This is a genomic window from Rathayibacter sp. VKM Ac-2928, assembly GCF_022815545.1.
GTDB classification, from domain to species: domain Bacteria; phylum Actinomycetota; class Actinomycetes; order Actinomycetales; family Microbacteriaceae; genus Rathayibacter; species Rathayibacter festucae.
Genome location: NZ_JALGRU010000002.1, coordinates 280,777 through 509,213 on the forward strand (window position 1 = coordinate 280,777; position 228,437 = coordinate 509,213).

Here is a 228,437-nt window from a genome sequence, read left to right on the forward strand (position 1 = left end):
CATCCGCCATGTCGTTGAGAGCACGGCTGACCGTCTGCCGCGACACGCCTGCGACCCGCGCCACGTCGATGATCGTCGCCGGAGCAGGAGGAACGGACATGGCACGAGGGTACGCGCTGGGCGCGCCCCCCTCTCAGGGCCGTCGGAGTCGCTCTGCGTCCGCGACCTGCTCGTCGGTTGCGCTCTCGACGTCCAGCAGCAGCCGTTCCGAGGTCCCCGCCGCTCAGAACAGCCGGACCGCGTCCTCCGGCTCGTCCAGCCCGCGGACCAGCGTCGGGATCCGCTTCTTGAAGGCGAAGAACCCGCGCGAGGCCGAGGGCCACGCGGTGCCGTCCCAGCGGCGGCGGACGGTGACGAGCGCGATCCCCTCCTGGGCGAGGGCCGAGCGGAGCGCGTCCAGCCGCTCCTGCACGGGGCCGACCGGCGCGTACGGGACCACGACGGTGTCGAGGCGCTCGGACGCCGCCCAGTCGAGGACCGTCGCGGGGAGCGCGTCGGCGAGCACCCGCGCCGGTCGCCCGCCCTTGTCCGGCGTGCGCTCGGCGGCGTCGGCGATCGCTGCGGCCGTGAAGTCCTGCACCGCCTCCGAGACCGCGAACGGCGAGCGCTCCCCCGGGTCGGCGATGACCGCGGTCGCGATCAGCCGCTCCGCCAGCCCGGGCTGCTCGGCGAGCAGGCTCCCCGCGTCGAGGTCCTCCTCGTGCAGCAGCAGGCCGGGGCGGGTGCCGAGGGTGCCGACGACGTCATCCGGCTCGATCGGCGTGCGGGGCGGGAAGTGCTCCTCGCTGAGCGCGGGTGCCGAGCTGGCAAGGCCCTGCGGCGAGAAGCGGCCCTCGGTGTACTTGGCGATGTTGGACGCGGTCGCGAGGTAGGTCTTGCCCGGGGTCTGCAGGCCGGCGACCCAGCGCCAGGAGAGGGTGTTGGAGGCGGCGTCGCCGTCGAGCAGGTGCCGGTAGAAGAAGTCGGCGCCGAGCTGCCAGGGCAGGCCGAGCGTGAAGATCCAGATGCTGGCGAACCACATGCGCGTGTGATTGTGCAGGTACCCGGTCTCGACGAGCTCCTGCACCCAGGCGTCCATCGCGTCGATGCCGCTCCGGCCCTCGATCGCGTCGCGGTAGCCGGTCGGGAGGTGCCCCTCGAAGTCGCTCACCTCGCGGCGGTAGCGGCGCCACACCTCGGGGTTCTGCTCGAGCCAGCCCTTCCAGTAGGTGCGCCAGAACACCTCCTGGACGAACTTCTCCGCGGCGGTGAGCGTGTGGCGGGCGAGGACGGCGACGACGACCTCCCGCTCGGTGACGAGCCGGTGGCGGAGGTACGGGGAGAGCCCGGAGACATTGCTCCGGGACGGTCCGTGGTCGTGATTGCGCTCGCGCGTGTAGGCGGAGCCGGCGCGCGCGACGAAGTCGTCGAGCGCCTCGAGACCGGCGGCTCGGGTCGGGATGAACATCCCGCCATCATGCGACGCGCTCCGGGGCGGGGGCTGACAGCGGCGGAGTGAGCACGAGCCATCGGTGCGGAGAGCGGGCGGTTCGCCGCGGACCCTCCCGTGCGCGACGAAGGGCTGCCACCTCTGGAGCAGGTGGCAGCCCTTCGTCGCGCGAGTCGGAATCCCGGTCAGAACCGCCCGGCCATGGCGAAGCCGTTGGCGTCGACGTGCTTCTCGATGATCGTGATGCCGAGGGCGCCCGCGATGGAGGTCCAGGCGGTGAGCTCGTCGCGGTTCTCGAGACCTGTGCTGGTCTGCACGAAGCCCCGTCGGGGAGTGATGACCGCCGTGCTCCCGTAGCTCGGGCCGCGACCGCTTCCGGCGTCCTGGTAAATCACGATCATGTTCATTTCGTCATCCTCTGTGTCGGGGCCGATGGTCGATGTCGAGCCTGTGTACTGCCAGTGCCAGGGTTCGCTCGAGAAGGTCTGCGTGAAGTCGAATTCGCGGGCATGACGGACGAGCCAGTCGTGCTGCCTGTTCCAGATGTCGACCGCTGTCCCGAAGCCGTGCGTCGACGAGCCCGGGCGGGCGATGGACACCGGGCCCTCGGGGTGCTCGTAGCGGTACTGCTGCTGGACGAGGTCCCGGTAGCCGCCGTCCGGAGAGGTGACGACCATCGTGACTCCCGTCGCAGCCCTGCACGCCGCGACCATCGCCGTCCACTTCGCAGCAGTCGATCGTTCGAGCAGCACGGTCCCCGCACTGCCGGCGACCGTGGTCAGTCTCGCCGGGTCGATAGCACCGTTGCTCTCCGGAGGGGAAGCGGCGCGGGCGGCCGCTGCCGGGCCGAACAGGTGCTCCACCGTCAGGAGCGACAGGCCTCCGGCGGCCCCCGCGACGACCAGTCGTCTCGATAGCGATGTCATGTTCTCCCCGTGCGCGAGTCGGTGGCCCGCCGATCGGACCCGTGAGACGCTCTCGCTCGATGCAGACGCGGATCGGCCGAGAGGAACGGTGAGTCGGGATCGGATGAATCAGTGAAGAGACATCGGGCGGCGAAGGGGCTTCCCCCTGTGAAAGGCGGCGTCGTGGTCGACGTCGAAGGCATCACCTTCGCAGTCGAGCCGGGCTGCGACGGTGGCGTGCGCGTTCCGTGGCGCGTCCTGCAGCTCTGCACACCCGGGGCGGCGATCGGCGTCGGTCATGCTGGTGGCGTGGAGAGTGTCGCGGAGTGGCCGACCGGCGAGTGGGTCGTGGATCCGGTGACCCAGGTCGGGTGGCCGGTGCCGGAGGGGATCAGCCCCGAGCGGGTCGTCGAGCACGCGCGCCGCGCCGACGCGGGTGAGCTCGTCGACCTCCGCTTCTTCCTGGGGCCCGGGCACGACGGCGCACTGTGGGACGACGAGGGTCCCCGGGAGCCGAGCCACTTCGGAGTGTCGGAAGCCTTCGCGGCCGATCTGCGGGCCTGGATCGAGGTCTGGCTCACGCACCACGACGTCTTCGACGGGTGGGACGGGAGCGTCGACACCACCGAGTGGCTGCGCGAGGGCGCGCGGCTCGCGCGCCGGCTCCAGCGGGAGCTCTACGACCTCGCCCGCGTGCTGTCGTCGTACGGGCCGTGAAACCTCGTCCTCCGGTCCCGCTCCTGCGCGGCTCTTCCACGACAACACCCTCGCGAAGCGCCAGGACGCCGCTCGAAGCGCCATTGGCGCGTCGGCATCTTCACCGTCTCTGCGGCCGATCCTCGCGCGTCAGCGGCGCGGGAGCCCGGCGAAGCCGACCGAAACAGCGCAGAGTGGCGCAAATTGACCATCCGTGGCCCGTGCGCTGATCGCGGAGACCTCAGCCGGTGACGGGAGGTTCGATCAGGCGGCGGCGTCCGGTGCTAATCTCGCCGGGAACAACGGCAGACAGGATCTGCTCGTTACTCGTGTGAGAGCCCCGCGTGATGTGGGGCTTTTGCAGTTTCCTGGGGAAGCGATGCCGCAAAGGCTGATTCCGGCGGCCCCGTTCATCGGGCCCAGCCGCGACGGAACCGCGATGATCGAAGCCTTCGCGCACTTTAATCTGCGCGCTCAGGACGTCTTGATCTTCCATGTCACACCTCTGCGTCGCTCGACTCCCGAGCGGGCACGGAGACCACCGAGGAACGGAGGACCCCGCCATGAGCAGCAACCCAGAGACGGACCTGCTGATCGGCGGACCGGTCAGCGACGACGAGCAGCGCGTGTACTCCGCCTGGGCGGAGCGGATCGAAGCCGGACGGTACGAGCCCGCCGCTGACGGCGAGGTCTTCGAGGGAGCAGCAGCGGCCGAGAGGGTCCCCCGCGTGCTGTCGTCGTACGGGCCGTGAAACCTCCTCGTCCTGTCGGACCCCTAGGAGGCGAGCTCCTCCACCGCTACGCTCACGACATCCGGGACGGACTCGAGACGGGGTTTCCGATGAGAAGCACGCGGATCGCGCTGGGCATCGCCGGCGTGGTGCTCGCGGCAGGCGTGGTCGCGGCGACGACGACGAGCGTCTCCGCCATGAAAGCCGGCGAAGACGCCGCACGCCGCCCCGAGCAGATCGCCCACCACGACGCCGCGGGCGGCGAGCCCACGATCTCCCCGGAGGAGGCCCTCGCGGAGCGGGTGGCGGACTTCCCCGCTCTGCAGCCGTACGACACGACCGAGCCCCTGGTGCCCGTCTCCGAGCTCGTCGGCTCCCTGCGAGCGGGCAGCGACGACGGCGCCGAGAAGATCCCCGTCTTCGCCGCCGCCCTGGCCTACGGAGATCTGCACAGGATCGCTCCGCGCCTGGGCTCCGACCTGCAGATCGCAGCGGACCGCCCGGTCTGGGTCCTGACGGTGCACGACACTGTCCAGAACTACGGCGCGATCTCCGGCACGGTGGCGAAGACCTGGGACGTGTACACGGTCGTCGTCGACGGCCCCTCGGGCGACACGATCGAGTCCGGGACCGGCCTGGACATCGAAGCGCTCGGCGTCGAGGGGGCGTACGTCGACTAGCCGCCCGGACGATCTCGACGCACTGCTCCCGCGCCCCGCTACCCCTTCGCCTGGAAGTACACGTCCACGAAGTAGTTCGTGGAGTTGTACGACGACGACGGCATGACCCCGCCGGATCCGTAGCGGTAGACGCCGTTGTCGCCGGAGGCCGAGGTCAGCGCGCCGTTCGTGACCGGCGACGCCAGCCCGGCTCCCGTGGCGGCGTAGTAGCCCGCCGGCGCGAGGTACGACACCGTGTAGCGGGCGCCCGGCACGAGCTCGACCGGTGTCGCGAAGGCGGCGCTCTGCCAGCCGATCGCGGTCTCGCCGGTGAAGGTCACCTGCGCGATCCGCGTGCCGGAGGCGTCCCACAGCGAGCCGACGTGGGTGCCCGTGTTGCGGGAGCCCTTGTAGAAGGCGATGCCGGTGGCGCTGCCCGCCGTCGACGCGGTGAAGGACATCCCGACCTCGACCGAGGAGGAGTCCTCGGCGGAGGCGGTCGCCGGGGTCGTGTCCGCGAAGAGGCGCGTGCCCGACGGGGTGGTCGGCGTCGGGGTCGGAGTGGGCGTGGGTGTCGCCGACGGCGTGAACGAGACGTCGACCAGGTAGTTCGTGGTCGAGCGCTGCCCCGCGAAGCCGCCGGAGTAGGTGTACGCGCCGGAGTCGCTCGCGGTGACGAGCGGGCCGCGCGTGGATCCGGAGCCGAAGCCGTTGATCGTGGCCGAGTAGTTGCCGGTGGTCGTCGTGTAGGCGGCGACGTAGTCGGTGCCGCCGGTCACGGCCACCGGAGTGGCGAACGTCACCTGCTGCCAGCCGGCCGTGCTCTCGGCGGTGAAGGTCGCCCGGCCGATCTCGGCGCCGGTGTCGGCGTTCGAGAGCGTGCCGACGTGGGTACCGGTGTTGCCGGGGCCCTTGTAGAAGCGGAGCGACGTGATCGTGCCGTCGACCAGCGGGGCGAAGCGCGTGCCCAGGGTGACGGGCGTGCCCTCGGCGACCTGCGCGATGCCCGGGGTCGTCGAGTCGTCGAAGAGCCGGCAGGGGCAGGCTCCCGCGACGGTGTCCGGCGCCTGGGTGGTGAAGGTCCAGCTGCCGCCGGCGGTGACGGTGCCGCCGCCGGTCGCGGTGCCGGCGAGCGTCGCGGTGTACCCGGTCGACGCGGCGAGCGGGGCGGTGGGCGTGAAGGTGGCGGTGCGGGTGGTGGCGTTGTACGAGGTGTAGCCCGCGACGCTCGCGCCGGCGGCGGTCTTCAGGGTCATCACGACGGTGCTCGCCGTCACCGCCTTCGAGAAGACGGCCGCGACCTTCGTCGACGGCGCGACGCTCGAGGAGCCGGCCAGCGGGGTCTGCGACCCGACGCTCAGCGGCGTGGCGTCGACCGTGCTGTAGACGGCGTCGACGAAGTAGTTGTTCGCGCGGTAGCTGTCGGTCGGGAAGCCGCCGGTGGTGCTGTAGACCCCGGCGGGCGTCGCGCCGAAGCCGCCGGCGACCGTCAGCGGGGCGGCGGGGTAGCCGGTGCTCGACCAGAACCAGTCCGCGGCCGCGTAGTGGCCGGTCGTGGTCGTGTACGAGACGACGTAGGTGGTGCCGGCGGTCACGGCGACGGGGGCGCCGAACGTGGCGGTCTGCCAGCCGCTCGCCGTCTCGTTCGCGAAGGCGACGGTGGCCAGCTGCCGGCCGTCGACGCTCCAGAGGGCGCCGGTGTGCGGGCCGGTGTTCGCCGCGCTCTTGTAGAAGCGCACGCCCTGGATGAAGCCGTCGGCGCTCGGGGTGAAGCGCAGGCCGAGGGTGGCCGGGTCGACGTCGCCGGAGTCCGCGGTCTTCGGCACCTCAGCGCCGAACACGGTGGCCGTGCCGGTGATGGTGACGGCGCGGCTCGTGACGGCGCCGATGTTGGCGCTGTCGTCGACGGCGCGCACCCGGATCGAGACGGTGCCGGCGCCGTGCTGGACGTAGCTGTACGACCAGGACGTCGTGCCGGTCGCCGGGTGCCAGGTGGCGCCGTCGGTCGAGACCTCGACGCCGGCGACCTTGCCCGAGGCGTCGGTCGCGGTGCCCGAGACCGAGACCGTGCTGCCGTTGGCCTTGCTGGTGGCGCCCGAGGGGTTCGAGACCGCGACGGTCGGGCCCGCGGTGTCGGTGCTCTTCGTCGCGGCGACCAGGCCGCTCATCAGCGTGGTGGGCTGCACGCCCATGTCGGCGAAGAGGTTCACCTGCGCCTGCTGCATCCGGACGTCCGCGGCGGCACCGTTGCCGTCGTGCTGCTGGTCGAGGCCCCAGGTCCACTGCACGGAGCCTGCCGAGAAGACGAGCGCGCCGCTCGCCGCCTTGTACAGGGTGAGGTTGTGCCGGGTGGTGCCCGCGGCGACGGTGGTGCCGAAGTCCTGCAGGTACTCGGGGACGGCGCCGGTCGTCGTCGAGAGGCGGATCAGGCCGGGCGGCCGGGCGCCGTTGTCGACGTCCTCGTTGGACTCGTAGCCGATGGTGTGCGGGGCGAGCGCGGCGCTGCTCCCGGTGGCGAGGCCGGTGAGCGAGGTGTTGCGCCAGAGCCGCAGCTTCCCCTCCGCGGCGCTGACGGTCACCGGCAGATCCGAGTAGTTCACCATGTAGAGCGTGCCCGCGAGGCTGTTCTCGGGCCGGCCGCCGCCGTTCGCTACCGAAGCGAAGCGCGGGTCGCGCCAGGTGCCGGTGGACTCGGGCGACGGGTCGGTCTTGGCGTTCGCCCAGGTCTCCTTGTAGGTGACGACGGTGCGGTAGTCCTTGCCGCCCGCGGTCGGCGAGGGCTCGTAGCGGGTGCGCCAGTAGTTCTCATTGCCGGAGAGGAACTGGAGGTTCACGCCGGCGTCGCGCGCGGCGGTGACGTTCGCGCGCTGGGCGCCGGACCAGTACTCGTCGTGGCCGACGGAGAGGAAGGTGCGGTGCTGCTTCAGCGCCGAGCCGAAGCGGTCGGTGTCGACGCCGCTGAAGTAGCTGACGTCGTAGCCGTTGCGCTCGAGGAAGCGCACCAGCGGGAACTCGTTGGCGAAGTAGAAGTCGCGGCCCTGGTTGTCGCCGCGGGTGGTGACGGGCCGGTTGTAGCTGAGCTTGTAGGCGCGGCCGTTGGCGCCGCCGCTGTAGAAGTTCGAGCCGCCGTAGGTGTTGTAGGCCTGCCAGGTGGGGTCGGAGGTCTGGAAGAGCACGGCCGAGGTGCTGGCGGTGTCGCGCACGACGAAGGTGATCTGGCTCCGGCCGCCCGTGTCGGCGCGGGTGAGCAGGGCGACGTAGACGCCCGAGACGGCGGTGCTCGGCACGTCCCAGCCCGCCGAGACGGCCCAGGTGCCGCAGTCGTAGAGCTCGGTGGTGACGTCGGAGAGGCACTCGGGCTGGAGCTGCGGGAGGGCCGCGGTCGGGGTCACCGAGGTGATGAGACGCGCGCCCTTCCCGGCGTACCAGCCGGTGCGGTAGACGTCGATGGAGTAGGCCGCGGCGTCGGTGTCGATCTTGAAGTCGATCCGCTGGCCGACGTTGACGCTGATGTCGGTGGAGTAGCCCTGGATCGACGGGTCGCCGGCTCCGGTGATGTCCCAGACCGACGGGTCGGTACCGGGCTTCGCGTTCTCGCAGACGATGGCGTTCTGCCCCGGCGCGCAGGCGGTGTCGGCGCTCGCGGTCGGCACGACGAGACCGACCACGACGAGGGCTGCGGCGGCGGCGATCGCGAGGAGCGACGCGCGGAGGCGGCCTCGGCGGGTCGGCGGGAGGAGCCGCGGCGTCAGCGGGGTGCGCGGCGCAAGGGAGGTGCGCGGCGTCAGGGGGGTGCGCGGAGCGGGGGCGGGGTCCATCGGGGACGCCTTTCGGGGGTCGTTCCCGCGTCGGGTACGCGGGAGCCGGCGACGGGGCGCGTCCGGGGACGCGCCGAGCCCGGGCCCGCGAGGGTCCTGCAGCTCCCCCGCCAGGATCGGGGAAGAGGGGGACGCCGGGCGGGTGGACCGGGAATGCCGAGCGCTTCGAAGCTACCGGAAGCGGCGGGTGTCGGGGAGGGCGATCCGCTCCGGCGTGACCGCTGCAGGGACGCCGGCCGCGTCTCCGCCCGATCCGACGCCGGATCGTTACCGAGAGAGCGCTCTCTCACGACGTACTCTGGGCAGGCGCAGCTGGGGGGCTACTCCCCCTCGTCGCTCCATCACTCAACGAGGAGGAACCATGCGGTCATCCCTGCACCGTCGTCTCACCCTTCCGGTCGCCGTACTCGCGGCCGCCGGGATCGCCCTCGCGGGCTGCTCCAGCAGCAGCGACCCCAACGACCCGAACGCCGGCGGCGGCGCGAGCTCCGGCGGCGCCGCGGGCGACGGCTCGGTCACCGTCTACGGCACGATCAACGGCGACGAGGCGACCCTGCTCGAGCAGTCCTGGGCGGACTGGGAGAAGGAGTCCGGGATCGACATCAAGTACACCGGCGACAAGGGCTTCGAGCAGCAGATCGGCATCAAGGTGCAGGGCGGCGACGTCCCCGACCTCGCGATCTTCCCGCAGCCGGGACTGCTCGCCGACACCGTCACCTCGGGCAAGGTGAAGGAGCTGCCCGAGGGCGCCCTCGCTAACGTGAAGCAGAACTGGTCCGAGGACTGGCAGAAGTACGGCCAGGTCGACGGCACCCAGTACGGCGCGCCGCTGATGGCGAGCGTGAAGGGCTACGTCTGGTACTCGCCGGCGAAGTTCAAGGAGTGGGGCGTCTCGGTCCCGACGACCTGGGACGAGATGGAGGCGCTGGGGAAGACCATCGCCGAGAAGTCGGGCGGACCGTCCTGGTGCGCGGGCTTCGCCTCCGACGCCGCGTCGGGCTGGCCCGGCACGGACTGGATCGAGGACGCCGTCCTCCGCGAGGCCGGCCCGGACGTCTACGACTCCTGGGTCGCGGGCGACACCCCGTTCACCGACCCGGAGATCAAGGCCGCGTTCGACCGGGTCGGCTCGATCCTGCTCGACCCGACGCTCGTCAACGCGGGCTACGGCGACGTGTCCTCGATCAACTCCACGGCCTTCGGCGACGTCGCGCAGAACATCGCGAACGGCTCCTGCGCGCTGACCCACCAGGCGTCCTTCTTCGAGGGCTTCCTCACCGGAGCCGACGCGACCGTGGCCGAGGACGGCGACGTCTGGGCGTTCCTCACCCCGCCGATCGACGCGGACGACGACCAGGCCGTCACCGGCGGCGGCGAGTTCGTCGCCGCGTTCGCGGACGACGCGGACACCGCGAAGGTGCAGGAGTACCTGGCGAGCGCCGACTGGGCCAACAGCCGAGTGAAGCTCGGCGGCGTCATCTCGGCCAACACCGGTCTCGACCCGGCGAACGCGAGCAGCGACCTGCTGCGCAGCTCCATCTCGATCCTGCAGGACCCGGGCACCACGTTCCGCTTCGACGCCTCCGACCTGATGCCCAAGGCCGTCGGCTCCGACAGCTTCTTCAAGGGCATGGTCGACTGGATCGACGGCTCGAGCACCGACCAGGTCCTCGACACCATCCAGGCGGGTTACACCTCGTAGCGCGCATGCTGATCGAGTAGCCCGCGCAGCGGGCGTATCGAGATCCACCGCCTCCAGCAGGGTGGGTCTCGATACGCCGCCTCCCGCGGCTACTCGACCAGCATGGAACGGCGCAGATCGGGTCACCCGCCCAGCTCACGCTGATCGAGCAGCCCGCGGAGAACATGCTGATCGAGTAGCCCGCGCAGCGGGCGTATCGAGATCCACCGTCTCCAGCAGGGCGGGTCTCGACACGCCGCCTCCGGCGGCTACTCGACCAGCATGAATGGCGCCGCCTGCGGCGGCTACTCGACCAGCATGAACGGCGGCACAGCCCGCGCAGCGGCCCTCCGCTTGCTGGTCGCGCAGCGGGGCCTCAGCAGGTCGCCGCCGGGTACGGAGCGGTCGTCGTGGTCGTCGCGGGGGTGCCGCCGACCGTGGCGGTGCTGGTCACCGTCGCCGTTCCGGCCGGCATGCTCGTCGCGCGGACGGTGAAGGCGGCGCTGGCGGACTTGCCCGGCGCGACCTTCGGGAACGACTTCGTGCCGTGGCTGGTCTCGACCTTCAGGTCGGCCGGGACCGTCGCGTCGTTGCGGGCGCTGACGGTCAGGACGATCTTGCCGGCGACGCAGCGGCTCGACGCGGTGACGGTCGTCGGCAGCGCCGGCGCGAGCGACACCGTGGTGGGCGTGCCGACGGCGACGGGCGCGATGGTGACCTTGTCGATGTTCGGGGCGTACGCCGTGGCGTTCCCGAGGACGATCGGCGCGGTCCCGGTGGTCAGGGTCAGGGGAATGGTGCGCTCCCAGAAGCTGTTCCACGAGATCGTGTAGCGGAAGTAGGCGCTGCCGACGGTGCCGGCGACCCCCTTCTCCGTCACATCGATACGGCGGTCGACGACCTGCGGGTTGTAGTCGTGGCGGCCGCTGAGCTCGGCGTTGGAGTAGGTCACCGAGAGGTCGTAGGCGCCGGCGGTGTCGAAGCCCGCGGCCCGCGCGATCTCGAGGGTGTTGGCCGCGCCGTTGCCGACGAAGCCCACGTACTGCCCGCCCGACACGTTGGAGCCGGTGCTCGCGGCGAGCGAGGCGTTCGCCGCCGCACCTGTCTTCGTCGCGTTCTCGGCCTCGATCGTCGTCGCGGCGGAGTCGGAGTCGGCGGCACGGGTCGTCGTCACGGTGCTGAGCAGCACGCCGGCGGCGGAGCGCAGCTCGATCTCGTTGATGCCCTCGACGAGGTGCAGCCGGGTGGTCGAGGACCACAGCCCGGCCGATCCGGCGCTGACGGTGCTGACCTTCCGGCCGTTCACGGACACGTCGATGCTCGACGCTCCGCTCGTGCGGTAGTCGAGCGCGACGTCGTAGTAGCCGGTCTTCCACGCGTTGGCGTAGACGTCGGCGCGCTGCTGGCCGGCGATGCTCGCGAAGCCGCGGGCACCCGCCGTGTCGTAGACGACCTTCGCGCCTCCCGCGTAGCGCAGGGTCGAGGCCGGGTAGACGGTCCTCTCGCCGTCGGTGACGTCGGTGAGGAGGAATTTGTCGAGCGTGATGTCGGCGTTCGGGAGGACGGTCGTGCCGTTCTCGCTGGCGCGCAGCGAGAGGGTGTGCTGGCCGGCGGTCAGCTCGACGGTCACCTCGGCGCTGCCGCGGTACTGCCACTTCTGCGTGGTCGTCAGGGCGAGGTCGGCGGTGTACTGCACGAGCTGGTTCTTCGCGCCGTCGACGAAGAGGGCGTGCCGGCCGGGGACGCCGGGCGTCGATCCGATCACCTGGAAGCGGTAGCTGCCGGTGCGCGGGACGGTGACGGTCCAGTCGGCCTTCGAGGAGGCGTTGTTGAACGATCCGACGTCGCGCCCGCCGGAGGCGAGGAACTTCCAGCCGCCGCCGTCGGTCGGGTTCTGCGTGTAGGCCTGGGCGCCGGTGAGCGCCGTGTTCTCGGCCTCGATGCTCGACTGCCAGCTCGCGGTGGTGCTGACGACGCGGTCCTGGGCGGGAGTGATGACCACCTGGTAGGCGGCGTAGCGGTCGTAGCTCGGGATCGCGAGGTCGAGCGAGCCGGCGGCGAGGGCCGCTCCGTCGACGGCGGCGATCACGCGCGGCGTGCCGTGCACGCCCTGCGCGCCGGAGAGGGTCGCCTCGCGGACCTCGACGTCCACGGTCGAGCCGAAGACGGCCGGATCGAGCCCGTCGAGATCGAGGGCGACGTTCTGCGCGCCCGAGCCGCCGTAGAGGACGGTCGCGCGCTTGTTCACCGCGTCGACCGCGCCGATGCCCTGCAGGGTGTCGGCGGTGTTCAGCTTCGGGGGCGTGACCGCGACGGTCTTCGAGCCCTCGAGGTCGCCGTACCACTTGAACATCCACCAGCCGGCGTTCGCCGCGTTGGGGCGGGCGCTGTTGTCGGAGAGGTTGCCGGCGTAGTTCCAGTAGGCGACCTGCGCGTCGACCTTCTCGTCCTCGAACATCGCGAGCCACTGGATCAGCTGGCCGGGCGTGCCCATGTCGCGCAGCATCCCGTACTCGGTGATGTTGATCGGGATGTCGGCGATCCCGCGGGCGTCCTCGAGGGCGCGGTAGTCCTCCAGGTGCGAGCGGAAGGTGGCGAGATTGTCGATGCCGAGCTCGTGCCAGATCATGACCTGCGGGAGCGTGCCGGTGGACTTCGCGTAGTCGAGGAAGTCCGCGGTGCGATCGGCGTGATAGGAGGCGTCGCCGGGTCCGCCGACGCGCGCGGTGCCCAGGCCGTGGCGGGCGTAGACCTTCTGGATGACGTCGTACGAGGCCTTCCAGTCGGCGAGGAAGGTGTCCTTCAGCGCACCCCAGTCGTTGTACCAGTTGCCGCCGTCCGGCTCGTTGAACGGGATGTGCACGTAGTCCTGCGGGCGGTCCGACTTCGTGGCGACCGCCTCGGTGACGAACTCGACGATCTCGAGGTAGTCCCACACTCCGTTCGGCGTGTTCGTGTACGTGCCGGTCGCCTGGTCGTAGGTGCGGGTGTCGCCCGGGCGCTGACCGCCGTTGTAGGCCCAGTCGGGGTAGTAGTCCTGCGTGTAGATGTACATGTCCTCGCCGTGCTTGGCGAAGAAGCCGTCCTCGACCTTGAGGGCGTCACCGCTCGGGTGCTGGGTGCCGAACGGCGCCTTCTGCGAGGTGTTGGTGATGTGCGCTCCGTCGATGAGCGCCTGCGTGGGCGCTCCTTCGTCGCCGAAGCCGTAGAGGGTGCCGGTCGCACCGCCGCGGAAATCACCGGTGGACCGCGAGAAGTCCACGGCGAGGGTCTCGGAGCTGCCCGCCGCGCTCGCGGGGGCGGCGACCGCGACGAGGCCGAATCCGCTGAGGGCGACGCCGATCGCGGCGGCGCAGGCCAGTGCTCTGGAGGCTTTCATCATCGAATGCTCTTCCTGTGGGAGGGGACGGCGAGGCGCCGCTGCCAGCACGATAGCGATTTCAGACTCGGCGAGCCAGAGAATTCTGAAATCGGTATCGCATGTCCATCGTCCTCAGCGATAACGGTTTCATCTCGCCCTTGCGCTCAACTGAAATCGGTATCAGTATCAGTCGAGCTTCCACCGGGAGCGAGCCCTTCCCACTCCACGACGACGAGGAGCCCCTGTGCCGAACGACCTGACCTGGGGAGACCCCGAGGACCTGCAGCTGACGTTCGCCTGCGACGCCGATGCTCCGTTCCGGCTGGTCGCGCTGACGGCCCGCGGTGTCGCGCTCCGGGCGACGCACGTCGCTCCGTTCTTCGAGATCACCACCGTCGCCGCCGGTCACGCCCCGGCGAGCAGCCGGCTGACCCACTCGCAGCTCGGCACCGCACTGCGCTACGTCTCGCACCGCGAGAGCGTCGTCGACGGCCTCGACGTGCTGGAAGTCACGGCCGAGGCGCCGGGACTGGTCGCGACCGCCGTGCTCCGAAGGGTGCCCGGCGTCGCCGCCGTCACCTCCGAGGTCGTCGTCCGCGCGGTCGAGCGGCAGGTGCTGCGGTCCGTCGCCTCGTGGAGCTGCGACCCGGGCGCCACCCCCGCCACCGGCACTGCGGGGCCGACCGGCAAGGAGTTCTTCGCCCGCTGGTCGCTGCTGCGCGGCCGCAACGACTGGCTCGGTGAGGGCCGCTGGAGCAGCACGCCGCTGCGCGAAGCCGGCCTGGTCACCCTCCGCGAGGACATCACCGGGCACGACCCGCGCGGCGCGGTCGGCGCGGTCTCGACCGGCAGCTGGTCCACCGGAGAGCAGCTCCCGGTCGCCGGCCTCCACGCCCCCGACGCCGCCCTCCTCTGGCAGATCGAGCACAACGGCGCCTGGCGCTGGGAGGTCGGCGAGGACATCGACGGCGGCTCGATCGCCCTCTCCGGCCCGACGGACCTCGACCACGGCTGGCTCTGCGTGCTCGAGCCCGGCGAGGAGTTCCGCTCCGTCCCCGTCACGGTCGCCGTCGGCGCCGACACGACGGCCGCCGCGGACGCGCTCACCCTCAGCCGCCGGGCCCGGCGCCGCGCGCACCCGGACAACGCGGCGATGCCCGTCGTCTTCAACGACTACATGAACACCCTCGACGGCGACCCGACCACCGCGAAGCTGCTGCCGCTGATCGACGCCGCGGCCGCCGCGGGCGCCGAGATCTTCTGCATCGACGCCGGCTGGTACGACGACAGCGGGGTCGCCGGCGGCTGGTGGAGCAGCGTCGGCGCCTGGCAGCCCTCCACGGTCCGCTTCCCGGACGGCCTCTGCGAGGTGATCGAGCGGATCCGCGCCCGCGGTCTGGTGCCGGGGCTGTGGCTGGAGCCCGAGGTCATCGGCGTGGACAGCCCCCTCGCCGGCGAGCTGCCGGACGACGCGTTCCTGCAGCGCGCCGGCGCCCGGATCGAGGAGCACGAGCGGTTCCACCTCGACCTGCGCCACCCCGCGGCGCGCGCGCACCTCGACGCGACCGTCGACCGGCTGATCGCCGACTTCGGCATCGGCTTCTTCAAGCTCGACTACAACATCGACGCCGGCCCCGGCACCGACCGCGACGCCGACTCGATCGGCGCCGGCCTGCTCGGCCACAACCGCGCCTACCTCGCCTGGCTCGACGGCGTGCTCGACCGGCACCCGACCCTGGTGATCGAGAGCTGCTCCTCGGGCGCGATGCGGCAGGACTGGGCGGTGATGTCCCGCCTGCAGATGCAGTCGACCTCCGACCAGCAGGACTTCCGCCGCTACCCGCCGATCGCGGCGGCCGCGCCGATGATGCTCCTCCCGGAGCAGGCCGCCAGCTGGGCGTACCCGCAGGCCGACATGGACGACGAGGAGATCGCGTTCTGCCTGGTCACCGGGCTCCTCGGCCGGTTCTACCTCTCGGGCTACCTCAACCGGATGTCCGACCCGCAGCTCGCCCTGGTGCATGAGGCGGTCGCCGCGGCGAAGCGACTCCGCGGGCCGATCGCGGCGTCCCTCCCGCGCTGGCCGCTCGGGCTGCCGGGCTGGACGGACGACGCGGTCGCCCTGGCGCTGCGGACCGAGGACGAGCACCTGGTCTCGGTCTGGCGCCGCAGCGGCAGCGACGACGTCGTGCTGCACGTCCCGGACCTGCGCGGTCAGGACGTCGACGTCTCGGTCGTGTTCCCGGTCGCGCTGACGGCCTGGCCCGTCGAGTGGGAGCCCAGCACTGCCCGCCTCATCGTCCGGCCCACCGGCTCCGGTCCCTCCGCCCGCACCTTCCGCCTGTCCCTCCGCACCACCTGACCCCTGCCGGATCCACCCGTCCCGGCACACCCTCTCCCCTCACAGAAAGCTCGAGTATTTCGATGAAGAAGTCACTCCTCAGCGCGGCCGTCCTCACGGCGGCCTCCGCCCTGCTCCTCGCCGGCTGCAGCGACCCCGGGGCCGGCGGCGGCACCGCGGGCGGCGGCGCCGCCCCCGCCTCCTGGCCCGCCCAGGACGCCGACCTGTCCGGCACCGATCTCACCATCTGGGCCGCGCAGAACTCCAACACCGTCCCGGAGTCGGTGATCGAGGGCTTCGAGGAGCTCACCGGCGCCAGCGTCGACGTCGAGACGATCCCGGACCCCTACGAGCAGGGCGTGCAGACCAAGGTCGCCACCGGCGACAAGCCCGACCTCGCCTTCTGGCAGCCCACCGCCTCGCAGCTCACCGCGCTGAACGCGTCGACGAACCTGCAGAGCCTCGACGGAGCGCCCTGGCTCGAGGACGTCGACCCCTCGCTGAAGGACATCACCGGCCTGCTCGACGACACCCGCTACGCCGCGCTGGTCACCACCCCCGCGGTCGAGGGCGTCTACTACAACAAGAAGGTCTTCGAGGCGAACGGCATCACGGAGACGCCGACCGACTGGGACTCGTTCGTCGAGCTCGGCCGGCAGCTGAAGGACAAGGGCGTCACCCCGTTCTTCGAGATGGGCGCCGACCGCTGGGCCACCCAGTGGTGGGTGCAGGTGCAGCTCGCCGACGCCGCGAAGGACGGCCTCTGGGACCGCGTGAACTCGGGCGAGGAGAAGTTCACCGACCCGACCATCCAGGGCACGATCGACACCTACAAGGGCCTGATCGACGAGGGCCTCTTCAACGAGGACATCAAGACCGCGACCTTCGAGGACCAGGGCGCGGCCCTGCTCGCCGGCGACGCCGCGATGGTCGTCCAGGTCAACTCCTTCTTCGGCCAGCTGCAGTCGCTGTCCGACACCGCGACGCTCAACGACACCATCGGCTTCTTCCCGATCTCGCCCTCGGGCAACGTCGGCACCTTCATCCCGGACCAGTCGAACGCGCTCGTCGCCTTCGCGACCGGAGACGAGAAGAAGGAGGCGGCCTCGCGCCAGCTCCTCTCCTACTGGCTCGGCGACGGCTACTCGGACTTCGTCACCGCGCAGGACACCATCTCGCTCCAGCCCTCGGTCACCACGCCCGACACCGTGCCCACCGCGCTCGTCTCGGTCAGCGACTCCGTCGGCGACTCGGTCGGCTCGATGCAGGCCCAGGCCATCGCGAACCCCGACCTGTACATCTACCTCGCCGACATGATCCAGGGCACCAAGACCCCGGAGCAGGTCGCGCAGGCCACGCAGGACCAGTTCGCGCAGCTCGCGAAGGCGCAGGGCGCCACCGGCTTCTAGCCGCTCGACACCGGGGCCCGGCCACGACGGCGGGCCCCGGACCCTCCCGCGCACGACCCCCTCTCTCGAAAGGCAGTGCCCCGCGTGTCCACCACCCGAGCCGCCGCGCCACCCCGGGTCCTCGCCCGCGCCGTGAAGACCGGCGGCATGCCGAGCGGACGCCGCTCCGACCACCCGCTGGTCTTCCTCGTGCCGGCCCTCCTGGTCCTGATCGTCTTCTTCTTCGTGCCGACGGTGTTCAACTTCGTCTACGCCTTCACCGACTGGTCCAGCTTCAAGGCCGCCATCGGCTTCGTCGGCGTCGCGAACTTCGTCGACCTCTTCCAGAGCGGCACGCTGATCCAGGCGCTGCGGGTGACGCTGGTCTACGCGGTGCTCGTCGCGGTCTTCCAGAACGTCTTCGGCCTGATCCTCGCGCTGCTGTTGGAGAAGGACACCCGGGTCAACCGCTTCGCCCGGGTGATGTTCTTCATCCCGGTGATCATGTCCGCCCTCGCGGTCGGCTACGTCTTCCAGGCGCTGCTCAAGCCCGACGGCGCGCTGAACGGGATCCTCTCCTTCGTCTCCGGGCAGCCGGTCTCGATCGCCTGGCTCGGCGACACCACCTGGACGATCGTCGTCGTCGCCCTGATCCACTCCTGGAAGTGGATGGGCCTGTCGATGCTCATCTACCTGGCCGGGCTCAAGACGATCTCCGGCGACGTGCTCGAGGCCGCGCGCCTGGACGGCTCCTCCTGGTGGCAGACCTTCCGCGACATCCGCTTCCCGCTGATCGCGCCGGCGCTGACCTTCAACGTCGCCACCGCGCTGCTGGGCTCGATGAACGGCTTCGACATCGTCCAGGCCACCACCGAGGGCGGCCCCGGCGGCACGACCGAGCTGCTCAACATCTTCATCTTCCGCACCTTCGGCCAGGGCCTGTTCGCGCAGGCGACCACCATGAGCCTGATCCTCTTCGTCACCGTCGCCGTCCTCGCCTTCCCCGTCATCCGCACCCTGCGCCGTCGAGAGGACGTCCTGTGAGCACCGTCATCGAGCGACCGGTCACGTCCACTCCCGCGGCCCCGGAGTCGCGGGTCCGCCGCTCCCGCCGCCCGCTGCTGCAGCCGATCGCCGCCCTCGCCGCCGTCGCCCTGCTGCTCGGCGTGCCGTTCTGGCTGATCATCAGCACCGCCGGCAAGACCCAGGCCGAGGCGCTGAACCCCAACCTCGCCGCCCCCTCGCAGTGGCAGCTGCTCGAGAACTTCGCGACCGTCTTCACCGACGGCCGCATGGTCCCCGCGTTCCTCGGCAGCGTCCTCGTGATGGTGCCCTCGGTGCTCGGCGTGCTCGTGCTCGGCTCGATGGCCGCCTGGATCCTCGGCCGCCGCACCGGCCGCGGGATGGCCGTCGTCTACGCGCTCGCCATCAGCGGCATCGTCCTGCCGCCCGCGGTCGTCACCGTGGTGCTGCTGCTGCGCCAGCTCGGCCTCGCCGGCACCGCCGTCGGCATGGTCGGCGTCTACATGGGGATGTACCTCTCGACCGTGATCTTCTTCGTCACCGGCTTCGTCCGCACGATCCCCGCGGAGCTGGAGGAGGCGGCCCGCGTCGACGGCGCGCGGCCGATCCGGGTGTTCTTCACGATCATCCTGCCGCTGCTGATGCCGGTGCTCGCGACCGCGACGATCCTGATCTGCCTCTACATCTGGAACGACGTCTTCTACGCGCTCTTCGTGGTCGGCGGCCGGCTCGACACCCTGCCGCTGAACCTCTACCAGGTGGCCAGCGCCGGGCTCTACCTGCAGAACTGGCACCTGATCTTCTCCTATATCATCCTGATGAGCCTGCCCCTGCTCCTGGTGTTCGTCTTCGCGCAGCGCAAGATCATCTCCGGCATCACGAGCGGCGCGGTGAAGTGACCACCGCCGGAGCCCGCGGCACCGAGCCGGTCGCCCTCGCTCCGTCGTGGCTCGCCGGGCACTTGCAGGACGGTCGAGGACGGAAGCGGGACGGCGTGACGCGCGACAAGGCGACGAGAGCCCCGGTCATCGCCGACGTCGCCCGCCTCGCCGGCGTCTCCGTGCCGACCGTGTCGCGGGTGCTGACCGGTGCCGCGCGGGTCGCTCCCGACAAGCGCGAGCGGGTGCTCGCGGCCATCGCCGAGCTCAACTACCGGCCCAGCGCCGTCGCCCGGAACCTCGTCACCCGGCGCTCGCGCACCATCGCCGTCGTCGCCGGCAACACCTCGCAGTACGGCTACGCCGAGGCGATCCGCGGCATCGAGGAGGAGGCGCGCGCCGGCGGCTGGACCGTCACCATCACCGTCGTCGAGTCGGCGGACCCGGAGCACGTCGAGCGGGCGCTCTCCTCGGTGCTCGACCAGAGCCCCGACGGCATCGTCGTCCTCAAGTTCGATCCGCCCGGCGTGGCCGTGCTCGCGGCGATCCCGGAGACCGTGCCGGTCGTCGCGCTCTCGGGGGTCCGCGGGCGGCGGCCGCAGGCGGTGCTCGACGAGCTCCGCGCGGCTCAGGCGCTGACCGAGCACCTGCTCGAGCTGGGCCACGCGACGGTGCACCACATCCGCATCCCGCCGTCGCGGCGCGAGGACGGCCGGACGACCGGCTGGCGCCGCGCGCTGAAGGCCGCGGGAGTGGCCACGGCGCCGACCCCGTTCGAGGCGACCTGGGAGCCCGAGTCCGGGCGGCTGCTCGCCGCTCGGCTGGTCGAGGACCCGAGCGTCACCGCCGTCTTCTGCGGCAACGACGAGATCGCCATGGGAGTGATCAAGGGCATCACCGAGGCCGGGCTGCGCGTCCCCGAGGACATCAGCGTCGTCGGCTTCGACGACCACCCGCTCGCCCGGATGTGGACGCCGGCCCTGACGACCGTCCGCCAGGACTTCGCCGGCCTCGGCCGCCGCGGCTTCGGCCTGCTCCTCCCCGCGATGGAGGGCCGCACGGGCGCCGCCTTCTCCTCCGAGCTCCCGGAGCTCGTCCTCCGCGAGAGCGCCGCGGCCCCGCGCCCGCGCGCCTGACCGCCGGCTGCTCGAGGAGAGGCACGCCTCCCGGAGGGGTGGTTCTCGATACGCCGCCTGCGTCGGCTACTCGACCAGCATGCACGGCACGCGGACTCCCCGACCATGCTGACCGGACGGCCCGCGCAGCGGCCCCCACATGCTGATCGAGTAGCCCGCGCAGCGGGCGTATCGAGATCCAACGTCCCCCGGAGCCCGGGTCTCGATACGCCGCCTCCGGCGGCTACTCGACCAGCATGCTCTGCACGCGGGCTCCTCTTTCATGCTGATCGAGTAGCCCGCGCAGCGGGCGTATCGAGATCCACCGTCGCCGGACACGTCGAGCGCCTTGCTCCTGCCGCAGCGTCATGTGGTCTGCTCGAAGCACGTCCCGACCCGACCCGGAAGGCCCGCCATGCATCCGTTCCCGACCCCGCCCCGTGAGGTCCTGATCGGCGACGCCGCGGCGTTCGTCGGCGTCACTCCCCGGGCGATCCGTCACTACCACCAGGTCGGCCTGCTCCCCGAGCGCGAGCGCGGCGGCGACGGGCGCCGCCGGTACGGTTACGAGGAGATCATCCGGCTGCTCTGGATCCGCCGGATGGCCGAGGCGGGCATCGCCCTCGACGACGTGCGCGACGCCTTCGCCGGCGCCGCGCCGGACAGTGCGGACGGCGCGGACGAGGTCGCGGACGTCCTCGCGCGGCTGGAGGACACCCTCGCCGCGCAGGAGGCCGAGCTGCAGCGGCAGCGGGCCTCGGTGCAGCGCATGCGCACGCTCGGCAGCCGGCTGGGCCTGCTCGACGACCTCGTGTCCGGCCGCCTCGAGAGCGCGCCCGAGGGCTCGCTGCGCCAGGACGACCTGGACGTCCTGCTGGTCACCGAGCGGGTGTTCGGCCCGCTCGGCGCCGCCATCCAGGCCGGCCGCTTCGCCGCTCTCGCCGCGCACCCCGACCTGCGCGCCGCGTCCGACCGCGTCGACGCCGCCGAGGAGGCCCTGGACGATACCGTCGCCGTCGACGACCCACTCGTCGCGCAGGTGGCGGCCGAGCGGCACGCCTTCGAGACGGAACTGCTGCGCGTCTGCGTCGAGTCCGGTCAGCTGGAGGAGGACGACGCTCTCGCCGACGCCTGGGACGAGCGGCACCCGCCCGAGGACGCCGAGACGCCCGCCCCCGCGGCCGATCCGCGTGCCCGGAGCGCGGCGGACGTCATCCGGAGTCTGCCCTACGACTTCTCCCCCGCCCGCGTGCGCTGCATGGAGCTGGCCGTGCAGCTCGGCGTGGAGGAGCCGCCGGCGTCCTGACCGCCCGGGTCAGCCCGCGCGGATGCGGTCGGCGAGCTCCTGCGCGTCCTCGTCGCCGGGGAGGATCTGCACCGAGTCGCCCTCGATCGCCTGCATCACGGCCACGGCCGAGACGACCACGTCGCCGGCTCGCAGCAGCAGGCGCGCGTCCGGGCCGGCGCCGGCCGCCTCCGCCGTCGCGTCCCGGAAGAGCTCGGCGCCGTCCTCGTCGAAGCGCACGTCGACGGTCTGCGCGTCGCCGGTGCCGGACACCTCGACCGAGGCGACACCCGCCCGGGTGAACGCCGCCGGGTCGACGAGCACGTCCTGGCCGCCGACCGCGGTGCACTGCGGATCCGCGCCCGCCTCGCAGACCGCGGACACGGCGAGGTCGAGCCCGCCGCCGGACCCCTCCGGCTCGGGATCCGCGGGCGAGGCGCAGCCGGAGAGCGCGAGCAGAAGGATCCCGACGGCTCCTGCGATGGTGTGCTGACGCCCCACGATGCCCCCCTCGGGTCTCGGAGCGCGCCACGATACCGAACGCTCGCGGGCACCGCACCCGCCGGCCTCATCGACCCCCTGCCGATCGAGCAGCCCCTTCTTGCCGATCGAGCAGCCCGCGCAGCGGGCGTATCGAGATCCACCGTCCCCAGCACGCCGGGTCTCGATACGCCGCCTGCGGCGTCTACTCGACCAGCATGAGGCGGGCGCGCGAGTGGACCCGGACCGGGCTCCGGCCTGGGCGTAGCGCCCGACGCGCGTCCACTCGCGCGAGCCGGAACCGCCGAGTGGACGCGTACAGGGGCCTGCTCGGGACTCGAGGCCCGTCGCGGGTCCACTCGAGGATTCGTGCTGATCGAGGAGGCCGCAGACCGGGCGCATCGGGTTCAGGAGGGTGGGTCTCGATACGCCGTCTCCGGCGGCTACTCGACCAGCATGAAAGACACGCCGTCTGCGGGGGCTACTCGACCAGCAGGGAAAGGCTCGTCGCCGGGGGCGGCTACTCGACCACCATGATCACTCGAAGAGGGAGAGGGTGAGCGTCGAGCTGTAGTCGCCCGCGTCGACGGTGGTGGGGGTCTTGAGGGTCAGCGCCGCGTTCGCGGTCCAGGAGCCCTCCTCGGCGACGCCGGCGGAGTCGTTGGTGATGGCGAGGAGCTCCTGGTCGACGAGGCCGACGCCGTCGGGGCCGCCGTCGAGGGCGGTGTCGACGACGTCGCCCTCGGCGACGAGGCCGGAGTCGCCGCCGTCGATCAGGTTCGGGGCCCAGCCGAGGTTCTCCGCGCCGATGGTGTCACCGGTCGACGAGGTGAAGTCGCTCGCGGTGCCGAGGACGTACCAGCCGGCGCCGTCAGGGATGTCCGCGGCGTCGCGGGTGTCGGTGACGGTGACCGTGGGGAGGGTGCCCGTGAACTGGCGAGCCACGCTGTTCGAGCCGTTCTCGGTCAGGGCGGTGGAGTCGCTCGCGACGGTCATCGAGAGCGAGCCGGGCGTGGTCAGCGGTGCGATCTGCACGTTGACGTCGACGTCGTCGGCGCCCTGCTGCTCGTCGGCGAAGGCGGTGCCGGCGACGCCGAGCAGGAGCAGGAGCAGGCCCCCGGCGATGCCGACGGCGCCGCGCGTGAGGAGGGGGCGGATCCGTGTGGAGCGGGTGGTCATGGCGGGGTCTCTCCGTTCTCCGGTCGGCACCGTCGCCGACTCGTGTCGCGCACTCCGACTCCCGAATCGATCAGTATCGATCACGAAGGAACCCTCGGTCGCGCTGCCGAGCACACTACCCCGTGGTGCGTCCGCACGGAAAGACCCTGCTTGCACGCTGCTTCGCGCCGTTGCGCCCGGGAAAGCCCTCGGTTACGGTGACCTCAGCGATCGCTCTCTGCCTGTCCTGAAATGATCGGATGTGGCGGATCGCTCATCCCATTCGACTCGACGACGAGGCGCAACCATGCTCAACCGCTCCCCCTGGCACGCTCGAGGCTCGCAGCCCGAGCCCTCCTCCCGCCGCAGAAGGGAGGGCAGGGGACGCGGCCTCGTCGCGGCAACGGCGCTCGGCGCCCTGCTCGCCTCCGGACTCGCGCAGGCCGCACCGGCGCAGGCGGCCCCCTCCGACGTCCAGGCCGTGACGATCACGGCGGCCGACGTCGCCGCCGCGGCGAAGAGCGTCAACGCCCTGACCTTCAAGGGCTTCGGCATCCTCTCCGCGAACTCGACCAGCGCGCTGCTGCTCGACTACAAGTCGCAGCACCCCGAGAAGTACTGGGAGCTGATCGAGACGCTCTTCGGCGGCGAGCACCCGATCATGACCACCATCAAGATCGAGATGGGCAACGACCGCAACACCTCGACCGGGCCGAACGTCGCGACGATGCGCTCGCGCGACGAGTACCCGAACGTGCAGCGCGAGCCCGGCTTCCAGCTGGCCGCGGACGCCCAGAAGGTCGCCGAGGGCGACGTGCACGTCAGCATCCTGCGCTGGAGCCGCCCCACCTGGGTGACCAGCGACGAGGACCAGTACATCTGGTTCAAGAACACCGTCCTGGCGGCGGAGCGCGAGTACGGGATCATGGTCGACTCGATCAACCCGGACACCAACGAGACCACGAGCCCGAACGCCGCGCTCTACAAGAAGTTCTCGACCTGGCTCCGCACCGACACCAAGGGCTACGAGGGCGCGAGCGCGCAGGACCCGAGCAACGGCTTCGCCTCGGCGGACGAGGGCGAGCGCTACCGCGCGATCCGCACGGTCGCGGCGGACACGGTCGGCACTCCCCCGACCTCCTTCGGCGACCAGCTGAGTTCGACCACCGACCCGTCGCTCCGCGACGCCGTCGACGTCGTCGGCTTCCACTACGCCACCTCGGACGACGCGAACGGGAACCTGAAGAGGTTCGCGCAGACCTACGACAAGGAGATCTGGAACTCCGAGGGCCAGGCGACCTTCTCCAACTCCGCCGACCGCCCGAACAACACGAACCCCGACGGCCAGGGCGGCACCGGGACCGAGTTCGGCGGCACCAACAGCGCGCTCGAGATGAGCAACTGGGTCACCTCCGGCTTCGCGAAGTCGCTGCGGACCCTGAACATCTTCCAGCCCGCGATCGGCTCCTTCTACGACGGCTTCCAGTACTCCTCGAAGGAGCTCGTCAGCGCCCGCGACCCGTGGTCGGGCTGGCTCTACTACGACGGCGGCCTGGCCGCGGTCGAGCAGTACACGCAGTTCGCGCAGCTCGGCTGGGAGAACGAGGACAACACCGCGGGCGTCTGGCGCGGCATCCCGCAGGCCTCCGGCAGCGCGCTCGGCGGCGGCAATCCGCCCAGCGGCGCCTCGACCGGCGCGGTGTCGTACACGACGCTCGCCGCGCCGGACGGCTCGGACTTCTCGACCGTGATCGTCAACGACAGCCCGTTCGAGAAGACCTACGCGATCTCCGCGGAGGACCTCGACCTGGGCGACGACCGCACGATGGAGGTCTGGGAGACCCGCGCGGCCGACGCCGGCGAGGCCTACGACGCGAACTACGTCGTGCCCGTGTCGGAGCTGTCCGCCGTGGACGGCGTGTACACGGTGACCGTGAAGCCCTGGTCGACGGCGACCGCCACCACGCTCGACCACGCGGCGAGCGCCGGCGGTGTCCTCACTCCGCGTGAGGGCTACGGCTCGACCCTGCCGACCTCGCCCGAGTACACCGACGCCGACGGCGGTCGCGACGTGCTCGACACCGACGCGAGCGGCGACGTCAACGGCGTCACGACCGACTCCGTCCTCTACGCGGACGACTTCGACTACGCCGAGGCCGCGGACATCCGCTCCTACGACCCGGCGACCGGCGCGCTGAGCGACTCCGGCGAGTCGTTCCTCGACAGCCGCGGCGCGAAGGCGAAGCCCGCCGGCACCCCCGCGGTGCAGCCGGAGGACGACGGCGCGATCCCGCGCTACACGAACGACACCAACGGCGCCTTCGAGTCCGTGGCCACCGGCGACGCCGCGCGCGACCGCGTGCTGCGCCAGCAGGTCGGCCCGGGCATGAACGGCCCCGCCTGGAACGGCGGCGATCCGAAGACGACGATCGGCGACTACCGCTGGGCGAACTACCGCGCCTCGGTCGACGTGCTCTTCGAGAACGGCGGCACCCCGTACGCGACCCTCGGCGCCCGCGAGCAGGGCGGGACGCCCAACGGTCAGAACGTCTCCGCGGCCGAGCTGCGGGTCGACGCGACGGGCGCCTGGAGCCTGCTGCGCTACGGCACCTCCGTCGCGTCCGGCACCGCCTCCGCCACCCCCGGCACGGCGTTCCGCACCGGCACCGGAGTGTGGAACCGGATCGCCGTGCAGGTGGCGGGCGACCGCTACACCGCCTACCTCAACGGCGTGCAGGTCGCCGCGTACGCCGACCCGGCGCCGCAGGCCGCGGGGCGCGTGCAGCTCGGCTCGGCCTTCACGTTCACGCAGTTCGACGACCTCGTCGTCGAGCAGGTGCCCGGCTTCACTCCCTACTACTCCACCGTCGTCGACGGCATGCACCAGACCAGCTGGAGCGACGGCTCGACGCCGATCCTCGAGTTCGACGAGCAGTGGACGCACGTCAACGGCCAGGGCATGTTCGAGTGGCAGCGCACGGCGTCGAAGAGCACCGGCAAGGGCGCGGCGCTGAGCTACTCCTTCACCGGGACCGGACTCGACGTCCTCGGCAGCAACACCGGGGCCGCGACGCTGAACGTCACGGTGGACGGCGTCCGGGTGGCGACGAACGCGCCGACCTGGGCGGCGGGCAGCGAGCGCACGGCGTTCCAGCTCCGCGGTCTCGCGGACGGCGCGCACACGGTGGTGCTGGAGACGGCGAACGACGGCGTCCTGAACGTGGATGCGGTCGGCGTGGTCGTCGCGAACGCGGACTCGTCCGCGGTCGACACCACCGCCCTCGCGGCGGCGCTGGCGACGGCCGAGCGCTTCGTCGAGGCGGAGTGGAGCGCCTCCTCCTGGGCTCCGTTCGCGAGCGTCGTGGGTTCCGCCCGATCGGCGCTGGCCGACCCGGCCGGCTACGGCCTCGACGCGGAGGGGGCCGCCGCTCTGGTGGCGCGCCTCAGCCGGACCGCCGCGGAGCTCGTGCCCGAGGGCGTGAGCACCGACGTCCGCGACCTCGGCCTGATCGCCGGGACCACCTCCGCCGGACTGCCGAAGACCCTGACCCTCGAGGGCGCCGACCGCGCCGTGACCTGGGACGCGGGAGCGGCGCAGGCCCTCGCCGGGACGGCCGAGCTCGGCACGGTGCGGCTGACCGGCCGGACCACCGAGAAGGTCGCCTCGACCGGAGTGTTCCAGCGCTTCTCGGTGCCGCTGCTCGTCACTCCCGCCGACCTGCGCTACTTCGTCGACTCGGGTTCGAGCGGCTCGGCGGCCGGATCCGCCTACGCGGCCGTGAAGGCGAGCCAGCCGGGCGTCCTCAACGACGCCGCCGACCGGAAGTGGGACGGGGTGTCCGCGGGGAGCACGTGGGGCTACTCGACCACGTCGACCGGCGCGGTCGTCCCGGGCAACCCCGCGGACTGGAGCTCCTCGTACGTGCCGGCCGACTTCGGCAAGCCCGTCGTGACGCACCTGACGCTGCCCGCCGGGACCTACGACGTCGTCGCCGTGCAGGCGCCGCGGGCCGGATTGACCACCAACGTCGTCTCGACCGTCACCGCGGCCGGCACGACGAAGCGCGCCACCGCGGTCTCGACCGGGGCGGCCACGCCGGTGCGCCAGCAGGTGACCCTCGCGGCGCCGGGCGTCGTCGACGTGTCCTTCGGGACCGACGGGACGAGCGGCTACAACGCGCGGCTCGCGCTGGTCTACGTCCAGAGCGTGACCCGCGACCTCGGCTACCAGGGCGCGCTCACCGCGAGTGCCGCCCTGCCGACCACTGTGACGGTCGACGGCGCCTCCGTCGGCATCACCTGGGACGCGGACTCCGCGGCGCAGACCCGCACCGACTACGCGCCGGTCACCCTGCGCGGGACGCTCGCGAACGGCGCGAAGGTGACCGCGCGCTACGAGATCGTGCCGGAGGGGCTCGTCTACTACATCGACTCCGGCACCGCGGCGACCTCCTCGCCGCAGTACGGCGCGGTGCAGGCGGCCGTCCCGTCGCTGCTCAACGCCGTGTCGGACCGGGCCTCGACCGCCGCCGACCAGTGGGGCTTCGCGCCGGAGGGCATGAAGGTGAAGACCGGGACGGACCTGAACGACAAGTTCTCGACCGGTCTCTACCAGGACACGACGCAGCTGATCTACCGGCTGCCGCTGGCCGCCGGGACGTACACGCTGACGGGCGGGTTCACCGAGTGGTGGAACCTCAGCCGGACGATGAACCACACGGTCTCGGCCGGGGGCGTGGAGCTGGCCAAGGGCAACATCCCGCTGTCGGGCACGAGCACGCCGCTGACCGGGGCGCTGACCTTCACCCTCGCTGCGCCGACCACGGTGGAGTACCGGGTGACGAACGAGGGCGCGGGCGGCGAGAAGCCGGTGATCTCGTGGCTCGGAGTCGCGGCGGTCGCCCCCGCCGCCCCGGCGCTGCCGGACCTGGACGTGACGGTGCAGAGCCGGTGCGTCGCGGGCAAGGTGCAGCTGGGCGTCACCGCGGTCAACACGGCCGACGTGCCGGTGGGGATCACGATGACGACGGCCTACGGCGAGAAGGCGTTCACCGCCGTCGCGCCCGGGAAGAGCGCGTTCCACTCCTTCACCACCCGGGCCAAGACGGTGCCGGCCGACGCGGTCGACCTGACCGTGACGGGCACCGTCGACGGCGAGGACGTGGCGCGCGAGCAGAGCGAGGAGTACCCGGCCGCGAGCTGCTGAGGATCGGTGCGGGAGCCGGCGCCGCCTTCGTGAGGAGGGCGGCGCCGGCTCCAGCGTGTGCGGGGGCTGGAGCCTGGAGTGAGCCTGTGCGAGTTCTCAGTGTCCACTCCACGGAGCTCGGGCGGGCGGCGGTCGCGCCTACGGTCGAGCACGAGCACGACGGCGTGCGGCACTCCCCCTCGAGATCCGCTCCGACCGGAAGGCACGCCATGACCACCACGCTCGACCGCCCGACCACCTCCTCCTCGGCCCGCCGCGGCGCGCTGCCGGGGGCCTCCGCCGGACTGCTCGTCCTCCGCCTCGCGCTGGGCGCCGTGTTCCTCGCGCACGGCTGGCAGAAGATCGCCGTCGACGGCCTCGCCGCGACGACCGAGGGCTTCGGAGCGATGGGGATCCCGTTCGCGGCCGTCCTCGCCCCGGTCGCCGCCTTCACCGAGCTGCTCGGCGGCGCCGCGATCATCGTCGGCCTGCTGACCCGGATCGCCGCCGCCGGCCTCGCGATCACGGCGGTCGTCGCGCTCGTCGTCGTCCACCTGCCGAGCGGCTTCTTCGCCGCTACCGGCGGCATCGAGTTCGTCCTGGTGCTGGCCGCCGGAGCGGTGGCGCTCGTGCTGACCGGCCCCGGCCGCCTCTCGCTCGACGCGCTGCTGCGCCGCCGCCGCTGACCCCGGATCTGCTCGGGAGAGATGCCCGCAGAATGCTGGTCGAGTAGCCCCGCAGGGGCGTATCGAGACCCACCACCGCTGGCACGGTGGTCTGCAGGCTCTCGTCTCGGACCGGGTGGATCTCGATACGCCCGCTGCGCGGGCTACTCGTTCAGCATGGGGGGCGCAGTCCGCGGCCAGGGTGCCTGGCCGACCGCCTCATGCCGGTCGCGCAGCCCGCAGGGCACTCCCTGCTGGTCGCGCAAGCCGCAGGTCGATTCATGCTGGTCGAGTAGCCGCCTCCGGCGGCGTATCGAGACCCACCATCACCGAGACATCCGGGAACGAGCCTCCTCCCCAACCCCCGATCCGCCTGCCCTCTCCCCCGATCGGCCCTTGCCCCCGCTTCGATGTCGGTGGTCACTGGTTCAATATACGTATGGCAGAAGATGAGAATGCAGCAGTACTCGCGGAGGTGCGCAACTGCTTCGACGACTCCGCGGCCGCCGAGCGCGCCGCCTCCCCGACGCGCCTGAGGGCGGCCGAGCGGATGCACCGCGGCTACCGCGTCGCGCTCACCGTCCCGGAATCGTTCGCCCGCGGCGCGTCCCGGAGCGAGACCCGCGATCTCGTCGAGCGCTCGATCCGAGCCGAGCTCGCGGTAACGCTCGGCGTGTCCGAGCGGGAGGTCTGCCGACGGCTCGAGACCGCGGAGATGCTGATGGAGCACCTTCCCCTCACCCGCGCCCTGCTCCGCGACGCGCGGATCCTCTGGGAGGCCGGCGAGGCCGTCTGCAGAGCGGCGAGCAGCCTCCCCGAGGCCTCTCGCGCGGCACTCGACGAGCGCGCCGCCGACGCCGCCCTCACGATGACGACGACCCAGCTGCGCCGAGCTCTCAGTCGCTGGCGCGAGGAGCTGCACGAGCAGCCCCTCGCCGAGCGCCACGCCCGCGCCTGCCAGGACCGCGCGGTCTGGGTCACCCCGGACGTCGACGGAATGGCGACCCTCTGCGTCCACGCTCCCGCACCGGCGGTGACGGGCGCCTACGACCGGCTGCGCCGCATCGCCCGCACCCTCCGCGACGAGGGCGACCCCCGCACACTCCAGCAGCTCAGCGCGGACGCGGCGGTCGATCTGCTCTGCGACGGCGACATCGCGGGAACGACCCCCGATCCCGATCATCAGCCGGACCCGACCTTCGTCCCCGGAGTGCGGGCCGAGGTGCGACTCACCCTCGCGGCGTCCACCGCCGCAGGTCTCGACGACGCGCCCGCGGACCTCGACGGCTACGGACCCGTCCGCGCCGACGTCGCCCGCGAGCTCCTCCGCACAGGAGCCTCCTTCACGCGGGTGCTCATCGATCAGGACACCGGCGCCGTCGTCTCCGTCGGCCGCACCTGGCGCGTCCCACCCGCGCAGATGCGCCTGCACCTCCAGCTCCGCGATCAGACCTGCCGCTTCCCCGGCTGCACCCGGACTGCCGCGACGGCCGAGGCCGACCACACCCTCGAGTGGCGCAACGGCGGCGAGACGTCCCTCGAGAACCTCGTCATGCTCTGCACGTCCCACCACCACATCCGGCACGGAGAGCAGTGGAGCTACGACCGGATCGACGACGACGGGACCCTCGAGTGGACGAGCCCGACCGGGCGGCGGATCAGCAACCGGCCACCACCTCTGCCCGGGCGGCCGCCGAATCCTCCGCCGGGGCCTCGCTTCGACACTGTTCCCGCACCGTTCTGACGGTGGTGGATCTCGATACGCCCGCGAAGCGGGCTACTCGATCAGCATGGAGTGGGTGCACAGCGCGTCGGCGTGCCCCGACCCATGCTGGTCGAGTAGCGCGCAGCGCGTATCGAGACGCGGCGGTCAGGGGCGGGCGGCGGCGAGGAGGGCGCCGAGGCGGGCGAGCTGGGCCGGGTCCTCGAGGGCGGAGCCGACGGCGGCGACGCGGACGCCGGCGTCGAGGAAGTCGGAGACGTTGGCGGCGTCGAGGCCGCCGGTCGCGACGAAGCGGATGCCGGGGAAGGGGCCGCGGATGTGCTTGAACCAGCCGGCGCCGAGCCAGGTGGCGGGGAAGGCCTTCAGCCAGGTGAGGCCGAGCGAGGCGGCGAGCTGCACCTCCGACGGCGTCGCGACTCCGGGCAGCAGCGGGAGATCGACGGCGCCGGCCGCGGCGAGGATGCGCTGGTCGAGGCCGGGCGAGACGAGGTAGCCGGCGCCGGCCTCGCGGGCGAGCGCGACCTGCTCGGGGCGGACGATCGTGCCCGCTCCGACGGTCTTGCCGCGCTCGGCGCCCAGGCGCGCGACCTCGCGGAGGGCGACCTCGTCCTCCGCGGTCTGCAGCGGCACCTCGACCGAGTCGATGCCGAGGTCCCAGGCGGTCGTCGCGAGGGCGATCGAGCGCTCCACGCCCATGCCGCGCAGGATCGCCATCAGCGGGGCGCCTGCGAAGACCTCGTCGAAGGGGCTCGCGGTCGGGCTTGCAGTCGGGGTGGTCGCGGGGGTGGTGGTGAACACAGTCATCGTCGTGCCGTTCTCTCGTCGAGGGAGTCGCCCGCCACGGCGAGGGTGAGGGCGGCGCGGTCGTGGCCGCGGCGCAGGCGTGCTCCGGGGTCGGCGCCCTGGAGCAGGGCGGCCAGGTAGCCGCCGGCGAAGGCGTCGCCCGCGCCGACCGCATCGAGCACCTCCACCTCGTGCGAGGGCTCGAAGACCCCGCCGGCAGCGTCGGCACCGGCGCAGAACACCGTCGCGCCGATGTGGCCGTCCTTGACGACCAGCTCGGCGACGTCCGGGAACAGCGCCCGGACGTCCTCGGCGGTGCGGGTGCCCCACAGGGTCTCCGCCTCGTCGCGGCCGACGAAGACCACGTCAGCCAGCCGGACCAGCTCGGCGAGGACCGGCGCCGCCCGATCGACGCTCCAGAGCGCGGCGCGGTAGTTGACGTCGAGGCTCACCGGAATGCCGAGCTCGCGGGCGCGGAGGGCCGCGCGACGGAGGAACCGGTCGGCCGGCTCCGAGAGCGCCGCGGTGATCCCGGACAGGTGCAGCAGCGCCACGTCGTCGAACGGGGCAGCATCGGCGTCGGCGGTGTCGAGGTACGCGGCGGCCGATCCCGCTCGGTAGTAGGAGACTCCGCGGCCGGGGTCCTTCACGTAGACGCCGGTGGGATGACCGGGGTCGCGGACGACGCGCGAGACGTCGATCCGCCGCGCCGCGAGCTGCCGGAGCACCCGCTCGCCGAGCGCGTCGGCACCGAGCCGGCTGTGCCAGCGCACGGGGACGCCGAGCGCCGCCGCGTGCGCGAGCACGTTCGACTCCGCACCGCCCGCGTCCACCAGGAAGTCGTCCGCGTCGGCGACGGAGCCGCCGCAGGGCACCAGCACGGCCATGGTCTCCCCCATGGCCAGCAGCACGCCGCCGACAGCGGATCCGGACGTCACGGCAGGTCCTTCACCGGCGCCGCATCCATGTCGTCGAACGCCTGGTTCTCGCCCGCCATCGCCCAGACGAAGGAGTAGGCGGCCGTGCCGACGCCGGAGTGCAGCGACCAGCTCGGCGAGAGGATCGCCTGGCGGTCGGCCACGACGAGGTGCCGGGTCTCCTGGCGCTCCCCCAGCAGGTGGATGACGCGGGCGTCCTCGGGCAGGTCGAAGTAGAGGTAGCACTCGGTGCGGCGGTCGTGGGTGTGCGCGGGCATGGTGTTCCACATCGAGCCCTCGTGCAGGGTCGTGACGCCCATCACGATCTGGCAGCTGCGCACGCCGTTCTCGTGGATGTACTGGTTGAGCGTGCGGCGGTTGCTCGTCGCCTGCTCGCCGAGCTCGCGGACGGTGCCCTCGCCGGGCGCGACGAGCACCGACGGGTACGTGGTGTGCGCGGGGGCCGAGAAGAGGTAGAACTGGGCGCCCGCGTCTCCCGAAACCACGGCACCCGAGCCGGCGTCCTCGAACGCCACCGCCTCGATCCCGCGCCCCAGGTACAGGCAGGCGCCCGACACCAGCGTGTACGTCTCGCCGTCCGCGGTCACCGTGCCGGTGCCGCCGACGTTGACGATCCCCAGCTCGCGGTGCTCGAGGAAGGTGTCGCTCCGGATCTCCTCGTAGCCGGTCAGCTCGAGCCGCTGCCCCGCGGGGACGGCGCCGCCGAGCACGATGCGATCGTGGTGCGTGTAGACCAGCCGGATCTCGCCGGCGACGAACACCTCCGGGACGAGGTACTCCCGGCGCAGGTCCTCGGTGGTCATGCCGGGGATCTGCGAGGGGTTGGTGGCGTAGCGCTGCTCCATGGGGAGACTCCTGTCGGGTCGGTTCTGGTCGGGTGGGTTCGGGGAGCCGGTCGGCGTCAGCGCACGAGCCAGCCGCCGTCGACGGGGAGGATCGTCCCCGTGACGTAGGCGGCGGCGTCCGACGCGAGGAACACGAAGGCGCCCTGCAGGTCCGCGGGGGTGCCCCAGCGGCCGGCGGGAATGCGCGCGACGATCGACGCCTCGCGGGCCTCATCGGCGCGGATCGCCGCGGTGTTGTCGGTGGCGAGGTAGCCGGGGGCGATCGCGTTGACGGTCACTCCGGAGGCGGCCCACTCGTTGGCGAACGCCTTGGTCAGGCCCGCGACCGCGTGCTTGGAGGCGGTGTAGCCGGGCACGGTGATCCCGCCCTGGAAGGACAGCATCGACGCGACGGTGATGATCCGCCCGGAGCCCTGCGCGATCATCCGCCGGCCGGCCGCTTGGGTGAGGTGGAAGACCGAGTCGAGGTTCACCTTCAGCACCTCGTCCCAGTCGGCGGCGCTGTGCTCGGCCGCGGGGGTGCGCTTGATCGTGCCGGCGTTGTTGACCACCACGTCGATCCGGCCGAGCTCGGCGACGACCTCGTCGATCGCGGAGTGCAGCTCCTCGGACGTCGCGGTCGCGAAGTCGCGGCGGATCAGGTGCGCCCGGCGGCCCAGCCCGCGGATCAGCTCGGCGGTCTCGCTCGCGTCGCCCCGGTCGATCAGCGCGATGTCGGCGCCGGCCCCGGCGAGCGCCAGCGCGGCGCCGCGGCCGATGCCCCGGCTGGTCCCGGTGACGGCGGCGACGCGGCCGTCGAGCCGGAAGGCGTCCAGGGTGAAGGCGGCGAGGGTGGAGGCGGCGGGGGTGGGCACGGCGGCGGTCATGGTCGTCCCTTTCGGAAGGTCGTGGTGAGGGAGCCGATCCCGTCGACGCGGATCGTCACCGCGTCGCCGTCGGCCAGCGGCCGGTGCGCCGCGAGCGCCTCCGGCAGCTTCTGCGGGCTGCCCGTGGCGATCACGTCGCCCGGCTCGAGGGTCATCCCCTCGCTGAGGTGGTGGACGAGCGCCGCCATGCTGAAGACCAGGTCGGCGGTGCTCTGCGAGACGGTGACGACGCCGTCGCGGACCACCTCGACGCAGAGGTCGCCGGTGTCCGCGATCTCGTCGGGCGTCACGAGCCACGGGCCGAGCGGGGCGAAGCCGTCGGAGCACTTGCCGAGCGTCCACTGGCTCGAGCGGCCCTGCCAGGTGCGCTCGGAGACGTCGTTGATCACGGTGTAGCCGGCGATGTGCGAGGCCGCCTCCTCGAGCGGGATGTCCCGCCCGCCGCGGCCGATCACGAGCGCGATCTCGCCCTCGTAGTCGACGTCGGTCGCCGTCAGCGGCAGCGTCACCGGGTCGCCGGGGGCGCCGAGCGTGTTCGGCGTCTTGACGAACACGTCGGGCGTCGTCGGCACGGGCCGGTCCTCACCGCCGGCGGGCACGTGCCCGCGGTAGTTGTAGCCGATGCAGAGGATCTTCCCCGGCACGACCGGCGGCAGCAGGCGGAGGGAGTCGAGCGGGACGGTCGAGGTGCCGACCGCCCGGGCCGCGGTCAGCAGCGCGCGGTCGGCGAACAGCTCCGTGACGGTCGCGGTGCCCAGGTCGAGCACGCGGTCACCGGCGCGGTCACCGTCGCCGTCGCCGTCGAGCACGACCCCGGTCCGAGCGCCCTCGGCGCTCTCGAATCGGACGAGTCTCACCAGTAGGGCCGCCATTCCGGTCGCGAGACGCGCATCAGCGCCTCCAGGTAGAAGTAGTCGCCCCAGAGCGTTCCCTCGTCGACGCCCACGTTCTTCGGCAGGTCGTAGACGCTGTGCAGCAGGACGGTGTCCGCCGCCTCGGGGCTCTCGGGAGCGCACTCCCGGATCAGCGCCGCGAGGATCCGGTGCGCGGCGTTGCGCCAGCGCGCGGCGCACTCGGCGTCGGTCTCGACCAGGGCCAGCTCGAGCAGCCCGCAGACCGCGATCGCCGCCGCCGAGCTGTCCCGGGGCGCGTCGCTGCCCTCGGTGTAGACGAGGTCCCAGTAGGGCACGAGGTCGCCCGGCAGGTGCGCGAGGAAGTACTCGGCGCAGGCCCGCGACGCCTCGAGCAGCGCGTCGTCGCCGAGCACGCGGAAGCCCATCGCGAAGCCGTAGACCCCCCAGGCCTGCCCGCGTGCCCAGCAGGAGTCGTCGAAGGCGCCCTGCTCGGTGCCGCCGCGCAGCGGCTCGCCGGTCTCGGCGTCCCAGTAGAAGGTGTGGAAGGTCGACGAGTCGGGGCGGAGGATGTTCACCCGCAGCGCCTCGATGTGGCGCGCGACGGCCTCGGCGTAGCGCGGGTCGCCGGTCTGCTCGCCGGCCCAGGTCAGCAGCGGCATGTTCATCAGCGAGTCGATGATCGTGCGGCCGCGCTGCTTCGGGTCGCGGAGGTCGCCCCAGGCCTGGACGATGCCGGCCGTCGGCAGGAACCGCGTCATCAGGTGCTCGGCGGCCTCGAGCGCCGCGGTGCGGCCGAGCTCGTCGCCGAGGAGCCGGAAGGGCGCGACGCAGGAGAGCGTGTAGAGGAAGCCGAGGTCGTGGGTCTCCAGGTCCTCGCCCTCCCGCACGCGGCGGGCGAAGTCCTGCAGGTGGCCGCGGGCGGCGTCGAGGAAGACGTCCTCGCCGGTCGCCTCCCAGGCGATCCACTGCATGCCCGGCCAGAAGCTGGTCGTCCAGCCGCGGTTGGCGCCGGCCGCGAAGCCCTGTGCCGCGGGGCGGATCGGGTAGCGGCCGTCCGTGGTGGTGTCGTCGGGGTAGGCGGAGCCGAAGGCCCCGATCATCCGGCGGACGACCTCGAGGGCGTCCGCCACGGCCTGCTCGGTGGTCGTCCTCCCCGTGGTGGGTGGAGTGGTCGTCATGGGGAGAGTCCTTCGTGGGAGGTCAGGCCGCGACCGGCTGGTCGGCGGCGAGCGCGGGGCGGAGGGTGAACCGGGCGTTCGCCCAGACCAGGTAGAGGGCGGGAGCGGCCGAGACGCCGAGGGCGAGCGCGGGCGAGGCGGTGAAGAGGTACGCCTGGAACGCGAGGACCAGCAGCGAGACCACCGACAGGTGCCAGCGGCGGGCGGCGAGGAACACCGCCGCCTTCACGGCCCGCCGGAGCGTCGATCCACTCGCCTCCGCGAGGGCGACGAGCGCCACCGGCACGCAGCCGACCACGAGCAGGGCGATGACCGCGAGGAACGGGATGACGACCACGCCGATCTGCGTCGGCGCGAGGAACCGCACGTCGACGAGCACCAGCACGACGACCGCGGTGGCGGCGGCCAGCAGCCGCACGGGGCGGCGCCAGCTCGCGCGCCACGCCCGCCAGAACGTCCGCACGACCGCGGTCTCGCCGCGCGAGTGCGCCGCGAAGACCGCGGCGGCGCCCATCAGGGCCGGCGCGCAGAGCGGCAGCGCCACCGCGAGGAGCGGCCAGGAGAGCACCGGATCCGTCGTCACCAGCAGCAGCACGAGCGGCAGGCAGGCGACCAGGAGCAGCACGTTCGTCACCAGGATCAGGTAGGCGACGCCGAAGAGCGAGGCGTAGAGGCCGTTCGGGATGCGGCGCACGATCAGCCCTTCAGTCCGCTGGTCGCGATGCCCTCGACGAAGTACTTCTGGCCGAGGAGGAAGATCACGGCGATCGGGACCACCGAGATGACCAGGCCCGCGAACAGCAGCGCGTAGTTGGCGTCGTAGAGGGTACTGACGAAGCTCTGCAGTCCCAGCTGGATCGTCCACAGGTCCGGGTTCCGTAGGTAGATCAGCGGCCCGAGGTAGTCGTTCCAGGTGGCGACGAAGGTCAGCAGCGTGAGGCTCGCGATCGCGGGGATCGACAGCGGCACCATGATCCGCGCCCAGATGCCGTACTCGCTCAGGCCGTCGATCCGCGCGGCCTCGGAGAGCTCCTCCGGGATCGTCTCGTAGAACTGCTTCATCAGGAACACGCCGAAGGCGCCGAAGGCCTGGATCAGGATGATCGCCCAGAGGGTGTTCGAGACCTTGAGGTTCGACAGCAGGATGAACTGCGGGATCATGTACGACTGCCACGGCACCGCGATCGTGCCGATGTAGACCAGGAACAGCACGTCGCGGCCGGGGAAGCGCATCCGCGAGAAGCCGTAGGCCGCGAACGAGCCGGTGACCACCTGCAGGATCGTGACGACGACCGCGAGCAGCAGCGTGTTCCGGATCCAGGTGAGCATGCCCGACTGGGTCCAGATCTGGACGTAGTTGCTCCAGACCCAGGTCTCCGGGAACCACTTCACCGGCACCGAGAAGACCTCGTTCGGCGTCTTCACCGAGCTCGTGATCATCCAGAAGAACGGCAGCAGCAGCGCGGCCGCGGCGACGATCATCACCGCGTAGCCGAGGAGGCGGCCCGCCTTGCGCGCCGGGGAGCGGCCGGCCTCCTTGCGGCGCGGCGGCAGCGGCTCGTTCACGCCGACGACGGTGGGAGCGCCGTCGGGGATGAGAAGTCCGGTCATCGGGACTCGCTCCTTCGGTTGAGGAAGAACTGGGCCAGCGTCACGAGGATGCAGAGCAGGAAGAGCACGACCGAGACCGCCGACGCGTAGCCGAACTGGTTCTCCTGGAAGCCCTTCTGGTAGATGAACTGCGAGAGCACGAGGGTCGCCTGGCCCGGGCCGCCCTGCGTCATCACGAGGATCAGGTCGAAGATCTTGAACGAGTTGATGGTGAGCATCACCGTCACGAAGAAGGTGGTCGGCCGCAGGCACGGGATCGTAACGTTGACGAAGCGCTGCCAGACCGAGGCGCCGTCGACGCGGGCGGCCTCGTGCAGCTCGCGCGGCACGGTCTGCAGCCCGGCGAGGAACAGGATCATGTAGTAGCCCATGTCCCGCCAGGTGCTGATGATCACGACCGCGGGCATCGCCCACTCGGACGAGGTCAGCCAGCCGGGCGGGTCGGAGATGCCGATCAGGCCGAGCAGCTGGTTGATCGGGCCGTACTCCGGGCTGAAGAGCAGGTTCCAGACCACGGCGATCGCGACGATCGAGGTGATGTAGGGGAAGAACGCGGCCGTGCGGAAGAACGCGACGCCGCGGAGCTTGTTGTTGAGCAGCAGCGCGAGCCCGAGCGAGACGACCAGCGTCAGCGGGATGTGCAGCGCGGCGTAGTAGAGCGTGTTCAGCAGCGCGATGCGGAAGCTCGCGTCGCCGATCAGGCGCTGGAAGTTCGCGATGCCGACCCAGTTCGCCTGACCGAAGACGTTCCAGTCGGTCATCGACATGTAGAAGAGGGTGATCACCGGCACGAGCGTGAGCGCGGCGAAGCCCAGGAAGTTCGGGAGGATGAAGGTCCAGCCGATCAGCATGTTCCGGACGGCGTACGCAGAGCGTCGTCGTCGGGGCGGCAGGGGCGACGGCGTCGGCGGAGTCGACGGGCCGGCGTCCGCGGCGGCGAGGGTCGTCATGAGACCTCCAGGGTTCGAGGGGGGAAGAAGAGGGGGCGGTGGCCGGCCCGTGCGGGGCCGGCCACCGCGGGGAGTCAGTTCGTGCCGACTTCGTTCTTCACGCGGTCCTCGGCGGTCTTCACGGCGTCGTCGAGGCTCGTCGAGCCCGACATGACGGCGGTGTGCAGGTCGAGGAGCACGTTCTGGACGGCGGCCGTCTTGGCCGAGGTCGGGTTCTCCGGCTTGGTGTCGTGCGACGACCAGGCGAACTTCGAGACCTCGTCGGTCGGCGCGCTGTCGACCGCGAAGTAGGTCTCGGCGACCGCGTCGCTGGTCAGGGCCGGGGTGATGCCGAGGGAGGCGACGACCTCCGCGCCCTCCTCGCTCGACGCGAACTCGAGGAACTCCTTGGCCGCGGCCTGCTTGCCCGAGTCGATGCCGGCGTTGATGCCGAAGCCGGTCGGGTCGCCGAAGGTCACGGGGGTCTGGTCCATGCCGGTCGTCGACTCGTCGAACTGCGGGATCGGTGCGAAGCCCCAGTCGAAGGTGTCCGAGTCGCCGGACGCCTGCTGGGCGATCAGCGACGCGACGAACCACGTGCCCATCGGCATCATCGCGGCGTTCTGCTTGCCGAACTCGGCCTGGTAGGTGAGCTTGTTCGCGACGATCGTGTTGTACTCCGCCTGCGCACCCGCGTCCTGGAGCGCGAGGGCGCGCTCGTAGTAGGGCTCGAGGTAGCCGTAATCGGCGTCGAGGATGTCGATGTCCGGGGTCTGCGCGCTCGCGAAGCCCTGCACCGTCGACTGCCAGCTGTGCTCGTAGGTGCCGGCGGCGCTGCTGCCGGCCGCGGCGAGCGCGGTGGTCAGCTGCTCGGCGGTGGCCTCGTAGTCGTCCCAGGTCCAGGAGCCGTCGGGGTAGGCGACGCCTGCCTGGTCGAAGAGGGCCTTGTTGTAGAAGAGGACCCAGGAGTCCTGACGGTAGGGCGCCGCCCACTGCTTGTCGTCGACCTGGTAGGCCTCCACGCCGCCGAGGTCGTCGGGCAGCTCGATGTCGGAGACGTCGAGGAGCTGGCCGCCGGCCTGGTAGGTGACGACGTTCTTGACGTTCTTCTGCGTGACGATGTCCGGACCGCTGCCGGCCGCGAGGTCCGCGGTCATCAGGGTGTCGTAGTTGGTCGCGTCGTACTCCTTGACCTCGATGGTGACGTCGGGGTCCTTCTCGTGGAACGCGTCGGCGAGCGCCTGGAACTCCGGCGTCGTGCTCAGGCTCCAGCCGGAGAGGCTGAGCGTGATCGGGCCGTCGGCCGCGGGCGCGTCACCGCCGTCCCCCGCCGAGCAGGCGGTGAGGGACAGGGCGGCGACCAGGGCCACTCCGGCTGCGGCGAATCTTCTCTTCATGCGTGCTGCTCCTTTGCATCTGCGTCCGGGACTCCACCTCGGGTCCTCGGGTACCGGAGCTGCCGAGCGGCGCGTCCGGAATCTGGGAGTCGGTGCTCGGTGACGAGGCCGTCGGGCCAGGTCGCCGTCACGGACAGGGCGTCGCCGTCAGTGGCGACATCGACGGCGGCGGGGCCCGCGACGGGGGCCTCCGAGCCGGCTGCTTCGTCACCGGTGAGGCCGACCAGCGCGACGACGAGCACGTCGACCTCCACCGGGAGGGTGAGCGTCGGCACGCCGACCGCGGGGCCGAGCGGGCTCGCGCCGTCGCGGGCGACGACCTCGGGGGCGGCGCCGGGGGTGAGGGAGGTCAGGGTGCTCGTGAGGACCCCGGCGGTCGCTCGAGCCGTCGCGCCGTCCGCGGTCGCGTCGATCCGCTCGCCGGCGATCGCCCAGCCGCCGATGCGCAAGGCGACCTCCTCCGGCCGCACGCCCTCGGCGAGCTCGTCGATCCGGACGAGGCGCAGCTCCCACGGACCGCGGACCAGCGAGTGCGCGCTGATCCGGCCGGCGGCGCGGACGGCTCCGCGCAGTCCCTCGCCGTGGCGGTGGCTGCTGCGCTCCGGAGTGATCCAGTGCGCGTCCCAGCTCGAGCCGGCCACGCCGACCCGGCCGTCCGCGTCCAGGCGGACCTCGGTCAGCGTCATGCCGGTGCGGTGGGTCGCGTCGCCCGCAGCGTCGACCAGCGCGACGCTCTGCTCGAGCGCCTCCGTCCAGCCGCGCTCGTCGAGCAGCGGCGCAGTGGCGGTCGAGTAGCCCAGGCGGGCGTAGAGCGGGGAGTCGCCGGTCGTCGCGCCGGGCAGCGCCTTGTCGGTGCCGTGGTTGACGACGCGGACGATGCCGTCGGCCTGCGTGCCCGAGACGATCCAGCCGGGCGAGACGATCGCGCGGAGGTCGTCGCCCTGCTCGATCGGGAGCAGGGCGGCCGGGAGCGGCTCGGTGGCCGCGGACCAGACCGGGTGCTCGGCCGGGAGCAGGATGCCGAGCATGCCCTTGACCGCCCAGTACGGCGAGCCGGGGCCGGAGTAGGACTGCGCGAGCTCGCGCCACGGGTCGTGCCAGCCCATCGAGAGCAGGCCGTCCTCACCGGGCGCGCCGTTCTCGGCGAAGTGTCCGACGATCGCGCTCGCGGCGCGGCGGAGCCGGCCCGGGGCGTGCGAGGGCACCTCGGCGATCACGCCGGCCCAGAACGGCGCGGCGGCGGCGAAGCGGTAGATCAGGCTGCGGCCCTGCAGCAGCGGCGAGCCGTCGCCGCCGACCAGCGCGAGGGCGTCGTCGAGGTAGCGGTCGAGCCGGGCGACGTCGGCGGCGGCCCGCGGGGCGGCCAGCTCGGCCGCGCCGGACATCCGCGCCCAGAGCACCGGGTACACGTGCAGGGCCCAGCCGACGTAGTGGTCGTAGGCGCGCTCCGCGCCGTCGGCGAGCCAGCCGTCCTCGCGGACGAAGGAGTCGTGCCGGGCGAGGTCCGCGGCGACGTCCTGCGCGGACCACGGGCCGCCGACCGAGCGGAGGAAGGTCTCGACGACCAGGCGGAACCAGACCCAGTTGGTCTGCGGGTAGCTGTCGTCGCCGACGACGGGGGCGAGGTAGTCGACGACGCGCTGCTGGGTCCGCGCGTCGAGGCGGTCCCAGATCCACGGCCGCGTGAGGTCGAGCACCAGCGCGATCGACGCCGCCTCGACCTTGGCCTGGGCGTGCTCGTCGATCCGGACCCAGCGGTCCTCCGCGTCGGGGTCGACGCCGGTCTCGACGCCGCGGCGGTAGAAGTCGATCAGCTCGTCGACACCCTCGCCGCGCGCTCCGGCGATGCGGAAGCCGGCGAGCAGGAAGGTGCGGGCGAAGCCCTCGAGGCCGTCGACCGCGCGGCCGTAGCCGCCCTCGGCGCCGGGGAGGGTGATCCGGCCGTGGCCGGCGCTGGCGTGGGGGGCCACCGCGGCGAGGAGCGCGTCCGCGACGGCGAGCCAGTGCTCGCGCGTCCAGTCGGCGCGGAGGTTCCCCTCGTCCACGGCGGTTCTCCTTTGAATCGTGATGTCCACGCTCTCTCCCACGTGACGTGAGCGGCACTGAACAGAACAGGACTATACATACGGAAATCGATCACCTCAATGTTTTGGTTGAAGCAAAATGATTGATTATGATCAGTTGCATGCCCCAGCACCCCGCCCCGGCACTGTCGCCGGGCGTGATCGAGTCCTTCCGCGGCCCGCTCGCGGCCGCGTTCTCGCCCGACCGTCCGCTCTCGGCGCGCGGGGTGCTCCTCTCCCCCGAGCAGTCGCTGCCGGTGCCGACCGCCGCCGACCGGGACGCCTGGGCCGCGGCCGATGCTCCGACCCTCGCCGCGGTCGCCGAGCGCGCCGCCGCCGATCTGCTCGCGCCGTGGCCGCAGCCGCTCGCGAGCCAGGCCGTGCGCGTGCACCGCGACGGGAACCGGGACGGCTGGGAGCAGCGGGCGTTCGAGCGGCAGCGTCGGCTGAGCCGCGCGGTGCTGCTGGCCGCGAGCACGAGCGGCGGCACATCAGACGGCTCAGCAGACTTCTGGCTCGATCAGGTCGCCGACGGCGTGCAGCTGCTCTGCGAGCAGAGCTCCTGGTGCTGGCCGGCCCACGACGACGCGCTGCGCCGCCACGGCTCGGTGCTCGCGGACGTCGCCGACCCCTTCCTCGACCTCGGCGCCGGCGAGGTCGCCGGCCAGCTCGCCTGGCTCGACCACGTCCTCGGCGAGCGCCTCGACGACCGCTATCCCGGGCTGCGCCGCAGGATCCGCCGCGAGACCCGCGAGCGCGTGCTCGCTCCGTTCCTCGCCCGCGACGACTGGCACTGGCTGGGCCTGGACGGCGACGTGCACAACTGGAATCCCTGGATCACCGGCAACGTGCTGGTCGCCGCGTTGCGCCTGCTCGACGCGCCGGGCGAGGAGGACGAGCGCGCCGCCGTCGTCACCCGCGCCGTCGCCGCCCTGGACCGCTACGTCGCCGTGCTCCCCGAGGACGGCGCGATCGACGAGGGCTACGCCTACTGGTGGAACGGTGCCTGCCGCGCCCTCGAGGCGCTCGACGTCCTCGCGCACGCGACCGGCGGCGCCTGGGACGCCTCGGCCGTGCCCGCCCTGCGCGCGACCGTCGCCTTCCCGCACCGCTCGCACCTCGGCGGCGACTGGTACGTCGCGCACGCCGACGGCCAAGCGCTGCAGTCGCGCGACCAGCCCTGGCACGCGGTGCACCGGGCCGGCCGCCGGGTCGGCGACACCGCCGCGATGGCGCACGCCGCCGCGCAGCGCTCCCCCGGCGAGCCCGCCGCCTCCGAGAAGGAGGGGCTCGGCCGCCTGCTGCGCGGAGCGACCGACCCGCTCTGGACCGCGGCGCCCGCCGCCCGGCCGCCCCTCCCCCGCGAGGTCTGGCTCGAGTCCGTCCAGGTGCTCCTGGCCCGCACGACCGCAGGGTCGGCCGAGGGCCTGACCCTCGTCGCCAAGGGCGGCCACAACGCGGAGCACCACAACCACAACGACGTCGGCGCGTTCCAGGTGGCGAGCGACGGCGTGCCCGTCGTCGTCGACGCCGGCCGCCCCACCTACACCGCCGCCACCTTCGGCCCGGAGCGCTACGGCATCTGGACGATGCGCAGCGAGTGGCACAACCTGCCCGTCGTCCGCGGGCTCGGGCAGCCGCCCGGGCGGGAGGCGGCCGCGGCGGACGTCTCGGTCGCGCTGAGCGACGCGTCCGCCGCGTTCTCCGCGGAGCTCGCCGCCGCCTACCCCGGGACGGGCCTGCGCTCCTGGCGCCGCACCGTCTCCCTCGACCGCCCGTCCGCAAGGGTCGTGCTCGAGGACCGCTGGGACCTCGCCCCGTGGGACGATCAGGACGATGAGCCCGGCACCGCGATCCGACTGCTCCTCGCGGGAGACGTCGTGACCGAGCGCGGAGCCGCCCGGGTCCGCCCGCTCGGCGGCGCTCGGCCGCTCCGGATCGCCTGGGATCCGTCCTGCGAGCACCGCACCGTCGTCCGGGAGCTGGACGATCCGATGCTCACGAGCGTTTGGGGCGAGCGGCTGACGCTGCTGGAGATCGACGCCACCGCGCGCAGGGAGCTGCGGATCGCGATAGACCTGGACCCACCGATCGGAGAGCAACGATGAGCGACCAGACCCAGTCCCCACCCCTCGCCGCCGAGCGACGGGCGCACATCCTCGCGGCCCTCGGCGTCGACGGCGCCGTCCGCATCTCCCAGCTCACCGAGGCGCTCGGCGTGGCGACGGTCACGCTCCGCCGCGACCTGGTGCAGATGGAGCGCGAGGGCCTGCTGAGCCGCGTGCACGGCGGCGCGGTCGTCCTCTCCGGCTCGGCCGGTCACACGGCGCCCGCCCCGGAGCCGGAGGAGGTCAAGCTCGGCTCGATCGCCGTCCTGGTCCCCTCGCTCAACTACTACTGGCCCGGCGTGCTGCACGCGATGGAGGCGACCGGCCGCAGCCTCGGCTACGACGTCGTCCTGCGCGGCGCCTCCTACGAGCTGCAGGACGAGCGCCCCGTGCTCGAGCGCCTGCTGCGCTCCGGCGACGTGCGCGGGCTGATCGTCGCCCCCAACACCGACACGGAGCACTCGGGCGACGTCCTCCGCTGGCTCGCCGACTGCGGTGTCCCGTCGGTCCTGGTCGAGCGCGACGCGGTCCTCGAGCCCGAGGGCACGCCCGCCGAGTCGGTCACCACCGACCACGCGCTCGGCGCCGTGCTCGCCGCCCGGCACCTCGCCGAGCTCGGCCACCGCAAGGTCGGCCTGATCCTGTCGCGGAACTCGCCCACCTCGCGCAAGATCGCCGCGGGCTGGCTCTCGGCCTGCGAGGCGCTCGGCCTCACCCCCGCCGACCACTTCGAGGAGACGCTGCCCGACCGCGGCAGCGCCGACTTCTCCGAGGTGGTCAACGCGGCCCTGGAGACGGCCCTCGAGACCGGCGTCACCGCGCTGCTCGTCCACTCCGACCCGGAGGCGATGGCCTTCGTCGACCTCGCGCTCAACCGCGGCATCTCGGTGCCCGGCGACCTCTCGGTGATCGCCTACGACGACGAGGTCGCCCAGCTGTTCACGCCCGCGCTGACCGCGGTGAGTCCGCCGCGCGCCGGCGTCGGCGAGGCCGCGGTGCGCCTGCTCGTGCAGCGGATCGAGGACCCGGAGCGGCCGGTGCACCGCGTGCAGCTCAACCCGAGCCTGATCGTCCGGGCCTCGACGGCGGCGCCCGGGCGCCCGGCGGACGGGCAGCCGGACGGCGCGCGGTGATCGACCGCCACGAGCACTCGCCGTGGTCGTTCTGGGCGGAGGCCTCGCCGGAGCAGCAGTCCCGCCAGCTCGACCTGCAGCGCGAGCTGCTCGCCGCGCACCCCGGCTGGAGCGTCGGCGCCGACTGCTTCGTCGCGGAGTCGGCCGCGGTCGACCCCGAGCGCCTCGTGCTGGGCGACCGCTCGTACCTCGCCGCCGGCGCGTACCTGACGGGCGACGTCGAGATCGGCGCCGACTGCTCGCTCAACCCCTACACGGTGGTGCGCGGGAGCGTCGTCCTCGGCTCGGCCGTCCGGGTCGGCGCGCACACCTCGATCCTCGGCTTCAACCACTCGATGGAGCCCGGCACCGAGGTGTTCCGCCAGCCGCTGAGCTCGCGCGGCATCCGCATCGGCGACGACGTCTGGATCGGCTCGCACGTGGTCGTGCTCGACGGCGTGACGGTGGGCGACCACGCGGTGCTCGCCGCCGGTGCGGTCGTGACGAAGGACGTGGCGGCCGGTGCGGTCGTCGGCGGCAACCCCGCGCGGCGGCTGCGCTGGCGGGTGCCGCCCGTCGCCGCCGAGGTCTCGGACGCCGCGCGCCTGGCGGACCGGGCGCGCGAGGAGATCGAGGGGATCCTGCGCGGTGCGCTCGTCGACGGCGGGCCGGCGCCTCAGGACGGACCTGCACTCCACGACGGACCTGCACTCCACGACGGGCCCGCCTTCCGCGACCGGCCGGGCGCCGCCCCGACCGACCGCGCGCTCGGCGACGCGGTCGAGCTCGCCGACCTCCTGCTCGGCTCGCCTCCTCCCGGCGTCGATCCCGCCGCGGTCGTCGCGCGGCTCCGCGGGCTGCCGGTCCCGGGGGCCGACCTGTGGACCGATCCGGAGGCCGCGTACCGCGTGCTGAGCGCGGGCTACGCGCTCGACCTGCTCGGGTCGGAGTTCGCCCGGCCGCTGACCGCCGTGACCGAGGAGACCCCGGAGGGCCTCGTCGCGCGGCTCGACGGGCTGCGTTGGCGCGACGACCCGTGGAACGCCGGCCACCACGTCGACGCGCTCGGCACCGCGCTGCACTGGACGCGCCGCCGCGGCGACGCGGTCCCGACCGGCCTCGAGGAGGCGCTCTACGGCTGGCTGCTCACCCGCGCCGATCCCCGCAGCGGCATGTGGGGCGAGGCGTCGGCCGACCGCGGACTGCTCCTGCTCGTGAACGGCGCGTACCGCGCGACCCGCGGCACCTTCGTGCAGGACGGCCGCCCGCTCCCCTACCCGGACGCCGTCCGCGACACCGTCCTCCGGCACGCCCGCGACGACCGCTGGTTCCGGCCCGAGCGCGTCGACGCCTGCGCCGCCCTCGACCTCGTCCACCCGCTCTGGCTCACCCGCGGCAGCACCTACCGCGCCGCCGAGGTGGAACCGCTGGCGCGGACCCTGCTCGCGGACGTCCTCGGCCAGTGGCGCCCCGGCCGCGGCTTCGCCTTCCGCCTGCACGCCGACGACGCCGGCCTCCAGGGCACCGAGATGTGGCTCGCCGTCCTCTGGTACCTCGCCGACCTCCTCGGCGCCTCCGACGCCCTCGGCTACCGCCCCCGAGGCGTCCACCGCCCGGAGCCGGCCCCGCCCCGCCCCATGCTGATCGAGTAGCCCGCGCAGCGGGCGTATCGAGATCCCCACCCCCAGCACGCCGGGTCTCGATACGCCGCCTCCGGCGCCTACTCGACCAGCATGGGTCGGCCCACGAGTGGACCCGAATCCGGGCCCGACACAGGGCCACACCCCGATACGCGTCCCCTCGCGCGCCTCACCGCCTCCGACTGGACGCGCACCGGGGCCTGCTCGGGGCGCGAGGCCCCTCACGGGTCCGTTCGAGGACTCCTGCTGATCGAGTAGCCCGCGCAGCGGGCGTATCGAGATCCCCCCTGACCAGCACGCCGACTCCCAGCGCGCCGCCTCCGGCGGCCGCGCTCCACCCGCGCCGCTCAGGGGATCAGCCGCCGGTCGCGGAGGTCCTGGAAGAGGCGCAGGAACATCGCCTCGGTGTCGACGTACTCGTGGAAGCCCGCCCGCCGGGACTTCGAGCTGTCGGCGATGACGTCGTAGTCCCAGCCGAAGACGAAGTCGCCGAACCGCCAGGACGACACGTCCTCGTACGGGGTGGGCACGAGGCCGTGGCGCTCGATCATCGCCTGCCACAGCGCGCCCTTGTCGGCCATCACCTCGGTGAGGCTCATCGGCAGCGGCGGGGCGACCTCGAGGTCGAAGAAGGCGGCGATCCTCGGCCACATCGACGACCAGCGGAACAGATCGCCGTTGGTGATGTTGTAGGCCTGATCGCGGCTGCCGGGGTCGGTCGCCGCCCAGACGGTGGCCTTCGCGAGGAGATCCGCGTCGGTCATCTCGATCAGGCTCGTGTACGCGCCGGGCGCTCCGGGGAAGCGCAGCGGGATCCCGAGCTCCCGGCTCATCGAGGCGTACACCGCGATCACCATCGCGAGGTTCATCGGGTTGCCGAGGCCGACGCCGGCGACCACCGAGGGACGCAGCGCGGACCACGACCACCGGGCGCCCGCCCGCCGCCGCTCGAGGAACCGCTGCTGATCGACGTTGAACTCCGGCGGCATGTGCGGCGGGTCGTCCTCCCGCGCGGGCGTGGCGAACGGGCCGAGGTGCGCGCCGTAGACCTTGTAGCCCTGCATGAGCGAGATGTGCTCGAGACCCGGGGCGACGGGCTCGATCGCGTCGACGACGTGGGTGAGCATCGCCAGGTTCGGCGCGACGAGCTCCGCCCAGGTCGCCGGTCCTGGTACGCGGCGTAGAAGACGTGCGTGACCGCCGCCTCCTCCGCGAGGGCCGCGGCCGTCGCCTCCCGGTCGAGCAGGTCGACCGCGATCTGCCGGACGCGGGCGGTGTCCGCACCGCCGCGCCGCGAGACGCCGACGACGTCCCAGCCGCCCTCCTGCTCGAGATGCCGGATCAGGTTCCCCCCGATCACCCCTCGCGCTCCGACCACCAGTGCTGTCCTGTTCATGCGGCTCTCTCTTCACATCGCGTTTTCACGATGCCCTTTCTAGCAGACATCGGGATATCGCGATGTGGCGATAAGCTGAGGCCATGACGGAGCTGAGCGACGAGGAACTGGTGACGGCCTTCAAGGCGCTCGGGCATCCGACGCGTCTGGCGATCCTCGGCTGGCTGAAGGAGCCCGCGTCCTTCCCCGCGCAGGACCGGCCCGCCGAGGAGGTCGGCGTGTGCCTCAAGCACATCCAGGCCCGCGCCGAAGTGTCGCAGTCCACGGCGTCGCAGTTCATGGCGACCCTGCAGCGCGCGGGCCTGGTCATCTGCACCCGGATCGGCCCGTGGTCGCACTACCGGCGCAACGAGGAGACCCTCGCCGCCCTCGGCCTGGCCGTGCTCGACGGCGTTCAGACCCCCTGAGGACGCTCCGGCCGCGTCGCCAACGCGGCGGCGGCCGCCACACCGACGGTGTCGACCGGCTCCCGGCCGAGGAGCGCGGCCAGGTCGCCGCTCGGCTCCCCGAGGAAGCCGTGGCGCACCGCCGAGTGGATCGACATCAGCATCGCGGGCTGGAACGGCTTCAGTCCCGCTGCCCCGTACGACGCTCGGCGCTCCGCGAGATCGAGGTCGTCGAGCGGGACGCCCAGCCGCTCCGCCACGTCGCCCGCCGTGATCGCCGGTCCGACCAGGTCGTAGGCGCGGCCCTCGTGCTCCCCCGGCGCCGCGGCCACCGTCGCGGCGACGTCCGCCAGGTCCTCGCGGGCGACGGCGGCCAGCGCTCCCTCGCCGAACGCCGAGACGAGCCGCCGCCCGGACCAGGTGAGGAGGGAGCCGAAGAGGTCGGCGTAGAGGCCGTTGCGGAGGACCGTCCAGCGGACGGCTCCGCGGGCGAGACGGCGCTCGGTCCAGCGGTGCGCGAGGGCGAAGGCGAGGTGGTCGCCGGCCGCGGTGACGCTCGTGTAGACGACGTGCCCGACGCCGTCGCGCTCCGCCGCGGCGAGCGCCGTCTCGTGCCGCGCGACGACGACGTCGTCCTCCGCCTCCCCCGCCGACACGAGGACGAGGGTGTCCACGCCCGCGAAGGAGACGGTCGACGGATCGTCGAGGTCGATCCTCCGCAGGCCCGGCCGCTCCTGGCGGCTGCTGCCGATCGCGGGGACGCCGCGCCGGAGGAGGGTCTCGAGGATCGCGGAGCCGAGCTGCCCGGTCGCGCCGGTGATGAGGATCACGGTCTCACCTTTCGTGGTTCTTCGGGATGACTACGCTCTGATCGTGCTGCGCCCCGTCAGCCCCGACAAGGAGGCACTCTCGTGTCACTCACGCACACCGGAGTAACCGCGGACCTCGAGCCCTGCGGTCGGGAGGATCATCCCGACTGCGGCATCAGGGACGTCCTGACGCGGGTCGGCGACACCTGGTCGGTGCTCGTGATCGTCGAGCTCGCGAGCGGCGACCGGCGGTTCCGCGAGCTCCAGCGCGCGATCGACGGGATCTCGCAGCGCATGCTGACGCTGACCCTGCGCCGCCTCGAGCGCGACGGCCTGGTCGAGCGAACCGTCTTCCCGACCGTGCCGGCCCAGGTCTCCTATGCCCTCACCGCCTCCGGCAGCAGCCTCACCCACCTCGTGAAGGCCCTCGCCGACTGGTCGCTCGAGCAGCGGCCGGCGATCGCCGCGGCCCGCGACCGCTACGACGAGCGGAACCCGGGCCACGCCATCCGCTGACGCCCGGCCCGGGGAGGAGAATGGCCCGGTGGACATGCGGACCGTCGAGGTGCTGAAGGCGCTGGGCAACCCCACCCGCCTGCAGATCATGGAGTGGCTGCGGACGCCCGAGGCCTCCTTCAGCGAGTACGAGCCCATCGCCGACCGCGCGGAGTTCGGCGTGTGCGTCACCCATCTCGCCGCGAAGACCGGCCTCGCGCAGTCCACCATCTCCTCCTACATGGGGTCGCTGGAGCGCGCCGGCCTCGTGCGCTCGACGCGGGTGGGGAAGTACACGCACTACCGCCGGAACGCTGCGGACGTCGACGACCTTCTGCACCGCCTCGAGGACACCCTCTAGCGCTCGGGACGTAGCGACGTTTCGAGGATCGTCGATACGATGGCGGCATGAGCACCTCGTCGACGGCCGCCCCGGTGCGCCGCGCCCTCCTCGTCCAGGCCCATCCGGAACCGGGCTCGTTCTCCTCCGCCCAGGCCGACGCGGTGGCCGAGCAGCTGCGCACGGACGGGATCGAGGTCCGCCGGATCGACCTCTACGCGGACGACTGGGACCCCGTCCTGCACCGCGACCAGTTCGCGAGCGCACCCGGGTACTTCAAGCCGCAGGCCGAGCAGAGCGCCGCGGTCGCCGCGGGCACGCTCGGAGACCCGGTGCAGTCGCACCTCGACGCGCTGCGGGAGGCCGACCTCCTGGTGCTCTCGTTCCCGCTCTGGTGGTTCTCGATGCCGGCGATCCTCAAGGGCTGGATCGACCGGGTCTTCGTGATGGGCGCCGCGTTCGGCGGCGAGCACGGCGTCTTCGCCGAGGGCGGGCTGCGCGGACGGCGGGCCGTCCTGCTCCTGACCACCGGCGGCGGGGAGCCGGCGTTCGCGCCCGGCGCGGCCGACGGCTACGGCGAGCTGGACGTCTTCCTCGCGCACATCCACCGCGGCATGCTCGAGTTCGTCGGCTACGAGGTCCTGCCGCCCGTCGTCACCTACGCACCCGCCCGCCTCGACGCCGCCGAGCGCGCGGAGGCCCTGCGGAGCGCCCGCGCCCGGATCGCGGACCCCTTCATGCTGATCGAGTAGCCCGCATCGCGGGGCCTCATGCCGATCCAGCAGCCCGCATCGCGGGCCCCTTTCATGCTGATCGAGTAGCCCGCGCAGCGGGCGTATCGAGATCCACCGTCTCCAGCACGCCGGGTCTCGATACGCCGCCGGAGGCGGCTACTCGACCAGCATGGAAGGCACCGCCGGAGGAGCCTGCTCGACCAGCATGCGGGGCACCGCCTGAGGCTGCTACTCCGCAGGCGTCGTGGGCAGCAGCTCCGCCACCAGCGCCTGCACGCGGGCGCGGATGTCGTCGCGGATCGGGCGGACCTCCTCGAGGGGGCGGCCCTTCGGGTCGGCGAGGTCCCAGTCCTCGTAGCGCTTGCCGGGGAAGACCGGGCAGACGTCGCCGCAGCCCATCGTGATCACGACGTCCGAGGCCTGCACCTGCTCGGTCGTCATCAGCTGCGGCACGGCCTGCGAGATGTCGATGCCCTCCTCCGCCATCGCCGCGACCGCGACCGGGTTGATGCTCTCGCCCGGCTCGGAGCCGCCGGAGCGCACCTGCACGGCACCGCCCGAGAGCTCTCTCAGATAGCCGGCGGCCATCTGCGAACGGCCGGCGTTGTGGATGCAGACGAAGAGGACGGTGGGGGCGGTCATACGGCCGAATCTACCGACAGAGTCCACCGCGAGCACGCCCCTCGGGCGCCGGCGTGGACCAGCGCCCGCCCGCGCTTCTGGAGTCGCGGGCGCCCGCCCGCTCGACGCACACTGGCCGGGCCCCCTCCCGCGACGACCCCTCGGACGGATCACCGTGCTCACCGGACTCAGCGCCTTCCCGCTCACCCCGCTCCGCGACGACGCCGTCGACGAGCCGGCCTTCGCCGCGCTCGTCGAGCGCCTCGCCGCGGCCGGTGTCGACTCGATCGGGGCGCTCGGCTCGACCGGCTCCGCCGCCTACCTCGACCGCGAGGAGCGGCGCCGGGTCACCTCGCTCGCCGTGCGGCACGCGGGCGCCGTGCCGGTCGTCGTCGGGATCAGCGCACTGCGGACCTCGCAGGTGCTCGCCCTCGCCGAGGACGCGCAGGAGACGGGCGCCGCGGCGGTGCTCCTCGCTCCGGTGAGCTACCAGCCGCTGACCGACGACGACGTCCTCGGCCTCTACGAGGACGTCACCGCCCAGCTCTCCGTGCCACTCGTCGTCTACGACAACCCCGGCACCACGCACGTCACGATGACCGATGAGCTCTACGGCGCGATCGCCCGGCTGCCCCGCGTCGCCTCGATCAAGATCCCCGGCGTCCCCGCCGATCCGGCCGCCGCGGCAGACCGGGTGGCCGCGATCCGAGCGCAGGTGCCCGCGGGCGTCACGATCGGCGTCTCCGGCGACGCGTCCGCCGCCCGCGGCCTGCTCGCCGGCTGCGACGCCTGGTACTCGGTGATCGGCGGCACGCTCCCCGGCCCCGCGCTGACGATCGCGCGCGCCGCGCGGTCCGGCGACCGCGCCGCCGCCGAGGCCGAGTCCGCCCGGCTGCAGCCGCTCTGGAACCTCTTCGCCGAGCACGGCGGCAGCTACCGGGTGATCGCCGCGATCGCCGAGCAGCTCGGCCTCGCCGCCCCGGACTGCCTGCCCCGCCCCATCCGCGGCCTCGACGCACCGGCGCGTTCCCGGGTCGCCGAGGTCGTCGCCGCCCTCGACCTCGGCACCCCCACCGGCTGAGCTCACGGCGCGTCCACCGACCCCGGCGCGTCCAGCACCACCCGCCCGTCCAGCTCGAGCCGGTCGAGGAACGCGTCGTCGTGGCTGACGACGAGCAGTCCGCCGCGCCAGGCCCGCAGCACCTCGACCAGGTGGTCGGCCGTCGCCAGGTCGAGGTCGTTCGTCGGCTCGTCGAGCACGAGCAGCTGCGGCACCGGTCGCGCGAGGACCACGCCGGCGAGCGCCACCCGGAAGCGCTCCCCGCCTGAGAGCGTCGACGCGGGCCGGTCGACGATCGCGCCGCGCAGCAGCAGCCGCGCGAGGGCGTCGCGCAGGGCCGGGATCGGCAGGTCCGGCGCGGCCCGGGCGACGTGCTCGAGCACGGTGCGGTCGTCGTCGAGCATGTCCTCGCGGTGCTGGGCGAGGTAGCCGATGCGGTCGGTCAGCGCCCGCGCGTCCGTGCCGGGCACGGGATGCGGATGGTCCGGCTCCGCGCCGACGAGCCGCTCGAGCAGCAGGGTCTTCCCGGTGCCGTTGGCGCCGATCAGGCCGAGGCGCTCGGGGCCTTGCAGCACCGTGGTCCGGCCGCGGACGGTCAGCTCGGCGAGCCGCCGGGTCGCGGGCACAACCGGGTCGGGGAGGTCGAGCCGCACCGCGTCGTCGTCGCGGCGCCGCCCGGACGCCTCGTCGACCCGGTCCTTCGCGCGCGCCTCGGCCTCGGCGTGACCGGAGCGGAGTCGGCCCGCGGTCCCCTCCGCGCGGCCGCGGCGGAAGTCGGAGGCGCCCTTCGGCATCGACCGCCCCGACTTCTCGCCCGCCTTCGCGCGCCGGGCGATCGTGGTCTGCGCCTCGATCCGCTGGCGCTTCTCGGCGCGCAGCACCTGCTCGGCGACGCGGACGTCGCGCTCGACGGCCGCGCGCTCGACGGCGAGCCGCTCCTCGAAGTCGGAGAACGTGCCCGCCGAGGTGCGCAGGTCGCCGTCGCGCAGCTCCGCGATCTCGTCGACGTGCTCGAGCAGCTCCCGGTCGTGGCTGACGACGACGAGGGTGCCGCGCCAGCCGTCGACGAGCGCGAGCAGCAGCCGCCGGGAGCGGCGGTCGAGGTCGTTCGTCGGCTCGTCGAGGACCGCGATCGGCCGGCCGCGCAGCGCCACCCCCGTCACGGCCGCGAGGACCGCCTGCCCGCCGGAGAGCATCGAGACGGGGCGGAGCAGATCGGTGGCGTCGAGATCGAGTCCGGCATGGCCCAGCGCGGCGACGGCCCGAGCCTCGACGTCCCAGTCGTCGGCGAGCGCCTCGAACCGGTCCGCCCCGGCGTCGCCGGCCAGGATCGCGTGCAGCGCGTCGAGCCGGCCGCGGATCCCGAGCAGATCGGCGACGGTGTCGTCGGCGCCGCGCGGAAGGCGCTGCGGCAGCAGGTCGACCGCGCCGGTCGCGGTGACGGTCCCGCCCGTCGGCGCGAGGTCGCCGGCGACGAGCCGCACGAGCGTGGACTTGCCGGCGCCGTTCGCTCCGACGAGGGCGGTGCGGCCGCGGCCGAAGGCGGCGGTCACATGGTCGAGGACGATCGAGCCGTCCGGCCAGGCGAACGAGCAGTCGGTGAGGACGAGGGACGGAGGGGTCGGTGAAGAGAAGGGCACGGTGCTCCCGGTGGTCGCGTCGGCGCACGACGACCACCGCTCTCCGCCGGGGCCGGAGCGCGCGTCCGCCCGGTTCAGCGGGCGGGAGCAGGGGTCGTCAGTGCGAGGGCAGCTGCTGCGTCGTGGACGCAGTACCGGTGCTGGTGCGCACGAGACCGTCTTTCCTGCGGGGAGCCCCCGTGTCCGCGAGCCGATCGGCCGGCCGGTGAGGTGGCCGCCCCGACGTCGCGGCTCGCGACGAGGTACGTTTCGACGGTACGCGCGGTGCGGGGGCGGCCGCAAGGGTGGGGTGTCTCTTCGCTACTGCACCAGCGCCAGCAGCGCGCGGATGTCGGCGGCGAGCAGGTCCGGCTCCTCGTGTGGCGCGAAGTGGCCGCCGCGGGGCATCGGCGTGTACCGGACGACGTCGTAGCTGCGCTCTGCCCAGCTGCGCGGCGGGTGCGTCAGATCGAAGGGGAAGACGGCGAGCGCGGTCGGCACCTCGACCCGGCCGACCCGCGCCGTCCGCCCGGTCGCGTACTCCCAGTAGGGCCGGAGCGACGTGGAGATCGAGTCGGTGAACCAGTAGAGCGAGGCGAGGGTGAGCAGGTAGTCGTCGTCGAAGCGGGTCGCGAGGTCGCCGCTGCAGTCGCTCCAGGCCCGGTGCTTCTCCAGGATCCAGGCGAGCAGGCCGACCGGCGAGTCCGACAGCGCGGGCGCGAGGGTGAGCGGCCGGGTCTGCTGCTGGTGCTCGTAGGCGCCCTCGTCCGCGAACCAGGTGCGCTGCTCCTCGAGGTGCTCGCGCTCCTCGGCGGTGAGGGAGTCGTCCTCGACGTGCTGCGGCGAGGCGACGGCGAGCAGATGGATCCCCGCCACCGCCTCCGGGTGGCTCTCGGCCAGCCGCGAGGTGATGCCCGCACCCAGGTCGCCGCCGTGCGCGGCGTAGCGGGCGAACCCGAGCTCCTCGGTCATCAGCCGGTGCCAGAGCTCGTGCGTCTGCTCGTCGAGGCCCGGCCGCTGCGGCGAGAAGGGGAACCCCGGCAGCGCGGGCACGACGACGGTGGCCGCCTCCGCCGGGTCGCCGCCGAACCGCGACGGCGAGGCGAGCCGCTCGGCGAGCGCCACCAGCTCGAGCGCGGTGCTGGGCCAGCCGTTCGTCAGGACGATCGGCAGGCGGCCGGGCGTCTCGGCCTCGAAGCGGAGATAGGCCATCGGCGTCCCGTCGAGGTCGGCCTGCGCCCACGGCAGCTCGCGCATCCGCCGCTCCTGCGCCGACCAGTCGAACTCCTCCGCCCAGCGCCGGGCCAGCCGCCGCAGCTCGGCCTGATCGGTCCCGGCCGGCCAGCCCTCGACCGGCCACTCCGGCGACCAGCGGGTCCGCCGCACGCGCTCGCGGAGCCCGGCCCACTCCTCGGCGGAGACAGCGGGAACCGGAGAGTCGGAGCGAGACCAGATCATCGCTCGACCGTAGCGGCGGGGCCGACATCAGAACAGGTCGGGGCTCTCCTGCTCCCGCGCCGTCGACGACTCGACGTCGGCGACCTCGTGGCGCAGCGACGCGGTGACGTCGCGGGCGCCGGCGACGGACTCGACCCGCACCGTCACGCGCTCGACGGGGACGACGGTCCGGGTGAGGGCGATCCGCTCCTCGTGCAGGACCACGACGATCGGCTCCTGCGGGGCCGCCGCGATCGCGTCGGGCAGCGGCGGGCCGTCGGCGATCGGCTCGCGGGTGACGCGCAGCTCCTCCCGGCGGACCTCGACCGTGATCGTGCGCTGCTCGGTCACGACGACCCGGCTGACCCGGACGCGCTCGGTGGCGTGCCTGCGCGTGCCGACGAGGAGGCGCTCCTCGTGCAGGACCACCTCGGCGGTCGGCGCCGGCTCGGACGCGGTCGGCTCGGTCGGTGTCGGCTCGGTCGGTGTCGCGCTCATGCGGTCCCCTCGATCTGCTGCGGACGCGGCCGGCCCTGCTCGGAGCGAGCGGAGCCGGCCGCGGGTGATGCGGGTGGTGCGGTCGTGCGCCTAGCGGGGGCGGCGCGCGGTGGTCGCCGGGGCGGCCTGCTTCGCCTGGTCGGCGGCGCGCTTGGCCTGCTCGGTGACGGAGGGGGCGTTCTGCGCCTCCTGCTGGATCTTCGGCGCCTCCTCCTCGGCCTTCGTGAGGATCGCCTCCCAGCGCTGCTGCATCGGCTTGATCAGGCCGCCGCCGGCGCCGACGATGATCACGCCCGCGATGATCGCGAGGACGGCGACGAGGATCGGCGTGGTGACCGTCGTCGCGACCTCGATCTGGTTCAGGGCCGCGGTGACCCCGAGGAAGAGGATGAACACCGCGACGATGTTCCCGAGGGCCTTGCCGTAGGAGAGGCCGCCCAGGGTGTTCTGGATCAGGCCCTTGGCACCCGCGGCGATCGCGGCGGCGAGGACGACGATGATGATCGCCACGATGATCTTCGGCAGGAAGCCGATGATGCCCTGCAGCAGATCGCTGACCGGGTTGGGGCCGAAGACACCGAAGGCGAACTGCAGCACGAAGAGCACGAGCGTGTAGTAGATGATCTTCGACACGATGTCGGACGCGTCCAGCGTCGAGTTCGCGAGGGCCTTCTTGATGCCGCCGCGCTCGACGGCGCGGTCGAAGCCGACCTTGGTGAGCAGGCGCGAGAGGCCCTTCTCGATGAGCTTGGCGACGATCAGGCCGACGATGAGGATGAGCAGGAACAGCAGCGCGAGCGGGACGAACGCGATGACCGCGGCCAGTCCGTTCTGCAGAGCGGCGGGGAGATCCATGGGGGAGCCTTTCGGGCACGGTCCGGAGCAGGACGGGTGAGGGTGGTGCAGGGGGTCGTGCGGGGTGGTGCGGGTGCGGCGGCCGGCGAGCGGTGCTGCTCACCGGCCGCCGCGGGTCCCGCTAGGAGCGCGCGTCGCGGTCGACGACGGTCTCCTCGGCGCCGGAGCGGGTGCCGGTGCGGGTGTCCTCGGGCTCGACGAGCTCGATCTCCTCGTGCGAGACGTCGGCGTCGACGGTGCGCTGCTCGGTCACGGTCTCGGTGCCGAGCGACACGCGCTCGACGGGGACCGTCTCCTTCGCGGTGACGACGCGCTCCTCGGTGAGGATCACCTCGTGCTCCTCCTCGCTGAGGTCGGGACCGGCGAGCGCGTCGCCGGCGTTCGCCTCGGTGATCGGCTCGCGGGTGAGGGTGACCTCGTCGTGGCTGACCGGAACCGTCTTCGAGACCTGCTCGGTGACGATGTGCTTGCGCAGGCGGGCGCGGCCGGCCTCGACCCGCTCGGTGCCGACGCGCAGGCGCTCCTCGGAGCGGGTCATCGCGTCGTCGGTCGTCGGGCCCGAGGTGTCGTGGCCCTCGGTGCCGCGGTCGCGGTCGGCGGCGCTGTCGGCAGTGCGGTCGACCCCACTGTCCGTGCCGGCGCCGCGGTCGGCGTCCTGGTCGTAGAGGGGCGCCTCGGTCGGCGCCGCGTCGGTGCCGCCGAGCCCGTAGTAGGAGTAGAGGGCCTGCTCCTCGTCGGCGGAGAGCTGTCCGTCGTCCTCGATGCGCGGGGCGTCCTTGACGAAGGCCTTCTCGTAGCCGACGCGGAGGACGCCGCCCTCGTAGCTCGCGTCCGCGAGGGGCGCGAACGACTCCGAGGAGCCGAACAGGCCGGTGCGGACGGTGACCCAGGTCGGGGTCTGCGTGCTGTCCTCGACGTAGACCTGGCCGACGGTGCCGATCTTGGCGTCGTCGCTGCCGTGCACGTCGGCGCCGATCAGGCTGTCGATGCTGCTGCTGTCGATCATGGTGCTCTCTCTTCTCTCCCGGGACGGTGCCGCGGGGTCGCTGGTGCGGGGCGGAGGCGAAACGGGGCGCGGCCACCGGCGCAGCGGGTTCTGCGGGGTGGTGCGCGCTCCTCGGGGAGGCGGACCGGCGCGGGGATCGCAGGGAGCACGGTCCGGCAGCGGCACACTTACAGCGTAAGCCTGGTCGGAGCTTACGGTGTAAGCGTTGTTACGGTGGAGGTGCTTGCCTTCGCGGCACCGCACCTGGTATCCGGGCGGGCGGGCACTGCAGGAAGGCGCGGTGCATGACCGACAGCGAGAAGCCGAAGCGGAGCGGCTCCCCCGCCCGCAAGCTCAGCCGGGACCTCATCGTGGAGACCGCGCTCGCGATGATCGACCGCACCGGCCCCGAGGCGCTCTCCATGCGCACCCTCGCGCAGGAGCTGGGCGTCGAGGCGATGTCGCTCTACCGCTACGTGCACGGCAAGGAGGACCTCCTCGAGGGCGTCATCGCGCTGCTGATGCGCGAGCTCACCGTGCGGCTGGACGAGGCCGAGAGCCGGCACTGGCAGGAGTTCCTGCAGACGGCCGCCCACGAGGTCCGGCGCATCGCGACCGACCACCCGAGGGCCTTCCCGCTGGTCGCGACCCGGCACCCCGCGGCCCCCTGGCTCCGGCCGCCGCTGCGCAGCATCGAGGCCGTGAACACCTTCCTCCGCTCGCTGACCGGCAGCGGGCTCACCGACGCGCAGGCCGTCGGCGCCTACCGCTCGTTCAGCAGCTTCCTGCTCGGCCAGCTGCTGCTGCAGGCCGTGGTGCAGGGCGCCGAGACCTCGCCGACCGACCTCCCGCTCGACGAGGGCGACGCGACGATCCCGCAGGGCGACGGGAACGTCTCCCTCGACGTCGCGCCCGAGGTCCGGCGGCTGCGCGGCCTGCTCAGCGAGGACCACAGCGACGAGGAGTTCGAGATCTCGCTCGAGGTGCTCCTCGACAGGCTCGACCGGGAGCTCTCGCAGTAGCCCTCTCCGGCTCCGCGGGGCACGGCGACCCCCAAAGACCCGTTTGACGGTTCGCGGGGCCGGGCGTGACGATGGCCGCATGTCCACTCTCGAGGAGCTGCGCGCCACCGCCCACCCGATCCGGCTCCGGCTGCTGTCCCTGGTGACCGGTGCCGCGGCGAGCGCCGCTGAGGCCGCGCGCGAGCTGGGCCTCTCGCAGGCGACCGCGAGCTACCACTTCCGTATGCTCGAGCGGGCCGGGCTGGTGCGGGTGGTCGAGACGGTGCGGCTGCGCGGCGGTGAGGCGAAGCGCTACCGGCACGAGTCCTCCGGGCGGCCGTTCGACGTGACCGCGACCGTCGAGGCCGGGCCGGCGGAGGACCGGCAGCTGTACCTGGAGGCGCTGATCGAGGAGCTGCGGCGCCGATCCGCGGCCCGCGCCGACGGACCGCAGCTCTCGACGGACGCCGAGCTCTGGGTCGACCAGGAGACCTGGCGGCGGGTCGTCCGGCACGTCGGCGAGGCGTCGGCTCTGCTGCACGCCGCGGCCCGGCCGCCCCGGAGCCCGGGCACGGTGCCGGTGTCGATGACGACCGCGCTGTTCCCGCTGCGGCGGCCGTGACTCCGCCGCCCGGGAGCCGAGCACGCGGCCCCCTCGCGCACCGCCCGTTCCGCCGGCTGCTCGCCGCCCGGACGACCGCCGTGCTCGGCAACGCCGTCGCTCCGATCGCCCTCGCCTTCGCGGTCCTCGACCTGACCGGCTCGGCGACCGACCTCGGCCTGGTCGTCGCCGCGCGCTCGCTCGCCAACGTCGCCGTGCTGCTGCTCGGCGGTGTCCTCGCCGACCGGCTGCCGCGCTCCGTGATCCTGGTCGGCACCTCGCTCGCCGCCGCCGGCACCCAGGCGGTCGTCGCCGCCCTGGTGATCAGCGGGACCGCGAGCATCCCCGCCCTCGTCGTGCTCGGCGTGCTGAACGGCGCCGTCGCGGCCGTGAGCCTGCCCGCCGCGTCCGCTCTGGTCCCGGAGACCGTCCCCGTGGGCGAGCTGCGCCCCGCGAACGCGCTGCTCCGCCTCGGCCTCACCGCCGGGACGATCGTGGGCGCGTCGGGCGGGGCGGCCGTCGTCGCGCTCGTCGGACCGGGGTGGGGGCTCGTGATCGACGCGGCCGGGTTCGCACTCGCCGCTCTGCTCTACTCCGGGCTGCGCCTGCCCGCGGCGACCCGGTCCCGCGCCCCCGGCTCCGTGCTCGGCGACCTCCGCGAGGGCTGGCGGGAGTTCTCCGGCCGGCGCTGGGTCTGGATCGTCGTGGCCCAGTTCACGGTGCTGAACGCGGCCTTCGTCGGCGCGACCACGGTGCTCGGGCCGGTGATCGCCGACGAGTCCTTCGGCCGCGCGGCCTGGGGGCTGGTGATCGCCGCGCAGACCGTCGGCCTCGCGATCGGCGCCGTCATCGCGCTGCGCTGGCGGCCGCGGCGGGCGCTGGCCATCGGCGTCGCGCTGATGGCGGTGACGGCCCTCCCGGTCGCGGCCCTCGGCGTCGTCCCCGCGCTCCCCGCCCTGATCGTCGCCTTCGCGCTCGGCGGCGTCGCGCTGGAGGTGTTCGCCATCGCCTGGGACCAGTCGCTGCAGACCCACGTGCCGCGCGAGGCGCTGGCCCGGGTCTACTCCTACGACATGGTCGGCTCGTTCCTCGCTGTTCCGCTCGGCGAGGCGCTCGTCGGGCCGCTCGCGGACCTCGTCGGCACGCGGGCCGTTCTGCTCGGCTGTGCGGCGGTGATCGTGGCGGCGTCGCTGCTCGCCTTCGCCAGCAGGAGCGTCCGCGGCGTGGGCAGCGCGCCGGCGGGCACAATGGCGGGCATGGACCCCGAGAACAGCCCGGCCGCGACCGAGACCAGCCCGCCCGACGCCGCCCCGGCCGCGACCGGCCGCTACGCGCACGGCCACCACGAGAGCGTCCTCCGCTCGCACCGCTGGCGCACCGTCGAGAACTCCGCGGGATACCTGCTGCCGCACCTCGCGCCCCGCGTCTCGATCCTCGACGTGGGCTGCGGCCCGGGGACGATCACCGTCGACCTCGCCGAGCGGGTCGCCCCCGGCCGGGTGCTCGGCGTGGACGCGTCGGCCGAGGTGATCGCGCAGGCCGCGGCCCTCGACTCCGCGGCGGAGTTCGAGGTGGCGGACGCCTACGCGCTGCCGTTCGCGGACGACTCCTTCGACGTCGTGCACGCGCACCAGGTCCTGCAGCACCTCACCCGTCCGGTCGACGCGCTGCGCGAGTGGGGCCGGGTCGGCCGCCTCGTCGCCGCGCGCGACGTCGACTACGCCGGCGTGCTGATCCACCCGTTCACGGAGGGCCTGCAGGCCTGGGCCGCGCTCTACCAGCGGGTGCACCGCGCCTCGGCCGGCGAGCCCGACGCGGGCCGGCGCCTCAAGGCCTGGGCGCGGGAGGCCGGCTTCGAGAGCGTCGAGGTCACCGCGTCGCTCTGGGTGTTCGAGAACGCGGAGGACCGCGCCTGGTGGGGCGGCATGTGGGCGGACCGGGCGGTCTCCTCCTCCTTCGCCACCGTCGCCCTCGAGCGCGGCCTCGCCACGCAAACCGAGCTCGAGGCGATCAGCGACGCCTGGCGCGCCTGGGCCGCCGACGAGGACGGCTGGCTCTCGATGCCCCACGGCGAGCTCCTCGCGCGCTGAGCGTCGCCGCGGCAGAGGTGCCTTCAGCGTCTGGACTCGTCCGACGTCTTCCGCGGCGCTACGAGCTGGCTCATCCGCTGCGGGGTGATCTGGAGCACTCGTGCCGCCTCCGCTTGCGTCAGCCGGTGATCGGCGAGCAGGGACCGGGCGGCCTCCCGGCGGAGGCGTGCGCTGCGGGCCATCGACGCCCGCCCTTCGCGCTCCGCCGACTCGGCCTCGGAGAGCAGCACGGACACCTCGGCCGGCAGTTCGATCACGACGTCGACCCCGCCGTCCCAGCTCTCGAGATCCAGCCAGAGCGCGGCGACGTCGCGCACGTCCTCGTCGAGATCCTTGAGTGAGCGCGACTGTCCCATCGCGACGATCTCCGCTCCAGTCGGACCGGCGCTCGTCAGCGCGGGGATCGTGAACACCCACCAGCGGCCCTCCCGGTGTGCGTGGGCAGCGATCGTCTCCTCGGTCATGCCGACCGACCTCCTCGTTCTCGTGTCATCGCCAGCTCGGCGGCGTCGCGGGGAAGACGGCGACGATCTGCCGGACCACTCCCGCCGACACCTCGCCGTGCGCTGGAATGCTGATCCGGCCCTTCCCGTCCGGGTCTCCCCACCATTCGTGGGACCCCTTCGCATCGCGGAGCCGTTCCCAGCCCTGCGAGCGGAGGAACTTCGCCACGTCGCGATACTTCTGCGGCTTGGTCATGGAATCTACCCCCGCTTGTCAACGGCATCAAGTGGCGCTGAATTCGATGGCACGACTTCGCACCTCGGATCGGCGCTCTCGGGAGAGAATCCTGACGACGGGAGAGAGGCACCGGCTCATCTGGCGCAGAACGTCGCGCTGCTGGATGAACGGGGAGGCAGAGGGATGACGTTCGCGCTGCTCGTGTGCTGAACCGTTCCGCTGCCGGCGGACACGGCTACGGAGCGGAGCGGTGATCCGGTTCAGTAGGGGCATGCGCAGAGTCCTGATCCTGGGTGGCAGCGGATGGCTGGGGCGCCGGCTCGCGGAGCGGGCGGTCGCGGCGGGGGACGAGGTCACCTGCGTGGCCCGCGGCGAGGCCGGAGCGGTTCCGGGCAGCGCGCGGCATCTGCGCGTCGACCGGCGCGACCGCGACGCGTACGACGGACTGCGCGGCGAGTGGGACGAGGTCGTCGAGCTCGCCCACGCTCCCGAGCTCGTCGGGCCGGCCCTCGACCGCCTCGCTCCGGCCGCCGCGCACTGGACGCTCGTCTCCTCCGTGTCGGTCTACGCCGACGTGGAGCGGATCGACGCCGACGAGTCCGCCGCCCTGGTCGAGCCGGTGGACCCGGAGCAGTACGCGGACGCGAAGGTCCTGGCCGAGCGCGCCGCCGCCGACGCCCTCGGCGGCCGGCTGCTGATCGCGCGCCCCGGCCTGATCGCCGGGCCCGGCGACCCGAGCGACCGGCTGGGCTACTGGCCGGCCCGCTTCGCCCGCGGCGGCACGGTCCTGGCGCCCGAGACCGACGGCCGTTTCGCGCAGGCGATCCACGTCGACGACCTCGCCGACTGGCTGCACGCGGCGGGCTCGGCGGGAGTGACCGGAGCCGTCGACGCCGTCGGCCCGGCCGCGCCCCTGGGCGACCTCCTCGCGACCGCCGCCGAGCTCGCCACCTTCCGCGGCGACGTCGTGCCCGCCGACGACGAGACCCTGCTCGCGCACGGCGTCGGCTACTGGGCCGGCCCGCGGTCGCTCCCGCTGTGGCTGCCCGCCGAGGCGGTCGGCTTCAGCCGGCGCAGCACCGCCTCGTACCTCCGCGCCGGCGGCCGCCACCGTCCGCCCGTGGAGACGCTGCGCCGCGTCCTCGACGACGAGCGCGCCCGCGGACTGGACCGGCCCCGCCGGTCCGGCCTGGAGCCTCGGGACGAGCGGGCCGTCCTCGACGCACTGCGCTGACGGCGCCCTCGGCGAGCCCGTCCACTCGCCGCCGCCGCACAACATCAGCTGAGACGGGTGGGCCTCGCCCCACAGAGGAGGCCTCCCCTTCTCGGCTGATGTTCTGCGCGAGTCCGCCCCGCTCCGCCCCCTCGTTCGCCGACACCCGTCGGCGAAGAGCCGCGGATCGGCGCCGATCGGGCGCCGCGAGCGCCTTCTGTTACGGCGAGCGTCGGCCGCCGTCGCGCCCGCTCGCCGCACCGCGCCATCATCATCAGCACACCGACGCGGACGCCGTCTCCGAGCACCCCGCGCCCCCTCTCCCACCCCCACCGGGCGCTCTCCGGCGCGCCCGCACACCCTCCCGGAAGGACCGACGCCATGATCCGCCTCGAGCAGCTCACCAAGGTCTACGGGCAGGGCGCCGACGCCGTGACCGTGCTCGACCGCCTCGACTTCTCGGTCGGCACCGGCGAGATCTTCGCCGTCGTCGGGCCGAGCGGCGCCGGCAAGAGCACGCTCGCCGCCTGCGTCAATCTGCTCGAGCGGCCCACCTCCGGCTCCGTCGTCGTCAACGGCGACGCCCTCTCGCAGCTGTCCGAGCGGGAGCTGCGGGTCGCCCGCCGCCGCATCGGCACCGTCTTCCAGTCGGACGGCCTCTTCAGCCGCCGGACCGCGGAGCAGAACGTCGCCCTCCCGCTCGAATACCTCGGCGTGACCGCGGCCGAGACGAAGCGCCGCGTCGCCGAGCTGCTCGAGCGCGTGGGCCTCGGCGACCGCGCCCGCTACTACCCGCACCAGCTCTCCGGCGGTCAGCGCCAGCGCGTCGGGATCGCCCGCGCGCTCGCGCTGCGCCCCTCCGTCCTGCTCTCGGACGAGGCGACCTCGGGCCTCGACCCCGCCTCGACCACCGCGATCACCACGCTCCTCAAGGAGCTGCGCGACGACCTCGGCCTGTCGATCCTCTTCATCACGCACGAGATGGAGACGGTCCGCCAGGTCGCCGACTCCGTCGCGCGCCTCGATCAGGGCCGCATCGTGGAGTCGGGGCGCCTCGTCGACCTGCTGCGCGACGCGTCCTCTCCTCTCGGCCTCGCGCTCAACCCGGTGCGCCCCTCAGTGCTGCCGGGCGCGGGGCTCGACGAGTGGGTCGTCGGCTACGCCCGCGACGGAGTGCCGGCCGACTGGGTGACGCGGCTGTCCGACGCGGTCGGGCCGGTCGCGCTGCTCGGCGCGGCGATCGAGACGGTCGACGGACGCGCCGTCGGCCACGCGACGATCGGCCTCGGTCCGGTCGAGGAGCGCCGGCTCGCGCACGCCGCCGACGCTCTCGGGCTGTCGGTGCGGCGGGGCGCGGTCCGGTCGGACGCGCTCGTCGAGGAGGCGGCGGCATGAGCGCGCTCATCTCCTCGGCGGCCCTCGGTGCGCTGCACCTCGACACTGTGCACGCCCTCGGCGCCCTGCACCTCGACAACAAGGTCCCCCTCACCGACATCCCCGCGCTCGTGCTGCCCGCGCTCGGCGAGACGCTGATCATGGTCGGCATCGTGATGCTGATCGTCGTGCTCGTCGGCGTCCCTCTCGGCGCCGCCGTGCACAACCTCGCTCCGGGCGGTTTGTTCGAGAACCGCGCCGCGCACCAGAGCCTCAGCTGGATCATCAGCATCGGCCGGTCGCTGCCGTTCCTCATCCTGATGGCCTCGATCATGCCGTTCACCCGGCTGATCACCGGCACCAACATCGGCATCGCGGCGGCCGTCGTGCCGATGTCGATCGCCGGCATCGCCTTCTTCACCCGCATCGTCGAGAACGCGCTGCGCAGCGTGCCGCTCGCGCTGACCCGGGTGGCCCGCGCCTCCGGAGCGTCGCGGCTGCAGGTGATCCGCTCGGCGCAGCTCAGCGAGGCGGTGCCGCAGATCCTCGGCGGCCTCACCATCAACACCATCGCGATGATCGAGTACTCCGCCATCGCCGGCACGATCGGCGCAGGCGGCATCGGCTATGTCGCCGTCACCTACGGCTACCAGCGCTTCGACACCACCGTGATGCTCGCGACGATCGTCATCCTCGTCGCGACCGTCGCCGTCGTGCAGCTCACCGGCGACGCACTGGTCCGCGCGACCACGCCGAGCGCCTCCCGGTCCCGGCGCACTCCGCGCGTCGCCGTCACGGTCTAGCCGCTCCTCCCCCTGATCCCGCCCCGGGCCCTCCGCCCGGGCGTCCCTCCCGCGCGCCGCCGCCCGGCCGCGACCGCTCGAAAGGCACTGCCATGTCCACTGAGAACCACGGCCCTGAGAACCCCCGCTCCGAGAAGTCCGGCCCTGCGAAGTCCGGCGTCGAGGACCTCGGCTTCGAGCTGAAGAAGAAGCGCCGCTGGCCCTGGATCGCCGGAGCCGCCGTCGTCGTGGTCGGCGTCGGCGCGCTCGTCGCCGTGCCGCTGCTGTCGCCCGCCGTCTCGGCGAACGAGCAGGAGGGCGCGACCCTCTACGTCGCGACCGCCGAGGGCAACGCGTCGGAGCAGGCGCTCGTGAACTTCGTGGCGGAGGAGGTGGCGCCGCGCTACGGCATCACGGTCGCCTTCAAGGGCCTCTCGGACAGCAACACGATCAACCGCGCCGTCAGCGAGGGCGAGGTCGCCGCGACGGTCTACCAGCACAAGCTCTGGCTCGGCCAGGTGCTCGAGGCCAACCCCGACTTCGAGGAGGAGGCGGCCACGCCCGTCTTCCGCTGGGGCTTCGGCCTCTGGAGCGATAAGTACGGCGACGTCTCCGAGATCCCCGACGGCGGCACGATCTCGCTCTACTCCGACCCGGCGAACGAGGCCCAGGGCCTCTGGCTGCTGCAGTCGGCCGGCCTGATCACGCTGAAGGAGGGCACGGAGCCCGGCACCGCGACCCAGGACGACATCGCCTCGAACCCGAAGAACCTGCAGTTCACGCTGCTCGACTTCGCCGCCCAGTCCCGCGCCCTGCCCGACCTCGACGCGGCCGTCGGCTACACCGAGTACTACCTCGCCGCCGATATCCCGATCGAGAAGCAGATCTTCGCGCCCCAGGCCCCCGACGACTTCGCCGGCCAGCTCACCATCGGCTCGAAGTACAAGGACACCGCCAACATTGAGAAGCTCGTCGCCGCCTTCCAGGACCCGGCCGTGCAGGAGTTCCTGGCCACCGACGAGACGGTGAAGGGCATCCTGCTGCCGATCGAGGGCTGACCGCGCGGGCGGCGGGGGTGCGGCCGCGTCCTCCGCACGACATCAGCTGAGAGCCGGTCTCATCGCTGAGGGGAGATGAGACCGTCGCCCAGCTGATGTTCTGCGCGAGCCCCGCGCCGCCGCCCCTGCCGCCTCCGCACCTCCGGCACGCGGAACCACCCCCGGCACGCCGAAGCCTGCAGATCCCGCGAGCCGGAGCAGGAATCGCGAGCCGGGGGCGGCTCCGGCCCACACGCACACGCCCGATACCGCCGCCGCGGGAACACGGAGGCCGCCGCCCGCGTTGGCTCTCTCATGACCGTTCCCCTCTCGATCCTCGACCTCGCCCCCATCGCGCCCGGAGAGACCGCGCGCGACAGCTTCGCCGCCTCCGTCGCTCTGGCGCAGCAGGCCGAGCGGAGCGGGTACCGGCGGGTCTGGTACGCCGAGCACCACAACATGGCCTCGATCGCGTCGAGCGCCACCTCGGTGCTGATCGCCCACGTCGCCTCGCAGACCTCGACCATCCGCCTCGGCTCCGGCGGCGTCATGCTGCCGAACCACTCCCCGCTGACCATCGCGGAGCAGTTCGGCACCCTCGAGACCCTGCACCCGGGCCGCATCGACCTCGGCCTCGGCCGCGCCCCCGGCAGCGACCAGGCCACCTTCCGAGCCCTGCGCCGCGAGCACGACTCCTCGGAGCGCTTCCCGCAGGACGTCCTCGAGCTGCAGGGCTTCCTCGCCGGCGAGTCCCGCATCCCCGGCGTCAGTGCGACGCCCGGCGCCGGCACCCGCGTCCCCCTCTACATCCTCGGCTCGTCGCTCTTCGGCGCCCAGCTGGCCGCCGCCCTCGGCCTGCCGTACGCCTTCGCCTCGCACTTCGCGCCGGATGCGCTGCACCAGGCCGTCGCCGAGTACCGCCGCGGCTTCCGCCCCTCGGAGCAGCTCGACGCCCCCTACGTGATCGCCGGAGTGAACGCCATCGCCGCCGACAGCGAGGAGGACGCCCAGGAGCAGTTCGCGCAGATGAAGCGCGCGCGCCTGATGATGCTCCTGCGCCAGAGCGGCCAGATCCCCGTCGACCAGCAGTTCTCCGAGGAGGAGCTCGACCACCTGCTGACCGCCCCCGTCGGCGCGCACGTCGCGAGCATGACCCACTACACCGGCGTCGGCACCGGCGAGCAGGTCGCCGACTACGTGGCCGAGTTCGCGCGCTCGGCGGAGGCCGACGAGGTCATCGTCGCCCACGCCTCGCTCGCGACGCCCGCCCGCCTGCGCTCGGTCGCGCTGCTCGCGGAGCACTCGCTCGTCGCCGCGTAGCCCGCCGACCTGCCGACCCCCGTCCGATCTGCAGGCGATCCTGCCGACTACGCGCTGACGCCCACCCGGCAGCCGCGTCCGCTCCCGGATCGCCTGCACAACGGACCGCCACCCACCCGACGAGCAGCCCCTAGGTCCGATCTGCAGGTGATCCCGCCCACAACGCGCTGACGCCCACCCGGCAGCCGCTCCCGGTACAAGATCACCTGCACAACGGACCACAGCGCGCACGGCGGGCGGGACCCGGTCCGATCTGCAGGTGATCGCGCGTGGAACGTGCTGAGGCCCACTCGGCACGCGCGCCCCGTGCCGGATCGCCTGCACAGCGGACGTCACCCTGCACAGCGGACCGGTGACCGTCGAATCGGCGCCACGCGGAATGACCGTGCCCCGCCGGAGGTTGCACGGGTGGGCTCCGACACGCCCGATGGAGGCTCCCCGTGCAGATCGTGGACTGGCTGTTCGACGCGCAGATCGTCATCGGCGACCAGACGGTGCTCTGGCGCGAGGTCATCGGCAACGTCTTCGGCCTGCTCAGCGCCCTCGGCGGCATGCGGCGCAAGGTCTGGGCGTGGCCCGTCGGCCTCGTCGGCAACGCGCTGCTCTTCACCGTCTTCATGGGCGCGCTGTTCGACACCCCGAACCCCGTGAACCTGCTCGGCCAGGCCGGCCGCCAGATCATGTTCATCATCGTCAGCATCTACGGCTGGTACCGCTGGACGCACCGCCCCAGCGACGCGACGACGCTGATCTCGCCGCGCTGGGCCTCCTGGCGCACGCGCGGGCTGCTGGTGCTCGGCATGATCGGCGGCACCGCGATCCTCACCCCGGTCTTCCGCGCGCTCGGCTCCTACGAGCCGGTCTGGAGCGACGCCTGGATCTTCGTCGGCTCGCTGCTGGCCACCTACGGCATGGCCAAGGGCTGGGTCGAGTTCTGGCTGATCTGGGTCGCCGTCGACATCGTCGGCGTCCCGCTGCTCTTCTCGGCCGGCTACTACGCCTCCGGCCTGATGTACGTCTTCTACGGCGCCTTCACCCTGCTCGGCTTCTTCGTCTGGATGAAGGAGGGGCGCCGCCCGTCGGCCGCCCCGGTCACCGTCGGCTGACCCGCCGCCGCTCCGCGCCGACCCGTCACGAACGGTCGCCCGACTCGCGCGGACACCGCCGTTCCTGACGGATCGATGGCGCCCGGCGTCGCGAATCCAAGACGGAGGGAGTTGGATCGACGGATGAGGACGACGATGACTCCCCCGACCGCCTTCGTCCTCGCCGCGCTGTGGGCGGCCCTCGCCGCCTGGGGCGCCGCGATCGGCAGCATCCCCTTCCTGATCGGCGGCCTCGTCATGGCCGTCGCCTTCGCCGCGCTCGGCGTCGTCCTGCGCCGCCGGGCCCGCCGCTGACCGCGGAAGCACATGCTGGTCGAGTAGCCGCGGAACGCGGCGTATCGTGACCCGCCGTTCTCAACAGGGCGGGTCTGCAGACTCACCTGCTGACGGCGTCGGATCTCGATACGCCCGCTCCGCGGGCTACTCGATCAACATGGGAGGGCCGCTCGGTCAGCAGGCGAGCGACCGCGCTCAGCCATGCTGGTCGAGTAGCCGCGGAACGCGGCGTATCGAGACCCACGCCGTTCGGAGGGTGGATCTCGATACGCCCGCTCCGCGGGCTGCTCGATCAACATGCGGGGGCCCGCGACGCCGGCTGCTCGATCAGCATGCGGGCTCGAGCGCCGCGTCAGTGACCGCGCGCGATCCACGCCTCGCGGTCCGGCTTCTCCGTGCCGATGGTGGTCGTGGGGCCGTGCCCGGTGCGGACGACCGTGTCGTCCGGCAGGGTCAGCAGCCGGTCGGTGATCGAGTCGATGATCGTCGGGAAGGAGCTGTAGGAGCGGCCGGTCGCGCCGGGTCCGCCCTGGAACAGCGTGTCGCCGGTGAAGACGGTGCCCAGCTCGGCGGCGACGAAGCAGACGGCGCCCGGCGTGTGGCCGGGCGTGTGCCGTACCTCGAGCTCGGTGCCGCCGACGCTGATCACCTGGCCGTCCTCGAGCGCACCGCTCGGCGCGGAGTCGGGGTAGTACGCGTCCCAGAGCACGCGGTCGCCCTCGTGCAGCAGCACCGGCACGTCGACGGACTCCAGCAGCGCGGCGACCGCGTCGATGTGGTCGGTGTGCGCGTGCGTGAGCAGCACCGCGCGCAGCGTGCGGTCGCCGACGGCCGCGAGGATGGCCTCGGCGTCGTGGGCCGCGTCGATGACGACGCACTCGGAGTCGTCGCCGACGATCCAGACGTTGTTGTCCACGTCCCAGGTGCCGCCGTCGAGGGCGAAGGTGCCGCTGGTGACGAGGTGGTCGATGCGGGCGGCCATCAGAGCACCACCACCGAGCGGAGCACGTCGCCGCCGGCCATCGTGGTGAAGGCCTGCTCGATGTCGCGGATGCCGATCCGCTCGGTCACGAACTCGTCGAGCGGCAGCCGGCCCTGCAGGTACAGGTCGGTGAGCATCGGGAAGTCGCGCTCGGGCAGGCAGTCGCCGTACCAGCTCGACTTCAGCGAGCCGCCGCGGCCGAAGACGTCGAGCAGCGGGATCTCGAGGGTCATCTCCGGCGTCGGCACGCCGACCAGCACGACGGTGCCGGCGAGGTCGCGGGCGTAGAACGCCTGGCGCCAGGTCTCGGGGCGGCCGACCGCGTCGATCACGACGTCGGCGCCGAAGCCGTCGGTCAGCGCCTGCACGGCGGCGACGACGCCGTCCTCGTCGAGTCCGCTGGAGTCGATCGCGTGGGTGGCGCCGAGCTCCTCGGCCTTGACGAGCTTCTTCGGGTCGCGGTCGATCGCGATGATCGTGCTCGCGCCCGCCAGCTTCGCGCCGACGACGGCCGCGGTCCCGACTCCGCCGCAGCCGATGACGGCCACCGAGTCACCGCGGGTCACGTTGCCGGTGTTCATCGCGGCGCCGAGGCCCGCCATGATGCCGCAGCCGAGAAGGCCGACGGCGGCGGGGTCGGCGGCCGGGTCGACCTTCGTGCACTGCTTGGCGTGCACGAGCGTCTTCTCGGCGAAGGCGCCGATGCCCAGCGCGGGGCTGAGCTCGGTGCCGTCAGTGAGGGTCATCTTCTGCGTCGCGTTGAAGGTGTTGAAGCAGTACCAGGGCTCCGCGCGGACGCAGGCGCGGCACTCGCCGCAGACGGCCCGCCAGTTGAGCACGACGAAGTCGCCGACCGCGACGTGGGTGACGCCCTCGCCGATCGCGCTGACCCGCCCCGCGGCCTCGTGGCCGAGCAGGAACGGGAAGTCGTCGCTGATCCCGCCCTCGCGGTAGTGGTAGTCGGTGTGGCAGACACCGCAGGTCTCGATGTCGACGACGGCCTCGCCGGGTCCGGGATCGGGGACGACGATGTCGACGAGCTCGACGGGAGCCCCCTTCGACCGGGCGATGACGCCGCTCACAGTGGTGGGCATGGGGGCTCCTTCGGGCGGGGGCGGGTGGTGCGGGGAACCGTTCCACAGTACCGAGCGGCGCCTGCGCGGGGGCCGTCGGCGGGGCGCGGGCGGACGCGCGGATCCGGCGCCGACGTCCCACCTCCAAAAGTTGTCGTACTCGACCGCCCGGTACGACAACTCCTGCGCAGTAGATCGCGCGGATATCATTAGTAATCGATGTAAGGGTTGACGAAGCCGCACGGAGGGCTCAGGGTGACCGTGCGGGCGCTCACCGACGAGGGTCCGCGGAGAGGACCACCATGACTCGACGAGGAGTCACCACCCGCGCATCCCGCGCCCGCCGCAGCCCGCTGCGCCGCACGCTCCTGGCAGCCGCCCTCGGGGCCGCGCTGCTCGCACCGCTGGTCACGCCGTCGCCCGACGCGGCGCAGGCGTTCCCGGCGACGTCGAAGGCCGCCGTCCTGCAGTACCTGCAGTCGATCACCGGGACGAGCATCGTCTCGGGCCAGCACAACAAGGAGCCGGCGAGCTCCCCCGCGCAGTACACGCAGCAGGTGAAGGACATCACCGGGCAGTACCCGGGCCTGTGGGGCGGCGACCTGTTCTTCACCGCCGCCGACGCCGCGAACCGCCAGCGCGTCGTCGACCAGGCGAAGACGGAGTGGGCCAACGGCTCGCTGGTCACCCTCGCCTGGCACGCGTGCCCGCCGACCGGGCCGAGCACCTGCGCGTTCGACGGCGGCGTGAAGAGCCGCATCAGCGACGCGCAGTTCCAGCAGATCGTCACCGGCGGCACGGCGCTCAACACGACCTGGAAGCAGCGGATGAGCGAGGTCGTCCCGTACCTGCGGCAGCTGAAGGACGCCGGCGTTCCCGTGCTCTTCCGGCCGTTCCACGAGATGAACGAGACCTGGAACTGGTGGGGCGGCCGCTCCGGTGCGAACGGCGGCGCGAAGATCTACCAGCAGATGCGCGACTACTTCGACTCGCAGGGCCTGACCAACCTGATCTGGGTCTGGAACGTGCAGGACAACCCCGCGGGCGGCTGGGCGGGCTACTACCCGGGCGCGAACTACGTCGACGTCGTGTCGCTGGACGTCTGGTACAAGGGCTTCCCGAGCTCCGGCGACTACCAGCAGCTGCAGTCGATCGCCGGCTCCAAGCCGATCGCGATCGCCGAGATGGGGAAGGTGCCGGACGCGTCGCTGCTGCAGAGCCAGACGCGCTGGTCGTACTTCATGATCTGGTCGGAGCAGCTGCGCGGCAGCAACACGAACGCCGCCATCCAGAGCGCCTACTTCCACCCCCGCGTCCTCAACCAGGGCGAGCTGACGCTCCCCTGACCCTGCGGCTTCGGCGATCCGTCAGGAACGGCTGCCTCCCGCGCGAAGCGGGAGCCGTCCGTGACGGATCGCCGGGGCCGGGGCCGGGAGTAGGGTCCTGCGCATGAGTGCTGCGGACGAGAGCGGGCCGTTCTTCCACGGGACGAAGGCGGATCTGCGGGTCGGCGATCGGCTGGTGGCGGGGCGGCGCTCGAACTACCGGCCCGAGATCGTGATGAACCACGTGTACTTCACGGCGTTGCCGAACGGAGCGGGGCTCGCGGCCGAGCTCGCGCCCGGCGACGCGGAGCCGCGCGTCTATGAGGTGGAGCCGACCGGGCCGTTCGAGGACGACCCGAACGTCACGGACAAGAAGTTCCCGGGGAATCCGACGCGCTCGTACCGCAGCGTCGAGCCGCTCCGCGTCGTCCGCGAGGTGCACGACTGGACGCGGCTGACTCCGGAGGCGCTGCAGGCCTGGCGCACGCGCCTCGCCGAGCTCCGCGACGACCCGCGCGGCGAGATCCTGAACTGAGCGGCCGGTGCTCCACGGTCGCCAGGGACCGCGGCGCGGGCCGACCGGTCGGTGCATTCATGCTGGTCGAGTAGCCGGCCGAAGGCCGGCGTATCGAGACCCACCCCCGTCAGCAGATGGGTCTGCAGACCATGGTCCTGACAACGGTGGATCTCGATACGCCCGCTCCGCGTGCTACTCGATCAGCATGAGTGGCCCGCTCCACGGGCTACTCGATCAGCATGAGGGGCCCGCGGCGCGGGATCGGCAGTCAGCAAGCACCCCGGCGCGGGCCGACCGGTCGGGCGGGCGTTCATGCTGGTCGAGTAGCCGGCCGAAGGCCGGCGTATCGAGACCCACCCCGTCAGCAGGTGGGTCTGCAGGCGCTGGTCCTGACGCCCGTGGATCTCGATACGCCCGCTCCGCGGGCTACTCGATCAGCATGAGGGGCCCGCGGTGCGGGCTGCTCGATCAGCATGGAAGGCCCCGCTGCGCGGGCTGCTCGGTCAGCAGGTCGGCGGCAGCTCCGCGGCTGCTCGATCAGCGGGGGCGCGGGCCGTCAGGACGCCGCCGTCATGCGGGCGTAGCGGCCGCCGGCGGCCAGCAGCTCCTCGTGGGTGCCCTGCTCGAGGATGCGGCCGGCGTCGAGGACGACGATGCGGTCGGCCGAGCGGACGGTGCTCAGGCGGTGCGCGACGATCAGGGTCGTCCGGCCGGCGAGCAGCCGCTCGAGGGCGCCGCGCACCTCGGCCTCGGCGCGCGGGTCGAGGGCGGCGGTCGCCTCGTCGAGGATCAGCAGCCGCGGGTCGCGGATCAGCGCGCGGGCGATGGCGAGCCGCTGGCGCTGGCCGCCGGAGAGCTGCGCGCCGCGCTCGCCGACGGTCGTGTCCCAGCCGTCCGGGAGCTCCAGGACGAAGCCGGCGTTCGCCGCCCGCAGCGCCGCCTCGAGCCGGTCGTCACCCGACTCCCCGGGGACGGGCTCCGCGGCGCCGTAGAGGATGTTGTCGCGGATGCTCCCGCGGAACAGCACCGACTCCTGCGGCACCACCGAGACGAAGCGCCGCACCGTGCGCATGTCGAGGGTCGCGACGTCGCGGTCGTCGAGCAGGACCCGGCCCGCCGAGGGGCGCAGGAAGCCGAGCGCGAGCCGGGTCAGCGTCGACTTCCCCGAGCCGGAGGCGCCGACGAGCGCCACCGTCTCGCCGGCGGCGACGTGCAGGCTCACGTCCAAGAGCACCGGCCGCTCGCCGTAGGAGAAGGAGACGTCCTCGAAGGCGAGGCTCCCCTCCAGCGCGTCGACGACGGCGCGGCCCTCGTTCCACTCCACGTCGGGGTCGGTGAGGACGCCGGTGATCGAGCGCTGCGAGGCGAGGCCGCGGGTGATCAGGGGCGCGGTCTGGAAGGCGCCGGTGATCGCCCCGGTCAGCAGGGCGAAGTACGAGCTGAGCAGCACCACCTCGCCGACGGTGATCGGGAGGGCGCCGGTCGCGCTCGCCCACGCCGCAGCGAAGAGCGAGCCCAGGGTGATCACCTGGTAGCTGCTCCAGGACAGCGCGCCGAAGCGCCCGTTCAGCCGGTCGAGCCGGGTGCCCGCCCGCTCGACCCGGTGCGCGGCCTCGACGACCCGCCGCACGGAGACCTGCTCCAGTCCGTGCGCGCGGGTGACCTCCTGGAGCGAGGACATCTCGCCGACGGCCGAGGACATGGTCTCGACGTCGAGGCGGAAGGTCTCGTTGCTCGCGGCGGTGCGCGAGCGCAGCCAGAGGATCAGCCCGGCGGCGAGCGGCAGGGTCAGCGCCAGCACGGGCAGGAACTGGGGCACCCGCACCGCCGTCGCGACGCCGGCGCCGACGAGGATCACCAGCGCGTTGAGCAGCGGGCCGAACGCCTGCTGCAGCATCAGCTCCAGGTTCTCCACGTCGCGCACGATCTTGGTCTGGACCACCGACGCGCTGCCGCGGGAGTGGTAGCCGAACGACAGCAGCTGCAGCCGCACCGCCAGCGCCTCGCGCAGCCGAGCGCCCATCGAGCGCACGGAGGAGGAGAACAGCCGCACGAAGACGCCGTTCGCGGCGATGTTGACGGCGATCGTCGCTGCGCCCGCGGCGGCGGGAGCGAGGAGCGCCTCGGGCGGGTCGCCGGCGACGAGGGCGTCGACGACGGCCGCGGTCACGAGCGGGAGGATCCACAGCGGGCTGTCCTTGACCGCGAACGCGAGCGCGGCGACGACCAGGCGGCCGCGCGAGGAGCGGAGGGCCGAGCGGAGCGGGTGCTCGGCGTCGATCGCCGGTGCGGCGGTCACCGGGAGCCGGGCCGGGAGTGCGTGCGCGGGGATCTCGAGACGCCGGCTGCGCCGGCTACTCGATCAGCATGGGGTGGGCGCTCGTCATCGGCATGGGGCGGGTGCTCGGCGGCAGCCGTCTCTGCGGGGGTGGATCTCGATACGCCGGCTGCGCCGGCTACTCGATCAGCATGGAGCTCGCTGGCGTGCGCTGCATGCTGGTCGAGTAGGCCGCCGGAGGCGGGCGTATCGAGACCCTCACCCCCGCCCGGCGCCGACCCGTCGAGACCCGCCCGCTCAGCGGAGCCGCCGAGCAGGCTCGGCAGGTGCACCAGGGCCGCCGCGCCGATCAGCGGGCCGGCGCCGCCGAGGCCGGAGGCGCGGATCGACAGGCCGCGGGCGTAGTCGAAGACCGCGCGCTCGCAGGCCGCCTGGCGCACCAGGTCGAGGTACGACGCCGTGACCGCGGAGAAGCCGCCGCCGACGGCGAAGTCGCGGACGTCGAGCAGCGTCGCCACGTCGGCGATCGCCGTGCCGACGGCCCCCGCCGAGCGCGCCACCGCGGCCAGCGCCACCGGGTCGCCGGCCGCGGCCGCCCGCGCCAGGTCCTCGCCGGTCGCACCGGCGAAGCCGCGGCGCCGCGCCCACGCGACGCTGCTCGGTCCGGAGGCGATGCTCTCCAGCGTGCCGTCGCTCCCCTCCTCCGGGTCCGCGTCGCCGACGTGGATCTGCCCGATGTGCCCGGCGTTCCCGGAGCGGCCCGCGACCGCGCGGCCGTCGAGCACGACGCCGCCGCCGACTCCCGTCGACACCACCAGGCTCACCGAGGACGCGGCGCCGCGGTTGGCGCCCACCCAGTGCTCGGCGAGCGCGATGCAGGTGCCGTCGAGCCGCAGGGCGACCGGCCGGCCGGGCAGCAGCCGCTCGACGACCGCGCGCAGGGCGAACCCGTGCAGCAGCGGCAGGTTCTTCGGCCGGATGCGCCCCTCGGCGAGGTCGAGCGGGCCGGCGGAGCCGATGCCCGCGCCGACGACCGAGCCCGCACCCGCAGCGGCGAGCGCCTCCACGACGCACCCCTCCACGGCCGCGCCGAACTCCGCCGGGGTCAGCGCAGGCCCGGTCGGCCGCCGGCTGCGCGAGCCCGGCACGAGCACTCCGTCGGCGCACACGAGCGCCGCCTCGATCTTGGTGCCGCCGACGTCGACGGCGAGCGCGAGCTGCGGGGTCATCTCTTCCTCCGGAAGGGTGTGGGCGATGCGGGTCGTGGCCGGCGCGGGTCGCGAACGGCGCGGAGGAGCCGACCGGGAGGCCTGCGCCGGTCCCGGTCGGCTCCGTCGATCGCCGCGGAGAGCGCCGCGGAGAGCGGCGCGTCAGCCCCAGTCGGCGACGAGCTGGTTGGCGGTGCGCAGCACGCTCGGCGAGACGAGCGCGGCAGGATCGAGCCCGGCCCCGCTCACCCGGAACGTCACCGACTCCCTCGGCAGCAGCGTGATCAGCTGGTCGTCGACGACCGCGGCCGGGTCGACCTTGTCGACGAGCAGCGTCAGGTCGCGCACGAGGTTCTCCGCGGTGACCGTCACCTCCGCCCCGCCGTCGACGGCGCGTACGGAGGTCGTCAGCCGCGCCGCCTCGAGCGCCGACTCCCGGTACTCCGCGAAGAACCAGAACGCGCGCTCGCCCGCGAGCTCGGCGACGAGCAGCTCGGCAGCGACGTCGTCCGCGGCACCCACTCCGACCGGCACGGTGACAACCGACCGCGCGTCCAGCGACACCGCCTGCCGCTCCTCCGCGAGCACCGTGCCGTCGAAGCGCACCCGGCGCACGACCACCTCGCCCGCCCACTCCTGAGCACTGTCGTTCACCGCGACGACCGCGAGCCCCTCGGCGCGCGGCTGCACGGTCAGCAGCCGGTCCGCGTAGACGTGCTTGAGCGCGTAGAGCAGCGGCTTCGCCGTCCCGTCGCCGTCGACCGCCGCCCACGAGGTGACGGGCCAGCAGTCGTTCAGCTGCCAGACCACCGAGCCCATGCAGCGCGGGCTCTCGGAGCGCTGGTGCTCGATCGCCAGCGTGACGGCGAGCGCCTGGTTGAGCGACATCGCCCAGTGCCAGTCCTCGGTGTCGTCGGGCAGCGGGAGGTGCGCGACCAGTCCGTCGGTCAGCTTGTCGTTGCCGTCGGTCGCCTTCTGGTGGTGGATCATCCCGGGCGACTCGGGGGTCAGCGGCGAGTCCGAGATCGAGCGCTGGATCGTCGACCAGGAGGCCGGGCCCTGCCAGCCGAACTCGGCGACGAAGCGGGCGTGCACGTCGCGGTAGGCGGGGTAGTCGACCCGGTTCCACAGCTCCCACAGGTGCACGGAGCCGTGGTCGACGTCGTTCGCGAAGATCGCGGTGTCGCCGGACCAGGGACTGCCCGGCGTGTAGGAGCGCTCGGGGTCGAGCTCGGCGACCAGGCGCGGCAGCAGGTCGAGGTAGTAGCCCAGGCCCCAGGTGCGGCCCTGCAGGCGCTTCTCCCAGCCCCACTCCTCGTAGCCCCAGATGTTCTCGTTGTTGCCGTTCCAGAGCGCGAGGCTCGGGTGCGGCATGATCCGCGTCACGTTGTCGCGGACCTCCGCCTCGACCTCGCTCCAGAGCGGCTCCTCCTCGGCGTAGGAGGCGCAGGCGAAGAGGAAGTCCTGCCAGACGAGGATGCCGCGCTCGTCGCAGAGCTCGTAGAAGTCGTCCGACTCGAAGTAGCCGCCGCCCCAGATCCGCAGCAGGTTCATGTTCGCGAACTCGGCCTGGTCCATCCGGTGGGCGAGGCGGGCGCGGTCGACGCGGGTGATGAAGGCGTCGTCGGGGATCCAGTTGGCGCCGCGGATCCAGACCGGCTCGCCGTTGACGACGAAGCGGAACGAGGTGCCCTCCTCGTCGCGGTCCAGCTGCACCTCGATCGTGCGGAAGCCGATCCGCAGCGTCCGGCCGTCGACGACGGCGCCGCCGACGCTCGCCTCGACGTCGAGCAGCGACAGCGGCTGCTCACCGAAGCCGCGCGGCCACCACAGGGCCGCATCCTCCACGGAGAGCTCGAGCACCGCCGAGCGCTCGCCGGCCGGCACGGTGACGGAGGCGGTCACGCCGTCGACGCTCGCCGTCAGCTCCACCTCGTCCTCCGTCGTCCGCTCCAGGTCGACGTGCACGGCGACGCGGCCGGTCGTCCCGTCCACCGTCACGACCGGGCGGACCGCGGCGAGCCGCACCTCGCTCCAGGCGTGCAGCGAGACCGGCTTCCACAGCCCGACCGAGGCCGCGTCGAGGCCCCAGTCCCAGCCGAAGTTGCAGGCCGCCTTCCGCAGCGCGTTGAAGGGGTGCGAGTAGGTGTGCGGGCGGTAGCCGATCTCGAGGCTGGCCCGGTCGGCCTCCGCGACCGGCGAGGCGAAGCGGACGACGAGCGCGTTGTCGCCCTCCACCAGCAGCCCGTCGACAGCGAAGCGGTATGTGCGGTGCTGGTTGCGGGTGCTCGCGACGACGGTCCCGTTCAATGTGATCGTCGCGACCGTGTCCAGGCCCTCGAAGACCAGCTCGTGCCGGTCGTGCCCGTCGGGCGACCAGGCGAAGACCGACGCGTACTCCCAGTCGGTCTCGCCGATCCAGGTGACCTTCTTCTCGTTCTGGTCGAGATACGGGTCGGGGATGAGGCCGGCGGCGAGGAGGTCGGTGTGCACGAGTCCGGGGACGGTCGCCGGGACCGTCGCGCCCGCGATCTCCGCGGGGATCGGGCCGCGGAGCGCGCGCACGCTCCAGCCGTCGTGCAGGGGGCGGAGGGTGGCCGAGAGTCGCTCGGTGCTGAGGTGGGTCACTTGGTGGCTCCTGAGGTCAGTCCGTTGTAGATGAAGCGCTGGAGGAAGAGGAAGGCGATGAGCGTCGGGACGATGACGAGGATCGTGCCGGCGGCGATGACCTCCCACTGTGCTCCGAAGGGGCCCATGAAGCGGAAGAGCGAGGTCGAGATGACCCCGAGATCCTGCGAGGGCATGTAGAGGAAGGGGATGTAGAACTCGTTGTAGACCGCGATCCCCTTGATGATCACGACCGTGGCGATCGCCGGCTTCAGCAGCGGCAGCACGATCCGCCAGTAGACGGTGAAGCGGCTGGCGCCGTCGAGCATCGCCGCCTCGTCGAGCGAGACCGGGATCGACTGCATGAACTGCAGGAAGATGTAGATCGCGACGATGTCGGTGCCGGTGAAGAGCAGGATCGCCGACCAGCGGGTGTTGAAGAGGTCGAGGGCGTTGATCACCTGGAAGGTCGCCACCTGGGTCGTCACCGACGGCACGAGGGTCGCCAGGAGGAACAGCCCCGTCACGAGCCGGCGCCCGCGGAAGCGGAAGCGGTCGATCGCGTAGGCGGCCATGGTGCCGATCAGGATCGTGCCCGCCACCGACACCAGCAGGATGATGCCGGTGTTGAGGAACCCGGTCACCATCCCGCCCTGGCTGAAGGCGATCGCGAAGTTCTCGAAGTTGAACCAGTTGCTCGGCGGGACGAGCGGACCGGTGCTGCGGTACTCCGTCGACGTCTTGAAGGCGAGCATGAAGATCGTCACGATCGGCACCAGCGCGAACAGGCAGGCGACGATCAGCGAGGTGTACTTGCCTATCGCGCCGAGCGTCGAGCCGCGGCGGGGCCGGCGGGAGCCTCGCGGGGCGGGAGTCACGGGCAGGCCGGTGACGGCCTCCGTGCGGGGCTGCGTGGTGGTCATTCCTGGCCCGCCTTCTCGTCGGGGAACACGCGGCGCTGCACCGCGGTGATGATCAGCACGATCGCGAGCAGGACGACGGCCATCGCCGAGGCGAGGCCGACCTTCGAGTAGCGGAACGCGGTGTCGACGGTCTGGATCACGAAGGTCTCCGACCCGTTGGCGCCGCCGGTCATGATGTACGGCATCTCGAACGCCGACAGGGCGCCCGCGATCGCGAGGATGAAGGACAGCCCGAGGATCCGGCGGATGCTGGGCACGATGATGTAGCGGAACTTGTCGAACGACGTGGCGCCGTCGATGTCCGCGGCCTCGTACTGCTCCTCCGGCACCGACTGGATCGCGCCGAGGAACAGCACGAAGTTCAGCCCCATGTAGCGCCAGACCGAGGTCGCCGCGAGCGAGACGTTGACGACCGACGGGTCGCCGAGCCACTGCGGGGTGTCCTGCACGCCGAAGGCGCCGAGCACCGCGTCGAGGGTGCCGTCGGGGCGGAAGAAGTAGAGGAACATCAGCCCGATCGCGACCCCGTTGATCAGGTACGGGAAGAAGATGACGCCCTTGAAGAAGTTGCGGAACCGGGTCTGGAAGCTCAGCAGCGTCGCGAAGAACAGCGCGAGCCCGAGCTGCGCGACCGCGCCGGCCAGGTAGAAGAGGCTGACGAAGAAGACCTGGAAGATCTCGGGCCGGGTGAAGATCTCGACGTAGTTCTCGAGGCCGACGAACGTCTTGTCCGGGTCGAGGCCGTCCCAGTCGGTGACGCTGTACCAGAACATGTTCGCGACCGGGATGTAGGTCAGGACGACGAGGAACGCCAGCGGCACGGCGAGGAACAGCCAGGGCGTGCTGCGGCGCCCGGTCAGCCGCTGGCGGCGGCCGGAGGGCCTGTCGCCGCGACGGCCGCCGCCGGCCCGCTTGCTCGCTCCGACCTCGAGGGGCGGAGCGTCGGTGATCGCCATGTCGATCCTTTCGGCATCCCGGGGAATGCGGTCGTGAGGGGGTGGGGAGGGGGGCGACCCGCGAGTGGCGGGTCGCCCCCGAGGGGCGGCTGCTACTCCGCGACGTCCGCGCGGGCCGCGGCCCAGCGCGAGTTGAGGTCGTCGAAGAGCGACTGCTTGTCGCCGTCGCCGGCGCCGCGGGCCGCGTCGATCAGCTTCTGGCGGTAGGAGTTGCCGAAGAGGTCGATCTCGGCCTCGTTGGCGATGTCGTTGATGACGGCCTCCTTGCCGACCGGGTCCGGAGCGAGCTCGAGGTAGGTCACGCCGAGCGCGTCGAAGTCGGCGAGGGTGTCGGGCGCCGGGTCCGAGATCACCGGGCTGATCGCGCCCTGGCTGGCGGCGAAGCCGGAGTCCTCGGTGAACCAGTCGATCCAGGCCCGGGCGGTCGCCTTGTTGTCGGAGTTCTTGTTGATCGCGAGGAACTTGTCCGAGGCGGTCACCGAGGTGAACGCGCCGTCCTGCGCCCACGGCATCGGCCAGAAGCCGATGGTGTCGCGCGGCTTGCCGGCCTTCTCGGCGGCGTCCTGCATCTGCGAGACGGCCCAGGAGCCGAGGACCATCGAGCCGATCTCGCCCTGGGCGAGGAGGTCCTTCGACTCCTCCCAGTTCGTGGTGGTCGGGTCGTCCTCGCTGAGGCCGGCGGCGACCGTGTCGTAGAGCAGACCGTCGATGTTGTACTGGTCGTTGCCCTCGGTCCAGGGCGCGTCGTCGGCGATCATCTCGGTGCGGACGTCCTCGCCCTGCACCGTGCCGAGGTTGCCCTCGATGGTCGCGAGCGGCCAGCCGTCCTTGTAGTTCGTGTAATAGGGAGTGACGCCGGTCGCCTTGATCGCCTCGAGGTCGGCCAGGTACTCCTCCTCCGTCTGCGGCGGGTCGGTGACACCGGCCGCGGTCCAGACGTCGCGGTTGAAGACGTAGCCCATCGCGGAGCCGAAGGTCGAGATGCCGTAGGCGGTGCCGTCGAACGAGCCCTCGTTCGTGAAGCGGTACTTCTCGGAGAGCTCGTCGGTCGAGCCGAGCGGCTCGAAGTAGTTCGCGTAGTCGTCCTTCGTGACGTTCGAGCTCGGGATGAGCAGCACGTCGCCGTAGTCCTTCGAGTTCAGGCGGATCTTGGTGTCGCCCTCGTAGTCGGTGAGCGCCTCGAACTTCACAGTGGTGCCGGGGTACTGCTTCTCGAAGGTGGAGGCGTAGTCGGCGAACGTGGTGTCCACCAGGTCGGTGCGGTTGGTCAGCACGGTGATCTCGCCGGCGGGCTCGCCGGAGTCGTTGCTCGCGCCGGCGGAGCAGCCGGACAGCACGAGCGAGGCCGAGGCGGCGACGGCGGCGAGGCCGATCAGCGTGCTGCGGCGGGCGGGCGTCGGGCGGCGGGTGGTGGGTCGGTGCACTGGGTCTCTCCTCGGTGGGCCGTCGCCGCCTTCGGCGACGGGAGGTGGTGAGTGGTGAAGGGAACGGATGGAGGGTGCGGGGGGTGCTGCGGCTCGCGGCTAGTGGCGGCCGAGCCACCACTGCCAGAGGTTCGGCAGGTACTTCTTCACCAGCGACTCGAGCCACGAGGGCACGGAGGGCGCGGGGGTCGGAGTGGGCGACGGGGTCGCTATGGGCGGGGTGGTGGGCGTGGCCGTGGGAGTCGCGGTGGGCGTCGCGGTCGGGGTCGCGGTCGGGGTCGCGGTGGGCGTGGCCGTCGGCGTCGCGGTCGGCGTCGGCGTCGCGGTGGGCGGAGCGGTCGGAGTGGGCGTCGGCGTCGGCGTGCTCGCCTCCGCCACCACGGTCTCGACGTCGTCGAGCACCAGCGAGCCCGCGCCCGAGCCGTTCACGTACAGCGCGTACTGCGTGACCGAGGTGAGGTCGAGGTCGGCCTGCGGCGCCCAGGCGGGCGGCGCGAAGTCCTCGAACGGGATCTCGATCCGCTGCGCGCCGTCGGCGGACGGGGTGACGGTCGCCTCCCAGTACGCGCCGTTCGCGACGAACTGCACCGCGAGCGGCACCGCCCGGTCGGCGTCGACCGTGAGTGACAGGCCGGAGTAGCCCCACCAGTTCTGCGCGGCGTCGAAGGTCCGCACCGTGCCGGCGTAACCGGCCGTGCCGGTGTCGTAGTCGAAGCGAGCGGCGCTCGTGTCGTTCGCGGGGCTCGGCACCAGCGTCGGCGTGATGGTGCCGCCGCCGGTGTTCCGGACGTAGGCGGCCTGCAGCGCGGCGTCGTCGGCGTAGCCGTCGAAGTCCTCGACCACGACCGGCTCGGTCGGCAGCGCCGCCGTGCTGAAGGTGCGCGTCGCCGACGCCGTGGCGCCGAGCCCGTTCACCGCGGAGACCTGCCAGTAGTACGGCGTCTCCGGGTCGAGCTCGACCGGGGGCCGGTAGCTCGTGGCCGAGAGCCCGGTGGCGGAGACCAGCGGGTCCGCGAGGTCGCTCGAGCCGGAGAGGACGAAGCGGTAGTACGCGGCGTCCGCGGCCGGCTCCCACGAGAAGGTCGGCGTCGCGGTGACGTCCGCCGTGCCGTCCGCGGGCGCCCCGAGCGCGGAGGCCGCGGGCAGGCCGAACGGCGCCGCGTTCGGGGAGGAGAGGCTCACCGATCCGATCTGCGGCGTCCAGACCTCGCCCGCGCCCTGCGGCCAGGAGATCCGGAGCCGGTTCACGCCGGTCAGGTCGCGGACCGAGTACGTGTACTCGCGCCAGTTCCCGGTGCCGCCGCGCGTCTCGACGGCGAGCGGCGTCCAGCTGGTGCCGTCCGCCGATCCCTCGACCGCGAGCGGGACGACCGGCTGGTCGGGCCAGTACCAGGCGGTGATGTCGGCGCCGCTGATGTCGTCGAAGGCGTACTCGAGGCTCGCCGGGTCGGCGCTGTCGCGCTTGATGCGGGAGGCGTCGCCGCCGAAGAGCGCGGGATTGCCGGTGTCGAAGGAGAGGCTGCCGGTGTGGGCCGCCGTCCGGGAGAAGTCGTCCAGCGGGTCGACGAGCGCGACCTGCGCGGCGGCGCTCGTGATCGTCGCCCGCTGCAGCACGCCGGTGCTCCAGCTCACCCGCACTCGGTCGCCGGAGAGGCCGGTCGCGGCGACGACGCTCGCGCCGTCGCGCTCGGTGGCCGTGGTGGCGGCGTCGGTCCAGGTCCGCCCGTCGCTGCTCGTCGCCACGGTGATCGCGGACGGGTCCGAGACGACGAACTCCGCCGCGCCGATCCCGTCGCGCTGCCAGGTGACGCTCGCGTCGCCGGTCGCGCTGACGACGCCGCCCGCGGGGGTCGGGGCGATCTCCGCGTTCTCGTGGCCGGCGGTCAGCAGCCAGCTCTGCAGCGGGTCGACCAGCACGGCACCGCCGGCGGCGGCGGCGACCGCGTCGGAGGCGGGACCGCGCTGGTCGTCGTCGCCCACCGGGACGACGCGGTAGCGCGCGGCGGCCGGAGAGTCGTAGTCCGTGACGGGCGAGGCCGAGGCGGAGACGGCTCCGTCCGTCACGTCGCTCCACTCGCCGCCGGTCGAGCGCTGCACCAGGTAGCCGGTGGCGCCCGCGGTGCCGCGCCAGGAGATCTCGTTGATCCCGTAGTCCTGCTCGATCGCGGTGATCAGCGGGGCGCCGAGCTCGAGCTCGCCGGGCGTGCTGCCCGTGGCGGTGCCGTACTGCTCGATCGCGTCGACGCTCTCCTGCTCGCGCGGGGTCTCGCCGGGGTAGTGCAGGGTGAAGCCGTCGTCGTGCGGCACGAAGCCGCCGCGGTCGTTGTTGCCGAACAGCGACCAGAAGAAGGTGCCCGAGACGTTCGGGTCGGCCGCGGCCGCGCCGAGGAGGTCCTCGCTCGCGGCCGTCGAGGCGTACTCGCCCGCGATGTAGACCTTGTCCGCGCCGGCGACCGTCGCGGCGTCGGCCGAGACCCGCTCGGCGGTCGGCGGGTAGTAGTGCACGTCGACGATGTCGAGGTCGGGCGCCGCGAGCGTGTCCGGGTCGATGTCGAAGCGGCGGCCGGCGGCGACGAGCTGCTCCGGGGCCTGCTCCTTGATGTGGGCGACCTGCGCGTCGATCCACTCGAGGGTCATCCCCTCGAGCTCGTTGCCCAGCTCCCAGGCCATGATCGTCGGGTCGTCGACGAAGCGCGTGCCGGTGATCGTGTTGGTGTGGCCGAGGATCACGTCGACGTAGTCCTGGTACGCGGCGATCGCGGCCGGGTCGGAGTAGAAGTCGTCCGACTCCAGCCCGAGCGGGGTCGTGAAGTCGCGGTGACCGCCGTGGTAGTACGCCCACTCGTCGGTGAGGGGCAGCACCAGGCGGATGCCGAGGGTGCCCGCGTAGGCGACGGCGAAGTCGATGGTGCGGAACGCCTCCTCGTTGTACTCGCCGAGGCGCGGCATCAGGGCCAGCGGGTCCTCGTCGTTCTGCCCGGTCGAGGTCATCATGTGCGAGCGGACGACGGTGACGCCCATCTGCGCGGCGGTGTCGAGGGCGTCCTTGATCCGGAAGTAGGTGGGGTAGTCGACGCCGCCGACGTTCTCGTCGAGGCCGAGCCAGTAGATGTTGGTGCCGCTCGCGCGGAACCGCTCGCCGTCGAGGGTCAGGGCGCTGCCGTCGCGCTGCACGAAGGCGGTGTTCTCGCTCGTCCAGTCGACGGCGGTCGCCGCTGCCGAGGCGGTCGGCGCCGAGGCCGGCGCGAGGACGACCAGCGAGCCGGCCGTGACGGCCAGCAGCGCGGCTCCGGCGAGGGAGCGGCGCAGGGGGACCCGCGAGAACGCGGAGGGGGTGCGGTGGGCACGTGTCATGGGTTAGCCAGGCTCCTTCGACCGGTGACGTGTCTCGGCGCCGCAGCTGATCGGGAGTCGATCACCGCGGCGACGTGCCCAGAGTCGCTGATGCTCCTGCCCCGCGTCAAGTACAAAGATTAATAATTTATGTAAAGATCGGGCATGGCGAAACAGCGTCGACGCGACCGTCCCGGGGGCTCAGGCTCCGCGGGGCCCGGGCTGCGCGGGTGCGCTCGTCGTGCCGCGCGCCACCACCACGACCGGCGGGCTGGCGATCGATCCGCTCGCCGACTCGGCGATCTCGCTCAGCAGCTCCTGGCCGGTCAGCATGCCGATCACCTGCACGTCGTGCGAGACCGCCGAGAGCGGCGGCTCGCTCAGCTGGCACTGCGCGGAGTCGTCCCAGGCCAGCAGCGACATCGCCCCCGGCACGTCGAGCCCGAGCTCCCGCGCCGCGTCGAGCGCGCCGATCGCCATCAGGTCGCTGTCCAGGATCACCGCGGTCGCCCGCTCCGGCTCCTCCGTCAGCGAGCGCAGCGCCCGCCCGCCGGACTCGCGCGAGTAGTCGCCCGAGCGCTCGACCGCCTCGATCCCCCGGTCGGCGCACTCCTTGAGGAAGCACTCGCGCCGGATCCGGGTGTGCAGCAGCTCCTCCGGACCGCCGACGTGCGCGATCCGCTCGTGGCCGAGGTCGGCGAGGAACTGCACGGCGTCGCGCATCGCGTCGTCGTCGTTCGTCCAGACCGCGCGCAGCTCGCGCGCCGCGGAGGGCGGGCCGACGATCACCGCGGGCAGCCCGAGCTCGCGCACCAGCGCCGGCCGCGGGTCGTCCACCTCCAGGTCGACGAGCACCACGCCGTCGACCTCGCCGTCGCGGGCCCAGCGCCGGTAGGTCTCGATCTCCGCGTCGCGGTCGGGCAGCACGTTCAGCAGCACCGAGTGCCCGGCCGGGCGGACCGCGTGCTCCACCCCCGCGATGAACTCGTGGAAGTACGGCTCGGCGCCCATGATCTCGGTGGCGCGGACGAGGGCGAGCCCGAGGGGCCGCGGCGGTCTCGGATCGGTCATGGCGGCTCTCTCTCGGACGGGCGGTACCAGCGTAGGCGCGGGCGCGGGCCGCGGCGCCCGGTCCCGTACGCTGGCGGTCGAGCGGTGAGGAGCAGGCATGGCGCGTCGTGAGGCGACCCCCGCGGCCCCGGGCAGCCGCGCCCTCGTCGTCGACCTGATCCGCTCCTCCGGACCGATCAGCCGCGTCGAGCTCACCTCGGCGACCGGCCTGACCCAGCCGTCGATCTCGCTGATCGTGCGCAAGCTGCTGACCGACGGCATCGTCCGCGAGACCGGATCCACGGCCAGCGGCGGCAAGCCGCGGCAGATGCTCGAGATCAACACCCGGGCGCGGATCGGCGTCGGTGTCCAGCTCGGCTTCGAATCGATCACCTTCGTGGCGACCGACGCCGGCGGCGGAGTGCTCGCGCGCCAGCAGATCCGCGGGGCGGCGCTCGCGGCCCCGGAGGAGGTCACGCGGCGGATCGTCGACGGCTACGCCGCGTTCGTCCGCGGCACCGGCCTCGACCGCCGCACCATCGCCGGCGTCGCGGTCGTCGCGCCCGGGCCGATCGACCAGGCCGCCGGCCGGATCCTCGGCCCGCCCACCCTGCAGGGCTGGCGCGACTTCCCCCTGCGCGAGGAGCTCGGTGCCGGCTTCGGCATCCCGATCCTGCTCGACAACGACGCGGCGGCCGCCGCCATCGGCGAGTTCTGGAGCCGCGGCGTCTCGCGGCACGAGACCTTCGGCAGCATCTACGTCGGCACCGGGATCGGCGCCGGCATCGTGCTCGACGGCGCGCTCTTCCGCGGAGCCAGCTCCAACGCCGCCGAGATCGGCCACATCACCATCGCCCCGGGCGGCCGCGAGTGCTTCTGCGGCAACATCGGCTGCCTCGAGCGCTACGCCGCGCCTTCCGTCGTCGTCGAGGACGCGAGCGTCGACCGGGCCGCCTTCGCCGACCTCGACCTCACCTTCGAGGTGGAGCAGAACGCCCGCGACTTCGACGTGCTGAGCCTCGCCGCGATCAACGGCCACCCCGCCGCGGAGGCGCTGCTGCAGCGATCCGCCGGGCACCTCGCCGACGGCGCCGTCACCCTCGCCAACCTGTTCGACCTCGACGCGCTCGTCCTCACCGGCCCCGGAGTCGCGATCGCCGGCTCGATCTATACGCGGGCGCTGCGCTCCCGGCTCGAGGGCCGCCGGTTCGCCCGCCGCGCGCACCCGATCAGCGTCGAGCTGTCGGCGAATCCGCGCGACGCCGCGGCGATCGGCGCCTCCTCCCTCGTGCTGCAGAGCACGCTCTCGCCCGGCCACGGGCCCGTGCTGCACCAGCCCGCATGACCGAGGTCGTGACTCCGGGGGGCATCGTGCGCGGCCGGGTGCTGGAGACGCCGGACGGCGCGGTGCACGCCTTCCTCGGCGTGCCGTACCTGCGGGTGGCCGAGCGCTTCCGGCCCGGCGCGGCGGTGGAGCCGTGGACGGGGGTGCGCCCGGCGATCTCGCGCGGGCCTGTCGCGCCGCAGCCGTTCGCCGACGCGCCCGTCTCCGAGCGGGACTCCCTGCACCTGAACATCTGGACGCCCGATCCCGCCGCCCGCGACCTGCCCGTGCTCGTCTGGGTGCACGGCGGCCTGCACATCGTCGGATCGAACGCGGAGCCGCTCTCCGACGGCGCGCGCCTCGCCGCCGCGGGCCGCATGGTCCTCGTCTCCGTCAACCACCGCCTCGGCGCCCTCGGCTTCCTGACGCTCGAGCACCTGCTCGGCGCGGAGTACGCCGACTCCGCGAACCTCGCCTTGCTGGACGTCATCGCCGCGCTCCGCTGGCTGCGCTCGGGCATCGCCGCGTTCGGCGGGGACGCGTCGCGGGTGACCCTCGCCGGGCAGTCCGCGGGTGCGGTGCTCGTCTCGGCGCTGCTCGCCGCGCCCGCTGCCGCCGGGCTCTTCCAGCGGGCCGTGCTGCAGAGCGGCAACCCGGAGCGGATCGGCACGCGGGCCTTCGGCGAGGGCGTCACCGCTGAGCTGCTCGCGCTCCTGGGCCTGGCGGACGACCCGTCGCGGCTGCTCGCGCTGCCGTGGGAGGACGTGGTCGCCGCCCAGCAGCGGCTGATCGAGCGCCGCTCGGCCGGCCACCCGAACCCGACGCCCGCCTTCCGGCCGAGCCTCGACGGCCGCGTGCTGCCCGCGGCGCCGGTGGACGCGGTCGCCGCCGGGGCGTCCTCGACGGTGGATCTGATCGTCGGCACGAACGTGAACGAGGGCTCCGGCTTCGTCGATCCCGGCGGCCCGGACCCGTCCCCGGAGCTCCTCGAGCGCGAGCTGACGCTGCTCCTGCCGCACTGGCCCGCGTCGCGCGGCAGCCGGACGGAGGCGTTCGCCGCCGCCCTCCGCGCCGACCTCGGCCGCGAGACCTCCCCGGCCGAGCAGCTCGAGGCCTGCCTCGCCGAGACGATCTACCGGCAGCCCAGCCAGCGCCTCCTCGACGCCCGCGCCGGCGCCACCGGCTCGACCCGCGCCTACCTCTTCACCTGGGAGCAGCCCGCCTCCGCCGGACCGCGCCGCGCCGGCCACTCCCTCGAGCTGCCGTTCCTCTTCCGCCACCTCGACGACTCGGACGTCGCCCGCACCGAGGTCGGCGACACCGCCCCCACGTCCCTCCGCGACACCCTCACCCGCCACTGGTCCGCCTTCGCCGCCACCGGCGCCCCGGGCCCCGACTGGCCCGAGTACGGCGCCACCCGCGCGACCCTCCTCCTCGCGGAGCCGCCCCGCGTCACCCACGCCCCCCGCGACGCCGTCCGCCGCCTGGCCGCGTCGTCCTGTCCGCCGACCCCCTGACCTCGCCCGCCGGACCCCCTCCCTCTCCGAAAGTTGTCGTACCCGAGAACCCACTACGACAACTTCTGCGCACCCGAGGCGTCCGCCTGCCGCTACTCCACTGTGTCGATCACGTCGATCCGCCAGCGGCCGTCGAAGACCAGGCCGATCCGCACGCGGTGGATCAGGTCCTTCTCCTCGGTGCTGCGGAACGTCTCCTTGCCGTTGGCGAGGACGCGGATGCCCGTCGTGTCCAGGAGCGCCCCGACGACGGCGTCGGAGCTCGAGTACGACAGCAGCTCGACCTCGGAGACGACCATGCTCCCGACCTGCCTCACCTTGCCCCGCGAGTACCAGCGAGCATCCGAGTCGAGGCCCGGAAGCCCCTTCTCGGTCACCGCCTCCACCAGCTCCTCCGGAATGCTCGGCGTGTAGCCCCGCTGGGCCCATTTGTCGTAGGCGTTCACGAAGGCCCACACGGCCTCGACCGGTCCGACATCCTCGACACACACAGCTCCGTCCCTCCTCTTCTCCTCCTCGACGAGGAGACGTGACGAGGGTGCCGGAATCGCCGCACGAGCTGCCGACCCAGGCGCGGAATCCTCGCCGAGGGCTCCGAGCAGAGATCACCTCGTGAGCGGGGAACTCCATGCTGACCAGGAAAGGCCACCTCGTCAGTGCGGGGAACTCCATGCTGATCGAGTAGCCCGCACAGCGGGCGTATCGAGATCCACCGTCATCAGAACAAGAGTCTGCAGACCCGCCCTCCTGACGACCGCGGGTCTCGATACGCCCCTGCGCGGCTACTCGACCAGCATGAACAGCCACCACCGCACCCGTCCCTCTTGAAGAAGATCACCTGGTCAGTGCGGAGATGTTCATGCTGATCGAGTAGCCCTGAGCACCCGCACCGCGCGCCGCTCCTTCGAACTCGACGCGCGCCTGCCCGGTGGTGCCGCGTGATCCGGGTGCTCCTCGCCGACGACGACGACATGATCCGCACCGACCTCGCCGCGCTGCTCCGGCTGGAGCCGGACCTCGAGATCGTCGGCGAGTGCCGCGACGGCGCGGAGGCGGTCGCCGAGGCCGTGCGGCCCGAGCCCGACGTCTGCCTCTTCGACGTCGAGATGCCCGGCATGGACGGCATCGAGGCGGCCGAGCGCCTGCGCCGCGTCTCGGCGACCCGGGTCGTCGTGGTCACCCGGCACGCGCGGCCCGGCGTGCTGCGCCGCGCGCTGGCCGTCGGGGTCAGTGCCTTCCTGCCCAAGTCGCGGCGGGTGGAGGACGTAGCGGAGGTGATCCGCCAGGTGGCAGCGGGCCGCCGCTACGTGGATCCCGAGATCGCGGCCGACGCCCTCGCGACCACGCGCAGCCCGCTCACCGACCGCGAGCTGGACGTCCTGAGCGCCGGCTCCCGCGGGGAGACCACCGGCGAGATCGGCAGGGCTCTGCACCTGTCCGCGGGCACCGTGCGCAACCACGTCTCGTCGATCCTGCGCAAGCTCGACGTCGACACCCGCCAGCGCGCCGTGATCGAGGCCCGCGAGAACGGCTGGATCTGACGCCTCAGCCCGGCACTACCCCGTCCGATCTGCAGGCGATCCGCCCCTCCTGCCTCCCGCCCTCGCGCCGGTGAGCGGCTTCCCCGCGGATCACCTGCACAACGGAGGAGCACCTGCACAACGCGCGCACACCTGCACACCGGACGCGCACCTGCACTGCGGAAGGCTGCTGTCCGATCTGCAGGCGATCCGCCCCTCCTGCCCCCGCCCTCGCGCCGGTAGACGGCTTCCGCGCCGAATCACCTGCACAACGGAGGAGCACCTGCACAATGCGCGGGCACCTGCACAACGGAGGAGCACCTGCACCTCGGCCCGGCACCCTTCCGGAGGGGTTCTGTCCGATGTGCAGGCGATCACGCCGGCACGAGACGCACGGGCGCGGCGGAAACCGCGTTCCCGCGCGGATCGCCTGCAGATCGAACCGGCGGCGGGCTCAGAGCGCGATGACCACGCTCTTCAGCTCGCAGAACGAGCGCAGCGCCTCCTCGCCCAGGTCGCGCCCCATCCCGGACTCCCCCACGCCGCCGAACGACAGAGCCGGGTCGAACAGGTTGTACGTGTTGACCCACACCGTCCCCGCGCGCAGTCGCCGCCCCATCCGGTGCGCCCGCGCCAGGTCGTTCGTCCACACGCCGGCGGCGAGGCCGTAGGTCTGGTCGTTGGCGAGGGACACCGCCTCGTCCTCGTCCTCGAACGGGATGATGCCGACGACCGGTCCGAAGATCTCCTCGCGCGCGATGGTCATCGTGTTCGTGACGCCCGTGAACAGCGTCGGCTCGACGTAGTAGCCCGGCCGGTCCGGCACGCCGCCGCCCACCGCGACGACCGCGCCCTCCGCCTCGCCCTGCGCGATGTAGCCGAGCACCTGCTGCCGCTGCTCCTCCGACACGAGCGGCCCCACGGTCACGCCGCCGGCCAGCCCGTCGCCGAGCGCGACCCTCCGCACCGCCGCGGTCAGCCGCTCCGTCGTCTCCTCGAGGATCGAGCGCTGCACCAGCAGCCGGCTGCCCGCCGTGCACATCTGGCCGGAGTGGCCGAACGACGCGCGCATCGCGGTCAGCACCACAGCGTCCAGGTCCGCGTCCTCGAACACGATGTTCGGGCTCTTGCCGCCCAGTTCCAGAGTCAAGCGGGTGAAGTCCTCGCTCGCGGCGCGCATCACCTTCCGGCCGACCTCGGTGCTGCCGGTGAAGGAGACCTTGCTGACCAGGGGGTGCTCGGTGAGCGCCGCGCCGACCCGGCCGTCGCCGGTGAGCACGTTGACGACTCCCGCGGGGACGCCCGCCTCCTCGCAGAGGGCCGCGAGACGCAGCATCGTCAGCGGAGTCTGCTCCGCCGGCTTCACGACCACGGTGCAGCCCGCGGCGAGCGCCGGCGCCAGCTTGAAGCTCGCCGTCATGATCGGGAAGTTCCACGGCAGGATCAGCGCCGCGACTCCCACCGGCTCGAGCGTCGTGTAGACGTGGTGCTGCGCGTCGACGGGCACGACCGTTCCGGTCAGCCGCGACGGGGCGCCGGCGTAGTAGCGGAAGACCCGGGCCGAGGTCGCCGTGTCGGCGCGGGAGCGCTCGATCGGCTTGCCGTTGTCGCGGGTCTCGAGCACCGCGAGCTCCTCGAGACGCTCCTCGATCAGGTCGGCGACGCGGTTCAGGATGCGGCTGCGGTCGTGCGGGCTCATCCCGCTCCAACGCGCGTCGTCGTGCGCGCGGCGGGCGGCGGTGACGGCCGCCTCGATCTCGGCGGGGCCGGCCTGCGGGACGCGGGTGAGCAGCTCCTCCGTGGCGGGATCGACGATGTCGAGCAGCTGCGCGCCCTCGGGAGCGAGCCACGCGCCGTCGACGAGGAAGGGCTCGATCGGCGCGAGCGGGGCGAGGGTGTCTCTCATGGGGTCTGCGTCTCTCTCATCGGGGGCCGGGTCGGGGCCGGAGTCGTCGGGGCCGAGGGGGCGGGGCGGTCGGTCAGGGCCGGTCGGTCACGGCCGGTCGAGCAGCCGGGCGGGCTCCTCGACGCTCATCCGCCGCAGCACGTCGTCCTCGACGCCGAGCGCGCGGAGCCCCGGCAGGACGCGCGCGCCGAGGTGGTCGAAGCCGTGCCCGCCGAAGCGGCGCAGCTGGCCCTTCGTCCAGGTGCTGTGGCCGAGCACCCAGCGGATGCCGGGGTCGGTGCCGAGCAGCTCCAGCAGCGCATCCAGGCGCTGCGGGTCGCTCGCGTTGCGGATCCGGCCGACGTGCGCGCCCTCGTTGCCGAAGCAGAGCTCGAGCACGGCGCCGGCCCGGCCGAGGTCGCGGAGGTAGGGCAGGTCGAGGAACTCGTCGACGGTGCTGAACACGACGCGGGAGGGATCCACTCCCTCGGCGACGACGTGCGCGAGCACCTCGAGCCCGTTGCGGGCGTCGGCGGCGAGCCGGACGGTGATCGCGGAGCCGGTGGCGGCGGCCGCGCGGGCCGCGGCGGTGAGGCTGATCCGCTCCTGCTCGCCCTCGGGAGTCGCGAAGGCGCCGGTCGTGCCCATCAGGCCGAGCAGTCCCGCGCGGTAGGTCGTGCCGGGGATCGCCTCCGTCAGCGCGCGGGTGAAGAGCTCGGTGCGGCCGTCGACATCGAGGGCGAGGTACCACTCGGGCAGCAGCCGCGGGAGGTAGGCGCCGTAGCCGGCGACGATCGCGACGCCCGCCTGGCCGGACAGCTCGGGCAGTCGGGCGTGGTCGGGTCCGAAGCCGAGCGAGCTGAGGTCGACGGCGGCGGTGAGCCCCGCGGACGCTCCCGCGCGCAGCTCGTCAGCGAGCAGCTCGACGTCGTCGAGGCGGAGGTTGTCGGCGAGCGCGAGCTGGCTCCAGCGGAGGGCGGCCGCGAGCGCGGCGGTGACGGGGGCGTCGGGATCGAGCGCCTCGACGCCGGGCCGCTGCAGCGCGCTCGCGTCGGTCAGCAGGTGCTCGTGCATCGACACGACGCCGAGTTCCGCCGCCTCGACCGGGCCGAGGACCGTCTGGATGGCCATGCGCCGCCTCTCGCGCGGCACGCTGCCGCTGGATCCAATATAGAGCGGTATGGATCCAGGAGCGACGTGTCGGTACTCTCCCAGCCTCGCGATCGCAATCCCTGAGTAGAATCGCAGACAGCAAGGGGAGTACTCCCGACTGCGGTGAGCCCGTCATTACGGATGCGAATGAGCGTCCCGGGCCATCGGCTCCGCCACCACCTCCGAGAGGTCGCGGCCGGAGTGGAGGAGACCTTGGTCCCTCATCGACCGACCCTCTTGGAGCACCCCCGTGCAGATCACACCCGTCATCTGGCTGATCACCATCGCCGTGACGATCGCCTTCTTCGTCTACGAGTTCTTCGCGCACGTGCGGAAGCCGCACGAGCCGACCATCGGCGAGTCCGCCCGCTGGTCGGCCTTCTACATCGGCCTCGCGCTGCTGTTCGGCGTCGGGATCGGCTTCGTCGCCGACTGGCGCTACGGCGGCGAGTACTTCGCCGGCTATCTCACCGAGAAGGCGCTGTCGCTCGACAACCTCTTCCTCTTCCTGATCATCATGACCGGCTTCGCGGTGCCGAAGATGTACCAGCAGAAGGTGCTAATGATCGGCATCGTCATCGCGCTGATCATGCGCGGCGGCTTCATCGCGGTCGGCGCGGCCCTGATCGAGAACTTCTCCTGGGTGTTCTACCTCTTCGGCGCCCTGCTCTTCGTGCTGGCCTACCAGCAGATCAAGGGCGACCACGGCGACCCCTCGAACAACGCCTTCATGCGCCTGGTGCGCCGCGTCCTCCCCGTCACCGACGAGTACCACGGCGACAAGCTGACGGTGAAGAAGGACGGCCGCCGCTTCGTCACCCCGATGCTGCTGACCATCGTCGCCATCGGCTTCATCGACCTCGTCTTCGCGCTCGACTCGATCCCCGCCATCTACGGACTGACCAACGAGGCCTACATCGTCTTCACCGCGAACGCCTTCGCGCTGATGGGCCTGCGCCAGCTGTTCTTCCTGATCGGCGGACTGCTCGAGCGCCTCGTCTACCTCAGCCAGGGCCTTGCCGTCATCCTCGGCTTCATCGCCGTGAAGCTCGTCTTCCACGCCCTGCACGTCAACGAGGTCCCCTTCATCAACGGCGGCGAGCCGCTGCTCTGGGTCCCCGAGATCCCGATCTGGTTCTCGCTCACCTTCATCGGCTCGACGATCGCCGTCGCCACGATCGCCAGCCTCCTGAAGACCCGCGGCGACCGCTCCAAGTCCGACCGCGCCACCGTCCAGGACGCCCCCCTGGAGACCCCGGCCGACGTTCCCTCCCGCCGCGAGCACTGACCCCCTCCGCGAGATGCCACTTGTGCACGCGACACGCCGTCAAAGGCGTGCACAAGTGGCATCTCGCAGCAGCGCGCCGCGCCGATCGAGTAGCGCCCCCTCTTTGCTGATCGAGTAGCCCGCGCAGCGGGCGTATCGAGATCCCCCACCTTCAGCAGACAGGTCTGCAGACCCGCCCTGCCGGGGACGCCGGGTCTCGATACGCCCCTCCGGGGCTACTCGACCAGCATGCGTCTCCACGGACGACGTGAGTGCGTCGCGAGATGCCACTTGTGCACGCGACACGCCGTGAAAGGCGTGCACAAGTGGCATCTCGCGGGGGGCGCCGGGCGTCAGCGGAAGGGGACGGGGACCGCGTCGGGGGTCGACCAGCGGAGGGCGAGCCGCTCGCGGAAGCCGTCGCGCCGCAGCTCCGCCTCGAGAGCGTCGATGACGATCGGCAGCAGCGCGCGCCGCTCCACCAGCACGTCGAGCACGAGCTCGGCGCCGTCCGTGAGGAGCACCGAGCCGACCTCGGGCAGCACCGCGATCCACTGACTCCCGCCCACCTGCACGTGCCGGTGCCGGCGGAGTCGGCGGAGCAGCTCGGGCAGCGCCCGCGAGTCGAGGCCGCCGACGTCGGCGCGGAGAGCGATCATGCGCCGACAGTGCCCGCCCGCGGCGTCCGCCCGGTGAACACGCGCCCCTCCCCCGGTGTCCCGGCGTCGGCGAACGGCTCGGGAACGACACGGCCGGGAACAGCTCGACCGGGAACAGCACGGCCGGGAACAGCACAGCCCCCGACCGGATTCCGATCGGGGGCTGTGTCTCTGGTGCGCGAGGGGGGAGTTGAACCCCCACGCCCTTTCGGGCACACGGACCTGAACCGTGCGCGTCTGCCTATTCCGCCACTCGCGCTCACCAACGGCACCGAAGCACCGACGAGAAAGACTAGCACCCCCACGGCCGACACCGGAAACCGGGCCCCGCGACCACGGGAGTCGCGTGCCACCTCGGGCTCGCAGAACGGTCCTCGGCTCGCGAGATCGGCGCATTCGAGCGTGCCGGACGACGTTCCGCGAGCCGGAGCCCCGCGTCCGGACGGGTGCGGTCCACACTCCGAATCCCGCTCGGGGAGGCCGTATCCAGAGCATCCCAGTAACATGCCCGTAGCCGTGCGCGGCGCAGACACGAGATCGGAAGCGGACCGGGCGCGCAGACACCTCGATCCCAACGCGACCGCCGAGAGGCGAAGAAACGGAAGATCGGAAGACTGTGGGCATTCTGGACAACTTCGAGAAGGGACTCGAGCGCGTCGTCAACGGCGCTTTCGCTCGGACCTTCAAGTCGGGTCTGCAGCCGGTCGAGCTCGCCTCCGCTCTCCGCCGCGAGCTCGACACCACGGCGGCCGTGGTCACCCGCGACCGCATCCTCGTGCCCAATCAGCTGACCCTGCGCATGTCCGCCGCCGACCTCGACCGGATGGAGCGGATGGGCCCGACGCTGATCGACGAGCTCACCACGGTCGCCACCGAGCACGCCAAGAAGCAGGGCTTCCGCTTCTCCGGCCCGATCGACATCTCCCTCGCCGCCGACGAGTCGCTCAGCGCCGGGATGGTCGAGGTCGACTCCCGCAGCGTCAAGGGCGTCGTCGCCTCCACGCCCGCGCTCGAGATCGACGGCAAGCGCTACCCGATCACGAAGTCCAGGACGGTCATCGGGCGCGGCAGCGACGCCGACATCACGGTCGACGACTCCGGCACCTCCCGCAAGCACGTCGAGATCCTCTGGGACGGCGTCCGCGCCCAGGTCCACGACCTCGGCTCCACCAACGGATCCAAGCTCGACGGCAAGCCCGTCACCCAGGCGCCGCTCTCGCCCGGGCAGACCATCTCGATCGGACGCACGCGGATCGTCTTCCGCGTCGTCCAGGGCGCCGCACCCGCGCGCGCCGACCGCTCGCCGTCCGGTCCGTCCGGGCGCTCCTCCGAGGGATTCTGGGACGACCGGCTATGAGCGAGCTCACTCTCTTCCTCCTGCGCATCGCGTTCCTCGCGCTGCTGTGGTTCTTCGTGTTCGGCATCGTCTACGCGCTGCGCTCCGACCTGTTCGGCCAGCGGGTGCGCAAGCTGCCCGCCGGCCAGCAGCCCGCGGCCGCGCAGGACGCCGCTCCGTTCGTCACCGCCGCGCAGCCCGTCGTGGCCGCCGCGGCCGCCGCCCCCGCACCCCAGCCGTCGGCCCCCTCCGCTCGGCGCCCCCGCGAGGAGCGCACCGACTCCGGCGGCGTGGCCACCGTGCACACCGCGCAGCGCCTCGTCATCACCTCGGGCCCCAAGCGCGGCACCGAGCTCGAGCTCAACGGCGAGCCGCTCACGATCGGCCGCTCCTCGGAGTCGGCGCTGGTGATCCGCGACGACTACACCTCGACGCACCACGCGCGCCTGCTGATCTGGAACGACGAGTGGATGATCCAGGACCTCGACTCCACCAACGGAACGTTCCTCGACGGCCGTCGCGTCGGCGCTCCCACCAAGGTGCCGCTGAACACCCCGGTCAAGGTCGGCACGACGACCTTCGAGCTGCGGCGGTCGTAGCGCGTGGCAGCCACACCCGACAGCGCCGCGGAGACGGGCGTCACGCGCGAGAGCGCCGCCGTCTCGCACGTCGGCCGCATCCGCTCCAACAACCAGGACTCCGGCTACGCGGGCCGGCAGCTCTTCGTCGTCGCCGACGGGATGGGCGGGCACGCGGGCGGCGACGTCGCCTCCTCCATCGCGATCAAGCGCATCGCGCAGGCCGACCGCACCTACGCCTCCACCTACGAGGCCGAGGACGAGCTCAAGCGCACCCTCCTCGCCGCGAACACGATGCTGGCCGACGCCGTCGTCGACCACCCCGAGCTCACCGGCATGGGCACCACCGTCAGCGCCATCGTCCGCGTCGGCGAGTCGGTCGCCATCGCGCACATCGGCGACTCCCGGATCTACGTGCTGCGCGACGGCAAGCTCGAGCAGGTCACCACCGACCACACCTTCGTCCAGCGACTCGTCGACTCCGGCCGCATCACCGAGGAGGAGGCGATGACGCACCCGCGCCGCTCCGTCCTCATGCGGGTCCTCGGCGACGTGCACACGAACCCCGAGATCGACACCCTCACCCTCGAGACCGAGCCGAACGACCGCTGGCTGATCTGCTCCGACGGCCTCTCCGGCGTCGTCCCGCACGACGAGATCCAGAAGGAGCTCTCCCGGGACGAGACGGCGCAGCAGGTCGCCGACCGCCTGATCCGCGACAGCCTCTCGCACGGCGCACCGGACAACGTGACCGTCGTCATCCTCGACGTCCCGGGCGCCGGCGACACCGCGCAGATCCTCGCGCCGACGGCCGAGCCCGTGATCGTCGGCTCCGCCGCAGCGCCCACGCCGCTCAGCACCGACGACTCGCAGAACCGGATCCGCATCCCCGGCCTCCGCCTGCACACCCGCGCCCCGGCCGCCCAGGGCCCGACCCACTTCGAGCCCGCGTCCGAGGACTACCTCGACGAGCTGATCGAGGAGGACCGCCGCCGGCACCTGCGCCGCCGGATCACCTGGCTGGTCGGCCTCTCGCTGGTGCTGATCGCCGGCTTCCTCGGCGTCCTGCTCGCCTACGACTGGACGCAGTCGCGCTTCTACGTCGGCACCGACGGGCAGAACGTGATCATCTACCAGGGCATCCAGCAGTCGGTCGGCCCGCTCTCGCTCTCCGGAGTGAAGGAGGACACGGGGATCCCCCTCGACTCCCTCCGCGACTACGACGTCGAGCAGCTCGAGCAGACGATCAGCGCCGACTCCTACGCCGGCGCCGTCGACATCGTCGAGCGCCTGACGGACGCGAACGGAGCACCGTGACCGCCACCGCCACTGCCCCCGCCACCCGGGAGCGCCCGCGCTTCCTCCGCCAGCGCCTGCGCAACCTCGAGCTGCTGCTGCTGATCGGCGCGTGCCTGATCGACGCGTCGGCGATCGTCCTGGTCCAGCTCGGCGCCCTCGGCGCGGTCGACACCACCCTCGTCTCGCTCGGCGCCGGCCTCTCCGGGCTCGTGCTCGTCGTGCACGTCGTGCTGCGCTTCGCGGCGCCCGAGGCCGATCCCTTCCTCCTCCCGATCGCCACCGTCCTCAACGGCCTCGGCGTCGCCGAGATCTACCGGATCGACATCGCCGACGGCGCGACCGGCTGGGAGTCGGTCGCCGTCCGGCAGATCATCTGGAGCGGCCTGGCGATCGTCGCCGCGATCGTCGTCCTGCTGGTGATCCGCAACCACCGCGTCCTCTTCCGCTACACCTACGTCGCCGGATTCGCGGCGATCGTGCTGCTCCTGCTCCCCCTGCTGCCGTTCATCGGCAAGGAGGTCAGCGGCGCGCGCGTCTGGATCGGGATCGGCGACTTCTTCAGCTTCCAGCCCGGCGAGATCGCCAAGATCGCGCTCGCGGTCTTCTTCGCCGGCTACCTGGTCCGCAACCGCGACTCGCTCTCGATGGTCGGCAAGACCTTCCTGAAGATGCGCTTCCCGCGGCTGCGCGACCTCGGTCCGATCCTCGTGGTCTGGGCCGTGACGATGGGCGTCATCGTCTTCCAGCGCGACCTCGGCACCGCGCTGCTCTACTTCGGCCTCTTCCTCGTGATGCTCTACGTGGCGACCGGCCGCACCAGCTGGGTGCTCATCGGCGTCGGCCTCTTCCTCGGCGGCGCGATCCTCGCCAGCCAGACCCTCGGCTACGTCGGCAACCGCTTCGCGAACTGGCTCGACGCCTTCAGCTCCGACCGCTACGGCGCCGACCCCGGCGGCAGCTACCAGCTCGTGCAGGGACTGTTCGGCCTCGCGCACGGCGGCCTGCTCGGCACCGGCCTCGGCCAGGGCATGCCCGACATCACCCCGGTCCCGCAGTCGGACTACATCATCGCGAGCCTGGGCGAGGAGCTCGGCCTCGCCGGCCTCTTCGCGATCTTCGGCCTCTACCTCCTGCTGGTCTCGCGCGGCTTCCGGATCGGCTTCGCCGGCCAGGACGACTTCGGCAGGCTCCTCGGCGTCGGGCTCTCGTTCGTGATCGCCCTGCAGTGCTTCATCGTCATCGGCGGTGTCACCCGCGTCATCCCGCTCACCGGCCTCACCACGCCGTTCCTCGCCGCCGGTGGCTCGTCGCTCGTCGCGAACTGGATGATCGTCGCCGTCCTGCTCCGCCTGTCCGACACAGTGCGCAATCAGCCGCGTCTGGTGGTGTGACTCCCCGATGAACCGAGAACTCAAGCGCGTGAGCTTCGTCGTCCTGGCGATGTTCGTGGCCCTCTTCGTGTCCACCTCCACCATCCAGGTCCTCCAGGCCGACACCCTGTCCGAGGACTCCCGGAACACCCGGACGCTGTACGAGAGCTTCTCGACGGAGCGCGGCGTCATCCTCGCCGGCGGGGAGCCCATCGCCTCCTCGACGCCGTCGGACGACATCTACAAGTTCCAGCGCCAGTACGCGAACGGCCCGCTCTACTCGGCGGTGACCGGCTACTTCACCCTGAACCAGGGCACCACCGGCATCGAGCGCTCGCTGAACGACTACCTCTCCGGCACTTCGAACTCGCAGTTCTTCGACGAGATCAACAACCTCGTCACCGGCCAGGATCCGAAGGGCGCCTCGGTCGAGCTCTCGATCGACCCGGTCGCGCAGCAGGCCGCGTTCGACGCCCTCGGCGACTACACCGGAGCGGTCGTCGTCACCGAGCCGGCCACCGGCCGCGTCCTCGCGATGGTCTCGAAGCCGACCTTCGATCCGACCGCCCTGGCGTCGCACGACACCGACGACGTCCTCGCGGCGTACCGCGCGCTGAACGACGACCCGACCGATCCGCTCATCAACCGCGCCATCGGCGGCTCGCTCAACCCGCCCGGCTCGGTCTTCAAGCTCGTCGTCGCCTCGGCCGCCCTCGAGTCCGGCCGCTTCACGCCGGACTCCAGCTTCCCGAACGTCCAGGCGTACACACTGCCGGGCTCGAGCTCGCAGGTGACCAACTCCGGCGGCGGTCTCTGCGGCTCCGGAGACACGGTGACCCTCGCCACGGCGGTCTCGCTCTCCTGCAACGTGCCGATGGCCGAGATGGGCGTGCAGCTCGGCGCCGCCGCGATCCGCGCGCAGGCCGAGAAGTTCGGCTTCGACACCGAGCTCGAGATCCCGATGTCGGTCGAGGCGAGCACCTACCCGCAGACCACCGACGACGCGCAGACGGCGCTGACCGCCTTCGGCCAGTACGAGGTGCGCGCGACCCCGCTGCAGATCGCGATGGTCTCCGCGGCGATCGCGAACGGCGGCGAGGTGATGCAGCCGAACCTGGTGGACGTCATCCGCTCGCAGGACCTCAGCGTGCTGCAGCGCTTCGAGGAGAAGTCGCTCGGGCGGGCCGTGAGCACCGAGACGGCGGACGCCGTGAAGGCCATGATGGTCGCCAGCGTCCAGGGCGGCGCGGCGACGAATGCAACAATAGGTGGCGTCACGGTGGCCGGTAAGACCGGCACCGCTGAGAACGGCGGGGACGACCCGTACACCCTCTGGTTCACCGGATTCGCTCCTGCGGACGATCCGCAGTACGCCATCACCGTCCTCGTGGAGGACGGCGGGGGGCTCGGCCAGACCGGGTACGGCAACCTGATCGCCGCACCCATCGCACAACAGGTACTAGAGGCGGTGCTGAACAAATGAGACCCACATCAGGCCTCACCTTCGGGGGACGCTACGAACTGCAGTCCCGGATCGCCATCGGCGGCATGGGAGAGGTGTGGCAGGCGACGGATCTCGTCATCGGCCGCACGATCGCGATCAAGATCCTCAAGGACGAGTACCTCGGCGACCCCGGGTTCCTCGAGCGCTTCCGCGCCGAGGCCCGGCACGCCGCGCTCGTCAACCACGAGGGCATCGCCAACGTCTACGACTACGGCGAGGAGGACGGCTCGGCCTACCTCGTGATGGAGCTGGTGCCCGGCGAGGCTCTCTCCACGGTCCTCGAGCGCGAGCGCGTGCTGTCGACCGACAAGGTCCTCGACATCGTCGCGCAGACCGCGCTGGCCCTGCACGCAGCACACGCCGCGGGCCTGGTGCACCGCGACGTGAAGCCCGGCAATCTCCTGATCACGCCCGACGGCCGCGTGAAGATCACCGACTTCGGCATCGCCCGCATCGCCGACCAGGTCCCGCTCACCGCGACCGGCCAGGTCATGGGCACCGTTCAGTACCTCTCCCCGGAGCAGGCGAGCGGCCAGCCCGCCTCCCCTGCGACGGACATCTACTCGCTGGGCATCGTCGCGTACGAGTGCCTGGCGGGCCGCCGGCCGTTCACCGGCGAGTCGCAGGTCGCCATCGCGATGGCCCAGATCAACGACACCCCGCCGGAGCTGCCGGTCACGGTCGCGGAGCCCGTGCGCAACCTGGTCTACTCCTGCATCGCGAAGAAGCCGGTCGACCGGCCGGCGACCGCCGCGCACCTCGCCCGCGCCGCGCAGGCCCTGCGCTCCGGCGACGTCCGCGGCGCCGCGCTCGCGGTGCCGGCCGTCGCCGCCGACCTGCCCAACACCCAGGCCACGACCGTCCTGCCCTCCGCGGCGGGCAACGCGACCCAGGCGACGACGATTCTCGGCGCCGGAGCGACGACCGCCTTCGCGGCGAACCCGCCGACGGGCGCCCTGGACGAGACGATCGAGGCCGAGGAGCCGCGCAAGCGCAGCCCCTGGACCTGGCCGCTCGTGGCCCTGATCGTGATCCTCGCCGTGGTGATCGGCGGCACGATCTTCGCGCTGACCAGCAACGGCGGCACCGAGGCCGAGCCGACGCCGAGCCAGACGGTCAGCCAGACCCCGTCGCAGGCGCCGTCCCCCTCGCAGACGCCGTCGGCGACGCCGAGCTCGAACATCGTCGTCATCAACTCCTCCGACTACGTCGGCCGCCCCTTCGACGAGGTCGAGGCCGAGCTCACCGAGCTCGGGATGGGCGTCCAGCGCGAGGAGGGCTCCAGCGCCCCCAGCTCGGACCAGGTCGGCGCGGTCGAGGAGGTCAATCCGACCGCCAACGTGATCAAGGGCACCACGATCGTCGTCACGACCTACACCGAGGTCGCCGTCCCCGGTGCCCCGACCGCCGTCCCGACGGTCACTCCCGCCGCGTCGAGCGTCGAGCCCGGCGACACGTTCAACGTCACCTGGAGCAACTACAACCAGTGCCCGAGCGGAACCTCCGTGACCGGTTACCGGGTGACCGTCGCCGGCGAGGGCGCGACCGTGACGAGCACCAACCCGTCGACGTCGACCACCGCGACGATCCAGGCCGGCGAGTCCGCGGGCACGATCGACATCACCTACACGGTCCTCTGCGGCGAACCCGAATCCCCCGCCTCGCCGACCCTGTCGGTCCCCGTCGTGGCCCCGACCCCGACGCAGACCCCGACGTCGACGGCCACCCCGACCTCGTCGGCGCCGGCCTCGAACGCCCCCGACGAGCGCTGACCCTCCCCGCTCGAACGAGCCCGCCCTCCGACCGCGACCGCGGCACCGGAGGGCGGGCTCCTCGCTTTCAGCGGCCTTCCGGTCTGCGCATCGAGGACCCGGCGTCGCGCGCCGGGCTGCCAGGAGGCGCCCGGGTACACTTGCCGTGGCTCCCCGGGGGCCGTGCCACACGGAAGTACAGGGCGGGAGCGTGCGCGTGACGGATGAGGGACGCCTGATCGCAGGACGGTACCAGGTCGGGCTTCGGCTCGGTCGCGGAGGGATGTCCGAGGTCTACCTCGGCACCGACACCCGCCTGGGGCGCACGGTCGCGATCAAGGAGCTCAAGCTCTCACTGTCCTCCGACTCCGCGTTCCGCCTGCGCTTCCGGCAGGAGGCGCAGTCCGCGTCCCGCATGTCGCACCCGACAATCGTCCGCGTGTTCGACGCCGGCGAGGAGGTCTCGCTCGACGACACCGGTGCGGAGTCGCGCCGTCCGTTCATCGTGATGGAGCACATCGAGGGGCGCCTGCTGAAGGACGTCATCGCGGAGGGACCGGTCGAGGTCGACGAGGCCGTCCGCATCACCGAGGGCATCCTCACCGCGCTCGAGTACTCCCACCGCGCGGGGGTCGTCCACCGCGACATCAAGCCCGGCAACATCATGCTGACCCCCTCGGGCCAGGTGAAGGTGATGGACTTCGGGATCGCCCGCGCCGTCTCCGACTCCGCCGCGACCGTGGCGCAGACCACCGCCATCCTCGGCACCGCCGCCTACTTCTCGCCGGAGCAGGCGAAGGGCGAGCAGGTCGACGCCCGCAGCGACCTCTACTCCGCCGGCATCGTCCTCTTCGAGCTGCTCACCGGCCGCGCTCCCTTCCGCGGGGACACCCCGGTGGCCGTCGCCTACCAGCACGTCAGCGAGACGCCCCCGGCGCCCAGCTCGATCAACCCCGCCGTCTCGCCCGCCCTCGACGGCGTCGTCGCCCGAGCGCTGTCGAAGGATCGCTACGAGCGCTTCCAGGGAGCCGCCGAGTTCCGCGACGACCTGCGCGACGCCGCGGCCGGCCGCCTCCCCGACCACCGCCCGATCGACGAGCTGACCACGTCTCTCTTCGCCGCGCGCAGCGGCGGCGGCATGAACGACTCCGAGCTCGCCCTGCGCCAGCTCGCCGAGGACAACTCGATCGTCCGCACCCAGCGCCGCCCGCCGGTGCTCTGGATCTGGTCGTCGATCGTCGTGCTCGCCGTCATCGTGGCGGCGCTGGTGATCTGGGTGCTCACGCTCCAGCCGACGACCACCCTGCCCTCGCAATCGCGCGAGGTCCCCGTGCTGACTGGCACCAGCTACGACAGCGCGCAGTCGACGCTCACCGAGCTCGACCTGGTGGCGAGTCAGCTCGCCGAGTTCAGCGACACGGTCCCGGCCGGCGAGGTGATCCGCACCGATCCCGGCTCCGGCACCATCGTCGCGCCCGAGACGGTCATCCGGGTCTACGTCTCTCAGGGCGCCCAGCCGGTGGCCGTTCCCGAGACGGCGGGGTCGACCCTCGAGGAGGCGATCGCCGCCCTCACCGGGGCCGGCTTCTCGGAGGGATCGCAGACGCGTCAGAACTCACCCACCGTGCCGGGCGACGTGGTGCTCTCCAGCACTCCTGCCGGCGGCCAGCAGCTCGCCCCGGGAACGCCGATCGACCTCGTCGTCTCCTCGGGCCAGGTGACCCTGCCCGACCTCGTCGGCCAGACGCTGAGCACCGCCCTCGCCACCCTGGCGTCCGAGCAGCTCCAGCTGATCGGCGAGGAGGCTCCCGACGAGACCTGCGACTCCGTCCGGGCCAACCCCCCGATCACCACCCAGTCGATCGCCCCGGGCGACGTCCCCCAGGGCTCGACCGTCGAGCTCGGCTTCTGCGCCGGCTGACCCTCGCCCCCTGAGGGGCGCATCGAGACGCTGCGTCGCCAGAAGGGAAGGTCTTCTGACTCGTCCTCCCGGCGCTGGTGGATCTCGACACGCCCGCGGCGCGGGCTACTCGATCAGCATGGACGACACCCGCTGCTCTACGCGCGCCGGGCAGCGTCGGCGAGCGGCGGCGCGAGCCGCAGCACCCCGTCGTCCGGCGAGCCGGCCTCCATCGACGTCCCCACCCTTCCGCGGATGTCGCTCGGAGTGAGACCCTCGCGGCGCTTCAGCGCCCGGCGGAGGTGATCGGCGGACGAGAAGCCCGACGCCGCAGCGATGGCCTCGAGCGGCACCTCGCGCGGTCGGCGCCGGAGCAGCTCGACGGCGCTGGCGACCCGCGCGCGCTCGATCTCGCTCGCCACCGTCGTCCCCGCGTCCTCGAAGAGCCGCTGCAGCGACCGCGTGGACACGTTGACCGCGTCCGCGACCGCCTCCGGGGTGCACCGCGGGGTCCGGTGAGTCCGGTCGATCACGGTCCGCGCTCGGCCGAGGGTCGCCGCGCGCACGCTCGTCGTCCCGGGCTGAGAGCCGGCCGAGGCGAGGAAGGCGCTCACGAGCAGCTGCTTGACCACGTGCCCGAAGCCGTCGACCTCGTGGTCGGACGGGAGTCCCGTGCCCGACTCCGCCGCGAGCGCGAACGCCGTCGTGAAGGCGAAGGCCGCACGGGTGGACCGGGCGTCCGGATCGAGCGCGTAGACGTTCGAGCCGAGATCGAAGCCGTAGCGGCGCATCTCGTCCGCGCGGATCGTGATCTGGAGGGAGGTGACGGGCATCGTCGACTCGGTGGTGAAGGTGGTCGTCCCCGGCTGGTAGGCGATCGAGCCGGGCCGCAGGAGCACTGTCCGATCCGGCCCGACGAGCCGGACCGCGCCCTCGATCAGGAAGCTGAAGCTCAGCATCGACGTGTCGTCGGCGCCCCAGGTCCCCCGGAGGACCCGCAGCGGCGAGGTCGTCAGGAGGACGACGCTGATGCCGGCCGCGGTGAAACCGGAGCCCGCCATGCGCGGAACAGTGCCCGGCTTGACGACGATGCGCGGGCCCAGTGTCTCGAGCTCGCGAATTCCGGAATAAGCCCAAGAAATCGATTCCACCATGTGATGCCTCGGAATTCTCTTCTCGACGGCACCGGTCCCCTAACCGGCGCCCTCCGATTATGCCCGTCGAGCCCCCCGCATCATCCGCCAGGGCTCCGTCAAATCACGCCACCCGCTCGGGGGGATCGCGGAAGCACGCGAGCGGGACTTCCCTGTTGTGGCGCGGATCCCGGAACGAGTGCGCGCTCTCATAGCGCGTCGATGGCGCGGATCGCACCCCTTCTGACGCCCAGGTGGGCCCCCCATCAGGGGGCCGCAAGTACGGGTGATTTCTCGGACCGCACGCTGCGAATGGTGCGTCGATAAGCGGTGAATGGGCCTGCTCGGTCGGTTCGATAAGCGGCGCCCGAGCGTTCGCAACGACTGGGCTCCGCATTCCGCTCCGCGCCTATCGGGTCGGACGGGGCCGCTCCGTCTCGACGAGCCAGTTCGAGATCAGCCGACGACCGCCCTCGGTGAGAACGGATTCGGGGTGGAACTGGACGCCGACCGCGGGCGCGGTCCGATGGCGCAGCGCCATCACGACCCCCTCGGCGGTCCCCGCGATGACGGCGAGCTCCGCAGGCAGTGTCGAGCGCTGGACGGCGAGCGAGTGGTAGCGCATCGCCGTGAACCCCGACGGGATCCCGGAGAACAGCGGATCGCCGTCGTGCACGACCGCCGAGGTCCGGCCGTGCATCAGCTCCGGAGCCTCGCGGACGCGGGCACCGAGGGCGTGAGCGAGAACCTGGTGCCCGAGGCAGACCCCCAGGAGCGGCTGCGCCTCGGCCAGGGCGTGCCGCGCGAGCGCCACCGATGTGGGGACCTCCTCCGGTCGGCCCGGCCCGGGCGACAGCACGATCCCGTCGCTCCCCGCCGCGCGCTCGATCGCGTCGCGGGGAGCCAGCTCCGCTCCCTCGACGACGTCGACCTCCGCCCCCGCCTCGCGCAGGTAGGCGACGAGCGTGAAGACGAAGCTGTCGTAGTTGTCGACGACCAGGATCCGCGTCATCGCGGCGACCGCCTCGGGGGCCCGCTCACGTCCCGACGGTGACGTTCTGATCGAGCACGAGCGACTGCACCCAGGGGAAGACCCACTCGGCGAGTGCGGCGAGCACCGCCACCACCAGGACGATCACGAGGAGCAGCCGGAGCCACCAGGGTCCGGGCAGGACCCGCCAGAGTGCCGCGTACACGGTCAGCCCTCCTGCGCGAGAGACGCGGCGATCTCGGCCGGCGCACCCGCGGAGCGCGGATGCCAGGACTCGAAGACGCCGTAGGCGATGATCCGCTCGGCGGTGGAGTAGAGCGGATTGCAACTCGTGAGGGTGATCAGCCGGTCGGTCGGCGTCACTCCCGTCGTCCACGGGACGGGATCGATGACCTGGATCTCCGAGGGCTGCACGTACTCGAGGTTCCGGAATCGGTAGGTGTACCAGCCGTCCGCCGTCTCGATGTAGATCGCGTCGCCGAGCTGGAGCTCGTCGATCAGGTGCATGCCGCCGCCGTAGGCGCTGCGGTGCGCCGCGAGGGCGAAGTTTCCCGCCTCGCCCGGCATCTGCGTGCCCGGGTAGTGGCCGATGCTGCCCTCGTCGAGGACGTTCTCGGCGTCCACGCCCTCCGCGATGGTGCGGACCCAGCCCTCGCCGTAGCGCGGGATGTAGAGGTTGCCGAAGGAGGTGTCGAGTGCCGCCACCGGAGCGATCACCGGATCGCCGAAGCCGGCGGGGGTCTCGCTCGGCGCCGTCGAGGGCTCCGGTGCGGGGGCGGCATCACCCCAGCTCTGCCGGAGCTCCGCGGCCTCGGAGGTCTGCTGGCCGGCGATCACCGCGTCGTTCCACCAGAGCTGCCAGCCCAGGTAGAGCAGGACGAGCGCTCCGGCCGTCATGAGCAACTCGCCGAGGACGCCGAAGAACGTCAGGCGGCGGCGCGGTCGCCGTGTGCGCTCTCGTCGGTCGCGCGGTCGCAGCGGTGCGGCGGCGGGCGACGGGGCGGTCATGCGACGAGTCTAGGCGCGGGGCGCGCACGTCCCACGGGCTCCGCGGCCCCTGGCGCGTTCCGCACAGCCGCTCCTGCGCGCCTGCACGGCATCCCCGCGGCCTCGCGCTCCCGGTCGGCGGCCGTCTCCCGGTACAGTGGAAGGCATGGCACGAGCGACGAAGAGCCCGAAGCCCGAGCGCGACGAGGCCCGGACCGGTGAGGACGCACCCAATCCCGTGTGGTTCAAGCCCGTCATGTTCGGGTTCATGCTGCTGGGCCTCGCGTGGATCATCGTCTTCTACGTGAGCCAGGGCACGCTCCCCGTGCCGGATCTCGGCAACGCGAACATCCTCATCGGCTTCGGGATCGCCTTCATCGGCTTCCTCATGACGACCCGCTGGCGCTGATCACACCAGCATGAACGACGCCCCGTCCGGTCCGCCGACGGGGCGTTCGTCGTCCCCGGGGGCGGGTCTCCCGCCGGCCCTCGCATCGTCCGTCGCGCGCCTGCGTGCGGCGGGCTGCGTCTTCGCGGAGGAGGAGGCGGAGCTCCTGCACGAGGCGGCGGCCGGCTCCGACCGCCTCGACGCGCTCCTGCGGCTCCGTGAGGCCGGGGAGCCGCTCGAGCAGATCCTCGGCTGGGTCGCCTTCCGCGGGCTGCGCGTCCCGGTCTCCCCCGGCGTCTTCGTCCCCCGACGGCGCACCGAGGCCGTCGTCGACGCGGCGCTCGAACTGCTGGACGGGAGAGGGCCCGCGACCGTCCTCGACCTCTGCTGCGGTGTCGGAGCGATCGGGCGGGCCCTTCTCGAGGAGCGCGACAGCCTCACCCTCCACGCGGCCGACCTCTCCCCCGCCGCGGTCGCCTGCGCCCGGCGGACCCTGGCGGGACTCGCCACGGTCCACCGAGGCGACCTGTTCGCCGCCCTTCCCGAGGATCTCCGAGGCCGGATCGACCTCGTCGTGGTCAATGCGCCCTACGTGCCGACCGCGGCGATCGCTCTGATGCCGCCGGAGGCCCGCCTGCACGAGCCGGCGTCGACCCTCGACGGCGGGGCTGACGGCCTCGCGCTGCACCGCCGGATCGCGGCGGGGGTCCTGCCCTGGTTGAGCGACGACGGCGCGGTCGTCATCGAGACCAGCCGAGAGCAGGCGGAGCGGACGGCGGCACTCTTCGCGGACGTGGGATTCGACCCGTCGATCCTCCTCGACGAGGACCTCGACGCCACGGTCGTCTCCGCCCCGCGACGGCGAACTACACGCGTGTAATTATCCCCAGGTGTTGAAACTCCTGTGGACAACTCCGGACCTCGCGCCAGTCCGCGGATGCGGAGCCTGATCGGGCACGCATCGGCGGCGTGACAGGGCAGGATCGCCGATCAGGAGGCCGTCCCACCGGCTGCTCCGAATGACAGCGGCGTAGTTCTCCCCAGTGTTAACAACTCTGTGGATAACTTCGTCCCCAGCTGTGGACGGATGCTGTGGACAGTCTTGGACGCCCTGTGGACGAGCTCGTGGGGCGGCGCCGAGGCGGCTCAGGCCAGGACGTACGCCCCGACGGTGACCGCCACGAGGCCGACGCCGATCAGCCCGACGAGAAGGTTCTGAGTGCGCCGCTGCGAGCGCTGCCGCGTCCGCGTGAAGACCAGCCCGATGAGAGCACCGGCCACCAGGCCGCCGACGTGCGCCTGCCAGGCCACGTTCATCCCGGGCAGGAAGCCGATCACGAGGTTGAGCCCGACCAGCACCAACAGCTGCGAGGCCTGCCCGCCGAGGTGGCGGAGGATCACGAGGTAGGCGCCCATCAGCCCGAAGATGGCGCCCGAGGCGCCGATCACCGGCGTCAGCGGGCTGGAGAGGAGCAGGACGCCGACCGAGCCGGCGAAGCCGCTGAGGAGGAACAGAGTCAGGTAGCGCCCGCGGCCGAGCATCCGCTCGAGCGCCATGCCGAAGACCCACAGCGTGTACATGTTCAGCAGGAGGTGGAACGGCACCACGAAGAAGAGGGACGTGCTGTGCGCGAAGATCGACGTGATCATCCGCCACGGCTCGAAGCCCGCGCCGAAGCCGGGCAGCGTGTACGCGGGGAAGTAGGCGATCGCGTTGAGCACGGTGTTCCCGATGAAGGGGAGCACCTCGAGGATCCAGACCAGGACGCAGAGCGCGATGATCGCGTAGGTGACGGTCGGCTGGTCGGCCCGTGTCATCGCCCGGACCCGCGACACGAGCGGTCCGCGGACGCGCGGGGCCTCGCTGCGCTGCTGCGCCATGTCGTCCGGGCAGATGACGCCGACCGGAGCCGGGGTCTGGCACTCGCCGCAGATCGTGCGACCGCACCGCTGGCAGCGCACGAAGCTCTGGCGATCGGGGTGGCGGTAGCAGGTGTAGGTGCTGCTGCTCGGCGGGACCTGGGTCACGGACGTTCCTCCGGGAGAGAGAGAACGAGGGCCGGGCCCAGACGGACCCGACCCTCGATGAGTGGTGGAGAGGCGCTCAGACCTCGGTGATCTCGACGCTCTCGATGACGACGTCCTCGAGGGGCTTGTCGCGACCGTCGGTCGCCACGGCCGACAGCGCGTCGACGACCTTCTTGGACTCGTCGTCGGCGACGGCGCCGAAGATGGTGTGCTTGCCCTGGAGCCAGGTAGTCGGCGCAACGGTGATGAAGAACTGCGAGCCGTTGGTGCCGCGCCCCGCCTGCTTGCCGGCGTTCGCCATCGCGAGGATGTAGGGCTGGGTGAAGTCGAGCTCCGAGTTGATCTCGTCGTCGAACTGGTAGCCCGGGCCGCCGATGCCCTGGCCGAGCGGGTCACCGCCCTGGAGCATGAAGTCGGGGATGATGCGGTGGAAGACGGTGCCGTTGTAGAGCGGCTCCTTCGTCTTCGCACCGGTCGCCGGGTGGGTCCATTCGATGTCGCCGGTCGCGAGACCGACGAAGTTGCGGACCGTCTTCGGCGCGTGGTTGCCGTAGAGGTTGACGACGATGTCGCCCTTAGTCGTGTGGAACGTCGCGACTGCGGTGTGCAAAGGCATGGGTGGATTCTCGCACAGCGGCTCTGTAGGGCTCCGCAACGCCGGGTGTCAATGCGCTGGGTGCGCGATGCGCGGGCCGCGGGATGAGTGGCAGTATTGAGCCGTTGTTCGCCGCTCGTAGCCGATGGAGGACCAAGTGGGTCTGTCACGTAAGCACAAGAAGGATCTCAAGCGCCTCCGCAAGAACGCCGAGGCGGTCTGGAGTGAGCAGCAGGAGGTGCTGGCGCACGCCGCCTCCGTTCTCGAGAAGAGCCGCCGCCACGCGACCAAGTACGCGAAGAAGGAGGTCGTGCCGGCCGTCAAGGACGCCTACTCGAGCCGGGTGAAGCCCGTCTACGACAACGGGGTCTCCGCCGTCGAGGGCACGTACTCCTCCGCACGCGACGCCTACAAGCACAAGGTGCTCCCGACCTTCGCCGCTGTCGGCGGCACCGCCGCGGCCGCGTTCGAGGCCGCCAAGGACTCGAAGAACCGCGCGAAGCTCGCCGAGATCTCGAAGGCGCGCTGGGAGGAGCTCACCACTCCCCCGAAGAAGAAGAACAAGGTCGGCACGGTCTTCGCGATCGGCGCCGCTCTCGTCGCCGTCGGAGGCATCGGCTACGCCGTCTGGCAGACGTTCCGCGCCGACGACGAGCTGTGGGTCGCCGAGGACGAGCCGGCCAGCGCCGCGCAGTCGCCGGCGTCGACCGCTTCCTGAGTCGCCGCGTGAGGCCCGGACACCGCACTGCGGGTCCGGGCCTCACGCGTGTCCGGTGGTGCGCGGTCCGCGGTTAGGCTGCTGAGGTGGACATCCGGGTCGCCGCGTACGGCGTGATCATCGACGGCGAGCGCATGCTCCTCGCGCACTGGAGCCAGGGGCCCTGGGAGGCGTGGACGCTTCCCGGCGGCGGGATCGACGAGGGCGAGTCGCCCGCGGACGCTGCCGTCAGGGAGATCTTCGAGGAGACCGGCTACCACGCCGAGCTCGAGGGGCTGATCGGCGTCGACTCGCACGTGATCCCCGCGCATCGCCGCAGCGACCCCCAGGCCGGACCCCTGCACGCCATCCGCGTCGTCTACCGCGCCCGCGTGACCGGCGGTGAGCTGACCCACGAGGTCGACGGCTCGACCGACGCCGCCGCGTGGTTCCCCCTGGCCGAGGTCGAGGGCCTCGAGCGCGTCGAGCTGATCGACGTCGCCCTGACGATGAACGAGGCCTGGTCGCTGCGCTGACGACGGGTCTCGATACGCCCCTGCGGGGCTACTCGACCAGCATGCAGCGCCGGCCGGCCGTGCTGCATCGCCGACGGACTGCGATCCTCCTCCGCGTCAGCCTCGGTCCGCCGCGGTCCGGCCGCTCCATGCTGATCGAGTAGCCCGCGCAGCGGGCGTATCGAGATCCGCCTCCCGAGGAATCGTCTGATGCCCGCCGGCGTTGTCTCCCCTGTGATCGTCGAGCTCTACACGTCCGCGTTCTGCGGCGCCTGCAACGCGGCCCGCAGCGTGCTCGAGCGCGCGGCGGAGCTGGTCCCCGCTGCGGAGATCCGCGAGTTCGACGTCGCCTTCGCGCCCGAGGCAGCGGAAGCCGCGGACATCCGCTCCACCCCGACGGTCGTGGTCCGCGACGCCGACGGCCGCGCGGTGTTCCGTGCGGAGGGAGCGCCCTCGCTCCCCCAGGCGCTCTCCGCGCTCGCCCTCGCCGTAGGGTGACCTCGTGCCGCATCGTCGTCGAGTCGCCAGCGTCGCGGTCGTGCTGGCGGCCACGGCCTCGCTGACGCTGTCCGGCTGCGCCACGGAGCCCGTCTCAGAGGCGACCGTCGGCATCGGCCGCGGCGGGCAGCGCGCCGAGGTGCTCGGCGTCGTCGTCGTCTGCTCCGGAGCCGTCGACGGCCTCGACCTCGCCGTCGAGGACACCGCTCCGCTGCTGATCGGCGATCGCGCGCGGCGGATCACCCGCTGGGTCGCCCCGGAGCCCGTCGACGACATCGGCGCGACCGACCTCGCCGGCCGCACCGTCTGGCCCGCCGACCGGGAGATCGAGAGGTTCCCCCTCGGCGTCGACCTCACCCTCGGCGCCTACTCGGTCGGCGGCTCGGTCATCGGGCGCCCCGTGGTCTTCACCGCCGAGCAGTTCGACACCCTGTCCGTCGGCGAGATCATCGTCGGCGACATCCGCGACGGCACCTCCGAGACCCTCTCCGTCGAGAACTTCCTCGGCCTGGCCTGCCAGCCCCGCTGACCCCGCCGCCGCCCGCCAGAGGACGAGTTGCTCGTAGCCCGATGCTCAGGTCGGCACCCTCACCGCGCCCTTCGCCTCCATCCTGCTGCGGACCGAGAGCGCATCGAGCTCCGAGGTCGAGCAGCTCACCGCGAGTGCCAAGCAGGTCGCGCTCGCCGAGCTCGGCGATTCCACGTCGACGAACGCTCAGCTGGTCGTCCGTAACGTCGCCGCGACGGAAGCGGCGATCGCGCTGTCCGACGAGCTGGACACCGATGCCGTGCTCACCACGCATCGCGTCCTGCTGGAGAGCACGGTCCCCGACATCGTCGGGCACTGGCGCGACCAGCAGGTGTGGATCGGCGGAGGCGGGGTGTCCCCGCACGGAGCGCTCTTCGTTCCTCCGCATCACGAGCGCGTCCCGGCGCTGATGCTCGATGTCATGGAGTTCGCGCGCCGGGTCGACGTCCCCGTCCTCGCGCAGGTGGCCATCGCGCATGCGCAGTTCGAGACCGTCCATCCCTTCCCGGACGGCAACGGCAGGACAGGTCGCGCGCTCGTCCAGGGCATGCTCCGCGCTGCCGGCGTCACGGAGAACGTCACCGTCCCCGTCTCCGCCGGGCTGCTCGGCGACATGAAGCGCTACTTCGACGCGCTGACCGCCTACCGCTCCGGGGATGTCCGCCCGGTCATCGAGACACTCGCCGACGCCGCCTTCGCCGCCGTGCAGAACGGACGGCGACTCGCCGCGGACATCGCGGCGATAGGAGCGCGGTGGGACGTCGGCATCCGCGCGCGGAGCGACTCCTCGGTGCATGCACTGCGGCAGCTGCTGCTCCGTCAGCCCGTGGTCACGATCGCGCTCGTCACCGCCGAGCTCGGGGTGAGCTTCCCGACAGCGGATGCTGCCGTGCAGAAGCTCGTCGACGCCGGAGTCCTCACCCAGTCGCGAGCGGGACGCAGGAACCGATCGTTCGAGGCCGTGGAGGTCCTGGCGGCCCTCGACGAGTTCGCCGCCAGAGCACGCCGACCGCGGTACGGCACGCACAGCGGGTGAGGAGAACCGGCGGAGGGGTTCGAGTGTGGAGCCTAGGAGATTCGAACTCCTGACATCCTGCTTGCAAAGCAGGCGCTCTACCAACTGAGCTAAGGCCCCGGACCGGCGGCGGAACGCCGGCGAGAGTGGAACGGCCCGACACCTCGCGATGTCGGGCCGTTCGGCACGTGGGGGTACCAGGACTTGAACCTGGGACCTCTTCATTATCAGTGAAGCGCTCTAACCGCCTGAGCTATACCCCCGAAATGGCCAGATGTGACTCTACCCGACACCGGGTCAGAATCCCAATCGGCCGCTCCGCCCTACTGGTTGGTGAAGCCGACCAGCAGGCCGCCGGTGATCTTGACGCTGAGGTTGTACAGCAGCGCCACGATCGCCCCGAGCGCGGTGGTGACGATGGTGTTCAGCACTGCGACGACGACCGCGAAGCCCATGATCTGGGGCAGCGAGATGATCGTGTTGAGGTCGAACGCCTCCGCGCCGGCGATGTCCTGGACGAGGCCGTTGACCTCGTCGAAGACGCCGGTCTGCGCGAGCACCGTGTAGACGAGGTAGACGACGACGATCGTGATGATCGCCAGCGTCAGACCGAGCAGGAACGACAGCTTGACGGCCGACCAGAAGTCGACGTACACCAGCTTGAGTCTGACCTGCTTCGCCGCCGGGCTCTTCGCGGACTTCTTGGCGAGCTTCTCGGCGACCGTGCTACTCATCGACGGACTCATCCTCCTCCGACACCACGTCGGACTCGGCCGACGCCGCGGCGTCGGGATCCTCGTCCTGGGCGTCGAGATTGCGTTCGGTGTTCTTGGCGAGTGCGATGATGCGGTCGTCGTCTGCGAATCGTGCGAAGACGACTCCCATGGTGTCGCGACCCTTGGCCGGTACCTCGGCCACGGCAGAGCGTACCACCTTGCCACTGGCGAGGACGACGAGCACCTCGTCGTCCTCCCCCGTGATGATGGCGCCGACCAGGTCGCCGCGCTTCTCCTCGAGCTTGGCCACCTTGATGCCCAGACCGCCGCGGCCCTGGAGCCGGTACTGGTCGACTGCGGTGCGCTTCGCGTAGCCGCCCTCGGTCACGACGAAGACGTAGCCCTCGTCGCTGACGACGTTGGCGTCCAGCAGTCGGTCGTCGCCGCGGAACGACATGCCCATCACTCCGGAGGTGGAGCGGCCCATCGGGCGCAGCGCCTGGTCCGAGGCGGTGAAGCGGATCGACATGCCCTTGCGGGAGACGAGCAGCACGTCGCTGTCCTCGTCGACCAGGAGCGCGGAGACGAGCTCGTCGCCCTCGCGGAGCTTGATCGCGATGATGCCGCCGGAGCGGTTGGTGTCGTACTCCATCAGCGCCGTCTTCTTGACGAGGCCGTCGCGGGTGGCGAGGACGAGGTAGCGGGCCGCCTCGTAGTCGCGGATGTCGAGGATCTGCGCGATCTGCTCGCCGGGCTCCAGCGCGAGGAGGTTCGCGATGTGCTGGCCCTTCGCGTCGCGGCTCACCTCCTGCAGCTCGTACGTCTTGGCGCGGTACACGCGGCCGGTGTTCGTGAAGAACAGCAGCCAGTGGTGCGTCGTCGTGACGAAGAAGTGCTCGACGATGTCGTCGGCCTTGAGCTGGGCGCCGCGCACGCCGCGGCCGCCGCGGTGCTGGGCGCGGTACGAGTCGCTCCGGGTGCGCTTGAGGTAGCCGCCGCGGGTGACGGTGACGACCATCTCCTCCTCGGGAATCAGGTCCTCGACGCTCATGTCGCCGTCGAAGCCGAAGAGGATCTCGGTGCGGCGGTCGTCGCCGAAACGGTCGACGATCTCGTCGAGCTCGTCCGAGATGATCGTCCGCTGGCGCTCCGGGCTCGCGAGGATCGACTTGTAGTCCTCGATCTCGGCCTGGATCCGGTCGTGCTCGTCGATGATCTTCTGGCGCTCGAGGGCGGCGAGCCGGCGCAGCTGCATGTCGAGGATGGCGCGCGACTGCACCTCGTCGATGTCGAGGAGCTCCATCAGGCCGTCGCGGGCCTCCTCCACTGTGGGGGAGCGGCGGATGAGGGCGATGACCTCGTCGAGCGCGTCGAGCGCTTTGAGGTAGCCGCGCAGGATGTGGATCCGCGCCTCGGCCTCGTCGAGCAGGTACTGGGTGCGGCGGACGATGACCTCGACCTGGTGGTCGACCCACGCGCGGATGAAGCCGTCGAGCGAGAGCGTGCGCGGGATGCCGTCGACGATCGCGAGCATGTTCGCGCCGAAGTTCTCCTGCAGCGGGGTGTGCTTGTAGAGGTTGTTCAGCACGACCTTCGCGACCGCGTCGCGCTTGAGCACGACGACGAGGCGCTGGCCGGTGCGGCCCGAGGTCTCGTCGCGGATGTCGGCGATGCCGGAGACGCGGCCGTCCTTGACCAGCTCGGCGATCTTGATCGCGAGGTTGTCCGGGTTCACCTGGTACGGCAGCTCGGTGACCACGAGGCAGGTGCGGCCCTGGATCTCCTCGATCGAGACGACGGCGCGCATCGTGATCGAGCCGCGGCCCGTGCGGTACGCGTCCTGGATGCCGCGGACGCCGAGGATCTGCGCGCCGGTGGGGAAGTCGGGGCCCTTGATGCGCTGCAGCAGCGCCTCGAGCAGCTCCTCGCGCGACGCCTCCGGGTTCTCCAGCGCCCACTTCGCGCCGGCGGCGACCTCGCGGAGGTTGTGCGGCGGGATGTTGGTGGCCATGCCCACCGCGATGCCGACCGAGCCGTTGACCAGCAGGTTGGGGAAGCGCGCGGGCAGGATCGCCGGCTCGCGGGTGCGGCCGTCGTAGTTGTCCTGGAAGTCGACGGTGTTCTTGTCGATGTCGCGGACCATCTCGAGGGCCAGCGGGGCCATCTTGGTCTCGGTGTAGCGGGGGGCCGCGGCGCCGTCGTTGCCGGGGGAGCCGAAGTTGCCCTGGCCGAGCGCCAGCGGGTAGCGGAGGCTCCACGGCTGGACGAGGCGGACGAGGGCGTCGTAGATCGCCGAGTCGCCGTGCGGGTGGAACTGGCCCATCACGTCGCCGACGACGCGGGAGCACTTGGAGAACGCCTTGTCGGGGCGGTAGCCGCCGTCGTACATCGCGTAGATCACGCGGCGGTGCACAGGCTTCAGGCCGTCGCGCACCTCGGGCAGCGCGCGGCCCACGATGACGCTCATCGCGTAGTCGAGGTAGGAGCGCTGCATCTCGAGCTGCAGGTCGACCGGCTCGATCTTGTCGTGCCCGTGGATCACGACACCGGTCTCGGTGACGATGTCCTCGCCGTCGTCCGGTCCGGTGGGGGTGTCTGATTCGTCTGCCATGATCTCTGTCTTCTCAGGTGGGTCCGGGCCCCGGGTCGTGACGGGGGCGGGTCGCGCTGGGTGTCAGTTCAGTTCTTGTGATGCGGTGGTGCGAGGTGGCGCTTGGTGGCGCGCGGGTCTCGATACGGCCTGCGGCCTACTCGACCTCGACATCTGTCGGTTATCGCGGCGCGATAACCGATCAGATGTCGAGAAACCTCACGTCCTTGGCGTTTTTTTGAATGAAGGAGCGGCGCGACTCGACGTCCTCGCCCATCAGGGTCGAGAAGATCTCGTCGGCGGCGGCCGCGTCGTCGAGGGTGACCTGGAGGAGGGTCCGCGTGGCGGGGTCCATCGTGGTCTCCCACAGCTCCTTGTAGTCCATCTCGCCGAGACCCTTGTAGCGCTGGATCCCGTTCTCCTTGGGCATGCGCTTGTTCGACGCTGCACCGTGCGCGATCAGCGCGTCGCGCTCGCGGTCGCTGTAGACGTACTCGTGCGGCGAGTTCGACCACTTGAGGCGGTAGAGCGGCGGCTGCGCGAGGTAGACGTAGCCGAGGTCGATCAGCGGGCGCATGTAGCGGAACAGCAGGGTCAGCAGCAGCGTCGTGATGTGCTGGCCGTCGACATCGGCGTCGGCCATCAGGATGATCTTGTGGTACCGCGCCTTGTCGGGGTTGAAGTCCTCGCCGATGCCGGCTCCGAAGGCCGTGATCATCGCCTGGACCTCGTTGTTGCCCAGGGCGCGGTCGAGGCGGGCCTTCTCGACGTTGAGGATCTTGCCGCGGAGGGGGAGGATCGCCTGGGTCTCGGGGTTCCGGCCCTGGACGGCGGAGCCGCCGGCCGAGTCGCCCTCGACGATGAAGATCTCGGAGATCGACGGGTCCTTCGACTGGCAGTCCTTGAGCTTGCCCGGCATGCCGCCGCCCTCGAGCAGCCCCTTGCGACGCGCGGTCTCCCGCGCCTTGCGGGCGGCCATCCGCGCGGAGGCGGCCTGGATCGCCTTCCGGATGATGTCCTTGGCCTGGTTGGGGTTGCGGTCGAACCAGTCCGCGAGCTGCTCGCCGGCGACCCGCTGCACGAACGCCTTGGCCTCGGTGTTGCCGAGCTTGGTCTTGGTCTGGCCCTCGAACTGCGGCTCGCCGAGCTTGATCGACACGACGGCGGTGAGGCCCTCGCGGATGTCGTCGCCCGAGAGGTTCTCGTCCTTGTCCTTGAGCAGGTTGTTCGCGCGCGCGTACTTGTTGACGAGCGTCGTCAGCGCCGCCCGGAACCCCTCCTCGTGCGTGCCGCCCTCGTGCGTGTTGATCGTGTTCGCGTAGGTGTGCACGCTCTCGGTGTACGCCGTCGTCCACTGCATCGCGACCTCGAGGGAGATGCGGCGCTCGGTGTCCTCGGACTCGAAGTCGATGATCTCGGAGTGCACGAGATCGGACTTCTTCAGCGAGTTGATGTACTCGACGTAGTCGACGAGGCCCTTCTCGTAGAGGAAGACGTCGCTGCGCGGGCCGGAGGTCTCGTTCTCCCCCTCGCCGTCGAACTCGATCTCCTTCTCGTCGGTCAGCGCGATGCGGAGGCCCTTGTTGAGGAACGCCATCTGCTGGAACCGGGCGCGGAGGGTCTCGTAGTCGAACTCGACGGTCTCGAAGATCTCGGCGTTCGGCCAGAAGGTGATGGTGGTGCCGGTCTCGGCGCTCGGCCCGCCCTTCGCGAGCGGCGCCTCCGGCACTCCATTGGCGAAGGTCATGCTGTAGGAGGCGCCCTGGCGCTTCACCTCGACCTCGAGCCGGGTGGAGAGCGCGTTGACGACGGACGAGCCGACGCCGTGCAGACCGCCGGAGACCGCGTAGCCGCCGCCGCCGAACTTGCCGCCGGCGTGCAGCACGGTCAGGACGAGCTCGACGGTGGAGATGCCCTCGGTGGGGTGCATGTCGACCGGGATGCCGCGGCCGTTGTCGACGACGGTCAGGCCGCCGTCGGCGCGCATGACGACCTCGATGTTGTCGCAGTAGCCCGCGAGCGCCTCGTCGACGGCGTTGTCGACGATCTCGTAGACCAGGTGGTGCAGACCGCGCGGGCCCGTCGAGCCGATGTACATGCCGGGGCGCTTGCGGACCGCCTCGAGGCCCTCGAGGACCTGGATCTGGTTCGCGCCGTAGTCGCCGGAGGACTTCGTCGACATGCCGGCGGAGTGCGCGGCCTCCGACGGGGCGGCCTCGGCCGGAGCGGAGGCAGCGGAGGGGCCGGTGGAGCCGTTCGCGTCCAGGTCGTTCGCTGCGGGGGCTGACGTGGAGTCGGTCGGCTCGGGTGTCATAGCTGTGGAGTTCTCCTCTGACGGTCCGTCGCGGCGCGCAGGCGGATCTGGAGATCTCGCGCACGGGGTCGACGCTGCGGTTCGGCGGCCCTCCATTCTATCGCGCGGCGGCCGGTCGCGCGGCGCTCAGTGGCGATCTGACGAACGATTTCTCCGGGGTCGACCGAAAATGCGTCCTCAGCCGTAGGTATCGCGCGGACCACGCCCTGGAATCGACCTGGGGCCCTTTTTCCAGTTCGGGACGTCGGGCCCCTGGAAACGGATCGCGGTGATCCCCGCGTCCGGGTGGTTCACCGCGATGTGGTTCATGATCTCGATCCGCATCAGACGCAGCTGGGTCGACCAGGCCGTCGACTCGCACGCCACCGTGAGCACGCCGTCCACCACGCCGACCGGAGTGGAGTGCTTCGCCGTCTCCTCGCCGGCGATCGCGGTCCAGGACGACATCAGGTCGCCCTGGGCGAGGGGAGCGGTCCAGCCGAGCTTCACCGTGAGAGAGGAGAGCACGTCGCCGAGGTCGTGCGGATCGCGGCCCCCGCCGAACGGGGCGGCGTCGCCCTTGGGCTCGGCCCGGTCGACGGTCTTGCGCACCCGGCGGGGGGCGTCGCCGCCGAAGACCTCCTTGAGGTGCTGGTAGACGCGGGCGGCCTCGGAGTCGGGCGCGGGGGAGGGCGCGCCGCGGCGGGGGGAGTCAGCCACGGTCGGGCACCGGAGCGTCGTCCGCGCTGTCGTCCGGCGCGGGGGACGCATCCGTGTCGGCGGGCTCCGCCGGAGCGGACGCGGTCTCGACCGGTGCGGTCAGGGGCGTCTCCGGGACCACGACCGCGTCGGACTCGACGATGCGGCCCGCCTCGATCCGGACCGTGTGCGCCGCCAGCGCCGCGGGCACGTCGTCGAAGACGGCGGCCGTGATCAGCACCTGCTCGTAGTCGGCGACCACGGCGGCGAGCCGCTCGCGGCGGCGGGCGTCGAGCTCGGCGAAGACGTCGTCGAGCATCAGCACGGGGTCGCCCATGGGGGAGTCGCGCCGGAGCAGCTCGGCCGCGCCGAGCTTGAGCGCCAGAGCGAACGACCAGCTCTCGCCGTGGCTGGCGTAGCCCTTCGCCGGGAGGTCGTTGAGCTCGAACTGGACGTCGTCGCGGTGCGGCCCGACCAGCGAGATCCCGCGGTCGAGCTCGCGTCGGCGCACGGAGAGCAGGGCCGCGGAGAAGGTCGCGGCCAGCTCCGCCGGCGCCGCGGAGGCCTCGGCCGTCGCGACGGGCTCGTCGTCGTCGTCGACCGCTCCCTCGATGCTCAGGCGCGAGCGCAGCACCGGGCGCTGGTCCGCTCCGGCGACCGCCTCGTACGCGGCTCGGACCGGGCCGCTCAGCTCGTCGACCAGGGTCAGCCGCGACTGGATGATCTCGGTGCCGAGGGCGACGAGGCGCTCGTCCCAGATGTCGAGCGTCCCGAGCTTCGCAGGATCGCGGACGCCGCTCGCCCGCGCGGACTTGAGGAGCGAGTTGCGCTGGCGGAGCACCCGCTCGTAGTCCGCCTGCACCGCGCTCATCCGCGGGGAGCGGAGGACGATCAGCTGATCGAGGAAGCGGCGGCGCGCGGACGGGTCGCCGCGGATGAGGAGGAGGTCCTCCGGCGCGAAGAGGACGCTCGAGAAGAAGCGGGGCAGCTCGCGCGGCTTGATGCCGCCGCGGTTGATCTGCGCGCGGTTGGCGGAGGAGCGGTTGATCTGCACCTCGGCGAGCAGGTCGCGGTCGCCGTTGCGCAGCCGTGCGCGGATCACCGCACTGTCCCGACCCGCGCGGATCAGCGCCTGATCGGTGGACACCCGGTGCGAGCCGAGCGTGGAGAGGTAGCCGAGCGACTCGACCAGGTTCGTCTTGCCCTGGCCGTTGCGCCCGACGAAGAGGTTCGGGCCCGGCGCGAGCGCGACGTCCACGGAGGCGTAGTTGCGGAAGTCGCTCAACGCCAGCTGCGTCACCTGCACGCGCTCACCTCCTCCGTGTCCACTCTGCCCGATGCTCCTGCGCCGGGCGCGGGGTCTCGATACGCCGCTGCGCGGCTACTCGACCAGCATGGAACTCCGCCGTCCGCAGGACGCGACCCAGCATGGAACCCCGCCGTCCGCAGGACGCGACCCAGCATGGAACCCCGCCGTCCGCAGGACGCGACCCAGCAAGCCACCGCGTCGTCCGAAGGACGCGCCTCTCCCACCGAGCACAGCAGAAGCGGCCGCGCTCCCAGTGCAAGGTGCAGGCGGCCGAAGGCGCCGCCGCCGCCGTGAGAGCATCCCTGCCTCACGGTGGCGGCGGGCCGCAGGTCGCCGTCCGCGACCGGCTCTGCATGACGCCACAGCTTCGAGAAGCCGACCGCCGTGAGGACTGCCGCAGGCAGTCCGAACCGGTCGACTCAGTCGACCGCTTTGACGGAGTGCCCGCCGAACTGGTTGCGGAGCGCCGCGACCGCCTTCATGGCGGGGGAGTCCTCCTGGCGGGAGACGAACCGCGCGAAGATCGAGGCGCTGATCGTGGGGACGGGGACGGCGTTGTTGATGGCCTCCTCGATCGTCCAGCGGCCCTCGCCGGAGTCCTGGACGTAGCCCTCGATGTGCTCGAACTCCGGGTCCTGCTCGAGTGCGCGGACGAGCAGCTCGAGGAGCCAGGAGCGGACGACCGTGCCGCGCTGCCACGCCTTGAAGGTGCCGGTGACGTCCTTGATGATGTCCTTGCGGGTGTCGAGGAGCTCGTAGCCCTCGGCGAACGCCTGCATCAGCGCGTACTCGATGCCGTTGTGCACCATCTTCGCGTAGTGGCCCGCGCCGACCTCGCCGACGTGGACGAAGCCCTCCTCACGGGGGCCCTCGGGGCGCAGCGCGTCGAAGACGGGCATCGCGTACTCGACGAGCTCCTTGGGGCCGCCGACCATCAGGCCGTAGCCGTTCTCGAGGCCCCAGACCCCGCCGGAGACACCGGCGTCGATGTAGTGGACGCCCTTGGGCTTGAGCAGCGCGTCGTGCTTGAAGTCCTCGGTGAAGCGGGAGTTGCCGCCGTCGATGACCAGGTCGCCCTCGCTGAGCTTCTCGGACAGGTCGGTGACGACGGCGTCCGTGATGGCGCCGGCCGGGACCATGACCCAGACGATGCGCGGCGCGGGGAGGGCGGCGATCATCTCGTCGAGCGAGGCGGCGTCCGAGACGTCCGGGTTGCGGTCGTAGCCGGTGACCTCGACGCCCTTCTCCCGCAGGCGGGAGCGCATGTTGTCGCCCATCTTGCCGAGTCCGACGAGTCCGATGTGCATGGTGAACCTTCCTGGGATTCGATGTCCGGCGGGCGGGTGCTCGTCGGGAGCAGGGCGGTCGCGGCGCTGCGATCGGGGAGGAGCGGTCAGCGCAGGAGCAGGTTCGGCTGGAGCAGGTAGCGGTAGCTGTCGCTCCCGGGCTGCTCGCGCGAGGTCTGAGCCGTGATCAGGACCGGTCCGGGCTTGTTGGGGTTCTCGGTCTTCGTGAACGCGATGCGCACGAACTCCGAGTGCACGGCGGCGAGGCCGTCGAGCAGGAACTGCGGCTTCAGCGACACCACGACGTCGACGCCGGTGACGATGGCGTCGATGCTCTCGGACGCCTGCGCCTGCTCGGAGCCGATGGCCTCGAGGGTGAGCCCGTCGCTGCTGAAGCTGAAGCGAAGGGCGGCCTCGCGCTCGAGGACGAGCGAGACGCGGCGGGTGGCCTCGATGAGGTCGCTCGTCGCCATCACGGCGTAGTTCTCGACCGAGGCGGGGAAGAGGCGCTTCACGGGCGGGAAGTTGCCCTTGATCAGGAGCGACGTGACGGTCTTGCGATCGGCGGTGAAGGCGATCAGCTCGCGCTCGTCGCGCTGGGTGATCGCGACCGAGACGGTGCCGGAGTGGCTGAAGGTCTTGCCGACCTCCTGCAGGGTGCGCGCGGGGACCAGCGCGGTCAGCGGCTGGCTGGGAGCGGCGTTGTCGCCGTTGTCCCAGTCGATCTCGCGGACGGCGACGCGGTAGCGGTCGGTGGCGACGAGGCCGATGGTGTTCTCGGTGATCTCGAGCTGCACGCCGGTGATCACGGGGGTGACGTCGTCGCGGGAGGCGGCGACGGCGACCTGCGAGATCGCGGCGGAGAACGCGTCGGCGGGGACGAGGCCGGTGGAGGCGTCGATCTCGGGGATGCTCGGGTACTCCTCCACGGGCATCTGCAGGAGCGTGAAGTGCGCGGAGCCGGCCGAGACCGAGACGCGCGACTCCTCCGTCGCGACGCGCACCGGGGCGTTGGGGAGGCGGTTGGCGATGTCGGCGAGCAGGCGGCCGGAGACGAGGACCGTGCCGATCTCCTCGACGTCCGCGGCGATCTGCGTCTGCGCGGAGACCTCGTAGTCGAACGAGGAGAGCGTGAGGCCCTCGGCGGTCGCCTCGATGAGGATGCCCGAGAGGATCGGCAGGGTCGTGCGCTGCGGCAGCAGCTTGACCGCGAACGACACCGCCTCGCTGAAGACATCGCGGTTGGCTTGGAACCTCACGAGAACACCCCTGACGAGTCGTGGACGAAGACCGACGCCCATCGTACTCGTCAGCTTCGACGTGCCCGGAAGCACGGCGCCCTCCCGGCGCAGCCGAGCCCTGTGGAGAGGTTGCCGTTCCGCCCCTGATTAAAGAGAGAACTGCGTTAACAGTGTTAACACGTGTGGAAACTGTGGAAAACGTCCGGGACCCCTACTCACGACTGCGATGCGGAGGGGGTCGAACTGTGGACGGAGTGTGAGCGCGGTCGTGGACGGCCTGTGGAGGGATTCGACCGGGTCATCCGGAGTGCACAGGCGGGTGCTCGGAGCGCACAGGTCGAGGGTGGTTGTCCACAGTTATCCACAGGTTGCTCACACGTGTGGAAATCGACCGGAATCGTTCGATGTGGCGAACGACGGCGGGCGTGGCGGGGAGGCGAGGGGGCGTGGTGGGAGACGGCGTCACCGGGAGGGGTGGGTCTCGATACGCCGCTGCGCGGCTACTCGACCAGCATGGAAGGGCCGCTGCTCGGCTGCTCGGCCGGCATGGAAGGGCCGCAGCTCGGCTGCTCGACCAGCATGGAAGGGCCGCTGCTCGGCTGCTCGACCAGCATGGAAGGGCCGCTGCTCGGCTGCTCGACCGGCAAGTGGGGGCCGCTGTGCGGCTGCTCGGCCGGCATGCGGCCGCGGCTGCTCGACCAGAGAGAGAGGGAGCAGCCGGCGGCCCGGGGGTCAGCGGTTGGTCTTGATGCGGGTGGTCAGCTCGGTGACCTGGTTGTAGATGCTGCGGCGCTCCTTCATGAGCTCCGAGATCTTCTTGTTGGCGTACATGACCGTGGTGTGGTCGCGGTTGCCGAACAGCTGGCCGATCTTGGGCAGCGAGAGGTTGGTCAGCTCGCGGCAGAGGTACATCGCGATCTGACGGGCGGTGGCCACGGCCTGCGAGCGCGACGAGCCGTAGAGGTCGTCGACCGTGAGCTTGAAGTAGTCCGCGGTGTGATTGATGATGTCGACCGGCGAGATGACGTTGTCCTCGTCGAGCGTGATCAGGTCCTTCAGGACCGTCTGCACCAGCGCCATGTCCACCGGGGTTCGGTTGAGGCTCGCGAACGCGGTGACGCGGATCAGCGTCCCCTCCAGCTCGCGGATGTTGCTGGACACCTTCGACGCCATGAACTCGAGGATGTCGTCCGGGACGAGCAGCTTCTCGCTGACGGCCTTCTTGCGGAGGATCGCAATGCGGGTCTCGAGGTCGGGCGCCTGCACGTCGGTGATCAGGCCCCACTCGAACCGCGAGCGCATGCGGTCCTCGAAGCCGGTCAGCGCCTTCGGCGGCAGGTCCGAGGTGATCACGACCTGCTTGTTGTGGTCGTGCAGCTGGTTGAAGGTGTGGAAGAACGCCTCCTGCGTCTCCGCCTTCCCCTGCAGGAACTGGATGTCGTCGATCAGGAGGATGTCGACATTGCGGTACCGGCCGTGGAACGCGTTGCCGCGGTTGTTCGCGATCGAGTTGATGAAGTCGTTGGTGAACTCCTCGCTCGACACGTACCGCACGCGGATGCCCGGGTAGAGGCTCATCGCGTAGTGGCCGATGGCGTGCAGGAGGTGGGTCTTGCCGAGGCCCGAGTCGCCGTAGACGAAGAGCGGGTTGTACGCCTTCGCCGGCGCCTCGGCCACGGCGACCGCGGCGGCGTGCGCGAAGCGGTTGGAGCCGCCGATGACGAAGTTGTCGAAGCTGTACTTCGGGTTCAGCCGGGTGTCGGTCGCCGGCACGGTGCGCAGCTCCTCGACGACGCGGACCGGCGGGGCGACCGTGGCGGAGGAGCCGGTCACCGGCTCGAAGGGGTTCAGCGAGTCTGACGAGGGGGAGCTCATCGGCTCGTGCTCGATGTCGGGGTTCACCACGAAGGCGAAGGTCGAGACGCCGAAGGAGTCGTCGAGGGCGCCGATCGCGCTGAGCAGCGGCACGCGGACCCGGTGCTCGAGCATCCCGCGGGTGAACTCGTTCGGGACCTCGAGGTAGAAGGTGCCCGCCATGATGCCCTTGGGCTCCACCAGCGAGACGAAGCCGTACATCGGCGCGGTGATGCGCTCGTCCCGCGACAGCTCGCCGCGGATCACGTTCCACGCGTCGATCATCGACGTGTCGTCAGGCATCTGTCTCCGGTCCTCGGTCGCTCTCGAAATCCTGGCCGCCGCCTCGGGCTGTCGTCCGTCACGGCGGGCCCTCGGTTCCAGCGGAGATCCGGGGCCCGATCCCTGCACAGGCGCTTCCACAGGCCTCGCCCGATCCCCGCGATCACGCGGGAGGGGGCGGTTCGCGCCTGTGGATAACTGCGGCTCAACACCGTAGCCAACGGAGCCGACGGGAGACAAATCCACCACAGCGACACCCGCGTGTCAATGCGCGGAACACCGCGTCCCGTGTGCAGAATCGAGGTTTCGCCCGGCGCACATTTGACCGGTGGCGGCGGAGGACGTAGTTTAAGTCAGTTGACGCCTGCCCGGCGTCGGGAGCACGGTCCTCGGGGATCGGGCCGATCGGCACCCGGGCACCCCCTCTTCCCGGACGAACCGGAGCCCCCGCCACCGGCGTGGAGCCCCGCTCGCACCGCGGAACCCGTACGTGGAGATCTGACTATGAGCAAGCGAACCTTCCAGCCGAACAACCGTCGTCGCGCCAAGGTGCACGGCTTCCGTCTGCGCATGCGCACGCGCGCCGGTCGCGGCATCCTGAGCGCTCGCCGCGCCAAGGGCCGCACCGAGCTCTCGGCGTAGCGCCTAGCGATTCCGTCCAGCGGTGCTGGCCAGAGCCCATCGCATCGTCCTCGGTGGCGAGTACCGGGCAGTCGTCCGTCGCGGTGTGCGGTCCACGGGACCGCACACCGTCACGTATGTCCGGAGGTCCTCCGGCGACGCACCGGTGCGGTTCGGCTTCATCGTGGCCAAGACGGTCGGGACGGCCGTGAAGCGGAACACCGTGCGGCGCCGGCTCAAAGCCGTCGCCTTCGAGCTCGTGCCGCAGCTGGAGTCCGGGACCGACGTGGTCGTCCGGGCGCTGCCCGGCAGCGCCGACGCTCCGTGGTCCGCGCTGCGGCAGGACGTGGTCGCCGCCGTCACCCGTGCGCGCGCCGTCCGCGCGGGCGAGGCGCTCCGGTGACGGCCGCTCCGTCCACGGCCGCACCGGTCGTCACCGCTCCCGGATCGTCGCCCGCGGCCTCCTGGACCGCCCGCCTGGGCTGGTTCCTCCTCCTGCTGCCGCGCAACATCGGCATCCTGCTGCTCGTCGTGTACCGGGCGGTGATCTCGCCGCTGTACGGCGACGTCTGCCGCTACTACCCGTCGTGCTCCTCCTACGCACTCCAGGCGGTCCAGCTCCACGGGCTCGTCCTCGGGTCCGTCCTCGGCGCCCGCCGACTCCTCCGCTGCCACCCGTGGGCGGCCGGCGGGGTCGACGACGTGCCGACCTCGATCCCCCTGCACCGACCGGCTCCCGGCCGGACCCGCTTCGCCGTGACGCGTCTCGGGTTCGTCGCGGGCCCTCGAAAGGACTGACCCCCTCCCATGGACCTCCTCGGCACGATTCTCTGGCCCCTCAAGTGGGTGGTCGAGCTGCTCCTCGTCGCCTTCCACCAGCTGCTGACCTTCACCGGCCTCGACGCGGCGGCAGGCATCACCTGGGTGCTGTCGATCGTGGGGCTGGTCCTCGTCATCCGCGCCGCGCTCATCCCGATCTTCGTCAAGCAGATCAAGAGCCAGCGCCGCATGATGGAGGTGGCGCCGCAGCTCAAGAAGATCCAGGACAAGTACAAGGGCAAGCGCGACCAGCTGTCCCGCGAGGCGATGTCCCGCGAGACCATGGAGCTCTACAAGAAGACGGGCACCAACCCGCTCGCCTCGTGCCTCCCGCTGCTGATCCAGATGCCGATCTTCTTCAGCCTGTTCTCCGTGCTGAACTCGGCGCAGCACAGCCAGCGCGGCGTCGGTCCGCTGGACGACGTCCTCGCCCGCCAGTTCGGTGAGGCCAACCTCTTCGGCATCGCCCCGCTGCACCAGTCGATCCAGGGTGCGCTCGCGGAGGGCGGCCAGGAGCTCGTCGTCGTCATCGCCGTCGTCATGGTGGTCCTGATGACCGCCTCGCAGTTCATCACCCAGCTGCAGATCGTCTCGAAGAACATGTCGCCCGAGGCCAAGGCCTCGCCGACGTTCAAGCAGCAGCGGATCCTGCTCTACATCCTCCCGCTCGTCTTCGCCTTCTCGGGCTTCGCCTTCCCCCTCGGCGTCATGTTCTACTGGCTGACCTCGAACATCTGGACGATGGTCCAGCAGTTCATCGTCATCCGGAACATGCCGACCCCCGGCAGCGAGGCCGCGAAGGCGCGCGAGGAGCGCCTGCGCCGCAAGGGCAAGCTCGTCGAGGAGACGACCGACGCCGGCACCGTCACGCTCGTCGAGAAGAAGGTCGTGCAGCGCGCTCAGCCCGTCAGCAAGAACCGCTCCAAGAAGCAAGCCGGAAAGAAGTAGGCCCCCAGAATGACCGATTCGACGCAGATGTTCACCGGTGCTCCGGCGGCCCCGGACGCGCAGGCTCCGGCCGACGAGGAGCTCGCTCCGCGGGCGTCCTCCACCGACGGCGGTGCCGCGCCGACGCTGTCGCAGCTCGAGGAGGAGGGCGACGTCGCCGCGGACTACATCGAGGAGTTCCTCGACATCTGCGACCTCGACGGCGACATCGACATCGAGGTCCGCAACGGCCGCGCCTACCTGTCGGTCACGGCCTCCGGCGACACCAACCTGCGCGTGCTCTCCCGCCCGGACGCGGTCCAGGCGCTGCAGGAGCTCACGCGCCTCGCGGTGCAGACGAGGACGGGCGGCTTCTCGCGGCTCATCCTCGACATCGGTGGTTCCCGGGACGCCCGCGAGGCCGAGCTGGCCCAGCTGGTCGACCGTGCGATCGAGCGCATCGAGGAGGGCGCGACGTCGGCGTCGCTGCCCCCGATGTCGTCCTACGAGCGCAAGCTCGTCCACGACATGGTCGGCGAGCGCGGTTTCGTGTCGGAGTCGCGCGGCGAGGCCCGCGAGCGCCACACCGTCATCACCCGCGGCTGAGCGCTGTGGAGCCGACCCTCGAGCCGGAGCCCGCTGCCGCCGCCGCGATCGCCGGTGAGCGACTGCCCGTCCTGCGGCGCTTCACGGAGGCGCTCGCCCGCGAGGGGGAGGAGCGGGGCCTCATCGGTCCGCTGGAGCTCCCGCGCCTGTGGACGCGGCACGTGCTCAACAGCGCCCTGGTGGCCCCTCTCCTGCGTCCGGGGCTCGTGGGTGATGTCGGCAGTGGTGCCGGCCTCCCCGGCGTCGTGCTGGGCATCGTACGGCCGGACGTCCGGTTCGTGCTGATCGAGCCGATGGAGCGCCGGGTGCTGTGGCTGCAGGAGCAGGTCGACGCGCTCGAACTCGAGAATGTCTCGGTTCTGCGGGCCCGCGCCGAGGAGGTCCGGCTGGCGGAGCCGCTGGATCAGGTCACGGCGCGCGCGGTCAGTGCTCTCTCGAAGCTGATTCCGTTGACGGCACCGCTGCTGCGACCGGGCGGCGAGCTCGTCCTGCTGAAGGGCATCAACGCCGAGAAGGAGATCGAGGCCGCGGCCAAGCAGATCCGTCGCTTCAAGCTCTCCCCGCCCGAGGTCGTCGTGCTCGGCGACGGCGTGCTCTCCGAGGTGACGAGGGTCGTCCGAGCTAAAGTGGGATGATCGCCACGACGTCGCACGCGATCCCCTGAATCCTCGACTGTCGGTTCCTCGGTGCTGCCCCACTTCCACCCGCTGAGCGAAGGTTTCACGTGAAACGATCCGACCCCGCCGGACTGACCGGAGGTTTCGACGCCTCGACCCCGCTCGCCCGCGAGATCGCGGACATGACGCGCCGGCGCGCGCTGCTCAACGCGCAGCCGCTGCCGAAGCCGGAGACGACCCGCGTCATCACGATCTCCAACCAGAAGGGCGGCGTCGGCAAGACCACGACCACCGTCAATCTGGCCGCGGGGCTCGCTCGGGGCGACGCGAAGGTCCTGGTCATCGACCTGGACCCGCAGGGCAATGCCTCGACGGCGCTCGGGATCGAGCACCGGGCCGAGACGGCGAGCGTCTACGACGTGATCGTGAACGACACGCCCCTCGCGGACGTCGTGCAGAAGAGCCCGGAGTTCGCCTCGCTCTACGGGGTTCCGGCGACGATCCATCTTGCCGGCGCCGAGATCGAGCTGGTCTCCCTCGTCGCGCGCGAGCAGCGGCTCCGCCGCGCGCTGGACCGGATGCTCAAGGGGATGGACGAGCCGTTCGACTACGTCTTCATCGACTGCCCGCCGTCGCTCGGGCTGCTGACGATCAACGCGTTCGTCGCGGCGCGCGAGGTGCTGATCCCGATCCAGTGCGAGTACTACGCGCTCGAGGGTCTCAGTCAGCTGCTGAAGAACATCGACCTGATCGAGCGGCACCTCAACCCGAACCTGGCGGTTTCGACGATCCTGCTGACGATGTTCGACGGGCGGACGAACCTGTCCAACCAGGTCGCGGCGGATGTGCGCGAGCACTTCCCGAAGGAGGTGCTGCGCGCCGTGATCCCGCGCAACGTGCGGATCTCGGAGGCGCCGTCCTACGGGCAGAGCGTGATCAGCTACGACCCGCAGTCGTCCGGTTCCCTCGCGTATCTCGAGGCGGCGGCGGAGATCGCGCGCCGAGGCGTACCCAAGACCCCGGCGGCGACGCCCGATGGAGAGGACCGCTGATGGCGACCAAGCGCACGGGACTCGGCCGGGGCATCGGCGCCCTGATCCCGGTCAGCGACGACACCCGCTCGCGGCCCGTCGACGTCTTCTTCCCGGATCAGGTGGGTGCAGCGAACGCCGAGGACGAGCTGCTGCAGGTACCCGGCGCACGGCTGGCGCAGCTGTCGCTGTCGGAGATCGTGCCGAACGCGGCGCAGCCCCGGTCGGTCTTCGACCAGGACGAGCTGGCCGAGCTGGTGCACAGCATCCGCGAGTTCGGGGTGCTGCAGCCGATCGTGGTGCGGCCTGTCACCGGGCGCAAGGGCGCGAAGTACGAGCTGGTGATGGGGGAGCGGCGCTTCCGCGCCTCCAAGGCCGCCGGCCTGAAGACCATCCCCGCGGTGGTCAAGGACACGGCGGACGAGAACATGCTCCGGGACGCGCTCCTGGAGAACCTGCACCGCGCCGAGCTGAACCCGCTCGAAGAGGCCTCTGCGTACCAGCAGCTGCTGAGCGACTTCGGCATCACGCAGGAGGCGCTGGCGACGCGCCTCGGCCGATCGCGCCCGCAGATCTCGAACACGCTGCGACTGTTGCGGCTCCCCGCCGATGTGCAGGCTCGGGTGGCTGCCGGCGTGCTCAGCGCGGGGCACGCGCGTGCGGTGCTGTCCGTGGAGACGCCGGAGCTCATGCGCCGGCTCGCGGACAAGATCGTCAACGAGGACCTGTCGGTGCGGGCCGCTGAGGCTGCTGCTGCGCAGATGAAGGCTCCGAAGACCACCTCGCGCGAGCCGGAGGAGGAGCAGGGCGGTCATGCCGGGCACCTCAGCACGGTGGCGGACCACCTCGGCGACCGGTTGAATACGCGGGTGAAGGTGACGCTGGGAGCCCGCAAGGGGCAGGTGGTCATCGACTTCGCGACCATCCATGATCTGAACCGCATTCTGGCCGAGATCGGTGAGCCGACCGAGGTGTCGCTGGCGCCGTGAGGTGCGCGGCCGTTTCACGTGAAACGGTGTGCGTACGGGGCCGGGTCTTGAGACGCCGTTGACGCGGCTACTCGTCCAGCATGGTGAAGTGGCCAGCTCTTGAGCTGCCTTCGCCTCTTGCGGGTGGAGTGGGTGCAGAGCGCCATATCGAGACCGGCGCGTGCAGTTCTGGAGCGAACCGGGCTGTTGGCGGGTAGGTCTCGATACGCCGCCGGTGGCGGCTACTCGACCAGCATGCTTTGCGGGAGCAAGGCATGAGGGGTGCCTGGCTTCCCTTTGTCCTCCGCATTCGGGACCATGTTGGTCGAGTAGGCGCGCAGCGCCGTATCGAGACCGAGCCCGCCGATGCTGGCGATCGTTGTACTCATGAATGGGGTCTCGATACGCCGCCGTGGGCGGCTACTCGACCAGCATGTTCTGCCGGGACGAGGCCTGTGGAAGAGCCTGGCCCCGTGCGGTACTTCGCAGGCGGCAGCATGTTGGTCGAGTAGGCGCGCAGCGCCGTATCGACACCGGGCCCCCTGCTCCTGGCGGTAGCTGGGGGGAGGCGGGTGGGTCTCGATACGCCGCCGGAGGCGGCTATTCGACCAGCATGGAGCGTTTCACGTGAAACGGAGGTGGGGCTGACGCTCCGCACGACCGGAGCGGCGGGCCCGGATGTTTCACGTGAAACGGGGGGGGCTAATGGGTGAGAGCCAGGCGGGCGAGGGTGGAGTAGACGTCGCCGAGGTAGCGGCCGGAGGCCTCGATGGCTTGGGGGACGAGGGAGGTCTCGGTCATGCCGGGGAGGACGTTGGCGTCGAAGAACCAGGGGAGGCCGTCGGGGTCGACGATGAAGTCGATGCGGGAGAGGTGGCGCAGGCCGAGCAGCTCGTGGACGGCGACCGCGACGCGGGAGGCGTCGTCGAGAGCCTCGTCCGGGAGGCGGGCCGGGGTGTAGAAGCGGGTCTCGCCCGCGTTGTAGCGGGCCTCGAAGGTGTAGCGACCCGCAACCGGGGCGATCTCGACCGGGGGGAGAGCGAAGGGGCCGTCACCGAGGTCGAGGACACCGACGGAGACCTCGGTCCCGATGATCTGCTGCTCGATGAGCGCGACCTCGCCGTAGGTGTAGGCGTCGACCATCGCACGCGGAAGCTCGTCGGTCTCCGTCACGATGCTCACGCCCTGGGCGGAGCCGCCCTGCGCCGGCTTGACGACGAGCGGGCCGGGAAGGTGCGCGCGGACCTGATCGAGGATGCCTGCGGCGCCGAGCTCGCGGAACGTCTCGCGGGGGAGGGTGATCGAGCGAGGAGTGGCGATGCCGGCCCGCGCGACGAGCGTCTTCGCGGTCGGCTTGAACCACGCGAGGCGGGCGGCGTCCGTGCGCGAGCCCACGTAGGGGAAGCCGGCCGCCTCGAGCAGGCCGAGCAGAGCACCGTCCTCGCCGCTCGCGCCGTGGACGGCGGGCCAGATCACGTCGGGACGCTGGTCGAGCAGCGCCGCCAGGAGACCGGAATCCGGTTCGCGGTGGGCGACACGGTGCCCCATGGCCGAGAGGCGGTCGGCGACGCGACGGCCGGAGCGCAGGGAGACGTCGCGCTCGTGGCTGATGCCGCCGCTGATCACGACGATGTCGAGGGTGCGGTCGAGGGTGGAGAAATCGGTCATGACCGGGCCTTCTGTCGTTCGTGGATCACGGAGTCAGGAGATCTGGGGCGGGAGGACGGCGTCGCGCTGATCGACGCCGGCGCCTCTCCGCACTCGGGCGTCGGCGAAGGTGGACAGCAGGTCGAGTTCGCCGTTGATGACCGTCGCGAGGCGGCGGATGCCGTCGCCGATGCGCTCGGGAGTCGGGTAGCAGAAGGACAGCCGGATGTTCTGCCGCCCGTCGCCGTTGCCGAAGAAGGCCGTGCCGGGCGTGTAGGCGATCAGCTCCTTGACCGCGCGCGGCAGCATCGCCTTCGAGTCGAGCTCCTCGGGGAGGGTGACCCAGACGTAGAAGCCGCCGTTCGGATTCGTCCAGCTGAGACCGGGGAGGTGCGTCTCGAGCCCGCGGATCATCGCCTCCTTGCGCTCGCGGTAGACACCGCGGAAGGTGTCGATCTGCGCGCGCCAGTCCGCCGTCGCCAGATACTGCGAGATCACGAGCTGACTGAAGGACGACGGGCTGAGCACCGCCGCCTCGTTCGCGAGGATCAGCCGCTCGCGGATGGCGTGCGGCGCCAGCGCCCAGCCGATGCGGAAGCCGGGCGCCAGAGTCTTCGAGAAGGTGCCGAGGTAGATCACGCCGTCCTCCTCGAGGGAGCGCATCGCCTTCGGCGGCACGTCCTCGAAGTAGAGCAGACCGTAGGGGTTGTCCTCGAGCACGAGGATGCCCTCGCTCTTGCAGATCTCGAGGATCTCGACCCGCCGGTCCCAGCTCAGCGTGACTCCCGCCGGGTTGTGGAAGGTGGGGATCGTGTAGAGGAACTTGATCCGCTTGCCGGCGGCGCGCACGTGGGCGATGTGCTCGCGCAGCGCCTCGGGGATCAGTCCGTGCTCGTCCATCGCCACGTGCTCGATCTCGGCCTGGTACGAGCGGAAGATCACCATGGCGGTGACGTAGCTCGGGCCCTCGGAGAGGACGACGTCGCCCGGGTCGAGGAACAGCTTCGAGACGAGCTCGAGGGCGTGCTGCGAGCCGGTGGTCACCACGACGTCGTCCGCGCTGGCCGAGATGCCCTCGAGCGCCATCACCTCGAGGATCTGCTCGCGCAGCACCGGGACGCCCTGACCGGAGCCGTACTGCAGCGCGACGGGTCCCTGCTCGCGCATCACGGTCGCCATCGCGTCGGTGACGAGGTCCTGGGGGAGGGCGGAGACGAACGGCATGCCGCCGGCGAGCGAGACCACCTCGGGGCGGGAGGCGACAGCGAACAGTGCTCGGACCTCGCTGGCCGCGAGGCCGGCCGTGCGCTCCGCGTAGGAGTCGTACCAGGGATCGAGGTTGGTGCCGGCGTTGATCACGGTGATGTCGCTCCGCTCGATGGACAGGGTCTCCGACCGTCAGCCGGATCGATCCAGACTACTCGGCGGGGTTCAGGAGGACAGGGGGAGGGGGACGCCACTGTGCGGGCCGTGGCCTGCCTTCTGCGGCCGTTTCACGTGAAACATGAGGAGCGGCCAGTAACGACGAAGCCCCCGCGTCACAGGGGCGCAGGGGCTTCGTCAGACGGTCGAACCGTCGGGAGTCGAACTCAGAGGAACGCGGCCAGGTCGGCCTCGAGGGCGGGCTTCGGCTTGGCGCCGATGACGGTCTTGACGACCTCGCCCTTCTGGTAGACCTTCATCGCCGGGATCGAGGTGATCTGGTACTTCGCGGCGATCTGCGGGTTCTCGTCGACGTTCAGCTTGACGATCTCGATCTTGTCGCCGTGCTCGGCCGAGATCTGGTCGAGGATCGGGGCGACCATGCGGCAGGGGCCGCACCACTCGGCCCAGAAGTCGACCAGGACGGTCTTCTCGGAGTCGAGGACATCGGCCTGGAACGATGCGTCGGTGACGCTCTTCGCGGTGGACATGACGATTTTCTCCTTCGTGAGCCGGCGGCGCCGACTCGAGTGCGGGTGGTGGGAGGGCTAGAGGGTGAGGAGCTCGGCGGCCGGAGTGCCCTCGGTGCTGGCGATGCCATCGGTGAGGGCGGCGAGGTAGTGCTCGGCGTCGAGGGCGGCGACGGTGCCCGAAGCGGCGGCGGTGACGGCCTGACGGTAGGTCGGGTCGATCACGTCGCCGGCGGCGAAGACGCCCGCCACGGAGGTCTGCGACGAGCGGCCGGTGACGGCGATGGTGCCGTCGGTCGTCAGGTCGAGCTTGCCGTGGACGATGTGGGTGCGCGGGTCGTTGCCGATCGCGATGAAGAGGCCGTCGAGCTCGAGCTTCGACTCGGTGCCGTCGACCGTGTTGCGCAGCTTGACGCCGTTGACGTGGTTCTCACCGGTGATGCCGGTGACCTCGGTGTTCCAGACGAACTCGATCTTCTCGTTGTCGCGGGCGCGCTTCTGCATGACCTTGGAGGCGCGGAGCGAGTCCTTGCGGTGGATGACGTAGACCTTCTCGGCGAACTTGGTGAGGAAGGTCGCCTCCTCCATCGCGGAGTCGCCGCCGCCGACGACAGCGATGGTCTTGCCCTTGAAGAAGAAGCCGTCGCAGGTGGCGCACCATGAGACACCGTGTCCCGAGAGGCGGTCCTCGTCGTGCAGGCCGAGCTTGCGGTACGCGGAGCCGGTCGCGACGACGACGGTCTTCGCCTCGATGCTCTCGCCGGAGCCGAGGTGGATCGTCTTGGTCTCTCCCTCGAGGTCGAGGGAGACGACGTCGTCGTAGAAGGTGTCCGCGCCGAACTTCTCGGCCTGCTTCTGCATGGCCGTCATCAGCTCCGGGCCGAGGACGCCGTCCGGGAAGCCGGGGAAGTTCTCGACGTCGGTGGTGTTCATCAGGTCGCCGCCGATCTCGACGGACGAGGCGACGACCACCGGGTGCAGATCGGCGCGCGCCGCGTAGATGGCGGCCGTCCAGCCTGCGGGGCCGGATCCGATGATGACGATGTCGCGCACGGCAACTCCTCGAGGTCTGTGCTGAGCGGGGCTGATCCGGCGGTCCGCCGGAGGGGGTGGTCTGCCCGGATCCGGTGCTGGGAGCGGATCCGCGGAGCCGGTCCCGCTCGCTCTGTCGTTCCCGGGCTCCAGGGGCTACAACACATCCTAGGCGGGGCCTATTCCGCGGCGTCCGGGGCACTCGGCCCGCGGTCAGGGTCGCCGAACGGCTCTCCGCGAGACGGCTCAGAAAGCCGCGTTGACCGGCTCTTTCTCCGCCGAGCCCGCGGGAGTGCCGCGCTGCCCGATCGACCGGCGCGAGATCAGGACCGTCAGCCAGCCGGCCGAGGCGAAGACCGCCGTCATCGCGACGACGTAGAACACCACCGCGATCATCCCACCGGGGACGATCGGCGGGTCCGCCAGGCGCGGATCGAGGAAGGGGTACGGGTACCAGACCTGCTCGTGCTTCATCTGGTCGTAGACGAGGGGCGCCCGGATGATCGTGTAGACGAACCAGGCGACCGGGAACGCGAGCAGCGCCGGGACGACCGCCCAGGAGAGGCGGCGCCGGCCGGGCGCGAAGAGCCAGTCGAGGATCAGCGCGAGCGGCGCCATGACGTGCATGACCTCGTTGGTCCAGTCCTGACCGGCACCGGCGCCGGTGACCACCGTGCCGCGCAGGAGCAGGTTGTAGACCACTCCGATCACGACCATGTAGGTGACGACTCCGGCCCGCAGCCAGGCGAACCAGCGCGGTTCCGGCAGGGCGCCGCGGGCGAGGACGACGGCGCCGATCAGCAGGACGACGACTGCGAGCAGGCAGACCTCGACGGTGATGTAGCTGAAGAAGTTGGCGGCGAGGGTGGCGCGGTCGCGGAAGCGGGCCTCGACCCAGAAGGCGTGGGAGTCGAGGAAGCTCACCGTGGTCGCGGTGAGGACGGCGGCCGCGACGAGCACGCGGAGCAGGACGAAGGTGGAGCGCATCGCGCCTTCCGGATCGGCGGGAGGGAGGAGGGGGGAGGCGGCTCTGCCGGAGGACGCCCCCACCCTTCCACGTCGCGCCCGGGGGCGCACCACCGGTCCGGTGACGTCCCAGTGTCGCGACGACGGCTCTCAGGAACGCTCGGGCGTCCCGTGCCGCGTCAGCGCCCGAGGCGGCGGAGCAGCGGCGCGGCCATCGCGCGCAGCTCCGGGACGCGGAGGACCCAGAGCACGCCGAAGTAGACGAGGGCCATGACGACGCCGGTGAGCACCATCGAGATGAGGGCCTGCGGCCAGCCGGCGGCCGGGTAGTCGTCGGCCTGGGCGAGGACGAACATCACCAGGACGCCGGCGCCGATCGAGGGGAGGGTCGCGGCGGCGTAGGTGGCGAAGCGGAACACGATGCGCGTCCCGCCCCAGCCGCCGAGCTTCTTCCTGAGCATCAGGCACGCCATCAGCGCCTGGACGGCGACTCCCGCCGAGATCGAGAGCGCGACGAAGAACGCGGTCGAGTCGTCGGGGAGGAGGAAGGCGATCCCGCAGCCGACGACGATGATCGCGGTCTGCACCAGCGTGTAGAGGAACGGCGAACGGCCGTCGTTGAGGGCGTAGAACCCGCGCTGCACGATCGCGAGCGTCGAGAACAGCGGCAGCACGATGACGTAGGCGGTGATGATCATGGCCATCTGCCCGGCGGCGACGGGATCGGTCGGCGCGAAGATCGTCGCGAAGGAGCGGGCGCAGACCACGAGGGCCGCTGTGGCGAAGAACAGGAAGAGCCCGACCACCCGGATCGAGGTGGAGATGTCGCTCCGGAAGTCCTTCATCTCGTTGCGCGAGGCGTGGCCGCTCATCTTGGTGTAGTACGCGGTGGCGATCGAGACGGCGATCACCGAGTGCGGGAGCATGAAGACGAGCCAGGCCTTCTGCAGCGCCGTGGCGGAGGCGTCCTCGCCCGAGGAGGCGCTCACGGTGTTGTTCTCGATGAAGCCTGCAGCGACCGTCAGGAGCAGGGTCGCGAAGGTCCAGACGGCGATCCTCCCGGCGCGGCCGAGGCCGACCCCGCGGACGCTGAAATCGGGGCGGTAGCGCAGACCGACCCGCTTCCAGAAGAAGACGAGCAGCATCGCCTGCAGTGCCACTCCGAGGGTGGCCGAGCCCGCCAGCACAGCGATCATCTCGGGCGACCACTCCGTCGCCGTGCGGAGACCCTTGCCGTCGGAGCCGAAGAGCTGCTGGAAGGCCAGGAGCCCGCCGATGGCGACGACGTTGTTCACGACCGGGGTCCAGGTGAACGGACCGAAGGAGCCGCGCGCGTTGAGCACCTCGCCGAGGATCGTGTACAGCCCGTAGAAGAAGACCTGCGGCAGGCACCAGTAGGCGAAGGTGACGGCGAGGCGGGTCTGCTCCGGCCCGTACTGCGAGGCGTTCAGCTGGATCAGCAGGGGTGCGGCGAGCGTCGCGATCACGGCGGCACCGAGGAGGACGAGGAGCGCGAGGGTCAGCAGCTTGTTGATGTAGCGCTGACCGCCGTCGGCCTGGAGGCCGGCGCGCACGATCTGCGGCACGAGGACCGCGTTGAGCGCACCGCCCGCGATGATCGCGTAGATCGTGTTCGGGAGGCCGTTGGCGACGGTGAAGGCGTCGGCGCCCTGGCCGACGAGGCCGATCGTCTGGGTGAAGACCAGCGACATCACGAAGCCGAGGACCCGCGAGACCATCGTGCCGGAGGCGAGGACGGCGCTCGCGCGACCGAGGGAGAAGCTAGCCACGGGGATCCGTTCGGTCGTCGTCGAGGCCCGGCTGGACGGCGAGCGGGGCGTTGGGGTCCTCCTCGTCCTCCTCGGGGGTGTCGCCGCGGCGGCGCCGGCGGATGTTGCGGAGGATGCCCGCGCCGAAGACGAGGACGAGGAGGATGCCGACGCCCAGGGTGCCGACGGTCTCCCAGTCGGCGCGGACGTTGGTGACGATGCCGGTGGGAGCGCCGATGGGCGTGCCGTCCTGCGACGTCAGCTGCATCCGGAGCTCGGTCTCGCCGTTGCCGACGCGTGCCTTCACGGGAATGAGGACGCGGCCCTGCGAGCGGGCGTCGATCGCCGTCGGCTCGACCGAGGACTCGTCGATGTCGAGGACGGCGTTCGAGGTCGAGGCCTGGATCCGGACCGTCACGGGCCACGGCAGGTCGTTGCGGACGTAGACCGGGATGCTGGAGTCGCGGGAGAGCTGGGTGACGCTGTCGGAGCTCTCGATGGCGACGGAGGAGAGCGTGGTGTCGGCCTGCTCGCGGCTGGCGGTGACCGCCTCCTGCCAGCCCGCCGTGTCCTCGCGCCAGGTCACGGCGAGCAGGGCGAGGAGGTCATTGCGGCGCTTGCCGCTGAGCAGCTCCGGTTCGGTGAGGACGGCCGAGAACGACTCCACGCGGGCGGCCGCGGTCAGCAGGTCGGACACGCCCTCGAGGCGCTGCTCCGACTCCGGGCTGTCGATGATCGTCGCGTCCTCGGTCGCCGGCGAGGTGAGGGCGGCGGCGAGCGATGAGCCCTCGGCCCAGGGCAGGGCGTCGACGGCGTCGAGGGTCTGCGCGAGGCGGACGCCGTCGATCGCCGCGCCGCGGTCGAGCGCGAGGACCACGTCGGGAGACTCGCCCTCCCGCTGCACCTGCGCGAGGTCGGCGGTGAGGTCGGCCGTGCTCGCGCGCCACTCCGAGTCGGTGCTCGCGCTGACCGCACGGTCGAAGGCGCTGGAGAGGGCACTGTCGGCGACGATGACGTCGTGGTCGTCGACGGAGGCTCGGGTCGTCGTGGTGACGCCGTCCGGCAGCTCGAGATTGTCGGAGGAGACGACCGTGCGGGTCATGCCGCCGGTGGCATACACGCCGAGATCCGCCGCGCGGACGGTGCCGTCGTCCGGCCAGGCGATGCGGCCGACCGTCGGCGACCAGTCGAACGCGAGGAGCGACTCGGTCGTCGGGCGCTCGGGGAGGTTCTGAGCAGTCGAGTCGCCGGGAACCGCCGTCGGGGTCGGCGTCCCCGAGCTCGTCGGCGCGAACAGGGTGGGATCGAGCGCGTACTCGAACGAGGTCGGCGCCAGGAGCGTGGACAGGCCGGACTGCGCCTGGGCGGCGACGTCCGCATCCGCGTAGGGCAGGGCGAAGACCTCGTTCGGCACCGACTCGAGCCGGTCCAGCCAGGCGGTCGCCGACTCCGGTGCCGTGTCGCCGAGGACCCGGATCGACGCGAGGATGCGCGGATCCACTCCGATGGTCACGGCGCGGCCGTCGACGGTGTCGAGCTGGCGCGAGAGCGTGCCGGTGGTCTGGGTGTAGTCCTGCAGCGTCTCGGCGGAGAGCATGCCGTCAGCGGTGTCGGGGACCGTGAGCGGCACGAGGACGCTGACGCCGGTCTCCTGCTCGCTGGGGAAGCCGGTCGAGAGCTCGACGACGCCTCGGGCGGTCGCGACGGTGCCACCGGGGCTGCTGACGGTCACCGAGATCGCGTGGGTGCCGAACGCCTCCGGGTCGCGGATCGAGTCGGTGGAGAAGGGGAGCGAGGCCGCGGGGACGGTGACGCCGACCTGGGCGGAGCTGGAGGGGAGCAGTCGCACGTCGGCGCCGTCGCCGGTGCTCGTGCCCTCGTCCTCGGACTCGCCGTCGAGCCACTCGGCGAGCTCGGCCCGGGAGTCGAGGGTGTCCTCGTCGATCGCGACCTCGACGCGCGCGCCGTCGATCGACTCGGTGGTGCCGTTGCGCACGGAGATCGCGAGCTGGAGGTCGTCGCCGGGGAGGAGGACGCCGTCGTTCGCCGCGCCGACCGTCGCCGTGACGGTGGCCTGTCCGGACTCGAGGGCCGTGCGCTCAGCGGCGTGCGCCGCCGCGGGGAGGGCGCCGCCGAGGAGCGCGATCGACAGCGCAGCGGCACCGGCGGAGCGGAGCAGCTGCGGGACCGCTCGCCGGGGGCGGGGGCGATCGGAGGGGGTGAGGTCGCGCCGACGCATCGAACTCACTCGGCCTCCATGCGGGTGATTCTACGGGCAGGCCTCCGGGCAGCCGTCTGCCGGGCCGCGGGATGCGCTGCGGAGTCGCTCAGGAGCCGTAACCGGTCGAGGCGGTTGCACTCCGGCGCGCACCGCGGCCCGGTCACGGCTCCCCGGTAGGATCTGCCGGATGCACAGCGTCCAGACCGCCCTCGAGACCCTCCGAGCTCTCGCGGCGACACCGACGGTGGCCCGGCTCGCGGAGGCTTTCGCCGCGCAGGGCCACGAGCTCGCGCTGGTCGGCGGCCCCGTCCGCGACGCCTTCCTGGGCCACGGCGTGCACGACCTCGACTTCACGACCTCGGCGCGGCCCGACGACATCGTGCGGATCGTCGCTCCGATCGCCGAGGCGCACTGGGACATCGGCCGGGCGTTCGGCACGATCGGCGCGCGGATCGCCGGCGAGACGGTGGAGATCACCACCTACCGCAGCGACAGCTACGACGGGGTCAGCCGCAAGCCCGAAGTCGAGTTCGGCGACAGCCTCGAGGGCGACCTCGTGCGCCGCGACTTCACCGTCAACGCGATGGCGCTGCGGCTGCCCGAGATCGTGCTCGTCGACCCGGCCGGGGGAGTGGAGGACCTGCTCGCGGGCCGGCTGCGCACGCCCGCCGCGGCCGACCTCTCCTTCGGCGACGACCCGCTGCGGATGCTGCGCGGCGCGCGGTTCACCTCACAGCTCGGCTTCCGGACCACCGACGAGGTCGAGTGGGCGATGGCCGAGCTGGCCCCGCGCATCGACGACGTCTCCGCGGAGCGGGTGCAGGAGGAGCTGCGGAAGCTCCTCGCGACCGCCTCGCCGCGGGCCGGACTCGAGCTGCTCGTCGACACCGGTCTGGCAGGTTACTTCCTCCCCGAGCTGCCGGCCCTGCGCCTCGAGCAGGACGAGCACCACCACCACAAGGACGTCTACGTGCACAGCCTCACGGTGCTGGAGCAGGCGATCGCGCTGGAGGGACAGCGGAACCCCGGCGCGGCGCCGGACGTCACCCTCCGCATCGCGGCGCTGCTGCACGACATCGGCAAGCCGGCGACGCGGCGGCTGGAGCCGGGCGGAGCGGTCAGCTTCTACCACCACGACCTCGTCGGCTCGAAGCTGGCGATCAAGCGGCTGCGCTCGCTGAAGTTCGACAAGCAGACCATCGCGGACGTCGCCCGGTTGATCGAGCTGCACCTGCGCTTCTTCGGCTACACCGAGGGTGCCTGGACCGACTCGGCCGTCCGCCGCTACGTCACCGACGCCGGCCCGCTGCTCGAGCGGCTGCACATCCTGACCCGGGCCGACGTGACGACCCGCAACACCCGCAAGGCCGACCGGCTCGCGCACGCCTACGACGACCTGGAGCAGCGGATCGCGGAGCTCGCCGAGAAGGAGGAGCTCGCCTCGAAGCGGCCCGACCTCGACGGCACGCAGATCATGGCGATCCTGGAGCTGCCGCCGGGGCGCGAGGTCGGACTCGCGTACAAGTTCCTGCTCGAGCTGCGACTCGAGGAGGGACCGCTCGGCGAGGAGGAGGCCGCCCGGCGGCTGAAGGAGTGGTGGGCGGCGCGCTGAGCGTCGTCGCGCGGGATCGGGAGCCGATCAGTCCCGGTCCGTGAGAACGGACTGCCAGTCGCGCGGCACCCGGTCCGCCGGTCCGGGCGTCGACTGGTCGGCGGGGTGGCTCTGCGGGTCGGCGAGACGCGGACCGTCGGCGTAGTCGTCCGTCCGGTAGTCCCAGAACCACTCCTCGCCGGGCTCGAAGCTCCGGATGACCGAGTGGCCGGTCTCGTGGAAGTGCGCGGTCGCGTGCCGGTTCAGCGAGTCGTCGCAGCAGCCGATGTGCCCGCAGAGCGCGCAGCGGCGCAGGTGCAGCCACCACGAGCCGGACTGCTCGCACTCGACGCAGCCGGGGCCGCTCGGCGGGACGGAGGGGTCGATCGTCTGCTGCGTCGTCATGCGCTCAGCTTGTCCCTCCGCGCCGTCCGGCACCAGATCCGTCCCGTCCTCCGGACGACCGTCTGAACGGTTCTCGAACTTCGGAGCGATCCCTCCGTGTCGCGACGCGGCAGGCCTATCGTGGAGCCACTTCTCCCCTGCTTCGGGGAGGAGCGCACGCTGACGTCGACTCGGGCGTGCCCCGGGCCGACCCGAGCACGGAGGTACGACCATGCCGTATGTGACCACGGACGACGACGTCGAGATCTACTACAAGGACTGGGGATCCGCGGACGCGCAGCCGATCGTGTTCCACCACGGCTGGCCGCTGTCCTCGGACGACTGGGACGCGCAGCTCCTCTTCTTCCACGCGCACGGCTACCGCGTGATCGCGACCGACCGCCGCGGGCACGGACGGTCGGAGCAGGTCGGCACCGGGCACGACATGGACCACTACGCCAGCGACGTCGACGCCGTGGTGCGGCACCTCGACCTGCACGACGCGGTCCACATCGGCCACTCCACCGGCGGCGGCCAGGTCGCGCGCTACGTCGCGCAGTACGGCCAGCCGCAGGGCCGCGTGGCGAAGGCGGTCCTCGTCTCCTCCGTGCCGCCGCTGATGGTGCAGACGGAGGCGAACCCCGAGGGCACGCCGATGAGCGTCTTCGACGGGTTCCGCGAGGCGCTCGCCGCGAACCGCGCCGAGTTCTTCCAGGCCGTCGCGTCGGGTCCGTTCTACGGCTTCAACCGCGACGGCGCGGAGGTCTCGCAGCCGGTGATCGACAACTGGTGGCGCCAGGGGATGACGGGCAGTGCGCTCGCGCACTACGAGGGCATCGAGGCGTTCTCGGAGACGGACCAGACGGAGGACCTGAAGGCGATCACCGTCCCGGTGCTCGTGCTGCAGGGCGACGACGACCAGGTCGTGCCGTACCAGGACGCGGCGCTGAAGCAGCACGAGCTGCTGCAGGACTCGACGCTGAAGATCTACGAGGGCTACCCGCACGGCATGCTGACCACCCACGCCGACGTGCTCAACCCGGACCTGCTGGCGTTCATCCAGCGGTAGCGCGTCCCGGTGACGGCGGGATCCGGCGGGCGACCGCGGATCCCGCCGGATCGGCCCTGGGCTCGGAGTCCCGCGGATGGTAGGGTCGTCAGGTTGTCCATGACCAGACGCACTCGCGTCCGCGGGAGTGGGCAGATGCTACATACCCTCCTGTCACGGAAATACCGTGGCCGTTCAGTCCGAAGGAGGTGGGTTAGTGACGCATCAGTACGAACTCATGGTCATCCTGGATCCCGAGATCGATGAGCGCACCGTCGCTCCGAGTCTCGACAAGTTCCTCAACGTCATCCGCACCGATGGTGGATCCATCGACAAGGTCGACGTCTGGGGCCGCCGTCGTCTGGCGTACGAGATCAACAAGAAGTCCGAGGGCATCTACGCCATCGTCGACTTCACGTCGACCTCGGCCGCCGCGAACGAGCTCGACCGTCAGCTGAAGCTGTCGGAGGCCGTCATGCGCACCAAGGTGCTCCGCGCCGAAGAGGGCATCGCCCAGGTCGCCGCCGCCAAGAAGCTCGCCGACGAGAAGGCCGCCCGCAAGGCTGCCAAGGCTCCGGCCGCTCCCAAGGCGTAACGCTGATGGCCGGCGAGACGATCATCACCGTGGTGGGGAACCTCACCGCCGACCCCGAGCTGCGCTACACGCAGGGCGGGCTCGCGGTCGCGAACTTCACCATCGCCTCCACGCCGCGCACCTTCGACCGTCAGGCGAACGACTGGAAGGACGGCGAAGCGCTGTTCCTCCGGGCCTCCGTCTGGCGCGAGTTCGCCGAGAACGTCGCGGGGACGCTGACCAAGGGAAGCCGTGTCGTCGCGACCGGCCGCCTGAAGCAGCGCTCCTACGAGACGAAGGAAGGCGAGAAGCGCACCAGCATCGAGCTCGAGATCGACGAGATCGGCCCCTCGCTGCGCTACGCGACCGCTCAGGTCACGCGCGCGGCCGGTGGCGGCGGTGGACGCGGTCAGGTCGGCGGCGGCGGTGGCAACCAGGGCGCGAGCCAGGGCGGCTTCGGCGGCGGCAACGGCGGCAACCAGGGGGGCTCCGGCGGAAACGGCGGCGGCAACCGCGGTGGCGGCCAGGCCGAGGAGCCGTGGGCGCCCAGCGCTCCGGCCGGTGGCGACGTGTGGAGCACGCCGGGCAGCTACAACGACGAGACGCCGTTCTGAGCCTCCGGCTCGAGCGCGCCCTCACCTGAATCACGCGTCCCCGCCCCGAGAGGGGTGCGGACGGACGCGAACCAGAATCTAAGGAAACCACTATGGCTGGAAAGAGCAGCGGCGACCGCCGCAAGCCGATCCGCGGCAAGGGCGCGAAGAACGCGGCCCCCGCGAAGTCGGTCCGCGTGGGCGTCATCGACTACAAGGACGTCCCGACCCTTCGCAAGTTCATCTCCGAGCGCGGCAAGATCCGCGCCCGTCGTATCACCGGCGTCTCCGTCCAGGAGCAGCGCCTCATCGCCCGCGCCGTCAAGAACGCCCGTGAGATGGCGCTCCTGCCCTACGCCGGCAGCGGAAGGTAGGTAGAAGATGTCCAAGGTCATCCTGACCCACGAGGTCGACGGACTCGGCTCCGCCGGCGACGTCGTCGACGTGAAGAACGGGTTCGCCCGCAACTACCTCATCCCGCAGGGCTTCGGCGTCGCGTGGACCCGCGGTGGCGAGAAGCAGGTCGAGCAGATCAAGTCGGCGCGAGCCGCTCGTGAGCACAAGACCATCGAGGAGGCTCAGCACACGAAGCAGGTCCTCGAGGCCAACCGCGTGAAGCTGACCGTCAAGGCCGGAAAGGACGGGCGCCTCTTCGGCTCCGTCAAGACCTCCGACATCGCGACTGCGGTGGCGGCGGCCGGCTACGGCGAGCTCGACAAGCGCAAGATCGTGATCTCGAACGCGATCAAGAACGTCGGCGAGCACGAGGCCGTGGTGCGTCTGCGCGACGACATCCAGGCCACCGTGAAGCTGCAGGTGGTCGCGGCCAAGTAAGGCCGCGAGAACGCCGCGGAGGGCGGTGCGACGGGACTTCACGGTCCCCTCGCACCGCCCTTCGTCGTTGCGGTTCTCCACAGCTCCATCCACATACACCCTCGCGGGAGGGCAACCTTCAATGTGGTCTGGAGACTCTTTTCCCCACACACCTGTGGAAAGCGGGAAAGGCCTGGTCAGGCGGCTGAAAAAACTTGTCCGACAGTCGAGTTCCCACAGGGTTCTCCACATGTTGCCCACAGCGGGCGCGGCGTTTCCCGCTCGTTCTCCACAGTTCTCTCCACAGGGTGGTTTGACCCCGGCGGCGGGCGGTCCGTAGTGTGGCGCAGCGCCCCGCGAGGGGAGCGGGGCGGGCGCCGAGCGGCCGCTGTCGGAGGTCGGGCGTAGACCTGTGTCCGGCACTCGCGACAGGCGGCTCGACCGTGTCGCCACCCGTTCCGCGAGGCACCCGACAGGAGGAGGCGAAGGCATGACGATCGCGCACCTGGCGGTTCCCGGCTCGGACGGACGAGACGGGCGGGACTCCCGAGGGGACTCCCCGCGCAGCAACGAGCGCACGCCCCCGCACGACCTGCTCGCGGAGCAGTCGGCGCTCGGCGGCATGCTGCTCTCGAAGGACGCCGTCGCCGACGTCGTGGAGAGCGTCAAGGCGACCGACTTCTACATCCCCAAGCACGAGATCGTCTTCGAGGCGATCCTGGCGCTCTACTCGCACGGCGAGCCGACCGACGTCATCGCCGTCACCGACGAGCTGACCAAGCAGGGCGAGCTGCAGCGCGCCGGCGGCGCCGACTACCTGCACTCGCTCACCGCGATGGTGCCGACCGCGGCGAACGCGGGCTACTACGCGTCGATCGTGGCCGAGCGCGCGCTGCTGCGCCGCCTGGTCGAGGCGGGCACCCGCATCGCGCAGATGGGCTACCAGGGCGAGGGCGAGGTCCTCGACCTCGTCAACACAGCGCAGGCCGAGATCTACAACGTCACCGGGTCGGAGACGGCGGAGGACTACGTCCCGTTGACCGACGCGGTGACCGTCGCCATCGACGAGATCGAGGCCGCGGCGCACAAGGACGGGGCCTTCACCGGCGTGCCGACCGGCTTCGCCGACCTGGACGACCTCACCAACGGCTTCCACCCCGGCCAGATGATCATCGTCGCGGCGCGACCGGCACTCGGAAAGTCGACGCTCGCGCTCGACTTCGCCCGCGCCGCCGCGATCAAGCACAACATGGCGACGATCTTCTTCTCGCTCGAGATGGGGCGCAGCGAGATCGCGATGCGCCTGCTCTCGGCCGAGGCGTCCGTTCCGCTGCAGCACATGCGCAAGGGCACGGTCGACCAGCGCGACTGGACGACCATCGCCTCCACCCGCGGCCGCATCAACGACGCCCCGCTCTACATCGACGACTCGCCGAACCTCACGCTCGTCGAGATCCGCGCGAAGTGCCGCCGGCTCAAGCAGCGCATCGGCCTGAAGATGGTCGTCATCGACTACCTCCAGCTGATGACCTCGGGCAAGAAGGTCGAGAGCCGCCAGCAGGAGGTCTCCGAGTTCTCCCGTGCGCTGAAGCTGCTCGCGAAGGAGCTGCAGGTGCCGGTCATCGCGCTGTCGCAGCTGAACCGTGGACCGGAGCAGCGCGCCGACAAGCTGCCCGCCATCTCCGACCTCCGCGAGTCCGGCTCGATCGAGCAGGACGCCGACATGGTGATCCTGCTGCACCGCGAGAGCGCCTACGAGAAGGACAACCCGCGCGCGGGCGAGGCCGATCTCATCGTCGCCAAGCACCGCAACGGTCCGACCCGGACGGTGACCGTGGGCTTCCACGGCCACTTCTCCCGCTTCGCGGACATCCCGGCGGTCTGACGCTCGTGGCTGCACAGGAACCGGTCGAGGAGGTCGCGCTCGACGGGGAGAGCATCCGGCTCGGGCAGTTCCTGAAGTTCGCGGGGATCCTCGACTCCGGGGGCGAGGTGAAGGAGGCCGTCGCGGACGGCTTCGTCAGCGTGAACGGCGAGGTGGACCGGCGGCGCGGGCGGCAGCTTGTGGTCGGCGACGTCGTGGAGTTCGGCGGGCGACGGTTCCGCGTCGGGGCGTAGGGCTCGTTCGGACGTCTTCTCGTTTGGACGTCTCCTCTTCCCTGTGCCGCGGGTGCGTGGCTAGCATCGGGGCGTGCGACGCCGGGGTCGCACCGGTCAGGAGGCTCCGATGGGGTTCGTCAGCTACGGGATGCTCGTGTCGATCGACGGCTTCGTCGCGGCGGCGGACGGCGACATCTCCGGGTTCCCCGCGCCCGGGCCCGCGCTGCACCGGGTCTTCAACGAGGGGCAGCGGGCCGCCGCCCTGTCGGTCTACGGCAGCCGGATGTGGCGGATGATGGCGTACTGGGGCCGGCCCGATCCGGAGTGGGACGAGGTCGCCGAGGACTTCGCGCAGGCGTGGGTCGAGACTCCGAAGGTCGTCTTCTCGTCGACGGTGACGGAGGTGCCCGAGGGTGTGACGCTGATCGCCTCCGACGCGGTCGACGCGTTCCGGCGGATCAAGTCCGGGACCGACGGTGCGATCGAGGTGAGCGGGCCGACGCTGGCCGCCTCGCTCGGCGCGGCCGGGCTGATCGACGAGTACCGGCTCCACACGCAGCCGTTCGTCCTCGGCGGAGGGACGCCGTACTTCGCCGCCGGGTTCCGACCGGAGCTGCGCTTCCTCGGCAGCGAGCCGCTGCCGGAGGGCGCGGTGCTGACGCGGTACGCGCCGCGCTGACGGGTCCATTGCTGTGGCTGACGCCACTGCTTCGACGTGGCGCACCGGCTCTTCCGGAAAGGACTGCGCGAACCGCAGACCTCCGTCATCACCAGGCCCTCAGCTCATGAGCTTCCGCGCCTCAGCCTGAGGCACGCAGCGCAGTGAGCAGCGAAAGCGCTCAGGGCGCGTGACCGGGTCCGCGCTGCGTGACAGGCTCGGAGGACACTGACGTCAGGAGCGCGCGCATGCAGGTCGGCATTCATTTCATGAACTTCACGCTGCCGGGGGGCAGTGCCGGGATCGCGCCGATCCTGGGGGCCACGGCGCGGACGGCGGAGGACGTCGGCTGCGAGTGGTTCACGCTGATGGACCACTACTTCCAGATGGAGCAGTTCGCGACGAGCGAGGATCCGATGCTCGAGGGGTACACCTCGCTCGGGTTCGTCGCGGGGCGGACGGAGCGGCTGCGGCTGGGGCTGCTGGTGACCGGGGTGACCTACCGGCACCCGGGGCTGCTGGCGAAGATCGTGACGACGCTCGACGTGCTGTCGGGCGGGCGGGCGATGCTCGGCATCGGTGCGGCCTGGTACGAGCGGGAGCACCTCGGGCTCGGCGTGCCGTATCCGGCCCTGAAGGAGCGGTTCGAGCGGCTCGAGGAGACGCTGCAGATCTGCAAGCAGATGTGGAGCGAGAACGACGGGCCGTACTCGGGGAAGCACTTCCAGCTGGCCGAGACGCTGAACCACCCGGAGCCGATCCAGCGGCCGGGTCCGCCGATCCTGATCGGCGGCAGCGGCGAGAAGAAGACGCTGCGTCTGGTCGCGGAGTACGGCGACGCCTGCAACCTGTTCGCGATCGGGGCGGAGGGGATCGCGCACAAGCTCGACGTGCTGCGCCGGCACTGCGACGAGCTCGGGCGCGACTACGACGCGATCACGAAGACGATCATCGGCGGCGGGGACCCGGTCGGCGACCCGGACGGGTTCGTGCGGGTGATGGAGGAGTACGCGGCGCTCGGGATCTCGCTGGTCGAGCTCGCGCCGCAGGGGCCGGACCCGGAGGCGTACGTGGCGCAGTTGGGCGAGGGCGTCGTGGGGCGGCTGGCGGCGATCGGCTGAGGGCGGGGTCTCGATACGCCGCTGCGCGGCTACTCGACCAGCATGAAAGGGCGCCGCGCGGCTGGTCGACCGGCAGGGAAGGGGAGCTGCGCGGTTGGTCGACCGGCATGGAAGGGGAGCTGCGCATCGGCGGCGGCAGGACGTCAGCCGAGGACGTGCGTCGTCGCCGAGGGGCGCTGAGAGTGACTCCCGGCTGATGTTCTGCGTCCGGATCGGGTGCCGTGGTCTGCAGATCCGAACTGTCGGGCGCGCCCCATGCTGATCGAGTAGCCCGTGGAGCGGGCGTATCGAGAGCCGGCAGCGCCGGAAGGACGAGTCTGCAGACCTGGCCTTCATCGGACGGTGGGTCTCGATACGCCGCTGCGCGGCTGCTCGACCAGCATGAGGGGGCCGCTGTGCGGCTGCCCGACCAGCAGGTCTGCGGGCGACTCTTCCCAGTGGATCCGGCGTCAGGGGGCGGGGGTGCAGCCGCAGGTCTCGCCGAGGACGAGGGTGGTCGGCAGGAGGACGTGGCGCACGGGGGCGTCGGCCAGGGTCTCGTCGAGGAGCTCGAAGGCGATGCGGGCCATCTCTCGGACGGGGACGGCGACGGTGGTGACGCGGACGCCGCCGAGCAGTGCCTCGCGGATGCCGTCGAAGCCGACGATCGCGAGCTCGGCCGGGACGCGGATCCCCTCCTGGGAGGCGGCGCGGAGGAGGGCGAGGGCGTGCTCGTCGGTGGTGGCGAGGACAGCCCGCGGGCGCTCGGTGCGCAGGATCGTGCGGAGGGCGGCCTCGGCCGAGACGCGGTCCATCGGCACGCGGTGCAGGCGGCCTCCGGCGCCTTCCATCGCCTCCGCCCAGAAGCGGGCGCGGAGGCCCGAGGGGCCGAAGTCGTCGGGGCCGGTGACGCAGTGCACGTCCTCGTGGCCGTGCGAGAGCAGGTGCTCGACCGCGGCTCGCACGCCCTGCTCGTCGTCGAAGACGACGCTCGGCTCGGTGTCGGTGGGAGCCGCGGAGTGCAGGAAGACGCGCGGGGCGGTGTCAGCGGTGCTGGCGGGATCGATGGTGATCAGGAGGATACCGGCGGTGCGGAGGTCGGCGAAGGTGCGCTCGTAGCCGCGCTCCACCTCCGGGTCGTACTCGGTGTTGCCGAGGAGGGTCAGCAGCGAGCGGCGGCGGGCCTCGTGCTCGATCTCGCGCGCCAGCTCGCCGAAGAAGGCGTTGGAGGAGTCGGGGACGAGCAGACCGACGAGGTTCGAGCGGCCGACGCTGAGCGCCTCGGCGAGGGTGTTGCGGCGGAAGCCGAGCTCGGTGATGGCGGTCTCGACGCGGGCGCGGAGCTCGGGGGAGACGGGGCGCGGGCCGTTGTTGACGACGTAGCTGACGACGGTGGCGGAGGTGCCGGCCGAGCGGGCCACATCGGCGAGGGTGGGGCGCCGGGGGCGGGCTGACATCCGGTCAGCTTATGGGAGGGGGGATCTCGATACGCCCGCTGCGCGGGCTACTCGATCAGCATGATCGGCGCGGGATGCTCGGGATGTGCGATCAGCATGATCGGCGCGGGATGCTCGGTCGGCGTGATCGGTCCAGGCGGCGAATGTTTCACACGGGCGTAATAAACGGGCGGGTGGGGGAAACAGGGCGCGACTATGGTCACGCTAACCGCTTAGAATCGCCGACTCCCCTGGAGCGTCATGCACGCCACCCTCACCCCGTTGCGCCGCGCCGCGCTGCCCGCGACGGCGGCCGACGCGTCCGGTGACTCCCGGGTCGTCCGAGCGCTGACCCGCACCGCGTGGGCGCAGGCCGTGCTCCGCGCGGTCGCCGCGGCCTCCAACCTCTCCTTCGCGCACACCCGCGTCGCCGTGCTCGGGACCGGGCCGCTCGCGGTCGAGCTGGCGACCAGGACCGCCGCGACGGGCGCTCGCGTGATCGTCGTCGGCGACGACCCGCTCGCGCTGGTCGAGATCGCCCAGCTCGGGCTGACGGTGCAGACAGCGCACTCGGCGGACCTGCGGGATGCGACGATCGCCTTCGCGACGGGAGAGCTGACGAGCCCGGTCACCGCGGCGCTGCTCGGCACCGGCGGTCCGCTGCTCCTGGTCGACGCGGCGGAGGACCACCCGGCGGTCGCCGCGGCCACCGACCCCTCCTCCGGCCGCCCCGGGATCGACCGGATCGCGGACGCCGAGCGCGAGCTCTTCCTCCTCGTGGCGCGCGACGTCGCCGACGGCTCGGCCCGCCGCACTCGGGAGCAGCTGTCCGCGCGCTTCGCGGCCGCTGTCGAGGCCGCCCGGGAGCAGGACCCGTCGCCCGGCCTGCACGAGCGCGCCGACCGTGCCCTCGCGCTGGAGCTGCTCCGATGACCGCGCCGATCCGGGACCCCTCGCTCTGGCGGCAGGGCCAGGACAAGATCGACTGGGCCGCGCGCTTCATGCCGGTGACCCGCGGGATCGCCGGACAGCTCCGCGAGAGCGGCACCGTGCGGGGCCTGCGGATCGGGCTGGTGCTCGTGCTCGAGCCCAAGACGGCGACGCTCGCGCTCGAGCTGGCGGCGGCCGGCGCGGACGTCAGCGTGATGTGCGGCGCCTCCAACACCCACGACGACACCGCGGCCGCCCTGCAGCACGCGGGGATCGCGGTCTTCGCCCGCTCGGACGCGAGCGCCGCCGACGACCGCGCGTTCGCGCTCGGGCTGCTCGACCGGCGCCCGGACATCCTGGTCGACGACGGCTCGTCGGTCACGCGGCTCGCGCACACCGACCGGCCCGCTGTCTTCGAGACGCTGCGCGGCGCGACGGAGGAGACCACGAGCGGCCTGCGCCCGCTCCGGGTGATGGAGCGCGAGGGCGCGCTGCGGATCCCGGTGCTCGCGGTCAACGACGCGCGCTGCAAGACGCTCTTCGACAACCGGCACGGCACCGGGCAGTCGACGCTGCTGACCATGCTCGACCTGCTCGCGACTCCGCTCGACAGAGCGCACGTCGTCGTCGCGGGCTTCGGACCTGTCGGCCGCGGGGTCGCCCAGCACGCCCGCGCGCTCGGCGCCCGCGTGACGATCGCGGAGGTCGACCCGGTCCGCGCGCTCGAGGCGGTTTTCGCCGGCTACGACGTCGACGCGCTGGAGTCGGCGGCCGGCAGCGCCGACCTGCTGATCTCGGCGACGGGCATCGCGCACACCGTCGACGTGGAGCACCTGCTCGCCCTGCCGGAGGGGGCGGCCGTGGCCGTCTCGGGCGGCGTCGCGCAGGAGATCGCGATCGACGCGGCGCTCGCCGCGGGCGCGATCCGGCAGAGCATCGGCCACGCGCTGGAGAGCTTCACGCTGCCCAACGGCCGTTCGATCGTCGTGCTCGACGACGGCGGCTGCATCAACTGCACCGCCGGTGAGGGGAACCCGATCGAGATCATGGACCTGTCCTTCGGCGTCCAGGTGGCCGCCGTCGACCTGCTCGCGCGGGAGGCGGGGAGCCTCGCTCCGGCCGTGCACCTGCTCCCGCCCGAGGTCGACGACCGGGTCGCCCGCGCCAAGCTCGACGCGCTCGGTCTGCGGATCGACGCGCCGAGCAGCGCCCAGCGCGACTTCCTCGGCAGCTGGACCTCGACCGGCCGCCGGGCCGCGCCGCAGCGGGACGGAGCGCGCTCGTGACCGAGCTGCTGCGCCTGGACGGCGTCGGAGTGACCTACCGCAACGCCGAGCAGCCGTCGCTGGTCGACGCGAGCTTCTCGGTGTCGAGCGGGGAGGTCGTGCTGGTCGCGGGTCCGTCCGGCTGCGGCAAGAGCACGCTGCTGCGGGTGCTGAACGGACTGGTGCCGCGCTCGTACCGCGCCGAGGTGACCGGGCGGATCGAGGTCGAGGGGCGGGACGCGACTCCGCTCGCCCTGCGCGACATCTCGGAGGTCGTCGGCACGCTGCTGCAGGATCCGGGCAAGCAGGTCGTCGGGCACAGCGTGCTCGCCGAGATCGCCTTCGGGCTGGAGAACCGCGGGACGCCTCCCGCCGAGATCCGCGAGCGCGCGCACCAGGTCGCCGAGCGGCTCGGGCTGACCGCGCTGCTGGCGACGCCGCCGCACGAGCTCTCCGGCGGGCAGCTGCAGCTCGTCGCCTTCGCGGGGATCCTCGTGCTCGATCCGCGGGTCATCGTCATCGACGAGCCGCTGGCGAACCTCGATCCCGACGCGGCCGACGTGCTGCTGCGGGCGGTGCGCGCCTACGTCGACGGCGGCGGGGCGGCCGTGATCGTCGAGCACCGCGTCGACGAGGTGCTCGCGCTCGAGCCGGACCGCGTCGTGTACCTGGAGGAGGGGCGGGTCGTCTACTCGGGCGGTGTCGCCGGGTTCCTCGAGGTCGCGTCACCCGAGTCGGTGAAGCTGCCGTTCGAGGCGCTGCTCGCCGGCGCCGCGGGGGAGGAGTCGCCCGAGGAGGAGGCGCGTCCGGCCCCGGCCGGTGCCGCCCGCCTGCACTTCGACGGCGCCGAGCTCGGCTACGGCGCGCGGACGATCGTGGCCGCCGTGGACCGCCGCTTCCACGCGGGCGAGCGGGTGGCGATCCTCGGCCGGAACGGCGCCGGCAAGTCGACGCTGATGCGCGCGGCCGTCGGCCTCGTCGCGCCGACCCGCGGCCGGGTCCTGCTGGACGAGCGGCCGGTGCACGAGCTGACCGCGGCCGAGCTCGTCTCGACCTGCGGCTACCTCTTCCAGAACCCCGGCCAGGCGCTCTTCAGCGAGACGGTCGAGGCGGAGCTGGCCTTCGGGCCGCGCAATCTCGGGGTGCCGGCGGAGGAGATCCCCGCGATCGCCGACGCCGCGCTGCGCGCCGTGTCGCTCGACGACGTGCCGGGGATCCTGCAGCGGCCGCCGCGCACGCTCTCCTTCGGGCAGCAGCGCCGGCTCGCCGTCGCGCTCGCCCTCACGCTGCGGCCGCGGACGCTGATCCTCGACGAGCCGACGGCGGGGCAGGACGAGCGCTCCTCCCGCCACTTCCTCGACGCGGTGTGGGCGATCGACGGGATCGACAGCGTGTACTTCATCACCCACGACGTCGACATGGCGCTCGCCCGAGCCGACCGCGTGGTGGTCGTCGACGGCGGCGGGATCGTCGCCGACGCCAGTCCCGCCGAGGTCGTGCACGACACGGCGCTCTGGCACGGCCCGGGCGTCGACCCCGGCCACTCCCGCGCGGTGCTGCGCGAGACCGACTTCGTGCGCGCCGCCCGGCGCCACGGACCCGCGAGCGGTCGCCTCCCGCGCCCGCTCGACCTCGCCCGGCGCCTCCGCCGTGCGCAGCAAGGCCCCGGCAGCACCCCCGACGCCGGACGCACCGCCGATCCCCGCAGCTCCTCTCCCTCCCTCGAAAGGACACACCCGTGACCGCCACCACCTCCACCGCCGCGAAGACCGGCCCCTGGGCCGTCTCCTCCCGCACGATCGTCTTCGGCGCCGTCGGCGCCGCCCTCTACGGCGCGCTCGGCGCCCTGAGCTTCGTGATCCCCGGGACGATGATCTCGATCCGCCCCGCGATCGCGATCATCCCCTTCGTGGGCCTGCGCTTCGGACCGGTCGCCGGCTTCTTCACCGGCGCCGTCGGCAACGCGATCGTCGACCAGATCATGGGCTACGGCTTCCTCACCTACTGGAACTGGAGCATCGCGAACGGCCTCGTCGGCCTGCTCGCCGGACTGATCGGCTACTACGCGAAGGAGCCGCGCACCACCGGCCGCCAGCTCGTCTGGGCCGCCGCCATCGCGGTCGCCGCGGTCGTCGTCGGACTGCTCTTCACCGCCACCGACTTCCTGTTCCTCGGCCAGACCTTCCAGTACTGGTTCTTCGGCTCCTACCTCCTGGCGATCCTCGCCACCGGCATCACCGCGGTGATCCTGGTGCCCGTGCTCGACCGGGTCTGGAAGCCGCTGCAGAACCTCGCCGGACGCTGACGGGCGCCCGGGATGGAGGTCTCGCCTCGATACCTCGGCGGTGACTCCTTCCTCGGCCGCCGGGATCCGCGTGTGCTGATCCTGGTGCCGGTGATGTTCGTCGTCACGGCCAGCCAGGTGCGCGATCTGCGCTGGATGGCGGCGCTCGCCGTGGTCGCCTTCGCGTACTACCTCAGCGCGCGGATCCCGTTCCGCGAGGTCCGCTCGAACTGGGCCGTCGTGGCCGTGTTCGTGCTGGTCTTCGCGGGGATCAACGGGCTCATCGTCGGCGCGACCGGCAGCGGCGAGCCGGAGGCCGGCGCGACGCTGTTCACGGTGCCGGTCGTCGGGCTGGCGATCACGGAGGGGGCGGTGTCGTACGCGGTCAACCTGCTGCTGCGCTTCCTCACGCTGGTCGCGGTCGGGTTCCCGCTCGCGTTCGCCATCCGCCCGGGAGACCTCGCGGTCGCGTTCGCGCGGCTCGGGGTGCCGGCGCGCTTCGCCTACGGCATCGACCTCACCTTCAAGTTCCTGCCCAGCGCGGCCTCGAACCTGCAGGAGACGGCCGCGGCCCAGCGGCTGCGCGGCTACGAGCGGACGCAGACCCGCAATCCGATCCGGCGCCTGCGCGAGGTCGCACCGCTGATGGTGCCGGTCACCATCACGTCGTTCGTGGACGCGGAGGACACGGTGGACGCCCTCGATCTGCGCGGCTTCGGGACGCGCAAGCGCACCTGGCTGCGGGAGATCCGGTACACGCCGGTCGACTGGACGGTGACGGGCGCGGCGGTGCTGCTGGCGGTCGCGGCGAGCACGGCGAGCCTCTCGGGACTGATGCCGTCGGCGTGGATCCCGTGAGCGGCGCGGTGTCGCTCGGGCGCGAGAGCGCCGGAAGCTCGACGTCGGTGCTCACCGTGCACAGCGCGCCGTGGGTGCTGCCGGTGGCGGGTGAGCCGGTGCGCGACGGGGCGGTCGCCGTGCGCGGCGAGCGGATCGTCGCGGTCGGGACGCGGGACGAGGTGCTGGAGGGGCTCCGCGACGAGTCGCCCGCGGTGCGGGAGTGGCCGGGCGCGATCGTCCCGGGCCTCGTCAACGCGCACTCGCACCTGCAGTACACGTGCATGTCCGCGGTCGGCCGGGGCCGGTACGCGGGCTTCGAGGACTGGTCGCGCGCCTTCCAGGAGGTCTACGAGCAGCCGCACGACTGGGGCGCCTCGGCGGCCGCCGGGCTCGAGATCGCGGTCTCGACCGGGACGACGGCGATCGCCGACATCGTCACCGACCTCGATGCGCTGCGCGTGCTCGAGGACGGCCGCGTGCACGGGATCGCCTACTGGGAGCTGATGAGCCTCCTCGAGGACGACTGGCGCGGCAGCGGGCGCGCGATCACCGCCGAGCTGGTGCGCACCTCCGGCGTGACCCGGATCGGGCTCTCGCCGCACGCGCCGTACTCGCTGGACACTCCGGTGCTGAGCGACCTCACCGGGCTCTCGCAGGAGCTCGGCGTGCGCCGGCACCTGCACCTGGCCGAGTCGGCCTGGGAGGCGGAGTACACGATGCACGGCCGCGGCGACCTGGCGGAGCAGTGGCGCCGCTGGGGCTACGACGGCTTCCACCTGCTGCGCAACGGCGGCAGCGCGCTGCGGCCGGTGGCGTACGCGGAGACGATCGGGGCGCTCGGCGACGACGTGCACATCGCGCACGGGATCTACGTGGACGCGGACGATCGCGCGACGCTGCGGCGCACCGGCACCTCCGTCGCGCTGTGTCCGCGCTCGAACGCGGTGATCGGGCTCGACGAGGCGCCGGTCGCGGACTACCTGCGCGAGGGGAACGCGATCGCGGTCGGGACGGACTCGCTGTCGTCGACGCCGTCGCTCGACCTGCTCGGGGACGTGGCCGAGCTGTGCCGGATCGCGCGGGCGCAGGGGTACGCGGGGCGCGATCTGCACGCGCGGCTGCTCACGGCGGCGACGCTCGGCGGCGCGGTCGCGATGGGGGCGGCGGAGTCGTTCGGCACGCTGGTGCCGGGGGCGCTCGCCGACCTCGCGGTCCTGGGCGTGTCGGGCTCTTCTTCCGACGACGTGCTCGCCGCCGTCGTCGAAGCCGGTGAGGGGACCGCCCTCGCCACGATCATCTCCGGGGAGGTCCGATGGCAGGCGCGGAGCTGAGCGGGTTCGTCGACCGGCTGAGCGTCGACGGGCGGGTGCTCGAGCGGGTGCGGCGGCCGGCGCTCGCCGAGACGATGGGGCTCGAGCCGCATCCCGAGGGCGGCTGGTACCGGCGGACGTGGGAGTCGCCGGAGCGGCTGACGCTCGTCAGTGCGGACGGCTCGGTGCGGGAGCGGCCGGCGGCGACGCTGATCGTCTTCCTGCTGCCGGCGGGCGAGGCGTCGGCCTGGCACCGGGTGTCCTCGGCGGAGACCTGGATCTGGAACGGGCCCGGCCGGGTGGCGCTGCAGTACGGCGGGCTCGGCGAGGAGCCGGAGGACGGCGAGACCGTGGTGCTCGGCTCCGCGTTCGAGGGGCTGCCGGTGCAGGCGCTGGTGCCGGCCGACGTCTGGCAGCGGACGCTGCCGTCGGCGGAGGACGCGGTGGTGAGCTGCCTGGTGTCGCCGGGCTTCGACTTCGCGGACTTCTCGATGCCGGAGTAGCGGCGGGCGGGGTCTCGAGACGCCGCTGCTGCATGCTCGGGTCTCGATACGCCCCTGCGGGGCTACTCGACCAGCACGGAGGGGGCCACTGCGCGGGCTGCTCGGCCAGCAGGGGCGTGCGCCGCGGCGGCTGGACTGCTCGGGACGTCGACAGGCACGGATCCTGTCAGCAGTGACGTGAACGCGTCATCGTTGTGCTTCAAGCGCCTCGAATTATCCTGACGCGGCGTGAGGGCACCACCCTGGTGTGCAGGTACGCCGTCGCCAACCGTGGCAGCGGTCGTACCTCGACACCACGGGAGACGCACTCATGGCGCACGACGACGATCGGCCGACGACCTCCGACGGTCGAAGCGCGGTGCACCGGCGGACGCTCGTCGCCGGAGGGGTCTGGACGGTACCCGTCATCGCCCTGGCGGCGGCGGCTCCGGCCGCATCGGCGTCTCCTGCGCCCTGCCCGTCGGTCACCGATTCTGCTCAGTGGCGACGCTACGACAACGGCTACGGCTATCACGGGGTGTCCGGCATCGAGGAGAAGAACGGCGCCGTCTTCTTCTACCAGCAGGCGGACGATTCGGGCTCCGCCGAGGGGTTCAACCTGGAGGTCTGGTGGGGGGCCAGGCTGCCGGTCGTCGCCAGGACCACCTACACCTTCCTCTACCGGGCCGGTGGCTCGTACGCACAGACCGGCAACGACAGGACCCGCGGCGCGCAGTACGCCCGGCTCGAGACCGACGACGTGCCCATCTCGCCGAACTACAGCACCGACACGAGTCAGTACGGCGACGTGCAGCTGACGAAGGACTTCTCGTTCGTCGACTACTCCACCCGGTGGACGGCGACCACCACGGGATCGGTTCAGCTCATGTGGCACTTCATCGTTCCCGGACGAAAAGGAGTGAGGACCGACGCGAACGACGACATCCGCATCACGCTGCCGATGATCGCCTGCTCGTAGAGGTGCCGAGCAGGCCGTGGGGCGGGCCTCTGCATGGTGATCGAGTAGCCCGCGCAGCGGGCGTATCGAGATCCACCGTGGCCTGGAGGGTGGGTCTCGATACGCCGCGTTCCGCGGCTACTCGACCAGCATGGAGCGCGCGGCCTGCGGCCGGTCGACCGGCATGGAGTGCGCGGGTTGCGGCTGGTCGGCCGGGATGGAGTGCGCGGGTTGCGGCTGGTCGGCGGGCAGGAAGCGCGCGTTCCGCGGCTGGTCGACCGGCAGGGGTGCGCGGAGCGGGCGGGTATCGTGAGCCGCATCATGCCCGTCGACTCCGCCCTCGAGGCCTCCGGCTCCGGCAGACGCCTGCAGCGCCGGGTCGCCGAGGGGCTCGGGCGGGAGATCGCGTCGGGGGTCCGGGCGGCGGACTCGCAGATCGTGCCCGAGGAGATCGGCCGCCGGTACGACGTGTCGCGGACGGTGGTGCGCGAGGCCTTCCGTGCTCTCGAGGCCCGCGGGATGATCCGCGCTCGCCCGCGTGCGGGGACGCAGGTCCAGCCGGAGAGCTCGTGGAACCTCCTCGATCCCGATGTGATCCAGTGGCGGGCCTCCGGACCGGCGAGCGAGACGCAGCTGCAGGAGCTCCTCCTGCTGCGCGAGGCGGTCGAGCCCGCCGCGGCCCGGCTCTTCGCGACGAGCGGCCGGACCGCTGGGCAGCAGGAGCTGTCGGCCGCGGCGGCGGAGCTCGCCCTCGCGGCCGAGGCGCGATCGCTGCCCCGGTTCACGAGCGCGGATCAGAGCTTCCACCGGATCCTGGTCGAGGGGTCGGGCAACGCGGTGCTCGCCCAGCTGCTCGGCACCCTCGCCGCCGCGCTCGACAGCAGGTACGGCAGCGGCGTTCCGACCTTCACCGCCGCCACCGATCGAGCGGTCGACCAGCATCGGCGGCTGGCGGAGGCGATCGCGGCGGGGGACGCCGATCGCGCGGAGAGCGCGGCACGAACGCTCGTCCGCGACACCGCTGCGGAGATCCGGGCGACGTCGACCGGCCGAGGGACGGCCTGAGTCGAGGCGGGCAGGGGTGCCCTCAGGCGCCGGCGGGATCACTCCGCGGGTGAGAGGCCCTCGTACGCACGGGCGGGGATCTGCGTGGCGAGCTTGCCGCCGCTGACGTCGACGAGCGTGCCGGTGATGTAGCTCGCGGCGTCGCTGGAGAGGAAGCAGAGCAGGTCGGCGATGTCGTCGGGCGTGCCCCAGCGGCGCAGGCTCAGCGTGTCGAGGAGCCGCGCCTTCGCCGCCTCCGGCATGTCCGCGAAGCCGTTCATCGCGGTGGGGATCATGCCCGGCGCGTAGGCGTTGACGGTGATGCCCCACGGCCCGAGCTCGCCGGCGAGGACCCGGGTGAACTGCACGACGGCCGCCTTCGAGGCTCCGTAGGCGGCGGCGCCGATGCTCGGGACGATCGCGGCGAACGAGGCGGCGTTGATGATGCGGCCGCGGCCGCGCTCCTTCATCACGGGGATGACGGCCTGCGAGACGAGGAAGGTGCCGCGGACGTTCACGTCGAACGCGGCGTCCCAGCGCGACGGATCGAGGGTCTCGACGGTGCCCTCGACGTTGATGCCGGCGTTGTTCACCAGGACGTCGACGTGGCCGAACCGCTCGACCACCGCGTCGATCGCCGCCCGTACCGACGCCGGATCCGTGACGTCGCAGACGATCTGCTGCGCGTCGCCCGAGGGGGAGGGGAAGGCCAGGTCGAGGGCGGCGACCCGCGCGCCCTCCGCCAGGAAGCGGTCGACGATCGCGCGGCCGATGCCGCGCCCGCCTCCGGTGACCACGACGACCAGACCGGTGAGATTGATGAGCACGGCAGCCTCCTATTAGTATGATTAATCGATCGTCACCGTAGCATCGAAGGGCTGCCCCATGGACACTGAAGTCGCTCGCAGAGTCGCCTGGATCACGGGAGCCGGCTCCGGGATCGGGGCCGCGTCGGCCGAGCGCCTTGCGGCGTCGGGCTGGACGGTGGCGCTCAGCGGGAGGTCACGCGAGCGCCTCGACGCCGTCGCCGAGCGGATCGGCAGTGCCGGCGGGGACGCCCTCGTCGTCCCCCTCGACGTGAGCGACGGGGAGGCGGTGCCCGCCGCCCGGGACGCGGTGCTGGCAGCGACCGGCCGGATCGACGCGCTGGTCCTGTCGGCCGGGCTCAACTCCCCGCGGCGGACCTGGGGGGACCAGCGGCTGAGCGAGCTCGAGGAGATCGTGCGCACCAACCTGCTGGGGCCGGTGGGCGTCATCGACGCGGCGCTGCCCGAGCTGAGGGCGCACGCCGGCGCGGTCGTGCTGGTCTCCTCGTACTCGGCCTGGGCGTTCGCCCCTATCGCGGGGGTCGGCTACAGCGCGAGCAAGAAGGCGCTGGCCGAGATCGCCCGCACGCTGAACGCGCAGGAGGCCGCCTCCGGGATCCGCGCCTGCCACCTCTGCCCCGGCGACGTCGCGACGGACTTCCTCCGCCACCGGCCGCAGGTCCCGGATGATGAGGCCCGCGCCCGGATGCTCGCGCCGGACGACGTGGCCCGCGCGGTCGAGTTCGTCCTCGACTCGCCGGCCCACGTCCGCATCGACGAGCTGGTGATCTCGCCGGTGTCGCAGCGCTGACGGCCGCCGGGCCTTCGTCGGCGACCGCTCGACGGTCGCGTTCGTGCCGGGCTGTGCCCGCGCGTCCGCGGACGGCCGACCCTGCTACTTCGGAGTCGGCTGCGTCTTCGGCTGGGCGGGAGACGCAGCCGACTTCCCGACGGAAGCACTGCTGCGGGTGACGTACCGGCCAGTGGTCGGGCTGATCCGCGCGCCGCTGACTCGGAAGCCGCCGTTGCCGAGGCTCTGGAACGAGTTGCTGCTGCTGTTCGTCATCGCTGTCTCCTTGTCCTTCGTTGATCGTAGTTGCGCGAGGCGGCTCACACGAGGGAGTCGCTCAGCCGTTCGCTCCACGCGTTCGCGATGTCGAGCACCTGGTCGAACCACATCGCCTTCGACGTGGAGAACGCCTCCGCGGTGCCGGGAAGGCCGACGCTCAGCACCGCGGTCGCGATGTCCGGCAGACCCGCGAACGACACCCTGATCGGAAGGGCGAGCACAGTGCCCCAGCGATTCGTTCCGGCCGGGTCGAGATTCTGGAACACGATGCTCTCCGCACCGAGGGTCCGGCCGGCGACCCAGGCGCTGTCGTGTCCGCTCGACACGCGGCGGATGTCGGACGCTGCTCGATAGGTCCGGTCCTGGGAGGCGTACCGTCCGACGCTGCCCGCTCCGTCCGCGAGCCACAGGCTGACGCCGAGCTGCTCGACGTCGAAGGCGTCGCGCAGCGTCCGCGCGTCGTCGTCCAGTGCGTCGGAGTACTCCGGCTGGCGGACGTCGAAGCCGTCGACGTGGAGATCCCAGAGCGCGGTCGCCCGCTGCTGCGGCGAGCGGTACCGAGGTCGATGCAGATGACGGAGCTCGCGGATGATCTGCGCGGCATCGGTGAAGTCCTCGAGAAGGATCGGCTGCAGTCCGGCAGCTCTCCACTGCCCGGCGAGGGCGCTCTTGATCTCGTCGAATCGCTCTCTCGAGACGCCGAAGGCCTGGCGCGCGAGAAGCACCAGCGCCGCGTTGCCGTCAGGCGAGTCGGCAAGAGCGACGTGGAGCCAGCGCCGGACGTCCGGATCTCGGTAGGACGTTCCGGCGATGACGATGGCGCCGTCCTGCGCTGCCTTGGTGAGCAAGCGCTGCTGCCAGCAGTCCTGGTCGCCGAGCAGCTCGTTGTAGTCGGACAGGGTCAGGACGACGCCCTCGCTCCGCGAAGGGGAGGCGATTCCGTGCAGGTGGTGCACGACGTACGCGGTCGAGGACTCGTCGTCGTCGACACGACCCTCCGCGGTTCCTTCGATGTCGATGGCGTCCTCGAGGAGGACGTCGAAGTTCAACGTCGCCACCGTGGTCTCGTCGGTTCTCCCGTCGAGGGCGTGGCCGGCAGCCGCGAAATGCAGCGACGAAGGCGACAGATCCTGCAGCCCTTGGTAGAGCGCGGCCCTGACGCGCTGGTCCCACCGGTCCAGAGTGCTCTTCGCGGCTTCAGCGACGAGGAGTGGGTCCTGCCGTTGCACGAGCTCCTGCGCGGCGGACTCCGAGGAGACGGCCCCGCTCTTCAGGAGGAGCCGAACGGCGAGCTCGTCCCACCCGGGCAGCCCCGATGATGTCGACGCACCGGCACCGAGCAGCAGGGTGACATGCCGATCGACGCCGGAGTCTCGGAACGGAGCCAGGACATCCGCGTTCAGGTCGGGGGCGCTCACCAGCGCATGATGCCATGCGGGTCAGCTGCGCCCGGCAGCCAGGCGCGACACGTTCTGATCGGTCGGGGTGGGTGGGTCTCGATACGCCCCTGCGGGGCTACTCGACCAGCATGAACAGGCCCGTTCGACCGGCATGAACAGGTCCGTTCGACCGGCATGAACGGGCCTGGTCGACCAGCAGGGACGGGGCTGCTCGACCTGCAGGAAGAGGCCTGCCCGACCGGATGCATGCTGGTCGAGTAGCCGCGGGACGCGGCGTATCGAGACCCGACCGCCGGACCGCCGCAGGCCGGCCGGTCGCGGTCAGCCGGAGGACTCGCGGGGGACGAGGCGCACGGGCATCGAGCGGACGCCGGGCGTCGCGCGGCCGTGGATGGCGTGGGAGAGCTCCTCGGCGGCGGCGCGGCCGAGGGCCTCGAGCTGCATGTCGATGCTGGTGAGCGGGGGGCGGGCGGCCTCGACGAGGAGGTCCCAGTTGTCGAAGCCGACGACGGCGACGTCGCGCGGCACGGGGTGCCCGCTCTCGCGCAGGTGGTCGAGGGCGCCGCGGGCGATCTGGTCGCTCGCGCAGATGATGGCGTCGAGATCGGGGTGCGCGGCGAGCAGCGACTCGGCGCACTGGCGGCCCCAGCTCTCCGACCACTGGCCGTAGAGCACGTCGCCGCCGACCAGCGGGAGGCCCGCCTCCGTCAGCGCGCGCTCGACGCCGCGGGCGCGGTCGTGCGCGGCGGTATAGCTGGGCTCCCCGTTGATCAGCGCGATGCGCGTGCGCCCGCGCTCGATCAGGTGGCGGGCCGCGAGCACGCCGGCGAGCGTGTTGTCGGGCGTGAAGGAGGAGTCGCGCTCGTCCTCGGAGGGTGCGTAGGCGTAGACGACCGGGACGGGGATCGTCGCGGTGATCGACGGGCGCGGGTTGGTCGTCCGGCCGAGCACGACGATCCCGTCGACGCGCTTGGCCAGCAGGTTCTTGATGTGGTGCTGCTCGCGGATCGAGTCGCCGCGGGCGTCGCAGAGGAACACCGAGGTGGAGCCGGCGCCGAACGCGTCCTCGGCGCCCAGCAGCACGGGCAGCACGAAGCGGTTGTCGAGGTCGTTGGTGAGCATCCCGATCGTGCCGGTGCGGCGCGAGTTGAGGGCCTGCGCGAACGGGTTCGGGGTGAAGGAGAGCGCGGCGGCGGCGTCGAGCACCTTCTGGCGGGTCTCGGCACGGACCTGGTCGCGGCCGTTCAGTGCCTTCGACGCGGTGGCGATCGAGACGCCGGCCTCGCGGGCGACGTCGGTCAGCGTGATGGTGCCTGTGGGCTTGCGCGGCGCGATGACGTCCTCCTTCCGCGGGACGCCGGTGCGCCCTGGACGATCCTCGCACAGGATCCCGCGAACCGAAAACACCGAAAACGCGACAACTCTTGACTCGACCTTCCCGCCCTGTCTACTTTGAACCCGCAGAAAGTAGTTTCGGTCCGGCGGTCGCCGAGACCGGCCAGCACTACCCGTCAACGACGAAGGGAACATCCGCGATGAAGAGGAAGCACACTCGGGGCCTCGCCGCCGCCGTCCTGCTCGGGACCGCAGCCGCAGCACTGACCGGCTGCGCGGGAGGCTCGGGAGGCGACTCCTCCGCCGCCGGCGGCACCTACACCTTCTGGGACCCGTACCCCCAGTTCGACGAGTCGTCCGACTGGGCGAAGCTCATCGACTCCTGCGGCACCGAGGCCGGCGTCACCGTCGAGCGAACCGGCTACGACACCACCGACCTGACCAACAAGGCGCTCCTCGCCGGGCAGCAGGGCAGCTCGCCGGACATCCTGCTCGTCGACAACCCGGTCGTCTCCACGCTCGCCGAGTCGGGCATCCTGACCACCACCGCCGAGAACGGCCTCGAGACCGGCGACATCGACGCCAACATCCTGGCCGCGGGCGAGGTCGGCGGCGACACCTTCGGCGTCCCGATCGGCGCGAACACGCTGGCGCTGTACTACAACAAGACCGTGCTGGCCACGGCCGGCGTCGACGTCTCCTCGATCACCGACTGGGCGAGCCTCACCGCCGCGCTCGAGAAGGTCACCGCCTCGGGCGGCAAGGGCATCACGTTCTCGGGCATCGGCACCGAGGAGGGCACCTTCCAGTTCCTGCCCTGGTTCTGGGGCTCCGGCGCCGAGCTGACCGAGCTCGACTCGGACGCCGCCGTGGACGCGGTCTCGCTCTGGACCGACTGGCTGGAGAAGGGCTACGCGCCCAACTCCGTGATCGGCAACACCCAGACCACCAGCTGGCAGGAGTTCGAGACCGGCGAGTACGCCTTCGGCGAGAACGGCACCTGGCAGCTCGCGAACGCCAAGGCCTCCGGCATCGACTACGGCATCCTCACCATCCCCGCGAAGGACGGCGGCTCGGCCCCCGCCCCGACCGGCGGCGAGTTCCTCACCCTGCCCGTGCAGAAGGACGAGGCGCGCTACGAGACGTCGACGGCGATCGCCGAGTGCCTCACCTCGACGGAGAACCTGGTGACGACCGACGACACGCTGTCGTACATCGCCCCGACGGCCGCGGCGCAGGAGGCGCAGGTCGCCGGGAACGCCGACCTCGAGCCCTGGGTCGAGGCCGTCCAGGCCGCGAAGGGCCGCACCTCGGACGACCTCGGGACGAAGTACCCGAAGATCTCCGAGCAGCTCTGGTCTGCGGTGCAGACCGCGCTGAGCGGCTCGCAGTCGCCGGCCGACGCGCTGAAGGCGGCGCAGTCGGCGGCCGAGTCCGCGACGCAGTGATGAGCGGTGTGGAGCCCGTTGCTGATCGAGCAGTCCGCTCGGCGGGCGTCTCGGGATCTGCCGGCGTCGGAGGGGTGGTCTGCAGAACCGAGGTTCTTGCGGTGGTGGGTCTCGATACGCCCCTGCGGGGCTACTCGACCAGCATGCAGGGCGCGATGCGGGGCTACTCGACCAGCATGCGGGAGGAACGATGACGACGGCCACTGAGACGGGGCGGCTGCTGCGCCGCGAGGCCGAGCCCGGGGTCGCGGCCGTCGCGGCCCCGGCGCCCAGGCGGCGGCGGCCGGGCGGGCAGCTCGCGGCGTGGGCGTTCCTCGCCCCGCTCGTCGTCTACCTGCTCGTGTTCTACGCCTTCCCGCTCTACCGCAACCTCGAGCTGAGCCTGAAGGACTACACGGTCCGCTCCTTCGTGCAGGGCAACGCCCCGTTCGTCTGGTTCGACAACTACGTGCAGGTCTTCCGCGACCCGACCTTCGGCCCCGCGCTGCTGCACACCGCGGTGTTCACGGGAGTCTCGCTGATCTTCCAGTTCACGCTGGGGCTGGCGCTCGCGGTCTTCTTCTACCGGCGCTTCCCGCTCGCGAGCACGCTCCGGGCGCTGTTCCTCGTGCCGTGGCTGCTGCCGCTGATCGTCTCGGCGTCGACCTGGTCGTGGATGCTGAACAGCGACTCCGGGATCGTCAACGCGTTCCTCGAGTCGTTCGGGATCGGGCAGATCAACTGGCTGACCTCGCCGTCGACCTCGCTGATCGCGGTGCTGATCGCCAACATCTGGATCGGCATCCCGTTCAACCTGGTGATCCTCTACTCCGGGCTGCAGAACATCTCGCAGGACCTCTACGAGGCGGCCTCGCTCGACGGCGCGACCGGCGCCCAGCAGTTCTGGCGGATCACGCTGCCGCTGCTGCGCCCGGTGTCGGCGATCACGATCCTGCTCGGCCTCGTCTACACACTGAAGGTGTTCGACATCATCTGGATCATGACCAAGGGCGGGCCGGCCGACTCGTCGACGACCCTGGCGACCTGGACCTACCAGCTCGGCTTCGGGTCGATGCTGCCCGACTTCGGCCCCGCGGCGGCGGTCGGCAACCTGCTGATAATCCTTGCGCTGGTCTTCGGCCTGATCTACATCCGCGTCCAGCGGAAGCAGGCCGACGCATGAGCGCCCGGCGCCCCTGGTGGCTGACCCTCGTGGGCGTGCTGCTCACCGCGGTCATGCTGTTCCCGGTCTACTGGATGATCAACGTCTCACTGACGCAGACCGGATCGATGCGGAAGGATCCGCCGGACTGGTTCCCGTTCGCGCCCACCTTCTCGGGCTACCAGGCCGTGCTGAGCGAGCAGCTGCCGTACCTCGGCACCAGCCTGATCGTCGGGCTCGGCACGGTGCTGCTGACCGTGGCGATCGCCGCTCCGGCCGCGTACTCGCTCGCGAAGCTGCGGCCGCGCGGCGGGCAGGGGCTCTCCTTCGTCCTCCTGATCGCGCAGATGATCCCGGCGATCATCATGGCGATGGGCTTCTACGCCATCTACCTCAACCTCGGGCTGCTGAACTCGATCCCCGGGCTGATCGTGGCCGACTCGACCATCGCGGTGCCGTTCGGCGTGCTGATCTTCACCGCGTTCATGTCCGGCATCCCCGACGAGCTGACCCAGGCCGCGCGGATGGACGGCGCGAGCGCCTGGCGCACCTTCACCTCGGTGATCATGCCGATCAGCCGCAACTCCGTCGTCACGGTGTCGCTCTTCGCGTTCCTCTGGGCCTGGTCGGACTTCATCTTCGCGTCGACCCTCGACAGCGGCGGGAAGCTCCAGCCGATCACGCTCGGCATCTACAAGTACATCGGCAACAACAACCAGGAGTGGAACTCGATCATGGCGACCGCCGTGGTCGCCTCGCTCCCGGCCGCCCTCCTCCTCGTCGTCGCCCAGCGGTACGTCTCGGCGGGTGTCACCGCCGGTGCCGTCAAGGACTGACCCTCTTCCTCCTAGGAGATCCTCGTGACCCTGACCACCACCGTCGCCCTCGGCGGCCCCGTCGCCCCGACTGCGGGCGCGCTCCGGCCGCTGCGCCAGGACGAGATCCGGCTGACCGGCGGCTTCTGGCAGCACTACCAGCGGCTCGGCGCGGACGCCGTGATCGGCCACTGCCTGAGCTGGATCGAGCGGGTCGGCTGGGCCGGCAACTTCGACCGCGCGGCGAACGGCGCGATCTCCTCGGCGGCCGGCGGCGACCTCCACGCGGGCATCGAGTTCGTCGACTCGGAGGTCTACAAGCTGCTCGAGGCGATGGCGTGGGAGCTGGGCCGCTCCGACGATCCGGCGCTCGCTGCGCAGTACGAGGCGCTGGTGCTGCGGGTCGCGGGGGCCCAGGACGAGGACGGCTACCTGCACACGAGCTTCGGCCGGCCGGGGCAGCGCGCGCGCTACTCCGATCTGGAGTGGGGCCACGAGCTGTACTGCTTCGGCCACCTGATCCAGGCCGCCGTGGCGCGGCTGCGCACCGGGTACGACGACCTGCTGCCGGCCGTCGCGCGGCGTCTCGCCGATCACGTGATCGAGGTGTTCGGGGCGGAGGGGCGCGTCGCGGTCTGCGGGCATCCCGAGATCGAGCCGGCGCTCGCCGAGCTGGCGCGGGCCACCGGCGACGGTCGGTACCTGGAGCAGGCGCGGCTGTTCGTCGAGCGGCGGGGCACTGGGACGCTCGGTCCGATCGCCTTCGGGCCGGAGTACTTCCAGGACGACGTGCCGGTGCGCTCGGCCGAGGTGCTGCGCGGGCACGCGGTGCGGGCGCTGTACCTCTCCGCGGGGGCGCTCGACGTCGCCGTGGAGACGGGCGACGCGGAGCTCGAGGCCGCGGTGGGGAGGCAGTGGGCGGCGACGGTCGCGCGCCGGACCTATCTGACCGGCGGGATGGGCTCGCACCACCAGGACGAGGCGTTCGGCGCCGACTTCGAGCTGCCGCCGGACCGCGCCTACGCCGAGACCTGCGCGGCGATCGCGTCGAACATGCTGTCGTGGCGGCTGCTGCTGCGCTCGGACGACGCGGTCTATGCGGATCTGATGGAGCGGACGCTGCTGAACGCCGTGCTGCCCGCGACTCGCGAGGACGGGCGCGCCTTCTTCTACACGAACACGCTGCAGCAGCGGGTGGACGGGGTGGCGCCGGACGAGAGCGTCGAGACCGACCGGGCGCAGTCGAGCCTGCGGGCGCCGTGGTTCTGGGTGTCCTGCTGTCCGACGAACACGGCGCGGACCCTCGCGAGCGTCGAGCTGAGCTTCGCGACCGCGACGGACGACGGGGTGCAGCTGCACCAGTACGGGGCGTACCGGGTGACGACGGGCGACGTGTCGCTCGAGGTGGAGACCGCGTATCCGGAGGACGGCGAGATCGCGGTGCGGGTCCTCGCGGACGCGGAGTTCGCGCTGACGCTGCGGATCCCGCCGTTCGCGCGCGGGACGGCGCTGCTGGACGGGCAGGCGGTGGACGCGGGGCTGTCGACGGTGACGGTGCGGCGGGCGTTCGCGGCCGGCGACGTGGTGCGGCTGTCGCTGCCGATGCCGGCGCGCTTCGTGACGCCGCACCCGCGGATCGACGCGGTGCGCGGGCAGGTCGCGGTGGAGCGCGGGCCGTTCGTGCTGGCGCTGGAGTCGCTCGAGCTGCCGGACGGCCTCGACACGGAGCACGTGGCGGTGGACGCCGAGGTCTCGCCGGTCGCTGTCGGCGACGGCGCCCGGGTGGCGCTCGTGTGCCGCGACGCCCCGGCGTCCGCGTGGCCGTACTCCGTCTCGGCGGAGCTCGGCGAGCGCTTCACCGCAGAGTTCCACCCCTACTACCGCTGGGCGAACCGCGGCCCCTCCACGATGCGCATCTGGACGCCCACCCTCTGACGCGCCCCCCCGCGAGATGCCACTTGTGCACGCCTTTCACGGCGTGTCGCGTGCACAAGTGGCATCTCGCGGCAGTCCGGCTTACGCGGACTCGGCGTCCTTGGCGGCTCGCTCGGACTTGAGGCGGGCCTGCTCGCGGCGGACCTCGGCGTAGGAGTTCTGCTCGACGCGGAGCCACTCGGGGACCTCGTCGAGGAGGGCCTGGATCTGCTCGGTGGTCAGTGCCTCGTCGATGCCGCCGCGGGCGAGGCCCGAGATCGACACGTTGAGGCGCGAGGCGATCACGGGGCGCGGGTGCGGGCCGGTCTCGCGGAGCGTCGTCAGCCACTCGGGCGGGTTCGCGACGAGGTCGTCGTACTGCTCGCGGGTGATCGCCGACTCCTGGAACTCCTCCGGAGTCGCGGGGAGGAAGATCTGGAGCTTCTTCGCCGCGGTCGCAGCCTTCATCGTCTGTGTCGCCTTGGCCATGCGGCAACCCTACCGGTGGGCGCGCAGGACCTACCCTGGACGGATGAGCGACGAGCCGGACCCCCGCGAGCAGCCGGCACCCCGCGAGGACGCGGTCGGCCTGGACGACGGGGCCGATGCCGCTGAGACGGACCTCGAGATGCCGGAGCCGGACGACGTCGAGCCCGACGCCACCGAGCCCGTTGACGCCGAGCCGGAGGGCGCCGAGCCCGAGGGCCCCGCGCTCCTGATCGCTCTGGTGCCCGGCGTCACGCCGACCAAGTGGACCCGGGTCTGGTCCGAGCGCCGCCCCGACCTGCGGCTCCGCGTGCTCCCGATCGCGGAGAGCGAGCAGGAGGAGGTGCTGCACGACGGCCGCGCGCAGATCGTCTTCGTGCGCGGGGACGTGCGCAGCGACTCCGTCAGCTCGATCCTGCTCTACGAGGAGCAGCCCGTCGCGATCCTGCCCCGCGAGCACGCGTTCGCCGACGCCGAGGAGATGGACGTCGCCGACCTCGCCGACGAGCACCTGCTGCAGGAGCCGGAGACGGTGCCGGAGTGGGCGGCGCTCGCCGCGGAGATCGCGGACGGCACCCGCCGGGCGCTGCCGCGGATGGCCGGCCTCGACGACGCCGTCGAGCAGGTCGCGGCCGGAGTCGGCGTGCTGATCGTGCCGCAGTCCGTCGCCCGCGTGCACAGCCGGAAGGACGTGCGGGTCGTCCCCGTCACCGGAGTCGCGCCCACGAGCGTCCGGCTCGCCTGGGCGACCGAGGACAAGACCGACGACGTCGAGGACTTCATCGGCGTGGTCCGCGGCCGCAGCGCGAACACCACGCGCGGCACCGCGGCGACGCCGAAGGTCGAGTCGCGGGCGAAGGCGGCGAAGGCGAAGGCCCGCGAGGCGCGGGAGAAGCTGGAAAAGGCCGGCGGCGGGAAGAAGAAGCCCGCCCGCCCCGGCGGTACCGCGCGGCCGGCGGTGCGGCGGACCCGGAAGCCCCGTGGGCGCTGAGCTCGACGGGGTTCCGCGCTGGAGCCTCCGGGCGGGGCGGCTCGACGACGCCCCGGTGATCGCCGAGCTGCGCGCCGTCGTGATGCGGCCCGACCTCGAGCGGCTCGACCGCTACGACGAGCACCGGGTGCGGCACCGCTTCCTGGACGGCTACCGGCCCGAGCACACCCGCGTGATCGAGGCGGACGGCCAGGTCGTCGGCTGCATCGCGTCGCGACTCGAGGACGACGCGGTCTGGATCGAGCACTTCTACCTCGCGACCGCCGCGCAGGGGCGCGGGATCGGCGGGGCGGTCCTCCGGCGGGTGATGCTCGAGGACGGGCGCGCCGACCGGCCCTTCCGCCTCGACGTGCTGCGGGGGAGCGCCGCGCGCCGGCTCTACGAGCGGCACGGCTTCCGCTGGGAGCGGCCCGAGGGGGAGTGGGACGAGATTCTGGTGGCGCCGCCGCTCACTGCTGCGGCGGGCTGAGCGCACCTCCGGGGCACCTCCGGCTCGCGGAATCGGCTCCGGCTCGCGGGAATCGGCCGGTTCGACGAGCCGGACGAGGTTCTGCGTGCCGGAGGTCCACCGGTGGGTGTGCTCCCGGCCGGCGGGGCTAGGGTGCGCAGATGCCCACGAGCGATGAGACCTGGACCCTGGCCGACCACGATGTACCGGTGTACTGCAGCGGAGAGGGCGGGCGCGTCCTGATCCTGATCCACGAGGTGTGGGGGGTCGACGGCCACATCCGCTCGGTCGCCGACCGCTACGCGGCAGAGGGCTTCCGCGTCGTCGCGCCCGAGCTGCTCGCCGACAGCGGGCTGCTCGAGCAGCTCGAGACCGAGCAGCGCGCGGACTACGACCACCCGGTGCGCCGGCTGCCGCGCCAGGTGGAGCTGCGGACGTTCTTCGCCCCGGTGTTCACGCCGCAGCACGCGGTGCGGACGATCGCGATCCTCCGGGCGCTGGTCGAGCGGCTCCTGCGCGAGGAGGGGACGACGAGCGTCTCCGTCACCGGCTTCTGCTACGGCGGGACCTTCAGCTGGGCCCTCGCGCTCGCGGAGCCGCGCGTGGCCGCGGCCGTGCCGTTCTACGGGCACAACACGGCCTCGGCGGAGGAGCTCGGCTCGCTGCGCGTGCCGGTCCTCGCATTCTACGGCGACCAGGACGAACCGCTGATGGCGCAGGTCCCCGGGATCCGCGAGGCGACCGCGGGCAAGGACGTGGAGATCGTCGTGTATCCGGGAGCCGGGCACGCGTTCTTCAACGACGCGAACGAGGGCATGTACCGGGCGGACGCGGCGACGGACGCGTGGCCGCGTGCACTGGCGTTCCTGCGGGAGCACGCGGGCTGAGGCGGGGCCTCAGCGGGAGGCGCGGCCGACCGAGGAGCAGGCGCATTCTGCTGGTCGAGTAGCGCGCAGCGCGTATCGAGACCCGCTGTTCGAACGGTGGTGGATCTCGATACGCCCGCTGCGCGGGCTGCTCGATCAGCATGGGCTCAGGCGACGTCGCGGACGTGGCCGTTCTTGAGGTGCAGGCGGCGCTGGGCGCGACGGGCGACGGCGGAGTCGTGGGTGACGATGACGAGGGTGAGGCCGAGGTCCTTCCAGAGGGTCTCGAGCAGGGTCATGATGTCGTCGCGGGTGTCCTCGTCGAGGGCGCCGGTCGGCTCGTCGGCGAGGAGCACCGTCGGGTTCTTGACCAGTGCGCGGGCGATCGCGACGCGCTGCTGCTGACCGCCGGAGAGCTCGGCGGGCAGATGGTCGAGCCGGTCCGCGAGGCCGACGGAGGCGAGGGCCGCCTTTGCCCGCTCGGCCCGCTCCGCCCGCGGGATGCGCTGAGGAGCGAGGGCCGTCTCCACGTTCTCGAGCGCGGTGAGCGTCGGGATCAGATTGAAGCTCTGGAAGACGATCCCCACCTCCCGCGCCCGGATCGAGGCGAGACGCGCGTCGCCCGCCGAGGAGATCTCGTGCTCGCCGAGGACGACGGTGCCCGAGGTGGGCCGGTCGAGGGCGCCGAGCATCTGCAGCAGCGTCGACTTGCCGCCACCGGTCGGTCCCTGGATCGCGACCATCTGCCCGTCCGGGATCGTGAGGGTGACGTCCTTCAGCGCGGTGACCGTCGTCTTCGCGCCGTCGTAGCTCTTGGTGACGTTCGTGAGGGTGTACATGCGGGTGTCCTTCCGGGGACGAGGAGTCGAAGAGTCGAGGGGGTCAGCCGACCGAGCGGAGCGCGGCCGCGGGGCGCAGGCGCGAGGCGCGCCAGCCGCCGAGGGCTCCGGCGAGGAGTCCGCCGAGGACGGCGAGGCCGACCGCGAGCAGGATCACCGGCACGGTGACGGGGAGCGAGAGCGCCACCTCGGTGGCCGCGGCGGTCTGCGCGGCGCCGGGGCCGCCTCCGCCGAAGCCGCCGCCGGGACCGCCGGCGCCCATCGCCGAGGTGGTGGTGGAGGTGCCCGAGAGCGTGGGTGCGATCAGATTCACGATCGTGACGCCGACGAGCCCGAGGACGATGCCCGCGGCTCCGCCGATCAGCCCCTGGACGACGGACTCGCCGGCCACCTGGCGGACGATCGCGCCGTTGCTCCAGCCGATCGCCTTGAGCGTGCCGAACTCGCGGGTGCGCCGGGTGACGCCCGAGACGGTGAACAGGATCGCGATCAGGAACGCGGCGGCGAGGACCAGCAGCGAGAGCCAGGTGCCGAGGTTCGCCACGAGGCTGCCCGCCGTGGAGAGCGAGCCGGAGACGCTCGAGGCGAGGTCGGCCTGCGTTGAGACGGTCGCGTCGGGCAGCGCGGTCTGCAGGGCGGTCTGGATCGAGGAGATGTCCTCGGAGGAGGCGGCCTGGACGTAGACGGAGGAGATCAGTCCGGCCTGGCCGGAGAGAGTCTGGGCGACGTCGAGCGGGATGTACGTGTCGGAGGCGGTGCTCGCGTCCGTGGAGTCGGTCGTGACGATGCCGATCACGCTGAAGTCGGTGCCGCCGATGTCGACGGTCGAGCCGACGGACAGCGCGGCCGTGGTCGCGTAGGAGGAGTCGACGACGACGACGTTCTGGCCCGCGTCGTCCGCGGTGAACGTGCGGCCGTCGGTGAGGCTCACGTCGGCCAGGGGGCCGATCGCGGAGCCGGCCGGGTCGAGGCCGAGCACCGAGAAGGAGTCGACGCCGAAGGAGGAGCCTCCCGCGCCGTCCGGGCCGCCCGTGGGCGCCTCGCCAGCCGCCGGAGCGGTGCCTGCGGCGCCCTGACCCGCGGTGCCGCCGGTGCCGCTGGTGCCGCCCTGCTGGGCGGAGTCGGGCAGCTGTCCGCTGAAGGTCGTGTTGTTCAGCGCGAGGACGCCGATCGCGGCGGAGACGTCGGTCACGCCCTGCGCGGTGGCGACGGCCGAGGCGTCGAAGGTGGTCGTGCCGCGGTCGGCCTCGAGGCGCGACTGGCTGACGGAGGTGGTGCCGTCGTCGGTCGTCCCGTCGGTCGAGCCGAAGTCGAAGCGCTGGCCGGGGGCCTGCCCCTCCGTCGGGGCGACGGCGGCCTGGGTGACGGTGATGTCGGTGCCGACGCCGTAGACGGACTCGAGGACCGAGGCCTGGGCGCTGCGGACTCCGGCGGAGAACGAGGTGACGAGGATCACGAGGGCGATGGCGAGCGCCATTCCGGCGGCGATGATCATCGTCTGCCGGCGGCGGTTGGTCAGCTCTCGCCGGAGATAGGTGGCGAACATGGCGTCCTTCGGTCGGGGAGGCCGAGCGGTGGGGTCCGCTCGACGTCCCGACAGTAGGAAGGCGCGCTATGCGGCTCGTCTCGGTCGTCTATGAGTCGCCGATGTGCGCCGCCGGGCCCGTCGGCTCGCCATGGGGTGCCGTGCCGGTCAGCGCCGCTCCGCGCCGGGACGGAGGAGCCCGGCGACCAGCTCGAAGGTCCGCTCCGGCGCCTCGAGGTGCAGGTCGTGGTGCACGCCGGGGACGCGCCGCACGCCCCAGCCCGCCGCCTCGAGCCGGTCGACGACGGCATCGGGCAGCACGGCGGGCGAGTCGTCGGAGAGCACGAGGACCGACGGCACGGCCGGAGCGCCGACCGCGACCGGGTGGAAGGCGACGTCGCGGAAGACGCCGATCGCCATCGAGGCGTCGAACCGGCCGCGCGCGTCATCCAGCGCGGCGCGGATCTCCGGCGGGTAGCCGCGGCGCACCGCGGCCCCCTTGCGGGCCTGCACCAGGCCGGCGACGCCCATCGTGAGCTGCGGGACCGCCCAGAACAGCCGCCCCGCGATTCCGGCGGTGGGCAGCGCGAGCGCGAAGCCCGGATCGAGGTAGACCGCCTGCGCGGGGCGGAGGCGCGGCACCGCGCGCACCAGCACCGCGCCGCCGAGCGAGTGCCCGACGACGCCGTCCAGGCCCGCCGGCAGGGTCTCGACGAGGTCGTCGGCGAAGTCGTCGAGGCGGTAGCGGGAGGCGCGGTCGCTCAGGCCGTGCCCGCGGAGGTCGACCGTGGTGACGGTGTACTCGCCGGTCGCGACCAGCCGCTCGGCGAGCGGCGCCCAGGTCGCCCCGTCGGCGCCGAGGCCGTGGACGAGGGCCAGCCGGCGCTCGCCGTCTCCGGTCGTCGTGGTGTGGAGTCGCATCGGTCCGTCTTTCTCGAGGGGCGGCCAGGGGAGCAGGGGGCGGCGGACGCAGGTCGGCCCCGGGACCCCGCCGCGGGTCCCGGGGCCGTGCCGGTCAGCGGACCGACTTGATCGGGATCACCGCGAGCGCTCCGAGCACCACGAACACGATGCCCGAGACGAACAGCACGGGGTAGCCGCCGGTGAGCGAGACGAGCCCGGCCGCGATCGAGGGGCTGAGCGCTTGGGGGAGCGTCGTGGCGAGGCCGAGGATGGCGAGGTCGCGGCCCGCGGTGCTGGCGCCGGAGGTCATCGAGACGGGCAGCACCTCGGTCATCAGGGCGAGGTCGATCGAGATGTAGGCGCCGAAGCCGAGGCCGAGCAGGAAGCTGTAGATCAGGATGCCGGTGGTGGTCGGCAGCACCAGCGGGACGGCGAGGCCGATCGCCATGATCACCGAGGCCCAGACGATGAAGGGCTTGCGGCGCCCGATCCGGTCGGACAGCACTCCGCTGGTGAGCGCGGAGATCAGCACGCCGAGCAGGAGCACGATGCCGATCTGCGCGGCGAAGCCGTTGGACGCCTCGTCGCTGAGGCCGATGTAGTCGCGCAGGATGTAGAGCCCGAAGGTCTGCGCGCCGTAGAAGCCGATGACCATCAGGAAGCGCGCGGCGAAGGCCCAGGCGAAGTCGGGGTGCTTGCGGGGGTCGACCCAGAAGCCGCGGAGGAACTCGCCGAGGGTCTGGCGGGGAGCGGCGACGTCGTCGCGGCTGGAGCGGTCGGGGTTGACCACGACGAAGAGCGCGACGATCACGAGCAGGAGCACAGCGAGGACGACGTAGGGCAGGGCGCCCGAGCCGACCGTGGAGCCGGCGATGACGGCGCCGGCCGCGTTGCCGACGGTGATGCCGAGGCCGATCATTCCGGAGACGCCGCCGCGCTTGGCCGCGGGGAAGCGGTCGGGCACCAGGGCGGTCGCGGCGGCCTGCAGGGCGTTGAGGCCGAGCTGGACCACGAGCCAGATCACGGCGACCATCACCACCGAGCTCGCCAGCGGGAGGCCGAGGACGAAGCCGCCCGCGAGCAGCGCCCCGCCGATCATCCAGGGGGAGCGGCGGCCGAAGCGCGAGCGGGTCGCGTCCGACAGCGCGCCGGCGATCGGCTGCGCGAAGACGTTGGCGAGGAAGGCGACCGTGGTGACGATCGCGAGGTTGCCGATCTTGTTCGCGGCGTCGAGGTCGGCGACGAGGTTCGGGATGAGGATGCCGAGGCCGCCGGAGTTGATCGCGAGGATCGCGACGTAGACGAGGGCGAGGCCGACCGAGAGCCGGCGCAGCCGGAGCGGTCCGGTGAGGACGGGCGGGGTGTCGGCGACGGCGGCGGGGCCGGCGCTGCCGGGCGTCGGCGCGACGTCGGAGAGGCCGTGATCGGGGTGGGGAACGACGTTGTTCATGGGGAGCTCCTGAGCTGGGGGCGGCGGTGCCGCTCGGGGACGCTCCACTCTCGGTCCTCCCCGCCCTCGCCGACAATGGACGGACCTTCCACTCTCGAGCCTCAGGGTGGAGGATGCCTCCATGGCACGGCAGCAGTGGCTCGACCTCCTCGCGGACCAGGCCGACCTGCCCGCGCTCGAGGCGCACCGCGTCGCGCTGCTGGCGGCGGGCGCTCAGGAGTCCGTCGTCGACGCCGAGGCGCGCGCGGCCGTCGAGATCGCGGTGCTGCTGCAGGAGCGGCGCCACCGGGCGGTCGAGCTGGCGGCACTGAACGACATCGCAGGCCGGCTCGCCTCCGTCGCCGATCCGGGCGAGCTGCTGGTCGAGGTGGTCGACCAGGCCCGGCGGCTGCTGGGCGTCGACCTGACCTACGTGGTGCTGATCGCCGAGGACGACCTCGAGATCCGGGTCGCCAGCGGGGACCGCTCGGCGCACCTGGTCGGCGTGCGCCTGCCGAGCTCGGCCGGGCTCGTCGGCGCCGTGCTCGACGCGGGAGCGCCCCGGTGGACCTCGGACTACGCGGCGGACGAGACCCTCGTCCACGAGCCGCGCGCCGATCGCGCCGCCGCCGCCGAGTCGATCCGCGGCCTGCTCGGCGTGCCGCTCAGCGTGCGCGGGCAGATCCTCGGCGTGCTGCTCGCCGCCAAGCGGGAGGAGCGGCGCTTCGGGCAGCACGAGATCAGCCTGCTGACGGCGCTCGCCGCGCACGCCGCGGTCGCGCTCGACAACGCCAGCAGAGCGCAGGAGCTGCGGGCCGCGCGCGACGGGCTGGCGGCGACGCTGCGCCTGGACGCCGAGCTCACCGCGGCCGTGCTCGCGGGCGGCGACCCCGACTCCCTCGTCGAGCGGGTGCGGGCGATGACGGACGCGCCGGTGCGCTGGTTCGCGCACCCCGGTGCCGGGCCGATCGGGGTGGCGCTCGCCCGAGCGGGCGAGTCGGGCGATCCGGGCCGGATCCGGGTGGGAGAGGCGCTCGTGCAGCCGGTGCTGGCGGCGGGCACTCTCTTCGGCGCGCTGGTCGTCGACGACGCGGAGTCCGCCGACTCCGCTGCACCCGCCGTCGATGCGGCGCTGCTCGTCGAGCGCGCCGCTCCGCTGATCGCGCTGACCCTCGCCGGCGCTCGGGCGACCGCCCGCGCGGTGCAGCTCGGCCGCGACATCGCCACGATCGACCTGCTCAGCCGGAGCGAGGAGGACCCGGCCGCCGAGAGCCGGCGCTGGTGGGGAGCGGGCCTCGATCCCCGTCGGGCGCACCTCGTGGTGGTCGCGGGCGGCGACCCCGAGCGCGCCCGGCGGTACGTGGCGGGCCTGCGCCTCGGCGAGCGCGTCGCCTCGGCGGTGCACCGCGGTCAGCTGGTGCTCGTCGTCCCCGCCGACCTCGACCTGTCTCTGCGCTGGGGCGGCGAGGAGGCGCCGGCGGCGGGCCTGGCCGGGCCAGTGCTCGAGCCCGCGGGGCTGCGCGCGGCGCACGCGGAGGCCAGCCGGACCGCGCGGGTCATGACGACGCTCGGCCGGACGGCCGTGCTGGCGCGGGCGGCCGACCTCGGCGTCTTCGCGGTCCTGCTCAGCCGCACCGGCCGGCAGGAGCTGCGCGACCAGACGGCGCGCGAGCTGGGGCCGGTGCTCGCCGAGGAGGCCGCGCGCGGCGTCCCGCTGCTCCGGACGCTCGAGGTGTTCCTCGACCAGGGCCGCCGGCCCACGGCCACCGCAGCGGCGCTGCGCGTGCACGTCAACACCGTCTATCAGCGGCTCGCGGCGCTCGACCGGCTGCTCGGCCGGGAGTGGCGGGGGCGGGCGCTGGAGCTCCAGGTGCTGCTGCGGTTGCGGCGCGCCGCGGAGGACCTCGACGACGCCTGAACCGGCGGGACGTCCGGAGACGCGACCGGCGGGGGAACCGTCCGGGGCCGACAGCGGCGCGCTGTTTCGCGACGCCTGATCCGCCTCCTCGGCGGGTCCGCTCGCCTCGGCGAGGAACGCGACCGAGGCGCCGCTCGCCGGATCGGCGCTCGGCGGCGCCCGGAACGGCGCGGATCCTCGCGCGCGGCCGTGCAGGCGGCTCTCAGCCCGGAGACAGGTTCTGCCGGATTCGAGTGATCCTCGCCGTGTTCGCCGGGATGGATCGAAAGGGGGACAGCTCCCTAGCTTTCCCCTTGTCCGGTCGCGGGGGTCTCCTCCGACGCACGGCCTCCGCTCCGACTCCTCGAAAGGGAACCCGTGCCCGAGAACTCCCTCTCCCGCCGCTCGCTCGCCAAGACCGCCGCCTGGAGCGTGCCGGTCGTCGCCGTCGCCATCGCCACTCCCGCTGCCGCCGCGTCGAACGCGACCGTCGACATCGTCGTCTCGAAGAGCTGCGCGACCATCGGCCTGCTCGGAACCTTCCCCGAGTTCACGATCAGCGCCGCCTCCGGGAACATCCCGGCCGGCACCACCTTCACGCTCTCGGGCCCGTCGCTCGCCGACGTGACGCTGACGGCGACCGCGGCCTCCGTCGGCGTGCTCGTCGGCTCGAACCGCACGATCACGATCGGCAGCGCCACGCCGTCCGCCACGGTGCGCTTCACCGGAGTCCTCGGAGCGTTCGTCGCGACCAACTTCACCCTGTCTCTGGCCAGCGTCCCGGCCGGCTACACGGAGTCGAACGCGGGCAACAACTCCGCCACCGCCCGCCTGACGGGCCTCGGCAACCAGGCCCTCGGCTTCACCGGTCTCTGCAACCTGCTGCCGATCATTCTCTGACCCCACTGCCACAGAAGCGCCAGGACCGGTTCGGGGTCCTGGCGCTTCTGCGTTCCCGGACGCGCTCGCGCCGTCGTTCCCGTCCTCGGGGCTTCCCCCTGCCTCCCGCGCGGCCCTAGGCTCGCGCCACCCGGTACGAACCGATGGAGGCGCGATCATGACGGCGACCAGCGAGAAGACGGCACCTCCCGAGCTCAAGCGGGTCCTCGGTCCCAAGCTCCTCCTCCTCTTCGTGGTGGGGGACATCCTCGGCACCGGCATCTACGCGCTGACCGGGCAGGTCGCCTCTGAGGTGGGCGGTGCCGCCTGGCTGCCGTTCGTGATCGCCTTCGTCGTCGCGACGCTGACCGCCTGCTCCTACCTCGAGCTGGTGACCAAGTTCCCGCAGGCCGCCGGCGCCGCGCTCTACGCGCACAAGGCGTTCGGGATCCACTTCGTCACCTTCCTGGTCTGCTTCACCGTGATGGCGAGCGGGATCACCTCGGCCTCGGCCGCCTCCGGCGCGTTCGCGAGCAACTTCGCGATCGGCTTCGGCCTGGGCGACGGCGCGGGCACGCGGCTGAGCATCGCGCTGATCTTCATGGTCTGCATCGCGCTGGTCAACCTGCGCGGAGTCGCCGAGAGCGTCGGCCTGAACGTGGTGCTCACCCTGATCGAGCTGTCGGGCCTGCTGCTGGTGATCTTCGTCTGCTTCTTCGCGGTCTTCGGCGGCCAGGCCGACTTCTCCCGCGTCGTCGCGTTCGAGACGCCCGAGGACAAGTCGCTCCTGCTCGCGGTCAGCACCGCCACCTCGCTGGCCTTCTTCGCGATGGTCGGCTTCGAGGACTCGGTCAACATGGCCGAGGAGACCAAGGACCCGAGCCGCATCTTCCCGAAGGTGATGCTGACCGGTCTCGGCATCACCGCCGTCGTCTACGTGCTGGTCTCGACGCTCGCCGTCGCGATCGTGCCGATCGGCGAGCTGGCCGGCAACGACACGCCGCTCGTGACGGTCGTGGAGACGGCCGCGCCGGACTTCCCGATCTCGACGCTGCTGCCCTTCATCTCGCTCTTCGCCGTCGCGAACAGCGCGCTGATCAACATGATGATGGCCAGCCGCCTGCTCTACGGGATGAGCAAGCAGGGCGTGCTGCCGCCGTTCCTGAAGAACGTGCTGGCCGGCCGGCGGACGCCGTGGGCGGCGATCCTGTTCACCACCGTCCTCGCGCTGCTGCTCACCGCGTACGTGTCGCGCGACCCGTCCGACCCGATCGCGGTCCTGCTCGGCGGCACCACGTCGCTGCTGCTGCTCGCGGTCTTCGCGGTGGTGAACGTCGCGGTGCTCGTGCTGCGGCGCCAGCCGGTGGAGCACGCGCACTTCCGGACGCCGACGGTGCTGCCGGTGCTCGGTGCGATCGCCTGCCTCTACCTGGTGCTGCCGATCACCTCCGGCCGCGACATCGCGCAGTACGAGATCGCGGGCGTGCTGCTCGTGATCGGCGTGCTCCTCTGGTTCGCGACCTTCATCGACCGCCGCGTGCGCGGCTACGCCCGCTCGGCCGTCGTCGACCCGGAGGAGTTCGACGCCGACCCGGCCGACGAGCCCGCGCCGTCCTCCGAGCGCTAGGTGCACTTAGCCGCGGGAGTCGACGCGCAAGCCCATGCTGGTCGAGTAGCCCGCGGAGCGGGCGTATCGAGATCCACCGGCGCCGGAAGTGGAGTCTGCAGACCCAGCCTGCTGAGGACGGTGGGTCTCGATACGCCCCTGCGGGGCTACTCGACCAGCATGTCGGGGAGCCGCCCTCTGCTGGTCGAGTAGCCCGCGGAGCGGGCGTATCGAGATCCGCCCACCGTCTGAAGGAAGAGTCTGCAGACCAGCCCTCGTGAGGACGGCGGGTCTCGATACGCTCCGGCGGGGCTACTCGACCAGCTCGACGTCCGCGCCGACGCCCGCGAGCAGGTCCCAGAACTCGGGGCAGGTCTTGTCGACGGAGCGCGGGTGGTCGAGCGCGGCGCCTGCTCCGCCGAGGGCGACGAGGGCCGTGGACATGGCGACGCGGTGGTCGTCGCGGGTGCCGATCTCGGCGAAGCGCGGGGGGCCAGGCTGGATCAGCCAGCCGTCGGGCCGCTCCTCGACCTCGATCCCGAAGGCGGTCAGCGCGGCGGTGAGTGCGTCGATCCGGTCGCACTCGTGCTGGCGGATGTGCTCCACTCCGACGATCTCGGTCGGGGCGTCGGCGAAGACCGCGAGCGCGGCGGTCGTCAGCGCGACGTCGGAGCAGTCGTTGAGGTCGAGTCGCGCACCGCCGCGCAGGCGGTCGAGATCGCCGGGCCGTGTGACGGTCACGCCGCGACCGCCGTCGTTCCAGACGCTCTCGCAGCCGAACCGCTCGAGGATCTCGAGGAAGCGCGTGTCGGGCTGCCGGCTAGCGCGCTCGACGTTCGGCAGGTGGATCGACCCGCCGAGGATCGCGGGGAGCGCGGCGAAGTAGGAGGCGGTCGACGCGTCCGCCTCGATCTCGAGGTCCACCGCGGAGGTGGGCCCCGCGTGCACGGTGATGGCGCGGCGGTCGGCGCTCCGCTCGACGGTCGCGCCGAAGCGGCGGAGCGAGTCGACGGTCATGTCGACGTAGGCGCCCTGGACGACGGCGCCTCGCGCGCGGACGATGATGTCGCGGTCGAGCAGCGGCGCCGAGAGGAGCAGCCCGCTGAGGTACTGGCTGGAGACGCCGCCGTCGACCTCGATCGCCGCCGGCGCGTGGCCGCCGCCCCGGACGCGAAGCGGGTAGCGGTCGGGCTCGCCGAGGGCGGTGAGCGCGCCGGGGAACGCCTCGAGCGCGGCGAACAGGCCGGCCATCGGGCGCCGCGTCATCTGCTCGCTCGCGGTCAGCGTCCACTCGCCCGGCCCGCCGAAGGCGAGGAAGCAGGGCAGGAAGCGGGCGATCGTGCCCGCCGAGCCGACGTGCAGCTCAGCCCGATCGACAGGGCGGAGGGCACCGAGCCCGGTGATCGAGATCGCGTCGTCCTCGTCGATCGCGGTGGCGCCCAGTGCACGGGCGACGGTCGCGCCGTGCCGGGTGTCGTCGCTGGGGAGGGGGCGCCGCAGCACCGACGTGCCCTGCGCGGCGAGGGCGAGGACGATCGCCCGGTTCGTCAGGCTCTTGCTTCCGGGGACAGTGACGAAGCCCGAGACGGCGGCGTCCAGCGGCCGCACGATCGCCCGCGAGGAGTCCGGCATCGTTCTGCTCCGTCCGTCCGGGCGCGCGAGTGCACGCCCGCTGCACGATAGCGGCGGGCGATCCGCCCGCTGTCCGTGGTGGCGCGCGGTGCGGCGGTCGTCGTCGCGCTTCTCCGGCGGCGCACAGCCGCCCCATCGCCCGGGCATAGCGCGCTCATAGAAAACTCCTGATACTGGGGAGACATGAGCACCCCGGCCCCCTCGAAGCACCTCGCCTCCGCGCAGCGCACCCGCCTCAAGCGAGCGGACGGCACGCCGATCCGCGTCCTCGTCGTCGACGACGAGAGCACCCTCACCGATCTGCTGCAGATGGCGCTGCGCTACGAGGGCTGGGAGGTGCGCACCGCCGCCGAGGGCCGCTCCGCGATCACCATCACCCGCGAGTTCCGCCCCGACGTCATCGTGCTCGACGTGATGCTGCCGGACATCGACGGGCTGCAGGTGCTCCAGCGGATCCGCGCCGACGGCAGCGAGACCCCCGTCCTCTTCCTCACCGCGAAGGATGCGCTCGACGACCGGATCGCCGGGCTCACCGCCGGCGGCGACGACTACGTCACCAAGCCGTTCTCCCTCGAGGAGCTCGTCGCCCGGATGCGTGGGCTCATCCGCCGCTCCACCCTGCTCGCCAACGACGCCGACGACCCCGAGGTCGTGGTGGGTGACCTCGTCCTCAACGAGGACAGCCACGAGGTGCGCCGGGCCGGCACCGACATCGAGCTGACCGCGACCGAGTTCGAGCTGCTGCGCTTCCTGATGCGGAACCCCCGCCGCGTGCTGAGCAAGGCGCAGATCCTCGACCGCGTCTGGTCCTACGACTTCGGCGGCAAGTCGAGCGTCGTCGAGATCTACATCTCCTACCTCCGCAAGAAGATCGACGCCGGCCGCTCGCCGATGATCCACACGGTCCGCGGCGCCGGCTACCTGCTGAAGCCCGCCGAGCAGTGACGACCGAGGGCGGGCGGCTGCGGCCCACACTCGGCGACTTCGCGACCCGGTCGGCGCTGCGCCGCTCGAACGCGTCCCGACGCGCGCCCTGGACGCTGCGGCGCCGGATGGTCGTCGCCGTCGTCGCGCTGGTCGCGGTGATCGCGGGGATCGTCGGGACGGTCAGCGTGCTGTCGCTGCGCGGCATCCTCTACGACAACGCGGAGACGCAGCTCTCGGAGTCGCTGGACCGGCTGGCCGGCTTCGACGGGCCGAGCCAGTTCGCCGGCTCCAGCGCCATCGAGCGCGCGACCACCTGCCCGAGCGGCGACTTCGAGGGACGCCCGAACCAGGACACCCAGACGATCACGGCGGTGCTCGGGGCGACCGGTGCCTACACCGGCGCCTACATCGACAGCTCCGGGGCCTGCCAGGAGTTCGCCGACCCGGCCGACTCCGTGCTGGCCGCCGCGGTCGCCGACGCCGGTGACGCGACCACCCTCGATCTCGGCGACGCCCTCGGCCAGTACCGCGCCGAGGCGCGCGTGATCGACGGCTCGGTCGTGATCGTCGGAGTGCCCCTCGGCGAGGCCGAGGACACGCTCCGGACCCTGACCACCGTGGTGGTCGTCGTCGTCCTGCTCGCGATGCTGCTGGTCGCCCTGATCGCGACCGCGATCATCCGGGTGGCGCTGCGGCCGCTCGAGCGGGTGGAGGCGACCGCGACCCGCGTCGCCGAGCTGCCGCTCGAGCGCGGCGAGGTCGAGCTGATCGAGCGGGTGCCGGAGGAGGACGCCGACGTCCGCACTGAGGTCGGCCGGGTGGGTGCCGCCTTCAACCGCATGCTCGACCACGTCGGCGGTGCGCTGGAGTCGCGCCAGGCCAGCGAGAACAAGGTCCGCCAGTTCGTGGCCGACGCCTCGCACGAGCTGCGGACGCCGCTCGCGGCGATCCGCGGCTACGCCGAGCTGCCCCGCCGCGGCGACGTCGAGCTGTCGGAGTCGGCGAGCTACTCGCTCGACCGGATCGAGTCGGCGGCGACCAGGATGACCTCACTGGTCGAGGACCTCCTCCTGCTCGCGCGCCTCGACGAGGGCCGCGATCTGGAGAAGGAGCCGGTCGACCTGACGATGGTCCTGATCGAGGCCGTGTCCGACGCCCACGTCGCCGGCCCCGACCACGAGTGGGACCTTGACCTGCCCGAGGAGCCGATCGAGATCCGCGGCGACGGCTTCCGGCTGCACCAGGTGGTCGCGAACCTGCTGCGGAACGCCACGGTGCACACGCCGCCGGGCACGCGCGTCGTCGCGGCGCTCGCCGAGGACCGCGACGAGCGCGGCCGGCCGATCGCGGTCGTGACGGTCACCGACTCCGGTCCGGGGATCGACGAGGCGCTGGTGCCGGTGCTGTTCGAGCGCTTCGCCCGCGGCGACTCCTCGCGGGCGCGGACCACCGGCTCGACCGGGCTGGGCCTGGCGATCGTGGCGGCCGTGGTCGAGGCGCACGGCGGACGGGTGCTGGTCGAGTCGGAGCCGGGGCGCACCAGCTTCCGGGTGGAGCTGCCCGCGGGCTGACGTGCGATCTGCAGGCGATGCCGTCCGGAACGCGCTCTCCTCCGCGGGGGAGTGCCGCGCGGTGGCCGGATCGCCTGCAGATCGAACCGCTGTCGTCAGACCTCGACGCCCAGGCGGCGGCGCGCCTCGTCCAGCGTGCGCACCACCTGCACCGTCTCGTCCAGCGGGTGCACCGGCGACTCGGTGCGCCCCTCCGCCACGTACTGCGCGAGGTGCACCGCCTCCCAGGCCAGCCCCTCGCCGCCCTGCAGCCCCGTCTCATCCCGCCATGAGGCGCTCTCGGAGCCGCGGGTCAGGGTGACGCCGCTCGGCGTCCAGAACGAGGGGTGCACGTCGATCCGCCCCTCGCTGCCCGCGACGCTCGCCGCGTGCAGGGTGTCGGCCAGCACGGTCGACGTCGCGACCGACTGGACCCCGTGCGCGTGCCGCCCGACGATCGTCGCCATCGCGTCCACCCCGGTCGAGGTCAGCGCGCCGGCGACGACGGTGCTCTGCGGCGCCCCGGCCACCATCGAGACGAAGGACGAGGCGTAGACGCCCACGTCGAGCAGGCCGCCGCCCGCGAGCGCCGGATCGAAGATGCGGCTGGCCGGGTCGAACGCGAACGCCGCGCCGAAGTCGGCGGAGACCAGCGCGGGAGCGCCGACCGCGCCGTCCGCGAGGAGCTGCCGCACCACGTCCATCTGCGGCAGGTAGCGCATCCACATCGCCTCCATCGCGAAGACGCCGGCGTCGCGCGCCGCATGGACGATCATCTCGGCCTCACCCGCCGTGGTGGCGAACGGCTTCTCGATGAGGACGTGCTTGCCCGCCGCGATCGCGCGCAGGGCCTGGCGCGCGTGCTCCGAGTTCGGCGAGGCGATGTAGACGACGTCGACCTCGGGGTCGTTCACGACCGCGTCGGAGCCGACCGAGGCCCGCTCGACGCCGAAGCGCCGCGCGAACTGATCGGCGCGCTCCTGCGAGCGCGAGCCGACCGCGACCACGCGCTGCCGGGTGTGCTTCTGCAGCGCGGCGACGAAGGTGCCGGCGATCGAGCCGGGGGCGAGGACTCCCCAGCGCAGCACCGGGGAGTCGAGGAGCGAGGGGAGCCGGGGCTCGGGAAGCGTCAGTGCCATCCCGCCACGCTATTCCCTCCTCCTGGACGACGCCGAGCCCCCGCCGCGCGGGCCCGGAGCTCCTGAGTCGCCCGAGAAGGTTCGCTCTCGGGCTGGAGAACGAGCCTTCCCGGGCGACTCAGCGGACTTCAGCGGAGTGCAGCGGACCTCAGCCGACCGCGGTCATCGCCGCTCCGAAGCCGCGCAGCCGGGCGACCGTCAGGGTGCCGATCGGCTGCGGGGCGCCCTCCGGCGAGAGGACGAACGCGTTGCGGGCGACGTAGAGAGCGCCGTCCCGCAGCTCGATCGCCGCGGGCGAGACGACCGCGAGTCCGGTGATCGGCGTCGAGGTGCGCGGCAGGATCAGCGCCACGCGTCCCGTGCCGTCCGGGCCGCCGAACAGCTCGGTCACCACGACCGTGCCGGTGACGCGGTCGACCGCGAGGCCGGTCGCGCTCAGCAGGCCGGTGGCCACCGTGCGGATCTCGCCGGTCGCCGGGTTCACCCGCACCACGGAGCCGCGAGCGCCGAGGCTGGCGTCCTCCGGTCCGCCGGGCAGCGTCGACACGTAGAGCCAGCCGCCGGGGCCGACCTCGACGTCGGTCGGGACGGGCTCGAACGAGTAGCGGTAGCCGGCTGTGCAGGCCGGGAAGCCGAAGGCCGCCGCCTGCTCCGCCGTGATCGTGATCGGGGCCGTGGGCGGCAGCACCGCCACGGTCGAGACGACGCCGTTCGGCGTGACCTTCAGGATCGCGTTGCCGGCCGCGTCGGCGACGTAGACGCCGGCGCTGGTCGCGGCCGACGCGTAGGGGTGCACGTCGATCCGGCCGGTGTAGGAGGCGGGACCGGCGACCGCCGGGTCCACCTGGGCGGCGCACTCGGCGGGCAGGCCGAGGAAGCCGTAGCTGTTGCCCGCATCCGGGTTCGCGCTCGCCTCGTACGCGCCGAGGTCGGCGAGGGTCGTCGGCGCGCCGCCGCCGCTCGGCACCGATCGCAGCAGCGCCTCGCCCTCCTCCTGGACGCCCTCGCTGTAGTAGACGGTGGAGCCGTGGACCGAGACGGCTCCGATCTCGGTTCCGGGCGCGCCGACCAGGGTCGAGGTCGCGCCGGAGGGAGCGACCTTCGTCAGCATCCCGGCGAAGTTCTGCGCGACGTAGGCGGTGCCGCCCGCGTCGACGGCGAAGCTGAGCGGCGAGACGAGTCCGGTCGCTCGATCGGTGACGGAGACGAAGGACAGCGGGGAGGGGGAGGCCTGGGCGACGGGGGCCGAGACGAGAGTCGTGACCGCGACGGCGGCGGCCGCGGTGAGGAGGAGGCGTTTGTTCACGAGGTGCTCCTTTGCACTCGGGGTGCGGGCAGAGCAGTGCTGCGGGTCGAACGATCCGCGGCTCCGACCGCGGCGACGGGAATCGCCGATGCGCACACCGTAGGACCGCGGTGGCCAGGAGTCCATGGGGCGGACCCGTCACGCGGCAGACCCGCGTGGCGGCGCGGGTGCTCTGCGCCGGATCCTCCGCACCCCTAGGGTGTGAGAGCCCGCATTGCCGCGGGCGGAGGAGGCGTCATGCCGGAGTGGTACACCCTCGGCGTCGTCGCCCTGGTCATCGTCGTGGTCGTCGTCGCGATCGTCCGCTTCCGCTTCAACCCGGTGCTCGCGCTCGCCGTGGGCGCGGCGGCCATCGGGCTGCTCACCGGGCTCGGCCCCGTCGACACCGTCTCGACGATGACCCGCGGCTTCGGCGAGGTGATGATGGAGGCGGGGCTCCTGATCGGCTGGGGGGTGCTGATCGGCGCGATGCTCAACGAGATGGGCGCGGTCGTCCGCCTCGTCGAGGGGCTGCTGCGGGTCTTCGGCAAGCGCGGCATCCCGTACGCGCTCGGGCTGTCCTTCGCCACCTATCTGCAGACGATCTTCGTCGACGCCCTGATCGTCATCGCGGCGCCGCTCGCCCGGAGGATCGCGCCGCGGCTCGGCCCCGCCGGCACGGGGATCGTCGCCGTCACCTTCGCCGTCGGTCTCGAGATGGGCATCGTGATGATGGTGCCCGGCTTCGCGGCCGTGGCGCTCGCCGGGCTGCTCGGCGTTCCGCTCGGCGTGATGCTGCTGGGCGGCTTCGTGGTGGTCGCGCCGACCGTCGTGGTCACGATCCTGCTGATGTCGCTCGCCTTCCGCCTGGGCTTCTGGGATCCGGCGCGCGACGAGCAGCTCGTCGTGCGCGACGAGACCGCCGGGCTCGCGACGGTGCCCGCGGGGGAGCGGGCCGGGAGCGAGGCGGTCGGCGGATCCGGGTCGGAGGGGTCCGGGCGGTCGTCCGGCGGCGCCTCCGAGGGCGGTCGCTCCGGCGGTGACGGCGACGCCGACGCACGCGACGCCGACGCCCCGCGCGAGCGTCCGCTGCTCCTGCTGTTCGCCCCGATGCTGCTCGCGCTGCTGCTCATCGCCGCGCAGGCCGTGCTCTCGGTCGCGGGCGCGGAGGTGCCGGTGCTGCAGTTCCTCGGCAACCCGGTGATCGCGCTGCTGCTCGCCGTGATCGCGACCGGCCTCGTCGGCCGCTCCGTCGTCGGGACTCCGCGGATGGAGAAGGCGGTCGCCAAGGGCTTCCAGGACGGCGGGCAGATCTTCCTGCTCACCGGCGTCGGCGGCGCGCTCGCGGCGGTGATCGCGGAGGGCGACCTCGGAGAGCTGCTCAAGGGCTACTTCTCGGCGAACGCCGCCGCACCGCTGCTGCTGGTCTGGCTGATGGCAGCCGTGCTGCACATCGCCGTCGGCTCGGTCACCCTCTCGGCGATCACCGCCGCGGGTGTCGTGGCCCCGGTCGCCGCGACCCTCGGACTCGACCCGCTGCTGATCGCGCTCGCCGCCGGCTCCGGCGCGCTGTTCTGCATCCACGTCACCTCGAACACCTTCTGGCTGCTGCAGAGCTTCCTCGGCCAGTCCGTCCGCGGCGCCCTCAAGTCGGTGACGGTCGGCGTCTCCCTCGCCTCGGTCCTGGCCCTCGGCATGGTCCTCCTCCTCTCCCTCTTCCTGGGCTGACCCCCACCGATCCCCGCCGCGAGATGCCACTTGTGCACGCCTTTCACGGCGTGTCGCGTGCACAAGCGGCATCTCGCGGAGGGGGACCGGCGTGACACGTGCCGGAAACACGGGTGGCCTAGGTTCCTGAGAGGGTTCACACGTTGCTCCGAGGTCGATGACGCAGGAGCGAGCGCGGAGCCTCGTCCGCGCCGACCTCCGACACGAAAGATCTCCGCTTGAGAACACGCACCGCCCTGACCTCCGGTTGCGCGGCCCTCGCGCTCGCCGCCGGCGGTCTGCTGATCGCGCCCGCCGCGACAGCGACCACCGCGACACCGACCACCGCGACACCGACCGCGACCTCCGCCTTCGAGCGGGTGGACCTCGTCCGCCCCGCCTCGGCGCCGATCACCGAGCCCGCGAGCTACCCCTACCGGGAAGCCCTCACCGAGGTCGCGGTCGACCCGACCGACGCCTCGCTGACCCGCGGCGTCACGCCGTACGACCGGATCGCCCCAGCCCTGAACGACCTCGCCGCGCGCTCCGACCGCGTCTCGACCCAGGTGGTCGGGAAGTCGGGCCTCGGCCGCGACATCTACCTGGTCACCGTCACCGCTCCCGAGACCGCCGCCGAGACGGCGCAGCAGGCCGAGTGGCGCGACCGCCTGAAGAACGAGCCGGAGGCGGCCGCCGCCGACGCCGAGCTGATGGCCGAGTACAAGGTGCCGACCTGGTTCAACGGCAACATCCACGGCAATGAGTGGGAGGGATCCGACGCGATCCTGAACTACATCGAGAAGGTCGCCACCGCCGAGGACGCCGAGACCCAGGCGCTCCTCGAGGGCAACCGCCTCTACTTCACCGTCACCAACAACCCCGACGGCCGGGCCCTCGGCCAGCGCGCCGTCGCGGCCGGCTACGACCCCAACCGCGACATGATCACCGGCGCGACCAACGAGGCGGCGGTCATCCGCGACCTCTCCAGCGTCCTGCAGCCGACCTACTTCATCGACATCCACGGCTACACCGGCATCCTGCAGGTCGAGCCCTGCGGTCCGCCGCACGGCGAGAACTACGAGTACGACCTGTTCCTGCCGCACGCCTACGCGACCGCGCTCGAGATCGAGCGCCGCGTCGTCGAGGCGGACGTGCCCGGCAACACCTACAAGGCCGCCGACGGCAGCGTCACCACCGAGAACACCGGCCAGATCCTGATCCCCTACCGCGACATCCGCGCGGGCTGGGACGACTGGCCTCCGATCTTCGCGCCGCAGTACGTCGCCTTCCAGGGCGCGATCACCAACACGGTGGAGCTGCCGCTGGGTCGCACGGCGAACGAGACGCCCGAGGAGATCGCCGAGGGCCAGGCGAACGCCGACATCGACATCGAGGTCGCCGGGATCGTCATGGACGCCTCGGTCGACTACATCGAGGCCAACCGCGACGCCCTGCTGAGCAACCAGGTGCAGATCTTCGAGCGCGGCGTCACCGGCGCCCCGGCCGTCGAGATCCCCGCCGACGTCGCCGCGTCCGACCTGCCGGCCGGCACGCCGACCGAGTGGACCGAGATCTGGGACGAGACCGACGTCTACACGACCGAGTACCCCCGCGCCTACGTCATCCCTGCGGGCGACGCGCAGCGCTCCTCGTCCGACGCCGAGACCCTCGTCGCGCAGCTGCTCGCGCACGGCGTCGAGGTCGATCGCACGACCACGGCGATGACCGCGGGCGGCACGACCTACGCCGCCGGCTCCTACGTCGTCGACATGCACCAGCCCGTCCGCGGCCTCGCGAACGTGCTGCTCGCCGACGGCACCGACATCTCCGACCGCGTGCCCGAGATGTACGACGTCTCGGCCTGGAGTCTCTCGCTGCTCTGGGGCGCCGACGTGATCCCGGTCGGCTCCACGCTCGACCCGATGCCCGCCGTCGAGCTCGAGCCGGTCACCGCCGTCGCCCCGAGCGGCAGCGTCCCCGCCGACGCCGGCTACCTCGCCTTCGAGCCGCGCGGCGTGCTCGAGTACCAGGCGGTGAACGCGCTCCTGGGCGCCGGAGTCGCGCTCGAGCAGTTCGCCGACGGCACGATCGCCCTCCGCGCCGACGCCGACGGTCTCGCCGCCGCGAAGGCCGCCGCCGCCGAGTTCGGCGTCGACTTCACGGCGACCACGGCGGAGCGTATCGAGGACGAGGACGGCACCGCGCTCTCCGCCGTCCGCGTCGCCTACTCCGGCTCCCACGAGGACCGCGACGCGCTGGCCAAGCTCGGCTTCGCCGACGCGGTCGCCGTCACGGCGGACACGCTCGCCTCGGGCGAGACCGTCCTCACCGACGCCGACGTGCTGCTCCTCGGCCGCGCGCTGTCCTTCACCCCGGAGCAGGCCGCGGGCCGCACCGCCGTCGAGGAGTTCCTCGCGGCGGGCGGCGACGTGGTCGGCCGCGGCGGAGCGGGAGCGGCGTTCGCGACCGACTTCGGCCTCGCGACGCTGACCGCGCAGACCGGCACCAGCGGGTCCAACGGCATCGTCTCGGTCGAGACCCCGGCCGACGGGATCCTCGGCGACCACCCGCAGGACACCGCCTTCGTCTCGCCGGCGCTCTGGTTCGAGGGCTTCGACGCGTCCGTGACGGTGGAGCAGAGCTACGCCGCCGAGGACACCTTCGTCGCCGGGCACTGGGTCGCCTCCGAGGGGCAGTCCCGGAGCGACGCGGCCGGGCAGGCCTCGGCCGTCTCGTTCGCGACGGAGTCGGGCACCGAGGGCTTCCTCTTCGGCACCTCCCCGGTCTTCCGCAACCACCCGGTCGGCGCGTTCAGCGACGTCGCCCGGGCGCTGCTCGCCGTGGCGCCCGAGGGCGCGGCCGTCGAGCTGCCGGGGGCGCCGGAGCCGACGGCGACGCCGACCGCGACTCCGGAGCCCACGGCCACGCCTGAGCCGACGGCGACTCCGGAGCCGACGGCCACCCCGGAGCCGACCGCGACTCCCGAGCCGACGGCGACTCCTGAGCCGACAGCCACCCCGGAGCCGACCGCGACTCCCGAGCCGACGGTGACCCCGGAGCCCTCCGCGACTCCGGAGCCGACCGCGACCGCCACGCCGACGGCCGCGCCCACCGCGGCTCCGGAGCCGACCGCCACGGCGACCGCGGCTCCCGTCGCGAAGCCGGGCACCGGCGGTCTCGCCTCGACCGGCGTCGAGACCGGCCCCTGGCTGCTGCTCTCGGGAGGTGCGCTCGTGCTCGGTCTCGGCGCCCTGCTGATCGCCCGCAGCCGCCGCGAGGTCGAGGAGGCGTAGCCTCCGCCGCGGGAGGGCCGGCGAGCACGATCCGCCGGCCCTCCCGCACTGCTCTCTCCGCACAACCCCACCACTGCACACCCGCACCGCCGCACCCGCACCACCGAGGAGTCCCGATGCCGCCCCGTACCGCCCGCACCCTCGGGATCGTCCTGGCCGTCCTCGGTCTCGTCGCCGTGATCGTCGCGATCGTCCTCCTCGTCCGCCCCGCCGACGGCGCCGGAGCCCCGACCTCCACCCCGGTCGCCCCCTCCGCCTCGGCCGCCGCCGCCCCGTCGACCGCGCCCACCGAGGCCGAGTCGACGGAGACCGCGACGGGACCGACGGCCACCGATGCCCCGACGGAGACCTCCCCGACGGAGACCTCCCCGACCGAGGGCGTCGTCGCCTCGGCCGCCCCCGGCGCCGCCGCCACTGCGGCCGCCGTCCTCTCCTTCACCGCTTCGCCCGCGACGATCGACTGCGCCGGCGACCGCACCGCCTCCGTCCCCGTCGCGCTCTCCTGGCAGACCGAAGGCGGTGTCGCCGCCCGCCTCGCCGTCGGCACCACCGACGCCCGGGCCGGCGACCCCGTCGACCTCTCCGCGACCGGCTACTCCGCCCTCTCCGTCCCCTGCCGCGACGCCGAGACCCTGATCACCCTTGCCGTCGAGTCCCCCGACGGCACCCTCACGCAGTGCACCCTCGTCCTCCCCACGTCCGAGTAGCTGCGCACTCCGCGAGATGCCACTTGTGCACGCGACACGCCGAGGAAAGCGTGCACAAGTGGCATCTCGCGGGGACGGCCGGACGCGCCCGCACGGCAGAATGGAGACGATGACCTCCACCCCGCCTCCGCTCGGCCTGCTCCTCGACGTCGACGGCCCGATCGCCAGCCCGATCAGCCGCACGATCGCCATCGACTCGATCGCCGACGACCTCGTCGCGCTCGCGAACGCCGGCATCCCGCTCGTCTTCAACACCGGCCGCTCCGACGCGTTCCTGCGCGAGCGCGTGCTGCCGCCGCTCCTCGAGCGCGGCGTCTCGGCCGACGCGCGGATCGTCTGCGTCTGCGAGAAGGGCGCCGTCTGGTTCACCGTCGACTACCGCGGCACCTCCGAGCCGATCGTCGACGAGTCGCTCGCGATCCCGGAGGCGGTCGCCCGCGACCTCGAGCGGATGATCCGCGAGGACTACGACGACCTGGTCTTCTTCGACGAGACCAAGCGCGCGATGGTCTCGGCCGAGCAGCTCGTCGACCTCTCCAGCGAGGACTACCTCGAGCGCCAGCTCGTCTTCGACGCCGACGCCCTGCAGATCATGACCGCGGCCGGCCTCGGCGTCGAGCGCCGCGGCATCCGCTACCCGAACGACACCGGCGCCGTCGAGTACCGCATCGACCCGACCGTGATCTCCACCGACATCGAGTCCAACCGCCTCGGCAAGGACCTCGGCGCCCAGCGCGCCGTCGAGCTGCTCGGCGCCACCGGCCCGATCCCGCAGCGCTGGCGCACGGTCGGCGATTCCCGCAGCGACTACGCCATGGCCGACTGGCTCTCCGAGCACGCCTACGACGTCGCCCACGTGGACGTCCGTCCCGCGGAGGGCGTCCCGGACAAGCCGTACCCGATCCTCGTGGTCGACGGCGCGATCAACGACGAGGCCGGCGCCGCCGTGCTGCGCCGCTGGACCGAGCTCGTCGCCGACGAGACGACGCCCGAGGTCGGCGACGGCATCTCCCTCCACGTCGCGGGCTGATCCGCCAGCCCCTCGTCCGCAGGCCCGCGGCCCGTTAGCGTTCGAGGCATGAGAATCGCAGTCACCGGTGGATCCGGGAAACTCGGCCGCAGCGTCGTCACCCGTCTCCGCGAGTCCGGCCACGACGTCTTCGTCCTCGACCGCGCGGGAACCCGCGGCGAGGGCGTCATCAGCATCGACATCACCGACTACGGGCAGGTCGTCGACGCCCTGCAGGCCGTGGGCGACCGCTACGAGGGGATCGACGCGGTCGTGCACCTCGCGGCCGTCCCGGCGCCGGGCATCGTCCCGGACATCGCGACCTTCCAGAACAACATGTCGTCGACCTTCAACGTCTTCCACGCGGCGATCCGCGCGGGCATCCGCAGCATCGTCTACGCGTCCAGCGAGACCGTGCTCGGCCTGCCGTTCGACGTGCCGCCGCCCTACATCCCCGTCGACGAGAAGTACCCGGCCCGCCCGGAATCGGTCTACTCGCTGACCAAGCACCTCGAGGAGCAGCTGGCGATCGAGCTCTGCCGCTGGCACGAGGACCTCACGATCATCGGCCTGCGCTTCTCCAACGTGATGAACGAGGAGGACTATGCCGAGTTCCCGTCCTTCGACGCCGACGCGACACTGCGCAAGTGGAACCTCTGGGGCTACATCGACGGCCGCGACGGCGCCCAGGCGGTCGAGAAGGCCCTCGCGTATCGCGAGCCCGGCTTCGACCGCTTCATCATCGCGGCGGCCGACACCGTGATGACCCGTCCGAACGACGAGCTGGTCGCCGAGGTCTTCCCCGGCGTCGAGCTGCGCGGCGAGCTCGGCGTCAACGACACCCTGCTCTCGATCGACCACGCCCGCGAGGTGCTCGGCTACGCCCCCGAGCACTCCTGGCGCGACTCGCAGTAGCCACCACCGCCTCCGCGCCGCCCCGGCTCGCGGAACGCCCTCCGGCTCGCAGGAATCCACGGATCCCGCGAGCCGGAGCCGTTTCCGCGAGCCGGAGCCGTTTCCGCGAGCCGGAGCCGTTTCTGCGAGCCGGAGCCGCGCCGGACCGATCTCGGGCTTGTGGAACGACGTCCGGCTCGCTGGAGTCCGCGGTTTCCGCGTGCCGACGGTGATCCTTCGTGCCGGAGGTGCGGTGCGGGGAGCTTCGGCTCGTGGATCGGTGTCCGGCTCGCTGGTGTCCGCCGTTTCTGCGTGCCGGGGGTGCTTCCGCGTGCCGGAGGTGCGGTGCGGGGAGCTTCGGCTCGTGGAACGGTGTTCGGCTCGCTGGAGTCCGCGGTTTCTACGTGCCGAGAGTGATTCCGCGTGCCGGAGGTGCGGTGCGGGGAGCTTCGGCTCGTGGATCGGTGTTCGGCTCGCTGGTGTCCGCCGTTTCCGCGCGCCGGGGGTGATTCCGCGTGCCGGAGGTGCTGCCTGGGGAACTTCGGCTCGCGGAATGGTGTTCGGCTTGCTGGAGTCCGCGGTTTCTACGTGCCGAGAGTGATTCCGCGTGCCGGATGTGCTGCCTGGGGAGCTTCGGCTCGCGGAACGGTGTCCGGCTCGCTGGAATCCGCGGTTTCCGCGTGCCGAGAGTGAGTCCGCGTGCCGGAGGTGCAGTCTGCGGAGCTTCGGCTCGTGGAACGGTGTTCGGCTCGCTGTAGTCCGGGGTTTCTACGTGCCGAGAGTGAGTCCGCGTGCCGGAGGTGCAGTCTGGGGAGCTTCGGCTCGTGGAACGGTGTCCGGCTCGCTGGAGTCCGCGGTTTCTGCGTGCCGGGGGTGCTTCCGCGTGCCGGAGGTCTCCCACGGGAGGTTCGGCACGCGGAAACGCCTCCGGCTCGCGGGGATCCGAGGATCCCGCGAGCCGGAGGCGTTCGTGCGAGCCGGAGGCACCGGCTCAGCAGCCGAGGGTCAGCTGGGGATGTAGTTGAACTCGTCCGGGTTCGGGCCGGTGCGCTCGTCGCGGTTGAGCGCGGAGATCGCGGTCATCGACTCGTCGTCCAGCTCGAAGTCGAACAGGGCGAAGTTCTCCTCCACGCGCTTGCGGGTGACCGACTTCGGGAAGACGATGTCGCCGCGCTGGATGTGCCAGCGCAGGACGACCTGCGCGGGGGAGCGGTCGACGCTGTGCGCGATGCGCACGATCGCCTCGTCGTCCAGGACCTTGCCCTGCGCGATCGGCGACCAGGCCTCGGTCGCGATGCCGTGCTCGACGCCGTAGGCGCGGAGCTCCTCCTGCGTGAGGAAGGGGTGCACCTCGATCTGGTTCACGGCCGGGACGATCGTCGCCTCGGCGCGGAGCCGGTTGAGGTGGTTGGTCTGGAAGTTGGAGACGCCGATCGCCTTCGCCTTGCCGCTGCGGTAGATCTCCTCCATCGCCTTCCAGGTCTCCAGGTAGTCGCCGACCTTCGGCAGCGGCCAGTGGATGAGGAAGAGGTCGACGTAGTCGAACTTCAGCTCGGCGAGGGTGTCGTCGATCGCCTGCAGGGCGTCCTCGCGGGCGTGGAAGCCGTTGTTGAGCTTCGAGGTGACGAAGACGTCGGAGCGGTCGAGGCCGGAGGCGCGCACGGCCTCGCCGACGCCGGCCTCGTTGCCGTACATCTCGGCGGTGTCGATGTGGCGGTAGCCGACCTCGAGGGCGGCGAGCGTCGCGTCCTTGGTCTCGGCGGGGTCGATCTGGAAGACACCGAAGCCCAGCTGCGGGATCTCGACTCCGTTGTTGAGGGTGATCGTGGGGACAGTGTTCGCGTCCGTGCTCATACTCGAGCGTCCTTTCGTCCGGGGATCGGCCGCATCGGAGAGCTTGCGGCCGGAGTACAGTCCACGCCCCGGGGCCTCCCAGGTGCAAGGCCTTGCGCGTTCCGCGAACATCGGCGGTCGTCCGGCGCCGTCGGACGCTCGGGGAACGACGAAGGCCCCCGGCACGGATGCCGGGGGCCTTCGGGGGTCGCGTGACTACGCGCGGGACTTGCGGCCGGTGATCGCGCCGTAGATCAGCAGCACGATGATGGCGCCGACGACAGCGAGGATGATGCTGACGAGGTTGAAGCCCATCGGGTCGTCGCGCCCGAAGAGCGCGCCGCCGATGAATCCTCCGAGGAGGGCGCCGACGATGCCGAGGATGATGGTGATGATCCATCCGCCGCCCTGCTTGCCGGGCAGGATGAGCTTTGCGAGTGCGCCGGCGATGAGGCCGAGGACGATCCAACCGATGATGCCCATGATGTGTCTCCTTCGTAGTGTGCTCGACCGGCCGTTCCGGTGCGAGCGTCAACGCCTGTCGTGAAGGCGTCCTTGCAGATGATGTCGATCAGCGGAGTGAGCGCTGCACCTTTGCGCGTGCCTTGTCGGCGACCGCGGTGAAGTGCTTCGCCTCGCGCTTCGAGGTCTTCTTGAGCTTCTTGCGCGTCTTCTTCGTGGCCGGGTCGTTCCACACACCGAGTGCGAGATGGCGGAGCTCTTCGTAGCGTCCGCGACCGGCGCGGGCGCCGAAGACGTACGCGGCGAGGGCGACGAGCGCCAGCAGGACGAGGCGGGGATTCATGCGGTGACCCTTCCATCGGAGAGAGCACAGGGTCGTGCTCGGCCCCCATTCCACTCTCCTGCGGATGCCGTGACAATTCAGGCCCGGACCGTTGACAACGGCCTCGCGGATCTGCTTGCGCCCGCGCGTTGTAGCAGAGGTCGTCCCCGACCGAAGCGGTCAGCAGACCGGAGCGTCCGCGAACCGGTCGTGCAGGTAGGGGCCGTAGCCGCCGTCCACGCGGTTGCGGCGGCGTCCGGAGGTGGTCACCTCGCCGCGGTCGGTCGCTCCCACCCGGGCGCCGGCGGCGTGCAGGCGCTCGACCAGCAGGACGTCCTCGTGCAGCGGCTCGCCGCCGAACCCGCCCGCCGCCAGGTAGGCGCTCGCGCGCACGCCGAGGTTCGCGCCGTGGATGCTGCCGATCGACTCCTCCCGCTCGCGGGTGCGCTGCCAGCGGCCGTACATCTCCGGCGAGAGGTCGGACGGGTCGGGCCGGACCGTGCCCACCAGCGCGTCGTGATGGCGGGCGTGCTCGACGTGCTCGAGCAGCCACTCCTCCGGAACGACCGTGTCGGCGTCGGTGTTCGCGAGCCAGACCCGGTCGTCCGGGACGGAGCCGGAGACGGAGCCGAGGGCGTGCGCGATCCCGGCCGCCCGCGCCGCGCCGACTCCGCAGCGCTCGAGCTCGAGGACCTCGGCGCCCGCGGCCCGCGCACGCTCCACCGTCGCGTCCGTGCAGCCGTCCGCCACGACGATCAGCCGGACCGCGACGTCAGGGGCGGTCGTGGCGAGGTGCGCGGCGCTCCGGAGGACCGACGCGACGGTGGCGCCGATCCGCTCCTCCTCGTCGTGGGCCGGCACGACCACCAGCAGCTCCTCGATCCGGGTCACAGCAGGCCCGTCCGCCGGGCCACCGAGCGGCCGTCGCGCGAGTGCACCTCGAGCAGGAGGTCCTCCTCCTCGTGCCGGGCGATGCGGTGCAGGCCGAGGCCGGCGACGGCGCTCTGGACGGCGTCGCCGTCGAGCTCGAGGCCGTCGATCGGGTGCCGCCAGTGCACGGTGACGAGCTCGCCGGAGGCGGAGAGCCGGTCGCGCACTCCGCGCAGCGTGCGCTCGAGCGTCTCGCGCCCCAGGTAGTAGCCGACCTCGGAGAGCACGATCAGGTCGAACGGACCCTCCGGCACCCCGCGGGTGATGTCGTGGTGCTCGACCCGCACGTGCGCGAGCGGCGCGAGCCGGCGGGCGGCGCGCTCCACGGCGGCCGCGGAGACGTCGATCGCCAGCAGGCGCTCGGCCCGCGCGGCGAGGGCCTCGGCCAGCACGCCGATCGAGGAGCCGATCTCGAGGACGGAGTCGTAGCGGCGCTCGGGCAGGCTCGCGAGGGTGAGGGCGCGCTTGCGCTCCTCGTACCAGCGGCTCGTGTACCCCCAGGGGTCCTCGTGCCGCTCGTACAGCTCGTCGAAGTAGCTCATCCCCGTGTCCTCGTCGCCGGGGCCGCGCCCGTCCGTCCCCCCGAGCCTAGGCAGGATCGGGGCTTCTCTCCGCCACTTGTCGGTCGGATCGCCGTGCGCTAGCTCCGGCCGGGCCATCAGCGGACCCGGATCAGGCGGTCGTCGCCGGCGAAGGCCCGGACGAAGAGCGGGTGGAGGACCGGGGCGATCCCGCCGGGTCCCGGCGCGGTCTGGCTCGGATAGCGCTCGCGGGCGCGGGCCTTCCGCTCCCGCAGGTCCTCGTCCGCCTCGACCCGGACGAGCGCCGGCCACGGCACCTCGGCGTCGTCGGGCGCGGCCCAGTGCCAGAGCCAGATCGGCGCCGCGAGCAGCGGGTGGCCGAGGGTCTCGGCCGCCTCGGCGCAGACCTCGCCGACGACGCGGTGGTCGCGGTGGCCGTCGCCGGTCCAGGTGGAGAGCAGGAGGACCCGGCCGGGCTCGGCGGCGGCGCGGGCGAGCACCTCGGCGAGGATCCGGTCGCGGTGCTCGGGAGTGCCGGAGTCGGGGACGTCGAGGAAGGCGAGGCCGATTCCGGCGCCGAGCTCGTCGAGCGCGGCCCGGGCCTCGGCGCGCCGCTCGGCGACGAGGGCGGCTGCGGCCCCGGGGGAGGAGGCGCCGTGCGCCGCGCCGCCGTCCGTCACGATCACGACGTCCACGGGGACGTCGAGGCGGCGGGCCAGGGCGATCGTGCCGCCGCAGCCGAGCGTCTCGTCGTCGGCGTGCGCGACCACGACGAGCACGCGGTCGACGGCGAGGAGTGCGTCCTCCGGCAGGACCGGCAGCCGGTCGAGCCGCCCGTCCTCGCACCAGCGCTCGACCGGGGTGCCCTCGAGGTGACCGTCGAACTCGATGACGCGGCTCACCACTCCTCCGTCTCGCCGCTGGCGAGGACCGCGCGGCCGAGGGCAGCGTCGTCGCGCTCGGCGTGGTGCTGGCGGACGTAGAGGGCGAGGTCGGCGACCCGCTTCGCGTGCTCCGCGTCGAGGGCCAGTGGAGCCGGCCCGAGGGCGCGACCCGCGCGCAGCAGGATCTCCTCCACGGCACTCGCGACCGTGCCGCGGACCCGCTTGGCCAGCAGTGCGCCGCGGGCGCCCTCGGCCTCGCCCCCGTCGATCAGCACCGAGGCCTCGTCGAGCGCGCGGCGCCCGGCGGACAGGGCGGTGTCCACCGCGCCGAGGTGCGCGAGCAGGTGCGGGTCCTCGCGGCGGGCGGCCGCACGTGCCAGCGTCGCGGCGACGCCCCGGGCCCCGCCGAGCCAGCAGGCGGCCACGCCGATCCCGCCCCAGCCGAAGCCCGGTCGCGAGAGGTACCAGCCGGGAGCGCCGACCTCGTGAGCGCGCGCACCGGCGAAGCGCACCGGTCCGCTCGGGATCTCGGTCAGCCCGCGGGGGTGCCAGGCGTTCTCCTCCGGGGTCGCGGTGCCGTCGCCGAGGCGCACGGCGAAGAGCCGGCGCTCGCCGGAGCCCTCGCCGACGTGCGACGTGATCAGCGCCGCGTCCAGGCGGCCGGCCAGCGAGCACCAGGGCTTCACGCCGTCCAGTCGCCAGGCGTCGCCCTCCGGAGTCGCGACGAGCGGCTCGTCGCCGCCCTCCGCCGCGAAGACGCCCCAGACCGCGTCGTCCTGGACGCCGACGTCCGCGGCGGACAGGCCCGCCTCGCCGAGGATCGCGAGCGCGTCGAGGTGCGGCTCGATCGCGCGGGCGACGCCGAGGTCGTGCCGGGCCAGGCGCTCGAGCAGGCCGTGCAGCTCGGCGGTGCGGCCGGTGCCGGGCCGCGGCGGGTCGGCGGAGAGGGTGCGGGCGAGGGCCAGAGCGCCGTCGACGTCGCCGGGAAGGGAGGCAGGAGCGAGCGATTCCATCCCCCTGGACGCTACGCGGTCGGCGCGGGGCCCGCGCCCGATTGTCCGTCGGCGGGCTCGGTGGTAGCGCCGCGCATGTCCAGGGCGGTGATGCGGCGCAGGAGGACGGCGAAGAGCTCGACGTCGCCCGCGTCCCAGCGGCGCAGCTCCTCGTGCATCAGCGCCTGGCGGGAGCTGCGGATCGCCCGCATCCGCTCGGCGGTCTCCGGCGGCACCGAGAGGATCGTCGCGCGACCGTCGCCCGGATCGGGGGAGCGCTGCAGCAGACCGAGGCGGTCGAGCGCGGAGATCTGCCGGCTGATCGAGGACTTGTCCGTCTCGAGCAGCTCGGCCAGGGCGCCCGAGTGCATCGGGCCGCGCCGCTCCAGGGTGGCGAGCGTCCGGTACCCGGCGGTGCTCAGCTCCGGATGCAGGCGCTCGGCGGCGGAGCGCATCGCGTCGCGCACCCGGTTGAAGAGGGTGCTCAGCTCGCCCTCGACGGCGGCGATCGCGGCGTCGGTCGCGCCCTCGGTCGCGCGGTCGCCTTCGGCGTGCCCGCCGGGCTCGGGGTCGGGAGGGGAGGACGGGCCGGTCATCCCTCCAGCATCCCGCGTCGAACCGACTTGCGCACGGCCCCGTCCACGTCGTACGCTTCCCGAAGCCAAAGACCGCCGGTTTCCGGTGTGCGCACGAGCAGGGCCCAGGCCCCGCGGATCGCCACCGGACGAAGGATTCGCGAAGCGAATGTCCCGCGCAGGTGTGCAAGAGATGTGTTCCGCGTTCATCGCGATCCCCAGGCTCCCGCGCTCCTGCGCCGGAGCCTTTTTCTTTGCGTGCCTTCGGGCTACCGGCACGAGAATTCACAGGAGTAGCCATGGCGAACAAGGAAGCCTCGGTCGCCGAACTCACGGAGAAGTTCCAGAGTTCGACCGCCGTTCTGCTGACCGAGTACCGCGGTCTCACTGTTGCTCAGCTCAAGACGCTGCGCAAGGACATCAGTGAGCACGCGACCTACGCCGTGGTGAAGAACACGCTGACCAAGATCGCGGCGAACAACGCCGGGATCTCGTCCTTCGACGCCGAGCTCGCTGGCCCTTCGGCCATCGCGTTCGTGCACGGCGACCCCGTCGCCGTCGCGAAGTCGCTGCGTGCCTTCGCCAAGGCAAACCCTCTCCTCGTGGTCAAGGGCGGTTACTTCGACGGTAACCCGCTGACCGCGGAAGAGGTGGGAAAGCTCGCCGACCTCGAGTCCCGTGAAGTGCTGCTCGGCAAGCTCGCCGGCGCATTCAAGGCCTCGCTCTTCGGTGCCGCTTACCTGTTCCAGGCGCCGCTGTCCAAGGCCGTTCGCACGGTCGAGGCACTGCGCGAGAAGCAGGAGTCCGCGAGCTGACGCTTCCCTCCGGGAGGCAGTGCGCACGCGGTTCGTAGACAAGAAACAACAAGGAGAAAAATCATGGCAAAGCTCACGCAGGACGAGCTCATCGAGGCCTTCAAGGAGCTCACGCTCATCGAGCTCTCTGAGTTCGTGAAGAAGTTCGAAGAGGTCTTCGAGGTCACCGCCGCCGCGCCCGTCGCCGCTGCTGGTGTCGCCGGCCCGGCCGCCCCGGCCGAAGAGGTCGAGGAGCAGACCGAGTTCGACGTCGTGCTCGAGGCCGCCGGCGAGAAGAAGATCCAGGTCATCAAGGAGGTCCGCGCGCTCACGAGCCTCGGCCTCGGCGAGGCGAAGGCTGTCGTCGACGGCGCCCCCAAGGCTGTCCTCGAGGCCGTCAACAAGGAGACCGCCGAGAAGGCCAAGGCCCAGCTCGAGGCCGCCGGCGCGACCGTCACCGTCAAGTAATCCCCTCGCACCCGTCAGGGTGCACGGGTCCTCCCTCGGGCGGGCCCACCGGCGCAGGGCGTCGTCTCCTCGGAGGCGGCGCCCTTCGTCGTTCCCGCTCGTCGTCTCCCTGTTCTCCCTGCGCTGTCGTCGCCGCCCCGGCGTCCCCGACCGGGGGTGATCGGCCTCCCCGGTGCCGCGCGATGCAGCCTCTAGAATCGGCGGGTGACTGCTATCGATCCGCTCGCAGGTCTGCCGGCCCGCGACGTGCCGCCCAGCGAGGTGTCGCTGAGCGAGCTGCTGAGCGACTTCGTCTCGGTGACGCACCGGATCACCCGCCTCGCCGCGCAGGCCACCGACAACCAGGAGTCGCAGGCGGTCTGGCGCACCCTGTCGGTGCTGCTGTCGATGGGGCCGATGCGCCTGGGCGAGCTGGCGACCCAGAGCCGCGTCTCGCAGCCCACGATGACCAAGATCGTGAAGAACCTCGTCGAGGCCGGCTGGCTCGACCGCATCGCCGACCCGGCCGACGCGCGGGCTTGGCAGATCCGCCTCGCCCCCGACGGCGCCGCCGCGCTCAGTGCCTGGCGCACCCAGCTGGGCGACGCCCTCACGCCGATCTTCGCCGACCTCCGCCCCGAGGACCGCCGCGTCCTCGAGCGCGCCGTCGAGATCATGCACGAGCGCCTCGTCGTCGCCCCGCGCGACTGACCCGCCCTCTCCATGCTGGTCGAGTAGCCCCGGAGGGGCGTATCGAGACCCACGATCGTCAGCGACTCGTGCAGGATGAGCGCGTGCAGATGCGACTCGAACTCGTCCCCGTGCCCGTCTCCGACGTCGATCGGGCGCTGGCGTTCTACGCGGACGTCGTCGGCTTCCACGTCGACCACGACGTCCGGCCCTCGCCGTCGATGCGGGTCGTCCAGCTGACACCGCCCGGCTCCTCCTGCTCGATCGTGATCGGCTCCGGGATGGGGCCCGGGCCGGAGGACGGCGTCGTCCGCGGGCTGCACCTCGTCGTCGACGACATCGCCGCCGCGCGCGCCGAGTTGGTCGAGCGAGGTCTCGAGCTGTCCGACGTCCAGGACATGGGCGGCGTGAAGTACTCCCACTTCGCCGACCCGGACGGCAACACCTGGTCCCTCCAGGAGATCGGCTCCCGCACCGCGCCCGCCTGAGCGGACGCGGGGATCTCGATACGCCCGCTTCGCGGGCTACTCGATCAGCATGCCGTCGCCGACGAGGTCCGCCGCCCCATGCTGGTCGAGTAGCCCCGCAGGGGCGTATCGAGACCCGGCGTCCTCAGTACGGCGGGCCTGCAGGCTCCTGTTCTGATGCTGGGGGATCTCGATACGCCCGCTGCGCGGGCTACTCGATCAGCATGGAGCAGGCGCGGCCGCCCCGCATCAGTCCTCGGGCCAGCGGACGCGGGCGCCCGAGTCCGGGTGCTTGCGGAGCCAGGCCGCGATGAAGGGGCAGCGCGGGACGACGGTGCCTCCCGCCTTCGTCACCGCGAGGACCGCAGCGCGGGCGAGGACGCTGCCGAGGCCGTGGCCCTCCCAGGCGTCGTCGACGACGGTGTGGGTCAGCACGACCTCGTCCCCGTGGCGGACGTAGGCCGCGAAGCCGGCCGTCTCGCCGCCGACGGAGATCTCGAAGCGGGAGCGCTCGGGCGCATCGCGGACGACGGGGGAGGGGGACTCGGAGTCGCTCATGCTCCGATTCTCGCGCCCCGCGGCGCCGACGTGCTGGTGCGGATGACGAGGGAGGCGGGGATGGTCGTGTGCCGGGCGGGCGGCGGCGCCTCGCCCCGGGCGATCGCGGCCAGCGCCTCCAGCACGAGGGCGACGGCGAGCTCGCCCTGCTGCCGCGGGTCCTGCCGGATCGAGCTCAGGCCGAACAGCTCGGCCAGCGGGTGGTCGTCGATCCCGATGATCGAGACGTCCTCCGGCACCGACAGCCCGAGCTCGCGCGCGGCGAGGATGATCCCGATCCCGATCTCGTCGGAGGCGGCGAAGATCGCGGTCGGCCGGGTCCGCGGGTCGCCGAGCACCTGACGCCCGGCCCGGTGCCCGCCGGGGATGTCGAACCGGGTCGGCACGAAGTGGCCGGCCTCGCGCTCGAGTCCGGCCGCCGCGAGGGCCTGCGAGAAGCCCTCGTGGCGCTTGGTGTGCACGTGGAAGTCCATCTCCTCCTCCGCCAGTCCGCCGATGTGGACGATGCGTTCGTGGCCGAGGGAGAGCAGGTGCTCGGTGGCGAGCCGGGCCGCGGCGACGTCGTCGATGCTGAAGGTGGGGATGCCGGGGAGCGAGCCGCCGATCCCGACGATCGGCTTGCCCAGGGCGAGCAGCGCTTCCGTCTCGTCGGGCGAGATCTCGAGGGTCACGGCGACGATCGCGTCGACGCGCTTGCGGACGAGGTAGTACTCGAAGACGCTGCGGCGCGCGTCGTGGTGCTTGTCGATGTTGTAGAGGAGCAGGTCGTAGCCGGCGGCGAGCAGGGCGCGCTCGATGCCCTCGATGATCCCGCCGAAGAACCACTGGTTGATCACCGGGATGATCACGGCGACGTTGTTGCTGCGGCCGGTGACGAGGCTCGAGGCGTTGGCGGAGACGACGTAGCCGAGGCTCGACGCGGCGTGCTCGACCCGCTGCTTCGTCCCGGCGGAGACGTAGCCGCGGCCGCTCAGAGCGCGCGAGACGGTCGCCTTCGACACTCCCGCGAGCTCGGCGACCTCTTCGATGCCTGGCACGGCGTTCCTCCCGGACCGTCCGGCGTCGGTGCTGGAAACGGTTCCAGAAAGTTATACCCCGGGCTCGACGCGAGGGGGAGCGTCGAGATCGATCTCCCGCGGCGCACGGCCCGATTTACCGCGGTTCGTCGCCGGATCGTTATCTGAGAGAGCGCTCTATCACCGCCGTTGTGCTTTCATCGATCTTGTGGAAAGGTTTCCCTCCGTGGAGGCCCGAGCCACACGAACCCGGTGTTCCGCTCGGAGAGTCTCCGCACGGAACCACCAACAGCATCCGAGTCGTCGCAGCACCTGCTTCGAGTCGCCTCAGCCCGCCGGCCCGCCGGACGGCACCGGCCCTCGGCTGAACCACCACTCAATGAGGAGGAACCATGCGGTCATCCCTGCACCGCCGTATCACCCTTCCCGTCGCCGTTCTCGCAGCGGCCGGGATCGCCCTCGCCGGCTGCTCGAGCAGCAGCGACCCGAACGACCCGAACGCGGGCGGCGGCAGCTCCGCCGGCACCGTGGGCACCGCCGACGGCGTCGTCAACGTCTACGGCACCATCAACGGCGACGAGGCCACCCTTCTCGAGCAGTCCTGGGCGGACTGGGAGAAGGAGTCGGGCATCGACATCAAGTACACCGGCGACAAGGAGTTCGAGAAGCAGATCGGCATCAAGGTCCAGGGTGGCGACACCCCCGACCTCGCGATCTTCCCGCAGCCGGGTCTGCTCGCCGACACCGTCGCCTCGGGCAAGGTCCAGGAGCTGCCCGCCGGCGCGCTCAAGAACGTCCAGGACAACTGGTCCGAGGACTGGCAGAAGTACGGCCAGGTCGACGGCACCCAGTACGGCGCGCCGCTGATGGCCTCCGTCAAGGGCTACATCTGGTACTCGCCGAAGAAGTTCGCCGAGTGGGGCGTCTCCGTTCCCACCACCTGGGACGAGATGGAGGCGCTGGGCAAGACCATCGCCGAGAAGACCGGCGGACCGTCCTGGTGCGCGGGCTTCAACTCCGGTGAGGCGTCCGGCTGGCCGGGCACCGACTGGATCGAGGACGCCGTCCTCCGCGAGGCCGGCCCCGACGTGTACGACTCCTGGGTCGCGGGCGACACCCCGTTCACCGACCCCGAGATCAAGGCGGCCTTCGACAAGGTCGGCTCGATCCTGCTCGACCCGACGCTGGTCAACGCCGGCTACGGCGACGTCTCCTCGATCAACTCGACCGCCTTCGGCGACGTCGCGCAGAACGTCGCCAACGGCACCTGCGCGCTGACCCACCAGGCCTCGTTCTTCGAGGGCTTCCTGATCTCGGCCGGCGCCAACGTCGCCGAGGACGGCGACGTCTGGGCCTTCCTCACCCCGCCGGCCGAGGCGGGCGACGCCCAGGCCGTCACCGGTGGTGGCGAGATGGTCGCCGCGTTCTCGAACGACGAGGACACCGCCAAGGTCCAGGAGTACCTGGCCAGCGCGGACTGGGCCAACAGCCGCGTCAAGCTCGGTGGCGTCATCTCGGCGAACACCGGCCTCGACGCCGCCAACGCCGGCAGCGACATCCTGAAGGACTCCATCGGGATCCTCCAGGACCCGGACACCACCTTCCGCTTCGACGGCTCGGACCTCATGCCGAAGTCCGTCGGTGCCGACAGCTTCTGGAAGGGCATGGTCGACTGGATCGACGGCTCGAGCACCGATCAGGTCCTCGAGGAGATCCAGGCCGGCTACACCTCCTAGCAGTCGCGGAGAGGGCCGTCGCTCCCCGGAGCGGCGGCCCTCGACCGATGCCCGTCCGGCCGGATCGCACCCGCGGTCCGGCCGGACCGGGCCTCACCAGAGTTCAGAGTCGCACTCGAAAGGGCGTCCATGTCCGGCTTCTTCCAGTGGCTGGCGAGCATCCCCCCGCTCGCGCAGATCCCCATCATCCTTCTGGCGTTCGCGGCGGTCGTCGCGATCATCCTCTTCTTCGTCGAGATCGCCCCGCGGCGCGGCACCGGCTACACGGTCCTCCGCCTCGCCGTCACCGTCCTCCTCCCGGTGGTCCTCCTCCTCGCGTTCGGCCTCTACAACTCGGTGATGTGGGTCGCGGTCGTCGCGGCGGTCATCGGCGGCATCCTCTTCCTGCTCGACTTCCGGTCCCGCAAAGGCGCGGGCTACGGACTGCAGCTGATCGCGTTCATGGCTCCGGCCGCCTTCTTCATCCTGATCGGCCTGATCTACCCGACGATCACGACCGCGCTGAACGCCTTCATGAAGAACGACGGCTCCGGCTTCGCCGGCCTCGACAACTTCATCTGGGTCTTCACCAGCCCGGACGGCGTGACCGCGTTCCTCAACACCGTGGTCTGGGTGCTCCTCGCCCCGATCACCGCCACTGCGATCGGCCTGGCCTACGCGGTGTTCATCGACAAGAGCCGCGGCGAGAAGTTCTTCAAGCTGCTGGTCTTCATGCCGATGGCGATCTCGTTCGTCGGCGCCTCGATCATCTTCAAGTTCTTCTACGACACCCGCCAGGGCGAGCAGATCGGTGTCCTCAACGGCATCCTCACCGCGTTCGGCGGCTCGCCCGTCGACTGGCTGGGCCTCGAGCCGTGGAACACGCTGTTCCTGGTCGTCGTGCTGATTTGGACCCAGGCCGGCTTCGCGATGACGGTCCTCTCGGCCGCCATCAAGGGCGTGCCGTCCGAGCAGCTGGAGGCGGCGTCGCTCGACGGCACCAACGCCTGGCAGTCGTTCTGGAACGTCGTCGTCCCGGGCATCCGCTCCTCGATCGTGGTCGTGCTGACCACGATCTCGATCGCGTCGCTGAAGGTCTTCGACATCGTCTCGGCGATGACCGGCGGCCGCTCCGACACCACCGTCCTCGCCTTCGAGATGGTGCGCCAGTTCCAGCTCGGCGCCCGCAGCGGCTACAGCGCGGCCCTCGCGGTCATCCTGTTCCTGCTCGTGCTCCCGATCGTCGTCTACAACGCCCGCCAGCTCGCCAAGCAGAGGGAGATCCGATGAGCGTCACGCCCACTCCGATCCAGGTTCCGGTCGACCGCAGCACCGAGCGCGCGCTCGCCCGCGGCGAGTCGAAGATCGAGGCGGCCAGCGGCAAGGTCCGCAAGGCGACCACCTCGCGCGGAGCGACGCTCGCGGCCGCGATCATCGCGGCGATCTGGACCATCCCGACCCTCGGGCTGTTCATCTCGTCGTTCCGCCCCGCGAACGACATCAAGACGACCGGCTGGTGGACGATCTTCGCCAACCCCGGCTTCACCCTCGACAACTACGCGAACGCGCTCAACTCCGGCGACAGCCTGACGCTGGGCAAGGCGTTCGTGAACTCGCTGGTCATCACGCTGCCGGCGGCGCTCATCCCGATCACGATCGCCAGCCTCGCGGCCTACGCGTTCGCGTGGATCGACTTCAAGGGCCGCAACACGCTCTTCGTGCTCGTGTTCTCGCTGCAGATCGTGCCGATCCAGATGGCCCTCGTGCCGCTGCTGCAGCTGTTCTCGGACGGCCTCCGCATCGGCAACCTCTACATCCTCCCCGGGCTCGGGGTGAACGGGTTGGACGGCTCGTACGCGAAGGTGTGGATCGCGCACACGATCTTCGCGCTCCCGCTGGCGATCTTCATGCTCCACAACTTCATCTCGGAGATCCCCGGCGAGGTCATCGAGGCGGCTCGCGTGGACGGAGCCGGCCACGGCCAGATCTTCTTCCGCATCGTGCTGCCGCTGTCGGTCCCGGCGATCGCCTCGTTCGGCATCTTCCAGTTCCTCTGGGTCTGGAACGACCTGCTGGTCGCGACGGTCTTCACCTCCGGGCAGGGCTTGCCGATCACGAAGGCTCTGCAGGACCTGTCGGGCTCGTACGGCCAGTCGTGGGAGCTCCTCACGGCCGGCGCGTTCATCTCGATCATCGTCCCGCTGATCGTGTTCTTCGCCCTCCAGCGCTTCTTCGTTCGCGGCCTGCTCGCCGGCGCCACGAAGGGCTAGCGGTCCGCGGCACCGCCGTCTGCGGCGTTGTCGTCGTCGGCAGTAGCTCCGCTACAGCTCTCCTCCTCCGCCTTGCAGCCGACGGCGCCGCGAACCGCCAGCGAGTGCGAGGGAAGGCCCGGGTCCTGCTCACGCAGGGCCCGGGCCTTCTGTCGTCCCCGGCTCGTCGGTACGGGGTGCCCCCATGCTGATCGAGCAGCCCGCATCGCGGGCCGCTCATGCTGATCGAGTAGCCCGCGAAAGCGGGCGTATCGAGATCCACCACCGTCAGAACCTGTGTCTGCAGCCCCGCCCTGCTGGTGACGTCGGGTCTCGATACGCCCCTCCGGGGCTACTCGACCAGCATGAGTGAGGGCGCTGCGCCGCTCAGCATGAGGGCGCCGGCCAGGCGGTGGACCGAGAGGGGATGCGGACGGTCGGCAATCCATGCTGGTCGAGTAGCCGCGGGACGCGGCGTATCGAGACCCGGAGAACGGAGTCCGCGGAACGCGGCCCGCGTGGGCCGACCGGACCGTCGCGGATCCCCCGCCGCTGAGCACATCTTCGCCGTGGGCGGAAGCCGCGGGCGGTGTCGGCGGCCGGGGTTATGGTCGAGCGATGAGCAGGATGGGTGACGTCGCGAGCGGCGGCGGGATGCGCGCGGGCGCGGTGCGCGGGAAGATCTCCAGCAGCGACCCCGACGCCCAGCGGCGGAAGAACTCCGACGCCCCGCGGATCGATCACCTCTTCTCCCGGATCGCCTCGCTCTTCCACGCCCACCGCACGAAGCTCACGCTCACCGTCGCCCTCGTGCTCGTCGGCGCCGCGCTCACCGTCGTGCCGCCGCTGCTCACCCAGCTGGCCTTCGACCGCGGGCTCTTCCCGCCCGGCGGCCGCCCGAACCTCCCCGTGCTGCTCGAGCTCGTCGGCGTGATGGTGCTGATCTGGGTGGTCTCCGCCGTGCTCGGCGTCTGGCAGACCTTCCTCACCGCCACGGTCGGCAACAGCGTGATGGGCGAGCTGCGCATCCGGCTGTTCCGCCACCTCCAGGCGATGGAGCTGGGCTTCTTCACCCGCACCCGCACCGGCGTCATCCAGTCGCGCCTCGCCAACGACGTCGGCGGCGTGGCCAGTGTCCTCACCAACACCGTCTCGAGCGTGCTCGGCAACACCGTCACCGTGATCGCGGCCGTCGTCGCGATGCTCCTGCTCTCCTGGCAGATGACGATCGTCGCGGTGGTGCTCACCCCGGTGCTCGTGATCGCGCAGCGCCGGGTCGGCCAGGTCCGCGCCCGGATCGCCACGAAGACGCAGGAGTCGCTGTCCGAGATGACGGCGATCACGCAGGAGACGCTGAGCGTCTCGGGCATCCTGCTCGCCAAGAGCTTCGGCCGCCAGGAGTCGGAGGTGACCCGCTACGCCGACGAGAACGGCCGGCAGATCGACCTCCAGGTCCGCCAGCAGATGTCCGGGCAGTGGTTCTTCGCGACCGTGCAGATCTTCCTCTCGGTGATCCCCGTGGTCGTCTACCTCGTCGCCGCCTGGCTGATCCTCGGCGGGACGACCGTCACCGCGGGCACCGTCGTCGCGTTCACGACCGTGCAGGCACGGCTGATGTGGCCGCTGCTCGGCCTGATGCGCGTCGCCCTCGACCTGCAGACCGCCGGCGCGCTCTTCGCCCGCATCTTCGAGTACCTCGACCTGCGGCCCGCCATCGCCGACCGCGCGAGCGCCCGCGACGTCGACGGCGAGCTCGGCCGCGTCGAGCTGGACGAGGTCGTCTTCCGCTACCCCGACCAGACCGACGACGTCCGGCCGACCCTCGACCACGTCTCGGTCTCGATCGCGCCGGGCGAGTTCGTCGCCTTCGTCGGTCCCTCCGGCGCCGGCAAGACGACCATCTCCTACCTCGTGCCCCGGCTCTACGACGTCACCGAGGGCTCCGTCCGCTTCGCCGGCACGGACGTCCGGGAGCTGCGGCAGGAGTCGCTCGTCTCGCACATCGGCATCGTCAGCCAAGAGACCTACCTCTTCCATGCGACGATCGCCGACAACCTCCGCTACGCCCGCCCCGGCGCGACGCAGGAGGAGCTGGAGGCGGCCGCCCGGTCCGCGAACATCCACGACACGATCGCGTCCTTCCCCGACGGCTACGACACCCTTGTCGGCGAGCGCGGCTATCGGCTCTCCGGCGGCGAGAAGCAGCGCCTCGCGATCGCGCGGGTGCTGCTGAAGGACCCGGCCGTGCTCATCCTCGACGAGGCGACGAGCGCGCTGGACACCGTCTCGGAGCGGATCGTGCAGACCGCCCTCGACGACGCCGCCCGCGGCCGCACCACCATCGCGATCGCGCACCGCCTCTCGACGGTCGTCTCGGCCGACGTCATCCACGTCGTCGACGGCGGACGCATCGTCGAGTCGGGCACCCACCTCGAGCTGCTCGAGCGCCGCGGCCTGTACGCCTCCCTCTACGCCCAGCAGGTCGAGACGGCCCTCAGCTCCTGACGCGCGCGCACACCATCAGCCGAGACGGCTCCTCATCGCCGATCAGCGATGAGAGCGGCTCCCAGCCGATGTTCTGCACGCGTGGCGGCGGTCGAGCGGAGAGCGCAGTGCTGCCACAACCCGACGCTCATCTGCCCGTGGCACCTCGAATGCACCAGATCCTCCACGACCTCGGACGACACCACCCCCGCGCCGACACGGACAGCCACTGCTTCTGAGTTCGTCGTCTCATTCCGGCGATCTCCGCACCCGGGACGAGTCATCTGTGGTCTGCTGAGCTGCGCGCGGTTGACCGACCGAGCATGTCCCGCCCAGCACGCCGCTCGGGCGCCGCGCTTCCCCTGAACAGAAAGAGATCCGTGGAGCAGTCCGCCCCTCAGCACCCGTCCACCTCTGCACCGCTGACGCGCCGAGCACTCACAGGCCTGGCATGGAGCGCTCCCGTCGTCGCTCTCGCAGTCGCAGCACCGGCAGCAGCCACCAGCCAGCCCCCTGAGACCGTCGGGCTTCGAATCCTCGATCCGACGATCGAGGCGGAACCCGGACAGACCTTCCCCATCCGGGTCCGGTTCCTCGACGCGGCCGGCCAGGGCGTCGTCGCGAACCTGATGATCGCCAATGGTGACGGCGCCCTGATGTTCTCCCACCCCGGATACCGCGGCGGTGAATTCGACGCCACCACCTACGCCACCACAGACCAGACCGGCTCGGCGACCTTCACCGCGGAGCTCGACTCCGGCACCTCCCCAGGCCAGAACTACGACTACAGCGTGCGCAGCTACGGCAGCACCAACACCGTCGCCCTCGGGAAGGTCGTCGTCGTCTAGCGGCACTCCCGTCCCGGGCTCCGGCATTGCCAGGTGCTCCACGCGCGCTTCCGCAGACGTCTCCGTGAGAAGGCCGTCGAGTTCGTGTCGCCACGACCTCTGCCGCGATCCTGGACAGCGTCCCCTCCGCCGGCGGCGTCGCCTGGTCGGTCGGCGACAGCTCGAAACGACTCACCGCAACCGGTCGCGTCAAGGGCCGGCGCGACCTCCACGGTCCGCGCGTCCTTCAACTGCGCACGCTGCACCGCCCGGTACGCGGTCGATCGAGCGACCTCGAAGTCAGTCGCAGGCTCCACGACGGTGCAGTCACCGGCACGATGCTCAGCGACCAGGTGCGCCTCGATCTTCGGCGAGAGCTTCGGCGCCCGCCCGCACAGCCGCCCCTTCGCCTTCGCGATCTTCGTGCCCCCTTCGTGCGAGAGCGAATGCGGGCGGCTCTCAGCCGATGTCGTGCGCGCGGAACGCCGGTCAGGCCGCCGGGCGGTCGGCGAGCATCTGCTCCATCAGCGAGATCTCGGCCTCCTGGGCCTTCACGACGGAGGAGGCGAAGTCGGTGGCGACGGTGGCGCGGCTGCGGGCGAGCAGCGCCTCGGCCATGTCGATCGCGCCGCGGTGGTGGGCGATCATCAGCTCGAGGAACCTGCGGTCGAAGTCGCGGCCGGTCAGCGTGCTCAGCTCGGCGATCTGCTCGGGCGTCGCGAGGCCGGGCATGCTCTCGGGGACGACGTCCTCCTCGGTGGACATGCCCATCGAGGAGTGCTCGTCGGCGGCGCCGGCGAGGGTCGGCCGGCCCATCCAGGTCATCGACGGCTCGGGGGCCGCCTGCGGGAGGCCCCAGGAGTTCAGCCAGCCGAAGAGCTGACCGGCCTGCTGCTGCTGGGTGAGCAGGATGTCCTTCGAGACGGTGAGCACCTCGTCGTCGGCGCTGCGGTCCCGCGCGATCATCGCCAGCTCGGCGCCCTGGAGGTGGTGCACCTGCATGTCGCGGGCGAAGCCGGCCTCCGCGCTGGTGCTCGACGGGGTGGCCGAGGAGGAGAACGGGGCGAGGGCGCCGAAGAGGTAGCCGCCCGCCGCGCCCAGGAGGAGGGCGACGACGGCGACGGCCGCGACGAGGAGGCGGCCCCTACTGCTTGCCGGGCGCATCGATGCCTCCGGTGCACGGGGCACCGGGCTCGGGCGCGGTCGAGGACTGCCAGAAGCGCTCGATGAACGCGTCGATGCGCGGGTCCTCGGGGGAGTCGATGGCGACCTGGGCGTCCCAGGCGCTGAGCACGATCGGCGACTCGAGGCCCTCGTAGGGCGAGACGACCGCGTAGGTGTCGGGCATCGCGGCGATCAGGGCGTCGACCTCGCTCTGCGGGAGGGACGGGTCGTAGGTCGCCCAGACGGCGCCGTGCTCGAGGTCGTGCACGGCGTTCTCGTTCGGGACGGGCTCGTTGTACACGCCGCAGTTCATCCAGACGGCGTTGTGCGGGCCGCCCGCGGGAGGGGTCTGCGCGTAGTCGACGGTGCCGGCGACGTGGGTCGCGTCGTTCTCGAAGGTCTGCAGGCCATCGATCTGCCGGGCCTCGACGATCTGCTGGTTGCCGAAGACGGTGACGGCGACGATGCCGCCGATCGCGACGACGGCGAGGGCCGAGAGCGACCAGATCCAGATCCGGCCGCTGCGCTTGCGCTTGGCCTGCTCGCGCTTGTAGGCCTCGACCTTGTCCTGGCGGGCGCGGTTCTTGGCGGACATCGTGTCTTTGGGCACGGTGGCGTCTCTCGTTCTGATCGCGGGGTGGCGCGCCGGGGGAGGCGCAGGCGCCTGAGAGGCGCTCTCAGAGGATAACGAGCGAGGCTCCGGATCGGATCAACGCGGGGTGGGAGTGCTCGGGGTGGGCGGGTCTCGATACGCCCCACCAGGGCTGCTCGACCAGCATGCAGCGCCTGCGGGTCAGCCGGTGAGCATGCAGCGCCGCGCTCAGCCGCTGAAGGTCAGCCAGAGGAGCAGGCCGTTGAGGACGATCAGGAAGAGGGCGGCGAGGATCGCGCCGAGGGTGGTGAACCAGCGGTTCGCCTGGTCGCCCATCAGGGCGCGGTCGCGGGTGAGGGCGACGAGCGGCACGAGTGCGAACGGGATGCCGAACGAGAGCACGACCTGGCTGAGCACGAGCGCGCGGGTGGGGTCGAAGCCGATCCCGAGGACGATCAGCGCCGGGATCAGCGTGACGAGGCGGCGGGCGACGAGCGGCACCCGCAGGTTCAGCAGCCCGTGCATGATCTCCGCGCCGGCGTAGGCGCCGACCGAGGTCGAGGCGAGGCCGGAGGCGAGGAGCCCGACCGCGAAGAGCGTCGCGACGACCGGGCCGAGGGCCGCGCCGATCGCGGCGTGCGCACCCTCGAGGCTGTCGGTGCCGGCGACGCCGGACAGCGAGTGCGCGGCGAGCAGCAGGATCGCGAGGTTCACGGTGCCGGCGATCGCGAGGGCGACGGTGACGTCGATCCGGGTAGCGGTGAGGATCCTCCGGCGGGCGGTCACCCCGTCGACGCGGCCGAAGCGATCGCGCGCGAGAGCCGAGTGCGCGTAGATCGCGTGCGGCATCACGGTGGCGCCGAGGATCGACGCGGCGAGGAGCACCGACTCCGAGCCGTCGAAGCGGGGGAGGAGCCCGGCCGCCGCCGCGCCCGCGTCCGGCGGATCGACGACCACGCCCACGGTGAAGCCGACGGCGATGACGACCATCAGCGCCGTGATCACGCGCTCGAACGGCTGCGCTCCGCCGCGGGTCTGGATCACCAGGAGCACCAGCGACACGGCCCCGGTGACGAGTCCGCCGGCGAGCAGCGGCAGTCCGAACAGCAGGTTCAGCGCGATCGCGCCGCCGATGACCTCGGCGAGGTCGGTGGCGATCGCGACGGTCTCGGCCTGCAGCCAGTACGCCCGCCGGCCCCAGCGGCCGCGGAGGCGCTCGCCGAGCAGCTCGGGCAGGCTCTTGCCCGTCATCAGGCCGAGCTTGGCCGAGAGGTACTGGATCAGCCAGGCCATCAGATTGCCGAGGACGACGACCCAGACGAGCAGATAGCCGAAGCGGGCGCCCGCCGTCATGTTGCTGGCGACATTGCCCGGATCGAGGTAAGCCACTCCGGCGACCATGGCGGGGCCGAGCAGTCTGAGCAGGCGTGCATCGGCCGGACCCCGCGTCGTGGCGGTGATCGGAGGGGTCATTGCAGGCGGTGTCCGTTCCGGTCGGCGGTGACGCGAGGACCCCCACGATAGGGCACTCCTCTGCGCTGAACCACTCTCGCGCGGACCGTGCCGGGGCCGCGTCCGGGGGTCTCGGCGACCCCCGTCATCCGGCGATCCGCGGTTGATACGCTGGCCCACATGACCCTCGATCGAGCCCTTCCCGCACGCCCGGACACCGGGATGGCGTACGCCGATTCGGTGCTCGACCTGATCGGCGACACCCCGCTCGTGAAGCTCGGCCCGGTCGCCTCCGGCGTGCAGGCCACCGTCCTGGTCAAGGTGGAGTACCTCAACCCCGGCGGCTCGTCCAAGGACCGCATCGCGACCCGCATCATCGACGCGGCCGAGCGCGACGGCCTGCTGAAGCCCGGCGGCACGATCGTCGAGCCGACCAGCGGCAACACCGGCATCGGCCTGGCCCTCGTCGCGCAGCAGCGCGGCTACCGCTGCGTGTTCGTCCTGCCCGACAAGGTCGGCGAGGACAAGCGGAACGTGCTCACCGCGTACGGCGCCGAGATCGTCGTCACCCCGACGGCCGTCGCTCCCGAGGACCCGGACTCCTACTACTCCGTCTCCGACCGGCTGGCGCGCGAGATCCCGGGCGCCTTCAAGCCCAACCAGTACGCGAACCTCAACGGACCGCTGAGCCACTACGAGACCACCGGCCCCGAGATCTGGCGCGACACCGCCGGCAAGCTCACCCACTTCGTGGCGGGCGTCGGCACCGGCGGCACCATCAGCGGCGTCGGCCGCTACCTCAAGGAGGTGTCGGAGGGCCGCGTGCAGATCGTCGGCGCCGACCCGGAGGGCTCGGTCTACTCCGGCGGCGGCGGGCGCCCGTACCTGACCGAGGGCGTCGGCGAGGACTTCTGGCCGAGCGCCTACGACCCGAGCGTGGTCGACCGGATCATCGCCTCGAGCGACGCGGAGTCGTTCGCGATGACCCGCCGCCTCGCCCGCGAGGAGGGCCTGCTGGTCGGCGGCTCGAGCGGCCTCGCCGTCTCGGTCGCGCTCAAGGCCGCCGCCGAGCTCGGACCCGACGACGTGGTCGTCGTGCTGCTGCCCGACGGCGGGCGCGGCTACCTCGGCAAGATCTTCAACGACCGCTGGATGCGCTCCTACGGCTTCCTCGAGCACCGCGAGGAGGGCACCGTCCGCGACGTGCTCTCGGCCCGCGCCGCCAACCCGAGTACCGGCGATCTGCCGGCCCTCGTGCACGTGCACCCCAGCGACACCGTCCGGGACGCGATCGAGATCATGACGACCTACGGCGTCTCGCAGCTGCCCGTCCTCACCGCCGAGCCGCCCGTGGTGATGGGCGAGGTCGTCGGAGCGGTCGACGAGCGCGAGCTGCTCGACCGCGTCTTCAGCGGCGCGACCTCGATGACCGATCCGATCGGCGCCTCCGCCGGCGACGCGCTCCGGCTCATCGGCCTCGGTGAGAGCATCACGGCGGCCCGCGCCGCGCTGAGCGAGGCGAACGCCCTGCTCGTCACCGACGAGGGGAAGCCCGTCGCCGTGATCACCCGGCAGGACCTCCTGTCGTTCGCGACGGCCTGAGCGCCGCCCTCCCCCTTCTTCTCCACCCCCTCGACCAGGAAAGCCCCGCGATCATGCCCAAGAAGCAGCACTTCGACACCCGCGCCATCCACGCCGGTCAGGAGTTCGACCCGACCACCGGCGCGGTCGTTCCGCCCGTCTACATGACGTCGACCTTCGTCCAGGACGGGATCGGCGGCTTCCGCGGCGGCTACGAGTACGCCCGCTCGGCGAACCCGACCCGCGATTCGCTGCAGGAGCTGATCGCCTCGCTCGAGGGCGCGGACGTCGCCTACTCGTTCTCCTCCGGCCTCGCCGCCGAGGACACGCTGATCCGGGCGGCGCTCGCTCCCGGCGACCACATCGTGCTCGGCAACGACGCCTACGGCGGAAGCCACCGGCTGATCGACCGGGTGCACGCGGCCTGGGGCATCTCCAACACCGCGGTCGACATGTCGAACCTGCGCGAGGTGCAGCACGCCATCCGCCCCGGCGAGACCAAGATGCTCTGGGTCGAGACGCCGTCGAACCCGCTGATGACCATCAGCGACATCGCGGAGCTGGCCGACCTGGCGCACGCGCACGACCTGATCGTCGTCGTCGACAACACCTTCGCCTCCTCGGCGCTGCAGCAGCCGCTCGCGCTCGGCGCCGACGTGGTCGTGCACTCGACGACGAAGTACCTCGGCGGGCACTCGGACGTGGTCGGCGGGGCGCTCGCGCTGCGCTCCGGCCCGCTCGCCGAGAAGGTCGCCTTCCTGCAGTTCGCGGTCGGCGCGATCTCGAGCCCGATGGACGCCTGGCTGACGGTGCGCGGGATCAAGACGCTCGCGATCCGGATGGAGCGGCACTCGAAGAACGCGCAGGCGGTCGCCGAGTTCCTGGCCGGGCACTCCGCCGTGACGGCCGTGCACTACCCGGGCCTGCCCTCGCACCCGGGCCACGAGCTGGCGAAGCGCCAGATGTCGGGGTTCGGCGGCATGCTCTCGGTCGAGCTGGCGACGCCGCGCGCGGCGCGCAAGTTCGCGGAGTCGACCGAGCTGTTCCAGCTGGCGGAGTCGCTGGGCGGCGTCGAGTCGCTGATCGGCTACCCCAGCGAGATGACCCACGCGTCGGTCAAGGGCACGCCGCTCGAGGTGTCGGAGTCGCTGGTGCGGCTGTCGGTCGGCATCGAGGACGCGAGCGACCTGATCGCGGACCTCGCGGCGGCGCTGCCGAAGAAGTAGCGGTGGTGCCGGAGGAGCGTGCGGACTGGCGCTCCTCCGGTGGCCCGTGGCAGTTCTTCGAGGGGCGCGGTGATCCTGCCACTGTCAGCATCGGAGGCATGACCTCCTCCGCGCGCCGCATCGTCGATCTCAGTCACACCGTCGCGGACGGGCTGGTGACCTACCCGGGCCTGCCGGCGCCGCGGATCCGGCCGCACCTCACGCGGGAGGCGTCGCGAGCGGCCTACGCACCGGGCACGGAGTTCGCGCTGGACGTCATCGAGATGATCGGCAACACCGGCACCTACCTCGACAGCCCGTTCCACCGCTACGAGGGCGGCACCGACCTGGCCGGGCTCGACCTCGAGACGCTGGTCGACCTCCCCGCCGTCGTCGTCGACGCGCGCGCGGCGGGACGGCGCGGGATCGACCTCGACGCGCTCGGCGGACTCGACGTCTCCGGGGCCGCGGTGCTGCTCTCGACCGGCTGGGACGCGCACTTCGCCACGCCCGGGTACGCGAGCGGCGCGCCGTTCCTCACCGCCGCCGGGGCGGAGGCGCTGATCGCCGGCGGCGCGGTGCTCGTCGGCATCGACTCCGTGAACATCGACGACGTCGAGGGCGGGGGCGAGCGGCCCGCCCACAGCCTCCTCCTCGCCGCGGGAGTGCACGTCGTGGAGCACCTCCGCGGGCTCGAGCAGCTCCCCGCCACCGGAGCCCGCTTCACCGCGGTGCCGCCCAAGGTGAGCGGCTTCGGCACCTTCCCGGTGCGGGCCTACGCGGTCCTCGGCGGCCGCTGAGACCACCGGCCGTCCAGGGGTGCCTGGTTATCCTGGACCGATGCACTCCGCCCTCGCCGCGCTCGGCCGACGTCTCCGGCCCCGCACGCGCCTCGCCGCGCTGGGGGCCCGGCTCCGCCCCCGCACCCGCCTGCTCCGCCTGGCGCACCGCGCCCGATCCGCCCCGCAGAACCTCCGTGAGCGCCGCGCCGCGGTCGTGGCCGCCCGCCCGATCGACCACCCGCGCTCGCTCGCGTTCCGGCGCGAGCTGCTCGGCCTCGACCTCGCCAACCGCGTCTCGCGCCGCTCGGTCGTCGACCCGGCCGGCGAGGTCGTCGTCACGATGACGACCCACGGCGAGCGGATCCGGCGCGTGCACGTGGCGATCGAGTCGATCGCCCGCGGGTCCGCCCGCCCGGCCCGGCTCGTGCTCTGGCTGGACGACCCGGCGCTGTTCACCGCGCTGCCCGCGAGCCTCGAGCGCCTGCGCCGCCGCGGCCTCGAGATCCGGCTGGTCGACGGCTACCGCGTGCACACCAAGTACTACCCGCACCTGCTCTCCGGGCGGGCGGGGGAGCGCGACCTGGTCACCTCCGACGACGACATCGTCTATCCGCGCAGCTGGCTCCGGGGTCTGCTCGACGCCCGCTCGCGCTACCCGCGCGAGACGGTGCTCTGCTACCGCGCGCACAGGGTGCTCGTCGCCGACGGTGTCGTCGCTCCGTACACGAGCTGGCCGCCCGTCGCGGACACGCGGGCCGGTTTCGACGTCTTCGGCACCTCGGTGTCCGGGCAGCTGTTCCCGAGCGAGCTGATGGTCGCGATCGCCGAGCACGGCGACGCCTTCCGGGAGGTCGCGCCCGACGCCGACGACATCTGGCTGCACGTGCGCGCCGTCGACGCGGGCTACCGCGTCGCGCAGATCGAGCCGGCCGCCGAGCTCTTCCCGTTCGTCCCGCGGACGCAGCAGACCGGCCTCTACCTCGTCAACTACTGGGACGGCGGCAACGACCGCCAGGCCGGCGCCAGCTACACGCCCGAGGTCACCGCCCGCATCGCCGCGGACGCCGGCAGGCAGGGGGCGAGCGCATGAGACTCCTCTTCCTCAGCAACCTCTACCCGCCGCAGGTGCTCGGCGGCTACGAGATGACCTGCGCCCGCGTCGCCGAGGCGATGGCCGCCCGCGGCCACGACGTGCGGGTGCTGACCACGCCGACCTACCTGCCGCCGGAGCCGTCCGGCGTCGAGGTGCACCGCACCCTGAGCCTCCGCACCTACTTCCCGCTGCCGCAGACCGGCGGCGAGATCGCCCGGCTGATGCACCACGAGAGCGCGGTGTCGCGGTTCGAGAACACCCGCATCCTGCTCGAGGAGCTGCGCGACTTCGCCCCGACCCAGGTGGTGGCCTTCAACCTGCTGGGCATCGGCGGGCTCGCGATCGTCGACCTGCTGCGCCGGGTCGAGGCGGGCTGGCTGTGGAACCTCGGCGACCGCACGCCGAACGCGCTCGTCGACGGCCTGCCGGAGAAGGTGCTCGCGGTCTACGGCGCGGACCGGGCCGACCACTTCGACCGCGGCGAGATCGTGGCCGTGAGCCGCTCGCTCGTCGAGACGATCGAGGCGGGCGGGCTGCAGCTCGGCGACGTCGAGGTGATCGGCCGCGGCGTCGTCGTGCCCGAGGACGACGGCCCGCGGACGTACCGCGAGGGCGGCGTCACGCGCTTCACCTTCGCGGCGTCGCTGGGCGAGCACAAGGGCGTCGACCTCGTGCTCGAGGCGTCGGCCGCGCTCGCCGAGCGGACCCGCGACTTCCGGGTCGACCTCTACGGCGACGGCGACGTGGATGGCTACCGTGCCCGCGCCGAGGCGCAGGGGCTCGAGGGCGTCGTGACCTTCCACGGCCCGCGCCCCCGCGACGAGGTGCTCGCCGCGCACGGGCGCGCCGACGCCTTCCTCTTCCCGACCTGGGCGGGCGAGCCGTTCGGCGTCGCGCCGGTGGAGGCGGCCGCGGCCGGCTGCGTGCCGATCGTGACCGCCGCGAGCGGAGTCGCCGAGTTCCTCGTCGACGGGGTCGACTGCGTCAAGATCCGCCGCTCGGCGCCCGCGCTGCTCGAGGCGATGAGCGACGTGGTGAGCGGCGCGACCGACCTCGAGGCCCTCGGCCGGCGGGGGCGCGCGGCGGCCCGCGGACCGCTCTCGTTCGGGCGCTCGATCGAGCTGCTCGAGCGGTCGCTCGAGCGCCGCTCGCGACCGGGCCTCGCCGAGCGCGCCGCCGATACGGCCCTCGAGGCCGAGATCATGGACAAGGACCACCGCGCGATGGACGTGCTCCACCGCCGCTTCTCCGGACGGGACGACGAATGACCGACGACCACGACTTCAGGGCCGACCCCGCCTCCGCACCGACCCGCTTCGGCCGGGGCGGCGTCGCCCTGCGCGAGGCGGTGCACCGGATGGTCGCGCCGTACTTCGAGCAGGCGCGGCTGCGCACCGAGGAGGTGCGCGAGGAGGTCGCGGCGGTCCGCGGCGAGCTGGCCGGGCTCCGGGACGAGCTCGCGGCGGTGCGCGCCGAGACGGCGGCGCTGCGCGAGGAGACGGCCGGGCTGCGCGCGGCCCTCGACGAGGACCGGGCCGCGCTGGCGGAGCTGCGCCGCGAGACCGAGGAGTCGCTGGCCGTCACTCCGCCGCTGCTCGCCGCCGGCGAGTCGCGGACGGCCGACCTCGAGGAGCGCGTCCGCGGCGCCGAGCTCGAGCTGCGCGCGGTGTCCCGCCGCCTGGCGGAGGCGCTGGACGCCGCCGACTGAGTCCGCGAGCCTCAGGGATCAGGCGTCGGGGTGCATGCGGGAACCGGGGCCCGATTCAGGTGTGTTCGTGGACGTCCGTCAGGCCGGGACGGCCGTGCGGGCCAGGAGCTCCGCGATCCGGCCGGTGCAGCCGCCGCAGCCGGTGCCGGCCCGGGTGGCCGAGCCGATGCAGGCGACCGTGTCGTGACCCGCGGCCGCCGCGTCCGCGATCGTGCCGGCCGAGACGCCGTTGCACCAGCAGACCGTCGCGTCCGGAGCGAACGGGTCGCCGGTCGGGGCCGCGCCCGCGTCCGGAGCGTCGAGCCGCAGCAGGCTCGAGCGGTCGGCCGGCAGCTCGGAGCCGCGCTCGAACAGCAGCGTCAGCTCCGCGCCGACGCGCGGCAGGCCGACCGAGACGAAGCCGCGCAGCACTCCGCCGACGGTGACGAGCTTGGCGTAGCCGCCCCGGGCGGGATCCGCCCAGACGGTGACCTCGGGGTGCGGGGCGCCGTCGCAGGCGTCCCAGGGCTCGGCCGTCGGATCGCCGCCCGCCACCAGGTCGACGCCCTCGGCCTTCAGCATCACCACGGCGGGGCGCGCCGACGGCACGCGCTCGTCGGCGAGGCGACCCGCCGCCTCCGCGACGATGCGGGCCGCGAGGCGGTCGGCCTGCTGCCAGCCCGGCCCGATCAGCCCGCTCGGACCGCCGGGCACGCGGCCGTCCGGCAGCGCCGAGCCCCGGGCCGCGACGTGGGCGCAGTCGCCGATCGCGAAGACGCACGGGTCCGTCCAGCTGCGCTGGTGCTCGTCGACGAGGATCCCGGTCGAGACCGCGAGGTCGGCGCTCGCCGCGAGCTCGGTGCGCGCCCCGACGCCGCAGGACAGCACGAGCAGGTCGCCCTCGATCTGCTTGCCGTCCGCGCAGACCAGCGCCTGGAAGTGCGCGCGGCCCAGGTCGTCGTGGGCGAGCAGGATGCTCTCGGAACGGGCGTGCGACACCATGTCGACGCCGGCGGCGCGGGCGGCCGCGGCGAGCATCCGCCCGCCGCCGTGATCGAGGTTCCGCCCCATCGGGATGTCGCCGTGATGCACCACGACGACATCGGCGCCCTGCTCGGCGGCGGCGAGCGCGAACTCGACCCCGAGCACCCCGGCGCCGAGCACCACGATGCGGGAGCGGGCGCGCACCGCGTCGAGCACGACGCGCGCGTCGTCGAGGTCGCGCAGCGCGACGACGCGCTCGGGCAGCGGGCTCGCGCCCTGATCGAGCGTCTCGGGCAGTGCCGAGCGCACCCGCCGGTCGCGCCGCGAGCGCTCCATCCCGGCGAGGGTCGGCACGTTCGCCCGGGCCCCGGTCGCGAAGACCAGGCGGTCGTAGGGGAGGCGCTCGTCGTCGTGCAGGCGGACGACCCCGCGCGCGCGGTCGAGGCCGACGGCGGCGGCCCCGAGCCGGAAGACCACGCCGGCCGTCTCGGCCGTGGCGCGGTCGCCGAGGTCGAGCCGCTCGCGGGTCGCCCGCCCGACGGCGTACTCGGCCAGCAGGACGCGGTTGTAGGCGTCGGCGGATTCCGCGCCGACGACGGTCAGCGCGACCGCCCCGGCGCGGACGGCCGGCAGCAGCTCCTCGACGAAGCGCGCGCCCACCGGCCCGTAGCCGAGCAGGACGATCCGCTCGGGCGCGACCGCTCCGCTTGCCGCCCTCATCGGCTCAGACATCGAGCACCCCTTCCGCTCGGATCCAGACCCGCGTCCGCTTGAACTCCGGCATCGAGGAGATCGGATCGACGACCGCCTCGGTCAGCAGGTTGGCGCACTGCTCGCCCGCGTAGTGGAACGGCAGGAAGACCGTGTCGTGCCGGATGTCGGCCGTGACGCTCGCGCGCGCCCGCACCACTCCGCGCGCGTTGCCGACCGAGACCGGTCCGCCGTCGCGGACGCCGAGCCGGGAGGCGGTGGCCGGGTGGATCTCCAGCCGCGCCTCGGGGCGCGCCGCGTCGAGCTCGGCGACCCGCCGGGTCTGCGTGCCCGACTGGTACTGCTGCAGGTAGCGGCCGGTGATCAGCGTCAGCTCGGCGCCGACGTCGACCGGCGCCGGGGGAGCGGTGCTGACGGCGACCATCCTGGCCCGGCCGTCGGCGTGGCCGAAGTGCTCGCCGAAGAGCCGCGGAGTGCCGGTGCTGCCGGCGGGGTACGGCCAGTACGCGGCGATCCCGGTGTCGAGCAGCGCGTGCGAGAGCCCGGAGTAGTCCGCGACGCCGCCGGCCGAGGCGCGGGCCAGCTCGTCGAACACCTCCGCCGGGTCGGTCGACCAGGTCGACGGCGCGGCGAGGCGGCGGGCGAGCTCGCTCAGGATCCACAGCTCGCCGCGGACGCCGGCGGGCGGGTCGAGCGCGCGGCGGCGGCGGAGGACGCGGCCCTCGAGCGAGGTCATCGTCCCCTCCTCCTCGGCCCACTGCGGCACGGGCAGCACGATGTCGGCCAGCGCCGCGGTCTCGGAGAGGAAGAAGTCGCAGACGACCAGCGTGTCCAGCGCGGAGAGCCCGGCCCGCACCGCGTCGACGTCGGGCGCCGAGACGACCACGTTCGAGCCGTGCACGAGCAGGCAGTGCACCGAGCGGCCGAGCTCGGCGAGGAGTGCGACGGCCGGCAGCCCCGGCCCGGGGATCGTCGACGGATCCACGCCCCAGACGCCGGCGACGTGGCG

Annotated in this window: 205 protein-coding genes, 3 tRNA genes and 2 pseudogenes (2 of these 210 only partly in view); 112 read left to right on the forward strand and 98 right to left on the reverse strand. The window is 72.0% G+C overall.

Annotation, left to right across the window (positions count from 1 at the left end; genetic code table 11):
* The 3 genes from MT350_RS08915 to MT350_RS08925 all read right to left on the reverse strand — a co-directional run.
* Positions 1-100, reverse strand: the start of a protein-coding gene (locus MT350_RS08915) for a LacI family DNA-binding transcriptional regulator (protein WP_243615769.1). 914 nt of this gene lie to the left of the window's left edge; the window shows 100 of its 1,014 coding nt (coding positions 1-100); its start codon is at positions 98-100; its stop codon lies beyond the left edge, outside the window.
* 123 nt (positions 101-223) lie between these two features.
* Positions 224-1,447 (reverse strand): FAD-binding domain-containing protein, encoded by a 1,224-nt coding sequence (locus MT350_RS08920; RefSeq protein ID WP_243615770.1) that lies wholly within the window; start codon positions 1,445-1,447, stop codon positions 224-226.
* 167 nt (positions 1,448-1,614) lie between these two features.
* Positions 1,615-2,355, reverse strand: a complete 741-nt coding sequence (locus MT350_RS08925; RefSeq protein WP_243615771.1) for a M15 family metallopeptidase — start codon at positions 2,353-2,355, stop codon at positions 1,615-1,617.
* Positions 2,356-2,517: 162 nt separating this feature from the next.
* On the opposite strand from MT350_RS08925, the gene MT350_RS08930 reads away from it, so the two are divergent.
* The gene (locus MT350_RS08930; protein WP_243615772.1) at positions 2,518-3,051 is read left to right on the forward strand and encodes a hypothetical protein; all 534 of its coding nucleotides are present in this window, start codon (positions 2,518-2,520) and stop codon (positions 3,049-3,051) included.
* Between the two features lie 220 nt (positions 3,052-3,271).
* Here the strand turns inward: MT350_RS08930 and MT350_RS08935 are convergent, their stop codons facing one another.
* Complete coding sequence (locus tag MT350_RS08935) at positions 3,272-3,526, reverse strand: hypothetical protein (protein WP_243615773.1); 255 nt, start codon at positions 3,524-3,526, stop codon at positions 3,272-3,274.
* Positions 3,527-3,593: 67 nt separating this feature from the next.
* Between MT350_RS08935 and MT350_RS08940 the strand changes: the two genes are divergently transcribed.
* Together MT350_RS08940 and MT350_RS08945 are read left to right on the forward strand one after the other, a co-directional pair.
* Positions 3,594-3,782, forward strand: coding sequence for a hypothetical protein (locus MT350_RS08940; protein WP_243615774.1), 189 nt, complete (start codon positions 3,594-3,596; stop codon positions 3,780-3,782).
* 89 nt (positions 3,783-3,871) lie between these two features.
* Complete coding sequence (locus MT350_RS08945) at positions 3,872-4,441, forward strand: hypothetical protein (RefSeq protein ID WP_243615775.1); 570 nt, start codon at positions 3,872-3,874, stop codon at positions 4,439-4,441.
* A gap of 38 nt (positions 4,442-4,479) precedes the next feature.
* Here the strand turns inward: MT350_RS08945 and MT350_RS08950 are convergent, their stop codons facing one another.
* Complete coding sequence (locus MT350_RS08950) at positions 4,480-8,238, reverse strand: DUF4082 domain-containing protein (protein ID WP_243615776.1); 3,759 nt, start codon at positions 8,236-8,238, stop codon at positions 4,480-4,482.
* Positions 8,239-8,599: 361 nt separating this feature from the next.
* On the opposite strand from MT350_RS08950, the gene MT350_RS08955 reads away from it, so the two are divergent.
* Entirely contained in the window at positions 8,600-9,940 is a 1,341-nt protein-coding gene (locus MT350_RS08955; RefSeq protein WP_243615777.1) for an ABC transporter substrate-binding protein, read from the forward strand.
* Between the two features lie 355 nt (positions 9,941-10,295).
* Here the strand turns inward: MT350_RS08955 and MT350_RS08960 are convergent, their stop codons facing one another.
* On the reverse strand, positions 10,296-13,298 hold the full coding sequence (locus MT350_RS08960; protein ID WP_243615778.1) for a CBM35 domain-containing protein: 3,003 nt from the start codon (positions 13,296-13,298) through the stop codon (positions 10,296-10,298).
* A 226-nt stretch (positions 13,299-13,524) separates the two neighbouring features.
* On the opposite strand from MT350_RS08960, the gene MT350_RS08965 reads away from it, so the two are divergent.
* The 6 genes from MT350_RS08965 to MT350_RS08990 all read left to right on the forward strand — a co-directional run bounded on the left by MT350_RS08965 (position 13,525) and on the right by MT350_RS08990 (position 21,331).
* Positions 13,525-15,642 carry a glycoside hydrolase family 36 protein gene (locus tag MT350_RS08965; protein WP_243615779.1) on the forward strand — a complete coding sequence of 706 codons (2,118 nt, stop codon included), beginning with the start codon at positions 13,525-13,527 and terminating at the stop codon, positions 15,640-15,642.
* Positions 15,643-15,704: 62 nt separating this feature from the next.
* The gene (locus tag MT350_RS08970; protein ID WP_243615780.1) at positions 15,705-17,030 is read left to right on the forward strand and encodes an ABC transporter substrate-binding protein; all 1,326 of its coding nucleotides are present in this window, start codon (positions 15,705-15,707) and stop codon (positions 17,028-17,030) included.
* 84 nt (positions 17,031-17,114) lie between these two features.
* Entirely contained in the window at positions 17,115-18,053 is a 939-nt protein-coding gene (locus MT350_RS08975) for a carbohydrate ABC transporter permease (protein ID WP_243599493.1), read from the forward strand.
* Positions 18,050-18,931 carry a carbohydrate ABC transporter permease gene (locus tag MT350_RS08980; protein ID WP_243615781.1) on the forward strand — a complete coding sequence of 294 codons (882 nt, stop codon included), beginning with the start codon at positions 18,050-18,052 and terminating at the stop codon, positions 18,929-18,931. The genes MT350_RS08975 and MT350_RS08980 overlap by 4 nt, the downstream gene beginning before the upstream one ends.
* Entirely contained in the window at positions 18,928-20,046 is a 1,119-nt protein-coding gene (locus tag MT350_RS08985) for a LacI family DNA-binding transcriptional regulator (RefSeq protein ID WP_243615782.1), read from the forward strand. Before MT350_RS08980 ends, MT350_RS08985 begins: the two co-directional genes overlap by 4 nt.
* Positions 20,047-20,440: 394 nt before the next feature.
* Entirely contained in the window at positions 20,441-21,331 is an 891-nt protein-coding gene (locus MT350_RS08990) for a MerR family transcriptional regulator (protein WP_243615783.1), read from the forward strand.
* Positions 21,332-21,340: 9 nt separating this feature from the next.
* Here MT350_RS08990 and MT350_RS08995 read toward each other — a convergent pair whose 3' ends face one another.
* Both MT350_RS08995 and MT350_RS09000 read right to left on the reverse strand, forming a co-directional pair.
* Positions 21,341-21,811, reverse strand: a complete 471-nt coding sequence (locus MT350_RS08995) for a hypothetical protein (protein WP_243615784.1) — start codon at positions 21,809-21,811, stop codon at positions 21,341-21,343.
* A gap of 516 nt (positions 21,812-22,327) precedes the next feature.
* A complete protein-coding gene (locus tag MT350_RS09000; RefSeq protein ID WP_243615785.1) occupies positions 22,328-22,969 on the reverse strand; it encodes a hypothetical protein in 642 nt (213 codons plus the stop codon).
* Positions 22,970-23,255: 286 nt separating this feature from the next.
* Between MT350_RS09000 and MT350_RS09005 the strand changes: the two genes are divergently transcribed.
* The 3 genes from MT350_RS09005 (at position 23,256) to MT350_RS09015 (ending at position 30,542) form a co-directional block, all read left to right on the forward strand.
* Entirely contained in the window at positions 23,256-28,154 is a 4,899-nt protein-coding gene (locus MT350_RS09005) for a hypothetical protein (protein ID WP_243615786.1), read from the forward strand.
* A 209-nt stretch (positions 28,155-28,363) separates the two neighbouring features.
* Entirely contained in the window at positions 28,364-28,819 is a 456-nt protein-coding gene (locus MT350_RS09010; protein WP_243615787.1) for a DoxX family protein, read from the forward strand.
* A 418-nt stretch (positions 28,820-29,237) separates the two neighbouring features.
* A complete protein-coding gene (locus MT350_RS09015) occupies positions 29,238-30,542 on the forward strand; it encodes an HNH endonuclease signature motif containing protein (RefSeq protein WP_243615788.1) in 1,305 nt (434 codons plus the stop codon).
* A gap of 126 nt (positions 30,543-30,668) precedes the next feature.
* On the opposite strand, the gene MT350_RS09020 is transcribed toward MT350_RS09015, so the two are convergent.
* The 11 genes from MT350_RS09020 to MT350_RS09070 form a co-directional block, all read right to left on the reverse strand.
* A complete protein-coding gene (locus MT350_RS09020) occupies positions 30,669-31,325 on the reverse strand; it encodes a bifunctional 4-hydroxy-2-oxoglutarate aldolase/2-dehydro-3-deoxy-phosphogluconate aldolase (protein ID WP_243599484.1) in 657 nt (218 codons plus the stop codon).
* Positions 31,322-32,242 carry a sugar kinase gene (locus MT350_RS09025; protein ID WP_243615789.1) on the reverse strand — a complete coding sequence of 307 codons (921 nt, stop codon included), beginning with the start codon at positions 32,240-32,242 and terminating at the stop codon, positions 31,322-31,324. Before MT350_RS09025 ends, MT350_RS09020 begins: the two co-directional genes overlap by 4 nt.
* On the reverse strand, positions 32,239-33,087 hold the full coding sequence (gene kduI / locus MT350_RS09030) for a 5-dehydro-4-deoxy-D-glucuronate isomerase (protein WP_243615790.1): 849 nt from the start codon (positions 33,085-33,087) through the stop codon (positions 32,239-32,241). The genes MT350_RS09025 and kduI overlap by 4 nt, the downstream gene beginning before the upstream one ends.
* A 56-nt stretch (positions 33,088-33,143) precedes the next feature.
* Positions 33,144-33,953, reverse strand: coding sequence for a 2-dehydro-3-deoxy-D-gluconate 5-dehydrogenase KduD (gene kduD, locus MT350_RS09035; RefSeq protein WP_243615791.1), 810 nt, complete (start codon positions 33,951-33,953; stop codon positions 33,144-33,146).
* Positions 33,950-34,810 (reverse strand): fumarylacetoacetate hydrolase family protein, encoded by an 861-nt coding sequence (locus MT350_RS09040; protein WP_243615792.1) that lies wholly within the window; start codon positions 34,808-34,810, stop codon positions 33,950-33,952. The genes kduD and MT350_RS09040 overlap by 4 nt, the downstream gene beginning before the upstream one ends.
* Positions 34,807-35,985: a glycoside hydrolase family 88 protein gene (locus MT350_RS09045; RefSeq protein WP_243615793.1), complete on the reverse strand. Its 1,179-nt coding sequence runs from the start codon at positions 35,983-35,985 to the stop codon at positions 34,807-34,809. The genes MT350_RS09040 and MT350_RS09045 overlap by 4 nt, the downstream gene beginning before the upstream one ends.
* 22 nt (positions 35,986-36,007) lie before the next feature.
* On the reverse strand, positions 36,008-36,679 hold the full coding sequence (locus tag MT350_RS09050; RefSeq protein ID WP_243615794.1) for a ferredoxin-NADPH reductase: 672 nt from the start codon (positions 36,677-36,679) through the stop codon (positions 36,008-36,010).
* A gap of 2 nt (positions 36,680-36,681) precedes the next feature.
* On the reverse strand, positions 36,682-37,596 hold the full coding sequence (locus tag MT350_RS09055; protein WP_243615795.1) for a carbohydrate ABC transporter permease: 915 nt from the start codon (positions 37,594-37,596) through the stop codon (positions 36,682-36,684).
* The gene (locus tag MT350_RS09060; protein WP_123447343.1) at positions 37,593-38,546 is read right to left on the reverse strand and encodes a carbohydrate ABC transporter permease; all 954 of its coding nucleotides are present in this window, start codon (positions 38,544-38,546) and stop codon (positions 37,593-37,595) included. Before MT350_RS09060 ends, MT350_RS09055 begins: the two co-directional genes overlap by 4 nt.
* 74 nt (positions 38,547-38,620) lie before the next feature.
* On the reverse strand, positions 38,621-39,922 hold the full coding sequence (locus tag MT350_RS09065) for an ABC transporter substrate-binding protein (RefSeq protein ID WP_243615796.1): 1,302 nt from the start codon (positions 39,920-39,922) through the stop codon (positions 38,621-38,623).
* A complete protein-coding gene (locus MT350_RS09070) occupies positions 39,919-41,967 on the reverse strand; it encodes a DUF2264 domain-containing protein (protein WP_243615797.1) in 2,049 nt (682 codons plus the stop codon). Before MT350_RS09070 ends, MT350_RS09065 begins: the two co-directional genes overlap by 4 nt.
* A gap of 140 nt (positions 41,968-42,107) precedes the next feature.
* Here MT350_RS09070 and MT350_RS09075 point away from each other — a divergent pair, with 140 nt between their 5' ends.
* From MT350_RS09075 to MT350_RS20055, 3 genes are read left to right on the forward strand one after another with little or no spacing between them, the layout of a single operon-like run.
* Positions 42,108-44,093: a heparinase II/III family protein gene (locus MT350_RS09075; protein ID WP_243615798.1), complete on the forward strand. Its 1,986-nt coding sequence runs from the start codon at positions 42,108-42,110 to the stop codon at positions 44,091-44,093.
* Positions 44,090-45,226, forward strand: a complete 1,137-nt coding sequence (locus MT350_RS09080) for a substrate-binding domain-containing protein (protein ID WP_123447339.1) — start codon at positions 44,090-44,092, stop codon at positions 45,224-45,226. The genes MT350_RS09075 and MT350_RS09080 overlap by 4 nt, the downstream gene beginning before the upstream one ends.
* On the forward strand, positions 45,223-46,857 hold the full coding sequence (locus MT350_RS20055; RefSeq protein WP_308197467.1) for an acyltransferase: 1,635 nt from the start codon (positions 45,223-45,225) through the stop codon (positions 46,855-46,857). Before MT350_RS09080 ends, MT350_RS20055 begins: the two co-directional genes overlap by 4 nt.
* A gap of 335 nt (positions 46,858-47,192) precedes the next feature.
* Here the strand turns inward: MT350_RS20055 and MT350_RS09095 are convergent, their stop codons facing one another.
* Together MT350_RS09095 and MT350_RS20590 are read right to left on the reverse strand one after the other, a co-directional pair.
* On the reverse strand, positions 47,193-47,972 hold the full coding sequence (locus tag MT350_RS09095) for an SDR family oxidoreductase (RefSeq protein ID WP_243599474.1): 780 nt from the start codon (positions 47,970-47,972) through the stop codon (positions 47,193-47,195).
* Between the two features lie 74 nt (positions 47,973-48,046).
* Positions 48,047-48,241, reverse strand: a pseudogene (locus MT350_RS20590) (NAD-dependent epimerase/dehydratase family protein); the annotation flags it as partial.
* A gap of 83 nt (positions 48,242-48,324) precedes the next feature.
* Here MT350_RS20590 and MT350_RS09100 point away from each other — a divergent pair.
* On the forward strand, positions 48,325-48,648 hold the full coding sequence (locus MT350_RS09100; RefSeq protein ID WP_243599473.1) for a helix-turn-helix transcriptional regulator: 324 nt from the start codon (positions 48,325-48,327) through the stop codon (positions 48,646-48,648).
* Here the strand turns inward: MT350_RS09100 and MT350_RS09105 are convergent.
* Positions 48,636-49,457 carry an NAD(P)H-binding protein gene (locus MT350_RS09105; protein WP_243599472.1) on the reverse strand — a complete coding sequence of 274 codons (822 nt, stop codon included), beginning with the start codon at positions 49,455-49,457 and terminating at the stop codon, positions 48,636-48,638. The genes MT350_RS09100 and MT350_RS09105 overlap by 13 nt on opposite strands.
* 81 nt (positions 49,458-49,538) lie before the next feature.
* Between MT350_RS09105 and MT350_RS09110 the strand changes: the two genes are divergently transcribed.
* From MT350_RS09110 to MT350_RS09120, 3 genes are read left to right on the forward strand one after another with little or no spacing between them, the layout of a single operon-like run.
* Positions 49,539-49,952 (forward strand): helix-turn-helix domain-containing protein, encoded by a 414-nt coding sequence (locus tag MT350_RS09110; protein ID WP_243585752.1) that lies wholly within the window; start codon positions 49,539-49,541, stop codon positions 49,950-49,952.
* A 34-nt stretch (positions 49,953-49,986) separates the two neighbouring features.
* Entirely contained in the window at positions 49,987-50,292 is a 306-nt protein-coding gene (locus tag MT350_RS09115) for a helix-turn-helix transcriptional regulator (RefSeq protein WP_243599793.1), read from the forward strand.
* A 47-nt stretch (positions 50,293-50,339) separates the two neighbouring features.
* Positions 50,340-51,023: an NAD(P)H-dependent oxidoreductase gene (locus tag MT350_RS09120; protein ID WP_243599471.1), complete on the forward strand. Its 684-nt coding sequence runs from the start codon at positions 50,340-50,342 to the stop codon at positions 51,021-51,023.
* A 210-nt stretch (positions 51,024-51,233) separates the two neighbouring features.
* On the opposite strand, the gene MT350_RS09125 is transcribed toward MT350_RS09120, so the two are convergent.
* Positions 51,234-51,647 (reverse strand): arsenate reductase ArsC, encoded by a 414-nt coding sequence (locus MT350_RS09125; RefSeq protein ID WP_123706188.1) that lies wholly within the window; start codon positions 51,645-51,647, stop codon positions 51,234-51,236.
* 154 nt (positions 51,648-51,801) lie between these two features.
* Between MT350_RS09125 and MT350_RS09130 the strand changes: the two genes are divergently transcribed.
* Complete coding sequence (locus tag MT350_RS09130; RefSeq protein ID WP_243599470.1) at positions 51,802-52,707, forward strand: dihydrodipicolinate synthase family protein; 906 nt, start codon at positions 51,802-51,804, stop codon at positions 52,705-52,707.
* Positions 52,708-52,709: 2 nt separating this feature from the next.
* On the opposite strand, the gene MT350_RS09135 is transcribed toward MT350_RS09130, so the two are convergent.
* The 5 genes from MT350_RS09135 to MT350_RS09155 form a co-directional block, all read right to left on the reverse strand.
* Entirely contained in the window at positions 52,710-54,326 is a 1,617-nt protein-coding gene (locus MT350_RS09135; protein WP_243615799.1) for an ATP-binding cassette domain-containing protein, read from the reverse strand.
* Between the two features lie 300 nt (positions 54,327-54,626).
* Positions 54,627-55,763: an epoxide hydrolase family protein gene (locus MT350_RS09140; protein ID WP_243615800.1), complete on the reverse strand. Its 1,137-nt coding sequence runs from the start codon at positions 55,761-55,763 to the stop codon at positions 54,627-54,629.
* 27 nt (positions 55,764-55,790) lie between these two features.
* Positions 55,791-56,240, reverse strand: coding sequence for a YsnF/AvaK domain-containing protein (locus MT350_RS09145; protein ID WP_243615801.1), 450 nt, complete (start codon positions 56,238-56,240; stop codon positions 55,791-55,793).
* A gap of 90 nt (positions 56,241-56,330) precedes the next feature.
* Positions 56,331-57,095, reverse strand: a complete 765-nt coding sequence (locus MT350_RS09150; protein WP_243599466.1) for a hypothetical protein — start codon at positions 57,093-57,095, stop codon at positions 56,331-56,333.
* A 121-nt stretch (positions 57,096-57,216) separates the two neighbouring features.
* On the reverse strand, positions 57,217-58,101 hold the full coding sequence (locus tag MT350_RS09155; protein WP_243599465.1) for a DUF2382 domain-containing protein: 885 nt from the start codon (positions 58,099-58,101) through the stop codon (positions 57,217-57,219).
* A 284-nt stretch (positions 58,102-58,385) separates the two neighbouring features.
* Here MT350_RS09155 and MT350_RS09160 point away from each other — a divergent pair, with 284 nt between their 5' ends.
* From MT350_RS09160 to MT350_RS09175, 4 genes and pseudogenes are all read left to right on the forward strand, one after another.
* Positions 58,386-59,102: a TetR/AcrR family transcriptional regulator C-terminal domain-containing protein gene (locus tag MT350_RS09160; RefSeq protein ID WP_123706181.1), complete on the forward strand. Its 717-nt coding sequence runs from the start codon at positions 58,386-58,388 to the stop codon at positions 59,100-59,102.
* 79 nt (positions 59,103-59,181) lie between these two features.
* Positions 59,182-59,703 (forward strand): helix-turn-helix domain-containing protein, encoded by a 522-nt coding sequence (locus MT350_RS09165; RefSeq protein ID WP_243615802.1) that lies wholly within the window; start codon positions 59,182-59,184, stop codon positions 59,701-59,703.
* Positions 59,700-60,878, forward strand: a pseudogene (locus MT350_RS09170) (MFS transporter); the annotation flags it as partial. The gene MT350_RS09165 and the pseudogene MT350_RS09170, both read left to right, overlap by 4 nt.
* 60 nt (positions 60,879-60,938) lie before the next feature.
* Positions 60,939-61,772, forward strand: a complete 834-nt coding sequence (locus MT350_RS09175) for a methyltransferase domain-containing protein (RefSeq protein WP_374206637.1) — start codon at positions 60,939-60,941, stop codon at positions 61,770-61,772.
* A 23-nt stretch (positions 61,773-61,795) separates the two neighbouring features.
* Here MT350_RS09175 and MT350_RS09180 read toward each other — a convergent pair whose 3' ends face one another.
* Together MT350_RS09180 and MT350_RS09185 are read right to left on the reverse strand one after the other, a co-directional pair.
* Positions 61,796-62,236, reverse strand: coding sequence for a hypothetical protein (locus MT350_RS09180; RefSeq protein WP_132437269.1), 441 nt, complete (start codon positions 62,234-62,236; stop codon positions 61,796-61,798).
* 25 nt (positions 62,237-62,261) lie between these two features.
* Positions 62,262-62,471 carry a type II toxin-antitoxin system HicA family toxin gene (locus MT350_RS09185; protein ID WP_123736102.1) on the reverse strand — a complete coding sequence of 70 codons (210 nt, stop codon included), beginning with the start codon at positions 62,469-62,471 and terminating at the stop codon, positions 62,262-62,264.
* Positions 62,472-62,724: 253 nt separating this feature from the next.
* Between MT350_RS09185 and MT350_RS09190 the strand changes: the two genes are divergently transcribed.
* From MT350_RS09190 to MT350_RS09220, 7 genes are all read left to right on the forward strand, one after another.
* The gene (locus MT350_RS09190) at positions 62,725-63,687 is read left to right on the forward strand and encodes an NAD-dependent epimerase/dehydratase family protein (protein ID WP_243599463.1); all 963 of its coding nucleotides are present in this window, start codon (positions 62,725-62,727) and stop codon (positions 63,685-63,687) included.
* 360 nt (positions 63,688-64,047) lie between these two features.
* Complete coding sequence (locus MT350_RS09195) at positions 64,048-65,061, forward strand: methionine ABC transporter ATP-binding protein (RefSeq protein ID WP_243599462.1); 1,014 nt, start codon at positions 64,048-64,050, stop codon at positions 65,059-65,061.
* Complete coding sequence (locus tag MT350_RS09200; protein ID WP_243615803.1) at positions 65,058-65,843, forward strand: methionine ABC transporter permease; 786 nt, start codon at positions 65,058-65,060, stop codon at positions 65,841-65,843. The genes MT350_RS09195 and MT350_RS09200 overlap by 4 nt, the downstream gene beginning before the upstream one ends.
* 92 nt (positions 65,844-65,935) lie before the next feature.
* Positions 65,936-66,880, forward strand: a complete 945-nt coding sequence (locus MT350_RS09205; RefSeq protein ID WP_243615804.1) for a MetQ/NlpA family ABC transporter substrate-binding protein — start codon at positions 65,936-65,938, stop codon at positions 66,878-66,880.
* Between the two features lie 294 nt (positions 66,881-67,174).
* Positions 67,175-68,179: an LLM class flavin-dependent oxidoreductase gene (locus tag MT350_RS09210; RefSeq protein WP_123736107.1), complete on the forward strand. Its 1,005-nt coding sequence runs from the start codon at positions 67,175-67,177 to the stop codon at positions 68,177-68,179.
* A gap of 440 nt (positions 68,180-68,619) precedes the next feature.
* Complete coding sequence (gene pnuC / locus MT350_RS09215; protein WP_243599458.1) at positions 68,620-69,285, forward strand: nicotinamide riboside transporter PnuC; 666 nt, start codon at positions 68,620-68,622, stop codon at positions 69,283-69,285.
* Between the two features lie 135 nt (positions 69,286-69,420).
* Positions 69,421-69,579 (forward strand): hypothetical protein, encoded by a 159-nt coding sequence (locus MT350_RS09220; protein WP_243615805.1) that lies wholly within the window; start codon positions 69,421-69,423, stop codon positions 69,577-69,579.
* A 334-nt stretch (positions 69,580-69,913) separates the two neighbouring features.
* Here the strand turns inward: MT350_RS09220 and MT350_RS09225 are convergent, their stop codons facing one another.
* Positions 69,914-70,543: an MBL fold metallo-hydrolase gene (locus MT350_RS09225; protein WP_243615806.1), complete on the reverse strand. Its 630-nt coding sequence runs from the start codon at positions 70,541-70,543 to the stop codon at positions 69,914-69,916.
* On the reverse strand, positions 70,543-71,637 hold the full coding sequence (locus MT350_RS09230; RefSeq protein ID WP_123731488.1) for an S-(hydroxymethyl)mycothiol dehydrogenase: 1,095 nt from the start codon (positions 71,635-71,637) through the stop codon (positions 70,543-70,545). Before MT350_RS09230 ends, MT350_RS09225 begins: the two co-directional genes overlap by 1 nt.
* A gap of 281 nt (positions 71,638-71,918) precedes the next feature.
* Here MT350_RS09230 and MT350_RS09235 point away from each other — a divergent pair, with 281 nt between their 5' ends.
* Both MT350_RS09235 and arr read left to right on the forward strand, forming a co-directional pair.
* A complete protein-coding gene (locus tag MT350_RS09235) occupies positions 71,919-72,962 on the forward strand; it encodes a glycoside hydrolase family 26 protein (protein ID WP_132437275.1) in 1,044 nt (347 codons plus the stop codon).
* Positions 72,963-73,065: 103 nt separating this feature from the next.
* Positions 73,066-73,476, forward strand: coding sequence for an NAD(+)--rifampin ADP-ribosyltransferase (gene arr, locus MT350_RS09240; RefSeq protein ID WP_243615807.1), 411 nt, complete (start codon positions 73,066-73,068; stop codon positions 73,474-73,476).
* Positions 73,477-74,014: 538 nt separating this feature from the next.
* Here arr and MT350_RS09245 read toward each other — a convergent pair.
* The 8 genes from MT350_RS09245 to MT350_RS09280 form a co-directional block, all read right to left on the reverse strand.
* Positions 74,015-75,757, reverse strand: coding sequence for an ABC transporter ATP-binding protein (locus MT350_RS09245; protein ID WP_243615808.1), 1,743 nt, complete (start codon positions 75,755-75,757; stop codon positions 74,015-74,017).
* The gene (locus tag MT350_RS09250) at positions 75,754-76,965 is read right to left on the reverse strand and encodes an ROK family protein (protein ID WP_243599452.1); all 1,212 of its coding nucleotides are present in this window, start codon (positions 76,963-76,965) and stop codon (positions 75,754-75,756) included. The genes MT350_RS09245 and MT350_RS09250 overlap by 4 nt, the downstream gene beginning before the upstream one ends.
* A gap of 141 nt (positions 76,966-77,106) precedes the next feature.
* Positions 77,107-79,572, reverse strand: a complete 2,466-nt coding sequence (locus MT350_RS09255) for a glycoside hydrolase family 2 protein (RefSeq protein ID WP_243615809.1) — start codon at positions 79,570-79,572, stop codon at positions 77,107-77,109.
* On the reverse strand, positions 79,569-80,474 hold the full coding sequence (locus MT350_RS09260; protein WP_243599450.1) for a carbohydrate ABC transporter permease: 906 nt from the start codon (positions 80,472-80,474) through the stop codon (positions 79,569-79,571). The genes MT350_RS09255 and MT350_RS09260 overlap by 4 nt, the downstream gene beginning before the upstream one ends.
* On the reverse strand, positions 80,471-81,430 hold the full coding sequence (locus tag MT350_RS09265; RefSeq protein WP_123731482.1) for a carbohydrate ABC transporter permease: 960 nt from the start codon (positions 81,428-81,430) through the stop codon (positions 80,471-80,473). Before MT350_RS09265 ends, MT350_RS09260 begins: the two co-directional genes overlap by 4 nt.
* A gap of 92 nt (positions 81,431-81,522) precedes the next feature.
* Positions 81,523-82,854, reverse strand: coding sequence for an ABC transporter substrate-binding protein (locus MT350_RS09270; protein ID WP_243599449.1), 1,332 nt, complete (start codon positions 82,852-82,854; stop codon positions 81,523-81,525).
* A gap of 99 nt (positions 82,855-82,953) precedes the next feature.
* Positions 82,954-86,208, reverse strand: a complete 3,255-nt coding sequence (locus MT350_RS09275) for a carbohydrate binding domain-containing protein (RefSeq protein ID WP_243615810.1) — start codon at positions 86,206-86,208, stop codon at positions 82,954-82,956.
* A gap of 180 nt (positions 86,209-86,388) precedes the next feature.
* A complete protein-coding gene (locus MT350_RS09280; protein WP_243615811.1) occupies positions 86,389-87,258 on the reverse strand; it encodes a LacI family DNA-binding transcriptional regulator in 870 nt (289 codons plus the stop codon).
* Positions 87,259-87,355: 97 nt separating this feature from the next.
* Between MT350_RS09280 and MT350_RS09285 the strand changes: the two genes are divergently transcribed.
* Both MT350_RS09285 and MT350_RS09290 read left to right on the forward strand, forming a co-directional pair.
* Entirely contained in the window at positions 87,356-88,582 is a 1,227-nt protein-coding gene (locus MT350_RS09285; RefSeq protein WP_243615812.1) for an ROK family transcriptional regulator, read from the forward strand.
* On the forward strand, positions 88,579-90,078 hold the full coding sequence (locus tag MT350_RS09290; RefSeq protein ID WP_243615813.1) for a carboxylesterase family protein: 1,500 nt from the start codon (positions 88,579-88,581) through the stop codon (positions 90,076-90,078). Before MT350_RS09285 ends, MT350_RS09290 begins: the two co-directional genes overlap by 4 nt.
* Before the next feature lie 92 nt (positions 90,079-90,170).
* Here the strand turns inward: MT350_RS09290 and MT350_RS09295 are convergent, their stop codons facing one another.
* A complete protein-coding gene (locus MT350_RS09295) occupies positions 90,171-90,569 on the reverse strand; it encodes a hypothetical protein (RefSeq protein ID WP_243615814.1) in 399 nt (132 codons plus the stop codon).
* A gap of 447 nt (positions 90,570-91,016) precedes the next feature.
* On the opposite strand from MT350_RS09295, the gene MT350_RS09300 reads away from it, so the two are divergent.
* Positions 91,017-91,619, forward strand: coding sequence for a response regulator transcription factor (locus MT350_RS09300; protein WP_243615815.1), 603 nt, complete (start codon positions 91,017-91,019; stop codon positions 91,617-91,619).
* Between the two features lie 433 nt (positions 91,620-92,052).
* Here the strand turns inward: MT350_RS09300 and MT350_RS09305 are convergent, their stop codons facing one another.
* Both MT350_RS09305 and MT350_RS09310 read right to left on the reverse strand, forming a co-directional pair.
* Positions 92,053-93,504: an aldehyde dehydrogenase gene (locus MT350_RS09305; protein ID WP_243615816.1), complete on the reverse strand. Its 1,452-nt coding sequence runs from the start codon at positions 93,502-93,504 to the stop codon at positions 92,053-92,055.
* Between the two features lie 87 nt (positions 93,505-93,591).
* A complete protein-coding gene (locus MT350_RS09310) occupies positions 93,592-94,614 on the reverse strand; it encodes a hypothetical protein (protein WP_243615817.1) in 1,023 nt (340 codons plus the stop codon).
* A gap of 271 nt (positions 94,615-94,885) precedes the next feature.
* Between MT350_RS09310 and MT350_RS09315 the strand changes: the two genes are divergently transcribed.
* Positions 94,886-95,923, forward strand: a complete 1,038-nt coding sequence (locus MT350_RS09315) for a TerC family protein (RefSeq protein ID WP_123706155.1) — start codon at positions 94,886-94,888, stop codon at positions 95,921-95,923.
* Positions 95,924-96,255: 332 nt separating this feature from the next.
* On the opposite strand, the gene MT350_RS09320 is transcribed toward MT350_RS09315, so the two are convergent.
* Complete coding sequence (locus MT350_RS09320) at positions 96,256-96,561, reverse strand: hypothetical protein (RefSeq protein WP_243615818.1); 306 nt, start codon at positions 96,559-96,561, stop codon at positions 96,256-96,258.
* Positions 96,562-96,733: 172 nt separating this feature from the next.
* Positions 96,734-96,820 (reverse strand) — tRNA-Leu (locus MT350_RS09325).
* Between the two features lie 357 nt (positions 96,821-97,177).
* On the opposite strand from MT350_RS09325, the gene MT350_RS09330 reads away from it, so the two are divergent.
* The 7 genes from MT350_RS09330 to pknB all read left to right on the forward strand — a co-directional run bounded on the left by MT350_RS09330 (position 97,178) and on the right by pknB (position 106,320).
* Positions 97,178-97,918 (forward strand): DUF3662 and FHA domain-containing protein, encoded by a 741-nt coding sequence (locus MT350_RS09330; RefSeq protein WP_123447236.1) that lies wholly within the window; start codon positions 97,178-97,180, stop codon positions 97,916-97,918.
* A complete protein-coding gene (locus MT350_RS09335; protein ID WP_243599401.1) occupies positions 97,915-98,496 on the forward strand; it encodes an FHA domain-containing protein in 582 nt (193 codons plus the stop codon). Before MT350_RS09330 ends, MT350_RS09335 begins: the two co-directional genes overlap by 4 nt.
* A gap of 3 nt (positions 98,497-98,499) precedes the next feature.
* On the forward strand, positions 98,500-99,792 hold the full coding sequence (locus tag MT350_RS09340) for a Stp1/IreP family PP2C-type Ser/Thr phosphatase (protein WP_123447238.1): 1,293 nt from the start codon (positions 98,500-98,502) through the stop codon (positions 99,790-99,792).
* Positions 99,789-101,165 (forward strand): FtsW/RodA/SpoVE family cell cycle protein, encoded by a 1,377-nt coding sequence (locus MT350_RS09345; protein WP_133961351.1) that lies wholly within the window; start codon positions 99,789-99,791, stop codon positions 101,163-101,165. Before MT350_RS09340 ends, MT350_RS09345 begins: the two co-directional genes overlap by 4 nt.
* Positions 101,166-101,172: 7 nt before the next feature.
* Positions 101,173-102,627 (forward strand): penicillin-binding protein 2, encoded by a 1,455-nt coding sequence (locus MT350_RS09350; protein ID WP_243599402.1) that lies wholly within the window; start codon positions 101,173-101,175, stop codon positions 102,625-102,627.
* Complete coding sequence (locus MT350_RS09355; RefSeq protein ID WP_132437323.1) at positions 102,624-104,420, forward strand: protein kinase; 1,797 nt, start codon at positions 102,624-102,626, stop codon at positions 104,418-104,420. Before MT350_RS09350 ends, MT350_RS09355 begins: the two co-directional genes overlap by 4 nt.
* A gap of 196 nt (positions 104,421-104,616) precedes the next feature.
* Positions 104,617-106,320, forward strand: coding sequence for a Stk1 family PASTA domain-containing Ser/Thr kinase (pknB, locus tag MT350_RS09360; RefSeq protein ID WP_308197468.1), 1,704 nt, complete (start codon positions 104,617-104,619; stop codon positions 106,318-106,320).
* 137 nt (positions 106,321-106,457) lie between these two features.
* On the opposite strand, the gene MT350_RS09365 is transcribed toward pknB, so the two are convergent.
* The 4 genes from MT350_RS09365 to MT350_RS09380 form a co-directional block, all read right to left on the reverse strand.
* Complete coding sequence (locus tag MT350_RS09365) at positions 106,458-107,360, reverse strand: helix-turn-helix domain-containing protein (RefSeq protein ID WP_165909115.1); 903 nt, start codon at positions 107,358-107,360, stop codon at positions 106,458-106,460.
* 481 nt (positions 107,361-107,841) lie between these two features.
* Positions 107,842-108,444, reverse strand: a complete 603-nt coding sequence (locus MT350_RS09370; protein ID WP_243599404.1) for an aminodeoxychorismate/anthranilate synthase component II — start codon at positions 108,442-108,444, stop codon at positions 107,842-107,844.
* A 25-nt stretch (positions 108,445-108,469) separates the two neighbouring features.
* Positions 108,470-108,628 carry a hypothetical protein gene (locus tag MT350_RS09375; protein ID WP_164874570.1) on the reverse strand — a complete coding sequence of 53 codons (159 nt, stop codon included), beginning with the start codon at positions 108,626-108,628 and terminating at the stop codon, positions 108,470-108,472.
* Between the two features lie 2 nt (positions 108,629-108,630).
* Positions 108,631-109,431 (reverse strand): class E sortase, encoded by an 801-nt coding sequence (locus MT350_RS09380; protein WP_243599405.1) that lies wholly within the window; start codon positions 109,429-109,431, stop codon positions 108,631-108,633.
* 145 nt (positions 109,432-109,576) lie between these two features.
* Here MT350_RS09380 and MT350_RS09385 point away from each other — a divergent pair, with 145 nt between their 5' ends.
* Both MT350_RS09385 and MT350_RS09390 read left to right on the forward strand, forming a co-directional pair.
* Positions 109,577-109,819, forward strand: a complete 243-nt coding sequence (locus MT350_RS09385; protein ID WP_123447247.1) for a cell division protein CrgA — start codon at positions 109,577-109,579, stop codon at positions 109,817-109,819.
* Positions 109,820-109,829: 10 nt separating this feature from the next.
* Complete coding sequence (locus tag MT350_RS09390; RefSeq protein WP_243599406.1) at positions 109,830-110,678, forward strand: putative protein N(5)-glutamine methyltransferase; 849 nt, start codon at positions 109,830-109,832, stop codon at positions 110,676-110,678.
* A 266-nt stretch (positions 110,679-110,944) separates the two neighbouring features.
* Here MT350_RS09390 and MT350_RS09395 read toward each other — a convergent pair whose 3' ends face one another.
* Both MT350_RS09395 and MT350_RS09400 read right to left on the reverse strand, forming a co-directional pair.
* Positions 110,945-111,826: a rhomboid family intramembrane serine protease gene (locus tag MT350_RS09395; RefSeq protein ID WP_243599407.1), complete on the reverse strand. Its 882-nt coding sequence runs from the start codon at positions 111,824-111,826 to the stop codon at positions 110,945-110,947.
* A gap of 76 nt (positions 111,827-111,902) precedes the next feature.
* Positions 111,903-112,442 (reverse strand): peptidylprolyl isomerase, encoded by a 540-nt coding sequence (locus tag MT350_RS09400; RefSeq protein ID WP_123447250.1) that lies wholly within the window; start codon positions 112,440-112,442, stop codon positions 111,903-111,905.
* Positions 112,443-112,578: 136 nt separating this feature from the next.
* On the opposite strand from MT350_RS09400, the gene MT350_RS09405 reads away from it, so the two are divergent.
* From MT350_RS09405 to MT350_RS09425, 5 genes are all read left to right on the forward strand, one after another.
* Complete coding sequence (locus MT350_RS09405; RefSeq protein ID WP_123706109.1) at positions 112,579-113,139, forward strand: hypothetical protein; 561 nt, start codon at positions 112,579-112,581, stop codon at positions 113,137-113,139.
* 86 nt (positions 113,140-113,225) lie between these two features.
* Positions 113,226-113,654 carry an NUDIX hydrolase gene (locus tag MT350_RS09410; protein WP_308197469.1) on the forward strand — a complete coding sequence of 143 codons (429 nt, stop codon included), beginning with the start codon at positions 113,226-113,228 and terminating at the stop codon, positions 113,652-113,654.
* Positions 113,655-113,843: 189 nt separating this feature from the next.
* A complete protein-coding gene (locus MT350_RS09415; protein WP_132437319.1) occupies positions 113,844-114,131 on the forward strand; it encodes a thioredoxin family protein in 288 nt (95 codons plus the stop codon).
* Between the two features lie 4 nt (positions 114,132-114,135).
* Positions 114,136-114,660, forward strand: a complete 525-nt coding sequence (locus MT350_RS09420) for a hypothetical protein (RefSeq protein ID WP_243615819.1) — start codon at positions 114,136-114,138, stop codon at positions 114,658-114,660.
* Positions 114,661-114,904: 244 nt separating this feature from the next.
* Positions 114,905-115,696, forward strand: a complete 792-nt coding sequence (locus MT350_RS09425) for a Fic family protein (RefSeq protein WP_279396378.1) — start codon at positions 114,905-114,907, stop codon at positions 115,694-115,696.
* 26 nt (positions 115,697-115,722) lie between these two features.
* Here MT350_RS09425 and MT350_RS09430 read toward each other — a convergent pair.
* From MT350_RS09430 to dnaA, 10 genes are all read right to left on the reverse strand, one after another.
* Positions 115,723-115,795: transfer RNA gene (locus tag MT350_RS09430), tRNA-Ala, on the reverse strand.
* A 69-nt stretch (positions 115,796-115,864) separates the two neighbouring features.
* Positions 115,865-115,938, reverse strand: a tRNA-Ile gene (locus MT350_RS09435).
* Positions 115,939-115,998: 60 nt separating this feature from the next.
* Positions 115,999-116,409, reverse strand: a complete 411-nt coding sequence (locus MT350_RS09440; protein WP_123447255.1) for a DUF3566 domain-containing protein — start codon at positions 116,407-116,409, stop codon at positions 115,999-116,001.
* Positions 116,402-119,002 carry a DNA gyrase subunit A gene (gene gyrA / locus MT350_RS09445; RefSeq protein ID WP_243615821.1) on the reverse strand — a complete coding sequence of 867 codons (2,601 nt, stop codon included), beginning with the start codon at positions 119,000-119,002 and terminating at the stop codon, positions 116,402-116,404. The genes MT350_RS09440 and gyrA overlap by 8 nt, the downstream gene beginning before the upstream one ends.
* Before the next feature lie 181 nt (positions 119,003-119,183).
* Positions 119,184-121,163 (reverse strand): DNA topoisomerase (ATP-hydrolyzing) subunit B, encoded by a 1,980-nt coding sequence (gene gyrB, locus MT350_RS09450; protein WP_243615939.1) that lies wholly within the window; start codon positions 121,161-121,163, stop codon positions 119,184-119,186.
* A 309-nt stretch (positions 121,164-121,472) separates the two neighbouring features.
* Complete coding sequence (locus MT350_RS09455) at positions 121,473-121,994, reverse strand: DUF721 domain-containing protein (RefSeq protein ID WP_123447257.1); 522 nt, start codon at positions 121,992-121,994, stop codon at positions 121,473-121,475.
* Positions 121,987-123,279 (reverse strand): DNA replication/repair protein RecF, encoded by a 1,293-nt coding sequence (recF, locus tag MT350_RS09460; protein WP_243615822.1) that lies wholly within the window; start codon positions 123,277-123,279, stop codon positions 121,987-121,989. The genes MT350_RS09455 and recF overlap by 8 nt, the downstream gene beginning before the upstream one ends.
* Before the next feature lie 422 nt (positions 123,280-123,701).
* A complete protein-coding gene (gnd, locus tag MT350_RS09465) occupies positions 123,702-124,589 on the reverse strand; it encodes a phosphogluconate dehydrogenase (NAD(+)-dependent, decarboxylating) (protein WP_123736150.1) in 888 nt (295 codons plus the stop codon).
* 86 nt (positions 124,590-124,675) lie between these two features.
* Positions 124,676-125,827 carry a DNA polymerase III subunit beta gene (gene dnaN / locus MT350_RS09470; RefSeq protein WP_243615823.1) on the reverse strand — a complete coding sequence of 384 codons (1,152 nt, stop codon included), beginning with the start codon at positions 125,825-125,827 and terminating at the stop codon, positions 124,676-124,678.
* 714 nt (positions 125,828-126,541) lie between these two features.
* Complete coding sequence (dnaA, locus tag MT350_RS09475; RefSeq protein ID WP_123447261.1) at positions 126,542-127,966, reverse strand: chromosomal replication initiator protein DnaA; 1,425 nt, start codon at positions 127,964-127,966, stop codon at positions 126,542-126,544.
* A gap of 483 nt (positions 127,967-128,449) precedes the next feature.
* Here dnaA and rpmH point away from each other — a divergent pair, with 483 nt between their 5' ends.
* The 8 genes from rpmH to MT350_RS09515 all read left to right on the forward strand — a co-directional run bounded on the left by rpmH (position 128,450) and on the right by MT350_RS09515 (position 133,555).
* Positions 128,450-128,587: a 50S ribosomal protein L34 gene (rpmH, locus tag MT350_RS09480; RefSeq protein ID WP_055784512.1), complete on the forward strand. Its 138-nt coding sequence runs from the start codon at positions 128,450-128,452 to the stop codon at positions 128,585-128,587.
* Between the two features lie 22 nt (positions 128,588-128,609).
* Positions 128,610-128,969 carry a ribonuclease P protein component gene (gene rnpA / locus MT350_RS09485; protein ID WP_308197470.1) on the forward strand — a complete coding sequence of 120 codons (360 nt, stop codon included), beginning with the start codon at positions 128,610-128,612 and terminating at the stop codon, positions 128,967-128,969.
* Between the two features lie 74 nt (positions 128,970-129,043).
* Positions 129,044-129,364, forward strand: a complete 321-nt coding sequence (gene yidD / locus MT350_RS09490) for a membrane protein insertion efficiency factor YidD (protein ID WP_132437452.1) — start codon at positions 129,044-129,046, stop codon at positions 129,362-129,364.
* Positions 129,365-129,373: 9 nt separating this feature from the next.
* Positions 129,374-130,333 (forward strand): membrane protein insertase YidC, encoded by a 960-nt coding sequence (gene yidC, locus MT350_RS09495; RefSeq protein WP_123447263.1) that lies wholly within the window; start codon positions 129,374-129,376, stop codon positions 130,331-130,333.
* Between the two features lie 9 nt (positions 130,334-130,342).
* Positions 130,343-130,918 (forward strand): R3H domain-containing nucleic acid-binding protein, encoded by a 576-nt coding sequence (locus tag MT350_RS09500; RefSeq protein ID WP_243615825.1) that lies wholly within the window; start codon positions 130,343-130,345, stop codon positions 130,916-130,918.
* A 5-nt stretch (positions 130,919-130,923) separates the two neighbouring features.
* Positions 130,924-131,553, forward strand: a complete 630-nt coding sequence (gene rsmG / locus MT350_RS09505; protein ID WP_243599417.1) for a 16S rRNA (guanine(527)-N(7))-methyltransferase RsmG — start codon at positions 130,924-130,926, stop codon at positions 131,551-131,553.
* 164 nt (positions 131,554-131,717) lie between these two features.
* On the forward strand, positions 131,718-132,587 hold the full coding sequence (locus tag MT350_RS09510) for a ParA family protein (protein WP_123706250.1): 870 nt from the start codon (positions 131,718-131,720) through the stop codon (positions 132,585-132,587).
* Entirely contained in the window at positions 132,587-133,555 is a 969-nt protein-coding gene (locus tag MT350_RS09515; RefSeq protein WP_243599418.1) for a ParB/RepB/Spo0J family partition protein, read from the forward strand. Before MT350_RS09510 ends, MT350_RS09515 begins: the two co-directional genes overlap by 1 nt.
* A gap of 681 nt (positions 133,556-134,236) precedes the next feature.
* Here the strand turns inward: MT350_RS09515 and MT350_RS09520 are convergent.
* From MT350_RS09520 to MT350_RS09550, 7 genes are all read right to left on the reverse strand, one after another.
* Positions 134,237-135,202: a D-alanine--D-alanine ligase gene (locus MT350_RS09520; RefSeq protein ID WP_243599420.1), complete on the reverse strand. Its 966-nt coding sequence runs from the start codon at positions 135,200-135,202 to the stop codon at positions 134,237-134,239.
* A 33-nt stretch (positions 135,203-135,235) separates the two neighbouring features.
* Positions 135,236-136,540: a PLP-dependent aminotransferase family protein gene (locus MT350_RS09525; RefSeq protein WP_374204653.1), complete on the reverse strand. Its 1,305-nt coding sequence runs from the start codon at positions 136,538-136,540 to the stop codon at positions 135,236-135,238.
* Positions 136,541-136,770: 230 nt separating this feature from the next.
* On the reverse strand, positions 136,771-137,094 hold the full coding sequence (gene trxA, locus MT350_RS09530; RefSeq protein ID WP_123447267.1) for a thioredoxin: 324 nt from the start codon (positions 137,092-137,094) through the stop codon (positions 136,771-136,773).
* 57 nt (positions 137,095-137,151) lie between these two features.
* Positions 137,152-138,126, reverse strand: coding sequence for a thioredoxin-disulfide reductase (gene trxB, locus MT350_RS09535; protein ID WP_123736143.1), 975 nt, complete (start codon positions 138,124-138,126; stop codon positions 137,152-137,154).
* Between the two features lie 225 nt (positions 138,127-138,351).
* Positions 138,352-139,092 carry a Pr6Pr family membrane protein gene (locus MT350_RS09540; protein ID WP_243599421.1) on the reverse strand — a complete coding sequence of 247 codons (741 nt, stop codon included), beginning with the start codon at positions 139,090-139,092 and terminating at the stop codon, positions 138,352-138,354.
* 158 nt (positions 139,093-139,250) lie between these two features.
* Positions 139,251-140,861, reverse strand: coding sequence for a murein biosynthesis integral membrane protein MurJ (murJ, locus tag MT350_RS09545; RefSeq protein ID WP_243599422.1), 1,611 nt, complete (start codon positions 140,859-140,861; stop codon positions 139,251-139,253).
* Entirely contained in the window at positions 140,854-143,079 is a 2,226-nt protein-coding gene (locus MT350_RS09550) for a DUF6049 family protein (RefSeq protein ID WP_243599790.1), read from the reverse strand. Before MT350_RS09550 ends, murJ begins: the two co-directional genes overlap by 8 nt.
* A gap of 169 nt (positions 143,080-143,248) precedes the next feature.
* On the opposite strand from MT350_RS09550, the gene MT350_RS09555 reads away from it, so the two are divergent.
* Positions 143,249-144,673 carry a CCA tRNA nucleotidyltransferase gene (locus MT350_RS09555; protein ID WP_132437309.1) on the forward strand — a complete coding sequence of 475 codons (1,425 nt, stop codon included), beginning with the start codon at positions 143,249-143,251 and terminating at the stop codon, positions 144,671-144,673.
* Between the two features lie 27 nt (positions 144,674-144,700).
* Here MT350_RS09555 and MT350_RS09560 read toward each other — a convergent pair whose 3' ends face one another.
* Positions 144,701-145,057, reverse strand: a complete 357-nt coding sequence (locus MT350_RS09560; protein ID WP_123706124.1) for a UBP-type zinc finger domain-containing protein — start codon at positions 145,055-145,057, stop codon at positions 144,701-144,703.
* A 211-nt stretch (positions 145,058-145,268) separates the two neighbouring features.
* Here MT350_RS09560 and MT350_RS09565 point away from each other — a divergent pair, with 211 nt between their 5' ends.
* From MT350_RS09565 to MT350_RS09605, 9 genes are all read left to right on the forward strand, one after another.
* A complete protein-coding gene (locus tag MT350_RS09565) occupies positions 145,269-146,105 on the forward strand; it encodes an alpha/beta fold hydrolase (protein ID WP_243599423.1) in 837 nt (278 codons plus the stop codon).
* A gap of 196 nt (positions 146,106-146,301) precedes the next feature.
* The gene (gene rpsF / locus MT350_RS09570) at positions 146,302-146,679 is read left to right on the forward strand and encodes a 30S ribosomal protein S6 (RefSeq protein WP_123447279.1); all 378 of its coding nucleotides are present in this window, start codon (positions 146,302-146,304) and stop codon (positions 146,677-146,679) included.
* A 5-nt stretch (positions 146,680-146,684) separates the two neighbouring features.
* Positions 146,685-147,272: a single-stranded DNA-binding protein gene (locus MT350_RS09575; protein WP_123706126.1), complete on the forward strand. Its 588-nt coding sequence runs from the start codon at positions 146,685-146,687 to the stop codon at positions 147,270-147,272.
* A 92-nt stretch (positions 147,273-147,364) separates the two neighbouring features.
* On the forward strand, positions 147,365-147,625 hold the full coding sequence (gene rpsR, locus MT350_RS09580) for a 30S ribosomal protein S18 (protein WP_056039813.1): 261 nt from the start codon (positions 147,365-147,367) through the stop codon (positions 147,623-147,625).
* A 7-nt stretch (positions 147,626-147,632) separates the two neighbouring features.
* Positions 147,633-148,085 (forward strand): 50S ribosomal protein L9, encoded by a 453-nt coding sequence (gene rplI, locus MT350_RS09585; RefSeq protein WP_123447282.1) that lies wholly within the window; start codon positions 147,633-147,635, stop codon positions 148,083-148,085.
* 469 nt (positions 148,086-148,554) lie between these two features.
* Positions 148,555-149,949: a replicative DNA helicase gene (gene dnaB / locus MT350_RS09590; protein WP_123447283.1), complete on the forward strand. Its 1,395-nt coding sequence runs from the start codon at positions 148,555-148,557 to the stop codon at positions 149,947-149,949.
* 5 nt (positions 149,950-149,954) lie between these two features.
* Positions 149,955-150,182, forward strand: a complete 228-nt coding sequence (locus tag MT350_RS09595) for an RNA-binding S4 domain-containing protein (RefSeq protein ID WP_243599424.1) — start codon at positions 149,955-149,957, stop codon at positions 150,180-150,182.
* A 109-nt stretch (positions 150,183-150,291) separates the two neighbouring features.
* On the forward strand, positions 150,292-150,843 hold the full coding sequence (locus MT350_RS09600; protein ID WP_243615826.1) for a dihydrofolate reductase family protein: 552 nt from the start codon (positions 150,292-150,294) through the stop codon (positions 150,841-150,843).
* Positions 150,844-151,070: 227 nt separating this feature from the next.
* On the forward strand, positions 151,071-151,943 hold the full coding sequence (locus MT350_RS09605) for an LLM class F420-dependent oxidoreductase (protein WP_243615827.1): 873 nt from the start codon (positions 151,071-151,073) through the stop codon (positions 151,941-151,943).
* A 449-nt stretch (positions 151,944-152,392) separates the two neighbouring features.
* Here MT350_RS09605 and MT350_RS09610 read toward each other — a convergent pair whose 3' ends face one another.
* Both MT350_RS09610 and MT350_RS09615 read right to left on the reverse strand, forming a co-directional pair.
* Complete coding sequence (locus MT350_RS09610; RefSeq protein WP_243615828.1) at positions 152,393-153,379, reverse strand: LacI family DNA-binding transcriptional regulator; 987 nt, start codon at positions 153,377-153,379, stop codon at positions 152,393-152,395.
* 47 nt (positions 153,380-153,426) lie between these two features.
* Positions 153,427-153,582 (reverse strand): hypothetical protein, encoded by a 156-nt coding sequence (locus MT350_RS09615; protein WP_243615829.1) that lies wholly within the window; start codon positions 153,580-153,582, stop codon positions 153,427-153,429.
* A 37-nt stretch (positions 153,583-153,619) separates the two neighbouring features.
* Between MT350_RS09615 and MT350_RS09620 the strand changes: the two genes are divergently transcribed.
* The 9 genes from MT350_RS09620 (at position 153,620) to MT350_RS09660 (ending at position 162,492) form a co-directional block, all read left to right on the forward strand.
* Positions 153,620-154,291: a hypothetical protein gene (locus tag MT350_RS09620; RefSeq protein ID WP_243615830.1), complete on the forward strand. Its 672-nt coding sequence runs from the start codon at positions 153,620-153,622 to the stop codon at positions 154,289-154,291.
* Complete coding sequence (locus tag MT350_RS09625; RefSeq protein WP_243615831.1) at positions 154,288-155,574, forward strand: adenosylhomocysteinase; 1,287 nt, start codon at positions 154,288-154,290, stop codon at positions 155,572-155,574. Before MT350_RS09620 ends, MT350_RS09625 begins: the two co-directional genes overlap by 4 nt.
* Positions 155,571-157,295 carry an ABC transporter ATP-binding protein gene (locus MT350_RS09630; RefSeq protein ID WP_243615832.1) on the forward strand — a complete coding sequence of 575 codons (1,725 nt, stop codon included), beginning with the start codon at positions 155,571-155,573 and terminating at the stop codon, positions 157,293-157,295. Before MT350_RS09625 ends, MT350_RS09630 begins: the two co-directional genes overlap by 4 nt.
* The gene (locus tag MT350_RS09635; protein ID WP_123447291.1) at positions 157,292-157,858 is read left to right on the forward strand and encodes an ECF transporter S component; all 567 of its coding nucleotides are present in this window, start codon (positions 157,292-157,294) and stop codon (positions 157,856-157,858) included. The genes MT350_RS09630 and MT350_RS09635 overlap by 4 nt, the downstream gene beginning before the upstream one ends.
* A 12-nt stretch (positions 157,859-157,870) precedes the next feature.
* Entirely contained in the window at positions 157,871-158,695 is an 825-nt protein-coding gene (locus tag MT350_RS09640; protein WP_123706136.1) for an energy-coupling factor transporter transmembrane protein EcfT, read from the forward strand.
* Positions 158,683-160,008 (forward strand): amidohydrolase family protein, encoded by a 1,326-nt coding sequence (locus MT350_RS09645; RefSeq protein ID WP_308197471.1) that lies wholly within the window; start codon positions 158,683-158,685, stop codon positions 160,006-160,008. Before MT350_RS09640 ends, MT350_RS09645 begins: the two co-directional genes overlap by 13 nt.
* The gene (locus tag MT350_RS09650) at positions 159,990-160,490 is read left to right on the forward strand and encodes a cupin domain-containing protein (RefSeq protein WP_243599433.1); all 501 of its coding nucleotides are present in this window, start codon (positions 159,990-159,992) and stop codon (positions 160,488-160,490) included. Before MT350_RS09645 ends, MT350_RS09650 begins: the two co-directional genes overlap by 19 nt.
* 310 nt (positions 160,491-160,800) lie before the next feature.
* A complete protein-coding gene (locus tag MT350_RS09655; protein ID WP_243615833.1) occupies positions 160,801-161,448 on the forward strand; it encodes a hypothetical protein in 648 nt (215 codons plus the stop codon).
* A gap of 288 nt (positions 161,449-161,736) precedes the next feature.
* Positions 161,737-162,492 (forward strand): FadR/GntR family transcriptional regulator, encoded by a 756-nt coding sequence (locus MT350_RS09660; RefSeq protein WP_243615834.1) that lies wholly within the window; start codon positions 161,737-161,739, stop codon positions 162,490-162,492.
* A 38-nt stretch (positions 162,493-162,530) separates the two neighbouring features.
* On the opposite strand, the gene MT350_RS09665 is transcribed toward MT350_RS09660, so the two are convergent.
* The gene (locus MT350_RS09665) at positions 162,531-163,298 is read right to left on the reverse strand and encodes an SDR family NAD(P)-dependent oxidoreductase (RefSeq protein ID WP_243615835.1); all 768 of its coding nucleotides are present in this window, start codon (positions 163,296-163,298) and stop codon (positions 162,531-162,533) included.
* A 58-nt stretch (positions 163,299-163,356) separates the two neighbouring features.
* On the opposite strand from MT350_RS09665, the gene MT350_RS09670 reads away from it, so the two are divergent.
* Positions 163,357-164,088 carry an SDR family oxidoreductase gene (locus MT350_RS09670; RefSeq protein ID WP_123736122.1) on the forward strand — a complete coding sequence of 244 codons (732 nt, stop codon included), beginning with the start codon at positions 163,357-163,359 and terminating at the stop codon, positions 164,086-164,088.
* A gap of 84 nt (positions 164,089-164,172) precedes the next feature.
* On the opposite strand, the gene MT350_RS09675 is transcribed toward MT350_RS09670, so the two are convergent.
* The 3 genes from MT350_RS09675 to MT350_RS09685 all read right to left on the reverse strand — a co-directional run bounded on the left by MT350_RS09675 (position 164,173) and on the right by MT350_RS09685 (position 167,153).
* Positions 164,173-164,343 (reverse strand): hypothetical protein, encoded by a 171-nt coding sequence (locus MT350_RS09675; RefSeq protein ID WP_159423922.1) that lies wholly within the window; start codon positions 164,341-164,343, stop codon positions 164,173-164,175.
* 44 nt (positions 164,344-164,387) lie between these two features.
* On the reverse strand, positions 164,388-165,404 hold the full coding sequence (locus MT350_RS09680; RefSeq protein ID WP_243615836.1) for an SIR2 family protein: 1,017 nt from the start codon (positions 165,402-165,404) through the stop codon (positions 164,388-164,390).
* Positions 165,405-166,067: 663 nt separating this feature from the next.
* Positions 166,068-167,153, reverse strand: coding sequence for a LacI family DNA-binding transcriptional regulator (locus MT350_RS09685; RefSeq protein WP_308197347.1), 1,086 nt, complete (start codon positions 167,151-167,153; stop codon positions 166,068-166,070).
* 128 nt (positions 167,154-167,281) lie between these two features.
* Here MT350_RS09685 and MT350_RS09690 point away from each other — a divergent pair, with 128 nt between their 5' ends.
* The 4 genes from MT350_RS09690 to MT350_RS09705 all read left to right on the forward strand — a co-directional run bounded on the left by MT350_RS09690 (position 167,282) and on the right by MT350_RS09705 (position 172,420).
* Positions 167,282-168,529, forward strand: coding sequence for an extracellular solute-binding protein (locus MT350_RS09690; protein WP_243599439.1), 1,248 nt, complete (start codon positions 167,282-167,284; stop codon positions 168,527-168,529).
* A gap of 190 nt (positions 168,530-168,719) precedes the next feature.
* Entirely contained in the window at positions 168,720-169,691 is a 972-nt protein-coding gene (locus MT350_RS09695; RefSeq protein ID WP_123736118.1) for a carbohydrate ABC transporter permease, read from the forward strand.
* Positions 169,688-170,506, forward strand: a complete 819-nt coding sequence (locus MT350_RS09700; protein WP_123447302.1) for a carbohydrate ABC transporter permease — start codon at positions 169,688-169,690, stop codon at positions 170,504-170,506. The genes MT350_RS09695 and MT350_RS09700 overlap by 4 nt, the downstream gene beginning before the upstream one ends.
* Positions 170,507-170,530: 24 nt before the next feature.
* Positions 170,531-172,420: a beta-L-arabinofuranosidase domain-containing protein gene (locus MT350_RS09705; RefSeq protein WP_243599440.1), complete on the forward strand. Its 1,890-nt coding sequence runs from the start codon at positions 170,531-170,533 to the stop codon at positions 172,418-172,420.
* An 81-nt stretch (positions 172,421-172,501) separates the two neighbouring features.
* On the opposite strand, the gene MT350_RS09710 is transcribed toward MT350_RS09705, so the two are convergent.
* A complete protein-coding gene (locus MT350_RS09710; protein ID WP_243581339.1) occupies positions 172,502-172,888 on the reverse strand; it encodes a DUF5997 family protein in 387 nt (128 codons plus the stop codon).
* A gap of 43 nt (positions 172,889-172,931) precedes the next feature.
* On the opposite strand from MT350_RS09710, the gene MT350_RS09715 reads away from it, so the two are divergent.
* The 3 genes from MT350_RS09715 to MT350_RS09725 all read left to right on the forward strand — a co-directional run bounded on the left by MT350_RS09715 (position 172,932) and on the right by MT350_RS09725 (position 175,211).
* A complete protein-coding gene (locus MT350_RS09715; RefSeq protein WP_243615837.1) occupies positions 172,932-173,876 on the forward strand; it encodes a LysR family substrate-binding domain-containing protein in 945 nt (314 codons plus the stop codon).
* Positions 173,866-174,345 (forward strand): GNAT family N-acetyltransferase, encoded by a 480-nt coding sequence (locus MT350_RS09720; protein WP_243598356.1) that lies wholly within the window; start codon positions 173,866-173,868, stop codon positions 174,343-174,345. The genes MT350_RS09715 and MT350_RS09720 overlap by 11 nt, the downstream gene beginning before the upstream one ends.
* A gap of 140 nt (positions 174,346-174,485) precedes the next feature.
* A complete protein-coding gene (locus MT350_RS09725; RefSeq protein WP_243598357.1) occupies positions 174,486-175,211 on the forward strand; it encodes a dienelactone hydrolase family protein in 726 nt (241 codons plus the stop codon).
* Positions 175,212-175,357: 146 nt separating this feature from the next.
* On the opposite strand, the gene MT350_RS09730 is transcribed toward MT350_RS09725, so the two are convergent.
* The 4 genes from MT350_RS09730 to MT350_RS09745 form a co-directional block, all read right to left on the reverse strand.
* On the reverse strand, positions 175,358-176,029 hold the full coding sequence (locus tag MT350_RS09730; protein WP_243615838.1) for an ABC transporter ATP-binding protein: 672 nt from the start codon (positions 176,027-176,029) through the stop codon (positions 175,358-175,360).
* A gap of 43 nt (positions 176,030-176,072) precedes the next feature.
* Positions 176,073-177,575, reverse strand: coding sequence for an ABC transporter permease (locus tag MT350_RS09735; RefSeq protein ID WP_243598359.1), 1,503 nt, complete (start codon positions 177,573-177,575; stop codon positions 176,073-176,075).
* A gap of 147 nt (positions 177,576-177,722) precedes the next feature.
* Positions 177,723-178,475 carry an alpha/beta fold hydrolase gene (locus MT350_RS09740; protein WP_243598360.1) on the reverse strand — a complete coding sequence of 251 codons (753 nt, stop codon included), beginning with the start codon at positions 178,473-178,475 and terminating at the stop codon, positions 177,723-177,725.
* Positions 178,476-178,569: 94 nt separating this feature from the next.
* A complete protein-coding gene (locus MT350_RS09745; RefSeq protein WP_165909138.1) occupies positions 178,570-179,907 on the reverse strand; it encodes an MFS transporter in 1,338 nt (445 codons plus the stop codon).
* A 121-nt stretch (positions 179,908-180,028) separates the two neighbouring features.
* On the opposite strand from MT350_RS09745, the gene MT350_RS09750 reads away from it, so the two are divergent.
* From MT350_RS09750 to MT350_RS09760, 3 genes are all read left to right on the forward strand, one after another.
* Positions 180,029-181,804 (forward strand): GAF domain-containing protein, encoded by a 1,776-nt coding sequence (locus MT350_RS09750; RefSeq protein WP_243598361.1) that lies wholly within the window; start codon positions 180,029-180,031, stop codon positions 181,802-181,804.
* Positions 181,805-182,161: 357 nt separating this feature from the next.
* The gene (locus MT350_RS09755) at positions 182,162-182,683 is read left to right on the forward strand and encodes a hypothetical protein (RefSeq protein ID WP_243598362.1); all 522 of its coding nucleotides are present in this window, start codon (positions 182,162-182,164) and stop codon (positions 182,681-182,683) included.
* Between the two features lie 157 nt (positions 182,684-182,840).
* Positions 182,841-184,289 (forward strand): APC family permease, encoded by a 1,449-nt coding sequence (locus tag MT350_RS09760; RefSeq protein WP_243598363.1) that lies wholly within the window; start codon positions 182,841-182,843, stop codon positions 184,287-184,289.
* A 291-nt stretch (positions 184,290-184,580) separates the two neighbouring features.
* On the opposite strand, the gene aroA is transcribed toward MT350_RS09760, so the two are convergent.
* Positions 184,581-185,900, reverse strand: a complete 1,320-nt coding sequence (aroA, locus tag MT350_RS09765; protein ID WP_243598364.1) for a 3-phosphoshikimate 1-carboxyvinyltransferase — start codon at positions 185,898-185,900, stop codon at positions 184,581-184,583.
* A 183-nt stretch (positions 185,901-186,083) separates the two neighbouring features.
* Between aroA and MT350_RS09770 the strand changes: the two genes are divergently transcribed.
* Both MT350_RS09770 and MT350_RS20435 read left to right on the forward strand, forming a co-directional pair.
* Positions 186,084-186,845, forward strand: coding sequence for a response regulator transcription factor (locus tag MT350_RS09770; protein ID WP_123447806.1), 762 nt, complete (start codon positions 186,084-186,086; stop codon positions 186,843-186,845).
* Complete coding sequence (locus MT350_RS20435) at positions 186,842-188,398, forward strand: cell wall metabolism sensor histidine kinase WalK (protein WP_243598365.1); 1,557 nt, start codon at positions 186,842-186,844, stop codon at positions 188,396-188,398. The genes MT350_RS09770 and MT350_RS20435 overlap by 4 nt, the downstream gene beginning before the upstream one ends.
* Positions 188,399-188,493: 95 nt before the next feature.
* Here MT350_RS20435 and MT350_RS09780 read toward each other — a convergent pair whose 3' ends face one another.
* Together MT350_RS09780 and MT350_RS09785 are read right to left on the reverse strand one after the other, a co-directional pair.
* Positions 188,494-189,516, reverse strand: coding sequence for a Gfo/Idh/MocA family protein (locus MT350_RS09780; protein ID WP_243598366.1), 1,023 nt, complete (start codon positions 189,514-189,516; stop codon positions 188,494-188,496).
* A 148-nt stretch (positions 189,517-189,664) separates the two neighbouring features.
* Positions 189,665-190,822, reverse strand: coding sequence for a ScyD/ScyE family protein (locus MT350_RS09785; protein WP_243615839.1), 1,158 nt, complete (start codon positions 190,820-190,822; stop codon positions 189,665-189,667).
* 237 nt (positions 190,823-191,059) lie between these two features.
* Here MT350_RS09785 and MT350_RS09790 point away from each other — a divergent pair, with 237 nt between their 5' ends.
* From MT350_RS09790 to MT350_RS09810, 5 genes are all read left to right on the forward strand, one after another.
* Complete coding sequence (locus tag MT350_RS09790; RefSeq protein WP_243615840.1) at positions 191,060-192,529, forward strand: GntP family permease; 1,470 nt, start codon at positions 191,060-191,062, stop codon at positions 192,527-192,529.
* 218 nt (positions 192,530-192,747) lie between these two features.
* Positions 192,748-195,801, forward strand: coding sequence for a M14 family zinc carboxypeptidase (locus tag MT350_RS09795; RefSeq protein WP_243615841.1), 3,054 nt, complete (start codon positions 192,748-192,750; stop codon positions 195,799-195,801).
* 116 nt (positions 195,802-195,917) lie between these two features.
* A complete protein-coding gene (locus MT350_RS09800; RefSeq protein WP_243615842.1) occupies positions 195,918-196,508 on the forward strand; it encodes a hypothetical protein in 591 nt (196 codons plus the stop codon).
* A 109-nt stretch (positions 196,509-196,617) separates the two neighbouring features.
* Positions 196,618-197,538 (forward strand): hypothetical protein, encoded by a 921-nt coding sequence (locus tag MT350_RS09805; protein WP_207901789.1) that lies wholly within the window; start codon positions 196,618-196,620, stop codon positions 197,536-197,538.
* 48 nt (positions 197,539-197,586) lie between these two features.
* On the forward strand, positions 197,587-198,432 hold the full coding sequence (locus MT350_RS09810; protein WP_243598371.1) for an NAD(P)-dependent oxidoreductase: 846 nt from the start codon (positions 197,587-197,589) through the stop codon (positions 198,430-198,432).
* Between the two features lie 984 nt (positions 198,433-199,416).
* Here the strand turns inward: MT350_RS09810 and MT350_RS09815 are convergent.
* The 8 genes from MT350_RS09815 to MT350_RS09850 all read right to left on the reverse strand — a co-directional run bounded on the left by MT350_RS09815 (position 199,417) and on the right by MT350_RS09850 (position 204,951).
* Positions 199,417-200,265 (reverse strand): aldo/keto reductase, encoded by an 849-nt coding sequence (locus tag MT350_RS09815; protein WP_243598372.1) that lies wholly within the window; start codon positions 200,263-200,265, stop codon positions 199,417-199,419.
* 195 nt (positions 200,266-200,460) lie between these two features.
* Positions 200,461-200,727: a GlsB/YeaQ/YmgE family stress response membrane protein gene (locus MT350_RS09820; RefSeq protein ID WP_056041656.1), complete on the reverse strand. Its 267-nt coding sequence runs from the start codon at positions 200,725-200,727 to the stop codon at positions 200,461-200,463.
* An 88-nt stretch (positions 200,728-200,815) separates the two neighbouring features.
* A complete protein-coding gene (locus tag MT350_RS09825) occupies positions 200,816-201,049 on the reverse strand; it encodes a YtxH domain-containing protein (RefSeq protein WP_123447798.1) in 234 nt (77 codons plus the stop codon).
* A gap of 159 nt (positions 201,050-201,208) precedes the next feature.
* Positions 201,209-201,919, reverse strand: coding sequence for a glycosyltransferase family 2 protein (locus tag MT350_RS09830; protein WP_123737362.1), 711 nt, complete (start codon positions 201,917-201,919; stop codon positions 201,209-201,211).
* Positions 201,916-202,500, reverse strand: a complete 585-nt coding sequence (locus MT350_RS09835; RefSeq protein WP_123447796.1) for an SAM-dependent methyltransferase — start codon at positions 202,498-202,500, stop codon at positions 201,916-201,918. Before MT350_RS09835 ends, MT350_RS09830 begins: the two co-directional genes overlap by 4 nt.
* Positions 202,501-202,616: 116 nt before the next feature.
* Complete coding sequence (locus MT350_RS09840) at positions 202,617-203,381, reverse strand: PIG-L deacetylase family protein (RefSeq protein WP_243598373.1); 765 nt, start codon at positions 203,379-203,381, stop codon at positions 202,617-202,619.
* Positions 203,378-204,376 carry an acyl-CoA dehydrogenase gene (locus tag MT350_RS09845; RefSeq protein WP_243615843.1) on the reverse strand — a complete coding sequence of 333 codons (999 nt, stop codon included), beginning with the start codon at positions 204,374-204,376 and terminating at the stop codon, positions 203,378-203,380. Before MT350_RS09845 ends, MT350_RS09840 begins: the two co-directional genes overlap by 4 nt.
* 11 nt (positions 204,377-204,387) lie before the next feature.
* The gene (locus tag MT350_RS09850; protein WP_243598375.1) at positions 204,388-204,951 is read right to left on the reverse strand and encodes a MarR family winged helix-turn-helix transcriptional regulator; all 564 of its coding nucleotides are present in this window, start codon (positions 204,949-204,951) and stop codon (positions 204,388-204,390) included.
* A 278-nt stretch (positions 204,952-205,229) separates the two neighbouring features.
* On the opposite strand from MT350_RS09850, the gene rplJ reads away from it, so the two are divergent.
* The 4 genes from rplJ to MT350_RS09870 all read left to right on the forward strand — a co-directional run bounded on the left by rplJ (position 205,230) and on the right by MT350_RS09870 (position 207,349).
* Positions 205,230-205,745 carry a 50S ribosomal protein L10 gene (rplJ, locus tag MT350_RS09855; protein WP_123447792.1) on the forward strand — a complete coding sequence of 172 codons (516 nt, stop codon included), beginning with the start codon at positions 205,230-205,232 and terminating at the stop codon, positions 205,743-205,745.
* 63 nt (positions 205,746-205,808) lie between these two features.
* Complete coding sequence (rplL, locus tag MT350_RS09860; RefSeq protein WP_055791021.1) at positions 205,809-206,192, forward strand: 50S ribosomal protein L7/L12; 384 nt, start codon at positions 205,809-205,811, stop codon at positions 206,190-206,192.
* 204 nt (positions 206,193-206,396) lie between these two features.
* Positions 206,397-206,882: a MarR family winged helix-turn-helix transcriptional regulator gene (locus tag MT350_RS09865; protein WP_243581350.1), complete on the forward strand. Its 486-nt coding sequence runs from the start codon at positions 206,397-206,399 to the stop codon at positions 206,880-206,882.
* 83 nt (positions 206,883-206,965) lie between these two features.
* Positions 206,966-207,349, forward strand: coding sequence for a VOC family protein (locus MT350_RS09870; protein WP_243598376.1), 384 nt, complete (start codon positions 206,966-206,968; stop codon positions 207,347-207,349).
* 228 nt (positions 207,350-207,577) lie between these two features.
* Here the strand turns inward: MT350_RS09870 and MT350_RS09875 are convergent, their stop codons facing one another.
* Positions 207,578-207,886, reverse strand: coding sequence for a GNAT family N-acetyltransferase (locus MT350_RS09875; RefSeq protein WP_243598377.1), 309 nt, complete (start codon positions 207,884-207,886; stop codon positions 207,578-207,580).
* On the reverse strand, positions 207,883-208,923 hold the full coding sequence (locus MT350_RS09880; RefSeq protein WP_123705269.1) for a LacI family DNA-binding transcriptional regulator: 1,041 nt from the start codon (positions 208,921-208,923) through the stop codon (positions 207,883-207,885). The genes MT350_RS09875 and MT350_RS09880 overlap by 4 nt, the downstream gene beginning before the upstream one ends.
* Before the next feature lie 371 nt (positions 208,924-209,294).
* Between MT350_RS09880 and MT350_RS09885 the strand changes: the two genes are divergently transcribed.
* The 5 genes from MT350_RS09885 (at position 209,295) to MT350_RS09905 (ending at position 216,198) form a co-directional block, all read left to right on the forward strand.
* Entirely contained in the window at positions 209,295-210,638 is a 1,344-nt protein-coding gene (locus MT350_RS09885) for an ABC transporter substrate-binding protein (RefSeq protein WP_123737355.1), read from the forward strand.
* Between the two features lie 129 nt (positions 210,639-210,767).
* On the forward strand, positions 210,768-211,907 hold the full coding sequence (locus tag MT350_RS09890) for a carbohydrate ABC transporter permease (RefSeq protein WP_132437600.1): 1,140 nt from the start codon (positions 210,768-210,770) through the stop codon (positions 211,905-211,907).
* Complete coding sequence (locus tag MT350_RS09895) at positions 211,904-212,887, forward strand: carbohydrate ABC transporter permease (RefSeq protein ID WP_123447787.1); 984 nt, start codon at positions 211,904-211,906, stop codon at positions 212,885-212,887. The genes MT350_RS09890 and MT350_RS09895 overlap by 4 nt, the downstream gene beginning before the upstream one ends.
* 606 nt (positions 212,888-213,493) lie before the next feature.
* Complete coding sequence (locus MT350_RS09900; protein ID WP_243615941.1) at positions 213,494-215,371, forward strand: ABC transporter ATP-binding protein; 1,878 nt, start codon at positions 213,494-213,496, stop codon at positions 215,369-215,371.
* A gap of 608 nt (positions 215,372-215,979) precedes the next feature.
* Complete coding sequence (locus tag MT350_RS09905) at positions 215,980-216,198, forward strand: hypothetical protein (RefSeq protein ID WP_243615844.1); 219 nt, start codon at positions 215,980-215,982, stop codon at positions 216,196-216,198.
* Between the two features lie 468 nt (positions 216,199-216,666).
* Here the strand turns inward: MT350_RS09905 and MT350_RS09915 are convergent, their stop codons facing one another.
* From MT350_RS09915 to MT350_RS09925, 3 genes are all read right to left on the reverse strand, one after another.
* Positions 216,667-217,341 (reverse strand): DUF305 domain-containing protein, encoded by a 675-nt coding sequence (locus MT350_RS09915; protein WP_243598379.1) that lies wholly within the window; start codon positions 217,339-217,341, stop codon positions 216,667-216,669.
* The gene (locus tag MT350_RS09920) at positions 217,322-217,951 is read right to left on the reverse strand and encodes a DUF3105 domain-containing protein (RefSeq protein WP_243598380.1); all 630 of its coding nucleotides are present in this window, start codon (positions 217,949-217,951) and stop codon (positions 217,322-217,324) included. The genes MT350_RS09915 and MT350_RS09920 overlap by 20 nt, the downstream gene beginning before the upstream one ends.
* Positions 217,952-218,161: 210 nt before the next feature.
* Positions 218,162-219,406 carry an Nramp family divalent metal transporter gene (locus tag MT350_RS09925; RefSeq protein ID WP_243598381.1) on the reverse strand — a complete coding sequence of 415 codons (1,245 nt, stop codon included), beginning with the start codon at positions 219,404-219,406 and terminating at the stop codon, positions 218,162-218,164.
* Between the two features lie 201 nt (positions 219,407-219,607).
* Here MT350_RS09925 and MT350_RS09930 point away from each other — a divergent pair, with 201 nt between their 5' ends.
* From MT350_RS09930 to MT350_RS09955, 6 genes are all read left to right on the forward strand, one after another.
* On the forward strand, positions 219,608-220,987 hold the full coding sequence (locus tag MT350_RS09930; RefSeq protein ID WP_123447782.1) for a cystathionine beta-synthase: 1,380 nt from the start codon (positions 219,608-219,610) through the stop codon (positions 220,985-220,987).
* Positions 220,988-221,040: 53 nt separating this feature from the next.
* Positions 221,041-222,192, forward strand: coding sequence for a cystathionine gamma-synthase (locus MT350_RS09935; protein ID WP_123447781.1), 1,152 nt, complete (start codon positions 221,041-221,043; stop codon positions 222,190-222,192).
* A 98-nt stretch (positions 222,193-222,290) separates the two neighbouring features.
* Positions 222,291-222,971 carry a cyclase family protein gene (locus MT350_RS09940; RefSeq protein WP_243598382.1) on the forward strand — a complete coding sequence of 227 codons (681 nt, stop codon included), beginning with the start codon at positions 222,291-222,293 and terminating at the stop codon, positions 222,969-222,971.
* A 40-nt stretch (positions 222,972-223,011) separates the two neighbouring features.
* A complete protein-coding gene (locus MT350_RS09945; protein WP_243598383.1) occupies positions 223,012-224,043 on the forward strand; it encodes a hypothetical protein in 1,032 nt (343 codons plus the stop codon).
* Positions 224,040-225,314: a glycosyltransferase family 4 protein gene (locus MT350_RS09950; RefSeq protein WP_243598384.1), complete on the forward strand. Its 1,275-nt coding sequence runs from the start codon at positions 224,040-224,042 to the stop codon at positions 225,312-225,314. The genes MT350_RS09945 and MT350_RS09950 overlap by 4 nt, the downstream gene beginning before the upstream one ends.
* Positions 225,311-225,754 (forward strand): hypothetical protein, encoded by a 444-nt coding sequence (locus MT350_RS09955; RefSeq protein WP_243598385.1) that lies wholly within the window; start codon positions 225,311-225,313, stop codon positions 225,752-225,754. Before MT350_RS09950 ends, MT350_RS09955 begins: the two co-directional genes overlap by 4 nt.
* Before the next feature lie 78 nt (positions 225,755-225,832).
* Here the strand turns inward: MT350_RS09955 and MT350_RS09960 are convergent, their stop codons facing one another.
* Entirely contained in the window at positions 225,833-227,449 is a 1,617-nt protein-coding gene (locus MT350_RS09960) for an NAD(P)/FAD-dependent oxidoreductase (protein WP_243598386.1), read from the reverse strand.
* Positions 227,442-228,437 carry the end of a molybdopterin oxidoreductase family protein gene (locus MT350_RS09965; RefSeq protein WP_243598387.1) on the reverse strand. It continues 1,095 nt past the right edge of the window, so 996 of the gene's 2,091 nt are visible here — the last part of the coding sequence; its start codon lies off the right edge, out of view; its stop codon occupies positions 227,442-227,444. The genes MT350_RS09960 and MT350_RS09965 overlap by 8 nt, the downstream gene beginning before the upstream one ends.

Excerpts from the sequence above, each read along its gene's own strand:
- MT350_RS09700 (WP_123447302.1), top strand. The coding sequence starts at position 169,688 with ATGAGCGCCCGGCGCCCCTGGTGGCTGACCCTCGTGGGCGTGCTGCTC.
- MT350_RS09010 (WP_243615787.1), top strand. The coding sequence starts at position 28,364 with ATGACCACCACGCTCGACCGCCCGACCACCTCCTCCTCGGCCCGCCGC.
- MT350_RS09195 (WP_243599462.1), top strand. The coding sequence starts at position 64,048 with ATGATCCGCCTCGAGCAGCTCACCAAGGTCTACGGGCAGGGCGCCGAC.
- MT350_RS09075 (WP_243615798.1), top strand. The coding sequence starts at position 42,108 with ATGCCCCAGCACCCCGCCCCGGCACTGTCGCCGGGCGTGATCGAGTCC.
- MT350_RS09185 (WP_123736102.1), bottom strand. The coding sequence starts at position 62,471 with ATGACCAAGCCGCAGAAGTATCGCGACGTGGCGAAGTTCCTCCGCTCG.
- MT350_RS09695 (WP_123736118.1), top strand. The coding sequence starts at position 168,720 with ATGACGACGGCCACTGAGACGGGGCGGCTGCTGCGCCGCGAGGCCGAG.
- rpsR (WP_056039813.1), top strand. The coding sequence starts at position 147,365 with ATGGCTGGAAAGAGCAGCGGCGACCGCCGCAAGCCGATCCGCGGCAAG.
- MT350_RS09810 (WP_243598371.1), top strand. The coding sequence starts at position 197,587 with ATGAGAATCGCAGTCACCGGTGGATCCGGGAAACTCGGCCGCAGCGTC.
- MT350_RS09790 (WP_243615840.1), top strand. The coding sequence starts at position 191,060 with ATGCCGGAGTGGTACACCCTCGGCGTCGTCGCCCTGGTCATCGTCGTG.
- MT350_RS09045 (WP_243615793.1), bottom strand. The coding sequence starts at position 35,985 with ATGACGACCACTCCACCCACCACGGGGAGGACGACCACCGAGCAGGCC.
- MT350_RS09140 (WP_243615800.1), bottom strand. The coding sequence starts at position 55,763 with ATGATCTGGTCTCGCTCCGACTCTCCGGTTCCCGCTGTCTCCGCCGAG.
- MT350_RS09745 (WP_165909138.1), bottom strand. The coding sequence starts at position 179,907 with ATGAACAACGTCGTTCCCCACCCCGATCACGGCCTCTCCGACGTCGCG.
- MT350_RS09675 (WP_159423922.1), bottom strand. The coding sequence starts at position 164,343 with ATGACGAACAGCAGCAGCAACTCGTTCCAGAGCCTCGGCAACGGCGGC.
- MT350_RS09055 (WP_243615795.1), bottom strand. The coding sequence starts at position 37,596 with ATGACCGGACTTCTCATCCCCGACGGCGCTCCCACCGTCGTCGGCGTG.
- aroA (WP_243598364.1), bottom strand. The coding sequence starts at position 185,900 with ATGCCGGACTCCTCGCGGGCGATCGTGCGGCCGCTGGACGCCGCCGTC.
- kduD (WP_243615791.1), bottom strand. The coding sequence starts at position 33,953 with ATGACCGCCGCCGTGCCCACCCCCGCCGCCTCCACCCTCGCCGCCTTC.
- MT350_RS09935 (WP_123447781.1), top strand. The coding sequence starts at position 221,041 with ATGCCCAAGAAGCAGCACTTCGACACCCGCGCCATCCACGCCGGTCAG.
- MT350_RS09200 (WP_243615803.1), top strand. The coding sequence starts at position 65,058 with ATGAGCGCGCTCATCTCCTCGGCGGCCCTCGGTGCGCTGCACCTCGAC.
- MT350_RS09275 (WP_243615810.1), bottom strand. The coding sequence starts at position 86,208 with ATGACACGTGCCCACCGCACCCCCTCCGCGTTCTCGCGGGTCCCCCTG.
- MT350_RS09690 (WP_243599439.1), top strand. The coding sequence starts at position 167,282 with ATGAAGAGGAAGCACACTCGGGGCCTCGCCGCCGCCGTCCTGCTCGGG.
- gyrB (WP_243615939.1), bottom strand. The coding sequence starts at position 121,163 with ATGTCGACGAAGTCCTCCGGCGACTACGGCGCGAACCAGATCCAGGTC.
- yidC (WP_123447263.1), top strand. The coding sequence starts at position 129,374 with ATGGACCTCCTCGGCACGATTCTCTGGCCCCTCAAGTGGGTGGTCGAG.
- MT350_RS09515 (WP_243599418.1), top strand. The coding sequence starts at position 132,587 with ATGGCGACCAAGCGCACGGGACTCGGCCGGGGCATCGGCGCCCTGATC.
- MT350_RS09605 (WP_243615827.1), top strand. The coding sequence starts at position 151,071 with ATGCAGGTCGGCATTCATTTCATGAACTTCACGCTGCCGGGGGGCAGT.
- MT350_RS09520 (WP_243599420.1), bottom strand. The coding sequence starts at position 135,202 with ATGACCGATTTCTCCACCCTCGACCGCACCCTCGACATCGTCGTGATC.
- trxA (WP_123447267.1), bottom strand. The coding sequence starts at position 137,094 with ATGTCCACCGCGAAGAGCGTCACCGACGCATCGTTCCAGGCCGATGTC.
- MT350_RS09780 (WP_243598366.1), bottom strand. The coding sequence starts at position 189,516 with ATGGCACTGACGCTTCCCGAGCCCCGGCTCCCCTCGCTCCTCGACTCC.
- MT350_RS09770 (WP_123447806.1), top strand. The coding sequence starts at position 186,084 with ATGAGCACCCCGGCCCCCTCGAAGCACCTCGCCTCCGCGCAGCGCACC.
- MT350_RS09225 (WP_243615806.1), bottom strand. The coding sequence starts at position 70,543 with ATGGCCGCCCGCATCGACCACCTCGTCACCAGCGGCACCTTCGCCCTC.
- MT350_RS08955 (WP_243615777.1), top strand. The coding sequence starts at position 8,600 with ATGCGGTCATCCCTGCACCGTCGTCTCACCCTTCCGGTCGCCGTACTC.
- MT350_RS09820 (WP_056041656.1), bottom strand. The coding sequence starts at position 200,727 with ATGGGCATCATCGGTTGGATCGTCCTCGGCCTCATCGCCGGCGCACTC.
- MT350_RS09290 (WP_243615813.1), top strand. The coding sequence starts at position 88,579 with ATGACCGAGGTCGTGACTCCGGGGGGCATCGTGCGCGGCCGGGTGCTG.
- MT350_RS09305 (WP_243615816.1), bottom strand. The coding sequence starts at position 93,504 with ATGAGAGACACCCTCGCCCCGCTCGCGCCGATCGAGCCCTTCCTCGTC.
- MT350_RS09175 (WP_374206637.1), top strand. The coding sequence starts at position 60,939 with ATGGACCCCGAGAACAGCCCGGCCGCGACCGAGACCAGCCCGCCCGAC.
- MT350_RS09890 (WP_132437600.1), top strand. The coding sequence starts at position 210,768 with ATGTCCGGCTTCTTCCAGTGGCTGGCGAGCATCCCCCCGCTCGCGCAG.
- MT350_RS09500 (WP_243615825.1), top strand. The coding sequence starts at position 130,343 with ATGACCGATTCGACGCAGATGTTCACCGGTGCTCCGGCGGCCCCGGAC.
- MT350_RS09230 (WP_123731488.1), bottom strand. The coding sequence starts at position 71,637 with ATGCCCACCACTGTGAGCGGCGTCATCGCCCGGTCGAAGGGGGCTCCC.
- MT350_RS09380 (WP_243599405.1), bottom strand. The coding sequence starts at position 109,431 with ATGACCGCCCCGTCGCCCGCCGCCGCACCGCTGCGACCGCGCGACCGA.
- MT350_RS09845 (WP_243615843.1), bottom strand. The coding sequence starts at position 204,376 with ATGGAATCGCTCGCTCCTGCCTCCCTTCCCGGCGACGTCGACGGCGCT.
- MT350_RS09000 (WP_243615785.1), bottom strand. The coding sequence starts at position 22,969 with ATGACCACCCGCTCCACACGGATCCGCCCCCTCCTCACGCGCGGCGCC.
- MT350_RS09020 (WP_243599484.1), bottom strand. The coding sequence starts at position 31,325 with ATGACTGTGTTCACCACCACCCCCGCGACCACCCCGACTGCAAGCCCG.
- dnaA (WP_123447261.1), bottom strand. The coding sequence starts at position 127,966 with ATGCCTGACGACACGTCGATGATCGACGCGTGGAACGTGATCCGCGGC.
- rplL (WP_055791021.1), top strand. The coding sequence starts at position 205,809 with ATGGCAAAGCTCACGCAGGACGAGCTCATCGAGGCCTTCAAGGAGCTC.
- MT350_RS09285 (WP_243615812.1), top strand. The coding sequence starts at position 87,356 with ATGGCGCGTCGTGAGGCGACCCCCGCGGCCCCGGGCAGCCGCGCCCTC.
- MT350_RS09650 (WP_243599433.1), top strand. The coding sequence starts at position 159,990 with ATGGCAGGCGCGGAGCTGAGCGGGTTCGTCGACCGGCTGAGCGTCGAC.
- MT350_RS09905 (WP_243615844.1), top strand. The coding sequence starts at position 215,980 with ATGATCGCCAATGGTGACGGCGCCCTGATGTTCTCCCACCCCGGATAC.
- MT350_RS09575 (WP_123706126.1), top strand. The coding sequence starts at position 146,685 with ATGGCCGGCGAGACGATCATCACCGTGGTGGGGAACCTCACCGCCGAC.
- MT350_RS09205 (WP_243615804.1), top strand. The coding sequence starts at position 65,936 with ATGTCCACTGAGAACCACGGCCCTGAGAACCCCCGCTCCGAGAAGTCC.
- MT350_RS08940 (WP_243615774.1), top strand. The coding sequence starts at position 3,594 with ATGAGCAGCAACCCAGAGACGGACCTGCTGATCGGCGGACCGGTCAGC.
- MT350_RS09100 (WP_243599473.1), top strand. The coding sequence starts at position 48,325 with ATGACGGAGCTGAGCGACGAGGAACTGGTGACGGCCTTCAAGGCGCTC.
- MT350_RS09190 (WP_243599463.1), top strand. The coding sequence starts at position 62,725 with ATGCGCAGAGTCCTGATCCTGGGTGGCAGCGGATGGCTGGGGCGCCGG.
- MT350_RS09320 (WP_243615818.1), bottom strand. The coding sequence starts at position 96,561 with ATGATCGCTCTCCGCGCCGACGTCGGCGGCCTCGACTCGCGGGCGCTG.
- MT350_RS09560 (WP_123706124.1), bottom strand. The coding sequence starts at position 145,057 with ATGACGACGCAGCAGACGATCGACCCCTCCGTCCCGCCGAGCGGCCCC.
- MT350_RS09165 (WP_243615802.1), top strand. The coding sequence starts at position 59,182 with ATGTCCACTCTCGAGGAGCTGCGCGCCACCGCCCACCCGATCCGGCTC.
- MT350_RS09640 (WP_123706136.1), top strand. The coding sequence starts at position 157,871 with ATGGAGGTCTCGCCTCGATACCTCGGCGGTGACTCCTTCCTCGGCCGC.
- MT350_RS09915 (WP_243598379.1), bottom strand. The coding sequence starts at position 217,341 with ATGCGCCCGGCAAGCAGTAGGGGCCGCCTCCTCGTCGCGGCCGTCGCC.
- MT350_RS09740 (WP_243598360.1), bottom strand. The coding sequence starts at position 178,475 with ATGCGACTCCACACCACGACGACCGGAGACGGCGAGCGCCGGCTGGCC.
- MT350_RS09060 (WP_123447343.1), bottom strand. The coding sequence starts at position 38,546 with ATGACGACCCTCGCCGCCGCGGACGCCGGCCCGTCGACTCCGCCGACG.
- MT350_RS09945 (WP_243598383.1), top strand. The coding sequence starts at position 223,012 with ATGCACTCCGCCCTCGCCGCGCTCGGCCGACGTCTCCGGCCCCGCACG.
- gyrA (WP_243615821.1), bottom strand. The coding sequence starts at position 119,002 with ATGGCAGACGAATCAGACACCCCCACCGGACCGGACGACGGCGAGGAC.
- MT350_RS09730 (WP_243615838.1), bottom strand. The coding sequence starts at position 176,029 with ATGTACACCCTCACGAACGTCACCAAGAGCTACGACGGCGCGAAGACG.
- MT350_RS09400 (WP_123447250.1), bottom strand. The coding sequence starts at position 112,442 with ATGCCTTTGCACACCGCAGTCGCGACGTTCCACACGACTAAGGGCGAC.
- MT350_RS08945 (WP_243615775.1), top strand. The coding sequence starts at position 3,872 with ATGAGAAGCACGCGGATCGCGCTGGGCATCGCCGGCGTGGTGCTCGCG.
- MT350_RS08990 (WP_243615783.1), top strand. The coding sequence starts at position 20,441 with ATGCATCCGTTCCCGACCCCGCCCCGTGAGGTCCTGATCGGCGACGCC.
- MT350_RS09080 (WP_123447339.1), top strand. The coding sequence starts at position 44,090 with ATGAGCGACCAGACCCAGTCCCCACCCCTCGCCGCCGAGCGACGGGCG.
- gnd (WP_123736150.1), bottom strand. The coding sequence starts at position 124,589 with ATGCACATCGGACTCGTCGGACTCGGCAAGATGGGCGACAACATGCGC.
- MT350_RS09930 (WP_123447782.1), top strand. The coding sequence starts at position 219,608 with ATGGCGTACGCCGATTCGGTGCTCGACCTGATCGGCGACACCCCGCTC.
- MT350_RS09385 (WP_123447247.1), top strand. The coding sequence starts at position 109,577 with ATGGCACGAGCGACGAAGAGCCCGAAGCCCGAGCGCGACGAGGCCCGG.
- MT350_RS09750 (WP_243598361.1), top strand. The coding sequence starts at position 180,029 with ATGGCACGGCAGCAGTGGCTCGACCTCCTCGCGGACCAGGCCGACCTG.
- MT350_RS09120 (WP_243599471.1), top strand. The coding sequence starts at position 50,340 with ATGAGCACCTCGTCGACGGCCGCCCCGGTGCGCCGCGCCCTCCTCGTC.
- MT350_RS09180 (WP_132437269.1), bottom strand. The coding sequence starts at position 62,236 with ATGACCGAGGAGACGATCGCTGCCCACGCACACCGGGAGGGCCGCTGG.
- MT350_RS09610 (WP_243615828.1), bottom strand. The coding sequence starts at position 153,379 with ATGTCAGCCCGCCCCCGGCGCCCCACCCTCGCCGATGTGGCCCGCTCG.
- MT350_RS09015 (WP_243615788.1), top strand. The coding sequence starts at position 29,238 with ATGGCAGAAGATGAGAATGCAGCAGTACTCGCGGAGGTGCGCAACTGC.
- MT350_RS09620 (WP_243615830.1), top strand. The coding sequence starts at position 153,620 with ATGCACGCCACCCTCACCCCGTTGCGCCGCGCCGCGCTGCCCGCGACG.
- MT350_RS09150 (WP_243599466.1), bottom strand. The coding sequence starts at position 57,095 with ATGGATCTCCCCGCCGCTCTGCAGAACGGACTGGCCGCGGTCATCGCG.
- MT350_RS09280 (WP_243615811.1), bottom strand. The coding sequence starts at position 87,258 with ATGACCGATCCGAGACCGCCGCGGCCCCTCGGGCTCGCCCTCGTCCGC.
- MT350_RS09235 (WP_132437275.1), top strand. The coding sequence starts at position 71,919 with ATGACTCGACGAGGAGTCACCACCCGCGCATCCCGCGCCCGCCGCAGC.
- MT350_RS09565 (WP_243599423.1), top strand. The coding sequence starts at position 145,269 with ATGCCGTATGTGACCACGGACGACGACGTCGAGATCTACTACAAGGAC.
- MT350_RS08950 (WP_243615776.1), bottom strand. The coding sequence starts at position 8,238 with ATGGACCCCGCCCCCGCTCCGCGCACCCCCCTGACGCCGCGCACCTCC.
- MT350_RS09115 (WP_243599793.1), top strand. The coding sequence starts at position 49,987 with ATGCGGACCGTCGAGGTGCTGAAGGCGCTGGGCAACCCCACCCGCCTG.
- rpmH (WP_055784512.1), top strand. The coding sequence starts at position 128,450 with ATGAGCAAGCGAACCTTCCAGCCGAACAACCGTCGTCGCGCCAAGGTG.
- MT350_RS09550 (WP_243599790.1), bottom strand. The coding sequence starts at position 143,079 with ATGCGTCGGCGCGACCTCACCCCCTCCGATCGCCCCCGCCCCCGGCGA.
- MT350_RS08925 (WP_243615771.1), bottom strand. The coding sequence starts at position 2,355 with ATGACATCGCTATCGAGACGACTGGTCGTCGCGGGGGCCGCCGGAGGC.
- MT350_RS09265 (WP_123731482.1), bottom strand. The coding sequence starts at position 81,430 with ATGGCGATCACCGACGCTCCGCCCCTCGAGGTCGGAGCGAGCAAGCGG.
- MT350_RS09950 (WP_243598384.1), top strand. The coding sequence starts at position 224,040 with ATGAGACTCCTCTTCCTCAGCAACCTCTACCCGCCGCAGGTGCTCGGC.
- MT350_RS09825 (WP_123447798.1), bottom strand. The coding sequence starts at position 201,049 with ATGAATCCCCGCCTCGTCCTGCTGGCGCTCGTCGCCCTCGCCGCGTAC.
- MT350_RS09370 (WP_243599404.1), bottom strand. The coding sequence starts at position 108,444 with ATGACGCGGATCCTGGTCGTCGACAACTACGACAGCTTCGTCTTCACG.
- kduI (WP_243615790.1), bottom strand. The coding sequence starts at position 33,087 with ATGGAGCAGCGCTACGCCACCAACCCCTCGCAGATCCCCGGCATGACC.
- MT350_RS09350 (WP_243599402.1), top strand. The coding sequence starts at position 101,173 with ATGAACCGAGAACTCAAGCGCGTGAGCTTCGTCGTCCTGGCGATGTTC.
- MT350_RS09710 (WP_243581339.1), bottom strand. The coding sequence starts at position 172,888 with ATGGCCAAGGCGACACAGACGATGAAGGCTGCGACCGCGGCGAAGAAG.
- MT350_RS09160 (WP_123706181.1), top strand. The coding sequence starts at position 58,386 with ATGACCGACAGCGAGAAGCCGAAGCGGAGCGGCTCCCCCGCCCGCAAG.
- MT350_RS09725 (WP_243598357.1), top strand. The coding sequence starts at position 174,486 with ATGCCCACGAGCGATGAGACCTGGACCCTGGCCGACCACGATGTACCG.
- dnaB (WP_123447283.1), top strand. The coding sequence starts at position 148,555 with ATGACGATCGCGCACCTGGCGGTTCCCGGCTCGGACGGACGAGACGGG.
- MT350_RS08920 (WP_243615770.1), bottom strand. The coding sequence starts at position 1,447 with ATGTTCATCCCGACCCGAGCCGCCGGTCTCGAGGCGCTCGACGACTTC.
- MT350_RS09900 (WP_243615941.1), top strand. The coding sequence starts at position 213,494 with ATGGGTGACGTCGCGAGCGGCGGCGGGATGCGCGCGGGCGCGGTGCGC.
- MT350_RS09850 (WP_243598375.1), bottom strand. The coding sequence starts at position 204,951 with ATGACCGGCCCGTCCTCCCCTCCCGACCCCGAGCCCGGCGGGCACGCC.
- MT350_RS09555 (WP_132437309.1), top strand. The coding sequence starts at position 143,249 with ATGCACAGCGTCCAGACCGCCCTCGAGACCCTCCGAGCTCTCGCGGCG.
- MT350_RS09155 (WP_243599465.1), bottom strand. The coding sequence starts at position 58,101 with ATGATCGACAGCAGCAGCATCGACAGCCTGATCGGCGCCGACGTGCAC.
- MT350_RS09390 (WP_243599406.1), top strand. The coding sequence starts at position 109,830 with ATGAACGACGCCCCGTCCGGTCCGCCGACGGGGCGTTCGTCGTCCCCG.
- MT350_RS09925 (WP_243598381.1), bottom strand. The coding sequence starts at position 219,406 with ATGACCCCTCCGATCACCGCCACGACGCGGGGTCCGGCCGATGCACGC.
- MT350_RS09440 (WP_123447255.1), bottom strand. The coding sequence starts at position 116,409 with ATGAGTAGCACGGTCGCCGAGAAGCTCGCCAAGAAGTCCGCGAAGAGC.
- MT350_RS09125 (WP_123706188.1), bottom strand. The coding sequence starts at position 51,647 with ATGACCGCCCCCACCGTCCTCTTCGTCTGCATCCACAACGCCGGCCGT.
- MT350_RS09065 (WP_243615796.1), bottom strand. The coding sequence starts at position 39,922 with ATGAAGAGAAGATTCGCCGCAGCCGGAGTGGCCCTGGTCGCCGCCCTG.
- MT350_RS09510 (WP_123706250.1), top strand. The coding sequence starts at position 131,718 with ATGACGCGCCGGCGCGCGCTGCTCAACGCGCAGCCGCTGCCGAAGCCG.
- MT350_RS09815 (WP_243598372.1), bottom strand. The coding sequence starts at position 200,265 with ATGAGCACGGACGCGAACACTGTCCCCACGATCACCCTCAACAACGGA.
- MT350_RS09940 (WP_243598382.1), top strand. The coding sequence starts at position 222,291 with ATGACCTCCTCCGCGCGCCGCATCGTCGATCTCAGTCACACCGTCGCG.
- MT350_RS09415 (WP_132437319.1), top strand. The coding sequence starts at position 113,844 with ATGCCCGCCGGCGTTGTCTCCCCTGTGATCGTCGAGCTCTACACGTCC.
- arr (WP_243615807.1), top strand. The coding sequence starts at position 73,066 with ATGAGTGCTGCGGACGAGAGCGGGCCGTTCTTCCACGGGACGAAGGCG.
- MT350_RS09875 (WP_243598377.1), bottom strand. The coding sequence starts at position 207,886 with ATGAGCGACTCCGAGTCCCCCTCCCCCGTCGTCCGCGATGCGCCCGAG.
- MT350_RS09260 (WP_243599450.1), bottom strand. The coding sequence starts at position 80,474 with ATGACCACCACGCAGCCCCGCACGGAGGCCGTCACCGGCCTGCCCGTG.
- MT350_RS09250 (WP_243599452.1), bottom strand. The coding sequence starts at position 76,965 with ATGACCCCGCAGCTCGCGCTCGCCGTCGACGTCGGCGGCACCAAGATC.
- MT350_RS09540 (WP_243599421.1), bottom strand. The coding sequence starts at position 139,092 with ATGCGCTCCACCTTCGTCCTGCTCCGCGTGCTCGTCGCGGCCGCCGTC.
- MT350_RS09600 (WP_243615826.1), top strand. The coding sequence starts at position 150,292 with ATGGGGTTCGTCAGCTACGGGATGCTCGTGTCGATCGACGGCTTCGTC.
- MT350_RS08935 (WP_243615773.1), bottom strand. The coding sequence starts at position 3,526 with ATGGAAGATCAAGACGTCCTGAGCGCGCAGATTAAAGTGCGCGAAGGC.
- MT350_RS09760 (WP_243598363.1), top strand. The coding sequence starts at position 182,841 with ATGACGGCGACCAGCGAGAAGACGGCACCTCCCGAGCTCAAGCGGGTC.
- MT350_RS09715 (WP_243615837.1), top strand. The coding sequence starts at position 172,932 with ATGAGCGACGAGCCGGACCCCCGCGAGCAGCCGGCACCCCGCGAGGAC.
- MT350_RS08960 (WP_243615778.1), bottom strand. The coding sequence starts at position 13,298 with ATGAAAGCCTCCAGAGCACTGGCCTGCGCCGCCGCGATCGGCGTCGCC.
- MT350_RS09335 (WP_243599401.1), top strand. The coding sequence starts at position 97,915 with ATGAGCGAGCTCACTCTCTTCCTCCTGCGCATCGCGTTCCTCGCGCTG.
- MT350_RS09655 (WP_243615833.1), top strand. The coding sequence starts at position 160,801 with ATGGCGCACGACGACGATCGGCCGACGACCTCCGACGGTCGAAGCGCG.
- MT350_RS09365 (WP_165909115.1), bottom strand. The coding sequence starts at position 107,360 with ATGGCGGGCTCCGGTTTCACCGCGGCCGGCATCAGCGTCGTCCTCCTG.
- MT350_RS09210 (WP_123736107.1), top strand. The coding sequence starts at position 67,175 with ATGACCGTTCCCCTCTCGATCCTCGACCTCGCCCCCATCGCGCCCGGA.
- MT350_RS09895 (WP_123447787.1), top strand. The coding sequence starts at position 211,904 with ATGAGCGTCACGCCCACTCCGATCCAGGTTCCGGTCGACCGCAGCACC.
- MT350_RS09005 (WP_243615786.1), top strand. The coding sequence starts at position 23,256 with ATGCTCAACCGCTCCCCCTGGCACGCTCGAGGCTCGCAGCCCGAGCCC.
- MT350_RS09805 (WP_207901789.1), top strand. The coding sequence starts at position 196,618 with ATGACCTCCACCCCGCCTCCGCTCGGCCTGCTCCTCGACGTCGACGGC.
- MT350_RS09960 (WP_243598386.1), bottom strand. The coding sequence starts at position 227,449 with ATGTCTGAGCCGATGAGGGCGGCAAGCGGAGCGGTCGCGCCCGAGCGG.
- MT350_RS09800 (WP_243615842.1), top strand. The coding sequence starts at position 195,918 with ATGCCGCCCCGTACCGCCCGCACCCTCGGGATCGTCCTGGCCGTCCTC.
- MT350_RS09625 (WP_243615831.1), top strand. The coding sequence starts at position 154,288 with ATGACCGCGCCGATCCGGGACCCCTCGCTCTGGCGGCAGGGCCAGGAC.
- MT350_RS09220 (WP_243615805.1), top strand. The coding sequence starts at position 69,421 with ATGACTCCCCCGACCGCCTTCGTCCTCGCCGCGCTGTGGGCGGCCCTC.
- MT350_RS09670 (WP_123736122.1), top strand. The coding sequence starts at position 163,357 with ATGGACACTGAAGTCGCTCGCAGAGTCGCCTGGATCACGGGAGCCGGC.
- MT350_RS09955 (WP_243598385.1), top strand. The coding sequence starts at position 225,311 with ATGACCGACGACCACGACTTCAGGGCCGACCCCGCCTCCGCACCGACC.
- MT350_RS09885 (WP_123737355.1), top strand. The coding sequence starts at position 209,295 with ATGCGGTCATCCCTGCACCGCCGTATCACCCTTCCCGTCGCCGTTCTC.
- MT350_RS08970 (WP_243615780.1), top strand. The coding sequence starts at position 15,705 with ATGAAGAAGTCACTCCTCAGCGCGGCCGTCCTCACGGCGGCCTCCGCC.
- rplJ (WP_123447792.1), top strand. The coding sequence starts at position 205,230 with ATGGCGAACAAGGAAGCCTCGGTCGCCGAACTCACGGAGAAGTTCCAG.
- MT350_RS09095 (WP_243599474.1), bottom strand. The coding sequence starts at position 47,972 with ATGCTCACCCACGTCGTCGACGCGATCGAGCCCGTCGCCCCGGGTCTC.
- MT350_RS09735 (WP_243598359.1), bottom strand. The coding sequence starts at position 177,575 with ATGTTCGCCACCTATCTCCGGCGAGAGCTGACCAACCGCCGCCGGCAG.
- MT350_RS09835 (WP_123447796.1), bottom strand. The coding sequence starts at position 202,500 with ATGAGCTACTTCGACGAGCTGTACGAGCGGCACGAGGACCCCTGGGGG.
- MT350_RS09310 (WP_243615817.1), bottom strand. The coding sequence starts at position 94,614 with ATGGCCATCCAGACGGTCCTCGGCCCGGTCGAGGCGGCGGAACTCGGC.
- MT350_RS09355 (WP_132437323.1), top strand. The coding sequence starts at position 102,624 with ATGAGACCCACATCAGGCCTCACCTTCGGGGGACGCTACGAACTGCAG.
- MT350_RS09145 (WP_243615801.1), bottom strand. The coding sequence starts at position 56,240 with ATGAGCGCGACACCGACCGAGCCGACACCGACCGAGCCGACCGCGTCC.
- rplI (WP_123447282.1), top strand. The coding sequence starts at position 147,633 with ATGTCCAAGGTCATCCTGACCCACGAGGTCGACGGACTCGGCTCCGCC.